The organism is Urbifossiella limnaea (genome assembly GCF_007747215.1).
Taxonomy (GTDB): Bacteria; Planctomycetota; Planctomycetia; order Gemmatales; family Gemmataceae; genus Urbifossiella; species Urbifossiella limnaea.
The window spans coordinates 1896536-2127221 of the sequence record NZ_CP036273.1 but is presented as its reverse complement, the minus strand read 5'-3'; the positions used below and the strand labels follow the sequence as shown (position 1 = coordinate 2127221).

At 71.4% G+C, this 230686-nt stretch carries 180 protein-coding genes, 4 tRNA genes, 3 rRNA genes and 2 pseudogenes (2 of these 189 cut by a window edge); 72 read left to right on the top strand and 117 right to left on the bottom strand.

What is annotated here, in order from left to right; genetic code table 11:
* The 5 genes from ETAA1_RS08465 to ETAA1_RS08445 all read right to left on the bottom strand — a co-directional run.
* Positions 1-1234 carry the 5' portion of a sialate O-acetylesterase gene (locus ETAA1_RS08465; protein ID WP_145236305.1) on the bottom strand. Its footprint begins 314 nt before the window's first position, so 1234 of the gene's 1548 nt are visible here — the first part of the coding sequence; the start codon lies at positions 1232-1234; the stop codon falls past the left edge of the window.
* Between the two features lie 104 nt (positions 1235-1338).
* Complete coding sequence (locus ETAA1_RS08460) at positions 1339-2358, bottom strand: metallophosphoesterase (protein ID WP_145236302.1); 1020 nt, start codon at positions 2356-2358, stop codon at positions 1339-1341.
* Positions 2359-2382: 24 nt separating this feature from the next.
* Entirely contained in the window at positions 2383-2721 is a 339-nt protein-coding gene (locus tag ETAA1_RS08455) for a hypothetical protein (protein WP_145236299.1), read from the bottom strand.
* A gap of 346 nt (positions 2722-3067) precedes the next feature.
* A complete protein-coding gene (locus ETAA1_RS08450; protein WP_145236296.1) occupies positions 3068-4534 on the bottom strand; it encodes a DUF1501 domain-containing protein in 1467 nt (488 codons plus the stop codon).
* Positions 4535-4635: 101 nt separating this feature from the next.
* Complete coding sequence (locus ETAA1_RS08445) at positions 4636-5817, bottom strand: DUF1501 domain-containing protein (protein ID WP_238389396.1); 1182 nt, start codon at positions 5815-5817, stop codon at positions 4636-4638.
* Between the two features lie 447 nt (positions 5818-6264).
* Here ETAA1_RS08445 and ETAA1_RS08440 point away from each other — a divergent pair, with 447 nt between their 5' ends.
* Positions 6265-6924, top strand: coding sequence for an SGNH/GDSL hydrolase family protein (locus ETAA1_RS08440; RefSeq protein ID WP_145236290.1), 660 nt, complete (start codon positions 6265-6267; stop codon positions 6922-6924).
* A gap of 83 nt (positions 6925-7007) precedes the next feature.
* Here the strand turns inward: ETAA1_RS08440 and ETAA1_RS08435 are convergent, their stop codons facing one another.
* The 12 genes from ETAA1_RS08435 to ETAA1_RS08370 all read right to left on the bottom strand — a co-directional run bounded on the left by ETAA1_RS08435 (position 7008) and on the right by ETAA1_RS08370 (position 20519).
* A complete protein-coding gene (locus ETAA1_RS08435) occupies positions 7008-7355 on the bottom strand; it encodes an alpha/beta hydrolase family protein (protein ID WP_202920758.1) in 348 nt (115 codons plus the stop codon).
* A gap of 27 nt (positions 7356-7382) precedes the next feature.
* The gene (locus tag ETAA1_RS08430; RefSeq protein ID WP_145236283.1) at positions 7383-7589 is read right to left on the bottom strand and encodes a hypothetical protein; all 207 of its coding nucleotides are present in this window, start codon (positions 7587-7589) and stop codon (positions 7383-7385) included.
* A gap of 744 nt (positions 7590-8333) precedes the next feature.
* Positions 8334-8528: a hypothetical protein gene (locus tag ETAA1_RS08425; protein WP_145236280.1), complete on the bottom strand. Its 195-nt coding sequence runs from the start codon at positions 8526-8528 to the stop codon at positions 8334-8336.
* 113 nt (positions 8529-8641) lie between these two features.
* Positions 8642-9541 carry a DUF1552 domain-containing protein gene (locus ETAA1_RS08420; protein WP_145236277.1) on the bottom strand — a complete coding sequence of 300 codons (900 nt, stop codon included), beginning with the start codon at positions 9539-9541 and terminating at the stop codon, positions 8642-8644.
* Positions 9538-10836: a DUF1592 domain-containing protein gene (locus ETAA1_RS08415; protein WP_238389472.1), complete on the bottom strand. Its 1299-nt coding sequence runs from the start codon at positions 10834-10836 to the stop codon at positions 9538-9540. Before ETAA1_RS08415 ends, ETAA1_RS08420 begins: the two co-directional genes overlap by 4 nt.
* Entirely contained in the window at positions 10770-11804 is a 1035-nt protein-coding gene (locus ETAA1_RS32810) for a DUF1587 domain-containing protein (RefSeq protein ID WP_238389395.1), read from the bottom strand. The genes ETAA1_RS08415 and ETAA1_RS32810 overlap by 67 nt, the downstream gene beginning before the upstream one ends.
* A 228-nt stretch (positions 11805-12032) precedes the next feature.
* On the bottom strand, positions 12033-12971 hold the full coding sequence (locus tag ETAA1_RS31685; RefSeq protein ID WP_202920757.1) for a WD40 repeat domain-containing protein: 939 nt from the start codon (positions 12969-12971) through the stop codon (positions 12033-12035).
* Positions 12968-14464, bottom strand: a complete 1497-nt coding sequence (locus tag ETAA1_RS08390) for a DUF1501 domain-containing protein (protein ID WP_145236268.1) — start codon at positions 14462-14464, stop codon at positions 12968-12970. The genes ETAA1_RS31685 and ETAA1_RS08390 overlap by 4 nt, the downstream gene beginning before the upstream one ends.
* A gap of 19 nt (positions 14465-14483) precedes the next feature.
* Positions 14484-15878 (bottom strand): DUF1552 domain-containing protein, encoded by a 1395-nt coding sequence (locus tag ETAA1_RS08385; RefSeq protein ID WP_145236265.1) that lies wholly within the window; start codon positions 15876-15878, stop codon positions 14484-14486.
* A gap of 22 nt (positions 15879-15900) precedes the next feature.
* Positions 15901-18093 (bottom strand): DUF1588 domain-containing protein, encoded by a 2193-nt coding sequence (locus tag ETAA1_RS08380; RefSeq protein ID WP_145236263.1) that lies wholly within the window; start codon positions 18091-18093, stop codon positions 15901-15903.
* A 63-nt stretch (positions 18094-18156) separates the two neighbouring features.
* Complete coding sequence (locus ETAA1_RS08375; RefSeq protein WP_145236260.1) at positions 18157-19953, bottom strand: FecR domain-containing protein; 1797 nt, start codon at positions 19951-19953, stop codon at positions 18157-18159.
* Positions 19950-20519, bottom strand: coding sequence for an RNA polymerase sigma factor (locus ETAA1_RS08370; RefSeq protein ID WP_145236257.1), 570 nt, complete (start codon positions 20517-20519; stop codon positions 19950-19952). Before ETAA1_RS08370 ends, ETAA1_RS08375 begins: the two co-directional genes overlap by 4 nt.
* A gap of 148 nt (positions 20520-20667) precedes the next feature.
* Between ETAA1_RS08370 and ETAA1_RS08365 the strand changes: the two genes are divergently transcribed.
* The 3 genes from ETAA1_RS08365 to ETAA1_RS08355 are packed head-to-tail and all read left to right on the top strand — an operon-like array spanning position 20668 to position 24562.
* On the top strand, positions 20668-21969 hold the full coding sequence (locus ETAA1_RS08365; protein ID WP_202920756.1) for a DUF1501 domain-containing protein: 1302 nt from the start codon (positions 20668-20670) through the stop codon (positions 21967-21969).
* Positions 21969-22985, top strand: coding sequence for a WD40 repeat domain-containing protein (locus ETAA1_RS08360; RefSeq protein ID WP_202920755.1), 1017 nt, complete (start codon positions 21969-21971; stop codon positions 22983-22985). The genes ETAA1_RS08365 and ETAA1_RS08360 overlap by 1 nt, the downstream gene beginning before the upstream one ends.
* Complete coding sequence (locus tag ETAA1_RS08355) at positions 22985-24562, top strand: DUF1549 domain-containing protein (protein WP_145236248.1); 1578 nt, start codon at positions 22985-22987, stop codon at positions 24560-24562. The genes ETAA1_RS08360 and ETAA1_RS08355 overlap by 1 nt, the downstream gene beginning before the upstream one ends.
* Before the next feature lie 257 nt (positions 24563-24819).
* On the opposite strand, the gene ETAA1_RS31680 is transcribed toward ETAA1_RS08355, so the two are convergent.
* The 18 genes and pseudogenes from ETAA1_RS31680 to ETAA1_RS08265 form a co-directional block, all read right to left on the bottom strand.
* Positions 24820-24963: a hypothetical protein gene (locus tag ETAA1_RS31680; RefSeq protein WP_202920754.1), complete on the bottom strand. Its 144-nt coding sequence runs from the start codon at positions 24961-24963 to the stop codon at positions 24820-24822.
* 70 nt (positions 24964-25033) lie between these two features.
* Positions 25034-26143: a WD40 repeat domain-containing protein gene (locus tag ETAA1_RS08350; protein WP_202920753.1), complete on the bottom strand. Its 1110-nt coding sequence runs from the start codon at positions 26141-26143 to the stop codon at positions 25034-25036.
* A 102-nt stretch (positions 26144-26245) separates the two neighbouring features.
* Complete coding sequence (locus ETAA1_RS08345; RefSeq protein WP_145236242.1) at positions 26246-27874, bottom strand: DUF1549 domain-containing protein; 1629 nt, start codon at positions 27872-27874, stop codon at positions 26246-26248.
* Positions 27875-27907: 33 nt separating this feature from the next.
* Positions 27908-28903: a WD40 repeat domain-containing protein gene (locus tag ETAA1_RS08340; protein ID WP_145236239.1), complete on the bottom strand. Its 996-nt coding sequence runs from the start codon at positions 28901-28903 to the stop codon at positions 27908-27910.
* Positions 28904-28936: 33 nt separating this feature from the next.
* Positions 28937-30250 carry a DUF1501 domain-containing protein gene (locus tag ETAA1_RS08335; RefSeq protein ID WP_145236237.1) on the bottom strand — a complete coding sequence of 438 codons (1314 nt, stop codon included), beginning with the start codon at positions 30248-30250 and terminating at the stop codon, positions 28937-28939.
* Positions 30251-30334: 84 nt separating this feature from the next.
* Complete coding sequence (locus ETAA1_RS08330) at positions 30335-31624, bottom strand: DUF1501 domain-containing protein (protein WP_238389394.1); 1290 nt, start codon at positions 31622-31624, stop codon at positions 30335-30337.
* Positions 31625-31863: 239 nt separating this feature from the next.
* The gene (locus ETAA1_RS08325; protein WP_145236234.1) at positions 31864-33258 is read right to left on the bottom strand and encodes a DUF1552 domain-containing protein; all 1395 of its coding nucleotides are present in this window, start codon (positions 33256-33258) and stop codon (positions 31864-31866) included.
* Between the two features lie 98 nt (positions 33259-33356).
* The gene (locus ETAA1_RS08320) at positions 33357-34763 is read right to left on the bottom strand and encodes a DUF1501 domain-containing protein (RefSeq protein WP_202920752.1); all 1407 of its coding nucleotides are present in this window, start codon (positions 34761-34763) and stop codon (positions 33357-33359) included.
* Positions 34764-34929: 166 nt separating this feature from the next.
* The gene (locus ETAA1_RS08315) at positions 34930-36051 is read right to left on the bottom strand and encodes a 3-keto-disaccharide hydrolase (RefSeq protein WP_145236228.1); all 1122 of its coding nucleotides are present in this window, start codon (positions 36049-36051) and stop codon (positions 34930-34932) included.
* Between the two features lie 130 nt (positions 36052-36181).
* Positions 36182-37591 carry a DUF1501 domain-containing protein gene (locus tag ETAA1_RS08310; RefSeq protein WP_202920751.1) on the bottom strand — a complete coding sequence of 470 codons (1410 nt, stop codon included), beginning with the start codon at positions 37589-37591 and terminating at the stop codon, positions 36182-36184.
* A gap of 206 nt (positions 37592-37797) precedes the next feature.
* Positions 37798-39420 carry a DUF1549 domain-containing protein gene (locus ETAA1_RS08305; RefSeq protein ID WP_202920750.1) on the bottom strand — a complete coding sequence of 541 codons (1623 nt, stop codon included), beginning with the start codon at positions 39418-39420 and terminating at the stop codon, positions 37798-37800.
* Between the two features lie 200 nt (positions 39421-39620).
* Positions 39621-42263 (bottom strand): SUMF1/EgtB/PvdO family nonheme iron enzyme, encoded by a 2643-nt coding sequence (locus ETAA1_RS08300; RefSeq protein WP_145236219.1) that lies wholly within the window; start codon positions 42261-42263, stop codon positions 39621-39623.
* A 132-nt stretch (positions 42264-42395) separates the two neighbouring features.
* On the bottom strand, positions 42396-46097 hold the full coding sequence (locus tag ETAA1_RS08295) for a DUF1588 domain-containing protein (RefSeq protein ID WP_145236216.1): 3702 nt from the start codon (positions 46095-46097) through the stop codon (positions 42396-42398).
* A 160-nt stretch (positions 46098-46257) separates the two neighbouring features.
* Positions 46258-46671 (bottom strand): annotated as a pseudogene (locus ETAA1_RS33395) (DUF1501 domain-containing protein); the annotation flags it as partial.
* A 37-nt stretch (positions 46672-46708) separates the two neighbouring features.
* Positions 46709-47602, bottom strand: a pseudogene (locus ETAA1_RS32805) (DUF1501 domain-containing protein); the annotation flags it as partial.
* Between the two features lie 112 nt (positions 47603-47714).
* The gene (locus ETAA1_RS08275) at positions 47715-49094 is read right to left on the bottom strand and encodes a DUF1501 domain-containing protein (protein WP_145236207.1); all 1380 of its coding nucleotides are present in this window, start codon (positions 49092-49094) and stop codon (positions 47715-47717) included.
* A gap of 73 nt (positions 49095-49167) precedes the next feature.
* Complete coding sequence (locus ETAA1_RS08270) at positions 49168-50754, bottom strand: LamG-like jellyroll fold domain-containing protein (protein ID WP_145236204.1); 1587 nt, start codon at positions 50752-50754, stop codon at positions 49168-49170.
* Positions 50751-51269: a sigma-70 family RNA polymerase sigma factor gene (locus ETAA1_RS08265; protein WP_145236201.1), complete on the bottom strand. Its 519-nt coding sequence runs from the start codon at positions 51267-51269 to the stop codon at positions 50751-50753. Before ETAA1_RS08265 ends, ETAA1_RS08270 begins: the two co-directional genes overlap by 4 nt.
* 492 nt (positions 51270-51761) lie before the next feature.
* Here ETAA1_RS08265 and ETAA1_RS08260 point away from each other — a divergent pair, with 492 nt between their 5' ends.
* Positions 51762-52394 carry a hypothetical protein gene (locus ETAA1_RS08260; RefSeq protein WP_145236198.1) on the top strand — a complete coding sequence of 211 codons (633 nt, stop codon included), beginning with the start codon at positions 51762-51764 and terminating at the stop codon, positions 52392-52394.
* Between the two features lie 109 nt (positions 52395-52503).
* On the opposite strand, the gene ETAA1_RS08255 is transcribed toward ETAA1_RS08260, so the two are convergent.
* On the bottom strand, positions 52504-53640 hold the full coding sequence (locus ETAA1_RS08255) for a reverse transcriptase domain-containing protein (RefSeq protein ID WP_145236194.1): 1137 nt from the start codon (positions 53638-53640) through the stop codon (positions 52504-52506).
* A 395-nt stretch (positions 53641-54035) separates the two neighbouring features.
* Here ETAA1_RS08255 and ETAA1_RS08250 point away from each other — a divergent pair, with 395 nt between their 5' ends.
* Positions 54036-56081, top strand: a complete 2046-nt coding sequence (locus tag ETAA1_RS08250; RefSeq protein ID WP_145236191.1) for a recombinase family protein — start codon at positions 54036-54038, stop codon at positions 56079-56081.
* 7 nt (positions 56082-56088) lie between these two features.
* On the opposite strand, the gene ETAA1_RS08245 is transcribed toward ETAA1_RS08250, so the two are convergent.
* The 20 genes from ETAA1_RS08245 to ETAA1_RS08155 form a co-directional block, all read right to left on the bottom strand.
* Positions 56089-56679: a reverse transcriptase N-terminal domain-containing protein gene (locus ETAA1_RS08245; RefSeq protein WP_145236188.1), complete on the bottom strand. Its 591-nt coding sequence runs from the start codon at positions 56677-56679 to the stop codon at positions 56089-56091.
* Positions 56680-57446: 767 nt separating this feature from the next.
* On the bottom strand, positions 57447-57641 hold the full coding sequence (locus ETAA1_RS08240; RefSeq protein ID WP_145236184.1) for a hypothetical protein: 195 nt from the start codon (positions 57639-57641) through the stop codon (positions 57447-57449).
* Between the two features lie 43 nt (positions 57642-57684).
* Positions 57685-58023, bottom strand: a complete 339-nt coding sequence (locus ETAA1_RS08235) for a hypothetical protein (protein WP_145236181.1) — start codon at positions 58021-58023, stop codon at positions 57685-57687.
* A gap of 259 nt (positions 58024-58282) precedes the next feature.
* On the bottom strand, positions 58283-58867 hold the full coding sequence (locus ETAA1_RS08230; RefSeq protein ID WP_145236177.1) for a hypothetical protein: 585 nt from the start codon (positions 58865-58867) through the stop codon (positions 58283-58285).
* A 134-nt stretch (positions 58868-59001) separates the two neighbouring features.
* The gene (locus ETAA1_RS08225; RefSeq protein ID WP_145236174.1) at positions 59002-59547 is read right to left on the bottom strand and encodes a hypothetical protein; all 546 of its coding nucleotides are present in this window, start codon (positions 59545-59547) and stop codon (positions 59002-59004) included.
* Positions 59544-60920, bottom strand: a complete 1377-nt coding sequence (locus ETAA1_RS08220; protein ID WP_145236171.1) for a hypothetical protein — start codon at positions 60918-60920, stop codon at positions 59544-59546. The genes ETAA1_RS08225 and ETAA1_RS08220 overlap by 4 nt, the downstream gene beginning before the upstream one ends.
* Before the next feature lie 20 nt (positions 60921-60940).
* Positions 60941-61237 carry a hypothetical protein gene (locus ETAA1_RS08215; protein WP_145236168.1) on the bottom strand — a complete coding sequence of 99 codons (297 nt, stop codon included), beginning with the start codon at positions 61235-61237 and terminating at the stop codon, positions 60941-60943.
* Between the two features lie 21 nt (positions 61238-61258).
* On the bottom strand, positions 61259-62122 hold the full coding sequence (locus ETAA1_RS08210) for a DUF6744 family protein (protein ID WP_145236165.1): 864 nt from the start codon (positions 62120-62122) through the stop codon (positions 61259-61261).
* A gap of 154 nt (positions 62123-62276) precedes the next feature.
* Positions 62277-63665: a hypothetical protein gene (locus tag ETAA1_RS08205; protein WP_145236162.1), complete on the bottom strand. Its 1389-nt coding sequence runs from the start codon at positions 63663-63665 to the stop codon at positions 62277-62279.
* Positions 63666-63789: 124 nt separating this feature from the next.
* Positions 63790-64926, bottom strand: a complete 1137-nt coding sequence (locus ETAA1_RS08200) for an AAA family ATPase (RefSeq protein ID WP_145236159.1) — start codon at positions 64924-64926, stop codon at positions 63790-63792.
* Positions 64927-65014: 88 nt separating this feature from the next.
* Positions 65015-65785, bottom strand: coding sequence for a 3'-5' exonuclease (locus ETAA1_RS08195; RefSeq protein WP_202920749.1), 771 nt, complete (start codon positions 65783-65785; stop codon positions 65015-65017).
* Complete coding sequence (locus tag ETAA1_RS31675; RefSeq protein WP_202920748.1) at positions 65782-65970, bottom strand: hypothetical protein; 189 nt, start codon at positions 65968-65970, stop codon at positions 65782-65784. Before ETAA1_RS31675 ends, ETAA1_RS08195 begins: the two co-directional genes overlap by 4 nt.
* 94 nt (positions 65971-66064) lie before the next feature.
* On the bottom strand, positions 66065-67933 hold the full coding sequence (locus ETAA1_RS33390) for a recombinase family protein (protein WP_145236153.1): 1869 nt from the start codon (positions 67931-67933) through the stop codon (positions 66065-66067).
* Positions 67934-68713: 780 nt separating this feature from the next.
* Positions 68714-69184, bottom strand: a complete 471-nt coding sequence (locus ETAA1_RS08185) for an SMI1/KNR4 family protein (protein WP_145236150.1) — start codon at positions 69182-69184, stop codon at positions 68714-68716.
* A 128-nt stretch (positions 69185-69312) separates the two neighbouring features.
* Positions 69313-69807 (bottom strand): DUF6940 family protein, encoded by a 495-nt coding sequence (locus ETAA1_RS08180; RefSeq protein ID WP_145236147.1) that lies wholly within the window; start codon positions 69805-69807, stop codon positions 69313-69315.
* Positions 69808-69938: 131 nt separating this feature from the next.
* Positions 69939-70355: a hypothetical protein gene (locus ETAA1_RS08175; RefSeq protein ID WP_145236144.1), complete on the bottom strand. Its 417-nt coding sequence runs from the start codon at positions 70353-70355 to the stop codon at positions 69939-69941.
* Between the two features lie 172 nt (positions 70356-70527).
* Complete coding sequence (locus ETAA1_RS08170; RefSeq protein ID WP_145236142.1) at positions 70528-71955, bottom strand: integron integrase; 1428 nt, start codon at positions 71953-71955, stop codon at positions 70528-70530.
* Between the two features lie 340 nt (positions 71956-72295).
* On the bottom strand, positions 72296-72772 hold the full coding sequence (locus tag ETAA1_RS31670) for a TIGR02996 domain-containing protein (protein WP_202920747.1): 477 nt from the start codon (positions 72770-72772) through the stop codon (positions 72296-72298).
* A gap of 441 nt (positions 72773-73213) precedes the next feature.
* A complete protein-coding gene (locus ETAA1_RS08160; RefSeq protein ID WP_145236136.1) occupies positions 73214-73516 on the bottom strand; it encodes a hypothetical protein in 303 nt (100 codons plus the stop codon).
* Positions 73506-73898, bottom strand: a complete 393-nt coding sequence (locus ETAA1_RS08155) for a hypothetical protein (RefSeq protein ID WP_145236133.1) — start codon at positions 73896-73898, stop codon at positions 73506-73508. Before ETAA1_RS08155 ends, ETAA1_RS08160 begins: the two co-directional genes overlap by 11 nt.
* Before the next feature lie 188 nt (positions 73899-74086).
* Between ETAA1_RS08155 and ETAA1_RS31665 the strand changes: the two genes are divergently transcribed.
* Positions 74087-74154: transfer RNA gene (locus tag ETAA1_RS31665), tRNA-Cys, on the top strand.
* 831 nt (positions 74155-74985) lie between these two features.
* Here ETAA1_RS31665 and ETAA1_RS08150 read toward each other — a convergent pair.
* Positions 74986-75912 (bottom strand): acyl-CoA desaturase, encoded by a 927-nt coding sequence (locus tag ETAA1_RS08150; protein WP_145236130.1) that lies wholly within the window; start codon positions 75910-75912, stop codon positions 74986-74988.
* Between the two features lie 101 nt (positions 75913-76013).
* A complete protein-coding gene (locus tag ETAA1_RS08145; RefSeq protein ID WP_145236127.1) occupies positions 76014-76367 on the bottom strand; it encodes an RNA recognition motif domain-containing protein in 354 nt (117 codons plus the stop codon).
* A 360-nt stretch (positions 76368-76727) separates the two neighbouring features.
* On the opposite strand from ETAA1_RS08145, the gene ETAA1_RS08140 reads away from it, so the two are divergent.
* The 3 genes from ETAA1_RS08140 (at position 76728) to ETAA1_RS08130 (ending at position 77942) form a co-directional block, all read left to right on the top strand.
* Entirely contained in the window at positions 76728-76925 is a 198-nt protein-coding gene (locus ETAA1_RS08140) for a hypothetical protein (RefSeq protein ID WP_145236124.1), read from the top strand.
* Positions 76926-77211: 286 nt separating this feature from the next.
* On the top strand, positions 77212-77529 hold the full coding sequence (locus tag ETAA1_RS08135; RefSeq protein ID WP_145236122.1) for an RNA recognition motif domain-containing protein: 318 nt from the start codon (positions 77212-77214) through the stop codon (positions 77527-77529).
* Positions 77530-77570: 41 nt separating this feature from the next.
* A complete protein-coding gene (locus ETAA1_RS08130; RefSeq protein WP_145236119.1) occupies positions 77571-77942 on the top strand; it encodes a hypothetical protein in 372 nt (123 codons plus the stop codon).
* A 3-nt stretch (positions 77943-77945) separates the two neighbouring features.
* Here ETAA1_RS08130 and ETAA1_RS08125 read toward each other — a convergent pair whose 3' ends face one another.
* From ETAA1_RS08125 to ETAA1_RS08100, 6 genes are all read right to left on the bottom strand, one after another.
* Positions 77946-78209: a hypothetical protein gene (locus tag ETAA1_RS08125; protein ID WP_145236117.1), complete on the bottom strand. Its 264-nt coding sequence runs from the start codon at positions 78207-78209 to the stop codon at positions 77946-77948.
* Between the two features lie 32 nt (positions 78210-78241).
* The gene (locus tag ETAA1_RS08120; RefSeq protein ID WP_145236114.1) at positions 78242-78991 is read right to left on the bottom strand and encodes a sensor histidine kinase; all 750 of its coding nucleotides are present in this window, start codon (positions 78989-78991) and stop codon (positions 78242-78244) included.
* 43 nt (positions 78992-79034) lie between these two features.
* Complete coding sequence (locus ETAA1_RS08115) at positions 79035-79484, bottom strand: FKBP-type peptidyl-prolyl cis-trans isomerase (RefSeq protein ID WP_145236112.1); 450 nt, start codon at positions 79482-79484, stop codon at positions 79035-79037.
* A 48-nt stretch (positions 79485-79532) separates the two neighbouring features.
* Positions 79533-79916, bottom strand: a complete 384-nt coding sequence (locus ETAA1_RS08110) for a hypothetical protein (RefSeq protein WP_145236109.1) — start codon at positions 79914-79916, stop codon at positions 79533-79535.
* A gap of 256 nt (positions 79917-80172) precedes the next feature.
* Entirely contained in the window at positions 80173-80550 is a 378-nt protein-coding gene (locus ETAA1_RS31660; RefSeq protein WP_202920746.1) for a hypothetical protein, read from the bottom strand.
* 79 nt (positions 80551-80629) lie between these two features.
* Positions 80630-80875, bottom strand: coding sequence for a hypothetical protein (locus ETAA1_RS08100; protein ID WP_145236103.1), 246 nt, complete (start codon positions 80873-80875; stop codon positions 80630-80632).
* A gap of 505 nt (positions 80876-81380) precedes the next feature.
* Between ETAA1_RS08100 and ETAA1_RS08095 the strand changes: the two genes are divergently transcribed.
* From ETAA1_RS08095 to ETAA1_RS08085, 3 genes are all read left to right on the top strand, one after another.
* Positions 81381-81665, top strand: a complete 285-nt coding sequence (locus tag ETAA1_RS08095) for a hypothetical protein (RefSeq protein ID WP_145236100.1) — start codon at positions 81381-81383, stop codon at positions 81663-81665.
* A gap of 124 nt (positions 81666-81789) precedes the next feature.
* Positions 81790-82026 carry a hypothetical protein gene (locus ETAA1_RS08090; RefSeq protein ID WP_145236098.1) on the top strand — a complete coding sequence of 79 codons (237 nt, stop codon included), beginning with the start codon at positions 81790-81792 and terminating at the stop codon, positions 82024-82026.
* 169 nt (positions 82027-82195) lie between these two features.
* Complete coding sequence (locus ETAA1_RS08085) at positions 82196-84019, top strand: tetratricopeptide repeat protein (protein WP_145236095.1); 1824 nt, start codon at positions 82196-82198, stop codon at positions 84017-84019.
* Positions 84020-84024: 5 nt separating this feature from the next.
* Here ETAA1_RS08085 and ETAA1_RS08080 read toward each other — a convergent pair whose 3' ends face one another.
* Both ETAA1_RS08080 and ETAA1_RS08075 read right to left on the bottom strand, forming a co-directional pair.
* Entirely contained in the window at positions 84025-87153 is a 3129-nt protein-coding gene (locus ETAA1_RS08080) for a VWA domain-containing protein (protein WP_145236092.1), read from the bottom strand.
* A gap of 68 nt (positions 87154-87221) precedes the next feature.
* Positions 87222-89030 carry a protein kinase domain-containing protein gene (locus tag ETAA1_RS08075; protein WP_145236089.1) on the bottom strand — a complete coding sequence of 603 codons (1809 nt, stop codon included), beginning with the start codon at positions 89028-89030 and terminating at the stop codon, positions 87222-87224.
* A 73-nt stretch (positions 89031-89103) separates the two neighbouring features.
* On the opposite strand from ETAA1_RS08075, the gene ETAA1_RS08070 reads away from it, so the two are divergent.
* From ETAA1_RS08070 to ETAA1_RS08055, 4 genes are all read left to right on the top strand, one after another.
* Positions 89104-92562, top strand: a complete 3459-nt coding sequence (locus ETAA1_RS08070) for a caspase family protein (RefSeq protein ID WP_145236086.1) — start codon at positions 89104-89106, stop codon at positions 92560-92562.
* A gap of 79 nt (positions 92563-92641) precedes the next feature.
* Positions 92642-94051, top strand: a complete 1410-nt coding sequence (locus ETAA1_RS08065; protein ID WP_145236083.1) for a hypothetical protein — start codon at positions 92642-92644, stop codon at positions 94049-94051.
* A 234-nt stretch (positions 94052-94285) separates the two neighbouring features.
* The gene (locus ETAA1_RS08060) at positions 94286-95698 is read left to right on the top strand and encodes a hypothetical protein (protein ID WP_145236080.1); all 1413 of its coding nucleotides are present in this window, start codon (positions 94286-94288) and stop codon (positions 95696-95698) included.
* A gap of 233 nt (positions 95699-95931) precedes the next feature.
* Positions 95932-100050 carry a beta strand repeat-containing protein gene (locus tag ETAA1_RS08055; RefSeq protein ID WP_145236078.1) on the top strand — a complete coding sequence of 1373 codons (4119 nt, stop codon included), beginning with the start codon at positions 95932-95934 and terminating at the stop codon, positions 100048-100050.
* A 34-nt stretch (positions 100051-100084) separates the two neighbouring features.
* On the opposite strand, the gene ETAA1_RS08050 is transcribed toward ETAA1_RS08055, so the two are convergent.
* The 8 genes from ETAA1_RS08050 to ETAA1_RS08020 form a co-directional block, all read right to left on the bottom strand.
* Positions 100085-101392 carry an SAM-dependent methyltransferase gene (locus ETAA1_RS08050; protein WP_145236075.1) on the bottom strand — a complete coding sequence of 436 codons (1308 nt, stop codon included), beginning with the start codon at positions 101390-101392 and terminating at the stop codon, positions 100085-100087.
* 75 nt (positions 101393-101467) lie between these two features.
* Positions 101468-104452, bottom strand: a complete 2985-nt coding sequence (locus ETAA1_RS08045; protein WP_145236072.1) for a M1 family metallopeptidase — start codon at positions 104450-104452, stop codon at positions 101468-101470.
* Positions 104453-104515: 63 nt separating this feature from the next.
* Positions 104516-104731 (bottom strand): Trm112 family protein, encoded by a 216-nt coding sequence (locus tag ETAA1_RS33785; protein WP_390621235.1) that lies wholly within the window; start codon positions 104729-104731, stop codon positions 104516-104518.
* Between the two features lie 148 nt (positions 104732-104879).
* A 16S ribosomal RNA gene (locus ETAA1_RS08040) occupies positions 104880-106379 on the bottom strand.
* Positions 106380-106634: 255 nt separating this feature from the next.
* Positions 106635-106743, bottom strand: a 5S ribosomal RNA gene (rrf, locus tag ETAA1_RS08035).
* 165 nt (positions 106744-106908) lie between these two features.
* Positions 106909-109676 (bottom strand): 23S ribosomal RNA (locus ETAA1_RS08030).
* Between the two features lie 472 nt (positions 109677-110148).
* Positions 110149-110221 (bottom strand) — tRNA-Ala (locus ETAA1_RS08025).
* A gap of 27 nt (positions 110222-110248) precedes the next feature.
* Positions 110249-110322, bottom strand: a tRNA-Ile gene (locus ETAA1_RS08020).
* Between the two features lie 262 nt (positions 110323-110584).
* Here ETAA1_RS08020 and prpB point away from each other — a divergent pair.
* From prpB to ETAA1_RS08005, 3 genes are all read left to right on the top strand, one after another.
* On the top strand, positions 110585-111451 hold the full coding sequence (gene prpB, locus ETAA1_RS08015; RefSeq protein WP_145236069.1) for a methylisocitrate lyase: 867 nt from the start codon (positions 110585-110587) through the stop codon (positions 111449-111451).
* 85 nt (positions 111452-111536) lie between these two features.
* Entirely contained in the window at positions 111537-111821 is a 285-nt protein-coding gene (locus ETAA1_RS08010; RefSeq protein WP_145236066.1) for a hypothetical protein, read from the top strand.
* Between the two features lie 363 nt (positions 111822-112184).
* Positions 112185-115295: a tetratricopeptide repeat protein gene (locus tag ETAA1_RS08005; protein WP_145236064.1), complete on the top strand. Its 3111-nt coding sequence runs from the start codon at positions 112185-112187 to the stop codon at positions 115293-115295.
* A gap of 3 nt (positions 115296-115298) precedes the next feature.
* Here ETAA1_RS08005 and ETAA1_RS08000 read toward each other — a convergent pair whose 3' ends face one another.
* Positions 115299-117593: a spermidine synthase gene (locus ETAA1_RS08000; protein WP_145236061.1), complete on the bottom strand. Its 2295-nt coding sequence runs from the start codon at positions 117591-117593 to the stop codon at positions 115299-115301.
* A 94-nt stretch (positions 117594-117687) separates the two neighbouring features.
* Here ETAA1_RS08000 and ETAA1_RS07995 point away from each other — a divergent pair, with 94 nt between their 5' ends.
* From ETAA1_RS07995 to ETAA1_RS07985, 3 genes are read left to right on the top strand one after another with little or no spacing between them, the layout of a single operon-like run.
* Complete coding sequence (locus tag ETAA1_RS07995) at positions 117688-118083, top strand: hypothetical protein (protein ID WP_238389393.1); 396 nt, start codon at positions 117688-117690, stop codon at positions 118081-118083.
* Positions 118084-118092: 9 nt separating this feature from the next.
* A complete protein-coding gene (locus ETAA1_RS07990; protein WP_145236058.1) occupies positions 118093-119160 on the top strand; it encodes an alpha/beta hydrolase in 1068 nt (355 codons plus the stop codon).
* Positions 119161-119165: 5 nt separating this feature from the next.
* Complete coding sequence (locus ETAA1_RS07985) at positions 119166-120035, top strand: ThuA domain-containing protein (RefSeq protein ID WP_202920745.1); 870 nt, start codon at positions 119166-119168, stop codon at positions 120033-120035.
* Position 120036: 1 nt separating this feature from the next.
* Here ETAA1_RS07985 and ETAA1_RS07980 read toward each other — a convergent pair whose 3' ends face one another.
* Positions 120037-121056: a hypothetical protein gene (locus tag ETAA1_RS07980; RefSeq protein ID WP_145236053.1), complete on the bottom strand. Its 1020-nt coding sequence runs from the start codon at positions 121054-121056 to the stop codon at positions 120037-120039.
* Positions 121057-121193: 137 nt separating this feature from the next.
* Here ETAA1_RS07980 and ETAA1_RS07975 point away from each other — a divergent pair, with 137 nt between their 5' ends.
* Complete coding sequence (locus ETAA1_RS07975; RefSeq protein ID WP_145236051.1) at positions 121194-121526, top strand: hypothetical protein; 333 nt, start codon at positions 121194-121196, stop codon at positions 121524-121526.
* Between the two features lie 9 nt (positions 121527-121535).
* On the top strand, positions 121536-121829 hold the full coding sequence (locus ETAA1_RS07970) for a GIY-YIG nuclease family protein (protein ID WP_145236049.1): 294 nt from the start codon (positions 121536-121538) through the stop codon (positions 121827-121829).
* Here the strand turns inward: ETAA1_RS07970 and ETAA1_RS07965 are convergent.
* Positions 121799-122572: a sulfite exporter TauE/SafE family protein gene (locus tag ETAA1_RS07965; RefSeq protein WP_145236044.1), complete on the bottom strand. Its 774-nt coding sequence runs from the start codon at positions 122570-122572 to the stop codon at positions 121799-121801. The genes ETAA1_RS07970 and ETAA1_RS07965 overlap by 31 nt on opposite strands.
* Before the next feature lie 55 nt (positions 122573-122627).
* Here ETAA1_RS07965 and ETAA1_RS07960 point away from each other — a divergent pair, with 55 nt between their 5' ends.
* A complete protein-coding gene (locus tag ETAA1_RS07960) occupies positions 122628-123584 on the top strand; it encodes a lysophospholipid acyltransferase family protein (RefSeq protein WP_145236041.1) in 957 nt (318 codons plus the stop codon).
* 8 nt (positions 123585-123592) lie between these two features.
* Here ETAA1_RS07960 and ETAA1_RS31655 read toward each other — a convergent pair whose 3' ends face one another.
* A complete protein-coding gene (locus ETAA1_RS31655; RefSeq protein ID WP_202920744.1) occupies positions 123593-124216 on the bottom strand; it encodes a hypothetical protein in 624 nt (207 codons plus the stop codon).
* A 68-nt stretch (positions 124217-124284) separates the two neighbouring features.
* On the bottom strand, positions 124285-131997 hold the full coding sequence (locus ETAA1_RS07950) for a Calx-beta domain-containing protein (protein ID WP_202920743.1): 7713 nt from the start codon (positions 131995-131997) through the stop codon (positions 124285-124287).
* Positions 131998-132175: 178 nt separating this feature from the next.
* Here ETAA1_RS07950 and ETAA1_RS07945 point away from each other — a divergent pair, with 178 nt between their 5' ends.
* Both ETAA1_RS07945 and ETAA1_RS07940 read left to right on the top strand, forming a co-directional pair.
* A complete protein-coding gene (locus ETAA1_RS07945) occupies positions 132176-133354 on the top strand; it encodes a Kelch repeat-containing protein (protein WP_145236035.1) in 1179 nt (392 codons plus the stop codon).
* A 104-nt stretch (positions 133355-133458) separates the two neighbouring features.
* Positions 133459-134808 carry a DUF1501 domain-containing protein gene (locus tag ETAA1_RS07940; protein WP_238389391.1) on the top strand — a complete coding sequence of 450 codons (1350 nt, stop codon included), beginning with the start codon at positions 133459-133461 and terminating at the stop codon, positions 134806-134808.
* 145 nt (positions 134809-134953) lie between these two features.
* On the opposite strand, the gene ETAA1_RS31650 is transcribed toward ETAA1_RS07940, so the two are convergent.
* A complete protein-coding gene (locus tag ETAA1_RS31650) occupies positions 134954-135346 on the bottom strand; it encodes a hypothetical protein (RefSeq protein ID WP_202920742.1) in 393 nt (130 codons plus the stop codon).
* Between the two features lie 449 nt (positions 135347-135795).
* Between ETAA1_RS31650 and ETAA1_RS07930 the strand changes: the two genes are divergently transcribed.
* From ETAA1_RS07930 to ETAA1_RS07920, 3 genes are all read left to right on the top strand, one after another.
* Positions 135796-137073, top strand: coding sequence for a hypothetical protein (locus ETAA1_RS07930; RefSeq protein ID WP_145236030.1), 1278 nt, complete (start codon positions 135796-135798; stop codon positions 137071-137073).
* A complete protein-coding gene (locus tag ETAA1_RS07925) occupies positions 137070-138968 on the top strand; it encodes an HTTM domain-containing protein (protein ID WP_145236028.1) in 1899 nt (632 codons plus the stop codon). Before ETAA1_RS07930 ends, ETAA1_RS07925 begins: the two co-directional genes overlap by 4 nt.
* 130 nt (positions 138969-139098) lie before the next feature.
* On the top strand, positions 139099-140493 hold the full coding sequence (locus tag ETAA1_RS07920) for a transposase (RefSeq protein WP_145233609.1): 1395 nt from the start codon (positions 139099-139101) through the stop codon (positions 140491-140493).
* Here the strand turns inward: ETAA1_RS07920 and ETAA1_RS07915 are convergent.
* The 4 genes from ETAA1_RS07915 to ETAA1_RS07900 all read right to left on the bottom strand — a co-directional run bounded on the left by ETAA1_RS07915 (position 140477) and on the right by ETAA1_RS07900 (position 144161).
* Positions 140477-141478: a WD40 repeat domain-containing protein gene (locus ETAA1_RS07915; RefSeq protein WP_145236025.1), complete on the bottom strand. Its 1002-nt coding sequence runs from the start codon at positions 141476-141478 to the stop codon at positions 140477-140479. The two genes, ETAA1_RS07920 and ETAA1_RS07915, sit on opposite strands and share 17 nt — an antisense overlap.
* Positions 141479-141964: 486 nt before the next feature.
* Positions 141965-142639, bottom strand: coding sequence for a hypothetical protein (locus tag ETAA1_RS07910; RefSeq protein WP_145236023.1), 675 nt, complete (start codon positions 142637-142639; stop codon positions 141965-141967).
* A gap of 65 nt (positions 142640-142704) precedes the next feature.
* Positions 142705-143373: a ComEA family DNA-binding protein gene (locus ETAA1_RS07905; protein ID WP_145236020.1), complete on the bottom strand. Its 669-nt coding sequence runs from the start codon at positions 143371-143373 to the stop codon at positions 142705-142707.
* Positions 143374-143414: 41 nt separating this feature from the next.
* Positions 143415-144161, bottom strand: a complete 747-nt coding sequence (locus ETAA1_RS07900; protein WP_145236017.1) for a class I SAM-dependent methyltransferase — start codon at positions 144159-144161, stop codon at positions 143415-143417.
* Positions 144162-144234: 73 nt separating this feature from the next.
* On the opposite strand from ETAA1_RS07900, the gene lysS reads away from it, so the two are divergent.
* Both lysS and ETAA1_RS07890 read left to right on the top strand, forming a co-directional pair.
* Positions 144235-145791 (top strand): lysine--tRNA ligase, encoded by a 1557-nt coding sequence (gene lysS, locus ETAA1_RS07895; RefSeq protein WP_145236014.1) that lies wholly within the window; start codon positions 144235-144237, stop codon positions 145789-145791.
* A 79-nt stretch (positions 145792-145870) separates the two neighbouring features.
* Positions 145871-145943: transfer RNA gene (locus tag ETAA1_RS07890), tRNA-Lys, on the top strand.
* A gap of 261 nt (positions 145944-146204) precedes the next feature.
* Here ETAA1_RS07890 and ETAA1_RS07885 read toward each other — a convergent pair.
* On the bottom strand, positions 146205-146546 hold the full coding sequence (locus tag ETAA1_RS07885) for a site-specific integrase (RefSeq protein ID WP_145236011.1): 342 nt from the start codon (positions 146544-146546) through the stop codon (positions 146205-146207).
* Positions 146547-147085: 539 nt separating this feature from the next.
* Here ETAA1_RS07885 and ETAA1_RS07880 point away from each other — a divergent pair.
* The 4 genes from ETAA1_RS07880 (at position 147086) to ETAA1_RS07870 (ending at position 149897) form a co-directional block, all read left to right on the top strand.
* A complete protein-coding gene (locus ETAA1_RS07880; RefSeq protein ID WP_145235098.1) occupies positions 147086-148249 on the top strand; it encodes an IS701 family transposase in 1164 nt (387 codons plus the stop codon).
* Positions 148246-148404, top strand: a complete 159-nt coding sequence (locus tag ETAA1_RS31645; protein ID WP_202920440.1) for a hypothetical protein — start codon at positions 148246-148248, stop codon at positions 148402-148404. Before ETAA1_RS07880 ends, ETAA1_RS31645 begins: the two co-directional genes overlap by 4 nt.
* A gap of 126 nt (positions 148405-148530) precedes the next feature.
* Positions 148531-149268 (top strand): PAS domain-containing protein, encoded by a 738-nt coding sequence (locus ETAA1_RS07875; RefSeq protein ID WP_145236007.1) that lies wholly within the window; start codon positions 148531-148533, stop codon positions 149266-149268.
* Positions 149269-149672: 404 nt separating this feature from the next.
* The gene (locus ETAA1_RS07870; protein WP_145236004.1) at positions 149673-149897 is read left to right on the top strand and encodes a hypothetical protein; all 225 of its coding nucleotides are present in this window, start codon (positions 149673-149675) and stop codon (positions 149895-149897) included.
* Between the two features lie 19 nt (positions 149898-149916).
* Here the strand turns inward: ETAA1_RS07870 and ETAA1_RS33385 are convergent, their stop codons facing one another.
* Positions 149917-150279: an RNA recognition motif domain-containing protein gene (locus tag ETAA1_RS33385; protein WP_390621234.1), complete on the bottom strand. Its 363-nt coding sequence runs from the start codon at positions 150277-150279 to the stop codon at positions 149917-149919.
* Between the two features lie 1483 nt (positions 150280-151762).
* On the opposite strand from ETAA1_RS33385, the gene ETAA1_RS07860 reads away from it, so the two are divergent.
* The 5 genes from ETAA1_RS07860 (at position 151763) to ETAA1_RS07845 (ending at position 155996) form a co-directional block, all read left to right on the top strand.
* On the top strand, positions 151763-152680 hold the full coding sequence (locus ETAA1_RS07860) for a ParB/RepB/Spo0J family partition protein (RefSeq protein WP_145239464.1): 918 nt from the start codon (positions 151763-151765) through the stop codon (positions 152678-152680).
* Positions 152677-153465 (top strand): IS21 family transposase, encoded by a 789-nt coding sequence (gene istA / locus ETAA1_RS07855; protein WP_145235997.1) that lies wholly within the window; start codon positions 152677-152679, stop codon positions 153463-153465. Before ETAA1_RS07860 ends, istA begins: the two co-directional genes overlap by 4 nt.
* Positions 153357-154256: a Mu transposase domain-containing protein gene (locus ETAA1_RS31640; protein WP_202920741.1), complete on the top strand. Its 900-nt coding sequence runs from the start codon at positions 153357-153359 to the stop codon at positions 154254-154256. The genes istA and ETAA1_RS31640 overlap by 109 nt, the downstream gene beginning before the upstream one ends.
* Complete coding sequence (gene istB / locus ETAA1_RS07850) at positions 154195-155004, top strand: IS21-like element helper ATPase IstB (protein WP_202920421.1); 810 nt, start codon at positions 154195-154197, stop codon at positions 155002-155004. Before ETAA1_RS31640 ends, istB begins: the two co-directional genes overlap by 62 nt.
* Before the next feature lie 506 nt (positions 155005-155510).
* Positions 155511-155996, top strand: coding sequence for an RNA polymerase sigma factor (locus tag ETAA1_RS07845; protein ID WP_202920740.1), 486 nt, complete (start codon positions 155511-155513; stop codon positions 155994-155996).
* A gap of 357 nt (positions 155997-156353) precedes the next feature.
* Here ETAA1_RS07845 and ETAA1_RS07840 read toward each other — a convergent pair whose 3' ends face one another.
* Positions 156354-157574: a PQQ-binding-like beta-propeller repeat protein gene (locus tag ETAA1_RS07840; protein ID WP_145235988.1), complete on the bottom strand. Its 1221-nt coding sequence runs from the start codon at positions 157572-157574 to the stop codon at positions 156354-156356.
* Between the two features lie 111 nt (positions 157575-157685).
* On the opposite strand from ETAA1_RS07840, the gene ETAA1_RS07835 reads away from it, so the two are divergent.
* The 4 genes from ETAA1_RS07835 (at position 157686) to ETAA1_RS07820 (ending at position 161482) form a co-directional block, all read left to right on the top strand.
* On the top strand, positions 157686-158333 hold the full coding sequence (locus ETAA1_RS07835; protein WP_145235985.1) for a SprT family zinc-dependent metalloprotease: 648 nt from the start codon (positions 157686-157688) through the stop codon (positions 158331-158333).
* 771 nt (positions 158334-159104) lie between these two features.
* Positions 159105-160325 (top strand): DNA polymerase Y family protein, encoded by a 1221-nt coding sequence (locus tag ETAA1_RS07830; RefSeq protein ID WP_145235983.1) that lies wholly within the window; start codon positions 159105-159107, stop codon positions 160323-160325.
* Positions 160326-160334: 9 nt separating this feature from the next.
* Positions 160335-160787 carry a hypothetical protein gene (locus ETAA1_RS07825; protein ID WP_145235981.1) on the top strand — a complete coding sequence of 151 codons (453 nt, stop codon included), beginning with the start codon at positions 160335-160337 and terminating at the stop codon, positions 160785-160787.
* Positions 160788-160810: 23 nt separating this feature from the next.
* Entirely contained in the window at positions 160811-161482 is a 672-nt protein-coding gene (locus ETAA1_RS07820; protein ID WP_145235978.1) for an SOS response-associated peptidase, read from the top strand.
* 85 nt (positions 161483-161567) lie between these two features.
* On the opposite strand, the gene ETAA1_RS07815 is transcribed toward ETAA1_RS07820, so the two are convergent.
* Positions 161568-161810, bottom strand: a complete 243-nt coding sequence (locus ETAA1_RS07815) for a hypothetical protein (RefSeq protein WP_145235976.1) — start codon at positions 161808-161810, stop codon at positions 161568-161570.
* A 264-nt stretch (positions 161811-162074) separates the two neighbouring features.
* Between ETAA1_RS07815 and ETAA1_RS07810 the strand changes: the two genes are divergently transcribed.
* A complete protein-coding gene (locus ETAA1_RS07810) occupies positions 162075-163496 on the top strand; it encodes a DUF1254 domain-containing protein (RefSeq protein ID WP_145235975.1) in 1422 nt (473 codons plus the stop codon).
* Between the two features lie 12 nt (positions 163497-163508).
* Here ETAA1_RS07810 and ETAA1_RS31635 read toward each other — a convergent pair whose 3' ends face one another.
* Positions 163509-163790 carry an STAS domain-containing protein gene (locus ETAA1_RS31635; protein WP_202920739.1) on the bottom strand — a complete coding sequence of 94 codons (282 nt, stop codon included), beginning with the start codon at positions 163788-163790 and terminating at the stop codon, positions 163509-163511.
* Between the two features lie 154 nt (positions 163791-163944).
* On the opposite strand from ETAA1_RS31635, the gene ETAA1_RS07800 reads away from it, so the two are divergent.
* Positions 163945-166038, top strand: coding sequence for a hypothetical protein (locus ETAA1_RS07800; protein ID WP_202920738.1), 2094 nt, complete (start codon positions 163945-163947; stop codon positions 166036-166038).
* 60 nt (positions 166039-166098) lie between these two features.
* Here ETAA1_RS07800 and ETAA1_RS07795 read toward each other — a convergent pair whose 3' ends face one another.
* From ETAA1_RS07795 to ETAA1_RS07785, 3 genes are all read right to left on the bottom strand, one after another.
* Complete coding sequence (locus ETAA1_RS07795) at positions 166099-168303, bottom strand: DUF1549 domain-containing protein (RefSeq protein WP_145235969.1); 2205 nt, start codon at positions 168301-168303, stop codon at positions 166099-166101.
* A 136-nt stretch (positions 168304-168439) separates the two neighbouring features.
* Positions 168440-169483, bottom strand: a complete 1044-nt coding sequence (locus ETAA1_RS07790) for an LOG family protein (RefSeq protein WP_145235966.1) — start codon at positions 169481-169483, stop codon at positions 168440-168442.
* A 35-nt stretch (positions 169484-169518) separates the two neighbouring features.
* Positions 169519-170718, bottom strand: coding sequence for an acyltransferase family protein (locus ETAA1_RS07785; protein ID WP_145235963.1), 1200 nt, complete (start codon positions 170716-170718; stop codon positions 169519-169521).
* Between the two features lie 131 nt (positions 170719-170849).
* On the opposite strand from ETAA1_RS07785, the gene ETAA1_RS07780 reads away from it, so the two are divergent.
* Positions 170850-172874, top strand: a complete 2025-nt coding sequence (locus ETAA1_RS07780; protein ID WP_145235961.1) for a preprotein translocase subunit SecA — start codon at positions 170850-170852, stop codon at positions 172872-172874.
* A 108-nt stretch (positions 172875-172982) separates the two neighbouring features.
* Positions 172983-173723: a pYEATS domain-containing protein gene (locus ETAA1_RS07775; protein ID WP_145235958.1), complete on the top strand. Its 741-nt coding sequence runs from the start codon at positions 172983-172985 to the stop codon at positions 173721-173723.
* Between the two features lie 5 nt (positions 173724-173728).
* Here the strand turns inward: ETAA1_RS07775 and folK are convergent, their stop codons facing one another.
* The 4 genes from folK to ETAA1_RS07755 form a co-directional block, all read right to left on the bottom strand.
* A complete protein-coding gene (gene folK / locus ETAA1_RS07770; protein ID WP_145235956.1) occupies positions 173729-174955 on the bottom strand; it encodes a 2-amino-4-hydroxy-6-hydroxymethyldihydropteridine diphosphokinase in 1227 nt (408 codons plus the stop codon).
* A gap of 12 nt (positions 174956-174967) precedes the next feature.
* A complete protein-coding gene (locus tag ETAA1_RS07765) occupies positions 174968-175204 on the bottom strand; it encodes a small basic protein (RefSeq protein WP_145235953.1) in 237 nt (78 codons plus the stop codon).
* An 86-nt stretch (positions 175205-175290) separates the two neighbouring features.
* Entirely contained in the window at positions 175291-175482 is a 192-nt protein-coding gene (locus ETAA1_RS07760; RefSeq protein WP_145235951.1) for a hypothetical protein, read from the bottom strand.
* A gap of 247 nt (positions 175483-175729) precedes the next feature.
* The gene (locus ETAA1_RS07755) at positions 175730-175867 is read right to left on the bottom strand and encodes a DUF2256 domain-containing protein (protein ID WP_145235949.1); all 138 of its coding nucleotides are present in this window, start codon (positions 175865-175867) and stop codon (positions 175730-175732) included.
* A 63-nt stretch (positions 175868-175930) separates the two neighbouring features.
* On the opposite strand from ETAA1_RS07755, the gene ETAA1_RS07750 reads away from it, so the two are divergent.
* On the top strand, positions 175931-177598 hold the full coding sequence (locus ETAA1_RS07750) for an amidase (RefSeq protein WP_202920737.1): 1668 nt from the start codon (positions 175931-175933) through the stop codon (positions 177596-177598).
* Between the two features lie 21 nt (positions 177599-177619).
* Here the strand turns inward: ETAA1_RS07750 and ETAA1_RS07745 are convergent, their stop codons facing one another.
* Genes ETAA1_RS07745 through ETAA1_RS07735 form a run of 3 tightly spaced genes read right to left on the bottom strand, consistent with a single transcriptional unit; the run spans position 177620 to position 180045 of the window.
* The gene (locus tag ETAA1_RS07745; protein WP_145235946.1) at positions 177620-178375 is read right to left on the bottom strand and encodes an NAD(P)H-hydrate epimerase; all 756 of its coding nucleotides are present in this window, start codon (positions 178373-178375) and stop codon (positions 177620-177622) included.
* A gap of 16 nt (positions 178376-178391) precedes the next feature.
* Positions 178392-179375, bottom strand: a complete 984-nt coding sequence (locus tag ETAA1_RS07740; RefSeq protein WP_145235944.1) for a sugar kinase — start codon at positions 179373-179375, stop codon at positions 178392-178394.
* A gap of 13 nt (positions 179376-179388) precedes the next feature.
* Positions 179389-180045 carry a bifunctional 4-hydroxy-2-oxoglutarate aldolase/2-dehydro-3-deoxy-phosphogluconate aldolase gene (locus tag ETAA1_RS07735; protein WP_145235941.1) on the bottom strand — a complete coding sequence of 219 codons (657 nt, stop codon included), beginning with the start codon at positions 180043-180045 and terminating at the stop codon, positions 179389-179391.
* 69 nt (positions 180046-180114) lie between these two features.
* Between ETAA1_RS07735 and ETAA1_RS07730 the strand changes: the two genes are divergently transcribed.
* The 7 genes from ETAA1_RS07730 to ETAA1_RS31630 all read left to right on the top strand — a co-directional run bounded on the left by ETAA1_RS07730 (position 180115) and on the right by ETAA1_RS31630 (position 195349).
* Entirely contained in the window at positions 180115-181293 is a 1179-nt protein-coding gene (locus tag ETAA1_RS07730; protein ID WP_145235938.1) for an acyltransferase family protein, read from the top strand.
* Positions 181294-181349: 56 nt separating this feature from the next.
* Positions 181350-182558, top strand: a complete 1209-nt coding sequence (locus ETAA1_RS07725; RefSeq protein ID WP_145235935.1) for a TerC family protein — start codon at positions 181350-181352, stop codon at positions 182556-182558.
* 142 nt (positions 182559-182700) lie between these two features.
* Positions 182701-185856, top strand: coding sequence for a DUF4394 domain-containing protein (locus ETAA1_RS07720; protein WP_145235933.1), 3156 nt, complete (start codon positions 182701-182703; stop codon positions 185854-185856).
* Positions 185857-186011: 155 nt separating this feature from the next.
* The gene (locus tag ETAA1_RS07715) at positions 186012-189044 is read left to right on the top strand and encodes a DUF4394 domain-containing protein (RefSeq protein WP_145235930.1); all 3033 of its coding nucleotides are present in this window, start codon (positions 186012-186014) and stop codon (positions 189042-189044) included.
* 180 nt (positions 189045-189224) lie between these two features.
* The gene (locus ETAA1_RS07710; protein ID WP_145235927.1) at positions 189225-190787 is read left to right on the top strand and encodes an autotransporter-associated beta strand repeat-containing protein; all 1563 of its coding nucleotides are present in this window, start codon (positions 189225-189227) and stop codon (positions 190785-190787) included.
* Positions 190788-190801: 14 nt separating this feature from the next.
* Positions 190802-192067, top strand: coding sequence for an Ig-like domain-containing protein (locus ETAA1_RS07705; RefSeq protein WP_145235925.1), 1266 nt, complete (start codon positions 190802-190804; stop codon positions 192065-192067).
* A gap of 84 nt (positions 192068-192151) precedes the next feature.
* The gene (locus tag ETAA1_RS31630; RefSeq protein WP_202920736.1) at positions 192152-195349 is read left to right on the top strand and encodes a choice-of-anchor Q domain-containing protein; all 3198 of its coding nucleotides are present in this window, start codon (positions 192152-192154) and stop codon (positions 195347-195349) included.
* Positions 195350-195401: 52 nt separating this feature from the next.
* Here ETAA1_RS31630 and ETAA1_RS07695 read toward each other — a convergent pair whose 3' ends face one another.
* The 9 genes from ETAA1_RS07695 to ETAA1_RS07655 form a co-directional block, all read right to left on the bottom strand.
* A complete protein-coding gene (locus tag ETAA1_RS07695; RefSeq protein WP_145235922.1) occupies positions 195402-196784 on the bottom strand; it encodes a hypothetical protein in 1383 nt (460 codons plus the stop codon).
* A 73-nt stretch (positions 196785-196857) separates the two neighbouring features.
* Entirely contained in the window at positions 196858-197703 is an 846-nt protein-coding gene (locus ETAA1_RS07690; RefSeq protein ID WP_145235919.1) for a hypothetical protein, read from the bottom strand.
* Positions 197704-197777: 74 nt separating this feature from the next.
* A complete protein-coding gene (locus tag ETAA1_RS07685; RefSeq protein ID WP_145235916.1) occupies positions 197778-198245 on the bottom strand; it encodes a GNAT family N-acetyltransferase in 468 nt (155 codons plus the stop codon).
* 17 nt (positions 198246-198262) lie between these two features.
* Entirely contained in the window at positions 198263-199765 is a 1503-nt protein-coding gene (locus ETAA1_RS07680) for a serine/threonine-protein kinase (RefSeq protein WP_145235913.1), read from the bottom strand.
* A gap of 146 nt (positions 199766-199911) precedes the next feature.
* A complete protein-coding gene (locus tag ETAA1_RS07675; RefSeq protein WP_145235910.1) occupies positions 199912-200610 on the bottom strand; it encodes a metal-dependent hydrolase in 699 nt (232 codons plus the stop codon).
* 20 nt (positions 200611-200630) lie between these two features.
* Positions 200631-201245: a hypothetical protein gene (locus ETAA1_RS07670; RefSeq protein ID WP_145235907.1), complete on the bottom strand. Its 615-nt coding sequence runs from the start codon at positions 201243-201245 to the stop codon at positions 200631-200633.
* A gap of 162 nt (positions 201246-201407) precedes the next feature.
* Positions 201408-201770: a VOC family protein gene (locus tag ETAA1_RS07665; protein WP_202920735.1), complete on the bottom strand. Its 363-nt coding sequence runs from the start codon at positions 201768-201770 to the stop codon at positions 201408-201410.
* A gap of 148 nt (positions 201771-201918) precedes the next feature.
* Positions 201919-202479, bottom strand: coding sequence for a suppressor of fused domain protein (locus ETAA1_RS07660; RefSeq protein WP_202920734.1), 561 nt, complete (start codon positions 202477-202479; stop codon positions 201919-201921).
* A gap of 54 nt (positions 202480-202533) precedes the next feature.
* Positions 202534-203064, bottom strand: coding sequence for a DUF4188 domain-containing protein (locus tag ETAA1_RS07655; protein WP_145235901.1), 531 nt, complete (start codon positions 203062-203064; stop codon positions 202534-202536).
* Between the two features lie 406 nt (positions 203065-203470).
* Here ETAA1_RS07655 and ETAA1_RS07650 point away from each other — a divergent pair, with 406 nt between their 5' ends.
* Together ETAA1_RS07650 and ETAA1_RS07645 are read left to right on the top strand one after the other, a co-directional pair.
* The gene (locus ETAA1_RS07650) at positions 203471-204652 is read left to right on the top strand and encodes an aminotransferase class V-fold PLP-dependent enzyme (protein ID WP_145235898.1); all 1182 of its coding nucleotides are present in this window, start codon (positions 203471-203473) and stop codon (positions 204650-204652) included.
* A gap of 201 nt (positions 204653-204853) precedes the next feature.
* Positions 204854-206071 carry an ornithine cyclodeaminase gene (locus ETAA1_RS07645; protein ID WP_145235896.1) on the top strand — a complete coding sequence of 406 codons (1218 nt, stop codon included), beginning with the start codon at positions 204854-204856 and terminating at the stop codon, positions 206069-206071.
* On the opposite strand, the gene ETAA1_RS07640 is transcribed toward ETAA1_RS07645, so the two are convergent.
* The 4 genes from ETAA1_RS07640 to ETAA1_RS07625 form a co-directional block, all read right to left on the bottom strand.
* Positions 206057-206713, bottom strand: a complete 657-nt coding sequence (locus tag ETAA1_RS07640) for a TVP38/TMEM64 family protein (protein WP_145235893.1) — start codon at positions 206711-206713, stop codon at positions 206057-206059. The genes ETAA1_RS07645 and ETAA1_RS07640 overlap by 15 nt on opposite strands.
* Before the next feature lie 67 nt (positions 206714-206780).
* Positions 206781-208190 (bottom strand): sulfatase family protein, encoded by a 1410-nt coding sequence (locus ETAA1_RS07635; protein WP_145235890.1) that lies wholly within the window; start codon positions 208188-208190, stop codon positions 206781-206783.
* Positions 208191-208210: 20 nt separating this feature from the next.
* A complete protein-coding gene (locus tag ETAA1_RS07630; protein ID WP_145235887.1) occupies positions 208211-208648 on the bottom strand; it encodes a hypothetical protein in 438 nt (145 codons plus the stop codon).
* Between the two features lie 77 nt (positions 208649-208725).
* Entirely contained in the window at positions 208726-210072 is a 1347-nt protein-coding gene (locus ETAA1_RS07625; RefSeq protein ID WP_145235884.1) for a hypothetical protein, read from the bottom strand.
* Between the two features lie 161 nt (positions 210073-210233).
* Between ETAA1_RS07625 and ETAA1_RS07620 the strand changes: the two genes are divergently transcribed.
* The 3 genes from ETAA1_RS07620 (at position 210234) to ETAA1_RS07610 (ending at position 214625) form a co-directional block, all read left to right on the top strand.
* A complete protein-coding gene (locus tag ETAA1_RS07620) occupies positions 210234-210629 on the top strand; it encodes a response regulator (protein ID WP_145235881.1) in 396 nt (131 codons plus the stop codon).
* Positions 210630-210803: 174 nt separating this feature from the next.
* Positions 210804-213209 (top strand): DUF1592 domain-containing protein, encoded by a 2406-nt coding sequence (locus ETAA1_RS07615; protein ID WP_145235878.1) that lies wholly within the window; start codon positions 210804-210806, stop codon positions 213207-213209.
* 78 nt (positions 213210-213287) lie between these two features.
* A complete protein-coding gene (locus ETAA1_RS07610) occupies positions 213288-214625 on the top strand; it encodes a DUF1552 domain-containing protein (protein ID WP_145235876.1) in 1338 nt (445 codons plus the stop codon).
* A gap of 74 nt (positions 214626-214699) precedes the next feature.
* Here the strand turns inward: ETAA1_RS07610 and ETAA1_RS07605 are convergent, their stop codons facing one another.
* A complete protein-coding gene (locus tag ETAA1_RS07605; protein WP_145235873.1) occupies positions 214700-216118 on the bottom strand; it encodes a hypothetical protein in 1419 nt (472 codons plus the stop codon).
* Between the two features lie 115 nt (positions 216119-216233).
* Here ETAA1_RS07605 and ETAA1_RS07600 point away from each other — a divergent pair, with 115 nt between their 5' ends.
* Positions 216234-216656: a TIGR03067 domain-containing protein gene (locus tag ETAA1_RS07600; protein WP_145235870.1), complete on the top strand. Its 423-nt coding sequence runs from the start codon at positions 216234-216236 to the stop codon at positions 216654-216656.
* Between the two features lie 19 nt (positions 216657-216675).
* On the top strand, positions 216676-217113 hold the full coding sequence (locus tag ETAA1_RS07595) for a TIGR03067 domain-containing protein (protein ID WP_145235867.1): 438 nt from the start codon (positions 216676-216678) through the stop codon (positions 217111-217113).
* Between the two features lie 24 nt (positions 217114-217137).
* Here ETAA1_RS07595 and ETAA1_RS07590 read toward each other — a convergent pair whose 3' ends face one another.
* Positions 217138-218973: an Hsp70 family protein gene (locus tag ETAA1_RS07590; RefSeq protein ID WP_145235865.1), complete on the bottom strand. Its 1836-nt coding sequence runs from the start codon at positions 218971-218973 to the stop codon at positions 217138-217140.
* A 144-nt stretch (positions 218974-219117) separates the two neighbouring features.
* Here ETAA1_RS07590 and ETAA1_RS07585 point away from each other — a divergent pair, with 144 nt between their 5' ends.
* From ETAA1_RS07585 to ETAA1_RS07570, 4 genes are all read left to right on the top strand, one after another.
* A complete protein-coding gene (locus tag ETAA1_RS07585) occupies positions 219118-221562 on the top strand; it encodes a fused MFS/spermidine synthase (protein ID WP_145235863.1) in 2445 nt (814 codons plus the stop codon).
* A gap of 39 nt (positions 221563-221601) precedes the next feature.
* Entirely contained in the window at positions 221602-222183 is a 582-nt protein-coding gene (locus ETAA1_RS07580; RefSeq protein ID WP_145235860.1) for a hypothetical protein, read from the top strand.
* Positions 222184-222249: 66 nt separating this feature from the next.
* Positions 222250-223110: a class I SAM-dependent methyltransferase gene (locus ETAA1_RS07575; RefSeq protein ID WP_145235857.1), complete on the top strand. Its 861-nt coding sequence runs from the start codon at positions 222250-222252 to the stop codon at positions 223108-223110.
* 12 nt (positions 223111-223122) lie between these two features.
* The gene (locus tag ETAA1_RS07570) at positions 223123-223854 is read left to right on the top strand and encodes a TVP38/TMEM64 family protein (protein ID WP_145235854.1); all 732 of its coding nucleotides are present in this window, start codon (positions 223123-223125) and stop codon (positions 223852-223854) included.
* On the opposite strand, the gene ETAA1_RS07565 is transcribed toward ETAA1_RS07570, so the two are convergent.
* On the bottom strand, positions 223823-225427 hold the full coding sequence (locus ETAA1_RS07565) for an NAD(P)/FAD-dependent oxidoreductase (protein WP_145235851.1): 1605 nt from the start codon (positions 225425-225427) through the stop codon (positions 223823-223825). The genes ETAA1_RS07570 and ETAA1_RS07565 overlap by 32 nt on opposite strands.
* A gap of 62 nt (positions 225428-225489) precedes the next feature.
* Between ETAA1_RS07565 and ETAA1_RS07560 the strand changes: the two genes are divergently transcribed.
* Positions 225490-227739 (top strand): M60 family metallopeptidase, encoded by a 2250-nt coding sequence (locus ETAA1_RS07560; protein ID WP_145235848.1) that lies wholly within the window; start codon positions 225490-225492, stop codon positions 227737-227739.
* A gap of 57 nt (positions 227740-227796) precedes the next feature.
* On the opposite strand, the gene ETAA1_RS07555 is transcribed toward ETAA1_RS07560, so the two are convergent.
* Positions 227797-228834 carry a DUF3500 domain-containing protein gene (locus ETAA1_RS07555; protein ID WP_145235845.1) on the bottom strand — a complete coding sequence of 346 codons (1038 nt, stop codon included), beginning with the start codon at positions 228832-228834 and terminating at the stop codon, positions 227797-227799.
* A gap of 106 nt (positions 228835-228940) precedes the next feature.
* A complete protein-coding gene (locus tag ETAA1_RS07550) occupies positions 228941-229945 on the bottom strand; it encodes a 3'-5' exoribonuclease YhaM family protein (RefSeq protein WP_145235842.1) in 1005 nt (334 codons plus the stop codon).
* 104 nt (positions 229946-230049) lie between these two features.
* Between ETAA1_RS07550 and ETAA1_RS07545 the strand changes: the two genes are divergently transcribed.
* Positions 230050-230685: an RNA polymerase sigma factor gene (locus ETAA1_RS07545; protein ID WP_145235839.1), complete on the top strand. Its 636-nt coding sequence runs from the start codon at positions 230050-230052 to the stop codon at positions 230683-230685.
* Positions 230682-230686, top strand: partial view of a type II secretion system protein gene (locus tag ETAA1_RS07540; RefSeq protein ID WP_145235837.1) — the start only. Its footprint extends 940 nt past the window's final position; only the first 5 of its 945 coding nucleotides appear in the window; its start codon is at positions 230682-230684; the stop codon falls past the right edge of the window. Before ETAA1_RS07545 ends, ETAA1_RS07540 begins: the two co-directional genes overlap by 4 nt.

Sequence of the window (230686 nt, the reverse complement as noted above, 5' to 3'; positions counted from 1 at the left end):
GCGCCCGGAACAGCGGCCCGGACGGGACGACCGTCTTGCCGTACTCGCTCACGAGCGCCCACCTCGCCAGCCGGTCGCCCACATCGGCCTTGTTCTTCGGGTGGATGTCGTCCGCGTCCCCGACGTCGGTGGCGACCGCCATCCCGGTGTGCGGGATCGTCAGGCATTTCCGCTGCGCGTCGCGGACGTGCGCCCACCCGTCGCCGCCGGCTGGCTGGTCGGAGGGTTTTTGCCATCCGGCAAGTTGCACGAAGTAGAAGGGCAGGTTGGGGTCGCCGAACCACTTCCGCCAATCGGCCAGCATCGCCCGCTTTTTCTCGACGTATTGCAAGCCGTCGGCCGCGCCGCCGGCGTTGTTCTCACCCTGATACCACAGCACCCCGCGCAGGGCGAACGGCACCAGCGGGGCGATCATGCCGTTGTGGAGCGTGACGCACCGCGGGCGGAACATCTTCTCCCCGAACGGGAACTCCGGGATCGCGGGTGGCAGCGGCACCGGCCGCCCGGCCTTCAGAGCGTCGCGCGACTTCGCGGCCCACTCCTCGACCCCGGGCAGGGCGGCCGCGAGATCCTTCTGGTGGGTGGCGAGCGACTCGCGCATGAGTTTCCCGTACCCGGCCAGCGCGGGCGTGTTCATCAGGGTGTCCTGCGACATCCACAGCTCGATGTTGGTGCCGCCGACGCACGACCTCAGCAGACCAATCGGGACGCCGGTCTCCTTGTGGACGCGGCGGGCGAAGTAGAACCCGACCGCGGTGAACCCCGGGGCGGTCTGCGGCGTGCACACCGCCCACCGGCCCCTTACGTCGGCCTGCGGGGTCGTGGCGAAGTGGAGTTCGACCCCGAACTGGCGGACCAGCGGCAGGTCGGCGGCCTTGATGTCCTCCGGCGCGTCGCACCCGCCCAGTCCCCACTCCATGTTCGACTGGCCGCCGCAGAGCCACACGTCGCCGAGGAGCACGTCCTTGACCGTGATCGTGTTCTTCCCCGCGACGGTCAGTGTGAGTGGCTCCTTCGAGACGGGCTGCGGCTTGAGCGTGACCTGCCACCGCCCGTCCTTCCCGGCGGCGACGTCGCCGCCCTCCGTGCCGAGTTTCACCGTCACCTTCTCGCCGGGTTCGGCCCAGCCCCATACGGGGAGCGGCTTGTCCCGCTGGAGGACGGCGTGGTCCGCGAACAGCGCCGGCAGCCGCACGTCGGCACGCGCCCGTTCGCTCGCCAGACAGTTGAGCACGAGACAGGCCAGTATTGTGACGCAACGCGTGGGACGGAGCGGACACACGTGTCAGGTCCTCCGGATCACAGGAACGGTTCGAACCAGCACGTCGCGGGGCTCGACTATTTGCCGGCGGTCAGCGGCTTCTCGAGCAGGTACTTCCACTCCCACACGATGTTCTCCGTCGCCTTCGGGTCTTTCTTGGCCTGGAACCCCACGCGGAGTCGCTTCGCAGTGACCTCGGCCACGAAGAACCCTTTCTCCGTCTGCCCGGTGTTGACACAGTCCAGGGCCTTCTCCTCGCCCTCGGGTTTGTACTTCCGCAACCCGGTCCCGCTGTGCCCGTAGAAGTAGGCGATCACGTTGTACGGCTTCACCGCCTTGTAGAACGCGGCCCAATCCTCGGGGTGCCACCAGTCGGTGTCCACCCCGCAGTGCGACATCACGACGACCGGTCGGCCGCTGTCGCCGACGTTGCGCTTCAAGTCTTCCTTCACGAACGCGAGCGCCCCTTGGGGGTCGTGCCACGGGAGCGAGTAGCGCACCTTCGCGTGCTGCCTGTCGGCCGGGTACAGGTTGGCTTGAACAAAGTGCACCGTGTCCCAATCCCAGGAGTAGTGCAGGCCGTTCTCGGACACGGTGCCGATGCGGCCGGCCTTCTTCCGGAGCGCGTTCCGCTCCTTGATTTTCGACTGGACACTGAACCCGAACTTCTCCTTCCCGACCGGCGGGCCGTCGTGGTTCCCCCACCCTTCGAACACCGGGTACTTCAGGAGTCCGTCGGTGCCGTCGAGCCCGAACTGCTTTTCGAAGTGGCGCCATTGCAGGGGAGTCTCGTCCCGCTTGTCCCCGTCGTCGATCAGGTCGCCCAGCGCCAGGACGCCGCGGGGCGTGCCGACCTTCCCACCGCCCAGTTTCGCCGGCCACGGCGTACCGGGGATGTTGTTCATTCGCTCGATGGTCGCCTTGTTCCGATCGATGCGTTCCAGGTTCTTGGACGAGACGTAGTGCGAGTCGGAGGTCGCGATGAAGGTGAGCGGTTCCGGGCCATCGGGTGCCGCGATCGCGAGCGGCGGGGTGGTGAGTAGGGCCGCCACCACACCGAGCGGGATCACGAACAGTGCGAATCCGAGCCGTTTCATTCGGGACTCCTGGTGCGGGGTGTGTCACTTCTGCGTCGCGGTGACGGGTGCGGTCCACGTCTGCGGGGTCCACGAAGCGGTTTCCCAGGCATCGGTCGTCTGGTACTCGCGCACGATCAGGCCGTCGCCGCGGATCTCGGCCGCGACCTCGAAATCCTCACCCCCTGTGAACCCGAGGTCGGCCAACCGGACGCCGGGGAACTCGGCCTGTTCGAGCCGGAGCAGGGTGTTCAGGTCACTGCCCGTGGCCGTGACCTCGAGTCGCCCCGAGGGTAGGACGAGTCGCAGATTCGGGTCGCTCGCCGGGAGGCCTGCTCCGGTTCCCGGTAGCCGGTGGGTGAACCCGGTCCCGGTGCCGGACACGTCGGCCACCGACCCGGGTAAGGGGGCGCGGAAGTCGTACGCCAGTTTGCGTGGTCCCGGGGCCGATCGCGGAGCCGACCGTGCCGCGAACAGCGCAACCGCCCCGCCGCCGATCGAAATCCCGAAAAGGAGTGAGGCCGCAACCAGCAGTCGCGCCGGGCGGGGCGAGGACGGGCGAGGCGGTCGCCGCGGTCGGTCCGGCGGGCTCGATTGGAGGTTCAGGAATTTGCGTGTGTACCCGGTCAGCAGCGGCCCGGGCAGCAACCGCCCCGACCAAGAAGAAACCGTCAACCAGGATCAACCCTGGTCCGGGCATGATTGCACTCCGTTCGGGAGGGGGGAGGCGCTACGCGAGGATCTCGGGTACGAGATGGCCTCCGTCGACGAGCGGCATCGGTCGGCCCTGACGGTCGGGGATGGAGCGTTCGACGTCGATGCCAAGAAGGTGATAGATGCTGTGAAGGATGTCCTTGGGATTGACCGGGCGGGTCTTCACGAAGGCGCCCTGGCGGTCGCTCGAGCCGACGACGTTACCGCGGGCGACGCCGGCGCCGGCCAGCATGATGCTGTACGCGCCGGACCAGTGGTTCCGGCCATCGCCGTTTCCCTCGGCTTGCGGAGTTCGGCCGTGTTCGGTGAGGCACACCACGAGCGTTTCGTCGAGAAGGCCCCGCTGCTCAAGGTCGTCGAGCAAGGCGGAGACGGACCGGTCGAAGCCTGGACACAACTCGCGGCCGAGTCGGCGCGTCTGGTTGTTGTGGGTGTCCCACGCCGAGTTGTTGGCGGCGAACTCGTCCCAGAGGACCGTGACGACCCGTGAGCCGGCCTCGATCATCCGGCGGCCGAGCAGCGTCGACTGACCGAACAGGTGGTGGCCGTACCGCTCCCGCAGCTTGGCCGGTTCGCGGGCGAGGTTGAGCGCGGCCGGGAGCGTGGCGGAATCGCACAGCCTCAGCCCGATCTGTTGTAACTCACCGAACGACTGGAGCGGGGCCGTGCCCGCGGGGTACCGCTGCCGGTCGTCGAGTTCGTCGAGCAGGCCGCGGCGGGCGCGGAAGCGGTCGACGGTCATCTGGGGGCCGAAATCCGTTGCCGGGAAGTTGTACGCGTCGCGGGGGTCGACGCCGCAGTACGGGTTGAACTTCTCGACACAGTCCTGCACCGTTCCCTTGCCGCGAAACTCGAGGGGCGTCGGGTCGTACCGCGAGCCGAGGAACCCGCCGAAGAACCCGGCCCGCTTGTCGGGGGCGGTGGCGCTCTGCCGCCAGGGCAGAATGACGTTGCGGGGAATGAGCGGGTCGCCGGCCCGGCCGGCCTGTGTGGTTTCGAGGTAGTCGATGACCGACCCGAAAAACGGCCAGTGCCGGGGGTGGCGCTGGTTCAGTTCCATCGGCACGTCGGTCCTGCTGATGCCGGTGACCGTGTTGGCGACGTTGTGAATCGGCTCGGGGTGGTTCATCGACCGGACCATCGTGACCCGGTCGAGTCGGTCCGCAAGAAGGGGCAGGTGTTCGCCCAGTCGCACGCCCGGCAGTTTCGTCGCCATCGAGCGAAACGGCCCACGGATTTCCGCCGGGGCGTCGGGCTTGGGGTCGAGCGTGTCGATCTGGCTCATGGCCCCGTAGAGGTACAGAACCATGACGCTCTTCGCCTTGCCGAAGTGCCGGGGCCGGGTGCCCCCGCCGGCCGTGGCAGGGGTCCGCGTCAGACCCGTGAGCCCCAATCCCACCACGGCACCGGCGCCGGCCTGGATCAACTCGCGCCGGGTGAAGCCGTCACGGAGTCGCTTGCTCGAACCGAGCACGTTCAGCACGGGAACACCTCCAAGTTTCGACCGATCGCTCGGTTTCGGGATGCCGGACCCTTCGGACGGAAGCCATCTCGAGCCGGAAGGCGGGGGGCGGGCCTCATACCTCAGAGGACTTCGGGCAGCGCCTGCCACTCGTCCACCAGGTAGTGTGGCCGGCCGCTGAAGTCCGGGAGTGTCACGGCATGAGGGTCAATCCCGAAGTGACGGTAGAGCGTGGCGTGCACCTCGCCGAAGTGAACGGGCCGACGGGTGATGGTCCCGCCCGTACGGTCGGTGGCGCCGATCACATGCCCGGTACGGAACCCGCCGCCCGCGAGGATCCCGCCGCCCACCTGCGGCCAGTGGTCGCGCCCGGCGTCCTTGTTGATCTGCGGCGTGCGGCCGAACTCGCCCCAGGCCACGACCGCGACATCCTTGTCGAGGCCCCGGTCGTGGAGGTCCGTAATCAGCGCGTGCATCCCGTGATCGAACCACGGGAAGTGCGTGTTCTTGCACTCGCCGAAGTTGTCGCTGTGGAAGTCCCACCGGCCGAAGTTCAGCGTCACCACACGGGCCCCGGCCTCGACCAGCCGGCGCGCCATGAGGAAGTGTTCGAGGTTCCGCGGGGCGCCGTCCCCGTAGTTCTTGGGGTCGCCCTTGCCGTACCACTCGCGGACCGCCAGCGGCTCCTTCGACAAGTCGAGCGCGTCCACCATCTTGCTCGAGGTCATGATCTCGAGCGACTGGCGCCGCAGCGCGTCCACCCCGTCGAACGTTCCCTTCGTGCCGAGATCACTCCGGAGGCGGTCGAACTCCTTCAGGAGGCTTGTCCGGTCCGAGAGGTGAACCGCGTTGCTCGGGTTCGGGACCATGTCCTGGCGGATCGGACCCGACGGGCGGAACGCGCCGTGGGCGACGCCGAGGAACCCGGGGTGGCCGGGCGACCCGTAGGGCGGGTGCCCCGCGTCGGGGGCGAGGCCGAAGAACGGCGGCACCGACCCTTCCGACGGGCCGAGCACCTTCGAGACGGTCGAACCGAGGGACGGCCACCCGCCCGGCGGTTGCTTCTGCACCGTGCGGCCGGTGTAGCAGATGAACGAGTCGTGGTCCCCGCTCGGCGACCCGTACACCGACCGGAGCGGGACGAGTTTGTCCATGATCGATGCCAGCTTCGGCAGGTGCTCGCAGATCCGGATGCCGGACACGTTCGTGTTGACGGGCTTGAACGGGCCGCGGATCTCCGCCGGGGCGTCCATTTTGAGGTCGTACATGTCCTGGTGCGGCGGCGCGCCCACCAGGTAGATCATGATGACGGCCTTGTGGGACCGCCCGATCCCGGCCGCCCGTTCGGCCCTCAGCAGTCCCGGTAGTGAAAGCCCGCCCAGGCCCAGCGCGCCGACCTTCAAGAAGTCCCGGCGCGAGGCGTAACCACCGGAGGACGTGCGAGTTCCGAACACGGATAGCATGGCGGCATCCTTCAACGACGGGAACGTATGGCGGGGTGGAATCGTGACGCGAACGGGTCAGCCGGCAGCAAATCGGCAGGCGGGTAAAGCAAAACAGTACCCGCTTCTCTCACCCGAGAGTAGCGAGAGTTACCCGATTTACTGTGACGCGGGCCGCGCGCTCGCGGACGGCAGTACCCTCGGGTGAAATCGTCCCGGACTTCACGGTGTGCCCGAGACGGCTCTAAACTCAGCGACGGCTCGAGATCGTTCGGTTACCACCCACCGAGCGGGGAACGTGAGGGGCACATGGCGAAGAATGGTCGCGGCCGCGGACCGCTGAAGCTGCTGTTCGTCGGGAACAGCTTCACCGCCCGAAACGACCTCCCCGGCCTGATTGCACGGCTGGCCGAGGCGCGGGGTCAGGCGCTCGAACACCGCCTGATCCAGGCTGGCGGGGCCTCACTCCGGGCGCACTGGAATGCCGGCCGGGCGGCGGAGGCGATCCGGGACGGCCGGTACGACGCCGTCGTGCTCCAGGAGCAGAGCACGCTGCCCGTCAAGAACGCCGCCCGGATGCACGAGAACGTCCGACTCTTCGACGGGGTGATCAGGGCCGCCGGCGCGAGGACGGTGCTCTACATGACGTGGGCGCGGCTGAACGCGCCGGGCTCGCAGCAGGCGATCACCGACGCGTACACCGCCGTCGGCGAGGAGCTCGGTGCCACAGTCGCCCCGGTCGGCGTCGCGTGGGAGCGGTTCCTCCGGGACTACGACGAGCCCGTCCTCCACGACCGGGACCAGAGCCACCCCACCGTGGCGGGGTCGTACCTCGCCGCGTGCGTCTTCCTGGCCGCACTTTTTCGGGGGAGTCCCGTCGGGGTCGACGTTGAGGTGCCCGGCCTGTCGGCCGGGGACCGGGCCGCGCTCCAGGCCGCCGCGTGGCAGGCGTGGCAATCGCCCGCGTAGGGCGGAAACAGGTTGGAACCCGGCGGGAGGCTCATCCCGCGATCGCTCGCCCGCGCCCGGTCGGTGCGGGCCGGCGATAGCGATTACTTCGGTGCCTTCGCGGGTGCGGAGCGGGCGAGGACGAAGTCCACCAACTCCTGGCACCGGAAGAAGCCCTCCCAGAGGTTGTGGCCCTGCCCCCGGGCGACCTTCAGCTCCATTTTGCCGCCGAGCTTCTCGTACCGCTTCGCCACTTCCTCCGAATTGTCCTTCAGCGGCACGACGGTGTCCGCGTCGCCGTGGATGTGGAAGATCGGCACGCCCGCCTTGGCCAGCGGCGCGAGCCGCGAGACCGGGTTGTGCCGGTCGAGTTGCTGCTCCAGTTCGGCGCGGGTCAGCCCGTAGGCCCCGCACGCCTTCTCCAGCCCCGGGTAGCTCCGCAGGTCGCACACCGGGTAGATGCCCGCGATCCCGGCGACCTAGTCGGCGTTCTCCGCCGCCCAGTTGTAGAGCATCAGCCCGCCGCGGCTCCGCGCCAGCAGCACGGGCTTCTCCGCGAAGTTCCGGTTGGAGACGAGTTCCTTGTAGAGCGCCGAATAGACCTCGCGCCCCTTCGGGCTGCCGGACGACTCGCCCACGTCCACGCCGGCGATGGCGATCCCGGCCGCGAGGAACTTCTCGAACATCCAGTGCTCGCGCGCTTCCGGCAGGTTCGGGAACGTCCTCCGGAAGGATTCGAACCTACGACCCGCGGGTTAACACCCGAGGATTGCTTCGCTATAATCGCCTACGATTTCATGAGTAATCAGCGCGAAGGCTCTCGGGAAGGAGATCGTGGTTGCGATCAAGTAATGAGAGCCGTCCTCCTCCGAGGACGGCCGCTATTCTTTTATACAAATGTATAGTATTAGGGCAACTACCCCAGCCACACGCCTTCCGCGTGCAGGATGCCCACCCCCGTCGCACGGGCGTACCACAACGACTTCCTCGGCCTCTTAACATTAACGCGCAGGAGCGACCGGGATTGATCACCGCGCCTCGGCGGGCGATACACCATTTCCCTCAGCGGCTCCGCGTCGACGGTACCTCCGAACCTGTCAACTCGCGACGACCATTTTTACCTTCTGAGGCCGTCGTGTTGTCTGCCGAGCACGACGGCTGAATGATACCTCGAACCTGTCAATTCGAGTGCGACCGTTCTTCATCTTCGTCGGTGGTCCGTTGACCGCCCAGGTACGCCGGCTGATAGGTAAAACAATCGATCCCTGTGCGGCCCGCCAGTGGCGGGCCGCACCTCCCGATCGCGTTCAGGGTCGCGACCTTGCCTTGGCTCCCGAGGGGGCGGCAAGGCGGGTGAGCCGGCACCACAGGGGCGACCGTTCGACCTGACCGCGACGCAGACGCGGGGCGCGGTGCGGTGCGGTGATCCGTCAGCGGGTCAGTGACACGCGAACGGCGGCCAACTCTGGGAACGACCGACTCACCGCGCGGACTACCCGGCGCAGGCGGTTCGTGAACTCGTCGCCGTCGAGCGTCTGACGGATCACTTCACCTTCGTTGTCGGGGAGGTCGTTGGGGATTCGTAACGTTACGTGCCGTTCGTCGATGACGACCGTTCTCGCCATCGCGGCTCCTGGAATGTGTGCCGACGAACGTCCGGCGAGCGACTCACCACACCAGCAGCGCGATCACGAGGGCGGCGATCAGGTACGTCATGTCGGTCTCCGGGAGGAAAGAGTCAACGGACACGGGCGCGTGGGGCGTCCGCGGCGCTCGAAGCAGTCGCGGACGCTCGAACGACGAACGACCTCAGTTCATGATCCTCGACTCTGCGAACGATGTGGCGGTGAACGGAACGGGATCGAGTCCGTGCGGCCTCGTCGAACGCCGGCCGGCCGCGGTCGAGGATGCGGTCGGCGTCGCCAATGCGGCGCTCGACCTCGCGGACGGACTCGAGGTACTGGTCGAGCCGCTGGCGGTCGGCGTCGCCGAGCTGGCGGTTCAGGTCGCGGACGGAGCCGCCGGCGGCGTCGAGGACGCTGCGGGTGGTGGCGAGTCGGGCCTTCGCCTCGCGCAACTGGGCGGCGTCGGCCGGCGGGAAGAGCCGCTCGAACACGTCGCGGTAGCTGGCCGTGGCCGGCACGTCCACGCCGAGCGAGTTGCGCGAGAGGGTGGCGGTGCCGACCCCGTCGGCGAACGACAGCGCCAGCGACGGGAGCCAGGTCGGGCCGAGGTGGCGGGCGGCCACCTGGTCCATCGACACGGTGTTGGTGATGGTGCCGGGGGTGAGGTTGATGTTGTGCCCGGTCAGCCAGTTGTACGGGTGGACGTGGCCGCTGATCCGGCCGGTGATGTGGAGGAGGTTCGTGAGGACGGTGAAGTCGTCGCGGTGGCGGGCGAGCGGGGCGTGCGACGGGGCGAGGGCGTAGCCGCGGCCGGTGGCCTCCGGGAACCAGCCGTGCCGACCGATCGCCCCCGGGATGTAGAAGCACGCCAGCCGGCGCGGTTCGGGGCCGCCGCCGGGCGCCGGGGCGGCCGTCGTGGCGCCGGCCATCGCGTCGAGGTACGGCAGGCCGACCGCGGCCCCGAACCCGCGGAGGACGGTCCGCCGGGTGATCCAGTGCGTCTTCGGGTTCATGGCGTACTCCGGCGGGGGTCGGCGGGGGTTTCGTCCAGGAACGCGGGCGACGCGACCACGGCCTTGATCAGGTCGCGCGTCCGGTATTCGGTCGGCTTCAACTGCTCCACGGTCCGGGCGATCGCGCGCAGGCCGGCGGCGTCCGGCGGGCGGCCGGTGGCGTACACCGTCAGGTTCTTGAGGACACCCCGGACCAGGTCCGGCTGGTAGAGGGCCACCACCTGTGCCTTGAACTCCGCGAACGTCTTGAACTCCTCGCCGCGCGGCAGGCGGCCGGCCGCGTCCACGGGGCGGGTGGCGCCGACGCCGAGCCACGAGATGCGGCCGTCGAGCTCGCCGCGGGCGTAGTGTCCGTGCTCCACGTCGCGCCACCGGCCGCTGATGTCGAAGTTCTGGAACGCGAACCCGGCCGGGTCGGTCGTCCGGTGGCAGACCGAGCAGCGGCCGTCCTCCTGGTGGATCTTCAGCAGCTCGCGGAACGGCTTGCCGCGGTTCTTGCCGTCGTTCGGGTTCAGCTCGGGCACTTCGAGCGGCGGCGGGGGCGGCGGGTGGTCGAGGACGTGCCGCAGCACCCACGCCCCGCGGTAGATGACCCAGTTGTCCCCCATCCAGCAGAGCATCGACTGAATCCCCGCGTGGCCCAGAATCCCGCCGCCGCGCGGGTCGTCGGGGCGGAGGGTCACTGGCCGCAGCGTACCGTCCGGCAGTGCGGGGTAGCCGTAGTGGCGGGCGAGCGCGTCGTTCATCATCGTCCAGTCACTCTGGACGAGTTCCTTCGCCGGCCGGTTCTCGGCGACCATGCGGCGGACGTACTGAATCGTCTCCTCGCGCATCGACGCCTTCAGGTCGCGGGCCCAGCGGAAGTCCTGTTTGGCGATGTGGGTCTGCGCGATGGTGACGGGCTGGTCGAGCTCCAGCCACTGCGTCGTGAACGGGCGGACGAACCCGTCCGCGAGCGGGCCGGTGAGGAGCCGGTCGGCCTGGGCGGCGCGGACGGCCGGGTCGCGGAGCTTCCCCTCGGCCGCGAGCCGGAGCAACTCGGCGTCCGGCGGCGCGCCCGTCAGCATGAAGCTCAGCCGCGACGCGACGGCGTACTGAGCGAGGGTCGGGTCCGGGTGCGCCGGCGAGAGCTGGTAGCGGAACGGGGCGCTCAGGAGCACGGCCTGGAACGCCGAGCGCAGGGCGGGGTCGAACGCCTGCCCCTCGCCGCGGAGCCTGGCGTACAGCTTCAGGAACGGCTCGCGCTCGGCCGCGCCGCTCGGCCGGCGCCAGGCACGGTCGGTCCAGAGCGCCAGGAGCTTCGCCGCGCTCTCCGGCGAGTCGGCGACCGCGCCACGTCCGCCTTCCATTCGGCCGGCGGCCACGGGGCGATGTGGTTGCTCTCGATCTCGACTTCATGGAGGATCACGAGCGGCGCCGGCCACTGCTCCGGTTGCAACGTGCGGCGGTCGAACGCCGGGCGGAACAGCCCCCAGCCGCCGGGCGGGAGCTTGTCCTCGGGCCGGCTGCGGTCCTCGTTCTCGAACCCGGGGACGGCGTAGGGCCGCTCGACCTTGTTGCTGAGCGAGACGTTCACGCCCTTCTGGATCGCCAGGTCGCCGGTGTGGACGAGGTACTCGATCGTCACCGGCGCGTCGGCCGGGCCGGCGAGCTCGCGGTAGTCGACCGGCCGGCCGCCGACCTCGACCCACAGCCGCGGGTGCGGCAGGTCTGGCACCGGCTTCTTTACCGACACCGTGAGCCTCACGCGCACCACGCCCTGCCGCTCGGGCGGCGGCGGGACGGTGAACCGCACCACCTCGCGGTCGCCGGGCGAGCGCGGCTCCAGTAGCAGCCCGCCGAGCTGCGGCAGGAGTCGGCCGAGTTCCTTCGCGGCGCCGTCCCGCACCTTCCACGGGTCGAACACCTTGCGGGCGTCCTTCTGGCCGCGCAGGTCGGCCGCGAACACCACCCCCGGCGACGGCTCGGTGAAGCGGACGCCGTCCACCACGCGCTTCGTCACCCGCACCCACGTCGCCACCGAGTCGGCCGCGTCCTGGAGGCCGTCGGCGCCGGTGTCGAAGCCGGCGACGGTGCCGTCGCCCGGGAGGCCGTGGCCGAAATCGACCGGCAGCCCGGTCACGTCGCGGAACGCGGCGCCGGCCTCGCGCTTGTTAAGCCGCCGCGTGCCGCCGGGGCCGGCCGCCTTCTGCTGAGCGACGATCCACGCCAGCAGTCGCTCCTTCTCCGCCGCGGTCGGCTGCGGCTTGTCCTTCGGCGGCATTTCGCCGGTCGCGAGCTGCTCGTGGACCTGGGGTCCACAGGTGGCGGTCGGCGGGGCGGAACTCGGTGAACTGGTCGAAGCGGAGTCGGGCGGTCTGTTTCTGCGGGCCGTGGCACTCTTGGCAGTACTTCTGGAGGAGCGGCGCGGCATCGCGCGCGAAGCCGTCGTCGGCCGCGGCCGGGGCGGCGGCGAACAGAAGCACGGTGAGGGCGCACGCCCGGCGAGCGGTCATCGGCCGATCTCCCATACTTGAACCACGTCGCCAGCCGCCGCGGCGACCCGCCGTCCGTCCGGGCTGAGCACGACCGCCGCCACGCTGCCCCCGGCGCGGATCGTTCGGCGCGCCGCGCCGGTCGTCGCGTCCCACAGCCGCACCGTGCCGTCGTCGCCGCCGGAGGCGATCGTGCCGCCGACGAGCGCCACGGCGGTCACGTCGTCGCCGTGGCCGCGGAGCGTCAGCACCTCACGGCCGCCGGCCCACACCCGCACCGCGCCGTCCCGCCCGGCGGACACGATCCGCTTCCCGTCGCCGCTCACCGCCACGGCCGTCACGGTCGTGCGGTGCCCCTCGATCGCCGCGTCCGTCTCGCCGGCCGCGACGTCCCACACGGTCAGCCCTCCCTCGCCGTCACCGGCGACGAGGCGCTTCCCGTCCGGGGTGAAGGCGACGGCGGTCACGTCGTACTCGTTGCCGGCGTCGAGGGAGTTCAGCGCCTTCCCCGTGGCCGCGTCCCAGACGCGGAGCGTGTCGTCGCCGCTTCCCGTCGCGACGCGACGGCCGTCGGGTGAGAACGCAACCGACGTGACGTTCTCCTTGTGCCCGCGGAGGGCGGCGCGCTCGCGCCCGGTGGCCGCGTCGCGGACCGACAGCTCGCCGGCCAAGGTGCCGACGGCGATCGTATTCCCGTCGGGGCTGACGGCGAGCGCCGTCACGCCCTTCCCGCCGGCGGCGACGCGCACCAGTTCCTTCCCCGTGGCCGCGTCCCAGACGCGCACCGTGTCGTCGCCGCCGCCGGTGATGAGGCGCTTTCCGTCCGGCGTAAAGGCGACGGCGGTGACGCCGCGGGTGTGGCCGCGGAGCGTCAGCGCCGCGGGGTCGGGCCGCGCCGCCGCGGAGCCGACCAGGGCGGCGATGCCGAGCGCGGCGAGTCGCAGCGGGCCGCTCACGAGAACAGCTCCCGGATCGGCGTGCCGCGGGTCGCGCGCTCCAGGACGGCCGCCGGCGCGGCCGCGTCGCCGCGCATCCGGCCGACGTCGAACATCGTGTGCAGGATCGTCGCGTGCAAGTCGGCGATCGTCACCGGGTCGGTCGCCGGCTCGCCGCCGCGGCGGTCGGATTGCCCCACCACCTGCCCGTGCCGCAGCCCGCCGCCGGCGAACACCAGCGGGCAGATGCGCGGCCAGTGGTGCCGGCCGAGGTTCTTGTCGAGGCCCGGCGTGCGGCCGAACTCGCCGGTGACGACCAGCAGAATCTTGTCTTCGAGGCCGCGGGCGCGGAGGTCTTCGAGGAACGCGCTCACGGCGTGGTCGAGCGGCGGGCCGAACACGCCCATCCCCTCGGGCATGTTCGGGATGTTCCGCCGGGCGTGAAAGTCCCAGTTGGCGTTCACCACCGTCACGAACCCGGCGCCGGCCTCGCAGAGCCGGCGCGCGAGGAGCAGCTGCCGGCCGAGCGAGAAGCCGACCGACGGGCCGCTGCGGATGAACCGCGAGTTGTCGTCGCAGTTCCAGTTCGGGAAGTGCTCGGTGTCGTACGCCCGCAGCACGGCCGGGGCTTCGAGCGTGAGGTCGAGGGCGCGGCGGACGGCGCCGGTGCGGAGCACCTCGGCGGCGTGGCGGGTGCCGGCGTCGAGCCGGCCCATCGCCCCGGAGGCGTCGGCCGCGCGGTCGAGGCGGTCGAGCTGGGCGAGGAGGTCGAGGCGGGCATCGAGCTGCGGCGGCGGGAGGCGGGACTGGAACACGTCGAGCGGGTTCGGCGGCTCCGGCTCGCGGCGGTTCCCGCGGCGCTCCGTCACCAGCCCGTCCGACAGCGGCGCCAGCACCTCGAACGGCGCGAACGCCGGCCCGAGGGTGGCCGGCTGGCACCCCTCGACGACCGACTCGAACGACCCGTTGAAGCCGGCCCGCCCGCGGCTGTTCCGCGTCGTCGGCGGGACGAGGACGTGCCGCGGCAGGCCGGTCGCCGGGTGGGAGGCGCCGGCCGCGCGGGCGTACACGGCGCCGAGGCCGGGCTGCGTGATCGGCTTGCCGTCCTGCACCGTCAGGTCGGCGGTCATCAGTTGCTTGTGGGCGCCGTTGTGCTCGCTGTGGTTCGTGCGGAACGAGCGGACCACGGTGAGCCGGTCGGCCAGCCGCGCCAGCTTCGGCAGGTACGACGCGAAGCGCACGCCGGGGATCGCCGTGGCGACGTGGCCGGCGATGCTGGTCGAACCCTCGGGGCCGTCCGGCTTCGGGTCGAACGTCTCGTACTGGCTCGGCCCGCCGGCAAGAAAGAGGAAGACCACGGACTTGTCGCGCACGAGCGGCCCGCCGGCGCCCGGCGACGCGGGCGCGCGGCCGGCGGCGAGCCCGCCGAGGCCGAACAGGCCGGCGCGGAGGAAGTCGCGGCGGGGTGAGCCGTCGCAGAGGTGCGACCGGGCGCCGGTGAAGAGGTCAAACACGGATCGGTCCTCGCCGGGGTTACGCCAGCAGCTCGGCGAGCGGGCCGGTCTGGTCGAGGTCTTTCAGCGCCGGGTCGGCCGAGCCGAACGTGTCGCGCCGCGCCCCGGCCAGGTGAAGGAGCGTCAGGTACAGGTTCGCCGTCGTGCGGTGGCCGGGGAGGCCGTAGCCGGGGTAGTCCACGTAGCGGCCCGTCTTGAGCTTCCCGCCCAGGTCGCCGATCACCACCATCGGCCACTCCCAGCAGCGGCTGTGGTGGCTCTCCGCGCCGTCGCTCAGGTACACCAGCACCGTGTTGTCGAGCATGGTGCCGTTCCCCTCCGGCACCGCCTGGAGTTTGCGGAGGAGGCCGGCGATCAGGTCGAAGTGGTAGCGGCGGATGATGTCGTAGAGCTCGGCCCAGGTCTTCCCCTGGTAGCTCCCGCCGTGGCCGATCGTGTGCTTGTCGATCTGGAGGCCGAGCCCCCGAAACGTGATGTCGAAGTCGCGGACGCCGGCGGCCGACGACAGCGTCAGCACGTTCGTGAGCCCGCAGATCAGCGCCGCGGCGCCGACGTCGAACTGGGCGTCGAGGCGGTCGGTTTCCACCGGGCTGGTGTACTTGTTCGAGACGACCGGCCCCTTCTCGCGGAGGGTGTGGCGGATCTCGTTCAGGCGGCTCTGCCGGTTGCGGAGCGTCTCAAAGGTTTCGAGGTACGCGGCGAACTGCTCGCGCTCCGGCCCGGCGAGCGACCGCTCGGCGGCGCGGACGTCGTCCTTCAGGAAGTCGAGGAGGTTGTTGCGGGCGGCGAACTCCTGCCGGGCGGCCCCGTCGGCGGCGATGCCGAACAGCGTGTTGTAGGCGGTGTCCGGCCGGCACATCGTCGGCAGCGCCTGGTTCGCGGCCCACGCCGACACGTTGTAGATGACGTTGTTTTCGGGCCGCTTCGAGATGCCGAGGCCGATGTGCGGGAAGATGCCGCCGAGGTGCTTGGCGAGCGCGCCGTCCACCGTCTCGCCGGCGATGGTCATGCTCTCGCCGCCGGACCCGCCGCCGAACGCCCCGAGGGCGTGGAAGTTGTTCGAGTGCCCGCCGCCGCACACCCGGCCCGACAGGCCGTTCACGATCGTCACCTTGTCCTTCCAGGCGGCGATCGGTTCGAGCGAGAACGGGAGCTTCTTGTCGCGGAGCGGCACGTCCACGAACTCGCGCGGCCCGTTGAGCGGCTGCTGCGGCCGCGGCTGCCGCCGGACGCCCTCCGGGGCCAACTGCTCGGGGCGGACGCCGTTGCTCTCTACGACGAACACGAACCGCTTCGGGGCGACGGTCGCTGCCCCGGACGCCTGGGCCTTCAGGCGCGTCAGGATCGGCGTGAGGAGCGTGGCCCCGGCGGAAAGGCCGAGCCCCTTCAGGGCGTCGCGGCGGTCGACGAACATGGCGATCTCCGGGATGGGGGCGTCAGCCCCCGGTTTCCGTGTTCGGGACGCGGTACAGGAACGACTCGCTGCTCAGGAGCGCGGCGACGAGCACCTTCATGCTCCCGCCGCTCGCGCGGTACGCCCGGTGGGCGGCCTGGAGGGTGGCGGCGTCGCCGGGGGACTCGTTGCGGCCGAGGAAGTAGCGGAAGGCGTGGCGGACGAACACCTGTTCCACCCGCTCCGACGCGGCCAGCACCCGCACCAGCTCGACCGGCGTGCGGACCGCCTTCCCGTCGAGCGTACCGTCGCCGACGAGGGCGAGTACCCCGGCGGTTTCCAGCGGCGCCGCGCGGGTCACCGGGCCGAGCGACTTCCCCTTCTTGTCCACGTTCTTCGCGGTCGCCTCTGGGTCGAGGACGACCTCGGCGGTGCGGAACCGGCCGAAGTGGTCGTACTGCTCGAACGGCAGCCCCACGTCGTTCATCAGCCGATGGCACTTCCAGCAGTACTCCTGCCGCGTCACGCCCATCCGCTCGCGGAGCGTCTTCTCGGGGGCGACCGGGAGCTGCGCGTCCACGGTGATCGGGATGTCGGGTACGACGCCGCCGAGGAGGCGCTCGCGGACCCACTTGCCGCGGTGGATGGCGTGGTTGTCGAAGCTCGTCGAGTGGGCGACGAGCCACGCCGGCTGCGTGAGGACGCCGGCCCGCTGGTCGCCGGGGAGTTCGACCGGCTGCACGTCCGGGAAGTCCGTCAGCCCGTAGGCCTCGTAGATGCTGCGGCCGGGCGCCTTGTACGTCTTCGTCTTGAACCGCTCGGGGTTGGCCGCCTTCTCGGCGTCGAACTTGGCCTTCGCCTCGGCCCGCTGCTTCTTCGTCGCCGCGGCCGTCTTGTGCGCCACGAAGCTCGTGTTCGTCGTCAGCAGTTCCTTGAGCACCTCCGTGTCGCGCTCCAGGACGTACAGCACGAGCCGGTCGGTGTCCTCGACGAGGGCGCGGGCGTCGTGGTCGGGGTTGTCCTTCGGCTCCTTGAACACCTCGAGCGCCGCCTCGTAGCCGAAGTACTCGCGGAAGAAGCGGAGGACGCGCGGGCGGTCGAGCTTGGCGTCGTCGAGGAGGCGGCGGGCCTCCCGCGCCACGCCGGCGTCGGTGTCGAGCCCGCCGGTGGCCGCGGCCGCGATGAGGGCGGCGTCGGGCCGCTTGTCGGTGAGGGCGTAGGCCAGAGCGAAGGCGACCTCCCGCGGCGCGAGCCGCACCCGCCCCTTCGCGTCGGGCGGGCCGCCGCCGACCTCAAGGCGGAACACCGCCTCGGGGAGCATCAGCACCGCCGCGAGCCCGTAGCGGGTGCCGACGACCGGCCCGGCGTCGGCGATGTTGCGGCGGAAGAAGGGGACGAAGCGCGCCCGCTCGGCGGCCGTCGGGGCGCGCCGCAGGACCGTCTGGAACTGGTACGCGACGGCCGCTTCCAACTGCGCGTCGGTAGGCGCGGCGGCCGGGTCGAGGAGAGCCAGGAACTCGCTTGGGGCGTTCCCCTTCACCTTGCCGTCCTCGACCTTGTGCTGGGTCTGGTGCTCGGCCACGGCGAGGGCGTTCTGGAGGAGCTGGGCCGTGACCGGCTCGTCGATCTTCGGCGCGCCCATGTCCTTGAACGTGGAGCGGCCGTCGGGCGAGAACGGCTGGGCGATGCCGGCCTTGCCGCGGGCCAGGTCGCCGGTCAGCGCGGCGTAGATCTCGGGGCTGAGCCGGCGGACGCGCGGGCCGCCGTCGTAGGGCGGGACGGTCTTCGGGTCGAACAGGACGTGGTGCGGCACCCGGTTGCCGTTGGCGTAGGCGGTCCGGCGGGCGAAGTGCTTGCCGGCCCGTTTGCTCTCGCCGACCGCCCAGCGGACGAGCGCGGCGGTATCGGCGGCAGCCGGGCGCGGCCGGCCCTTCGGCGGCATCTCGCCGGTGGCGAGCTTCTCGACCACCATCGCCCAGCGGGCGCCGCTGGTGCTCGTCTTCATGTCGGGGTCGAGGGCCGTCAGGTCGAGGTCGCCCTCGGCCGTCTTCGCGTTGTGGCAGCCGGTGCAGTGCCTGGCGAGGACCGGCGCGGCGGCGCGGTCGAACTCGACGCGGCTCTCGGCGGGGGTCGCGAACTTCGCCTCGGCGGCCGGCACGTCGGCCGGTTGCGCGGCCGCCCGGAGGGCGACCAGCGCGGCGAACGTCAGGAGGGCGGGGGGCGCGAGGCGAGGCATCCGGGCGGGCTCCGCGGCGGGCAGGCAGGCAACTGAACCCCGCCGGGCGGGGCGGCAGACACGTCAGGCGTCCGGGTCGGCCGGCTCCGCGGCGACTTCCCACAGCGCGACCGGACCCTTGTTCGTGGCGGTGGCGAGGAAGCGGCCGTCCGGGGAAAACGCCAGCGCCCGGACGCCGTGGGCGCCGGTCTGGAGCACCTGCACGCGCCGGCCGGTGGCCGCGGCCCACACCCACACCTGCCCGTCCTGCGTGCCGGCGGCGACGAGCCGGCCGTCGGCCGAGAACGCCACCCGCGTGACGACCCGCTCGAACCCCTCGACCGTCCGCACCAGCGCCCGGCCCCTCACGTCCCACAGGTGCACGGCGCCGTTGAACCCCGCGGCCACGGTGCGCCCGTCCGGGGTGAACGCCAGCGCCGTCACTTGCCGGCGGCGGGTCGGCAGATCGAACGCCGGCTCGCCGGTGGCAGCGTCGAGGATCAGGAGCTTGTTGTTCGTGCCGCGGCCGAGGTCGGACTGCTCGACGGCGACGTGCCGGCCGTCCGGGGTCGCGGCGGCGCAGAACGCCGGCGCGTCGAGCCCGCGGCTGAACCGCTCGGCCCCCGTCGCCGCGTCCCACACCCGGACCCGCGGGTCCGGCCGCGGGCTGACCGTCGCCACCCACGCGCCGTCCGGCGCGACGCACAGGAACCGCGGCTCGCTCACCCGCACCGGGAACACTCGGCGAAGTGCCCCGCCCGGCAGGTCGCGGATGAGCGTGCGGTCCTCCTTGTCGTCGACCCGGGACGCCACCAGCACGCGGCCGTCCGGGGTGAGGGTGGCGACCGGGCCGTCGTTGAAGATCGGCGGCTGGAAGACCTCGCGCGCCGCGGCCGCGCCGAAGCCGTCGCGGCCGACGCCCCAGCGCACCCACTGCTTCCCGGAGGCGGCCCACACCTCAGCCCCGTCGGCGGCGAACGCGAGCGCCAGTGCGCCGGGGAAGTCGAGCCGGTTCCTCGGGACGGACTCGACGCGGTGCTCCTCAACGCGGACCGGGCTCGTCGCGTCGCGTACGAACGCGGCCCCGCCGGGGACGAGCGCCAGCGGCCGGGCCGGCTCGCCGCGCACGACGCGCACGTCACCCTCGCGGAGCTCGACCCGCACCGACCCGGCCCCGGCCGACCACAGGTCGAACCGGCCGCGGGTGGCGACCACGTCCGTCGACCCCGCGGCGACGACCGTCGGCCAGCCGGCGACCACGGCGGAGAGCTGGCCGCGCACGAAGGTGAGCCGGCGCGGCTCGGCCGCGCCGCCGTCGGCGTCGAGGCGGACCGACGTGTTGGGGGAGAGTTCCAGGCGGGTGGCGTCGGGGAACAGGACGGCGACGGTACTGTCGTCGCCGGTGCGGATGGTGGAACCGGGGGGGACGAGCCGGTCCGGGCCGAGAGCGACCAGCCCGTCCGGGCCGACGACCTCGACGGCGCCGGCCTCCCCCGTGAGTCGGGCGAAGTTCGCGGGGGGCGGTCCGTCCCTCGGCGGGGCCGGGCGGAGGGCCAGGACGAGGAGCACGGACGCGGCCAGGGCGGCGAGCGCCCCCGCGGCCGTGGCGAGGCGGCGCCGGCGGGCCGGCGCGGCGATCCCGGCCATCACCGCGGCGACAGTCCGGTCCGCGCGCTCGGCCTCGATCCGGGCGACCGTGGCGGCGCCGAGGTCGAGGTCGGTCCTCAGTCCGCGGAGCGCCGCCTCCACGTCGAGCAGCGCCAGGTGGCGTTCCCGCGCGGCCGAGCTGGCGGCTACGAGCGCCGCCAGCTCGGCGGCCCCGGCGTCGGCGAGGGTGCCGTCGATGAGTGCGTCAGTCAGGTCGTCGATGCGCGTCGTCACGAGCCGAGTTTCCCCTCGATGCACGCCCGGAGGCGGAACCGGACGCGGGACACCATCCGCTGCACGGCCTCGGGCGTCTGCCCGCGGCGGGCGCCGATCGCCTCGAACGACAATCCCCGCTCGTATCGCAGCCGGATCAGCTCGGCGTCCGGGCCGGGGAGTTCCTCGCGGCAGCCCCGAAGGGCAGTGAGGTACTCGTCGGCGTCGTCCCGCGGCCCGTCGTCGGCCCGCAGCCGCTCGCCGAGCCGCTCGCGGTAGGTCGCCAGCCGGCGGTCCTCGCGGGCGGCCGTGCGGAGTTCCTTCCGCAGCCGGTTTCGAGCGACCGTCCGCATCCAGGCGCCGAAGTCGGTCCCGGGGCGGTACTGGCCGAGGTGGGCGTAGGCGTCGAGGAACGCCTGCTGCACCAGGTTCTCGGTGGCGTCGCGGTCGCGCAGCAGCGCCGCGGCGATGCGCCACACCTCTGCCTCGTACATCCGCACCAGCCCGGCGTAGGCCGCCGTGTCGCCAGCGAGGACCGCGGCCACCAGCCGGTCGGCGTCGGGGGTGGTCGGCGTCGGCTCGGTCATGAAGAAGAATCCCGGCACGAAGCGCGACAGACGGCGGGCGGCGGCAGCTTCACACGCCTCTCATAAATCCCGCCGCGGGCCGGCGCAGACACCGTCTGCCAAGGCCGGCGGCGGGATTCTATTCCGGTCCCGCCCGCGAGGTCCGCCGATGCCCCACCCCCCGCCGCCGGACGTGTGCAACCCGGCCGACCACTCTCTCACCCGCCGCCTGTTCCTCGGGAGCGCCGCGCTCGGCGGCTTCGGCCGGCTGTTCGCCGCCGACCACGCCGCCCGGGCGGCGGCGCAACAGAGGCACGTCATCCTCGTGTTCATGTCCGGCGGCCCGAGCCAGTTCGAGACGTGGGACCCGAAGACCGGGCGGCCCACCGGCGGCCCCCACCTGAGCCAACAGACCCGCGTCCCCGGCGTGCGGTTCGACGAGTACATGCCGAACCTGTCGCGGCTCGCCGGCCGGATGGCGACGATCCGCAGCATGACGAGCGACCTCGGCGACCACATGGAAGGGCACTACCTCGCCCAGACCGGCCACAAGCCGACGAGCGTGGTCGCCGCCGCACCGCACTGGCTGTCGGTGGCCGCCCACGAGCTGCCGCCGGCCGGCGACGTGCCCGGGTACGTCGTCCTCGGCTCCGAGCAGGGCGGGAACATGGCCGTACCCGGGGCCGGGTTCCTCGGGGCCGGGTTCCAGGGCTTGTTCTGCCCCGGCCGCGGCCGGGGTCCGGAAGACCTCCCCGCCGACGGCCCGCAGGCGCTCGCCGCCTTCCGCCGCCGCGAGGACCTGCGCCGCGGCCTGTCGCGGTCCTTCACCGACGGCCGCGCCACGCCCGGCGTCGAGGGGCACGACGCCACCTTCGCCGCCGTCGAGCGGCTGCTGCGGAACCGCGACCTGTTCGACCTGGCGAAGGAGCCGGCCCGGGTGGGCGATCGCTACGGCCCGACGGCCCTGGGCCGCGACTGCCTCCTGGCCCGCCGGCTGGTCGAGCGCGGCGTGCCGTTTGTCCGCGTGCAGCACCAGTCCGGCCTCGCCTGGGACAAGCACCGCCGGGCGTTCGACAGCCAGCGCCACCTCACCCGCGAGTTCGACACCGCCGTCGGTGCCCTGATCGACGACCTCACCGACCGCGGCATGTGGGACCGGACGCTGGTCGTGCTGATGGGCGAGTTCGGGCGCACGCCGGAGATCATGGGCCAGGGTTCACCGGGGCGGAACCACTGGACGAAGAGCTGGTCCCTGTCGCTGGGCGGGTGCGGGGTGAAGCCGGGCGTCGTGGTCGGGAGCACGAACGCCGACGGTACTGCGGTGAAGGACCGGCCGGTGACGATTCCCGACTTGTTCGCCACCTTCTACACGCTCCTCGGGATCGACTACAAGCACGAGCTGGAGTTCGAGGGCCGGCCGGTGCCGCTGACCGAGAACGGCAAGGGAACCCCGGTCCGGGAGGTGCTATGATGCCCGCCACCCTCCGCCAGACGTACTCGGCCGACGACGGGGAGAAGCGCGGCCCGCTCACCATGAGCCGCGTCGCCTTCCACCCGACCGACCGCCGGCTCCTCGCCTCCACCGCCGACCGCCGGCTCGCAGTCTGGGATCTCGACGCGCCGCCGCGGAAGGAGCGGAACGTGTCGGCCGTGCCCGGGCGGCTGGTGTGCCCGCACGACGCCGGCTGGGTGCGCGGGTTCGCCGTCAGCCCGGACGGACGCTGGCTCTATACCGGCGGGTCCGACCGGCGGCTGAAGCGCTGGCCGTGGGCCGGCGGCCAGCCCGCCGACGCCGCCGACCGTGACGCGGAGGCGCACGCCGGCTGGGTCGAGGCGGTCGCCGTGGCGCCGGACGGGCGGCACGTCGTCACCGCCGGCGCCGACGGGCTCGTCAAGGTGTGGGACGCCGACCTCAAGCCGCTGCGGACGCTGACGGGGCACACCGACTTCGTCCGCGACGCCGCGTGGGCGCCGGACGGCCGCGTCTTCGTCACCGGCTCCGAGGACGGCCGGCTCCTCGTCTGGGACGGGGGGACGTTCGAGCGGCTGCGCGAGATCGCCTTCGGCGACGCCAACGAGCAGTTCGGTCAGAACCCGGCGCTGAGCGGCGTCCACCGGCTCGCGGTGAGCCGCGATTCGCGCTGGGTCGCGGCCGCCGGCGGGAAGAAGCTCGACGTGTTCGACCTCGCCACCGGCGCCGCCGTCGCCACCGACAAGAGCGACACGCAGGCCGCCTTCGCGCCGGCCGCCGACGTGCTCGCCGCCGGGGCGAACACGACCCGCGTCGTGGCCTACGACGCGGCCCGCTTCCAGCCCGCGCGGCCGGACCGCAACGGCCGTGTCGGCCCGCCCGCGGCGCTGCCGGGCCGCGAACTCGCGGCATTGAAGATCGGCGACTTCTCGCTCGGGTTGGCGTTCGCGGCCGACGGCCGGGCGCTCGCGTGCGGCAAGGCGAACGGCACGGTTGAAGTCTGGGAGGTGTCGTGATGCGCCCCGCCGCCCTCGCCGCGTTGCTGCTCGCCTCGACCGCGACCGCCGCCGAACCGCCGCCCCTCAGCCGGCGGATCGACGCCCGCGTCGCCGCCGGGCTCGCCGCCGCGAAGCTCGCCCCCGCCCCGCAAGCCGAGTCGCACGAACTCGTCCGCCGCCTCTACCTCGACGTGATCGGCCGCATCCCGACCGCGGCCGAGGCGACCGCGTACCTCGACGATCCGAACCCCGCGAAGCACCACGCCCTCATCGACACGCTGCTCGCGCACCCCGAGTTCCCCCTTTACTGGCGCGGCGTGTTCGACCACTGGCTCAACGGCAGCCTGTTGGAGCGGCCGGCCGGCGGGTCGGACGAGTTCAAGGCGTACCTCGAACGCCGCCTCGCCGAGAACGCCGGCTGGGACCAAATCGCCCGCGAGCTGCTCGACCCGAACGGCGACGACCCGGCTTCTGCCCCGGCCGCGTACTTCCTCGCCAGCCGCCTCGCCGGCAACGACCGCGCCGCCCAGGTGGACGCGATGACGACGGCGGTGTCGAGCGTGTTCTTCGGCGTGCAGCTCCAGTGCGCCAAGTGTCACGACCACCCGGACGTGGAGGACTGGAAGCAGGAGAACTACTACGGCGTGGCCGCATTCCTCGGCCGCACGTATTCCGCGAAGGCGAAGACCGGCAACGGCCCCGGCCTGACCGAGCGGCCCGACGGCGAGGTGAAGTACGCCGCCCGCGGCAAGGACTACACCGCGCGGCTCCTGTTCCTCGACGGTACCGTGCCCGACGCGACGGCCGGCCGCCGCAAGTCGCTCGTCGCCCTCGGCGTGGGGGCCGAGCGGCCGTACTTCAGGCGGGCGCTGGCGAACCGCGTCTGGAAGCAGTTCCTGGGCGTCGGCCTGGTCGAGCCGGTGGACCAGATCCACGACGGCAACCCGGCGTCGCACCCGGAACTGCTCGCCGAGCTGGGCGACGCCTTCGCCGCCGGCCGGTTCGACCTGCGGGCGCTGATGGGCGGCATCCTCCACTCCGATACGTACCTCCGGTCGAGCCGCTGGGCGGCCGGGTCGCGCCCCGCCGACAACCACTACGCCTCCGCAGTGCCGAAGCCGCTGACGGGGCCGCAGCTGGCGGTGTCACTAGCTCTGGCGACGGGCTACATCGACACGCTGACGGCGAAGTACGAGCGCGAGAAGGCGCGGCTGAAGCTCGACGCGGTCACGCCCACGGTGGTGCGGCGGCAGTTCGAGCGGGAGCGGGAGCACGCGGCGCTGGCGGGCCGCTTCCCGCCGCCGGGGGAGGGGTTCCAGGCGAACGCCTCGCACGCCCTGTTCCTGACTTACAACCCGGCCGTGCAGGCACTGGTCCGCACGCCGAGCGGCACGGCGGCCCGGGTCGCCGCCGAGCGGGACGCCGCGGCCCCCGCGCGGCGGGTGTACCTCGCGGCTCTCGCTCGCCGGCCCACCGCCAACGAGGAGGCGCGGGTCGCGGCCTACCTCGCCACCCCCAACGTGTCGCGGGACGAACTCGCCCGCGACCTCGTGGCCGCTGTCGTGGCCGGGACCGAGTTCCGGTTCGCCCCGTGACCCGTGGCGCGGCCCCGAACATCTAACGCCACCGGGGTTCCGTCACCAGCCCGCGCCGCAGCGTGCGGGAGAGCTGATGGAGACGCGGGAGGGAACTGGAGTCCGAAATCAGCGCCGTCCAGCAGCCGCTCCCGGCTTGGTTTGTCCTGGGCCTTGCCGGTCAGCGCGGCGGCCACCCCCAACTCGACGAACCGCCGTCGGACCCGCCCGACGGTGTCGGTGCTGACCTCCACGGCCTCGGCGATCCGGTCGTCTGTCTACCCCGGCCCGCAGTCGGCGGTGTCGGCCTTGAGCAGGATGCGGGCGTGGGCCACCTTCTGGGCGGCCGTCTTCCCGGCCGCGAGCAACCCGGACAACTTGTCCCGCTCTGCGGCGGTCAGCGTCACGACGTACTTCTTCATGGCGGATTCCTCCCGATCGCCCCACTGGAGCTGATCGTAGGGCAATCCGCAACTCAAAAGCGTCAGCCGACTATTCGCGCCCCGGGAACGAGTAGATCAGCACCTGACCCGCTCCGTCGGCAACGGCAACCCGCTTGCCGTCGGGGCTGATCGAAATTGCGTGGTAGGCTTCTCCGAATGGGCCCTTGCTGGTTTGGCCCAGTTCGCGAACGAGTTCGCCGTCGCCCGGCCGCCAGATCTTCACGAGCCGGTCGCGGCCGCAGGTGAAAAGGTGTTTGCCGTCCGGGTGAAAGGCGAGGTCGGTCGCGCCGCGGAGGTGGGGCGGCTTGAGCTCGTTGAGTTTCTTCCCCGTGACGGGGTCGAATAGGTAGACGGGCCCGCCGATGTTTTCGTTCTCGATGTTGCCTCGGGCGGCCGCGAAGTACTTTCCGTCGTGGGAGAATCGGACGGATGCGATTCCGGCCTTCACCTCCTTGCTGGCGTCGAACTTGAGCCCTCCGGTGCGCGCGTCCCACCCGCGCAACCCCGTCTCGCCCTCGACGACCCTGAGTTGAGGAAAGTTCTCCGCGGTCACCACCGTCTTGCCGTCCGGAGAGATGTCCAACCCGCGCACCCACAGCTTCGTACTCCACCGGGCGAGTTCCTTGCCGGTCTGGACGTCCCACACGATCACCACCTTCGACTCGTCGCCGGTGACCAGGGTCTTGCCGTCGCGGGAAAGGGCCAGGCCCCAGATCCAGTCTTTGTGTGCGGTTAGCACGCGGAGCGGCTTCTGCACAAAGACGTTGGCGGTGATCGGGGCCGGCGGGGCGGGCAGCCTGGCGACCTTCTCGGACACACCGACGCGGGCGATGCCGTCGTTCAGAACGATCGTGCCAGGGTCGCCCGTAGTGAGGGTGGCGTCCCAGAACTTCACGGTGCGGTCGCTGCCCGCGGAGATCAGCAGCCGGCCGTCCGGGCTGGCGAGCATGCGGTTGATCTCGTTTGTGTGCCCGACCAACCGCCGCGCCGGTTCGGGAGCCTTCCCGCCCGCCGCCGCGGGGAGGTTCCAGACGAGGATGTCGCCGCGCTTGTTGGCCGCGGCGATCCTGTCGTTGTCGATGAAGGCGACTGCGGAGACGACGTCGCTCGACCAGAGGAGCGTGAACAACAGGCTGGCACCGGCGAAGTCTGTGGGCATCGGCGTGCTTCCGTTCGGTGGAGGGGGCGGCATACCGGCCGTTCCCGGCCCGGGCGCGAGCCCGCCCGGGGGTACCGGTCAGCCGGGACCCTCGGGCGGGGGTCAGTGGTTGAACCGGAACTCCGGACTGTTGAACAGCGCCCAGATCACTTGCCGGAGACCCTCGTCGGGCCTGTCCTTGCGCCGCTCGAGGTACCCGCCGAACAGCTCCTGCTCCGCGTCCGTCGCCGGGCGGGAGAGCACCGCCCAGCTGGCCTCGTCGATTTGCCGGCGGGTGTCCGGCAGCTTGCGCAACACCGGGATCAGCTTGCCGCCCATCGCCTTGAGCATGTTCTCGTCGTTGCTCAGCCGGAGCGGCTCGTCGATGCCGACCTGGAAGTCGTCGAACGGCTGCTCGATGAAGGGGAACACGCCGCCCCCCTTCTCGACCTCGGCGAGCTTCTTCCGTCGCACCTCGACGGGGTCGTCCGGCTTGAACACCTCGGGTTGGTTGGCAATGTGGTAGGACATGCCCCACTGTGCCGGGGTGAGCGGGCGGGTCGGGGCGACGGCGAACAGGTCCTTGGGCGGTGGGGTTCCCTTCCACTCACTCGACCGCGCGTACGCCCGGCTGCCGACCAGGCCGGTGATCAGGCGCTTCAGGTCGTACTTGTGGGCGACGAAGTCGCGGGCCAGCCAACTCAACAGTTCCGGGTGGCTCGGCTGATTCTCCGCGTGCATCTGGTCCACCCGCATCACCAGCCCGTGGCCGTAGAACCGAAGCCAGAGGCGGTTGACGATCGAGCGGGCGAACCTCTCGCGGTTGGTGTCGTCGAGCGCGACCTCCGCCAGTCGCTTGCGGGCGCTCTGACTCGGCGGCGGCGGGAGGGCTTTGGTTTTCGCGTACTCCTTGGATTTCTCCTGAATGAGCTTGGTCTCCTCGGCGACCGCCGCAACGAGCTCCCGCTCGGGCAGGTTGTACAGCTCGACCTTGACTCCCGACAGGAACATCATCGAGACCTGCCGCGCCTCGCCCGATTTGGCCTTGAAGTCGGCCACCTTGACGTACTGGCGTTCGAGGAGCTTGCCCTGGAACTCGTAGCTGTAGGCGAAGAACGCCTTCATGCCGAAGAAGTAGTCCTGCGTCAGCCCCTTGATTTCCGGATGGCGGTGGCACTGCGCGCAGGTGATGTTCAGGCCGAAGAAGACGCTGCTCACGTCGCGGGTGAGGGCGTCGGCGTCCTTGAGCCGCTTGAGCACGAAGTCGTCGGCCCTGGCCTTGACCGGTGTCCCGGGGGGAGCCTGCTCCGAGGTGCCGAGCAGGTCGCGGAACATGGCGTCCCACGGGCGGTTCTCCTGGAACGCGTCGAGCAGGTACGGCTGGAGGCTCGGCACGTCCGTGTTTCGATTGCGGAGCAGGACGTCGAACTCGTTGGCGTTGTGGCGGGCGAACGCCGGAGACGAGGCGAGGGACTCGATCAACCCGCGCCGGTCGGGTGTCCGACCGGCGAGGTCGCGGGCTTCGACCGCAGCGGGGATCCGCCCGACGAGGTCGAGGTACAGTCGGCGAACCAGGGTGGCGTCGGCGGCGGGCGGCGCGGGGTTGACCCCGGCCTGCTTCAGCCGGGCATCGACGTAGTGGTCGATAACCTCGCTGATCGGTCGGCCGGGAGGTAAAAGGTCTTGCCCCGTCGCGTGGGACGGCAACCCCAGGAGAACGCCGGCGGTGAGCCAGCCGAGGCACGCCTTCATGGTGGAGGCTCTCGTGCGGGTGGGACGGGGTCGTCAGGCGGAGAATTCCCACTTGAGCGCCTTGCCGCTACCGACCGTGTAGAACGCGTCCGCCGCCTCGTTGACGGCCAGGTCGTACGTCGGGATGGTGGCAGGCGTCTCCTTGATCACGCGCGGCCTGGCCGGGTCCAGGAAGCACAGCGGGCCGTTCGCGAACGGGGCGACCAGAATCCAGGCCGACTGCGGGTGCCAGTAGATCGACTCGAACTGGCCGCTCGCCTTCTGCTCGTAAGCCTTCTGTCCCGTCTGCCAGTCGAAGATTTGCACCAGCCCGGGCCCGGAGATGACGAACAACTCGCCGGCGCGCTCCTTCCCCGCAAGGGCCAGTGACTTGCCGTCGGGCGAAAACGCCATCCGGCAAATCCGCGACGCGGACAGGTAGCCCCCCTGCGAAATCCCCAGGTAGCTGGGGGCTTCGAACCGTGCGGCCTCCCGCCCGGACTCCGCCTCCCACACGAGCACCCGGGCCGCGTCGTCGGCGGCGGCGACGTGCCGGCCGTCCGGGGAGATCGCGCAGGAAAAGATCTTGTTGGGGTTGTCGTACCGCGGCACCCGGTCGTCGAACCCGGTCAGCGTCCGGATCAACCTCCCCGACTTCGCGTCCCACACCTTGCAGGTCATGTCGTCGGAGACGGTCGCGATCATCGTCCCGGTGCGGCTCACCGCGAGCCGGCGGACCCACCGGTCGTGCGCCTCGACGGTGCGCACCACCCGGCGGTCGCGGAGGTCCCACCACACCAGCTTGCGGTCCCAGCCCGCCGACACGAGCGTGTTCTCGACCAGACCCAGCCCGCTGACGTAACTCTCGTGCCCCTCGAACACGGCAGTCGCTGCAGGCTTTTCCCGGGCGAAGTCGATGGAATAGATCTTCGCGTCGGCGTGGCCGAGCCACAGCCGCTCGCTGTTCGGCTCGCGGACGACGGACAGAAAATCGCCGGGGTGCGTCACCGCTTTGCTGATCTTCACCCGGTCGGGGTTGGGGGGCGGCATGGTGGGCTCCGACTGGTTTGTCTGGGGGGTGGATCAGGCCAACACCGCGCGGACCGGTTCCGTGTTGTAGGGGGTCAGTCGGACCGGCCGGCCGTCGGCCGAGGTGTATTCCTTCTGGTGGTCGATCCCCACGGCCTGGAAGATGGTCGCGAAGAACTGGGCGGCCGTGACGCGGTCGGTGGCGACGGCGGTGCCGTCGGCGTTGGTGCTGCCGTGGACGACCCCGGGCTTGATGCCGCAACCGGTCAGCGTCACGCTCCAGCAAGCCCCCCAGTGGTCGCGGCCGCGCTGGCCGTTGATCTGCGGCGTCCGGCCCATCTCGGCGAAGGTCACCACCAGGGTGTCCTGGAGCAGGCCGCGCTGCTCCAGATCCTCGAGCAGGGCCGACATCACCCGGTCGAGGGTGGGGACCTTCGACGCGTGGATCTCGAAGTTCTCGCCGTGGGAATCCCACCACCCGTCGGTGAGGCGGACGAACGGCACGCCGGCCTCAATCAGCCGCCGCGCCACCAGGGCCTGCTGGCCGAACAGCGAGTGGCCGTACCGCTCGCGCGTCCTGGGCGGCTCGCGGGAGATGTCGAACAGGCCGGCGATGTCCATGATGCCGCGGACCCGCTGGTACGACCCGCCGTGGCTGGCGACCGTGGGGTTGCTGCCGCGCCGCTCCTGAAACCGGGCCGCCAGCTGCTCGCGGAGCGCCTCGCGGGCGCGGTGGTCGTCGTCGGTCAGCGAGGCGGGGAGCTGGATGCCGTCGGGGGCCAGCTTGCCAGCGATGTTGATCGCCTCGTACCGCGCCCCCAGGTCGAGGGCGAAATCGAGCTGCTTGTCGCCGCCGCTGAACGGCCAGGTGGCGTTCCAGAACGACACGTGCTCGGGCATCCCGGGTTGCGACAGCTCGCGGCCCAACAAACACCCCAATGACGGGGTCCGCAGGTTCCCCGTGTCTTGCCGGTCGCCGCTCATCAGCGCGAACACGCTCCCCCCGGTGTGGCCGGTGTTCGGGCTGCTGAAGGAGCGAATGACGGCCGACTTGTGAACCCGTGACGCCATCATCGGCATCAGCTCGCTCATCCGGTAGCCGGGAACCGAGGTTTGGATCGCCCGGAACGGTCCGCCGGTCCGCCGGCCGGGCTTCGGGTCCCAGCTTTCGAACTGGCTCAGCCCCCCGGCCATCCAGAGGAGGATGACGCGCTTGTGCCGCTTCTCGAGCTGGCCGGCCAGCAGCGGGTTCCCGAGCGCGTCCAGCCCCGCGACCCCGCCGGCGAAACCGCCGACGCCGCCGAGAAACGCCCGCCGGTTGAGCGAGTGCTCCGGGGAGCCGCAGGTTGAAGGAAGGTGCATGCTCATGACCTGGTCTTTGGGGTTCAGCGGGCGAGGACGACGCCTTGCACGTTCCGGACGAACACGCCGACGGCCTTCCGGCGGGCGCGACTACCCCAACAGCTGCCGGATCGGCCGGGAGCCCTCGGGGGTGGCCCAGATCGGCCGGCTCCCGAGGAAGTGACGAGCCCGGGGGTTGATGCCGAGCGCGGTGTAGATGGTGGCGAAGTAGTCCCCCTCGGTGACGGGGTCGTCCTGCACCTCGAAGCCGTCCGGGTCGCTCGCGCCGTGGTGCCGGCCGCCGTTGATGCCGCCGCCGGCCAGCACCACCGTCCACGCCCGGCCGAAGTGGTCGCGGCCGGCCCGGTTGTTAATCGCCGGCGTGCGGCCAAACTCGCTGGTCCACACGACCAGCGTGTCGCTCAGCAGGCCGCGCCGCGCCAGGTCGTCCATCAGCCCACCCCAGGCGGGGTCGAGCACCGAGTACAGCGCCTTGGAGATCGGGAAGTTATCGACGTGTGTGTCGTGGCCGTACTGCCCGACCTCGACGAACGACACCCCAGCCTCGACCAGCTTCAGTGCCGTGAAGCAGCCGCGGCCGAACTTGGTGTCGCCGTACCGGTCCTTCGCCTGGTCCCACTCACGGCTCACGTCGAACGCCTGCCGGGCCCGCATCAGGCGAACCGTCCGCAGTTCGGCCGTGCGGTGCGACGCGAACGGCTCACCCGGGCGGTGTTCGGCGAACCGCTGCTCCATGAAGTTCAGCAACTCGCCGCGCCGGGCCTGAACCTCCGGCGGGGCCGACGGGCTGGCGAACCCCGGCAGCTTGCCGTCCTCGGCCACCACGAACGGCTCGTACTGGGGGCCGAGGTACCCCGACCCGTACACCCCGCTCGTGGGCCCGATCTTGACGAAGCTCGGCAGGTCGGCCTCCGGGTCCTGGCAGTACTTCGCGATCATGGCCCCGATTTCCGGGTGCGGGAACCGCTGCGAGGAGGGGTAGCAGGTGTGCATGTGGTACCCGCCGATCCCGTGGTCCACCGACTGCGTCCGCATGCTGCGAATGATCGCCAGCTTGTCGGCGTGCCGGGCGACGCACGGCAGGAACTCGCACACCTGGATGCCGGTGACGTTCGTCGGAATCGGCCGGAACGGGCCGGCCGTCCGCCGGCCGGGCTTCATGTCGAACGTGTCGGTCTGGCTCGCTCCCCCCTCCATGTAGAGCATGATGCACCGCTTCCCCGACCGCTTCGCCTCCGCGGCGATCGTCGCCGAGTGAACCAGCGCGCCCCAGTTCGCGACGGCCGCGCCGCCCGCCGTGGTCAGCAGCCCCGTCATCAGCGAGCGCCGACTCAGGTGGTGACCCGAGGTGCAGGCGCCGGATTCGAAGATCGGCTTCATCGGCTTTCCCTACCTACGGCCACTGGTCGAATCGGAACCCCGAACCACGACCACCCGCGGCGGAGCCACGGTCTCATCGGCAGGGTGTGGGTCGGAAGGCTCGCTCGGCGGCGGTACACCGCCGGGGGAGGGGTCCGCCACACTTTAGCTCAACCGCTCCGAATCCCGCGTCGGTAGTCGCGAAAACCAACCCGGACGCCCCGCCCCACCCCCCTGGCTCGTTCAACTTCGGGGGGCGGTCAGGCCAGAACCTCGGCCAACGGGCCGTTCTGGGCGGCGGCCGGCATCTGCGGGTCGAGCTCGCCGAAGGCCTCTCGCCGGTCGCCGGCGGCGTGGAGCAGGGCCAGGTAGAAGTTGCGGACGGTCCGGTTGGCGGTCTCCCGCGCCCCCTCCTGGTATCGCGGGAATTGGAGGTACCGGCCGGCCGTCTTCAGCCGACCGCCCAGACCGCCGAGAACGACCAGCGGCCACTCGGCGCAGAACCCGTGGTGCCCCTCGCCCGAGTCGCTCATCCAGATGATGAGCGTGTTGTCGAGCATCGTGCCGTTCCCCTCGCGCACGGCATCGAGGCGGCGGGCCAGGTCGGCGACCCGCTCCGCGTGGAAGCGGCGGATCGCGACGGCGAACTTCGCGCTGTCGGGTGCCTCGACCGAGTGGCCGATGGCGTGGCCGTCCTTGGTGACGCCCAGGTCGGTCCAGGTGTGGTACAGGCCGATGCCGCCGGCCGCGTCGAGCGTCACCACGTTCGTGAGCCCTGACGCGAGCGAGGCGGCGGCGATCGCGCACTGCGCCTCGAACCGCTGCGTGGTCCGCCGGGAGTCGAACCTGTCGAGGGCGGGCAGGTTGGCCCGCAGCCGTTCCCGGTTCTCGGCCAACCGATCCTGGCGGGTCCGCATCTGCTCGAACGTGTCGAGGTACACGTCGAGCTTCTCGCGGCCGGCGGCCGGCAGTTCGTCCCGCACCCGCTTGATGTCGGCGCGGCACCAGTCCAGCAGCCTGTTCCGGGCCTGGTGCACCTTGCCCGCGCTCCCTTCCGCCACGCTCCCGAACAGCATCTGGAACGCGAGGTCGGGCTGACAGACCATCGGGGTCGGCCGGCGCGGGCCGCTGGCCGAGACGGAGTTGGCGAACGCGGCGTCCGCCGAGGGCGGAACGCAAAGCCCGACCACCGGGATGATGCTCGGTTGGGCGGACCCGAGAGCGTGGTCGATGGTCTGACCGGCCGCCCCGCGCCGCCAGTTGAAGCAGCCGAGGCCGCCGTACCCCTTCCCGTGGTCGCCGCCGCCGGAGATCTTGTGCGACAGGTTCTGAATGATCCCGAGCCGGCTCTTGAACGGTTCGAGCGGGGCGATGGCCTCGGGGAGTTCCAGGTCCGCCAGCGGCAGGTCGATCACCCGGTCGCCCTTGCCCCTCTCGACGCCTTTCGGTTGCACATGGTACGGGTAAAGGCCGTTGCTTTCCATGACGAAGATGAACCGCTTCGGCGGCGGCTGTCCGGCCTCCTCGGCCGCGAGCCGCTGCAAGAACGGCTGGAGCACGACCGCCCCGGCCCCGAGGGCCACGCCCGCGAGCGCCGTCCGCCGGTCCAGTCGGTCGGGCGTGACCACGCGAAGCGGGTGCGGGCGGGTGCTCATTTCGTCTCCTCCGCTGGGGTGGTCCGGTGGCGGAACGACCCGCGTCGTGGCGTATCGTCTCACTGCGGGGAGGGCCCCGACCCCCGCCGGCGGGCGGTCTAGAACAGCTCGTCGAGCGGCTTGCCCGGCATGAAGAACTGCGGGCGGCGGTCGGCCGAGTAGACCGGCGTCCCGTCGTCCCAGCCGTGGGCGCGGAGCATTGTGGCCACGAACCGGGACACGTGGACGGGGTTGTTCTTCGGCTCCGCCCCCAGCCCGTCCGACGAGCCCAGGACCTGCCCGCCGCGGACCCCGCCGCCGGCGAGGACGGTGCTGAACACGTTCCCCCAGTGATCCCGCCCGGCCCCGCCGTTGATCTTCGGGGTGCGGCCGAACTCGCCGGTCCAGGCGACCAGCGTCTCGTCCAGCAGCCCGCGCTCGGCCAGGTCGTCGAGCAGCGCCGCGAACGCGCGGTCCACCGGCGGCATGAGCAAGTTCTTCATCTTGGTGAAGTGCTTGCTGTGGGTGTCGAAGTTGGCCTCCGAGTTGAACTTCGTGGGCGGGTCGGGGTACCACGTCACGGTCACGTGCCCGACGCCGGCCTCCACCAGCCGCCGCGCGATCAGGCAACTCCGCCCGAACCGAGTGTCGCCGTAGCGGGCGATCGACTCGGGCCGCTCGTTCTTGAGGAGGAACGCCTCCCAGGCGGTGGTCGAGTCGAGCACGCTGAGGGCCCGCTCGCGGTGGAGATGGAGGGAGTCGACCGGCGGCCCGGTGACCGCCTTCTGGGCCCCCTCCAACTCCTGCAGCAGGTGCGACCGCGTCCGCAGCCGGTCCTCGCCCACCGCCGGGTTGGGGCGGAAGGTAGGGGGGAGTTCGCCGGGGACCCACGTCTCGTCGATGAGCATCAGCGGGTCGTACCGCTCGCCGAGGTACCCGGCGTGCTGACCGGCCCACTGGAAGGTGTTCTGGTCGCCGATCCGGGCGGGGAGTTGGACGGCCCCCGGCAGCCCGTTCCGGTCCCCCTTCAGTTGCCGCACCACCCCGCCGACGCAGGGCGGGTCGATCCGCGCCGGCGACGGCTCGCTGCCGGTGCGGGGCCGCGGCACCGCGACCCGGCCCGTCAGGCTCCAGTGGGTCGCCGGCCCGTGGCCGTTCTCCCGGTGGTACGTCCCCCGCAGGATCGCGTACCGGTGCGCCTGCCGGGCCATGTGCGGCATCAGTTCCGAGACCCGGACCCCCGGCACCGAGGTGTCGATGGCCCCGAACTCGCCGCGCACGTTCGACGGCGCGTCGGGCTTCGGGTCGAAGGTCTCGTGCTGGGCGGGGCCGCCGGTCATGAACAGCAGGATGCTGCTCTTCGCGCGCGGTCCGCGGCCGGCGGGCGGCCCGCCGCGGACCGGGCTCCCCCGCCGCCCGCCGGCGAGGATGTACGACCCGAACCCGGCCGCGGTCAGCCGCAGCCAGTCCCGCCGCGAGCCGCGAACTCGGTCGCGGACCGCCTCGAGCAGGTACGCTTCGTGCATGGGACGGATATCCCCGTACGGTCGGTTGTGGCACCCAACAAGTGAACCCCGCGGCGGGCCGCAATCAGACATCCGAACAACTCGCCGATCACCGTCTCGCTGTCGGTCGCCGCACCCGGGTCGCGGTCGCGGTCGGGTCGCGACGGCCGGGTGGGCCGGTCCGCGCTCAGGGCTGTTCCACCACCCAGATGTTCCGGTACAGCACGCGGCGGCCGAAGGCTTCGAACCAAATTGGCCCGTCCGCGGCCTCCGGACCCTTGAACCCGTGCGGCGTCGGGCTGTTCACTTCCAACCGGTCCACCGTCTGCTGCCCGTTCAACTTCACCGAGATCACCGCCTTCGCTGTCCTCTTCCCGCCGGCGTCGAACCGCGGCGCCGTGAAGTCGATGTCGAGGGTCTGCCAGACCAGTGGCGGGAGGCACGCGTTCGGCACCTTGCTCGGGTAGGTGAACACGCTGCCGCAGACCCGCGGCGCGGCGGCACCCTTCGCGGGCGGGAACTTCGATCCCTTGCCCGTCCCGCCGATCAACGGCGGCCGGGTCGGGCTGGTGGCCCCGGACAGGTCGAAATCGAACCCGAAACTATCCCCGATCGCCACCTCATACCGGGCGAGCATGTAGACCCCGGCATCCGCCCGCCGCCACGGGATGTTTTGCGGCTCCCAGCCGGTCATGAACTCGACGTGTAAGGTGTAGTCTCGGAACTTCTGCTTCGTGACCGCCCCCGCCAGCAGGTTCCCCTCGAACATCAGCGGCGCGCTGAGCCCCTCGATGTCCTTCCGTTCCTCGAACGCGTCCACGTTCGGGTTCGCTCCCCCGAAGAGAACGACGGCACCGGCCGGAGGTTGCTTCCCCAGGGTCGGGCTCTTCCGGTCCACCCGCTTCAGCAGGACCGTCCGGCCGCCGCGCTTCAGGGCCAGCCCGCTCTCGTCGAGCACCGCGCCCGCCCCGTCATCGCCCGGGGAGCGGAGTTCCACCTTCCCGTTAGACAGGGGGCCGCTTTCCAACAGGCCGTAGCGGCCGCCGTCCCAGCCGTCGCCGGGCAGGCCCCCTTCCAGGACCAGCGCGTGGAAGGATTTGTCGCCCCGTGCGACCACCTGGACACCGACACGCGCCTCGCGGTCGTTGCCGACGTACTCGCCCTGCAACTTCAACTCGGCTCCGATCACCCGGGTGTCGAAGAGCTTTCTCGCCGCCGCCTCCGCCGCGGGGTCGGGCGTCTGGGGCGTCGCCTCTCCGGGGAACCCAGCAGCCAGTGCGACGGCCAGGCACGTGAGGTACTTGTTCATCGTCCTTCCCTATCTCCTGATGGCGGCTCCCCTCGCGGCCGGTCGATCTTACCCGAAACGACCGGGCGAGGGCGGACGGGTGTTGTCGTCGGCCGGCGGATCCGGGAGCGACGCGACCGTCACGCCCGGCTCAAAACAACTCGCGGATCACGTTCGCTCTGTCGATTGCGGTCATCAGGTCGCGGTTGAGGTCGGTACGGAGTCGGAGTTGCGGCACGTCGAGGAGGAAGTTCATGACGGTGGCGAACAGGTGCGCCGGCCTGTAGCCGTGGGAGGCCGGCCGCCCGCCGAGGGCGTCGGACCGGCCGACGACCTGCCCCATCTTCAGCCCGCCGCCGGCGATCAGCAGCGGGGTCAGCTCGCCGTGGTGGTCGCGGCCGCCGTTGCCGTTGAGCCGCGGCGACCGCCCCATCTCGCCGGTGACGACCAGCAGGATCTTCTCGGACAAGCCGCGCTGCTTGACGTCCTCGAGGAACGCGGCGACGGCGTGGTCCACCTGCGGGGCCAGCCACTTGAGCCCCTCCATGTTCTTGGGGCTGTTGTTGTTCGCGTGCATGTCCCAGCCGCAGTCCGACACGGTGACGAACCCGCACCCGGCCTCGCACAGCCGGCGGGCCAGGAGCATCTGCTTGCCCAGCAGATTCGACGCCCGCTTCATGTCGTACCAGCGGGTGGCGTCCTCAAGCCGGAAGAGGCCGGCGGTGTCGTACATCGCCAGCGTCCGGGGGTCTTCCTTGCCCAGGTCGAACACCTCGGTGATGCCGCGCGAGATGATGTCGAACGCCCGCTGCTGGTACTCGTCGGCGCGTCCCAGGGCGCCGCCGCGGTCGATGTCGCGGCGGAGGGTGTCGAACCCGGCGAGGAGTTGCCGGCGGTCGTCGAACCGCTCGCGCGGCAGGGTGAGGGTCATCGCCTGCTTGAGCTTCGACCCGCCGGCGGGGCTGAACGCCTCGTACTGCGACCCGAGCGACCCGGTCTGGGTGAGTGTGGGGAGGGCGCCGGTCTCGAAGTTGCTCCCCAACTTCAACCCCTCCTGCACCGCCTCGGGGAGGACGAGCATGTTGCCCGGCAGGCCGGAGGGAGCGACGGCGCCGCCCAGGTAGGCGGAGGCCGCGCTGAGCGACCCCTTGGTCGCGTTGCCGCCGGTGGTGACGGCCTCGTAGGTGTGCCCGCCGTTGCCGGAGGCGAAGTTGCGCACAACGGTGAAGTCCCTCGCCATCGCGGCCAGCCTGGGGAAGTAGCGGCAGAACCGGACCCCCGGGTGGGCCGTCACGATGCAGTCGGTGTGGGTGCGGTACTCCTTCGGGGCCTCGGGCTTGGGGTCCCAGGTCTCGAGTTGCGACGGCCCGCCCTGCAGGAACAGCAGCACCACCGCCTTCTTCGGCGCGCCGCCGCTCTCCCCGGCCCGGGCCCGGGCGGCCAGCAGGCCCGGGAGCGTGAGGCCGGACAGGCCCAGCCCGAGGCCGCCGACGCGCAGGAACTCGCGCCGGCTCGCCCCCCGGCAGTCGCGTGCGAAGCCCCGGTCGTGAATCGTCAACATGCCGACCCCCCGTTGGTTTGCGTCACGTCCCCGCGGCGCGATCGTCGGCGCGGTTCGATCCGCGCGCCGCATCACGCGTAGCTGCCTCGCCCGTCGCGTGCCGCCCGGCGCGGCTTTGCCCGACCACTTCGGCCACCCCGGCCGCCAGCGCCGACCCGGGTTGCCGGCGCCGGCCCGACCCCGTTCGGCTGTTCGCCCCCGCCCCACTACCGGTTGAATCGGAACTCGGAGCACGACACCAGCACCCACATCGCCTCTTCCACGCGCTGCGCCAGTTGTCTCGGGTCCGTCGCGTCCACGGTCAGGTAGCTCACGAACCGCTGCTTCTCCTCGCCGGTCGGCGGCCGGCTCAGCGCCGACAGGAACATCCGCTCGACCTTCGCGTCCCACCCCTCGGGTCCGGCCAGCAACCGGTCGGGCAGGTTACCCTTGTTGGGCCGGCAGAGGCTGCGGAACTGGTCGCCGTTGTGGAGGAACAGGTGTTCCGACAGGCTCCCCTGGAATCGCCCCTGGCCGTCGGTGGGCTGCCCCAGGTACTGCAGCATCTGGGAGCTCGGCTCGGCCTTCAAGGCCGATTCGGGGCCGAGCCCCGTCGCGATGTGGAGCGAGGCCGTCAACTCCTCGACGGTCAGGGGGCGGATCCGGGCCCGCTCGTAGTGCCGCGGCATGGCGTCGGTGACCGGGCCGAGGTCCGACGCCTGGTACGCCGCGCTGGCGACGACCTCCCGGACGAGCCACCTCAGGTCGAACCCGCGTGCGACGAACGCCGCCTCCACGGCCTTCAGCAGGTCGGGGTTGCTCGGCGGGTTCTGCGAGTTGAAGTCGTCCACGGGGTGGACGAAGCCGCGCCCCATGAACTGCGCCCAGACGCGGTTGACCGCCGCCCTGGCGAAGTAGGGGTTGTCCCGGGCTGTCATCCACTCGATGAACTTCTCGCGCCGCGAGAAGGGCGGCTTCGGCGGCAACTCCCCCGCCTTGAGCTTCGGCTCGACGTAGTCCTTCGGCGACTCCGGCTCGGTCACTGCCGCCCCGTTGAGGAACCTGGGCCGAACGGGGACGGACAGCTTCTTTTTGGTCTTCGGGTCAATCTCGTCGGCGGTGAACAGGGCCTCGCCGACGGCCCGCTCGCCGACGCGGTACTCCTTCCCCGTCTGATTCGTCACCTCGGGCTTCCCCGGGACTTCCACGACCAGGGTGCGCACGAAGAACCCCGCCATCCCGTGGTAGTCCTTCTGCGTCCACGGCTCGAACGGGTGGTCGTGGCACCTGGCGCACTGGATCTGCGTGGCGAGGAAGAAGCGGGAGACCGCCGTGACCATCTCGTCGGTGTTGTTGTTCACCGCGTAGTACAACTGCGAGCCGTCTTCCTCCGCCCGGAGGACTTTCGCGGCGATGCGGTCGCAGGGTTCGTTCGCCTCGAACTGCTTTGCGAGCCACCGGCGGAACCGCTCCCGGGTCCGGTGGCCGACGGTCCCGTCCACCGGCCTGGCGGTGCGGCCCAGCATCCCCAGGTCCCAGGCGTGGGACTGCTGCCGGGCGAACCGCGGATCGGCGAGCAACGTGTCGATGAGCCGTTCGCGCCGGTTCGGGTCGGGGTCCTTGAGGAATGCGGTCGCCTCCTCGTAGGTGGGGATCATGCCCACGAGGTCGAGGTACACGCGCCGCAGGAACACCGCGTCCGACGACCGACCTGGTGCGGGAATCTTTTCTCTCGCCCAGCCCGCCTTGATCTCCCGGTCGATCGTGTCGCGCAACCGCTCGTCGGCCCCCGCCGGGCGCGGGAGCGCCGAGAGGGCGAGGACGGCCAGGAGGAGTCGGAACGCGATCATGTTCTTACCCCGCAGCGGGTTGCGTCGCGACCTCGGTCGGGGCTCTCGGCGCCATTCCCGACCCGCGCACCGCTCCACCCCGTCCGGCCCGTTCTGTGAGTTAGCCGAATCGCCAGCAATCCCGTGCGAAAAACCTCGGCCCCCCGGCTGACACACTCGCGCCCGGACGTTCCGCCGCCGCGACGCCCCTGCCGAATCGCTCATCTCACCGCTTCCAGAAAGTGCTGGTACTCGTTCGCCGGGTCGTAGTCTGTGCCGTCGTGCAGCACCGCACCGAAGACGAGCCGAAGCGACTCACCCTTCTTCACCGTGACCGCGCTCCTGGCCCCCTGTCCCATGGCGGCCCGGCCGAACGGGTTGGCCACGAACACGCCGTAGTCGCGGTTGTGCCACCACGACTCGCGGAAGTTCTTCGGCCCGGGCATCAGCGTGACCCCCACCCGCCGACTGCCCTTCGTGCCCGAGTAGTCGCACCACGCCGCCGGCTTGCCCCACGTCGCCTTGGCGGTCTTCGCGCCGTGACTGTTCACCACCGCCCCGCCGGTCTTCTCGGTGCACTCGCTGGCGACGCGGGCGCCGAAGCCCATCTCCTCCTGGTCGCCGAAGACGAGGTCTTGCTCGGTCGCGGTGAACGTCGCGTCCCACACCAGCCGCCACCCCGCCGGTCGCCGGGCGATGGTGTAGCGGTTGACCATCCCGCCCATCCGTTTGCCGTCGGGGTTCAGCAGGTCGGATTCCGTGGCGAAGGTGATGCGCTCGTCGGCGGTCGTGGGCGGCGCCAGGAACTTGACCTGCCGGACCCGGCCGCGGTTCCGCCAAAAGTCCACGCCGCTGATGTCCCCGAACCCAAGCCAGAGGCCGGGATGCATCGTGTCGTGATCGGCGGCGTCGGTTCCGGGCACCGGCGGGTGGTTGCGGGTGACCTTCGTGCCGCCCGGTCCGTGGAGGTTCGCGAAGTAGGGGCGAAGAATCCTCTGATCGGCCCAGACGTACTCGCCCAGCGGTTTGTCGGCGTGGGTCATGATCAGTCGGTCGGTCTTGACGTCGAGGCCGAACCTCGACTTCGCGTCAACGATCGGGTTGGGCGCGTCGAACTTCGCGATGCCGGCGTACGGGTACTTCGAGACCATGTCCCACGCGAGCTTCTGGAGGACCTCCCGCTGCGCGTCGGTCAAGCCGTCACCTTCCTTACCCGGGAACTTGAGCCCTTCCGGCGACATCCGATACAGGGCCGCAAAGTGCATGTAGGTTCCCAGTCGCATGCCAAGGAGGCCCTGGTGCGGCATGATGTCGCCTTGCAGCAGAGACCCGCGATCGCCAGGCGTTTCTCGGAAATTGACTTTCGTGATGCCTGGGAACTTCCCAGCCACGATCAACTTTCGCACTTCCAGCATGCCATCCCCGAGAGGCACCAGGAACACGACGCGCTTGCCAGCCTTGGCATTGACTTCGTCGATGTAGGCTTCCTGCTGTTTGCGGGACTTTTCCAACTCGGTTTGGTATTCGGCGAGGTCAGTCTTTTCGTATTCCTCGGGCGACTTGACGTCTTTTCGCCCATCATTCGTCAGCCACGGCATCTGCATGATGACGCGGAAGTTGGGGTTGTGCTTGGGGCCGAGGTCCACGAGGGTCGGCAGGAACTTGGGGAAATCAGGTCCCGTCGAATTGTGCTGCCAGACGTACACGTCGATTTCGCCCTTTTCGAGCAGCGGGGTCAGGTCCTCGATGCGACCGCTATGGAGGCCCTGCTTGTTGAGTTTCAGATGCCCGGTGATGCCAGCCGCCTGACACAACGGCGCGGAGTTTTCGGTCGACCAACTGTGTCCGCCGCTCATCACCCGCAGGCCGGCCGGCAGTTTCTTGGGGCTTTCGGGCTCCTGGCTCTGCGTTCCACTCTCCTGTTCAAGAACGACGCGGAAACCGAGATAACATCCGCGATAGGCGGAAGCATCCCGGCCGACACGAGCCGCGGAACGCAGGCGCTTCGCGTCGCTCGACCAGCCGCCGCCGCGTTGCACCTTGGCTTTGCCCGTCGCCGGCCCGGTGGGATCGACTTGCTTCTCTTTCGGATAACTGTTGGGCTCGTACCAGTCCTCGCACCATTCCCACACGTTGCCGTGCATGTCGGAGAGGCCGTACGCGTTCGGCTGGAACCGGCCCACGGGTGCCGTGAAGACGTGGCCGTCATTTGCCTTGATCCCAATGCTCCACCCCGGATACCTGGCTCGCGCGGCGGTGTCGGCACCGTTGCCGACACCGACGAGGCCTTCGGGGTCGTCGCCGTGGGTGTACGCCGTTCTGGTGCCGGCGCGGCACGCATATTCCCACTCCGCCTCGGTCGGCAGGCGGTACGCCTTCTTCTCTTTCTGGCTCAGCCACCGGCAGAACGCCCTGGCATCGTTCCACGAGACGTTTACAACGGGGTGATCGTCGGCCTGCTCGAAGCCTGGACTTTTCCAGGTGAACGTCGGCTGCATCTGTTCGATCTTGCCGGCCTCGTTGATGCCGTACGCACCCCTGCCGTCGCGCTCGCCGTCGGTCTGGTACTTCGTCTCCGTGACGAACTGCCTGAACTGACCGACCGTGACTTCACACGTTCCGAGGTAGAACCCCTTCGTGAGTTCGACCTCGTGTTGCACCTCTTGTGCTTCCCGGCCCGGTTCGCCCGGCGGTGAGCCCATGATGAACTTGCCCGGCCGGATGTAGACGAGCTTCATGCCGATGCCGGTTGTCGCCTCCCGGGCGGCGGACGCGTCCCCGCTCGCCGGCTGGCCTGTCGCCCCCGGGACCGTCGCAAGTAGCAGAGCGAAAGCACAAACGCACGGCGGCAGGGTGTTCGGCATGGCGATTCTCTTGAGCCCGGAGGTTGGCCCGAGCGGCCGGCCCGACAACGCCGACGACCCGGCGTGTCGGCGATCCGGTGGCCGCGGGCGTGCGCGGCCGGCGGGTCGGGGGTGAAGGTCCGTTGCGGGGGGTCATTTCGTCTCCCCGGGCGGCACGGTGCGGTACAGAAAGGATTCCGACGCCAGGAGCGACACGAGGAGTGCCTTGAAGCTGCCGCCGCCGTCGAGATAGGCCTTCTCCGCCTCTTGCAGGGTGGGGGCGTCGCCCGGGGTCTCGTTGCGGCCGAGGAAGAAGCGGAAGGCGTGGCGGATGAAGATCTGCCGCACGCGGCCCGACTGTGCCAGGCGGCGGAGCATCTCGGGGGCGTCCTTGACGGGGCCGTCGAGCCGGGGGTCGCCGCTGAACGCGATGAACCCGGTGGTGTCGAGCGGGGCGTCGCGGCAGATCTTGGCTCTCGTGTCGTTGCCCCGCGGCACCGCCTCGAGGTCGAGCACCTCCTCGGCGCGGCGGGGGAACCCGTAGTGGGTGGCGTTCTCGAACGGCAACCCGAGGTCGTCCATCCGGTAGTGGCACTTCCAGCACTGAGGCTCGCGCGTCGCCATCTGCCGCTGCCGCAACGTGCGGTGCGGGTCGTCGGGGATCATCGCCGCGGCGTTGACCGGCAGGTCGGGTACCCGCCCGCCGAGGAGCCGCTCGCGCACCCAGCGGCCGCGGCGGACGATGTCGTTGTGGAAGTTCGTGGACCACGCCACCAGCCAGCTCGGCTGCATCAGGATGCCGACGCGGTCGGGCCGGGGGTCGCGCCGGTTCTCGCCCGCGACCGGCGGCAGGTGGCGGAAGATCGAGCCGTCCGGGCGGAACAACTCGTGGCTGTGGAACGAGGCCGTCGTGGTGAGCAACTCCTTCAGCACATCCCGGTCGTGGGCCAGGATGTTCAGGATCGCGAAGTCGGTGTCGGCGACGTAGCTCTGCGGGTTGTACCCGATGCCGCGGCGGTGCAGGTAGTCGGGCAGCGGGTCCTTGAACACCTCGGGGGCGCGGTAGTAGTCGAAGAACTCGCGGAAGAACCACAGCACCAGCGACTTGTCAATCTTCGGGTCGTCGAGGATGCGGCGAACGGCCTCGGCGACCTCCTCCCGGGTGGTCAGCCGGCCCTGCGCCGCGGCCGTGAGCAGGCCGGGATCGCGCCGGCTCGACAGCGCCAGGCTCAGCGCGAAAGCGGTCTCGCGCGGCGACAGCATGCGGACGCCCGGGCGGACCTCGGCGCCCCCGCCGACCTCGAACCGGAGGATGGCTTCGGGGGTCAGCATCGGGGCCATGAGGATCGTCCGCCCGGCCAGCGCGAAGTCGCCGTCGCGGGCGATCTCGTCGTACAGGGCTAGCACGCTGGCGAGTTCCTTCTCGCCCGGCTGTCGGGCAATGGCCGTCTGGTACTGCTGCCGGACGGCCTTCTCCAGCTCCTCCTTGTTGGCCCGCACGTGCGGGTGGAGGAGCGGGGCGAACGTCCCGTTGCCCTGCCGCACCCGCACGCCGGACTTGAGTGACGCGCGCTCGGCGGCGGTCGCGGCCTTGAGGCGGGCCTCGGTCGGCCAGAGGGCCTCCTTCGCCGCCGCCGGGTGGTCGTTGACGTTCACCAGCTGGTGGGCACGGACCTGCGCGGCCACCACCTGCTCGGCGTTCGACAGGAGGAGCCCGGTGGCCCCCTCGTCGGGGGCGTACAGGGAGGCGAAGTCCCGGAAGCCGGCGTCCGGGATCACGCCGAACGGCTGCTGGAGGCCGTTCGCGTTAAACTCCCCGAGCCACCGGGTGTAGGCCGCCGGCGAGAGGCGCCACAGCCGCGGCGGCGGCGGCACGCTCGGCCCCCGCGGGCCGCCGAACAGGATGGCGTTCGGCAGCCGGTTCCCGTCGATGGGCTTCTCCCGCACCGGGTAGTAGGCGGGCTTGCCCGGCAACGGGGTGTCGAGCCGCGCCTCGACCCACCTCATCACTCCGGCCGCCGCGGCCGCGTCCGGGCGGTCCTTCGTCAGCGGCGGGGGCATGTCGCCGGCGCGGAGCCGTTCCAGGATCGAGGCGTACGCGACGCGGCCGGCCACGTCGTCCCGGTCGAGTGCGGCCAGCGTGAACTCGCCCGATTTCAATCGCCCGTCGTGACAACCCGCGCAATGCGTTTCGAGGAAGGCGCGAACCGTCTTCGCGTCGGCCGTCGCCGGCTGGTGAACCACCGCGGTGCGGAACTTCTCGGGGAGACGGACCCTGCGACCGGCTCTCAGGGTCGCCAGCGTCTCGGGGTCCAGCGCCGTCAACCCGTCGAGCGAAACCACCCCAGGGTGTTGCGCCAGCGCCTTCGCCGCCGGGTCGGTTAGAGTGGTCAGGCCGTCGAGGATCAACCAGTCGCCCGGGTGCCTGGCGAGGGCACCGGCCGCGGCGTCGGACAGGGCCGCCAGCCCGGCGAGGGACAACCGCCCATCGTGCCGACCCAGTGCCGCGGCGGCAGTGTCGGAAAGGGTCTTGAGCCCGTTTAGCGAGAGTGTCCCGCCGTGGTGCTCGGCGAGCGCCACCGCGGCCTCGTCGGACACGTCGGCGAGGCCGTCCAGCGAGAGGTCACCCCGGCGGCGGGCGAGCGCCCGTGCGGCGTCGGCCGAGAGCGCCTTCACGGCGGGGAGCTTGCCGTCCCACTTCCGCGACGAGGCCAGGGCTGCGGCCGTCGTCCCGGAGAGCGCCGTCAGGGCCGGCAGTTCGCCGCTCCACTTCGGCCACGCCGCCAGCACCGCGGCCCCGTCGCCGGACAGCGTCGTCAGCCCCCGGAGGAAGACGACCGGCCTCGCGTAGCCAGGAGACGTGTGCTCGGTAATCGCCTTGAGCGTGTCGTCGGGGATCGTGGTGAGGCCGTCGAGGTACAGGTCGCCCTCGCGCTGGCAGACGGCCTTCGCCGCGACGGGAGTCAGCGTGGTCAGGCCGTTGAGGTGCAAGTTGCCACGGCTGTCTTTGCCACCGATCGCCAGGGCGATGTCGTCGGGCAGCGCGGTGAGGCCATCGAGAACGAGCGTGCGATGGAACTGCCCCGGAACCGGTCCAGCAATCGCTTTGGCCGACTCAACCGTGAGCGAAGTCAACCGCGGCAGGTTGCCGGCCAGCCGTCCTTGCAGTGCCTTCGCGGCCTCCTCCGAGAGCGACGTCAGCCCTTCGAGGGAAAGCCCGCCCTGCCGTTTCGCCAGCGCCCGGGCCACGTCGTCGGGGACGGTCGTCATGGCGGGAAGCCTGCCGTCCCAGTTGTGACCGTGCATCTCCGCCAGCGCCGCGGCCGCCTCGACCGTCAGCGCCTGCACCCCGTCGAGGCGGACCTGGTTCGACGGCCCGCCCCCCTTCCGCTGCGCCAGTGCCTTGCCCACCTCCGTCGAGAGCGACTTCACCCCCTTGAGGTACAGCCGACCGCCCGTGTGCTTCGCCAGCGGGGCGGCCAGGTCGTCCGAGAGCGAGGTCAACCCGTTGAGCGACAGTTCACCGTTGTGTCGGGCCAGTGCGCGGGCGGCCTCCGGCGACAGTGCCGTCAGCCCGTCGAGGTGCAACTGGCCCTTCTGCGCGGCCAGCGCCTCCGCCGTCTCGTGGGAGAGCGACATGAGGCCGTTCAGCGACAGCCACCCATCGTGGCGGGCCAACTCCTTTGCCGCTTCGGGGGAGAGCGCGGTCAGGTGATCGAGGATGAGCCGGCCGCTCTTGTCCTGCGCCAGCCGCCGGGCCTCGTCGGGCGTGTTGGCGGCCGGTCCCTCCCCGGCGCGCACGGCCGCGGTGCCGAACATGGCCAGGCAGAACACAGTGCCGAGCACGTTCCGCATCTCAACTCTCCGATGGGGCTCCGCCGCGACAGCCCGCCGGCCGGTCGAACCGAGACGGGGCGGCGCGGCCGGGTCCGGGTGGGCGACGACCTCGGGCACGAGACGGCCGCCGCCCGCCGCCGGCCCCTGTTCCCATGCCCGCGCGGGGCGGGGGTGGGGGTCACAGCAGTTCGCGGATCGGGTCCATCTCGTCGAGGAGGTATTGCGGCCGGTTGTTGGGGTCGGTGATGGTGGCAACCGCCGGGTCGATCCCGAGGTGCCGGTACAGGGTCGCGAGCAGTTGCTGGTAGTGGATCGGGCGGTCCTTGGGCCGCTCCCCGTTCTTGGTGGTGCTGCCGATGACCTGACCCACCCGCAGGCCGCCGCCGAACAGGAGGGCGGACGCCGCCGGGGCGTAGTGGTCCCGCCCGGCCTTGTCGTTGATCCGCGGGGTGCGGCCGAACTCGCCCCACACCAGCACGAGGACGTCGTCGAGCATGCCGCGGGCCTCGAGGTCGTCGAACAACGCGGTGAGGCCGATGTCGAAGGACGGGAGGAGTTCGTGCCGGAGGGCGTTGAAGTTGTCCTGGTGGGTGTCCCACCGGCGCGCCCTCCTCTTCCCAGGTCACGTTCACGCAGCGGGCGCCGCACTCGATCAGCCGCCGGGCCATCAGGAACCGGGCGTTCTGGAGCCCGAGCGTGTTCTTGGATTTCGGGCTCTTGCCGAACCCGATGCCGTACCGGTCCCGCACCTTCAGCGGCTCGGCGCTGATGTCGAGCGCCTGCGCGAACTGCCGCGAGGTCAAAAACTCGACCGCCCGCCGGTTGTACACGTCCATCGCCTCCATGGCGCCGCGGGGGTCGAGGTCGGCGCGACCCGGGTCGAGTTCCGACAGGAGGCGGAGGCGGTCCGGAGTCACGTTCCGGGCGGTCAGATTGGCTCACCCCCCCTCGCTGTCCGGGGTGTAGCAGTCGTAGGTCGACCCGAGGTGCCCGGCCGAGCGGAAGTAGGCCTGCTCGCTGGGGTTGTACCCCGAGATCATTGCGACCGCGGTGGGCACGCTGCCGTTGGTCGGACCCTGGAGTTTGGCCACGACCGACCCGATGTTCGGCCGCCCGCCGATGTTCCTCAGGCTTCCCGGCGGGTATCCGGTGGCGCACATCGCGCCGTCGTGCGAATCGACCGTCCCGGTGAGGGAGCGGATCAGGGCCATGCGGTCCATCCGCTCGGCGATCCGGGGCATGTGCTCGCACACCCGCAGGCCCGGCACCCGCGTCGCGATCGGCCGGAACTCCCCCCGGAACTCCGCGGGGGCGTCCGGCTTCAGGTCGAACGTGTCGAGGTGTGACGCGCCGCCGGCCAGCCAGACGTTGACGACCGACCGCTTGCGGTACGCGGAGTCGAGCGCGGCCCGTGCGTCGGCCCGCAGGAAGTCGGTCAGGGCTAGCCCGCAGACCGACGCGGCGCCCGCGCCCAGGAGTTCGCGGCGGTGCAGACGGGCAGCGGCAGAATCGGTTCGAGTCATGGCTGTCCAGCCGGTGGGGGTGGGGGGCGCGGTTGCGGGGGGCGGCCGACTCGCGGTGTTGAGGCGGGGCCGCGGGCCGGGGTGCGCCGGCCCGGCGGGCGGGGGTGGGGGGTCACAGCAGTTCGCGGATCGGCTGGCCGGCCGGCAGGATCGGGACCGGCCGCCGCTGCTGGTCGTAGATGAAGGTGTGCGCGTCTATGTCCAGGTGCTTGTAGACGGTCGCCCACAGGTCTTCGGGCGCCAGCCGGTTCTCGTGCGGGTGGGTGCCGAGTTTGTCGGTCGAGCCGACCACCTGCCCCATTTTCAGGCCGCCGCCGGCGACGAGGACCGACATCGACTGCGGCCAGTGTTCGCGGCCGTACCGCATCCCCTTGGCCCCGCCGTCGGCCTTGCTGATCCGGGGCGACCGGCCGAACTCGCCGGTCACCACCAGCAGCACCTTCTTCGTCAGCCCGCGGGCGTGGAGGTCCTCGACGAGGGCCGTGACGACCTTGTCGTACAGCGGCAACCGCAGCCGCATGTCGATGAAGTTGTCGTGGTTGACGGCGTGCGTGTCCCAGTTGTAGAAGCACCCGTTGAGGTGCGGGTTCTCCAGCACCACGGTCACGAAACTGCACCCGGCCTCGACCAGCCGGCGGGCCATCAGCGCCCGCTGGCCCCAGGCGTTCATCCCGTACCGCTCGCGGACCGCGGCCGGCTCCCGCGCCAGGTCGAACGCGGCCCGGGCCTGCGGGCTGGTGAGCATGTCGAGCGCCCGCGCGTAGTGGCCGCCCATCGTCCGCAGGGCGGGGTTCGTATCGGCCTCCCGCCGCACGCCCTCGATCCCGCGGAGGAGGGTGAACCGGTCGTCCAGCCGGAGGGCCATCTCCTGGCTCACGCCGACGTTCTTCACCTGGAAGGTCGGCTTGCTCGGGTCGCCGTCCACGATGAACGGTGAGTACCCGTGGCCGAGCCAGGCCGCCCCCTGGGCGTACGTGTCCACCCCGCCCCGGCCGCCGTCGACCGCGGACACGCAGTTGGGGAGCCCCAGGTTGAGGCTCTCCCGCATCTTGGCGACCACCGTGCAGACCGCGGGGGAGTCGTTCACGGTCTCGGTCGGCGTGGTGGGGACGCGCCCGGTCATCACCCGCTTGGACCCGCCGCCGTGGTCGTTGAACGTGTGCGCGATGCTGCGGACCAGGGTGTACTTGTCGGCGCAGCGGGCGTGGAGCGGCATTAGCTCGCACACGTCGAGCCCGGGCACGTTCGTCCCGATCGGCTTGAACGGCCCGCGGTACTCCTCGGGCGAGTCCGGCTTCATGTCGTACATGTCGAGGTGGGGCGGCCCGCCGGCCAGCCACACGAAGATGACCGACGTGTCCGGAGCGGCAGACTTCCCCGCGGCGGCGCGGAGGCGCAGGACATCGCCTAGGCTGAGCCCGGCGACGCCGAGCGTCCCGACGGTGAGGAAGGAGCGCCGGGAAACCGGTCCGGCACAGGAGTAGACGTTCATCGGCGCGTCTCCGACCGAAAAGAGCGTAGGTGGGTGTGATCGTCGGCGGTCGTCCGGCGGTGAATCTCGCTCGCTACTCCTTGCTCCACAGCAACCCGGGGCGGCCGGCCTCCACGAGGCGCCCGACCTCCTCGGCCGAGAGAACCCGCCCCCAGACCGCTAGTTCGTCGATCTGGCCGCGCAGCGCGCGGATGCGGAACTTGTCCGTCGGGTCGGGCAGCCAGTTGCCGACCCGGCACTGCCCCGGCTTCAGCGGCACGCCGCTCTGCCAGCGGCGCTCGCGGGCCAGGGCACCGTTCACGTAGATCTGCTGAGAACGCGCCCGCGCGGAGATCACCGAGGCGACGTGGACCCAGCTTCCGAGCGGGACCGACTTGCCCACCAACGTGTCCTGGAACGGCCCCTCGACGATGACCCCGCCGCGGACGAACCCCTGCCGGTTCAGCTGCAAGTGGACGCCGCCCGGCTCGGCCCCGTCGGAGTTCAGGATCGCGTTGAGGACGAAGTCGATCCGCTCCACCTTCACCCAGGTGGCGATCGTCAGCTCCTGGTGCTCGCCGGGGATCGCCACCTGGGCGAAGTCGGTGTCGCGGTCGAACAGCAGTGCGTCCTTCCCGGGCCACCGGCCGGTCGTCCACCGCGCGCCGGCGATCCGGCCGTCGGCCATCCCGCCGCCCTCCACGGCGTTCACCAACACGGACTCGTCCGGCTGGCGGCGGAAGGGGTAGAAGGCGAGCAGCGTCCGGTCCGCGCGCGTCTGCCGCTCGTACTCCTCCCACCGCTTCAGCCCGATCGACCCGGGGGTGGGGAAGTCGCCCTCACGGAACGGTGGCGCGGGTGCGGACCGCCCATCGATCGCCCGGGAGGACTTGCCCCCCGTGACCGGGAGGACCGCGCCCGACTGGGGGTCGGTGACGTTCACCTGCCCGTCGAAAACGTACAGGTCGCTGGCCCCGCTGGCGGCATCGACCCGCAGGCCGAACTCGGTCCCGAGGTCGACGTAGTCCGCGGCCCGTGTCGCGACGGTGAACCCCTTCGCGGTCGGCGGCGCCACCACCCGGACCTTGCCGCTCACCAGCCGGGTGTGCTGCGCGTCGGTCACCTCGATCCGGGCCGGCGCGGCGAGGACCATGTCGGCCCCCTGTGCGAAGCGGAGGTGGATGACCCCCTTGACCAGTTCGTAATCGCCGGGGCCGAACCGGACGCCGTTGGGCCCGCGACCCGGGGCGAACTCCGACCCCACGCCGTCCACGAGCAGCGCCGCGACCGCGTCAGCCCTGGGGGCGTCCGGCGTGGCTGGCGCGGTCGATTGCTCGGACCCCGTTCGCTCGGTGGAGGGCGGCGCGGGCCGCAACAGAACGAGGATCACGGCCGCCGCGGTCGCCAGCAGCACCCCCGCCCCGAACGCCACGAGCCACGTGGCCCGCGGGGGGCGGCCCGGGGGCGGATGGGACAGGCTCGGGGGCGCCGTCGGTTCCGGCAGCGCGGCGGCGACGTAGTCCCAATGGAGGGCCGAGTGCAGCGCCATGAACTCCCGGTACGCGCGCCGCGACGCGGGGCCGGAGCGCAGTACCGCGCCGAGCCGCTGCTCGTCGTCTTCCGACGCGAGGCCGTCGGCCAGGCGGTTGAAGAGGCCTTCGAGGTCGGCGGCGGTCGTCACGCGGTGGCCTCCCCGAGTTGCCGGCGGATGCACTGCAACAGGGCGTGGCGGATTCGCCGCAGCCGGTCCGAGACCGCTTTGGGGGTCGTCCCGACGACCTCGGCCATGGCGTTCACGGACCCGGCAGGTTCGTACCGGCGGGCGATGAGGTCACGCTGGTCGGACGGGAGTTTCTGAAGGCACGCCGCGAGGGCCTGCCGTCGCTCCTCGAACACCACCTCCTCGCGCGCGGCCTCGTCCGCGAGGAGCCGTGTCAGGTCGTCGTCAAACACCACCCGTTGCTGCCGCCGGCGGCGCTTGAGCCAAGCCAGGGCCTGCAACTGTGCGAACCGGATCGCCCACGGCAGGAACGGCCGGTCGGTGTCGAACTCCGCCGCCTTCTCCCAGAGCACCAGGTTCGTCTCCTGGAGCACGTCGTCCGCTTCGGCCGGGTTCCACACCATCGACAAAATGAACGAGTGCAACTGCCGCTGGGAGCGGGTGATCTGTGCAACGAACTCGGCAGATACATCCATACACAACCATCTCGCAAACCGTTTCTCAGAAACCACTTAAATTCAAGTCGGCGTCTCGGACGTGGCCATGGTGAAACAGCGTCCCGCACTCCCCACACATTGACTTAGCCGAACTCCACCAAATCCCGCAGCAAAAAGCTCCGGAGTATGTTGTTCGGCGGCCAGGGCGGTACCACTCTGCGAGGAAGACCGGGATGGGGGTGGAGCGGTTGCAATTGACGACCCGAGAGCGGCTGGAACCGGGGGTCGGCCTGCTGGCGGTGGTGGCGGTATTCCTGTTGGCCCTGCGGGATGACGCAACTGGCCGCCAGACCGGCCGACGTGACGCATCTATTACCCGACGCCTGGGCCAAACAGCACCTCCCCGCTGGCCACTGAGTTCCCAACTCGCCTCGCCCAAACTCAACGCACACCCACACCCATTCAGTGGACGCTTACAGAGCGGCGACGCGACGGCGGAGTTCCCGGCAGCCGGGACACGCGGGCTCGTCCATGACGGCATCCTATTCCGAACAGCTCGCGGGGAACCTGGCGGCGCCCACGCCCATCGGGCCGACGTACCCGTGGATGATCGCCCGCCACCTGACCACCGCCGCCCTCGGGGAGGCGGCTTGCCACCTCCGGCTGGCCCAGCCCGACCAGGCGGCCGGCGTCCTCCGGGCCGCGGCCGGGGCGGTCGCCCGGCACGCGGCCGCCGTGTTCGGGCGGACGGTCGGGGCCGACCCGGCCCGGTTCCTGATCCCGGCGACCGCGGAACACGGGTTGACCCTGGAAGCGATGGCCGAGCTGTACCGCCAGGCCGGCCACGCCGGGGCGGTTGGAGATCGGCCGGGGGCGACAGCAGCCCAGCTGTTCGAGGGGCTGCGGGGGCGACTCGCGGCGGCGGCCGACCCGCGGTTCGGGAAGACCCGGAAGGTCCGACAGCTGCGGGCCGAGTTCGCGGAAGCGGCGGCGGCGGTTAAGGAGGTGAACCGGCTCCGCGGGTTGGCCCTGGCGGTCGGGGCGTACCACCGGCCGGACCGGACGTACGCCGACCTGGCGGCCGAGATTCTCCGGGAGGTGGACGCTCGGCGGCCGGCGGACGGGACGTACCTGGCGTTCTTTCCGGCCCCGACCGGGGGGTGACCGCGGCCCCGGTATCGGCCCGGTTCCGCCGAGTGGGGCGGCCACCTTGCGGTGACCGCCCCCTCTTGGAACCGTGCGTGCGATTTTCACCGCACACGGCTCGTGCCGATCACGTACCGGCGTGGGACTTCAGATCCCGGAGATGGACTTGTTGATGGCAGTACAGGTGCAGCAACTCCAGGTTCTCCGGGGCGTCCTCGCCGCCGTCCTTCCTGGGCCGTCGGTGGTGGCGGTGCAGCTCCTCCCCGTTGAGCAGGTCGTCACCACAGATGGGGCAGATCCAGCGTTGTCGCAGGGCGAGCTTCTGGTCCAGACGACCGAGGTCACTGGCGGCGCACTTCCGGCGGTCCGCCCAGTACGCCCTCAGACGTGCGTCGTCCGGTGAGGCCGTCCCCTTGACCGGGATGTGATGCTTCTGACGGAACCAGCTGAATCGGAGGCGGTAAGCCCCGGTGGACTTGTCGCCGAACACCCATCGGTCCTTCTTCCCGTGGACCGGCACTCCCCAGTACTTCCGCACCAGCCAGGAGCGGGACTTCGTCGGGTGGCGTCGCTTGGCGTACCGCACCTCCCGGTCGTACATCCACTTCTCCAGCTTGGCGAACGTCTTGCCCGCGCACTGGGCACGGAAGTAGTTCGCCCACCCCCGGATGAGCGGGTTCAGCGCCCGGACCACGCCGCCGACGGGGGCTCCGAGGAACCGCCGCCAGACCTCGCGCAGCCGGTCGATGACCCGCCGCACCGACCCCCGACTCGGACGGATGTGCAGCCGCCAGCCGGACGGGCTGGACGGGACCGCGCGGTGTCGGACCGTGAACCCCAGGAAGTCGAACCCGTCGGGCAGGTGGACGAGCTTGGTCTTCTCCTCGGAGAGTTGAAGGCTCCGCTCGCCCAGCCAGCTCCGCAGCTTCTCCAGGCACGACCGTGCCTCCTCCCGGGTGTGGCAGAACACCACGAAGTCGTCCGCGTACCGAACGAGAGCCGGGGACTTCGGCTTCAGTTCGCCGTTGGCCGCGTACGCGACCCCCAGCGCCCGTTCCATGCCGTGGAAGGCGATGTTGGCCAGCAGCGGGCTGATGACCCCACCCTGAGGCGTGCCCGCGTCCGTCGCGTGCAACTGCCCCAGCTCCACGTACCCCGCCTTGAGCCATTGCCGGACCAGTTCCCGTGCCGGGAACCGGCCGACGGCCCGCATCAGCGGCTCGTGGCCGATGTTGTCGAACGAGCTGTGATGTTGATACCCCATTCCACAACCCACCTCGTGCGCTTCCCGAGCAGGTGACGGTCACCGATCCGATGCATCCGCTGCACGGTCGGACGTTCCAGGTCATCTCTGTTAGCCGGCAGCCGCGTGATGTGGGATACGTGATGGTCGCCTATCGCGATGCGATTCGACTTCGACTGCCCATCCCCGCCACGGACCTGTCATCCTTCACGACGCCCTCGCCGCGGACCAAGTGGACGCACACGGCGATCCGGGCATTCCTCGACCTCGTCGCGGAAGGATCCTCGACATGTCCCCAAACGTCGCCTCGCCCCTCGAATCCCGGGTCCCAACCTCGACCGTCTGGACGCGGCTCGCGCCGTCGCTGAGGAACGAAATCCTCGCCGACCTCGCCGCCATTTACACGGAGGTTCTCCATGCCAGTGTCCGAATTGATCACGCCCGACCACCTGGACCGACAGGCCCTGATTTACGTCCGCCAGTCGAGCCCGCATCAGACGCTGACCAACCAGGAGAGCCTTCGCCTCCAGTACGCGCTGCGGCAGCGCGCCGTCGAGTGCGGCTGGCCGGCGGAGTCCGTGCATCTCATTGATGCGGACCTGGGCCAGAGCGGCAGTACGGCCGAAGGAAGGCGCGGCTTCCAGGACCTGGTCACACGCGTCACCCTCGGCCAGGTCGGCATCATCTTCTCCTACGACGTCACCCGACTGTCCCGAAACTGTTCCGACTGGTATCAACTCCTCGACCTCTGCGGCTTCCGACGCTGCCTCATCGGCGACCGCGACGGCATCTACGATCCGTCCTCGATCAACGGCCGCCTGTTGCTCGGGCTGAAAGGCCAGATCTCGGAACTGGAACTTCATACCATCAAGGCTCGACTCACCGCCGGGCTGATCAACAAGGCCCGCCGCGGCGAACTGGCTCTCATTCTCCCGGTGGGATTGGTGCGCGACGAATTGGGCCGTGTTGTGAAGCACCCCGATCGCGAGGTACAGTCGCGGATCGAACTGGTGTTCGCGTCGTTCCTGAGGCTGAAATCGCTGGCGAAGGTGATGAGGCATCTGAACGCCGAGACGTTGCCGCTGCCGCGCCGCGATCGCTTCGGCGACGTCGCCTGGCGGCGGGCGACCATCAGAAGCGTCGGCGCGATCCTTCGCAATCCCGCGTACGCAGGTGCCTTCGCCTACGGCCGCACGCGCTCGGTCCGGACCACGCCGGGTCGGCCGGCCGTGCAGAAGCCACTGCCCGTCGAGCAGTGGCGCGTTCTCATTCGCGACCACCATCCGGCCTACATCGACTGGACTACCTTGGAGAGAATCGCCGGAATGATCCGCGACAACCACAGCGAGTATCAGCGCAACCAGACGCGCGGAGCCCCGCGCCGCGGACAGGCCCTGCTGCACGGGATCACGTACTGCGGCGAATGCGGGCACAAGATGGTCGTGCAGTACAAGAGCCGGCCGACTTACATCTGCAATCACATCCGCCAGCAGCACGGCGAACCGGTCTGCCAGTACCTGCCCGCGAAGCCACTCGACGCTTACGTCATCGAGCAGTTCTTCGCCGCCCTGGCACCGGCGGAACTCGACCTTTACGACCGCGTTCACGGCGAGTTCCGTCGTGCCTCCGACGATGTCCGCAAGGCCCGCGAGCAACAACTGGAGCGACTTCGCTACCACGCGAGCCTGGCCGAACGGCAGTTTCACAAGTCCGATCCGGACAATCGCCTGGTTGCCGGGGAACTGGAGAAGCGATGGGAGGCCGCGCTGCGGGAACTCCGCGCCGCCGAGGAGGAGCAGGCCCGCCTCGCGAATCCACCGTCGGAGATCGTTCCCCTCGACGACGCCACACGACAAGCCTTGATCGCGGCGGGAACGAGCTTGCCGCAGTGGTGGCGTGACGGCCGCTTCACGCGCGAGCAGCAGAAGGCCTTGCTTCGCTGCCTCATCGACAAGGTCGTGCTGCACCGCCTGGCTGCCGACCGCGTGCATTGTCGAATCGTCTGGCGAGGTGGTGAAACGACGTCCACGGAACTTCCCGTCACGACCGGCACGCTGAAGACCATGACGAACTTCGCCGAGATGAAGGAGCGAATCCTGGCCGCGGCGAAGAGCGGCCAGTCGGACGATGACATCGCACTGTCACTGACTCGCGACGGCTTCCGGTCACCACGACATGACCGCGTGTTACCGAGCACGGTCAAGACGATCCGCCTGAAGCACCGCATCCTGGTCGAGAAGCGGCAATCGCACCCACGTCACATCCGCGGCAAATGGACCGTTCCCCAGTTGGCGAAGGAATTGAAAGTCGAGAAGCACTGGCTATACGATCGCATTCATAAGGGGACGATTACGATCACACGTGATGCGAAAACCCGGTTGTACCTGTTCCCCGCGAAGCCCGATACGCTGCGAGTATTGCGACGACTCCAGCAGGGCCTCGTCAACACCGTTCGTTTTTAGGAGGGCATCAAGATGCTAGGTCGAACGCCCCCTTGATGTCGGCGTCAACCACCCACCGCCGGGTACACGTCCCCTTGGCGAGTTGGTAGATCCGTGCCATGGCATCGTGGCACCCGCGACCCGGGCGGAAGCCGTAGCTCGATCCCTCGAACCGGGCCTCCCACTCGGGCTCCAGCGCGTTCTTGACCACCGCCTGCCGGCAGCGGTCCAGAATGGTCGGAATCCCGAGGGGTCGGAGCTTGCCGTTGGCCTTGGGAATGTACACCCGTCGCACCGGCCTGGCCCGCCAGACTTGCTGGCCGGTCATCGTCTCCACCAGCTTCCCCCGAGCGGTGGGGGTTTTGACGAGAACCTTGTCCACGCCGGGCGTGTTCCTGCCGCGGTTCTGCTGCGTCGCCCGCCTCACGCCGAGGACGACGTTCGACCAGCTCCGCAGCATCAACTTCTGAAGGGAACGGACCTTCTTCAGGTCGTTCTCCCGCGCGGCCCGGAAGATCCGCTGTCTCAGGTTCCGAACCACCCGGTTGGCCCGCCGCCAGTCGATGGCGTTCCAGTCGGTTGGCCCCGTCGGTCCGTTTGAACGACCGTGGTCGCCCATCTAACTTGCCCTCCGGTGAGGAACCGTCACAACGTCCTTCGGGCGATCGACCAGCCCTCCGTCAGCACCCTTTCGGGTCGGTCAGCGGACCTATCCGGCGGGTTATGAGTTCCCCGCGCCTTTCGGCTGCCGGCATTCGCTTCCGAGGGCATCCCGTCCCCGCTGCGGGCTCAAGCCTTCGTTGCCGTCGGCTGGCTGCGACCGCCGCAGACCGCATCGGGGTTACCGTGTTCCGCATTCGAGAGACCCGACGGGGGTGGGTGTCCTCTGTACTCCGGGGGCGGCGGTGTCGCCGCCTTCGCCCTATCAGCCGCGAAGGCCGTGGGGCGGGATCGGTCCCCCCCCGTGCCCCGGTCACCGGCTCAGTCGGTTGCCGGTGTTTCCTTTGACGAAGCCTCGACGAGGATTCACTCGCGTTCACCCGTCCCGTCTTCCCCTGGCCTGTGGTTTCCCTCCGACTGGTACTCCCCTTGGGCGTCTCGCCCGCGCTCTCGACCGCCCCGTTGCCAGGGCCGCCGAGCGGGCTGGGGACCGACCCCGACACCGGGTCGGTTGATCCGTCGCGATCCGCTCATCACCTCCTTTCGGGATCGTCGATCACACTCCACGAATGCGACTTCACGTCGCGATGACCCCTAAGAAAAAGTCCGCGGGCCGACGGGCGTGCCCGCGACCGATGGTCCGTCCCCCGCCCCACGCGCCCGTACGAGACGGGGGTGAGACGGAGCCGGACGATACGATGACACCGGCCGAGCCGGATGAACCGATCAGCGGGTCAACGAGAACCGGACGGCGGCCAGTTCCGGGAACGCCCGGACGGCGGCCCGGACGGCTTGCCGGAGCCGGTCCATGAACGCGGTCCCGGCCAGCGCGTCGCGGACCGCCTCGGCGTACTCGTCGGGCAGGCCCGCGGGGACGCGGACGGTCACGTGCAACTCGTCGATGACGACGGACTTCGCCATCCCTTATCCCTCCGACGGAGTGGCGGCTTCGACCGGCGCGCGGTCAGTTCCCGAGCAGGTCCATCACGCCGAGGACGACCAGCCGGGCGACGAAGGAACTCGCCGCCAGGTAGAGGAACAGGATTGCGGCCCGGCCGGCACTCAGGCCGAGGCTGCCGAACGCGGCGGCGCCCCACGCCACCAGCCCGGCCAGGTAGCCGAACGGAAATTGCACGAACGAGGTCAGGGCCGCGACGCCGATCGCGGTGGCGGCGGTCGCGGGGTAACCCGGGGCGACGGTCGAGTCGGACCCGGCGACGGTCCCCCGGTAGCAGGCGACCGACGCGAACCAGCACGCCGCCGACAGCGCGACGAAGATCAGCAGCGCGAGCAGGTAGACCATGGCAGGTTCCTTTCGGATCGGCGTGCGGTCAGCCGGCCAGATAGCCGGCCGCCAGGATGAAGAACAGGAGCGCGAACAGGATGGGCACGGTGTTGCTCCCAGGGTTCGTGGGTGTGAGGAGGGCAGCGGGGTGGGGAATCGGTCGTCCGACACCGCGTGAGAAGGGCCGCACGGGCTGACGCGTTCCCGCGGGAACGCGCGACCGGCCGGCTCCTCTCAATCGACGCGGTGTTCCGCGTCCCTAGCCCGCTGCCGGCGGTCAGCCGGTGCCGCCGAACCCGAACAACCCGGTCGAGCGGCGGACCCAGTGGCCGACCTGGGCGGCGACCGCGGCCGCCGCCCCGCACGCCCCGGAGATCACGGCGCTGGCGGAGTGCGGGCACAGGTAGGCGAGGGCGCCGATCGCCACCCCAACCCCGGCCCCCACGGCCAGGATCTTCTTGACGGGCATCACCAGCGCCAGGGCGCGGAAGGTGGCCGTGACGGACGCCGCCGCGGCCCGGCACCGGTCGGCGGCGACATCCCGCGCGGCCCGGAGCCGGGCCTTCAGCCGGGTCCACACGTTCGGGGGGTTCGGGCCGGGCGCGGGGGGAGGGGCGGCGTTGGCGGCGTGGGCCGCGGGCGGGGTGGCCGGGGCGAGGCCGGCGATCATCGCCCGCAGGTCGGGGTTGGCGAGCACTTCGAGGACGACGTCCCGGACGGCCTGCCGGGCGCCCTCGCGGGTGGCGTCGGCCACCGCCTCGGGCAGCGCCTCGGCCAGGGCGTCGATGATCGTGTCCATCCGGTCCAGCTGGTCGCTGAGTTGCTTCCGGGGTCGGCCGTTCGTGGTCGCGGTCGCGGTCATGGTCGTCTCCGTGTGGATGGTGGGGATGGTCGTGTGTGGCCCCGGCCGCGCGCGGGCGCGCCCCGGCTGCGACCCGCGGGCCTAGGCCCCGGGGCTGGTACGAGCGGGCGTCGCGTCGCGGGCGGGGCGGGTGGTCAGAGGCGGCCGAGCCGGGCGGCCCCGGCTCCGAGGGCGTCGGTCGCGGCCAGCACGTCGGCGGCGGCGGCGAGGACGGCGACGGCGGTCCGCGCGAGCGAGCCGCCCAGCAGCCCGACGAGGCCGACTCCGAGGCCGACCCCGGCGGCGGCGAGGACGCCCCCGCCGGCCCGCCCCGCCCACCACCGCGCGACCGCCGCCCCGGCGGCGACGGCCACCGTCACCAGGGCGCCCGGCGGCGGCCCGGCGGCGCGGTCATCGACTTCCCCGCGGTCGGGGTCGTAGTCGTCGTCGCGGTCGTCGGCCCACGGGTCGCGGGGCCGGCCCCAGCCGTCGGCGCGCTCGTCGCGGTCGGCCCACGGACCTCGCGGTGCCGACCGAGGTGGGGCGAGCACTCGCCTGGCGACGACCGCCCCGACGACCTCGCGGACGGCGTCGCCGACGGCCCGGGACAACTCCCCGGCCACCGCCACCCGTACCCGCTCCTTGAGGTTGGCAACGAACGCAGCCAGGTCTGCGAGCTGGCGGCGGACGAGGGTCGTCACGGCCCACCCCCCGGCCCGAGGTTGAGGGCCTTCAGGTTCGACCACACCTGGCTGAGTACCTTCTGGTGCCGCCGGCCGGCCTTGACCGCGGCGACCAGCCTTCCGGCCTTGACCAGGGTGTCCGCGACGGCCGCCCGGAGCTCCTCGGCGGCGGTGAGCAGGTCGGGCGGGTCGGCGGCCGGCGGGTCCGGCGGGGCGGGCGGGTGTTCGTTCGTCTCGTGTCGCACGGTAGTCCTCCTCTCGGGGAGTTGGGGGTGGGGGGTGGCAGCGGCGGTGGTCTCGGGTGCGACGGCGAGGTCCGGGTCGAGGGCGGCGACGACGAGGGTCTTGTTCCGGCCCTCGAACGCCACCGGCCGGTCGGGGGTGGATACCCGGACGGTGACGCACCCGAGCGCCAGGGCGCGGGCCAGCACCCGCCGGTTCACCGCGACCCGCACCGGCGGGCCGGTCGCGGGGGACCGGAGCATCCGGACCTCGTGCACCTCGCCGGTCGCCCCGTCCCGCGCCCGCACGACTACCCCGCCGGCCAGGTCGAGGGTGACCGGGTGGTGCTCGGCGTCGGCCCCGAGCAGGCCCGGCAGCGCGGCCAGCAACTCGGCCGCGTCCCGGTCGTCGATCCCGGCCACGGTCCCGGCGGCCCGGGGCATCACCGAGGCGAGGTCGGGGAAGCGGCCGTCGGTATCGACCGGCAGGTGGACACGCCACGACCCGGCCGCCACCACCATCTCGGTCGGGGTGCGGCCGACCCGCACGGCCGCCTCGCGGGTCAGCTCGCGGCACCCGAACACCGGGACGGCAGGCACGAGTACGTCGGGCGTGAACGGCAGAGCCAGCCCGTCCCAGATGAGAGCGGTGCGGCCGTCCGTGCCAACCACCTGCCCGGCCATCCCCCGGACCTGGACGCGGGTCAGTGCGTACCGGCAGGGCTCCCGCGCGGTGGTTCGGCCGCACTCGTCGAGGGCGGCGAGCAATTCCGACGGCGCGGGGTGCCACTCGCCCGGCGGGTCGGGCGGGCGGTGCTTCGTCCCGGGGAGGACGGCCTCGAACAGGTGGGTGCGGGGGCCGCCTCGGTCGATCCACCGGGCCTCGCCCCGGATCGCCCCCGCCGCCGCCAGTTCGACCGGGTCGTCGCCGGCCCCCTCAACGGCGTCGAGGACCGCCATCGGGACGACGAGCACCCCATCGCCGCCCCGCGTCGGGGTGGCGTGGACGAGGATCGCGTCGGCCGTCCGCACGCACGCGGTCAGCGTGCCGGCCCGGCTCTCGAACACGACCGGCGGGGCCGGGCCGCGGGGCCGGCCCGAGATGCACTTGCGGGCCAACGCCCGGACCGACCGGGCCAGCCCGCGCGAAATCACGATCACGGCGGTCACCTCCATTTCGGGGAGTCGATTCAGTCCACCCGCCATCCACCCGCCAGCATCTCCTCGCCGTCGTCGAACACCTCCTTCGGGAGGGCGAGGAATTGGTCGAGAGTTCGCGGGAGGGCGAACACGTTGGTCAGGAACACAGTCGCGGAGTATCCGGTCAGCCCGCACGCCCCGCGGGCGTCGAACATCAGACCGAGGTCGATCGCCCCGCGGCCGTGGCGGATGACGGGCAGGAACGGCCACGCCGGCCACAGGGCCGGCGTGGTGGCGAACCATAGGTGCCGGGCCAGGTCGCCCGGCGGGATCGTGGGCAAGAGCACAGCGTCCTCCCGTTGGTGGGCTCAGGCGACGGCGGTGGCGGCGAGCTGGTCGACCTTGTGCCGCAACTCGTCCCGGGCGGAGGCCAGCTCCCGGTCGAGCCGCCCCTTCTCCTCGCTCAGCAGTTCGGCGTACGCCTCGACCTTCAGCCGGGTCTGGCGGATCTTGTCGGCCGCCCGCTTGAGCGTGTCCTCCCGGGTGTCGATGCCGAACGCCGCCACCGCCTTGCGGTGCTCGTCCACCAGGGCGGCGAGACCGGCGGCGACCGACTCCTTCACCGAGCGATCCCCCTCGGGGAGGCCGCGCGGGACGGGGAACCGGAGGATCTGGCCGTTCAGCCGGCCGAGCATGACCTGCACCTTGTCGACGAACGCGCCGTGGCGGTCCGGGACGAAGTACACGCCGCCCTGCGGGCGCACCGGGAACAGGTCCGCGTGGCGCTCGAACAGCTTCTGGATCACCTTGGTCACGTCACTTCCCGTCCGGGCGTCGGTCGCGCGGTCGAGCTCCTCCTGGGCGAGCGTCGCCAGGCCGGGCAGGTCGCAGGTCACCGACCCGGTCCTCTTGTCCAGGGTGAGCATGGTTTCGAGGGCGTACTCGAACCGGTCCCCGTCCCGGCTCTCGGCCGTGAACTGGAACCGGACGCTCGCCTCGTCCTCGCCGACCTGGCGGATGATGCGGCGGTCGCAGAGCTTCTTGCACGCCCGGGTGAAGGCGTGCTTCGGGGCCAGCTCGCGGGCGACGTTCTCGTCGAGGCCGGCGTCCTTGAGGGCGGCGAGCAGGGTCGGGTGGGTGACGGTCACCCCCGAGCATGTCCACGAGATCACCTCGCCGAGCAGCGTGGTGCCGATGGGGAGTGGGAACGGGGCCGCGGCGGTCGCGGGCATGGGACACCTCCGGTGGGTGGGAAACGGGAGTGCAGCGACCCTCCCCAGCGCGCGGCCGGGACGGGCGCGTCGGAACCGGCAGAGACCACGTCACGCCGGGGCCGGACGCCGTGTCCGCTCGCGGGTCGTGGTGGTGCGGCGGCCGGGCGACGGGTTACAGCGAGAGCACCCGGCCGACGGCGTCGCCGTCCGGGCCGAGGGAGCGGACGACGTGGACCTCGTCGCAGACGCCGGCGAGGTCGCCGGGCGCGTTCTCGATCACCAGCGTGACGAGCCGCACGCGGGCCGACTGCTTCCAGGCGAGAAACGCCTCCCGCACGTCGGCCGGGAGGCGGCACTTCGCGTCCGTGACGAACACCACGTCGGTCACCCCCGGCGGGGCCTTCAGGTCGGCGACCATCCGGGGCAACTCCCGCACGGGGATGTCGATCTCGGACCCGCGACCGATGAACGCGGCGAGCCAGTCCAGGAGCCGCGCCTCGTCCCACCGGCCGGGCGGCAGCGGCAGGAGCCGCTCGCCGCTGTCCCCGGAATACGCCACCAGCGCGCACCACCGCCGCTGGCTCCGGGCCACCCACGCCAGGGCGAGCGCCAGCGCCTTGGCGGTGTGGATCTTCTCCCCGGACATGGAGCCGGACTCGTCGAGGCACACGACGACCGGCCCCTTCCCGGCCGGCTCGACCGCGTGGTGCTCCCGGCACAGGGCCTGACGCTCGACGATCCGCCGGAGGGTGTCGAGCTCCAGCTCGGGGACCATGAGCCGCACCAGCTCGGACGGCAGCAGCCGACCGACGTCCCCGCCCGGCTCGACCCCGACCACGTCGTCCAGCCCGTGGGTCGCCTTCATACGCTGCTTGCTCTGCGCGACCCGCCGGAACCGACCGGCGAGGTCGCAGATCCGCCGTAGGGCGGGGTCGCCCCGCACCTGCCGGAACAGCGCGGCCACAGCCGCCGGGTTGTTCGCGCCCGGCATCCCCGGCCCCATCCCGAGCGCGCCCGCCGCCTCGTGTAGCTCCGTGACCTCCGTCCCGGCCGCCGCGACGGCCCGGCCCACGGCCCGCAGGGTGGCCATCTCCACCGCCAGCCCGTCCCCCGCCCCCGGCGCCGCCCCGGCCGCCGCCTCCCGTTCGAGTGCGGCGAACTGCTCGGCGAAGTGGGCCGCGGCGATCCCGGCGGCGGTGTCGTCGAGGTGAGTGGCCGCGTGCAGGGCGCGGTACTCCGGGGTGTCCAGGAGTTGGGCGAGGTAGCGGTGCCGGCGCGGGTCGGCGCACGACTCCCGGAGCCGGGGGTCGGGGTCGAATCCCGCGCAGAAGAAGTCGGCGGCAGCGTGTTCGCCGGTGCCCGCGTCCCGGAGCCGGGGGCTCTCGGCGACCAGGTCGCGCCCGCGGCGCAGCCCCCAGGCGTCGACCTCCAGCGCCGTCGGGCCGGCGTCGGCCATCGGAGTCGGGCCGGCCGCGGGTGCGATCACCACCCCGGACACCGCCGGCGCGGCGGGCGGCTTGCCGTCCAGGTCGAGCAACTTCAGCAGGTCGTTCGGGTCCATGTCCTCCTCGGGTCGTGGGTGTGGGACTGCGGCCGCCCGCGACCCGGTGCGCGCGGCCGCGCGCACCGGGTCGCGGACGGCCGTCGGGTTCGATGCGGTGGGGTGTTGACGGGCCGGGACGGGGTCAGACGGCCTCGATCGAGGCGAGCTTGAGCTGGCGGAGCTGGTCCTTCACGTACGCCCGGCCCGCCGCGACCCGGCCGTTCCCCGTGAGCCCGGCGAGCTGCCGGTCGACCTCCGCGAGCTTGGCCGCGGCCCGGGCGGCGTCGGCCAGGTTCCGCACCTCGGCCGCGGCCAGCACCTCCTCGACCTCGAGCAGCAACTGCGTGACCCGCATCCCGACCGGGTTGGCGATCTTGGCGATCACCCGGGCGGCCGCCTGCGGCTGCTCCTGCGGGTCGTCCCAGAGGGTGTGCCGGGCGACCTCCAGGTGCTCGGGCTGCACCTCGTCGGCGCCGCACAGGTAGGCGAACGCCTGTACCACGCCGACCGTCTTGAACTGCCGCCGGTCGCCCGGCCGCACTCCCTCCTTCGCCAGCTCCTTCAGGATCACTTCCAGTGCCTCCTTCGCCTCGGCCGACCACGGCAGGCTCTGCGCCCGCCGCCGGGCCTGGTCGACCTCGGCCGGGGTCACCGCGGTGGTGAGTTTGGGGGCATGGTCGCGGGTCCACAGGAGCCGCTGCCGGCCGGCCTGCGAGCGGATCGGGGAGACCGTGGCGCGGAGGACGAACCGGTCCAGCAGGGCGGACAACTCTTTGCCGGTGTCCGGGCTCGGCCACTCGTTCGAGGCCGCGACGCACAGCCGGAGCGGCACCCGGCGGGCGACCCCGTCGCCGGCGTCGTAGGTCCGCTCGTTGAGGATCTTGAGGAGCGTGTTGAGGACCGCGCTGGAGGCCTTCCACACCTCATCGACGAACGCGAAGTCGGCCTCCGGCAGCCGGCCGGCCGTGACTCGGACGTACCGGTCCTCCTTCAGGCCGGCCAGGCTGACCGGCCCGAACACCTCCTCGGGGGTGGTGAACTTGGTCAGCAGGATCGAGAACTTGCTCCCGCCGGTCCAAGACAGGAGACTGTCGAGCAGCAAACTCTTGCCGCACCCGGGCGGGCCGACCAGCAGGACGTGCTCGTTGGCGAGCAGGGCGGTGAGGGCGAGGTCGATTTCCTCGTCGCGTTCGATCAGGGCGGCCGACAACTCCTTGCGGGCCAGAGCGAACTTGTCGCGAGCGGGGTCGGGTGGTGGTGGGGGGCGGAACACGTTCATGGCGAATTCCCGATCAGTCGTGGATGTGGCGGGGCGGGAGCCGGGCTAACCGGCCTCTCTGTTATTATGACGCAATGGTGATCGATCTTTAGCGCCGCCCGTGGACGGCGGCGAGCGCGGCCCGCACCAGGTCGTGGGCATCGACCAGGAATGGACGGGTGAGCATCCACCCCAGGTAGTCCGCGTCGGTGCGGGCCACGTCGGCCAGCGGCCGCCCGGCGTGCTTGCCGAAGGCGAATACCACCGCCCCGCCCGGGCCGCGCCGGAACTTGCCGGCCACGTCCACCTCGACGAGCACGGCGTGTAGGTCGGCCGGCGCCGCCGGCAACCCGTACCGGGCCACCTGGGCGTCGAGTACGGCGGCGGCCGCGACCGCGTCGGCGCCGGCGGCGTGGGCGTCCGCGTGGTCCCGACCGAGGTAGAACGCGACCGCCGCCGACAGGGTGCGGGCCTCGTGCCGGCGGTACACTGCCAGGGCGTCCAGGATGGCCCGCCCGGCGAGGGAGAACGCTACCCCGGCCCGGGCGAACTCGTTCACCAGGAGCGGCAGGTCGAACCCCGCAATGCCGAACCCGGCCAGGTCGGACTCGGCGAGCCGCCGGGCCAGGACCGGGGCCAGCGCCGCGAACGCCGGGGCGTCCCGCACGTCGGCGTCGCCGATGCCGTGGACCGCGGACGCGGCGGCCGGGATCGGGCGGCCCGGGTTTACCCGCGTCGCGAACAGTTCATCGGTGCCGTCCGGGGCGACCGTCAGGACAGCGACTTCGACGACGCGGTCGGTCGCGGGGTCGGTGCCGGTGCTCTCCAGGTCGATCACGGCCAGCGGCCGGTCGAGGGTGAGGTGTCGGAGGCGCGTCACGGGAGCACCCCCGGCGGCGCCGGGTCGTTGAATGGCGCCTCCGCCACCGGAGCACCCGGGTCGAGGTTCGCGTCCGGGTCGGCCGGCGCGGCCGGCCCGGTACCACCGGCGTGCCGCGACCGCAGCCACGCCTCGGCGAGGACGCGGGCAATCCGCTCGGCCCAGATCAACCACCAGTTCGGCATGATCTCCTCCTCGTGTCGGGAATCTGGCGGGACGAAAAACGACGAGGCCCGGCAACCTTGCCGGGCCTCGAAGCCGATCATCAGTCGGTCGAACTCACGCCGCCTGCGGGCCGTCCCCGGACGCGCCGGTGTACCTCTTCCAGGCGACGAAGACGCGGTTCAGATCCATGCCCGTGCGCCGGACAATCTCCTCCCAGGTCACCCCAGCCGCGCGCCACTCGGCGATCGCCGGCGCCCAGCGGTCCATCGCCGTCGGCTCGCCCAGGTCGAGGCTGAACTCCGGGCCGGGGTCCGCGGGCGCCGCCGGCGCGTGCCGTACCGTCGCGGGGAGGGAATCCCCCGCGGCGGCGGCCAGGGCGCCCCAGGCGTTGACCCGGACCCGCAACCGGACGAACCCGCGCTTCTTGCCGGCGGCGATCACCGGTTCGGCGGCCGCCGACGCCAGCGCGAGTCGGAGGAGCGATTCCGGGCCGGCCGCCGACGCCGCGCGGGCGGCCCACTCCCCGAGCCGCGCCGCCACCCACGCCTCGTCGGGCAGGGCGACAGCGGCCGAGCCGACCGCCGCGTACCCGGCCAGCCGGCGCTCGACCTCGGCCTTCTCCCCCTCGGCCTCCCGGAGGCGGGCGGCGACCGCCGGGCTGCTCAACCCGCCGGCCGCCAGCGCGTCCACCAGGTTGCGGATCTGACGGTCGAGGTCGTCGGCCCGCCGGGCGTCCCGCTCCCGCTCCGCAGGCACCCGGTCGGCGGCCGCCCGGACGGCGTCGCACGTCAGCCGGAAGAGTACCCCCATCCAGTCCGGCCAGCCGCGGAGGAGGTCGAGGAGGTACGCGGTCAGCGCCCCCTCCGCCCGGTCGGCCGGCACCTGCGTGGTCATCCCGCACAGCCCCTTCTTCGCCCCCGGGCAGGCGTAGTACCGGCGGGCGTTGCTGTGGTGCAGCCACAGCTTGGCGCCGCACGCCCCGCACGTGAGGATCCCGCCGAGCGGCGACCGCGGGTAGATGTCCGCCGGGTTGGGCTTCGGGCCGCGCCGCTTCTGCCCGTCCTTCGTCCCGAACGTCGCGCCCAGTTCAGCGAGCCGGGTGGCGGCCCGGTCCCACACGCCCTGCTCGACGATTCGCAGGTCGGGCCGGTCCCGCGTCACCTCCTGCCCGCGGGGCACGGCCGCCTGCTTCTTACGGCCCCCGGAGTCGCGGACGGTCGTTGTCATGCCCCACACCCAGTGGCCGACGTACTTGGCGTTGGTGAGGATCCGGTGGACCTGTTGGGGGTGCCACCCGGGGGTCGTCGCCCGGCCGCCCTTGGGCACCCCGAGGCGGGTCAGCTCCCGCGCGATCCACCCGATCGAGTACCCCGCGACGAACCACGCGAACACCTGCAGCACCCACCCCGCCTCGACCTCGCACACCCGGACCCCCTTCTTGGGCTTGGGGCCGCGGCGGGCGAGCTGCGCGGCCCAGTCCGGGTCGAGGTAGAAGGACTCGTACCCGTACGGGAAGTCGCCGGCGCTGCCGTCGGCCCGGACCCGCCCCTCCTGGCCGCGGCGGACCCGGTGTTGGAGGTCGCGGACGGTCTGCCCGTGGTGGAGCTGGAGGACCTGCACCTTAAGCTCCCACCCGGAGACGTCCGTGTCGATCCCCTCCCCGGTGCTGAGGAACCGCCCGCCGGCGAACACCAGGTCCTGGATGAACGCGAAAGAGTTGTTGTCCCGGGCGAGCCGGGACTGGTCGTCGACCGCGACGGCGGCGACCTCCCCGCGGGCGATCATCGCGCGGAGCAGCTGGAAGCCCTCGCGCGCCGTCTTGGTCCCAGACTCGGCCTCGTCTTTGATGACAATGATGTCGTCCGCGGCGTATCCGTGCCGCATGAGGACGGCCCGGACGGCCCGCTCCTGGTCGGCGCAGCTGTCGGCCCGCTGCATGTCGGACGAGTACCGGCAGTAGATGACGATCTTCTGTCGAGACACGGAATCCCTCCCCACACCAGGGACGAATTCCGGCCAGGATGCCGACGAACCCCGACTGTTGCCCGCATGAAGCACACGCCTCACGCGGTGGCGCAACTCTCGAACTCCGCAGCAGTAAACGCTACGGATGTCGCGATCGCCCGGTGCAACAGTTGAAGCTCGACGAGAGGGTCAGCTAATGTGAAACGTCTGGTTCGGCGCGGCACCCGCTCCACAGCGTACCATCACCCACCGCCCGCCGCTTCATTGTCTGTCAGGAGTTCCAGTCGGAACCCTCGGGTTTGGCTGTCCACGGTCAGTGACCCTTCCGAGAGGATGTCCCGGCCGAGGGTCATCTCCGGCCCGGCGAGGTCCTGATCCGCCGCCACAACCCGGTCGAGGAAGTGGACGCCGGGGCCGCCGTACCGCCGGGCGTAGAACCAATCGACAAAGCAAATACGCACACGGTACAGCGGCGGGGAGCCGCCGAGGGGCTCCCCGCCTGCCTGGATCAGGAGCGCCGCCCTGACCCGAGTGGTGGGCGCATCGGTGTCGAGTAAGGCCCAGACTGGGACCGGCGGCCCGGACCCCGAAGCGGCTATTCCGGGTGGCGCCGCCAGATAGAGTTCCGTCGCCGGTTTCCCCTCAGAGACCCCGCCGCTCCACCTCATTGGGACTCGCTTCCGTGGATCGACCTCGCCGAACGAAAAGCTCAGCTGCCCGGCCCGCCCGTGACAGCTCGGTGTCACAGGCAGAAAAGGCGGGCCGGGTCAGCTGCAGCGTAGGGTTCGGCGTTTGGGGCTAAACCAGGAACCGCCACCCCGGCGTGTCGGCGACGTAGGCCGCCCAGTCGGCGACAACCCGCTCCAGGAAGCCTGCGAACGTCGTAGCCACCTGCGACACACTACCCGTCTCGTGATCCCACCGCCAGACCCGGCCGCTGGCCGACAACAGGAAGGCATTGCCGCCGCCGTCGGTGCCGACCGGGGCGACCGACTCTCCGCCGGCCGATTGTGGGAAGTCCGAAAGCGACAGGCGATCAACGCTGCCCAACCAGTAGCCGTTGTGGACGGACATGCCCACCACGCCGCCGGTCGAGGCCAGGAACGCACGGAAGTCGGCCGGCAGCGGGAACCCGGCGGCCCGCTCAAATGCGGCGACGATCTCGGGCGCGGTGGGCGAGTCGAACCGCGGCCGGTCCTCCCATTCGCAGCCGGGCCGTGGGATGGCGAGGGCGAGTTCCCGCAGCTGCGTCACCGACGCTTCGACCACCGAGTGCCTCCGCCGCCGAACAACAAGCTCAGCAGCCGCCCGGGTAGCAGATCAGAACCGGGCGCCGCGAGCCAGCGAAAAGCGCGAATGAGCCGGCGGTCTGCTGCAGCGTGGGGTTCGGCCGCCTGCTAACGATAAGGGGCGAACCCGTAGTACTTGGGCCGGTCGTCCAGCCGCACGTGCAGCCACGGCACCCCGGCCCCGGCGGTACTGAGCCACACCGGCTTGGCCCCGATCCGCCGGGCCATCGCCTCTCCGACGGCCCGCCACAGGGCGTCCCGCTGCGTCTCCGGGGCATGCCGCACGAAAGCCCCGAGGTGCCCGTAGGCGGAGCGGTCGGCAACCGGGGACGGGGCGATCAGAACCGCATCCCCGCCGAGGTTGGTGAACTCGACCACGCCGTCTGCGGCCCGGGGGAAGTACTCGGCGAACGCTTCGGGGTCAGCGGCACGGGCCAGCCCGGGGGTGTCCAGTACCACGTACTCGAAGGGTCGGCTCACGGTGTCGGCGGTGACGGACGGAGTCTCCCACCGGAACTCGGACAGGCCGGGGCGTGGGCGACCGCTGAGGGCGTTGTCGATCAGGGTGCGCTCCAAGTCGAGCGCGAGGACTTTGACGCTCACCCTTCGTAAGCCCTCCGCCGCCGAACAGAAAGCTCAGCAGCCGCCCGGGAATCGTACCACGGGCCGGCCCACCCATGCCGCTGAAAAGCGCGATTGAGCTGGCGGTCTGCTGCAGCGTGGGGTTCGGCCGGCTACGGCTCTGGGGCCAGCACCGCCACGACCTCCGCGGCGGGAACCCCGACCGCTCGCGCCAGCCCGAGCGCCTGCGGGGCCACGAAGAACGCCGAGCCGGGGTCGAACGGGTCGGCAGGGGCGGTGGCGTTGTACAGGGCCTGGCAGCACGACTCCTCGAAGTGGTGCTGGCATTCCCGCGGCACATCCTTGGCCTTCATCGCCGCCAGCAGCCGGCGGCGGATCTCGTCGAACACCGCGTGCCCGGCCGACCACCGCGCCGGCGTGGCGGCCAACTCGGCGACGCGGGCGTGGCTCTCGGCGTCCGGCACCCTGCCGACGAACACCCGCAGCAAGTCTGTGATGATCCCGCCCATCTGGCACTCGTAGGGGCCGGGGTGCCGCTCCGGGAAATCATCGAGTTCGGGGAATGCCACCGCTAAGACGCCTCCGTCGCCGAACCAGTGCGTGATTTGCGGCTTTGCAATCTATCACATTTCGCCACCGACGGGGATCCGGCGGCGGTAACAGCTCCGCCACAAACCACTTCCGCCGAACTTCGATCCGAACAGCTTTGCAATCTATCCTGCTAACGCACCTTGCGAAGGCCTACTCCGCGTCCAGCGGACTCTGCACCCCCCGCCCCCCCTTGTTCAGCACGTGCGTGTAGATCATCGTCGTCTCCACGTTCGCGTGGCCCAACAACTCCTGAATGACTCGAATGTCGTACTTCGCCTCCAACAGGTGGGTGGCGAAGCTGTGCCTGAACGCGTGACTCGTCGCCCGCTTCGACAGCCCCGCCGCCGCCACCGCCCCGGTCACCGCCCGCGACAGGCTCGACTCGTGCGCGTGGTGCCGCCGCTCCTCCCCGCTTCGCGGGTCGATCGACAGTCTACCCGACGGGAACACCCACTGCCACTTGTACTCGGCCGCCGCCCCCGGTAGCTTCCGCGCCAGCGCCTCCGGCAGCCACACCCGCCCCCGCCCGGCCGCCAGGTCGAGCTCGTGGACCCGCCGCACCTCGTCCAGCTGGAGCAGCATCCGCGGCCGGACGGCCTCCGCCAGCACGGTCCGCCGGTCCTTCCCGCCCTTCCCCATCCGGACTGTGATCTCGGCCCGGTCCAGGTCGATGTCCTTGACCCGTAGCCGGAGGACCTCCATAAGCCGCAGCCCGCTCCCGAACATCAACTCGCACATCAGCCGGTACGGGTCCGGCATCTTCCGGAGGACGGCGGTCACCTCCGGCCGGGTCAGGACGACCGGCTCGGCCCGCCGGCGGGCGGCCCGGACGACCCCGGCGATCTTCCCCGGCTCGGCCCCGAGGACGTGCCGGTACAGGAACAGCAGCGCGCTGAACGCCTGGTTCTGGGTGCTCGCACTGACTTCCCCCTCGACCGCCAGGTGGGTCAAGAAGGCGGTCACCTCGGCCGCCCCCATGCCGTCGGGGTGGCGCTTGTCGTGGTACAGGACGAACCGGCGGACCCAGTCGGTGTACGCCCGCTCGGTGCGGATCGCGTAGTGCCGCACCCGGAGGGCGTCCCGCACCCGGTCCAGCAGCCGCGGCGCCGGGGGCGGTGGCGGGCCGCCGGTCGGCGGGGCCGGGGGCGCGACCGGGGTGGCCTGGGGGACTGCCCGCGCGGGCGGGGCCGGCGTACCCGGGGGCGGGGCGGGGTCGGCGTACCGCACGACCTCGACCGGCACCCCCGCCTTGCGCGCCCGGGCGATGGCGTCGGCGGTGCCCGGGCTCTGCCCGTCCCAGAAGAACACGGCCAGGGCGCACCCGGCGACCATCTCGCGGTTGCGGATCGGGCCGGCCGCCCGGCCGTGGGCATCCCAGTCGGGCACGTACCGCTCGACCGCCAGCCCGCGGGCGGCCGCGTACCGCTCGCCGAGCCGGTCGGCCCCGCCGGCCCCGCCGGACACGACCGCCACCGGCCCGCGGCCGGCCAGGAGCCGGTCGAGGGTGGCGCACAGCAGAGGGTAGTCGGCGAAGGTACGGGAGCCGGCGATGAGGACACGGGATCGAGTGTCGGTCACGGCGGATTCTCCGCGGGGATGGCCGGGCGATTATCCCGCGCCCGCGATGGGCGAGGCAATCAGAATCCGCCCGTTGCCGGCGACCGCGGCGGCAGAGCCGGCGACTGTGGTAGTGTGCCGGACGGGTCGGAGGGGGCGGCCCAGACGACGTCGGGGGCGGGGTCGCAGCGGCAGTGCTCCTCGCACCGGCCACACGGCCCGCAGTACTCGGCCGCGCAGTCGCACGGGTCGAGGGAGTGTCCAATGCGAACCTCGCAGCACCAGCACCGGAACACGACAGGCGGCCCTCGCGGGGGTGGTGGATCGGGGCCATCCCGCCCGCCGGGGCGGCCGCGGGGGGTCACACGCCCGGCAGCAGCCGGTCGGCGGCCGCCGCGAGGTACGCCCGGCGATCGGCCTCCCACACGGCGCGGCAATCCTCGGAGGGCGGGCAGACGGCGGTACAGTGCCACGCCCCGCCGGTGAACTCCAGCATCCCGCCCGCCGCCCCGCAGTGGCAGACGACCCCGGCCCGGCGGGCAGCGCCGCGGCGGACCGTGGCGACGACGCAGGCCGGGTCACGCGCGTGCGGGAGCAACTCCGGGCGGCGGACGGCGTCGGGCTGCCAGACCAGGTAGCGGGCGCGTGGGGTGGTCGGGTAGCGGTACAACCCGCGGGCGACGACAGTCGGGACGACGGCCCACCACCCGGGCAGCCGGAGGACGAGCGCCCGGTCGGGGTGGTCGTGGTCGTCGAGCCAGTCGGCCAGGACGAGCCGGGGCGTCTCGTCCCCGGGCCGGCCGAGGGCGGCCGCGACGAGGGCGTCGAGGTCGGACACGGGGGCACCTCCCGGCCCGGAGTCTACCGCCCCGCGACCCCTGCCGCCATCCCCCGGATGGTCAGTCACGTCGTCGAGGTTGGCCGTTTGGCGTCTGACCCTCGCCCGCGGTGGGTGGCGAACGGGTGCAAGAGGTGCGGCCGCCGAGCGACCGGGAAGTGGGTAATGGGGATAAGACAGAGAATAAGACTGGGCGGGGGTGGCGCCGGTGCCAGGGGTGGGGTGGCGCCGGCGCCAGGGGTCGGACCTCGTCCCAACGAATCCCCAGCCAGGCTGACTCAGGGAAGCTCTGGCGGTGGCACCGCATCTGGGCGGCTGATGATGACGAGCAGGCGCAGGACCGCGGGGCGGATCGAACCGGGTCAGGATCGCCGGGACGGGGTCGTCCCCGTCGTACACCACGGTCGAGGAAGGCCAGTAAGGCCCGTCGGCGGGGCTCCGTCAGGTTGGCACGTCGGCGGGCGGCGGGACGTGTTCGGGGCCGAGCACGATCTGCAGCGCGGTCGGGAACCGGCGGCGGAGATCGTCCAGCACAGCGGGGTCGGGGCCACTCGCAGGGTGGTAGACGTAGGTGCGCGTCGCACCCGCCCCGAGCCGGTGAACACCGGGCGACAGCTCGCGGGTATCGGTCAGCCCGTCCATCCCCGCCGGCAGGACTTCCACCACCAGTGGCATGTCGGCGCCAGCCTGCAGCGCCGCCCTCACCTCGACCCGGCGCAACCGGCCCCGCAAGTCACGGCCCATCGGTCACCCCCTTCTGTGAGTCGGTGGCGGCCTCCAACCCGGCAATCCGCCGCTCGAGGTCGGTCAGCTCGCCCAGCTTCGCCCCGAGCTCGATCACCTTCACCGCGGCCCGGTGCCGCACGTCCGGGTCGGGGTCCGCCAGCAGCCCCCGGAGCAAGTCGGCGGCGCTGGTCATCGTGTCCGCCAGCCGGCCGGCGGCGGCGGCGCCGAGCATCGCGGCCCGGAGTTCGGACACCCGGCGGCGGAACGGGTCGTCGGCCAGCCGGCGGAAGACAGTCCGCTCGGCCACACCGGCGGAGGTCGCGGCCTCCCGGGCGGTCTTCCCGGCGGCCAGGGCGGCGGCCAGGAGGTCGTCGGCGTTCTGTCTGCCACGGTGTGCCACGGTCAGTCACCACCCTTCCCGCCGGCCGCAGAGTCGGCAGCGCCGACCAGCGCCAGCACGGCCCGGCGGAGCGGCTCGGGGAGGGTCGGCCATGCGGCGACCACGGCGGCGAGGGCCGGATCGGCGTGGGCTGCTGCTCCCGGTGCTGCTCCGGGATGGGGAGCGGTCGCGGAAAGGCATACAAGGACGGCGTTAGCGTCGGCGCGGTCACGGTTTGCAAAACCGTCATTCCCCGGTTCGAATCCGGGCGAGGCCTCTTTCTCAGGAACCCCCGATTGAACCCGATCGCTCGCAAACCCCTGCACCCGCAGGGGTTTTTTCGTGTCCGCCTTGTCGCCTTCCCAACCGTCGGTTTCACCGTTCAGCCTGAGACCCCCCCCGCTGCCGATTCCTACCGCTCCCGTTACTGCTCCCGTCGTTGGTTCTGCTCATCCGGAGGGCGGCGGGTTCGCAGCCCAGCACGGTCTCGCCGAGGAGGTTCGCTGCCACTGCACCGAGGGCATGCAACCGAGTCCGGCCGTAACTTCGGCGTGCCGCACCCACGCGGCCCGCTTCGCCGCGGGCTTGAGGAACCCGCGGCCGTCCTCGCTGAGCGGGTCGTAGACGGCCCCCCCCCGCGCTCGAGTTGGCGGACGTGAGGCCTGCCGTCACGTCCGCCAACGCCGCGCCGAAGTCGTCGTCGTTCAGGAACGGGGCGTAATCGGATCCCGCATCCGAGCGCGACCTTGATACCGGAACTCGCACCCGAGAGCACCGAGCACGGGCCGGATGAGAGGTATTCGAGCCCGCTTCGTTCGGGTACTTGTCGAGCCGGCCGCCTTCCTTCGCCCACAGCTAACCGAGTGCGGTCAGAGTGTCGGTCGCGGCGGGATCGGGTTCGGGTTCGGGTTCGAGCGGGCGGTCGAGCCGGTGGTCGGCGAAAAGCCTGCGGTCTCGGACCGGGAGGAGGTCGGAGAATAGGTCGTTATGGCGGGCGCCATCGGAGACTGTTCCGGCCAGTTGGTCGAGCGGGGGGCTGCCGAGCCTTACCCCGGCCGAGCTCCCGAGCAACCGTCACTGCCCGCCAGTCACGGACGGGCCTGCGCCGTCAATCCGCTGCCGTGCACACGGCGGGCACCCGCACCTTCCACGCCAGCCCCACCGTCTCCAGCAGCCGGATGGCGTAGTAGCTCGCGTCCACCTGCCACCACCGGAAGCCGTGACGGGCCGAGGTCGGGAAGGCGTGGTGGTTGTTGTGCCACCCCTCGCCCAGCGCCAGCACCCCGAACAACAGGTTGTTGCGGCTGTGGTCCTTGTCCGGGTACGGCTGCGTCCCCCACAGGTGGCACACCGAATTCACGCTCCAGGTGACGTGGTGGACCAGGAACGCCCGGGCCAGCCCGCCCCACAGGAAGCCCAGCAGGGCCCCCGTCCACGTCCCGGTCAGCACGCCGCCCAGCGCCGCCGGGATGAGCATTCCGAGCGCGACCCACAGGGGGAACAGGGCGCTCACCACCCGCACCGAGGCGAGCCGCCGCAGGTCCGCGACGTACCGGTCCAGCCCGGCCGCGTCCGACCGGAAGGCCCACCCGAGGTGGGCGTGCCAGAACCCGCGCACCACGCCCCATATCCCGCCGCCGTGGCCGTGCGGGGTGTGGGGGTCGTCGCGCGTGTCGCTGTGCTGGTGGTGCCGGCGGTGGAACGCCGCCCACCGCAGCGCCGGCCCCTGCGCCGCCATCGACCCGAGGGCCGCCAGGACGAACCGGACGGCCGGGGTGGTCTCGAAGCTCCGGTGCGTCAGCAGGCGGTGGAACCCGACGGTGATGCCCAGCCCGGTGAGCACGTACATCCCGACCAGCAGCCCGAGTTCGACCCAACCGAACCCCCACCCCCAGGTCGAGACGACGGCGGCGGCGAACCCGACGAGCGGGACGACGACCGTGGCCAGGGTCGCCAGTCGGGCGGCCTTCGAGAGTGGCTTCGAGATTTCCGCAGCGGGCGCGTCGAGGTCCGACTGGCCAGGGGAGCAGGACATGCAGCGGTCCGTGTGGTGAAGGTGGTGCGGGGCAAGTGGCAGAAAGCCCGGGGATTGCGGTCCCCGGGCTTTCTAGCTTACAACGTTTTTCCGGTGCCGGGTTAGTACCGCCGGCCGCCGCTGCTGCCGCCGTACCCGCCGCCGCCGCCCGACCCGCCGCGGCTGCCGCCGTACCCGCCGCCGCCGCCCGACCCGCCGGACCGCGGCCGGTCCTCACGGGGCTTGGCCTCGTTCACCGTCAGGTTGCGGCCCTGGAACTCGGCCATGTTGGTCGCCTGAATCGCCTCGTCCCCGCCGTTCGTCATCTCGACGAACGCGAACCCGCGGCTCCGCCCGGTCTCCCGGTCGGTCACGATCTGGGCGCTCGACACCTGGCCGTACCGGCCGAACAGCTCCAGCAGGTCGTCCGAGGTAGTGCCGAAGGCCAGGTTCCCCACGTACAGCTTCTTGCTCACGAAACACCTTCTGCGGCCGGAGGTCCGGCCGCGCTACGAGATACGGCGCCCCGCCGACGGTCGGCGGGGCGGACGCGCGAACGCGGCGGGGGCGTCGGCCCGCGCCGGGCGGCCACATCGGTCGGACGATCTCGGGGGGCGGCTTCGGGAGGTGATCTCGGAGCTACGCGACCAAGACGGGCCAGCTGAGAGGCTGCGGGTTCGTCGTCGGACGGGCCGGTCGGCCCTCCACATTAAAACTATACCGGGTCCGGACCGCGGAACCTAGCCGAATCCGGATTTCATGCCTCGCACGTCTTCGACCGATACAGTAAAGCCGCCGGACGGCCGGCTCGCCCGCACCCGCCCGGAGTCGAACACATGACCGCCGACGAGACGACCGACGCTCCCGCCGCGGACCCCCGCAAGGACATCTTCCGGGCCGTGGTGGAGGCTCAGGACGGCGGAATGACCGTGGCCGCGTCGCGCGCCGCCGTCGCCGGACAGTTCGGCGTGTCCGAGGCCGAGGTCAAGGACATCGAGCGCGAGGGGCTCGCCGGCGGGTGGCCGCCGCTCTGACGCGCAGGGCCGAACTATTCCGCGGAATCCTCTCGCCCCGGCGCTCGGCCCCGGTTAGCATCAACCCGCACCCGCGGGACAGACCCGCGGGCCGACGCTCGAACTCGACTGCTTCTCCCGTCCCGCCACCTCTTGGTGCCGTCCCGGTCTCTTCCGGCGCCGCCCCCAGGAACGCTCGACCGGCGTCGCCGCCGCAGCCGGAGCTCCCGGCCGGTTCGCACGTACCCCCCGGTCCCGGGGGGCTCCTCACGCTCGAAAGCGGCCGGGACCGGCCGCCGGAGCAGTCATGGCAAAGCGCCTGTACGTCGGCAACCTGGGCTGGGGCGTGACGGACGACCAGCTGCGGGAGCTGTTCTCCGCTCACGGGTCGGTCCAGCTCGCCCAGGTGGTGATGGACCGCGACACCGGTCGGTCGAAGGGGTTCGGCTTCGTCGAGATGACGACCGACCAGGAAGCCCAGGCGGCGATCGCCGCGATGAACACGGTGGTGGTGGACGGCCGGCCGCTGACGGTGAACGAGGCCCGGCCGAAGGAAGACCGCGGAGGTGGTGGCGGGCGTGGCGGGTATGGTGGCGGCGGCGGCGGCGGCGGGCGGCGGTACTAACCCACCCCGCCCCGCACCATACACACCGACGGAGGCACCACGTGAAGCGCAACGAACGACCCGCCCGCCTCGCCGACGAGGACGGGACACGCTACCTGGTTGTGGACCGCCGGTTCTCGACTCCCATCACCATTCTGCTCGACCTCGACCCTACGGCGGAGCCCGGCTTTCCCGGCTTCGCCGTCCGCGAGGTGACACTCGACCCGCCCGGCCACCTGGAAGGGTCCGGAGTGTCGGCCCGGGACGCAATCGGCCGCGACCCTGGGCACCTCGACCAGTTCCGCTCGTTCCCGTCCGACCGGGCGGTCGCACGGGCGGGGTTCATCCTGATCGAGCCGCGGTACGTCGGCCCGAACTGGTCGGCGTACGTCCTGGCGTTCAAGCCCGACGGCGAGCGGCCGCAGCGGCGGTAGCGGTCAGTAGCTGCGGACGATCGGCGGGGCCGACCCGGTCAGTTTCCCGTCGGCGTCGGTGGTGACGAAGAAGCTGTGGGCGATCCGGGCCTTGGTCGGGTCGCCCCCAACGAGCACGTTCACCCGGTGGCTGGTTTCGGTCACCCGGGTCGCAGTTACCCGGAGGAACTCGGCCGGGCGGCCGAGGGCGGACAGTACCGCCCGGCCGACGGCGTTCGTCGCGCCAGAGGACTCGATCTCCGCCAGGGCGGCGAGTTGCTTCGACATACGTACTCCGAATCTGGGGCGTGTGGGCGGGGTCAGTCAAGGTAGTCGAGGAGGTCGTAGCGCGGCAGGGTGACGAGGTAGTCGGTGCCGCGGCCGGCACGAGGGGTTGGGGTCATCGTCCCGCCGCTCTGTTCGACCAGCAGGCGGACCACGGCGAGGCCGGCGGCCAAGCCGCCCAGCCGACTCGCGGGCCGGTGGAACAGGTCGAGTACCCGCCGATCAACCCCACTCGGCGGCCCGACCCCGTTGTCGGACACCCGCAACTCGTACCCCTTCGGGGTCGCCCGGAGCCCGACCGCGACCCACCCCAGGTCCGCTGCCGGGTCGCGGTGGCGGAGGGCGTCGGCGACCAGGTTCCCGAGGATGTGCCGGAACCGGGCAGGGAACCACTCGACGTGGTCCTGCTCCAACTCCAGCCGCAGCTCCACCCGGCGGGCGCCCGTCAGCCGCTGCTGCCACCGGAACACCTGCTCGGCGACCGGGCGGACGGCTATCGCCACCACCTGGTCGTGGGCCGGGTGGTAGCCGGGCGGGTCGTGAAGGTCTTGTACCACCTCGACGAGCCCCCGGGCGGTGGCCTCGACCTCCCCGAGCGTCGGATGCGGAACGCCCAGGTCCCGGCCAGTACAGAGCGAGAGGATGTGGGCGAGCGACTTCGTCGCCTGCCGTTCGAGGAACCGGCTCTGGCGGCGGAGGCGGTCCACCTCCAACTCCAGGTCGGCGACATACGCCAGCAGCCGGTCCGTGTCGGCGACCGGTTTCGCGGTGGGAATGTCGGTCATCGGCTGCCCTCCGGGCGGCGGGTGCGGGCGGACCGATCGCGTCTCAGTTCGCGGGCGCGGTCGAGGCTTCGAAGGCGACGAGTCGCACCTCCAGGTCGAGCGCCTGGCCGCAGCGCGGGTGGTTGGCATCCACAAGCACATCCTTGGCGCGGACCTCGATCACTCGCACCCGCCGCGACCGGCCGCCGCTCAGCCGCATTCGCGCCGGCCGGCCCGGGGTGAGGGTCGCTTCGGCCGCGAACCGGGTCCGCGAGACGCACACGACGCGGGTGGGGTCGGTGGCGCCGAACGCCCGGTCGGCCGGGACGGTGAACCGCGCCGTGTCGCCGGCCTTCAGCCCGACCAGTTCGCCCCAGAGCCCGGGGAGCCGCGGGTGGCGGGTGCCGACGGTCACGCCGAGCGGCGCCGCGTCCGGCGAGGATCGGACCGCCCCGTCCGCGTACCGCTTCACGAAGTGGACCAAAACCCGGTCGCCGACCTGACTCATTCGCATCGGACTGTCTTTCCCGAAAGGGAGGGCGGAATCGGGCGGGTTGGGTGGTCAGACGGCCGCCGCCGGCGGCTCGTAGGGGTCCTTGACGAGTTGTAGACAGTACGTCCCGGTCTTCCGCTCCCGGTACTCGGCGAGCCGGGCGTCGGCCCCGACCCGGTCGCGGTACTCGAACACCGCGACCCGCTTCAACCCGCCGTCGCACACCGCCCACCGGGCGACCATCCGCGGCGGAACCTTGGCCGTTCGTTTCCGCACCCGCGGCTTGGCCGGCACCTTGGGCACCTTGGCCGCCTTCGCCGCGGTCTTACGAGCGCGCGGCTTCTTGGCGGGTGCCGAGGTGTCGTCGTCGTCTACCGTGTCGTCGCTCGCGTCGGCCTCGACGTGGTCGTGCTCGTCGCGCAGGGCGCGGCGGCTCAGGGTTCGCCCGGCCATGGTGGAACTCGTGTGGAATGGCACGGCCGCCCGGAACGGGTCCGGTGGGCGGGAGTGGCGGCTCTCGCGGGGGTTAGAACACCCGCTCCGCACACTTGATGTCGGCCACGTCCAGGAGTAGGGACTGCTGGTGGAGGCGGTTGGCACCAGGAATGAAGAGCACTCCCCAGAATCTTACCCGTGGACTGGCGCGAAAACTAGAGCAAAAGTTAAAATATCCGGCCCGCCGGGGCGCGGGCGCGGGACGACTCGACGGTCAGGCGGGGGGCACGGCCGAGACGCCCGGGCCGGTGTCCGGGAGAACCTGACGGAGCTCGGCCATCCAGCGGGCGAAGAGAGTCCGGTAGTCGGCCGCGCGCCGGCCGTCGGGCGGGGCGGCGGCCTCGAACTCGGCCCGGACCCCGACTCCCCTCTCGCGGTGCTGGAGCTTGATGACCGCCTGGTAAGGGAGCCACCGTAGAGGCGCCAGTCGCCCGAGCACCGGGCCGAACCAACAGGCTTCGTGGCGGGCATGAACCTCCCCGCTCTGCTCGCCCGTCACCCGCATCCCGCGGGCGCGGAGGAAGGTGGTAACCGCGGTCTGATGCCCGCCGACCGAGCCGGTTGTGATCCACCCGTCGCTCACCCGTTCCATGCCGCCCTCGCCGGTGTGTGGGGCCGCGACCGCTCGTCCGCGGCGCGGCCCTGCTCCACACCATGCACGTCCGGCGCCGTCACGCCGCGGTTGCGCGCGTCCCGCGCGGGACGGAGTCGCCGGAGTTGCCCCGGGCCAGCCGCTCGGCCTCGCCCTCGCTCGGGATGCCGGCGCGGATCAGCCGGTTGTGGCCCGGGGCCGACGCCTCCAGGGCCTCCCACGCGGCCTGGTCGCAGACGGCGTTCGGCCCCGTCGGATGCCCCTTGACGGCCGCCTGGTACACCACCCACGCGTTGGACCGCTGCGACTGCCGGAACGTATTCATCGCGTCTCCTCGCCGGGGGAAGCCCGGGCTTACCGAATAGTATCGGCTAACCGGGAGGCGCGGGGTCAGGAATCGGTGAACCGGCCGTCGGACACCTGGGGCGCCGGGTCTGTGCTAGGATGCACCGCCCGTGCGTCCGGTCCCTCCGTCGGGTGGGTGGCATGTCGTCATCGGTCTTCACGCCCGTACGCCCGGCCGAACCCGCCGAATCTTCGTTCCTCGTCGGCTGCTCGATCGGGTTGGCGCTCGGAGGGGCACTCGCGATTCCCCTGTGCGTCCTGCTGCTGAAGCTATGACGCGAGGCGACGGCCGCGACGACAACCTCCTCGCCGGTACTTCACGGCTGGCGTCGCACCCCGCATCCTGCTATCTACTCGTGGTATGTACCCTTCGCCCAGCACCGAGGCGTTCAATGAATCTGTCGCGGCGTGAGAAGTTGGACCGCGAGGCGGGCCCCCGGGGCGGAAGTCGGAAGGCACCGGCCGCCGTCGCCGGTCCCGAGCCGGTGCCGCCGGTCGACCCCGCGCCCGAGGCCGAGACACCGGCTCCTACTCCTGCTGCTGCGGCGGAGCACCCGAAGCTGCCCCGGTTCGTGCGACCGGCTGCGGAGAAGCGGACGGCCGCGAGCCCGGCGCTGCCGCCGCCGCCGACCACAAGCCTGGCGGGAAAGGTCATGTCCCGGAACCTGACGGTGACACCGAAGGGCGCGGCCGTCGGGGCCAAAGGGCCGCAGGCCTCCCGGGGGCCGATCGCCAACACCAAGAAGGGCACGGCCGGCCGACGGAAGTAGCCGCTGCCTTCCCCAAATGTCGTGGCCGGCGAAGATTGGCATGGTTTAAAATTTTGGAAACTGTTAGGGTGTAGTTGCACGCGGCGAATTCCCGCCGCCCACTTCGGCCCTACGGTCTCCCCCCATGTCCGCCTGGAAGGTCCTCCTGATCGTCGTGCTCGCCGTCGCGTCCCTCGGCCTGGCAATGGCAACCGTGGCGATCCCCATCGCCCAGACCGGCGGCGACCGCTGGGTCTGGCTGGGCGGCCTCCTCTCGGCCACGCTCGTGACCGGAACGCTACTCTGGCTGTTCCTCCGGCACGCCGGGAAGTCCCTCGACATGCCGCCCCGGTGGGCCGCCAAGCACTTGGCCAGCCGCTAACCGGTGCGTCCACGCGTGCCGACGGAATCACCGATGCTTGAACGAATTGGGATAATTCGGGGTCGGTTCGCAAAACCCTGACCCCCGAGTCGAATCCGTGCGAAGCGACTCCTCACCCCCGCGCCCGCGGGGGTTTTTTGTTACCCCCGCGGCGGCTATCCTAACTCCCATGCCCCCCTCGCTCGTACGGGTTGCTGGAGTCGTCGCCGCGATCGCGGTCGTCGCCGCGGGCTTGTGGTGGCTTTGGCTTCGGCCACGGCCGGTGGTCGAGCCCGCCGCGCCGGAGACCGCCGCGAGCCCATACCTCAACACTCGGCCCGGCGTCGCCTACGTCGGCTCCGCCGTCTGCGTCGGCTGCCACGACAAGGACCATGCCTCGTACCTAAAGACCGGCATGAGCCGGTCGGCGGCACCGGCCGCCGCGCCCGGGGCGCCCGACGGCACCTTCGAGCACGCGGCTTCCGGCCGCCGGTTCGAGGTACGGCGAGTCGACGGCACGCCCCGGCACCGCGAGTTCCTCCTCGACCCGGCCCGCGCCGACGCGGTCCTCACCGACCTGCCGGTGGCTTTCGCCCTCGGCTCCGGCCGCCACGCCCAGACGTTCGCCTGCGACGCCGACGGGTTCCTCGCCGAGTCGCCGGTGACGTGGTACGCGTCCCGCCAGGGGTGGGGCATGTCGCCGGGGTACGACAAGCCCGTCCACCGCGGGTTCGAGCGGCCGATCGGCCCGCTGTGCGTCTACTGCCACATGGGCCGCGTCGAGCGGCTTGACAGAAGTACCCACAAGTACCGGGTCGTCGAGGCGGCGATCGGGTGCGAGCGGTGTCACGGGCCGGGGGAGCTTCACGTCAGCCACTGGCAGGACACGCCCGGCGAGCACCCGGCCCGCGACGGCCCCGGCGACCTCACCGTGGTGAACCCCCGCCGGCTGCCGCGGGCGCTCGCCGAGGCCGTCTGCCAGCAGTGCCACCTGGCCGGCGACACGTTCGTCTCGCCCCCCGGCCGCACCATCGCCGACTACCGGCCCGGGCTGCCGCTCGAAGACTTCCACGTCGTCTTCAGCCTCGTCGACCCCGACCGCGGGATGACGGTCACCGGCCACGTCGAGCAGATGCACCAGAGCAAGTGCTACCAGCGCTCGGGCACGCTGACGTGCGCGACGTGCCACAACCCGCACGGCTTCCCGGACGCGGCCGGGCGCGCGGCGCACTTCCGCGGCGTGTGCCTGACGTGCCACACGGAAGCCGCCTGCAAGTCCCCACCCGCGGCCCGCCGCGCCGCCGACCCCGAGAACGGCTGCGTCCACTGCCACATGCCGACCGGGAGGACGGACATCCCGCACGTCGCGTTCAGTCACCACCGCGTCGGGATCCACACGGACGCCGCACCCCCGCCGCCGCCGCGCGGGAGCGCCCGCGAGGTGCTGGAGCCGTTCCACGACCTGTCTCGGTTCGGCGAGTCGGCCCGCAAGCGCGCCCTCGGCATCGCGTACACGAAGGGCGGGGCTCACACCGAAATCGGCCCGGCGGCCCGCGACCTGACCCGCCGCGGCCGTGACCTGCTCGCCGAGGCCTGGGACGCCGGCGCCCGCGACTCGGAGGTCGCGGCGTCGCTGGCGGTCACGGGGTTCCGACTCGGCCTCCCCGACGCCCGGGCCTACGCCGAGGCGGCGCTGAAGGACGCCGCACTCGACCCCGAGCCTCGCACCGACGCGTTGTTCCTCCTGGGCGACGACGCCTACCGCCGCGGGGACTACGCCGCCGCCGCCGACCACTTCCGGGAGCTGACGCGCATCCGGCGCACGTCCGCCGACTGGAGCTACCTGGCCCGCTGCGAGCTGGCCCGCGGCCGCCGTGACGAGGCACTCCGGCTGTTCGAAACCGCCGCGTCGATCGGGAGCATGAACCCGCGCCTGCGGTCGGAACTGGTCGACCTGCTGGAGCGCGGCGGCGACCGCGACCGAGCCGCCCGGCACCGCCGCCTCGTGCCGTGAGCCTGTCACGACACCTCGCGCCCGCCCGCTTCCTCGCGCAGCCGGATCGTCGCGAGCCCTCCGGGCTCCGACGTCACGTCCGTCACGGCCAGCCGCGCCCCGGGCAACAGCACGTACTCGTCCTCGCCGGTGAACGCCGAGTAGCGGCGGATGCCGACCGCCTGCGCCGGTGTGATCTCGAACAGCGTGCGCCTGCCGGTGCCGCCCATGAAGCTCGTCGCCACCGACCGCTTGGCCGTACACGACGACACGCCCCACCACGTCACCGTGCCGCCCTTCGGGTACTGCCGCCGCAGGTCGGCCGCGACGCCGCGCCACAGGCTGCCGGTGTACCCGGCCAGCCTCGGCAGCGCCGTCAGCAGCAGCCGCAGGTAGCCGAAGTACGGCCTGGCGTGGTCGCGGTCCGGGTCGCGCAGCACGGCGTTGAGCCGGCGGTGGAACGACGACTCGGTGGTGTACAGGTACACGGCGGCGATCTCGTCCGCGCTCAGGTCGGTGCCCGGCCGCGCGGCCTGGAGTTGGCCGTACTGGTGGGCGCGCTTCAGGTAGAAGTCGAGCCCCGGCACCGCGGGGACCAGCGGCCCGACCGCGTCGGGGAACGCCAACAGTGGCGACGCCAGCACGCCGACAATGGCCGGCAGCGGCGCCGCCAGTTCGGCCGCGACCTCTTGCAACCGCTCCAGGTAGAGCTTGTGCAGTTCCTGCGTCTGCGTGATGAACGCACCCATCCGCTCGGCGTCGCTCGCGCCCGCGTTCCAGCCCACACTCGGCAGCCAGTCGATCTCGCCGGCGCCGACGCCGCGCAGGGCCGCGTTGATCTTCCCGAAGTGGTCGCCGTCGCAGAAGACGTCGCCCTGCGCGGCCGGGTTGCAGTGATCGACGTGCCGCACCCTCACGCCCGGGTACTTCTGCTGAAGCCGTTCGACCAGCGAGCGAAGGTTGCGGGCGTGGGCGCCCCACCAGCCGAACACGACGCCCCTGTCCGCGGGCTCGGCGCTGGCCTGCTTCGCCTTCAGAATCTCCTCGACGAGCTTCTCGACGACCGGCCGCCAGAAGGCCGCGTGCGGGTCGGCCGGGGCGCCCTTCTCGGTGCTGGCGGTGAGCGCCGCATTGAGCAGCAGCACGCCCTGCGTCAGCATCGCCTGAAACCATTCGGGCGGCTGAACGGCCTTCTCCTTCGCCAGCAGCTTGCGGATGTCGGCGATGCCGGTGGACTTCGGTAGCCCGTGCTTCGACATCACCGCGGCCTTGATGACGCAGCGGATCGACGTGACCTTGCCGAACTTGCTGTCGGCCCAGTCGGCGAACGTGTTGTCGAACATGGCAATGCCGGTGGCCGACTCGGCCCGCGGGTACGGGTTCTGCCCGAACACCACCACCTTCCACTTCTCCGGCGGGTTCGGCTTCAGCGCCTGGAACGTGAGTTCGCGCATCGGCACGACCGCCGCGTCGCGGTTCGGTCCGATGAACTCGCCGGCCCGCGGCTGCACCTCGATCACCGGCTTGAGCACCGGCAGCCACGGCTCCCCGCCGCCGGCGAACAGTTCCGTCAACTTCAGCGGGTCGGACGGGTCCGCGCTGTGGACCGCGGTCGGCTTTGTCAGTCGCTTGATCGCGCCGGACGGCTTGTAGAACGTGCCGTTCGCAGAGAGCTCGAGCCCGTCCACGACGTAGTGGACGCCCGGCTCGCGAACCGCGCGCGGGAACAGGACGCGGAACTCGCGCTCGAACCCCGCACTGACCGGCTCGACGCGGAGCTTGCCGCCGTCGCGCACGCAGCGCACCTCGACGCCGTTGCCGACCTCGGCCGTGGTGGGAAGCGAGTGCGCCGAGCCGCCGCCGCTGCCGCGGGCGGCGAGGTCGTCGCGGCCGCGGGTGCGGCCCTGGTAGGCCTGGTCGCGGAGCGTCTTGCGGTCCGGGCCGCTGAGCCCGCCGGCGGCGAAGCGGTCGGCGTAGTAGTCGAGCTGCGCCGCCTCCTCGGCCAGGTCGAACTCCTCGTCTAGCTGCTGCTGCCGGAGCCCGTCCGCGGCGGCGCGCGTCACCGCCTCCGCGTCCTTCGTGTGGAGTGCGTCGTAGTGGCGAACCGCGTCCTCTTTCGCCGCCGCGACGCGGAGCCGGGCCGCCTGTCGCACCGCGTCCACGTCGCGGACCGCGGGGGCCGTGCTCACCGGCACGGCGACCGTGAACGATCCCGCCGCGCGGACCGTTCGGCCGCCGTGCGAAATCAGGTCGCAGGTGTAGCTCACCTCGACGAGCGGAACCGCCGTCCGGCCACGGCTCTGCGGCGGAACCTCGATTGCCACGCCGAGAATCTTGTCCTCGGCGGCGTACACGTCGCCGGCGCTCACCACCAGGCCGCCGGGCGTCTCCCGGGTGGCGTAGCGGTTCAACACGTCTTTCACGACGACGCCGCTGCCGGCGGCGGGCGTCAGCGTGAGTACGAGGTTCCGAACGGCGACGGACGTGAGCGTCTCGCCCTCGATCTGGAACACCTGGCAGGCGTCCTCCGGCGTCTCGATGTAGTAGAAGTTGCCGCCCGACGCCTCGGCCATCTTCAGCAGCAGGTCTTCCTCGAAGTCGCGGCCGAAGCCGAGCGTGGTGGTGGAGACGCCGCGGGCGGCCCACCATGCCGCGTGTCCGGCAACCTTCGCCGGGTCGGTGACGCCGTGGTTCGCGGCGCCGTCGGTGAGGAGCAGTACGCGGTTGACGGCATGGTCGGCGCGGCAACAGGCGACCTGGCCGCAGCCGGCGTCCCACCCGTCGAACAGGTTCGTGGAGCCGCCGGGGCGGACCTTCCTCAGCCGCTTCATCACGGCAGCCCGGTCGGCCACCGGCTCCTGGGGCACGACCGTGTCGACGGTGTGGTCGAACGCGACGACGGAGAGGGTGTCGCGCCCGTCGAGTTGGTCGAGGAGTATCCCGGCGGCGGCGACGGCCTGGTCGAGCGGCTTGCCGGCCATGGAGCCGGACCGGTCGAGGACGAGGCCGAGGTTCAGCGGCAGCCGCGGGCCGGGACCGGCGAGAGCGCCCGTGCGCTCGACGCGGAACGTGAGGAGCACGTCGGCGGCGGTGGGCGTCTTGCCGGGCGCGAGATGCGTGCTGAGGGCGAAGTGTGGTTGCAGGATGGTGGTCATCGGCGGCCCCCCGGGGTGAGGGGGAGTATCCCCGGGCGGACGCACACTCGCAAGGTGCGCAGCGACTGTCACGGCACCGGCAGCACGACGCGGTAGCCGGTGTACGCACTCTTCTCGCGGGCGAACTGCGTCTGCGGCTCGTCGCGCTCCAGTTCCATGTCGGCGAACGTCAGCGGCGTGCGGAGGAAGTACGCCCGGCCGCGCAGTACCACCCGCGCCTCCGGATCGAACGCGGCGCCGTCGACGGGCAGCGGCGGCTGTCCGCGGCCGGGCAGGACGGCGGCGGTCCACTCGCGGCCGTTGCCGCCCATGTCGAGGAGGCCAAGCGCGTTCGCGGACCGGTCGGCGTCGGGACCGGTGGCGGGGGCGGGCTCCTTCAGCCCGACGCGCGCCGCGCCGCCGACCCGCAGGGGGCCGGCCAGCCCGCCGCGGTCGTGGAAGCCGGCGGCGTGGTCCCACTCGTCCGGCGTCGGCAGCCGGCCGCCCATCGCCGCGGCGACGGCGGCGGCCTGGGTCGCGGTCACGTTGACGACCGGCGCCGCCGGGCCGCCGGGCTGCTCGCGGTCCGGGTCGGGCACGCCACCGGCCTTGCACGCCTCCTGGTGGAGTTGGTTCCACACCTTCGCCGCCGCGAGGTAGAACGGCATCGGCGTGCCCGGCCCGCCCGTCGGCGTGATCAGCCGGAAGCGCATCGTCTCCGGGCCGCGAGTCAGCGTCACCCACTGCGGCGCTTGCCGCCCGTCCAGGAACGTCACCAGCTCCGTCCCGGGCTCCGCGACGGCCCCGGCGGGCGTGGCCGTCTCGCCGGCGCGTGAGCCGCCCTTCTCCGCGAAGAATCCGAAGTAGACACCCACTCCCAGCAGCACGACGGCCGCTGCCGCGGCGGGAATCAGCCACTTCGGCTGCGGCTTGCCCGCGGGCGTGTCGGACCGCACGACCGCGCGCCCTTCCGAATCGGCGAGCGCGGCGGCGAACGCGGCGCACGTCGGGTAGCGGTCCTCGGGCTTGCGGGCCATCGCCTTCCGCAGCACCGCCCGCTCGGCCTCCGGGATCAGGTCGTCGAAGCCGAACTTCCCCTCGACGTGGGCCGCCATCACGCCGTCGGTGGCGAACGCGAACGGCGTCTTCCCCTGCCGCAGCTCGACGTAGCTGACCGCGAGGGCGTACTGGTCGCTGGCCGGGCCGCCCTCGCCGAGCCAGATTTCCGGGGCCATGAACGCCGGCGTGCCCGCGAAGCTGACCGCCTCGACCGCCGCCGCCTGGTGCCGCACCAGTCCGAAGTCGGCGACCTTGGCGTGCCGGTTCACCACGAGGATGTTGTCCGGCTTCACGTCGCGGTGGGTAATCTGCTTCTGGTGAAGGTAGTCGAGCCCCTCGGCCGACTCGTGGAGGTAGACCAACAACTCGTCCAGCGGGATGCCCGGCCTCCCTTCGGCGATGCACTCCTTCATCCGGCCGCGGAGCGTGCCGTCGGCCAGTTCGGTGACGATGTACAGCTTGTTCCCGCCGACCCAGAAGTCCTCGGTGGCCAGCAGGTACGGGTGGCGGAGGTTCTTGATGAGTTCCAGCGACTTCAGCTCGCGCTTGGCCGTGTCCTGGTCGGCCGGCTGGTGCAGCACCTTCACAGCCTTCTCGATGCCGCTCGGGTTCTTGCGGGCCAGCCACACCTCGCCGAACGTGCCGCGGCCGAGCTGGCGCACCAACTCGTACTGCTGGGCGACCGACACCACGGCGTCGGTGCGGTCGGCTTCGGTCGCAGGCACCGGCGGCGGCGGGCCGACCTGGCCGGCGGTGCGGGTCGCTTCGGCGTTCGTGCCGGAGGCGTCGACCGGGGGGCGGTCGCCGGTGTTGACCTGCGTCTGGTCGGGCTGGTTCATCGGTGCGTCCGCGGGGGTGGGGCCATTCTAACACCCGCCGCCTACCCTGACCCCACACCACGAGGGCGCCCCCATGTTTCGCGCCGCCGCGATCGTCACTCTGGTCCTCGCAGTACCGGCGGCCGCCCAGCAGGCCGACCGCCGCAGCCGCGACGAGCCCGAGGTCGTCGTCGAGGCCGGCGGCCGCGTCGGCACCTGCGACGCCCTCGTCTTCGACAAGGCGGGGAAGTTCCTGTTCGCCGCCGGCGACGACAAGGTCGTCCGCGTCTGGCCGGTGACGGCGAAGGGGCTCGACACCGACCCGGCCCAAGGCCGCGTGCTGCGGTGGCGGGCGTGGCGCGAGCAGCGCGGCGGCATCAAGGCAATCGCCGTGTCGCCGGACGGCAACCTGGTCGCCGTCGGCGGCCTGGGGATGCGGCCGAGTACCGTCGCCGTCATCGACCGCGAGACCGGCGACCTGGTCGGGCTGACGTGGCCGAAGTCGCGGCCGGGCGTCGACAACTTTAACGCGGTCACGGCCGTGGCCTTCGCGCCGGACGGGAAGCGCGTCGGCTTCGGCACCGCCGACGGCAGCCTGTGGGTGTGGGAGCCGACGCTGCTGAAGGAGCACGAGCCGGACGCCCCGCCGTCGCCGCGGCCGCTGTGGGCCGGCCGGCACGACCCACGCAAACTCCTTAACGATACCCTCACCGAGCTGAACATCCCACGCGCGGTCCGCTTCACCGACGCGGCCACGCTCGAATCCGTCGCCCAGAGCGGCGAGGTGCGGGCCGCCGACCTCGCGGGGCCGCTCTCCGAAACGGCCGACGGCAAAGCGACGACGAGGCAACTGTTCGTCGTCAACGACGGGCAGCGGCAGCCGGTCTACCGGGCGGCGTGGAGCGCCGACGGGAAGTGGCTAGCCGCCGCGACCGAGGGGATGCCCGAGGTCCTGATCGTCTCGGCCGACGGCGCCCAGAAGCATCGTCGTCAGTTGCCGGCCGCCCGCCTGCCACGCAGCCTCGCGTGGGACGCGAAAACCAGCAGGCTGGCCGTCGGCGTAGCCGAGGTGCTACCCGCGGCGGAGGGGAAGCCGCGGTTCTACCTCGAGGGGCGCGACGACATCCACCTCTACGACCCGCCGCCGAACGGCGACGCGAAGCCGGCCATCCTGCCGTACACCGGCCCGGCCGAGGCGCTCGCCTTCCACCCCGACGGCCGACTCGCCATCGCCGGCGGCGACGCCGACGAGGTGACGTTCACCCCGATCGGCGGACCGGCGGTCACAGTCCGCGGGGCCGGGCGGCGGAACTGGGCCGTGAACCTTTCGGCTGACGGCAAGGTGCTCGGCGTGCAAACCGCCCGCACGCCGCGACCGACCGACCCCAACGCCCGCGGCTCCGGCGACTGGACCAAGTTCGACCTCGACCGCCTGGCCCCCACCCGGGCCGACACGAACTGGGTCGGTGTCCTGACCGGCGCCGACGGCTGGCGTGTCGAGCCCGACACGGTCGACAGCTTCCTGTGGCACGCAGTCCTGTCTCGGCCCGGAATGCCGGACGTGAAGCACCCCCTGACGCTCGACTGGAACCGCGACCAGGCCTCGAGGTGTTACACGTTCCTACCGGCGCGCGACGGCAAGCCGACTCGCGTGATCGTCGGCCACTACTACGGCGCGTCGCTGTTCGAACTGCGGCCCGAAGGAGCCGTCCGCGCGCGACTGTACACCGGCCACGCCGGCGAGGTACTGTCGGTGGTCGCGGCCGCGGACGGGTCGTGGTTCGTCACCGGCGGGGCGGACCACACCGTCGCCGCGTGGAGCCTCACCGACTGGGGTTCGCGGAACAACCTCGGTGCGGTCGTGGCGGTACGAGAAGGCGTTCCGGCAGTCACCGCCGTGGACACGGGTTCGCCCGCGTGGGAGGCCGGGTTGCGCGTCGGCGACCGGCTCGACTTCCTGGCCGTCGGCGGGCGGCCGCTGTACGAGCGCCGCGTGGGGCGGAAGGAAGCCGGCATCGCCGACGATGCGATGAAGGCGCTGGCGAGCCCGGTGTCCGGCACGGAACTTTTCCTGGGGCTGCAACAGCCGGGGCAGCCGCGGCGCGAGACGCTCACGACGGTGCGGCAGCGCCCCGTGTGGAAGTGGTTCGCCGGCTACCACGACAGCGGCCGCCTCACCGAGTGGGTGGCGTGGTCGTGGCACGGCTCGTACTACCACACCGCCAGCGCCCACGGCGACCGGCTCGTCGGCTGGCACGTCAACGCCCCCACGCCCGGCGTGCGGCCGGAGTTCTACCCGCTGCAACAGTTCGAGAAGCAGTTCCACCGGCCGGACGTGATCGAGAAACTGCTCGGCGCCCGCGACCTGGCCGGGGCGCTGAAACTCGCCCTCGGCGAGAACCCGGTGCCGCGGTCGTTTACACAGGTCGAGCCGGCCCCGGTGCGGATCGGCGTGACGGAGACGGAGGCCGGGCCGCAGGGCGTCACGGCCGGCGTCGTGGTGCGGCGGCGCGGGTCGAACGTGGACCTGGTGCCGGAGCGCGTCGAGTTGTGGCTGAACGACCACCGCTACAAGTCGTGGCCGGCCGGCGGCAAAGACGTGTTCGACGAGACGGTGACCGTGCCGCTGGCGGCGCTGCGGGCGGGCGAAAACCGGCTCGCGGTGGTGACGTACAACGCGCTCGGCGGGCGCTCCGAAGACTCGCGCGTGGTGCGGAACCCGCGGCCCGCACCGCCGACGGACCTCGTGGCCGTGTCGGTCGGCATCAACGACTACTCCGGGAACCGCAAGGCGGCCGGCGGGGCGCGGGCGCTCGGCGACTTGATCTTCGCCGACAAGGACGCTCGCGGCATCGCCGACGCCTTCCGCCGCTACGAGGGCGGCTGCTTCAAGCAGGCCCGCATCGACCTCCGCCTCGACGCCGACGCCACCCGCGCGAAGCTGCTCGCCGCCATCGACAAGGCCGCGGCGACGGCGAAGCCGGACGACCTGATGGTCGTGTTCTTCGCCGGCCACGGCGACCTGCTCGGCGCCGACGCGAAGGCCGGCGGCGGCAGTGAGCGGGCGCGCGGCGTGGTGACGGGGGCCGGCCGGTTCATGCTGTGCGGCCCGGACTACGCGCGGGCCGCTGCCGAGAAGACGGGGCTGGCCGCGGAGGAGCTGTTCGCCGCGCTGGCGAAGGTGAACTGCCGACAGGTGGTACTCCTGGACGCCTGCCACTCGGGGGAGGCGGCGGCGGCGAACCTCGTGCGCCGCTGCGTGCCGGACGGGCACGGCCCGTTCGTGGTGTGCAGTTGCGACCAGGGGCAGCTCTCCTACGAGCACCCGCGCGTCGGCGGCGGCGTGTTCACCGCGGCGCTGCTGGACGCGCTCGGCCCCGGCTTCCGCCGCGCCGACGCCGACACCGACGGGGCGCTAGGCGGCGACGAGTTGGTGGAGTACGTGTCGGGCCGGTTGCCGGTGTTGCTGCGGGCGGCCGGGCAGCGCGACGACGCGCAACAGCCGATCACGTTCCCACGCCGGCCGCCGTCGGCGGCGGTGGTGAGCCGGTAATTCGCTTCTTGTTTTCGCCGGTTGCGGCGTAGCGGTGGTGCCCGCTACGCCGCAACCGGCGACGCCCCGAGCCACCGACATGCGCACTGCCCTCGCCGTCCTTCTCGTCGCCGCCGCGCCCGCCGCGGCCGCGCCCGACCTGTCGCCCCGCGACCGCGGCGACCTCGCCGTCCGCGCCCGCGACATCTTGAAGCGCCACTGCGCCGCCTGCCACGGCGACAAGCCGCGCCGCGGCGACGTGTCCGTCCTCGACCACCCGAAACTCACCGCCCCCGCCTACCCCGTCCCGCTCGTCAACCCCGCCGACCCGCCGAAGTCGCTGCTGCTCGACCTGCTCCGCGACGGGTCGATGCCGCCCGGCGGCCGGCCGCGGCCGACGAATGAGGAAATCAAGACGCTAACCGCGTGGGTCACGGCCGGCGCCCCCGGCTACCCGCACACGTTCGACGACCGGTACGCCGCCGACACGGCGTTCGCCGACTGGCGGACGAAGGACGACGCCGACAAGCCGGCGTTGCGCTACCTGTCGCTCGCGCACCTCGTCCGCGACGGTGCCGCGCCGCCGGACCTGCGCGCCGCCGAGGAAAAGCTCCGTGCCGCGCTCCAGCGGGCCAGCGGCAAGGACGTGCCGCTCGTGCCCGCCGACCCCGCCGCGACCGTCTTCCGCCTCGACCTCCGCAACGCCGGATGGGACAAGGGCAAGCTGTTCGACCGGGTCGAGGCCGGCGGCCCGCGCAACAACGCCCACGCGCTCACGGCGTTCGACGTGATCCTGCTGGAGTACCCGGTCGCCGACGCGACGTGGACCGGCGACCTCGGCAAGAACCTGACCCGCCTGACCGGTGTCCGCAAGGTGCCGGTGATCCGCGGCGACTGGCTCGCCGCGGCGCTCGCCCCGACTGCGCCGCTGACGACCGACGTGCGGAAGTTGGTGGAGTTGCTGACGCCGGGCGACCCGCCGTGCGGCCCGCGGCCGGGGCGGTTCTTCGGCGGTCCTGCGGCCGGCCCGCCCGAGTCGTGGTACGGCGCCGACGCCGACGACCCTGCGTTCAAGGCCGAGGTGGTGGTCGGCGAGGGCTTCCAGACGCGGCGGGCGGAGGTGAGGGCGCGCGAGCCGTTCAAGCTCCGCGTGACCGCGACACGGCCGCTGCGGTTGCTGGCGCTTCATGTCCAGTCCGACGGCTACACGAAGGTGCAGGTGCTGGAGCGCACCGCGATCACCGCCGGTGCGACGCTCCTTGGCCCGCGGATGAGTACGCCGTTTTCGGTGACCCCGAGTGGCGACGAAGATTCCAATACGGACTACTTCGTGCTGTTCGCGTCGGACGTCGACGTGCCAGCTCCGACCGTCCTACGGAGTCGCCACAACCCGCTCTGCGAGGACCGCTGGCGGCAGCCGATCTCGCGGTTCCTGTTCGAGCCGGCGGACGCAAAAGCCGACCCGCCGCGGCTGATCCGCCGTGTCGTGCCGGTGACAGTTCAGAAGTAGCGGCCCGCTCACGAGTTCCGGCACGACGCCTTGATTCGATCAGATACTCTTTCGTGTTTCTAGCTCATTGTGTGCACGGACCCCCTGGGGGGGGACTCGTGGACACAATGATCACCACACCTACGACGTAGTTGTGAAGCTGTACCGCCTGTAACACCCCCGAGGCGAAGTACGCTCATTCTCCCTCCGGGCCGGATCGACCGAGCGGGCCGTCCGTGCCGATTCAGCAGGGTGATGCGACGGTTCCGGATTGACCCGCCGGGAGGGGTGGCGATGCAGTTGCGGATGAAGACGGCGGTGCTGGCCTTCTCGCTTCTGCCAGCCGCGGCCCAGGCGCAACCGCTCGACCGGTTGCCGGCGAGCTTCATTTCCGTGTTCGAGCAGGAGGCGCAGCCGAAGCAGCCGCCGGTCGTGCCGAAACAGCCCGACCCCAAGTTGCCCGACCCCAAGCTGCCCGACCCTAAGACGCCGAGCCCGGTCGACCGCCTGTTGCCCCCCGAGTTCGGCCGCCTCACCGAGGCCGGCGGCTTCGCGGCGCGGTCGTACAACGAGAACTTCGACGGCGACAACATCGGCGGCTTCTACCGCCGGACCGTCGTCGTCGGCTACGACCCGGTGACGGTGCCGACCGGTTTCACGCAGCAGATCGTCGGCACGACGCAGCGGCAGGTCGGCACCACGCCGCGGGTGATCGGCTTCAACCGGACGATCGTCATCTCCCAGGAGGGCGGCTCCGGGGGGTCCGGCCAACCGATCGTCATCACCACACCGGTGGTGGTGCAGGACCCGGTGTTCGTACTCGACCCGGTGATCGCAACGACACAGACCACGGGCACGGTCTACGTGCCGCGGACGGCGCAGGTGCTGCTGCCGGCCGCGTCGCGGTACAGCGGCATCCAGATCACCGACAACGACTCGCCGCGGCCGACCGACCGCCTGTACTTCGGGTACCAGTTCTACTCGAACGCCGGCTACTCGCTGAACCCCGACACCGGCGGCTCGGACGTGCAGCGGCAGATGGCCGGGTTCGAGTACACGCTCCTCGACGGCGACGCCTCGATCGGCATGCGACTCCCCTACATCCAGCAGTACGGGCCCGTCGGGTACGCGTCGCAGACCGTGGGCGACCTGTCCGTGCTGTTCAAGTACGCCTTCTACAACGACCTGGAGACCGGCAACCTGGCGTCGGCCGGCCTCGTGGTTACCACGCCGACTGGCGGGGGAGGCGGCGACGTCATTCTCCTGGACGGCTCGGCCGCCCCGCACTCGACGCTGTTCCAGCCGTGGCTCGGGTTCGTGCGGATGTTTGACGCCGGGTACGTGCAGGGGATCACGAACCTGATCGTGCCGACCGACTCGCGCGACCCGACCGTGTACGGGGCGAGCCTGGGCGTCGGCTACTTCGCGTACCAGAACCCGACCGGCATCCTGACCGGCGTCATCCCGCGGGCCGAGGTCCACCTGCGGACGCCGTTCAACCAGCGCGACCCGAACGGCCTGGTGTACTTCCCCGACCAGGTGAACGTGAACGGCGGCCTCACGCTCCGGTTCGGCCGCACGGCCCTGAACGCCGGCGTCAGCGTGCCCGTCGTCGGCCCGCGGCCGTGGGCCGTGGAGGCCATGAGTTTTTTGAACGTCAGCTTCTAACCGGCCGCGGCCCGGCCCCCACCTCAGCCCACCAATCCGAACGCCCTCCCGAGCCGTCGGGATGGTGTCGGCCGGCCCGGTCGCTCCCACCGGCACGCACCCGCGCGGCGCTGCCGGCCGGGCGGGTCGCACCGCCGCCGGCGCCGGACCCCGTCCCGGTTTTCGCCCGCCCGTCGCCCCCGACCGGCTACAGTTGGTAGGCGCCCGTCGCCGGACATCCGAAGGATTTGGCCATGCCCCCGCGTCCGCTCGCCCGCCCGTTCCGCGTCGAACCGCTCGAAGACCGCGTCACCCCGACCGTCACCACCGACTTCACCGCCGGCACCCTGACCGTCACCCTCGGCACCGCCGGCGACGCCGCCACGGTCACCGGGACGGGCACGGGCGCCGACCTGTCGGTGGCCGGCACCGGGCTGGCGGCGACGGCGTTCCCCGGCGTGACCGCGCTCGTCGTCGTGGACGGCGGCGGGGGCGGCAGTCAGTCCGTGACCTTCGATGACGCCGGCAGCGGGACGGGGATCAACCTCGCCGGCGCCATCTCCGTCAACGGCGTCGAGTCGGTGCGGGTGGCGACGCTGAACGTCAACCTGCGGGCGCTGTCTTTCGGCGTCGAGAACGCGCTGACGGGCGTGACGCTGGTGGCCGGCGTGACGACGACCGGCGACTCCGGGCAGGTGTACCGTGCCCCCGTGACGGTCGGCGACCCACTCGTGCCGACCGTCACCGGCGTGACGCTGGACGCGGGCGCGGCCGGCGGCGTCGAGTTCGCGCAGACGGTGAACGGGGCCACGGCCGACGCGTACAGCCTGACGGTGAACGCGGGGTCGGCGACGAAGCCGACGCAGTTCGGCGGCCAGGTCGGCGGCACGGCTCGGCTCACCACGCTCACGACGGACGCGGCGGGGTTCACGCTGTTCGCCGCGAACGTGACGACCCGCGACACGCAGACCTACAACGACCCCGTCCGTGTCGGAGGCACCTCCGCCGTGCCGGTGAGCACGGTCATCTTCTCGTCGTCGGCCGGCGGCGTGTCGTTCCTCGGCACGCTCGACACGGCGGCCACCGCCGCGAGTCCGGTCAGCGTCGTGGTGAACGCGGCGCTACAGACCCGCTTCGCCGCCGAGGTCGGCGGCCTGTCCCGGCTCGCCTTCCTGACCACCGACGCCGGCGCCGGCAGCAGCACGGAGATCGGCGGGAACGTCACCACGACTGGCAACCAGACCTACGGCGACGCCGTGACCGTGGCGGGGGCGGCCGTGACTCTGTTCTCGTCGGCCAACGGCGCGATCGCGTTCAACAGCACGCTGTCCGGGGCCGTCGCCGACACCACCGCCCTCACGGTGAACACGGGCGGGCAGACCTCGTTCGCCGGTGACGTGGGCGGCACCCGGCTGCTGAGCCTGACGACCGACGCCGCGGGGGCCACGACCGTCGGCGCCGGCGGCCCGCTCGTCCTCGTCACCACGTCCGGCGGGCAGACGTTCAACGACGCCGTGACCGTGAACGGCGACGCCGTGCGGTTCGAATCGACGAACACGGGCGACATCAAGTTCGCGTCCGCCTTCAACGGCGCGAGCGCCGGCGCCTCCGCGCTGACCGTGACGACGGCGGGCACGACCACGTTCGGCCTCGGCGCCGGGGCGACGACGCGGCTGCTGAGCCTGACGACCGACCCGCTCGGCACCACCGTGCTCGGCGGGTCGGTGACGACGAACGGTACGCAGTTGTACGGCGACCCGGTGACGGTGACGCCGGGCACGGGCGTGACGACGGTGACGCTGTCGAACACGGCGGCGGCGGGGGCACCGATCCAGTTCGGCGGCACGATCACCGGCGCGGCGGCGGTCCCGGTCGTGATCCAGGCCGCGGGGAACGTGGTGCTCGGCGGGGCCGTGACGCTGTCGGCGGCGGGGTCGGCGTTCACGGCGCAGGCGGGGACCTCGGCGACCGGGCAGGTGCAGTTCACCACCCCGAACACCCTGGTCCGGGCCGACAGCCAGACGTACCGCGCGGGCAACGGCCCGGGCGGGCTGACGACCGCGACCGTGAACCTCCTCGCCGCCACGCCGCAGTTGCGGAACGCGGCCGGCTCCGCCGCCCCGGTCGCGTTCGTGATGCGGCAGGACGAATCGATCACCGACGCGTCGCTGCCGGCGGCGAGCCAGTTCGGCGGCACCTTTCCGGGCTCCGTCTCGCTCGTGTCCGACGACGGTTCGCTGACGCTGGCGAGCAGCAGCATTGCCGGGGCGCAGACGACCGACGTGCTGCTGTCCGCCGACGACGCGGTGACGCTCGACACGGCCGTGTCGGCGCCGACAGGCACGGTGCGGCTGAACTCCGTGACCGGCGCCGTGACGCAGGGCGCCGCGGGGGCGATCACCGCCGCCGCACTCGGCGCGCGGGCGGCGACGGGCGTGACTTTGAACGCCGCGCCGAACGCGGTCGGGCTCGTCGCGGCGCGGTCGGCCGCGGGCGCGATTGCGTACGCGACGGCGACACCGGTCACCGTCGGCACAGTCGCGGCAGACCCGCGCACCGGCCTGTTCTCGCTGACGAGCGGTCTACAAACGACGGGCGCCGCGGTGGACGTGAGCGCGGCCGGGTCGAGCGCGCTCGACCTGACGATCTCCGGGCCGCTGGCCGGCAGCGCGGTGACCGCCACCGGCGGCGGCGGGGACGACCGCGTGACGGTGAACTACTCACTCGGCGGCAGCCTGCCGAACGGGCTGACGTTCACCGGCGCCGGCGGTACCGACACGCTGGTGCTCACGGACGTCGGCGCGACCGCGGCCCACACGTACACCGTGAATGGTACCGTCGTCCGCGACTCGGCCCCGGCCATCACCCTGTCGGGCGTCGAGGCGGTGTCGCTCACCGGCGGCGACGCGGCCGACACGTTCGCCGTCACGCCGGACGCGAACTACACCGTCGCCGTCGCGGCCGGCAACCCGGTCACCGCCAGTGGCGACTCGATGACGGTAAACCTGACCGGCACCACGGCCCCGGCCCTGACGGCGACGAAGACGGCCTCCGGCCTCCAGGGTTCCGCGGCGTTCGGCAACCGGCAGACGGTCACGTTCTCCGGCGTCGAGTCGCTCGCGCCGTCGGCGGACCTGCGCGTCAGCATGTCCGGCCCGACGGAGGTCCGCAGCGGCGAGACGGGTACGTACACCGTCACCGTCATCAACGCCGGCCCGGCCGCCGTGACCGGCGTGCCGCTGACCGACGTGATTCCGGCCGGCCTGAGCGCGACGTGGACCGCGACGGCGACCGCGGGTTCGTCCGTCGCCGCGGCCGGCGGCAGCGGCGACATCGACACCACCGCCGACATCGCCGTCGGTGGCACGGTGACGATCACGCTGAGGCTCACCGTTTCGGGCTCCGCCCGCGGCACGGTCACGAACACGTTCACGGCCGGAAACGCGGCGACGGTCTTCGAACTCGACCCGTCGAACAACGCGGCCTCGACGACGATCACGACCGGGACGACGGACATTGTCGGCGTCGGGGCCGGGCCGGGCGGCGGGCCGGTGGTCGTGGCGTACGACCCGGACGGCACCGAGCGCTTCCGCAAGTTCGCGTTCGACACGGCCTACAGCGGCGGGGTCACCGTCGCCACCGGCGACATCACCGGCGACGGGTTCGAGGACGTCGTCGCCGGGTCGGCCGTAGGCGCGTCGCGGATCACCGCGTTCGACGGCCGCACGGGCGCGGAGCTGGCCACGTTCTTCGCCTTCCCCGGCTTCACCGGCGGCGTGAACGTCGCCGTCGCCGGCGGGAAGATCGTCGCCGGCGCGGGGGTCGGCGGCGGGCCGGTCGTGGCCCTGTTCACGCTCGGCATCGGCGGCGTGACGGAGGTGACGCGCTTCCTGGCCTTCGGCGCCGACTTCCGCGGCGGCGTCCAGGTCGGCGGGTCGGAGAACCTGCTCGTGGTGGGCGCCGGCCCCGGCGGCGGCCCGCACGTGAAGGTCTTCGACGCCGCGACGCTGGCCCAGCGGACGAGCTTCTTCGCCTTCCCGGTCGGCAGTACCGACGGCGTGACGGTAGCAGTCGGTGGCACGGCCACCGCCCCGACGATCCTGGTGGGCTCGGGCCTCGGCTCGGTGCCGGTCGCGGTGACGTTCGACGCCAACACGCTGCAGCAGGTGGGCAGCTTCCAGGCGTTCGAGAGCACGTTCCGCGGCGGCGTCCGCGTCGCGGCCGGTGGCATCGTGAGCGGCAAGCAGACGACGGTCGTCGCGCCCGGCGGCGGCGGGTCGAGCCGCGTCCGCATCCTGGCCGTGGACAACACGCCGGTGCGCGACTTCTTCGCGTTCGAGTCGGCGTTCACCGGCGGTGTGTACGTCGGGTAGCCACGCGAGGCCCGGGGGCGACGCCCCCGGGCTTTCAGCCCGCTCCCCCCGCGTACCAGTCGTCGCGCGTCGGCGGCAGGCCCGCGGTGCCGTCGGCGGTCGGCTTCACGAACAGCACCTGGTTCAGCTGGTACGTCCCGGCATCGAACCCCATGCCGGCCCCGGCCATGTACAGCCGGTAGATGCGGTACGTCGCCTCGTCGGTGATGCGGACCACCGCGTCGCGGTTCGCCTCCAGGTTCCGCACCCAGGCGTGCAGCGTCCGCGTGTAGTGCTCGCGGATGTTCTCCACGTCCCGCGCTTCGAGCCCGGCCCGGGCAGCCTCTCCGACCACGAACGGCAGCGTCTGCAGGTCGCCGTTCGGGAACACGTACTTCCGCGCGAACGCCGTCCAGCGCGGGAACGGCGTATGCGGCCGCAGGTTGACCGCGTGGTGCAGGTACACGCCGCCCGGCTTCAGCGCCCGGCCCACCGCCCGCATGTACGTCGGCAGGTTGCGGTTCCCCACCTCCTCCGTCATGCCGATGCTGGAGACGGCGTCGAACTCGGCGTCGTACTTCATGTCGCGGTAGTGGCAGAACTCGATCGAGATGCGGTCGGCCAGGCCCGCGTCGCGGTTCGCCTTCAGTGCCCACTCGGCCTGCTCGCCCGCAAGCGTGACGCCGACGCCGGTGACGCCGTAGTGCTGCACCGCGTGTCGAAGCAGGCCGCCCCACCCGCAGCCGACGTCGAGCAGCCGCTGCCCGGGCCGCAACCGCAGCTTCCGGCACACGTGGTCGAGCTTCTGCCGCTGGGCGTCGTCGAGGGTGTCGGTCGGCGTACGGAAGTAGGCGCACGTGTAGACCATCGTCGGGCCGAGGAACAGGCGGTAGAAGTCGCCCGGCCGGTCGTAATGGATGCTGATGCCGCGCCGGTCGGCGTCGTTACTCTGGTCGCCGCTGCGCGGCCGGCCGATCTTCGACACGTCGCGCGGGTTCCGCTGCTTCGGCAATTTCACGAGAAGGGAAAGCGTGCGGAGCTTTGCCGGCAGCGACAGGCCGTTCATCACGCCGACGAGGTGCCGGAGCCAGCCGACGAACGCGATCACGTCGCCCTCGACGTCGAAGTCGTCGAAGACGTAGGACTCGCCGAGGCCGACGCGGTCGAACGGCCAGAACATGGCGCGGGCCGCGCCGGCGTGCTTGAGCACCATCGTGAACGCCGCCGGCGGGCCGACCTGCCACGTCCGGCCGGTCCAGAACCGCGCCGCGACGCCGCCGGAGAAGCCCTTCGACAGCGCCTCCAGCACGCGGACCGCGGCGTCAACTGCGGCGGCGTCCGACCCGTTCGCCGGCGTACCCATGCGCCACCCCGCGAGGCTTCGGAAACCCTCAGCCTAGCGACCGCGGCGGCCACGGCCAACACGCCCAAATCGGGATCAGAACGCTTGTTGAACGCCGAACCAGAACTGGAACGGGGTGGCGTCGTTGACCGTCTTCGCCACGTCGAAGCGGAACGACATGCGCTCCAGGAAACTGAAAAACGCCACGTCCGCGCGCAGGCCGGCGCCGAGCGCGTGGGCCACGCCGCCGACGCTCCGACCGCCGACGCCGATGTCGCCCACGTCGTAGAACGCCACGGCCATCAGTCCGCGGACGCCGATGGTGTGGTCGAGGGCGTCCCACTCCACGTGTCGGATCATCGGGAGTCGGAGCTCCGCGTTGGCGACCCACAGCGCACTCCCCTGCCGCTGGGCCAGGTCATAGCCGCGGTACAGTGTGCCGCCGCCGAGGGCGAAGAACTGGCCGCGGTCCGGGAACGCCATCATGCCGACGGCCCGTCCCGCCAGCCGCAGGCCGCCGACCTCATCCGGCAGCGAGTAGACGCCGGCCAACTCCACCCGGCCCTGCGCCATGCCGGTCCAGTCAGGCACCTGCGCCTGCCCGCCGGCGACCATCACGTCCACCCAGCCACCGGACTCGGGATTCCAGTACGGCGCGTACAGGTTGCCGCGCAGGTGCCAGCCGACGTTCCACGTCGCGTCCGGCCGCACGGCGTCCGCCGAGGTGGTGCGGGCGTATGGGAGGAAGTTGTCGGAGTACACGGTGTACGCCTCGTGGTACAGCGCCGGCGGCAGGTACAGGCTCGACCCCTGTTGCAGCACCCACCGGTAGTACGCCGACGCCCGCTGCGGCCCGCCGCTGCCGTCGGTGTCGCCGTACGGGCCGCCGACGCGACGCTCGTAGTTGAAGCCGATCTCGGCCATCTCCAGCGGGATCGTCAGGTCGGCGCCGGCGACCAGGTCGCGGTAGTCGGTGCGGTACGCGCCGTAGACGCCGCCGCGGGCCACGTTCGGCCGGTTCGCCCCCACCCGCAGCCCGGCCATCGTCGAGCGCGTGTACCACGGGTCCGGGTACGACACGCCCCACACCCACGGCCCCGCGGTGATGTTCCAGCGGTCGTAGTCGCTGGTCAGGTCGGTCTCGTCGAGCATCGAGTACAGCGGCGTCACGCGGACGGTGTACTCCGGCCGCCAGCGGTTGTTACCGGGCTCGGCGTCGAGCAGCACGCGGTCCGGGTCCACCTCCACCTGCGTCGGCTCGGCCGGGAGGCGCGTCGAGATTTCCCACCGGTTGCCGCCGAGCGGCTTCACCGCCGCCCCGTCGGGGAGTAGCATCGGCGCGTCCGCGGCCGGCAGAGGCACCCGTACCACACGCCCGCCGGGGAGGGTAAAGCCGACCACCGTCGGCTCGCTGAACTCGCGGCTCTGCCGCACCACGACCGTCACGTCGCTGCTCGACCCGACGCGCGGCCCCGGTGAAGAAACCGTACTCACGGACTCGACGGCCCAGTCGGTGAGCCCGCGGCCGTAGACCCAGCGGTCGAAGAACTCGCCCCAGTCGCGGCCGGTGTACGCCTCCAGTTCCGCGCGCAGGTCGGCGGCCTGGAGCACGCGCCAGCGGTACTTCGCCACCAGCCCGCGGGTGAAGTCGAGGAACGCGGCCTCGCCGAGCCGGTCCTCGATCATGCCGAACACCTTCGAGCCGCGGTCGTACGCCCCGGTGAACAACCGGCTGAGGTGGCCGTACTCGGCGAGCGGCTGCGCGGCCGGCTGCATGTGCCCGTTCCGGATTGCGGTCTGTTGCGAGCTGTACCGGTAGTTGTCGCGACGGATGTTCGGCATCCAGTCCAGGCCGGCGGGCCACTCCGCGAAGGCGTTGTTCTTGCCGCGCTTGAAGTCGACGTAGCGGTGGGTGAAGTGGACCGCCGCGCCCTCGTCCATGAAGGGCTCGGTGTACCCGTTCGTGCCGACGAGGTTGTACCACCACTGGTGGCACGTCTCGTGCGCGAGTAGGTACTCGACGTACCCGCGCATCAGCCGCGGCATCGCCATCACCCGCTCGTCCACCATCACCAGACCGGCGCACTCGTTGCCGTTCCACCCGAAGTACGACTCGGCCAGTGTGAACTGCTCGTGCGGGAACGGGCCGAGCCAGTCGGAGAAGACCGGTATCGCCTCGGCGACGGTCTTCAGGATTTCGTTGGCGTACCACTCGTGTTCGGCGAACGCGAAGCACCGCAGCGGCAGCGTGCGGCCGTCCGGCAGCTGCGTCGTCGCGCGGAACTCGCGGTAGCGCTTGCTGGCCAGGAACGAGAAGTCGCGGCCGACGAACGGGCGAAATTCGACCGTGCGCCAGCCGTCCGCGACGGTCTCGGCCTTCGCCACCGCGGGGCAGACGAGTGTCTCGTCGGCGGGGAGCGTGATGCGGGCGGTGAAAACGCCGGCCTCGTTGAACCACGGCTGGTGCCACGGCACGAACGGCATCGGACGCCAGCCGGTGTCATCACAGTATGCCAGCAGCGGAAGCGCGTTCGTAAGGAACGTGACACCCTGCCAGTGGCCCCAGCGGCCCTGCTTGTTCGGGAGCTGCAACCCGATGCCGAGCTCGACTGTTACCGTCTCCCCAGGGGCGACCGGATGGGGGAGCGGGACGCGAAGCGTGGTGCGGTTCGCGACGTCGTACTCGAAGCGGAGAGCAACCGGCGCGACGACCTGCCGCCCGGACTGGGCGACGAGCACGGCATCGGTGAAGCGGCCGGGGTGGCCCTTACGGTCGAGCCCTTGCGAGGGCGGGACGCGGAGCATCTCCAGCGTGTTCGCAAACAGCCGCTCGTCGCCCGGAGGGATCGTGTAGTGCGGGTAGAAGTTGAACGCCAGGTCGGCGACGGCCCGCTTGGTGGTGTTCGTCCAAGTGACGCGCTGCCGGACCCCGGCCGTGTGGGCGACCGTGTCGAGGCGCACGGCCACCTCGTAGCGCGGCAACTGCGCCGGCAACTCGGCTGCGTGTGCGACCGTGCCGTTCAAGACCGCGGTGGCCAGGAAGGCAGGGACGAGACGAGATGTAACATCCGACAACCTCACGGCACCTCTCGGAGCGCGAAGAAGGGTCGGACGGTAATAGCAACGGCCGCGGATTCCGCCAGATCAACCCGGACCGCGACGACGACACGGCAGTCGGTCGAAAGACCTTACGCCGGCGGGCAGCTCGCCCTCGTCGGGGACCAGTATCGGCAGGCCGTTCCTGATGGGGAACCTGACGTGGCACCCCGAGCAGACGAGAACCTGCTGGTCGCGGCTGAGAGTGGCCTGACGTCGGGGGTCGAGCGGACAGCGGAGGAGTGCGAGAACGGCGTCGTCCATGGGGACAGCGTATCAAAACACCGACACCCCGCCCACTTGCGCGGGCGGGGTGTCGTGAGTCGATGACGGGTGTGTGGTGGTGTGGTGTGGGTCGGGGGCATGGCTGCTCTCGGGGGGTGACCCCGGGCAGCGTGTGTGTCATCCTTAGAAAGGAGGTGATCCAACCGCAGGTTCCCCTACGGTTACCTTGTTACGACTTAGTCCCAATCAGGAAGTCCGTCTTCGGCGCCGCGAGGCGACTTCGGACGTCCCTCCCTTTCGTGGCTTGACGGGCGGTGTGTACAAGGCTCAGGAACACATTCACCGCGGTGTTGCTGACCCGCGATTACTAGCGATTCCGGCTTCACGCAGGCGGGTTGCAGCCTGCGATCTGAACTGGGGCGTGCTTTCGGGGGTCGGCTTCTACTCGCGTAGTCGCGTCCCTCTGTCCACGCCATTGTAGCACGTGTGCAGCCCTGGGCATAAAGGCCATGAGGACTTGACGTCATCCCCACCTTCCTCCGGTTTGACACCGGCAGTCCCCCTAGAGTGCCCCTTGCGGGTTGCAACTAAGGGTAAGGGTTTCGCTCGTTATGGGACTTAACCCGACATCTCACGACACGAGCTGACGACAGCCATGCAGCACCTGTGGCAGCTTCCGGGTTGGATACCGTTCGTTCCCGTTTCCGGGTCCTACCTGCTGCCTCTTTCGAACATGTCAAGCCCAGGATAAGGTTCTTCGCGTAGCCTCGAATTAAGCCACATGCTCCACCGCTTGTGTGAGCCCCCGTCAATTCCTTTGAGTTTCAGCCTTGCGACCATACTCCCCAGGCGGAGAACTTAGCACTTTGGCTGCGGCAGTAACCCCATGCCAGGGCTACTACCCAGTTCTCATCGTTTAGGGCCAGGACTACCGGGGTATCTAATCCCGTTCGCTCCCCTGGCTTTCGCGCCTCAGCGTCAGAGAGGGTCCAGCGTGCCGCCTTCGCCACCGGAGTTCCTGTGGATCTCAACGCATTTCACCGCTCCACCCACAGTTCCGCACGCCCCTACCCCCCTCGAGGCCGCCCGTACCCGGGGCCGTTCTCCGGTTGAGCCGGAGGATTTCACCCCGGACGCGGCAGCCCGCCTACGCGCCCTTTAAGCCCAGTGATTCCGAACAACGTTCGCTCGGTTCGTCTTACCGCGGCTGCTGGCACGAACTTAGCCCGAGCTTCCTCCAGGGATGGATCCGCCTTGCGGCTTTCTCCCCCTCGACAGGGCTTTACAACCCGAAGGCCTTCGTCGCCCACGCGGCATCGCTCGGTCAGGCTTGCGCCCATTGCCGAAGATCCTCGACTGCAGCCACCCGTAGGTGTCTCGCCAGTGTCTCAGTGCGAGTGGCGCGGGTCGTGCTCTCACACCCGCTAGACATCTCCGCCTTGGTGGGCCGTCACCCCGCCAACTAGCTAATATCACGTGGGCCCCGCCCGTGGCGCCGGAGCTTTGCTCTCCCGAGGTCATCCGGTATTACCCCGCCTCTCGGCGGGCTATCCCGGACCACGGGGTGGGTACCCACGCCTTACTGCCCCTTACGCCGGTTCCCCCCATTGCTGGGGATTCCCGCGACTTGCATGCCTCATCCATGCCGCCAACGTTCGTTCTGAGCCAGGATCAAACCCTTCAAGAGTGTTTGCTAACTCGCCGAAGCGAGTCCTGTCTCAAGTCCATCAGCCGCCGGCCGAACCGACCGGTTAACAACTACCAACGACCCTCGCGGGCCATCCATAGCAGAGATCGGTCGGCCCTCCAGCGGCCAAATCCCGACCCCCACCACACCACCACACACTTGTCAAAGATCGGTGTGAGACGTTGCCGTCTCACATCCACCCTCGCGGGTGTCGTCAGTTACTCGACCGGGCGTCACCGGGAGCAACTCATATTATGCCGGCGATGACCTACTCTCGCGCTGGACGCACTACCATCGGCCCCGGGTGCTTATCGGCCGTGTTCGGGATGGGAACGGGAGTTTCCACCCGGGCATGGTCACCGGCAGTTCGGGTGCGACCGGCGCCCGCCCCCGGGTAGGGGGTGGGGCGCCGCCCGCGTGTACGGGAGGCATCGTGGTGATGCGGGGCGGTGTGGCGTGTGTGCTTCAACTACCGTGCACCGGCGGCCGAGGCCTCTACCTCCGGGCTGTCCCGGGGGGGAGGGGCGGTGCGGCCAAACGGTCGGCTGTTAGTACCGGTCGGCTGAGCGTGTCGCCACGCTTGCACGTCCGGCCTATCGACCCGGTCGTCTCCCGGGAGCCTTCATCTTACGAACCGAGACCTGATCTTGGGGGGAGTTTCACGCTTATATGCCTTCAGCGTTTATCCGTTCCGCACGTGGCTACCCGGCGGTACCGCTAGCGCGATAACCGGCACACCAGGGGTGCGTCCCTCCCAGTCCTCTCGTACTAGGGAGGAAGCCCCGCGAGTCTCGTCCGCCCGCAGCAGATAGGGACCGACCTGTCTCACGACGGTCTAAACCCAGCTCACGTACCACTTTCATCGGCGAACAGCCGAACCCTTGGGAGCTTCTCCACCCCCAGGACGTGATGAGCCGACATCGAGGTGCCAAACCTCCTCGCCGCTATGAACGCTCAGAGGAGATAAGCCTGTTATCCCCGGAGTACCTTTTATCTGTTGAGCGACGGCCCTTCCATCCGGGACCGCCGGATCACTAACCCCTGCTTTCGCACCTGCTCGCCCCATCGGGCTCGCAGTCAAGCCCCCTTCTGCGTTTGCGCTCGAGGCCCGATTGCCGACCGGGCTGAGGGGACCGTTGGGCTCCTCCGTTACCGTTTGGGAGGAGATCGCCCCAATCAAACTGCCCACTTAGCACGGTCCCCGGCCGGGGTTCACCGGACCGGGTTAGAATTCAAGCACGGCAAGGGTGGTGTTTCATCGACGGCTCCCCCCGCTCCGAGAAGCGGGGTTCACGGCCTCCCACCTACGCTACGCATGCCGGGCCTAAACCCAATACCAAGCTGCAGTTAAGGTTCACGGGGTCTTTCCGTCTAGCTGCGGGTATGTCGCATCTTCACGACAACTACAGTTTCACCGAGTCTCTCGTGGAGACAGTGGTCCAGTCGTTACGCCATTCATGCAGGTCGGAACTTACCCGACAAGGAACTTCGCTACCTTAGGACCGTCATAGTTACGGCCGCCGTTTACCGGAGCTTCGGTCGCCAGCTTCGCCCTTGCGGGCTAACCGCCTCCCTTAACTTACCGGCACCGGGCAGGCGTCAGTCTGTATACCGCGGCTCACGCCTTCGCACAGACCTGTGTTTTTAGTAAACAGTCGCTAGACCCTTTTCGCTGCGGCTCACCCGGAGGTGAGCGCCCCTTATCCCGAAGTTACGGGGCCAATTTGCAGAGTTCCTTCACGAGAGTTCTCTCGAGCGCCTTGGAATACTCATCCCACCCACCTGTGTCGGTTTTGGTACGGTTTCCGCGCGGCACTTCTTGCCGGCGGGGTCCGGGATATCGGGGTCTTAATCGCCCTGAGGCAATCTGATAAGCCTGCACCCTTTCCCCACCGGGTTAAACCGCACGGGAGCGCAGGAATATTAACCTGCTCCCCGTCCCCTACGCCTCTCGGCCTCGGGTTAGGCACCGGCTGACCCTGGGCGGATTTACCTTCCCCAGGAAACCTTAGGTTTACGGCGGACGGGATTCTCACCCGTCTTATCGTCTACTCGTTCCGGCATAATCACTTGCACGCGCTCCACGACCCGTTGTCCGTATCGCTTCGCCGCACGTGCAACGCTCTCCTACCGCGTGTAGTAAACTACACACCCGCCGCTTCGGCATGACGCTTGAGTCCCGTTCATTATCGGCGCGGAACCCCTCGACCGGTAAGCTATTACGCACTTTTTAAATGGTGGCTGCTTCTAAGCCAACATCCCGGCTGTCCTCGGGGTTCGACCTCCTTTCGCACTGAGCGTCATTCGGGGGCCTTAGCGGGCGGTCCGGGCTGTTCCCCTCTCGGCCCTGGAGATTGTCCCCCAGAGCCTAGCTGCCGGGCCTTGTATAGTGGTATTCGGAGTTTGGCTCCGACGGGTAGCCGGGTAGGCCCCCGTTCGGAATCAGTCGCTCTACCCCCACTACCAACTAGCCCGACGCTAACCCTAAAGTTATTTCGGAGAGAACGAGCTATCTCCACGTTTGATTAGACTTTCACTCCCCCGCCCGGCTCATCCCCGAGTTTTTCAACACTCGTGAGTTCGGTCGTCCAGTGGGTGTTACCCCACCTTCGTCCTGGCCGGGCGTCGGTCACGTGGTTTCGCGTCTGCCGCCGACGACCCAACGCCCCGTTGGGACTCGGTTTCCCTGCGGCTGCGGGCCAAAGGCCCTTAACCATGCCGCCGACGGCAAGTCGCCGGATCATTATGCAAAAGGCACGCAGTCAGGCATGCGGTTGCCCGCGTAGCCCTCCTACCGCTTGTAGGCGTGTGGTTTCAGGTTCACTGTCCTCCCCTCTCGGGGTTCTTCCCATCGTTCGCTCGCGCTACTCTACGCTATCGGTCGCCGGGGAGTATTTAGCCTTGCGGGATGGTCCCCGCGGATTCGGACCCACTTCCACGTGTTGGGTCGTACTCAGGATCCCACCCGGCCGGTCTCGCGTTCGCGTACGGGGCTTTCACCCTGTGTCGCCGGCGGTTCCACGCCGTTCCGCTTGCGGTTCCGGTCCTACTGGTGGTCCTACAACCCCGTGAGGTTACCCCCACGGTTTGGGCTCGTCCGCGTTCGCTCGCCGCTACTGACGGAATCGAGGTTTCTTTCTCTTCCTGGGGGTAATGAGATGTTTCAGTTCCCCCCGTTGGCTCGGGTACCCCGGGATCAGAGCCCACTTGACGGCTCCCCCGGGCGTTTCGCCGCCTGTCGCGCCCTTGAGCCTCCCGGCGCCAAGACATCCCCCACACGCCCTTACTAGCTTGGCCGCACCGCCCCAACCCCCGAGCCGTCTCGGGTCGAATCGGGGCGGCGTATCCTCTCGCCACAACACAGTCATGGCGGATGAGTTTGCACCAACTCCAAGGCCTCGGTCACCAAACACTGTAGTCGTCGCACACACTTCACCGCCCGGCCCACCGCCCGCAGCAACACCGCCCCACACCCTCGCGGGTGAAAAGCCGTGCGGCCGCGAACCCGGACCGGGCTCGCCTCGCATCACCACGTTGCCAAAGACCGTGGCCTTTCGGCCCGCAGACTCCTCCCGGAGCCTGCACTGTCGCTAGGACCGACTGACTAGCTTTTGCTGGGCCAGTCTATCAGTCGCTTGCGAAGTACACTTTATTGGCGAGTCACCGGGGAGTCAACGACCGCGGAGGAATTTTTTCGCCGTTCCTTCGCGGAGCCCTCACCCGTCGCCAACACATATTCGTCGGGGCAGGCGCTCGAATTCAACCCGAGTGGAGAAGACGGGACTCGAACCCGTAACCCCCTGCTTGCAAAGCAGGTGCTCTACCAATTGAGCTACATCCCCGCCCGGCCCGCCCGCCCCCGTTGTGAGTGCGCGTACTTGGATTCGAACCAAGGACCTCAGCTTTATCAGAGCTGCGCTCTAGCCAACTGAGCTATACGCGCGGGCCACACCGCCCCGTGAAACGCAGAAGCCAAACCTTTCGGTTTGGCTCCAACCGACACCGAATTCGGTCGGAAGGAGTCACCCGCCCTGCGGCGGGATCGCCGTCGTAATCCGAATCGGGCAAGCGGCCATGCACGCACCTCACGGGGTGGATTGCACCGAGGGATTATAAGTGCCCCCCCGGGCGTGTCAACTCGGACCGCGGATTTTTCGCGCCCGCAGGTTCGCTATGCTGGCCTCAACCACCCACGAGGGCACGTCATGGCCGCGACCGCCGGGCTCGCACTCCGCCAGCTGTGGGCCGCCGGCCCCGTGGCCGTGCCGGGCGTCTTTAACCCGCTCACCGCACGGCTCGCCGAGCGCGTCGGCTTTCGCGCCGTCTACATGTCGGGCGGTGCGCTTTCGGCCGGGAACGGCGTCCCCGACATCGGCCTCCTCGGCGTCACCGAGTTCGTGCAGGCCGCGCAGCTGACCGCACAGGCGACCACGCTGCCGCTGCTGTGCGACGCCGACACGGGCTTCGGCGAGACGCTGAACGTCGAGCGCACGGTCCGCCTTTTTGAGGCCGCCGGGGTCGCCGGGGTTCACCTCGAAGACCAGGTCATGCCGAAGCGCTGCGGGCACCTCGCCGGCAAGTCGCTCGTGGACGCGGACGTGATGGCGGCCAAGGTTCGCGCCGCCGTCGCCGCCCGGCGCGACGCGTCGTTCGTGGTCATGGCGCGGACCGACGCCCGCGGCGTCACCGGCTTCGACGACGCCGTCCGCCGCGCGAAGCAGTACCTCGCCGCGGGCGCGGACGCCATCTTTCCCGAGGCACTGGAGACGGCCGAGGAATTCGCCCGCTTCGCCGCGGAAGTGAAGGCGCCGCTTCTGGCCAACATGACCGAGTTCGGCAAGAGCCCGAACCTGAGCGTCGCCGAGTTGGGGGCGATGGGGTACGCGATGGTGCTGTTCCCGCTCACGGCGTTCCGCGTGGCGATGAAGGCGGCCGAGGAGGCGTTGAAGGAACTGCACGCGGCCGGGCACCAGCGGGATTTGCTTCCGCGGATGCAGACGCGGGCCGAGTTGTACGACGTCCTCGATTACCCCGGCTACGAGGCCCGGGACCGCGGCTACCTCCGCGGCTGAGCGGCATACCATTCGCATTCTCCGGCGGCGACCGTCGGGCGGTCGTGACACCGTCCGACAACACATCCGAACGGGAGAATTCGTCGTGGCCACAACCACCATCGGCCGCACCGCCCCGCAGGGCGGCGAGGCGCTTCGGCACTCCGAAGGTCCGGTCGCGCGGAACATCGAGGAGTACACGGCCCGGCTGCCGTCGGACGTGTTCCTGTGGGCCGGCGGGGCGTCGATCGTCGCCTCGGCGACGCTCCACCTCCTCGGCCGCAAGGACGATGCGCAGTTCGTCGGCCACTGGGCGCCGACCCTGCTCATCCTGGGGCTGTACAACAAGCTCGTGAAGGTCGCCGGGTCGGACCGCGTCCACGGCGGGTGACCAAGCCCCTCGATCCCGCGATCGTGGTTCCGGCACGATCCGCGGCCTGTCCCAGAAACCCGACCAAACACACTCGCCCTGGGTCCAGTGTGGTCGCGGAATCCCGTAGCTCAATGCCGATTTGACCAATGCGGACGCCCCCCAACTGCCCTCCCAAGGGCACGGGCAGTCCGGGGAGGATTGATTCTTCCGGCACCCCACGCACCGGGTTCCGGAAACATGTCATGCCATATTACAAACAATTAAGCGATTAATACGGACTCACCACTAGCCGCACGAGGCGGGGAGGAAGAACGTTCGCACGGCGCTTGAGGTGGCCAAAAGATCCTGGTACCCTCGAACAACTCTTCCGAGGGGTCCTCAATGCCCGACGAGCGAACGCGCGCCGCCACGCCCCACCGTAATCCCATCACGACCGGCGAATACGTCCCTGACGCCACCCCGGACGCCGGCAGCACAAGGCCGACCGGCCCGAATCTGCCCAATGTGGCTGGCGACCTGCCGGACATCCCCGGGTACGTGGTCACGCACGAACTCGCCCGCGGCGGCATGGGGCGGGTGCTCGCCGCGACCGACCTCGGGTTCGGCCGCAAGGTCGCGGTGAAGGTGCTCCTCCCTGGGTTCGACTCGGGGGAGGCGGCGGGGCGGTTCGTGCGCGAGGCGCGGATAACCGGCCGGCTGGCGCATCCGAGTATTCCGCCGGCGCACCAACTCGGTGAGCTCCCGGACGGCTCGCCGTTTCTGGCGATGAAACTCGTCCGCGGCCGCACGCTGTCGGCGCTCCTGGCCGACCGCCCGACGCCGGCGCACGACCTGCCGCGGTTCGTCGGCATCGTCGAGCAGGTGGCGCAGGCGGTCGGGTTCGCGCACTCGGAGGGCGTCGTCCACCGCGACCTGAAGCCCGCGAACGTGATGGTCGGCGCGTTCGGCGAGGTCCAGGTCATGGACTGGGGGCTGGCGTTCGAGACGGATGATGGCGGGAGAATGAAGGAGGAACCCGGCACGGTCGGGGATTCGTCCGCGACCGCCCGGGGCGCGGTAATGGGCACGCCGGCGTACATGGCGCCGGAGCAGGCCAGGGGCGAGGCGGTGGGTGTGGCGGCGGACGTGTTCGCACTGGGCGGCATCCTCTGCGAGGTACTGACGGGTTCGCGGCCGTTCCGCGGAAAGTCGGGGGCGGAGGTGGTGGAGAAGGCCGCGGCCGGGGATGTGTCGGACGCCTACGCCCGGCTCGACGCCTGCGGGGCCGACGCCGAGTTGATCGACGTGGCGCGGCGCTGCCTGAGCCCGGCCGCTGACGACCGCCCGGCAGACGGGACGGCGGTGGCATGTCTGGTGGCGGCGTACCGGTCGGGGGTGGAGGAGCGGTTGCGGACGGCCGAGCGCGAGCGGGCCGCGGCGCAGGCGAGGGCGGAGGAGGAGGCGAACACCCGCCGCGAGGCGGAGGCGCGGGTGACCGAGCAGCGGCGGCGGAAGCGCGTGCAGTTGTGGCTGGCGGCGGCGGCGGTGCTGCTGGTGGCCGGCGCCGGCGGCGTGGCGGTGTGGCGCGTGGACGAGAACGGGAAGAAACGGATCGAGGCGGCGCGACTGGAAGGTGAGGAGCAGGAGCGGACGACCCGCAACTCGGACGCGGTGAAGGATCTACTGGATCGGACCGAGGCGGAACTGAATCTCGAAAGTGCAGCCCGAGCTGCCCCCCTGCTAGACCAGGCGACTCGTCGGACCACCGACGGCGCGGTGACCGCCCACGCCGACCGGCTGGCCGCCTACACCCGCGACCTGGCGATGCTCCAGGCCCTGGATCGGGTGAACGACTACCGTTTACAGCCGTGGAACGCGAGAGATCTGCCGCCACCCGAGCGGGTGGCGGAGAAGTGGACGGCGGTGTTCGCGGGGTACGGAATCCTCCCGGGTACCACCCCGCCGGCCGAGGCCGCCGGGCGCATCAACGGCTCGCCCATCCGATCGGCGCTTGTGGCGGGTCTGGACATGTGGCTGACCGCGTCGCGGCTCGAGGCAGTCCGCAACCTGTTGGCTGTGGTCGATACAGACCCTTTCCGGGACGAGGTGCGGCAAGCACTCACGACCGGTTCCACTACGGGGCTGGTCGCGCTGGCCGGGCGCCCCGACTGGGCGAAACAGCCGTCGGGGCTGTTGATGGCCTATAGTGGCTCGCAGGGGGTTCCGGTCGCCACCGCCCGAGCATTCCTGGTCCAACTTCTGGTGGTGCGCCGGACCGACTTTTCTCTCCTCATGCAACTCGGGGGAACGTATCCGATCCACGCCGAAGAGGTGGACGGCGAGCGAGTCCGGTGTTACCAGGCCGCGGTGGCACTCCGTCCCGGAAACAGCGCCGCGCTCAACCAGCTGGGGAATGTCCTCCGCAGGCGGAAGGACCTGGACGGGGCGGCGGCGGCATTCCGGGAGGCCATTCGCCTCAGCCCCAACTATGCCCCCCCGCACAGCAATCTGGGAAGCACGATTCTCGACCGAAAAAACCTCACCAGTCGGGATCTGGACGAGGCGATGGAACACTTCCGAGAAGCCATCCGACTGGACCCCACATTCGCCCACCCACACGCTGGGTTAGGAACTATTCTCGTCGAAAGGAAGGACACGGATGGGGCGGTGGTGGAATACCGCGAGGCCATCCGCCTCGACCCCAAGTTGGCCTACCCACACAACAGACTCGGCCTGATCCTGGCGAGTAAGGGTGACGGGGACGGGGCGGCGGCGGAGCACCGAGAGGCCATCCGCCTCGACCCCAAGGACGCGCGCCCGCACAACGACTTGGGTGTCTTGCTCCGGCAGCGGAAGGACCTGGCCGGGGCGGCGGCGTGCTACCGGGAGGCCATCCGCCTCGACCCCACGCTCGCCTACCCGCATCACAACTTGGGTAACGTGCTCCGCGAGCGGAAGGACCTGGCCGGGGCTGCGGCGTGCTACCGGGAGGCCATCCGCCTCGCACCTGGGGACCCCGACACACACAACGAGTTGGGGACCGTGCTCCGCGATCAGAAAAACCTGGCCGGGGCGGCGGCGTGCTACCGTGAGGCCATCCGCCTCGACCCCACACTCCCCCACCAACATTACAACTTGGGTCTCGTGCTCAGTGAGCGGAAGGACCTGGCCGGAGCTGCGGCAGCGTACCGCGAGGCCATTCGTCTCGATCCCAAGAACGCCAGCGCGCACAACAATCTGGGCGTGATCTACGAGGACCTTCTGATCTTGGATCACGCCGAGTCCGCATACCGGGAGGCCGTGCGGCTGACCCCTCGAAACGCCAACGCGCACGCGAACCTTGGTGACGTGCTCCGGAGGCAAGGCCGTCACGCCGAGGCCGCGACCGCCTACCGCGCCGCGCTCGCGATCCAGCCGACGTTCGGCGGAGTTTGGGCCGACCTCTATTACTGCGAGCGGGTGGTCCGTGGCGAAGTGCCGACCGCGCCACCGCCGCGGGCCGTCGGGCAGTAGCGGTCAGTTGTCCGCGTCGTCGCGCTTCCAGACGCCGAGGACGTTGGCGAAGTCGTCGCGCCACACGGGGCCGGGGCCGGCCCGCACCGGGTGCCACAGCGGGCCGCGGCCCATCGGCCCCAGGTCGGCTGCAGTCCGCGCCAGCACCATCCACTGCGACGCCGTCTTGCCGTCCGCCTTCTCCGCGTCCGACGGGTGGTCGTCCCAGTACCGCGCCGCCAGGGGCGGGTCGTGGTCCGCGGCCAGCCGGTCCACCAGCGGCGGCAGGTCCAGGTGCACGTTCGACACGTGCATCGCCAGCACCCCGCCCGGGGCCAGCTTCCGGACGTACAGCGCCAGCGCCTCCCGCGTCAACAGATGCACCGGGATCGCGTCAGAGCTGAACGCGTCCAGCAGGATCACGTCGAAGGAGCCGTCCGGGGCGCGGGCCAGCATCCGCCGGGCGTCGCCCAGCACCACGTCGCAGCTCGCCGCCTTGCAGCTGGAGAGGAAGCGGAAGTACGCCGGGTCTTCGGCGATGCGCTTCACCGACGGGTCGATCTCGTAGAAGGTCCACGCCTGGCCCGGCCTCGCGTAGGCGGCGACGGCCCCGGTGCCGAGGCCGACCACGGCCACGCGCTTCACCCGCTCCGGCGGCACGGCGCGGAACAGGTGCCCGACCGGGCCGCGCTCGTGGTAGTACGTCATCGGCCGGGGCGGGCCGGGCTCGTCGGTCCGCTGCTGGCCGTGCAGCGTCGTGCCGTGGACGAGCCGCACAAAGGCGCCGTCCGGCGAGCGCGTCACGCGGACGACGCCGAAGAAGTTCCGCTCCATGTGCAGGGTGTGGCCGAGCTGGCCGGGGTCGAGCGAGCCGGCGACCAGCAGTGCGGTGAGCGCCAGGGCGTACCGCGCCGGCCGGCGGACGAGCGCGAACGCCAGCACCGCGGGGAGGCCGAACATCAGCCCGTTGCGGAGCAGCCGCGCCGGCAGCGCCTCGGGCGAGTCGAGTTCCGCGGGCAGGTTCGCCAGCTGCGGCACGAGCTTCACCAGCGCCACGGCCGCGACCAGCAGGCCGAGCACGAGGGCCACGTCGCGCGGCTTCAGGAACGGGGCGGCGTCGCGGCCGGCTCCGGGGCGGACGAGCGCGGCCAGGACCAGCGCCAGCGGGTACTCCACCATGCCGAGGCGGTGGAACAGCAGTGGGGCAACGAGGGCGTTGAACAGCCCGCCGACGACGCCGCCGAGCGACATCCAGAAGTAAAAGCGGGTCAGTTCGCGGGCCGGCGGCCGGTCCTTCGCCAGCTCGCCGTGGCACACCAGGCACACGCCGAAGAACGCCAGCAGGTGCAGCGCGGAGACGAGGCTCATCGGCTCGGCGGCGTCGGTGACCAGCCCGAGGACGACGAACAGCACGAGCGCCGGGGTGACGCGGCCGACGGCCCGGTGGACGCGGTCGGGCCAGCGGGCAAACACGAGAACGAAGCTAACGAGGTACAGCGCCAGCGGCACCACCCACAGCAGCGGCACCGGCGCCAGGTCGGTGCTGACGTGGGTGGTGACGCCGAGCAGAAGGCTGGAGGGGAGTGCGGCGAGGGCCACCCAGCGGGCGATGACGGATGACGAAGGCCGAATGGCGAATGACCGATCACCAGCGGGTGGCTCGGGGTTCGTCATTCGGCCTTCGTCATCCGTCATCGCCCGGCGCCGGATCACGACCGCGGCACAGCACACAACCAGCACCAGGTAGCCGCCCACGCCGACGGCCCAGCCGACGCGCTGCGTGGCGACGGTCACGTTCGGCTCGATCAGCAGCGGGTACGCGAGCAGGCCGAGGAGGCTGCCGGCGTTGCTCGCGGCGTACAGGAAGTACGGGTCGTGCGCGGTGCGGTGGCCGGTCGCGGCGAACCACCGCTGCAACAGCGGCGACGTGGTCGCCAGCACGAAGAACGGCACGCCCACGGCCGCGGCCAGCAGCGCCAGCGCGCCGACGATGGGGTAGTCGGCGTCGTCGGGGACGAGGGACGCGAATACCGGCACCGGCGAGCCCGCGGCCACGACCGCGGCCTGGAAGGCGACCAGCACGAGCAGCAGCACGCCGAGGTGGAGCGCGGCCTGCCGGCGGACGCCGAGGCGGGTGACGGACTTGTGCGCGTACAGGTACCCGGCCAGCAGCAGCACCTGGAAGAACACCATGCAGGCGTTCCAGACGGCAGGCGTGCCGCCGACGAGTGGGAGGAGGAGCTTTCCGGCGAGCGGCTGGACGAGGAACAGCAGCGCCGCCCCGACGAACAGTGTGACCGCGTACAGGGCGGGGAGCAAGACTCCCTCCGGTCGAATGACCTGTGACCTATGACCCGCCAATCCCCGAGGGATACAACTTCCCCGTGCCGTGGTCGTTCCCCGGGAGGCGTCAGTGTACGACCTGCCGTTCCCGCTGCTCATGCTCGCCGGCTACACGCTCACCGTCGCCGTCGAGACGGCCGTGTTGCTCGTCGGGCTGTCGCGGCGGCACCCGGTCCGCGCCTGGCTGTTCGCCGGGGCGTGGCTCACCGCCTGCACCTACCCCGTCGTCTGGCTCGTCCTGCCGCCGCTGTTCGATTCGCGCCTCGCCTACCTCGTCGTCGCCGAGGTGTTCGCCCCCGCCGCCGAGTGCGTCCTCTTCTACCTCGCTTTCCTCCAGGGGCGTGCGCCCGAAACCCGGGCGACCGGCCGCGACCTGGCCGCGATCGTCGTCGCCAACGTGGCGTCGTTCGGCGTCGGCGAAATCATCTACGCCTTCGTCGTTGACCCCGCGGCGGCGGCGGGATAGCCTCGCCCCATGCGTACCTTCTCGCTCCTCGCCGTCGCCCTGCTGGCGCCGCTCGTCCCCGCCCAGGACCGACCGCCGCTCGCGCCGGCCGACGCGAAGAAGGCGTTCCTCAAGCTCCTCGACCGGCCGCGCGTCCCGCCCGACCCGAAGCTCGACGGCCCGGCGGCGACGGCGAACGGTCTCACGTACCAGGCGTGGTCGTTCGCCAGCGAGGCGAAGGCCGACGGGACGACCGAGCGCGTCCCCGTGCTGACCGTGCGGCCCGAGAAGGTTCCGGGGAACATGCCGGCGGTGATCGTCCTGCACGGCACCGGCGGCACCAAGGAGGGGGTCGCGTCGTGGCTCGAAGAGTTCGCCCGCAAGGGGGTCGTGGGTGTGGCCATCGACGCCCGCTACCACGGGGCCCGCAGCGGCGGCGCGAAGGGCTCGGCGGCCTACGTCGCGGCGATCACGAAGGCGTGGCAGACGCCCGCCGGCCGGCCGCACGAGCACCCGATCTACTACGACACGGTGTGGGACCTGTGGCGGCTCGTGGACGTGATCCGGGCCGGGCCCGCGGTCGACGCCGACCGCGTCGGCATGCTCGGCATCTCGATGGGCGGCATCCAGACGTGGCTGGCCGCGTCGGTGGACGACCGGGTGGCCGTGGCCGCGCCGCTGATCGGCGTCCAGAGCTTCCGGTGGAGTCTGGACAACGACCGCTGGCAGGGTCGTGCCCGCTCCGTCCAGGCGGCGCACGACGCGGCCGCGAGGGACCTCGGCGAGCCGGCCGTGAACCGCCGCGTGTGCCGTGAGCTGTGGGGCAAGGTGATCCCCGGCGTCACCACCGACTTCGACTGCCCGAACCTGATCCGCCTGTTCGCGCCGCGGCCGCTGTTCGTGGCCAACGGCGCGGACGACCCGAACTGCCCGGTCGAGGGCGCCCGGCTGGCCGTGGCCGCGGCGCGAGACGAGTACGCGAAGGCCGGCGCCGCCGACCGGTTCGACGCGCGGATCGCCGACGGCGTGGCCCACCAGGTGACGGCCGAGCACCGGGCGGCGGCGATCGCGTTCTGTGTGAAATGGCTCACGAGGTAATTCCGATGCGTCCTCTCCTGCTCCTGGCCGTACTCGCCGCCGCCGCCCCCGCCGCGGACCCGCCGCTCCCCAACGGCCACAAGCTCGAACAGCAGCCCACCGACCCGAACGCCACGAAGATCGTGCTGGTCGGCGGGTCGAACTACTTCAAGGCCGGCGAACACGACTACCTCGCCGGCGTCGCGGTGCTCGCCGACCTGCTCAAGCAAACGCCCGGCGTCGCGCCGGTGCTCGCCGCCGACTGGCCGACAAGGAGCGAGACGTTCGCCGGGGCCAAGGCCGTCGTCCTGCTCGTGGACGGCGGGGCGAAGCACGCCGTGCTGAAGGGGAACCGCGCCGCCGAGGTGCAGAAACTCGTGGACGCCGGCGTCGGGCTGGTGCAACTGCACCAGGTCGCCGACTACCCGAAGGACATGGGCGAGCGGGCGCGGGCGTGGGCCGGCGGGTCGTGGGAGGCCGGCACCGGCCAGCGGGCGCACTGGGTCCACGAGTTCAAGACGTTCCCGGACCACCCCGTCTGCCGCGGCGTCACGCCGTTCAAGATCGACGACGGCTGGCTGTTCAAGAACCGCTTTGTGGACGGCAAGACGGGCGTGACACCGATCCTGCGGACGGTGAACCCGAAGGGGAAGGATGACGTCGCCGCCGACGGCGCGGTCGTGGCGTGGGCCTACGACCGGCCGGGCGGCGCGGGGCGGTCGTTCACGTTCACCGGCGCGCACCTGCACGCCAGCTTCGCGGCGGAGGGCTACCGCCGGCTGCTGGTGAACGCGATCCTGTGGAGCGCCGGCCGCGACGTGCCGGCGGGCGGGGCTCCGGTGAAGCTGGACGCGGCGGCGCTGCCGGGCTACCTGACGCCGCCGCCGAAGAAGTGATTCAGTCCGCCGCCCCGGCGGGCGCGAACGAGTCCAGGAAGCGGGTCGCGTGCTCGTCCCGCGCGGACACCCGGCGGCCCTGCACGGTCAGCAGGTACACCCGGCCGTTCGACCGGAGCACGCGCACGACCCGCCGTTCGTTGCCCGGAATTTCCCACTGCCGGTGCGGCGTCGTGACCCCCTCGACGGTCTGCGCCGCGGTCACGGCCGCGTCCGGGTGCGCGTCCTTGAGCGCCTGACCGACGGCGGCGAACCACGCGGCGTCGCCGGCCTGGGGGTCGTGGTCCGGCCCCGCGGCGACGAGGAACACGTCCGTGCGGGTGCTCTTCTTCGCGGTCAGCTGGTAGCCGGTGAGTTGCTTGAGCGCCGGAACCGGGCCGACCGGGCCGGGCGGCAGCCGGGTGGGGTGGCCGGGCAGCTCGACCGTGTAGCTGTCGTCGTCGGGGACGAAGAGTTGCCACTCGGTCTCGCCGAGCTTGGTCTGGAACCACTCGGCCCAGTCGCGCTTCATGAAGTAGAGGAACAGCCCGGTGAGGAACGCCAGCCCGACCAGGGTGAGCACGCCCTTGATCCGCGTCGCCGCCGTCCAGTCCACGGTGTAGGCCACGGCCAGGCACAGGACCGCCGCGGCGACGGCGAGCGACACCGGCGTGGCGAGCGTCAGCGCCGACGGGTTGCCGACCGCGACCGGGCCGATGAGCCACAGCATCGGGATGGTCAGCGGCAGTAGCGCGAGGCCGATGATGACCGAGAACGGCACGCCGTCGGCCGGCGGCGCGTGGTCCGTGACTTCCACCGGGGGCCGGCGCCGCCGCGGCTGCGGGGGCGCGACCGGCATCGCCCGGACCGGCCGCGAAGGCGGCGGGGGTGGGGCGGGTGCGGGTGCAGGACTCACGGGCTCGGGGACGGGGTCGGCGAGGAACGGGTTGTGGCAGCGCGGGCAAACGACGAGGAGGCCGACGGCCTCGTGCCCGACCCGCGCCAGCCCGCCGCACCCGGTACACCGCACCACGACCGCCATGCGCCCGCCCCCTGGGTTCCCCCATCTTAGCAGCCGAATTCGCCCCGGGATAGCACGCGCAAGCCGACCGGCGGAGCTCGTTCCTCGAATGAGCCGCCCGCACCACACGCCGCGAGCCGCCCTTACCGGAATCCCGCATGTTCCCCGAATTCGCCACCCCCGCCCGGCCGATGCATCCTGGGGTCGTCACGTTCGTCGGCACCGACGGCGTGGAACGGGCCGAGCCGGCCGACCGCCTGCCGGAGTGGCTGGCCTACGCCCCGGACGCCGACGGGCGGGCCGTGCCGGTCGTGCGGGTGGTGCGGCTGAAGACCGACCGCGGCACCGGCTTCCGCAGCTACGCCGCCGACGGCCGCCTCCTGTGGGTCGGCCTGACGGTGACGACGCCGCCGGCCGAGTTCGTGACGACGCCGCGGCCGGCGGCGCCTCGTGTGGCAGAGCGCGAGCCGGTCGCCGCGGGTTGGTTCTGAGGGTGGGTGATGCCCCGGGCGCCGCGGCCGAAGTGGTGGGTGTACGTGCTGCGGTGCGCGGACGGGTCGCTGTACACGGGCATCAGCACCGACCCGGACCGCCGCCTGACGCAGCACAACGCGGGGACGGCGTCGAAGTACACGCGGAGCCGGCGGCCGGTGGTGCTGGTGTTTCGTGAGCGGCGCCGCGGCCACTCGGACGCGCTGAAGCGCGAGCTGGCGCTGAAGGCGCTGCCGCGGCGGGCGAAGCTGGAGTTGGTGGGTGCGCCCGCTCACGACGACCCGTACTGCCGAGCGAAGTAGAACGCCGACAGCCCGAAGCCAATCACGATGACCGCGTACCGGACGTAGGCCGCCGGCAGCCGGCGGGCCACCCGCGCACCGGCATAGCCACCCAGCACCGCCGACAGCACCATCGGCGCCGCCAGCGGCCAGTTCACCAGCCCCGCCGCGACGAACACCACCACGGTCGCCCCGTTGATGACCGCCGCCAGGAACGTCTTCATCGCATTCATCCGGTGGATGTCGCCGACGCCCATGAACCCCAGCGTCGTCAGCATCAGGATGCCGATGCCGGCCCCGAAGTAGCCGCCGTACACCGCGATCAGGAACTGACACCCCACCAGCACCCACTGCCGCAGCCGGCCGGGCTCCTCCTCCGACTGGTGCAACTTCAGCCACCGCGCCACCGGCGCCTGCACCACGAACAGGAGCGCCGCCGTCAGGATCAGCCACGGCACCAGCGCGTCGAACGCCGTCTCGTTCAGCTGCACCAGCCACGCCCCGATGGCGCCGCCCACCAAACTCGGCACGAACATCCGCACCAGGAACCGCCGGCTCGGCGCCAGCTCGGCCCGGTAGCCGACCGAACCCGCGATCGACCCCGGCATCAGCGCCACCGTGCTGGTCGCGTTCGCCACCGCCGGCGACACGAACAGCGTTAGCGCCGGGAAGGTGAGGAGCGTGCCGCCGCCGGCGACCGAGTTCAGCGCCCCGGCCAGGAACGCGGCCGCGGCCAGGATGGCGGTAGTTCCCACATCGTTCATCGGGTCATGATACCGGCGCTGACACGCCCCCGGCCGCGGGGGTAACATCGGCCGCATGGCCAAGAAGCCGCGCAACCCCCGCGTCGAATACCTCGTCTACCTGGCCGTGCGGCTGGCGGTGATGGTCGTCCACGCGCTGCCACCGCCGCTGGCGTTGAAGCTGGCCGACGGCCTCGCCTGGCTCGCCTACCACGTTGACAAGCGGCACCGGCTCGTCGCCGCGGAGAACATCGCCCACGCCTTCCCGCTCCTTACCCCGGCTGCCGTGGACGAGCGCGTCCGCGCCACTTATCGGCACTTCGCCCGGGTCGCCGTGGAGATGGTGCTGCTGCCGCGGAAGTTGCACGTCACGTCGTGGCGGCGGTACCTCAACCTGTACCCGTGGACGCCGGCCCTCGCGACCGTGCTGTCCGACCGGCCGGCGCTCGTGGTCACCGCCCACTTCGGCAACTGGGAGCTGGCCGGGTGGATGATCGGCCTCACCGGGCTGAAGACGTACGCCATCGCCCGGGTGCTCGACAACCCGCACCTGGAGCGGTTCCTCAAGCGGCTCCGGCAGGGCACCGGCCAGACGATCATCGCCAAGAAAGACGACTTCGACCGGCTCCAGGACGTGATGAAGGCGGGCGGAAAGCTGGCGACGCTGGCCGACCAGGACGCCGGCCCGCGCGGGCTGTTCGTGAACTTCTTCGGCCGCCCGGCCAGCACCCACAAGGCGGTCGCGCTGATGGCGCTGGAGTTCGACGCGCCGCTGGCGGTGATCGGCGTGCCGCGGGTGCCGGCGCCGCCGGGAACCCCCGGCGGCGGGGCGCTGATGTACTACGAAGTGGTAGCCGAGGACGTGATCGACCCGCGCGACTACGCCGGCCGGCCGGACGCGGTGCGGGCCATCACCGAGCGGTACACCGCGGCCGTGGAGCGGCTGATCCGCCGCCACCCGGAGCAGTACTTCTGGCTGCACCGCCGGTGGAAGACGACGCCGGCGGTGCGGAAGGCGAAGGCCGCGGCGTAGCCCGCGCCCTACTTCCGGCGGGCGAACCAGACGCCCAGCGCGACGACCGCCAGCCCCGCCGCGACCCCGGCAACGACCTGACCCGGCGGCCACGCCGACACCTCGGGGCCGGCGTCCTGGCCTGCCGGCGCCGGCGCCTCCTTCGCGGTGAACTTCACCCCGGCCTTGTCGTCGCGGGACACGGTGACGACGTTCTGCACCTTGGTCCGGGGGTCGCTATCCTTCAGGTCGCGGCTCGTGCCGCGCGTCTCGAACACGACCACGCCGGCGGGCAGTTCCTCCTTGTTCTGCCGCGACAGCAGCTTCGCCAGCTTCTCCTTCGACCCGAGTTCGTCCATCACCTTCGTCGGCACCGCGACGACGCCGGTGCGCACGGACGGCGACGAACTACTTGCCACGGCGGTGCTGGCGTCCGTCTTGAGCTTGAGTTCATCGCCGACGGTTTCCTGCCCGCCGAGCCCGAGCCGCTGGAAGGGGTAGAACTTGTACCCCGGCAGCTCTGCGTCGAGCTTCAGGACGAACTCGCAGGGGACGCGCTTGAACCCCTTGTTGGGCGGCGGCGGCGGGATGTCGGCGGCCGCGGGGAGGGCCAGGCCGGCGACCACGGCAAGCGCACAGGCGGAGCGAAGCACGGCGCACCCCCTCGTAATGTGAACGGAACAATCCGGCGCATCGAGTCGATCCAAGACCCGAGCCTGCGTCACCCCACGTACACGCCACCCGCCAACACGGCGCCGCCGAACGGCTCCAGGTCGAGGAAGTCGCCCGGCTCGCCGCCGCCGCCGAACCCGGTGCCGGCGTACACCCGCACCCGCGCCGCCGACCGCTCACCGCTCCCCACCACCACGTCCGCCCGGTCGTCGCCGTCGGCGTCCTTCACCGCCACCCGCACGCCGCCGCGGTCGGCCGCGTTCCCCGCCACGAAGAAGTTCCCCACCGGCGCCGCCTGCGACTCGTCCACCCGGCCGGCGCTCACCAGCCGGCCCGACAGCACAAACACCCGTGGGGCGCCGCCCGGACCGCCCCCGAACGCCAGGTCGGCGAAGCCGTCGCCGTCCACGTCGCCGGCCGCCACGAACACGCCGTTGCGCAGGTTCGTGGCGTCCGTGCCGGGGAAGGCGAAGAAGTCGTTCACGAGCCGTGCGGGCGTGCCCGTCAGCGTCGCGCCGTCATACACGGCCACCCGCGGGCCGCCGCCGAATCCGGCCGCCACCACCAGGTCCGGGAGGCCGTCGCCGTCCAAGTCGCCGAAGGTCACACGGGCGCCGCCGCGGTAGGCAGCGTCGTCGATGCCGAAGAAGTCGGCCACCGTGCCCTTTTCGCCGTACACCGTGACGCGGCCGCCGCCGCCGGTGTCGGGCGACACCGCGATCTCGGCCTTGCCGTCGCCGTCGATGTCGGCCGCAGCCACAAACAGGCCGCCGGTAAAACTGTCCTCGAACGGCAGGATCGTCCGCACCGCGGCCCCCGTCGCGCCGTCGAGCACGACGACCCGGCTGCGCACGCCCGGCCCGGTGGCGGCGATGACGTCGGCGACGCCGTCGCCGGTCACGTCGGCCGTGACGACGCGGGCCGACGCGCCGGCGAACGGCGACATCGTGCCGGCGTCCTGGCCGTCGCCGCGGAACGCCGCCACGGTGCCGCCGTCGCCCGAGCCGACGCCGATCAGCCCGACCTCGTCCTGGTGTGTCGGCAGGTCGTCGTCGCGATACCGGAGCAAGTGGACGGTGAACGTGCGGGCCGCGGAGGTGCCGCCCGCGTCGTCGTGCAGCCGAACGGTGACGACGGCGGAGCCGAAGCCGCTGCCCGGCGTGTACGTGAGCGTGCCAGTGGCCGGGTCGATGGCAGGCTGCACCGCGAACAGCGTCGGGTTGTCGGCGGTCACCTCAAACGTGAGGCGCTGGCCGGCCTCGTCGGGCGGGCCGGCGCTGATGGCGCTCGCCCACCCGGGCACCACCTGCGGGCCGGCGCGGCGCGGGTCGGTCTGGCTCGGGCTGGCGGCGAACGTCGGCGCGTCGTTCACGGCCGCCACCCGTAGCTCGACCACCGCCGGCGCCGACACCTCGCCCGCCGGGTTGCGCACGCGGTAGCTGAAGCCGACGGTCCCGTGGACGTTCGCGGCCGGGGCGAAGGTGAACGTGCCGTCGGCGGTCAGCGTCAGTACCCCGCTGCCGGGCGCGGTGCCGACCAGTTCGACGACCGAGCCGGGCTGGGCGTTCGCGGCCGCCAGCAGGCTCGTCGGCGTCGTGAACACGACATCCTCGGTCAGGTCGAAGCCGGCGGCCGCGGCCTCCGGCAGGTCGTCGTCGGCGATTGTCACGACGACCGGGCTGCCGGCCGCGCCACCGTTCGCCACGGTGCCGATGGCCAGCGTCACCGTCTCGTCTGGCTCGTCGGCGGTGTCGGTAGAGGCGGTGATCGTGACAGTCGCGGTCAGTTGCCCGGCCGGGATGGTGACACTCGCCGGCGGCGCCGCGTAGTCGGTGCTCGTGGCCGTCCCGCCGAGCGCGAACGTGACCGTTACGGGCAGGTACGACGGGTTCGACAGCGTGACCGCGACCGTGGCGCTGCCGCCGAACTCGCCGACGGAGCCGCCGCCGGACAGCGTCGCCGTCGGCTCGGCGTCGTCGTTGAGGACGGTGCCGGTGCCGGTCCCCGTGGCGATCACGGCGTTCGATACGCCGCTCAGGTCTAGCGTCAGCGTCTCGTCCGGCTCGAACGTGGCGTCGCTGGTCGTGGCGACGGTCACGGTCTTCGTCGTCTCGCCGGGGGCGAACGTGAGCGTACCGGATGCCGCGGCGTAGTCGGCGGCGGTCGCGGTGCCGTCCGCGGTGGCGTAGCTCACCGTGACCGCCTGCCCGCTGACGGCCGACAGCGACACCGTGAACGCCAGCCCGCCGCCCTCCGCGACTGACGCCGCGTTGACACTCAGCGTCGGCAGCGGGTCATCGTTGAGGATCGTGCCGGTGCCGGCCGCGGCCGTGATGATGGCGTTCGTCGCGCCGCTCAGGCTCACCGCGAACGTCTCGTCGGTCTCGTTCCGCAGGTCGCCGGCGGCGGTCACGGTGAACGTCCGCGTCGTGACGCCCGGCGCGAACGTGAGCGTGCCCGATGTCGCGGCGTAGTCGCCGTCGGCGACGGTGGCGGTGCCGTCGGCGGTGGCGTAGCCGACGGACACGGTGCGGCCGCTGACCGCGGACAGCGTCACCGTGAAGGTGAAGGCCGTGCCGCCGCCGTCGCCCTCCGCCAGTGACACCGAATCGACACTCAGCGCCGGCAGCGGGTCGTCGTCGAGCAGCGTCGAGGTGCCGGTGCCGGCCGCGACCGTGGCATTCGTCGCGCCGCCGAGGCCGATCGTGAACGTCTCGTCGTCCTCGTTGCGGGCGTCACCGGCGGCCTGCACCGTCACCGTCTTCGTCGTCTCGCCGGGGGCGAACGTCAGCGTGCCGCCTGCGGCCGTGTAGTCGCCGTCGGCCGCGGCCGCGGTGCCGTCGGCGGTGGAGTAGGAAACCGTCACCGTCCGCCCGCTCACGGCCGAGAGCGTGACGGTGAAGGCGACCGCAGTCGCCCCGCCGGTCCCCTCCGCGAGTGACACCGAGTTGACACTCAGCGCCGGCACCGGGTCGTCGTCCGCGACAGTGACCGCCGCGGACGGCACCCCGAGGGTCGCGTTCGTCGGCGCGGCCAGGGTTACGCCGATCGTCTCGTCGGCCTCGTTCCGCGCGTCGGGCGTGACGGCCACGGCGAACGTGCGCGTCGTCACGCCCGGCGCGAACGTGATCGTGCCTGATGTTGCGGCGTAGTCGCCGTCGGCGACGGTGGCGGTGCCGTCGGCGGTCGCGTAGCCCACCGTCACCGTCTGCCCGCTGACCGCGGACAGCGTCACGGTGACGGTGACGGTCGTGGTGCCGCCGGTGCCCTCGGCCTGCGACACCGCGCTGACACTCAGCGCCGGGAGCGGATCGTCGTTGGCGACGGTGCCGGTCCCGGTCGGGGTCGTGACGGTGCCGTTCGTCGCGCCGCTCAGCAGCACCGCGAACGTCTCGTCGGCCTCGTTCCGGGGGTCGCCGGCGGCCTGCACCGTCAGCGCCCTCGTCGTCTCGCCCGGCGCGAACGTGAGCGTGCCGCCCGCGAAGGTGTAGTCGCCGTCGACGGTAGTCGCGGTGCCGTTCGCGGTGACGTAGTTGACGGACACGGTGCGGCCGCTCGCCGCCGACAGCGTGACCGTGAACGTGAACGGGGTGGCGCCGCTGTTGCCCTCCTCGCGCGTCACCGAGTCGATCGACAGCCCCGGCAGCGGGTCGTCGTCGAGGATGGTGCCGGCGGCCGTGGCCGTGGCGATCGTCGCGTTCACGGCCCCGGCCAGGCCCAGGGTGAACGTCTCGTCGGGCTCGTCGAGCGCGTCGCCGGTCAGCAGCACCGTCACCAGCTTGCTCGTCTCGCCAGGCGCGAACGTCAGCGTGCCGGCCGCCGCGGCGTAGTCGACGCCGGCGGTCGCGGTGCCGTCGGCCGTGGCGTAGGTCACCGTCACCGGCTTCCCGCTGGGCGCCGACAGCGACACCGTGAACACCAGCGGCGTGGTCCCGCTGCTCCCCTCCGCCGCCGACACCGAGTTGATCGACACACCCGGCGCCGCGTCGTCGTCCGTGATCGTGCCGGTGCCGGTCCCCGTGGCGATGGTCGCGTTCGTCGCCCCGCTCAGGCCGAGCGTGAACGTCTCGTCGTCCTCGTCGAGCGCGTCTGCCGTCACGAGCACCGTCACTGTCTTCGCCGTCTCGCCGGGCGCGAACGTCAGCGTGCCGGACGCCGCGGCGTAATCGCCCCCGGCGGTCGCCGTGCCGTCGGCGGTCGCGTAGTTCACGCTCACCGCCCGGCCGCTCGCCGCGGACAGCGTCACCGTGAACACGTACGCCGTCGTGCCGCTGTCGCCCTCCGCCTGCGTCACGCCGGTGATCGACAGGCTCGGCGTCGGGTCGTCGTCGGTGATCGTGGCGACGGCCTGGCCGTCGGCGGTGGTCGCGTTCGTCGGCGTGCCGAGGTTCAGCACGAACGTCTCGTCCGCCTCGTCCAGCGGGTCGTTCAGCACGGCCACGCTCACCGTCTTCGTCGTCTCGCCGGGCGCGAACGTCAGCGTGCCGCCGGCCGCGGTGTAGTCGGCGCCGGCGGTCGCGGTCCCGTCGGCGGTCGCGTACGGCACCAGAATCGTGTCCGGCGAGGGGCCCGACAGCGTCACCGTGACCACCGCCGGCCCGCCGGCTTCGCCCACCGTCACGTCCGACACCGACACCGACGGGGTGGTCACCGTCACCCACGAGTCCGAGGCGTCCGCGGCCATCGTGTTCTGCGCCGCGTCCTGGACGCCGGAGCCGGCCGCGGTCAGCGCCAGCACGTAGGTGCCCGGCGCGGCCGTCAGGCCGGACAGGTTGCCGAGCGTCCACGTCACGGTGTCACTGGTGGTGAGCGTCTGCGAGCCGGTCAGCAGGTTGGCGCCGCCGTCGCGCGTCAGGCTCAGGTCCGCCAGGTCGAATCCGGTCACGGCCTCGGCGAACACGATCGTCACCGACGGCACCGCCGTAGCACGCGGGTCGGGCGTCACGTCGGTCACGTCCGCGGTCGGCGGCGAGGTGTCGGCGACGGCGGCGAAGTCGCGGCCGTGGTACGTCGCACCCGCCACCGCGGTCAGCGGCAGGCCGGCGACGCCGAGCGTGGTGCGGTAGCCGGCCTGCCGCTCGACGCGGACGGCCGTCGCGCCCGCGGCGAGCCCGGTCAGCACGTAGTTGCCGAGCGCGTCGGCCAGGGCGTTAACCTCGCCGCCGTCCAGGGCACCGTTGCCGTTGCGGTCGTCGAACACCCGCCAGCCGGCCATCACCGGCTCGCCGCCGTCGCGGACGCCGTTCCCGTTCAGGTCGTTCACCATCTGGCCGTACACGGCGTTCTGCCGGACGGTGCCGAAGTTCAGGCCGGTGACCGACGCGCCGGCCGCGATGGTCTGCGTGTGCGCGCCGCCGGCCGGGCCGGTGGCCGACCACCCGGCCGGGGTGGTGGTGCGAACCGCGTACGTCCCGGCCGCCAGCGCGCCGAAGCCGTAGGCGCCGGCCGCGGTCGTGGTGGTGGCCTGCTCGCCGGTGGTCAGCGTCAGCGTCCAGTTCGCCAGGGTGCCGAGGTCCGCCGGCCCCAGGTCGCGCACGCGTAGCGACCAGCCGCCGTTCGGCGACCCGCCGGTGAGTGCGGACAGCGGGGTCTCCGGCCGGAACGACCCGGTGAACGGGGCCGCCCCCGAACCGATGGCCGTCGCCGCGGCGTCGTCGAACACGGTGGCGGTGAAGTTGTCCCCGTTCCCGCCCCGGTTGCTGACGAGCGTCACCGTGGTGCCCGTCGGACCGGTCAGGTCGATCACCAGGTCGGAAATGTAGGGGTGGGTGACGCTAACCGTCACCGTCACCCTGGTCACCACCCCCGCGACCCCGCTGACGGTGCGGGTGTTCGTCACGCCGGTGGCGTTGTTGTCCGGGATCGCCAGGTTGATCGCCCCCGAGGCGAACGGTGTGGTGGCGAGCGTCGCGTCGTAGCCGCCGTTCGCGTTCGCGTCGAGGTACACCTGCCGGCCGGCGACGCCGGGGTCGTTCGCGTCGGCGGCCGCGTTCCCGGCCCAGTCCTCGAACACCCGCCCGGCCAGCGACGGCTCGGCCCCGAACTCGACCACGTAGTCGTCGCCGCCGGTGCCGTTGGCGTTGCCGTCGAGCGCCGTGCCGAACGGGTCGCGGAGTTGGCCGGCACCGGCGAACGCCGTCAGCCGGTAGCGGTCCGCCGGGAGGGTGGCCCCGCCCGGCTGCGTGAGCCGCAGTTCGTTGGTGCCCATCCGGTAGGCCGCGCCGCCGTTGATCTGTACCGGGATCAACACGTCGTCGGCGGTGCCGAAGGTGTCGTCCGGGCCGTTGCCGCGCAGCTCGAAGTTGGCCGCCGTCACCGACGCCGGGAGGAGCCGCCGCGGCACCGTCACGGTGACGGCCTGAACGGCGGTCGGCGCGCCGGCCAGGGTGAAGTTGGTGAACACCGGGGCGGCGAGGGTTTGCGTCAGCGCCCGGAAGGCGTTCACCCGCCCGGTGCCGAGGGTGCCAGCGACGTTCCCGGCGACGGCGTTGACGGTGTCGGTGGTGCCGAGCATCTGGGCGGCGACCTGGTCCCGCGTCCACGTCGGGTTCGCCGACCAGATCAGCGCCGCGACCCCGGCGGCGTGCGGCGTGGACATGCTCGTGCCGCTGTACACCTCGTAGTTGACGCCCGTACCGTTGGTGTTCGTGGTGGTGGACAGGATCGACGACCCGTGCCCGGCGAGGTCCACGTAGGAGCCGTAGTTGCTGAAGCTGCTGCGGGCGTCGTTCTGGTCGAGGCTGGCGACGAACAACGGCTGCTGGAAGACGCCGCGCGGCGCGTCCAGCTCGCCGTTGTTGCCGGCCGACAGCATCAGCAGCACGCCGGCGTCGTAGGCGTAGTCGAGCGCGGCCACCACGGCCGGGTCGGGCACGCCGGCGCCGCTCACCCAGAAGTCGAAGTTGTAGCTCGAGTTGACGACCCGCACGCCGTTGTCGGCCGCGTAGGTGTACGCGGCGGCGACCCGGGCGGCGGTCCAGCCGTTGGTGCCGTCCCACCGCAGGCCGACGAGCCGGACGCCCGACCCGGCCGTGTTGTCACCCCCGGCCGTGCCGGCGACGCCGACGCCGTTGTTCGACCGGGCCGCGATGATGCCCCCGACGTGCGTGCCGTGGCTGTCGTCCCCGGCCGGCAGCGGGTTGTTGTCGCTGGCGTTGAAGTCCCACCCGCGGACGTCGTCGATGAACCCGTTGCCGTCGTCGTCAACGCCGTTGCCCGCGGTCTCGCCGGGGTTCACCCAGACGTTCGCGGCGAGGTCCGGGTGGTTGTACCCCAGCCCGTCGTCGGTCACGCCGACGAGGATGGTCGAGCTCCCCTTGGTGATGTCCCAGGCGAGGTTCGTCTGCGACTTGGTGTGGAAGTACTGCCCGGCGGCTGCATACGACGGGTCATTCGGCGTCCAGTCCGGGCCGGCCCCCGGGGCGACGACGTAGTTCGGCTGCGCCCACGCGGTCCAGCTCTGGGCGGCGAGCAGTTCGACCGTCTGTTGCGGGTCGGCCCCGCCGGCGAGTTGAACTTCGACCAGCGACACCCCGTCGGCGGTGGTGAGAATGACCTGGCTGTCGGCGGCGTCGATGCGGCCGTTGACGAGGGCGAAGCCGGCGAGCTGGCCGAGCGGGTCGGCCCCGCGGACGCCGACGAGGACTTCGGTGGACGTGAACGGGCGGGCGTCGAGCGGCGTCGTTCCGGCGCTGGCGTCGGGGGCGGTGCGGTCTTCGAGGGCTTCGACGGCCAGTCGCTTGCGGGTACGCGGGGTACGCATGCGCGGAATTCCGTGACGCGAGAACGAACGAACCCCGCCGGTGCGAGTCCGGCGGCGGGGCAGGCTGGGAGACGGATGGGAGTTCCGCTGATGGTATGACGCCCGCCCGCCGGTCGCAAGACCACGCGGCGTCAGTACTTCGCCGCCCTGCGGCCCCGGGCGCACTAACCTGAATTCCATGCTCCTCCCCCTCGCACTCGCCGCCGCGGCCGCCGGGCAGCCGCCCTTCCCTCCCAAGCCCGCCGTCGCCGCGGCGCTCGCCGACCTGCGGCCGAACCACGCCGTTCTCCTCGGCAAGGCCGACGTCGTCGGCGACTTCAACGACACCGCCCGCAAGTACGACCTGCACAAGACCGGCCCCCGCGGCCGCGACTTCACCAACAAGATGTGCTGGGCGCCGGACCGGAAGCGCGCCCTGTTCTGCGGCGCCAACCACGCCGTGCCGCACCGCCTCAATGACGTGTGGGAGTTCGACCTGCCGTCGCTCACGTGGTCGATGCTGTACGCCCCGGACCTGCCGCGCGGGTACACCGACCTCGGCAAGGACACGTCCGACGTCGAGTTCAAGGACGGCGTCTTGGTGACGAAGCGCGGCGGCCCGGCGGTGATCGCGCACACCTGGTGGGGGCTCACCTACGACCCGCGGCGGCGCGAGCTGCTGTTCATGAACACGTGGGTGACCGACCAGAAGAAGGCCGTCCGCGACCTCGGCGGCGACCCGGCCGCGCTCTACGCCGGCCCGCCGCTGTGGGCGTTCAACCCCGCGGCCCGCACGTGGCGGCCGTTCCGCAGCCCGCGGCCGTACCCGGTGCCGATCTTCGGCGGGATGCTGGAGTACGTTCCCGAGCTCGGCGGCAGCGTGTGGCACGCGAACAACTGGCAGACGCGCGGCAGCTGGGTCCACGACTTCGAGAAGGACACGTGGACGGATTTGAAGGCGAACGGCGGCGGCAAGGCGTTCGAGGCCGAGGCGCCGGAGCCCGAGCAGGTCGGCTACTACGACCCGGGCCGCAAGCTGCTGGTCGTCCACCGCCACCACACGACGCACCACTACGACGTGAAGGCGAACGCGTGGCGGAAGGTGCTGGCCGGCGACAAGGACGACGGCAAGACGCCCTACGGCCACGACGCCCGCGCGGTGTTCTACCACGACCCGGCGAGCGGCCACGGCCTGCTCGTGCAGTTCCAGACGAACACCGTCTGGGCCTACGACCCGGACCGGGTGACGTGGACGAAGCTGACCCCGCAGGGCGACCCGATGCCGACCGGCGGCAAGCGGCTCGGGTACGTCGACCCGGTACTCAACGCACTGGTCGTGATCGACGGCACCACGGTGTGGGCGTACCGCTACCGCTGACATCGCCGCTCGCGGCGTTGCACCGCCACCCCCTTGCGGCCGCCGCCGCGCCCGCCGACAATCAACTTACCCGCCACCCTCCGCCTCTCCGAGGGCTCTTCCCGATGCCCGCCCCGTGCCCCGGCCCGCGCCTGTCCCGCCGCCACATGATCCAGGCGGGCGCCGCCTCGTACGTCGGCCTGGGCCTCACCCAGCTGCTCAAGGCCGACGAGTCCCGCACCCGCGCCGCCACCGCCGACCACCTCATCATCGTCTTCCTCAACGGCGGCCCGTCGCACCTCGACATGTGGGACTTGAAGCCCGACGCGCCGCCGGAAATCCGCGGCGAGTTCAAGCCCATCCCGACCAGCGTCCCCGGCGTGTCCTTCGGTGAGCACCTGCCGAAGCTCGCGCGCCACATGCACCGCTGCACGCTGATCCGGTCCATGCACCACAGCGTGAACAACGCCCACGCGGCGGCCGTGTACTGCGCCCTCACCGGCCACGACCGGGGCGAGATCGGCGGCGGCGCCCGGCCCGACGACTTCCCCGCCATCGGCTCCGTCGTCGGCACCCGCCGCCCGCCGGCGACCGCGGTGCCGCCGCACGTACTGCTGCCGTTCATCACCAAGGAAGGCGCCGGCGGCCCGCCGCAGCCGGGCTACTTCGCCGGCATCCTCGGCAAGCCGCGCGACCCGTACGTGGTGCTGCGCGACCCGAACGCCGCGGACTTCGCGCTGCCCGAGCTCACGCTCGGGCCCGACGTGGACCCGGCCCGGTTCGACGCCCGCCGCCAGCTCGCCGCCCGCCTCGCCGGCCCGACACCGACCGACCGTACGCTCGCGGAACTGGACGCCACCCGCGCCAAGGCTTTTGACCTGCTGACGGCCCCGGCCCTGCGCGACGCGGTGCGGATCGACCGCGAACCGCCGGCGGTGCGCGACCGCTACGGCCGCAACATCTACGGCCAGAGCGTGCTGCTGGCGCGGCGGCTCGTCGAGGCCGGCACCCGGGTGACGTGCGTGAGCTGGGCGCCGGACGCGAACGCCACCTGGGACACGCACGGCAACAACTTCACGAAGCTGAAGAACGAACTGCTGCCGCAGTTCGACGCGGCGGCGTCGTCGCTACTGACCGACCTCGCCGACCGCGGCCTGCTGGACCGCACGCTGGTGGCGTTCATGGGCGACTTCGGCCGCACGCCGCGCATCAACGGCCAGGGCGCCGGCCGCGACCACTGGAACTTCTGCTACTCGCTGATGCTGGCCGGCGGCGGCGTCCGGGCGGGGTACGTCCACGGGGCGAGCGACCGCATCGGCGGCCGGCCGAGCCGCAACCCGGTGACGCCGGCGGACGTGATCGCCACGATCTACGAGTGCCTGGGCGTGCCGCCGGACCTGGAGCTGCGCGACCGCCTGGACCGCCCGCAGGCGCTGGTGCCGTGGGGCACCCCGATCCGCGAGGCGGTGGGGTAGAACCGGGCGGGGCAGCACTTCGGATTTCGGGTCAGGCAGCGGGTGCCGCAGACGCGGTGGCGGAGGGCGTACACGAGACGTGTATCAAACGCCACGCGGGCGGCCGATCACTCGGCCGCCCGCGTTGGTTTCGGACTCCGCCGAATTACATCTTCGGGGGCATCGCCGCCGGGGTCGCCGGGGTCGCCGGCACCACGATCACGCCGCCGGTGCAGCCGGCCGGCACGCTACCCGTGCAGCCGCCGTTGCAGCCGTTGCTCTTGCTCTTGTGGTGGCCGAGGAACCCGCCGCCGCTGCAGCCGTTGCAGCTGTTGCCGCGGTCGCGGTGGCGGAGGCCGAGGAACCCGCCGCGGCTGCCGTGGCACCCGCCGCAGCACCCGCTGTCCACCACGCCGGTGCAACCGGCCGCGACCGACCCCGTGCACCCGGCCGCGACCACGGTGCCGTGGCACCCGCCGCTGCACCCGTTGCTCTTCTTGCCGAAGCCCGCCGCGTCGCCGGACGGCAGCATCGCCGCCATCAACACCATGCTGTACATCGCGCTTGGTCCTCCGAGTTCCGGGTAAGCGGTTCCGCCCTGCGAACCCAACACGACCCCCTGCACCGGAGCCCGGCGCGGCGGAGGGAGCCGACTGGTTCCTACGGGTAAGGCGGGAGATCCAGGCAACCTGGAGGCTTCCCGCCGCAAGTGAAGTGGATGGTAGGGTGGGGGTTTAGACCCGTCAACGGGAATTTGGGTAGTTTGGCCCGTCTTGGCAAGACGCCGCCCGGACTCAGTTCCGGTTGTGCATTTCGGACTTCCAGGTCCGATTTTATCGACTACAATGCGCCCCCACCGAACGACCCGCATTCCCGGTCGTGTCGGGGGTACCGGAAGTGCCCCCGGCCGCCGCCGCGCCGGGCCAACGCCGGGGGCGTTTCCGCCGTTGCACCCGGTGGCCGTCGGGTATGTTCGAGAGCCCGAGAGTTGAAGCAAGAGGGGTCGTCATGGACCGGGACGCCGCCGCCCCGCCTTTCGAGGTGGTTCCGCCCGTCTGTTGGAAGGTCGCCCGCGGCGTCGCCGCGGCCGGCGGCGGGATGATCCTCCTCGCCGCCCTGCTCGGCCTCGTCAGCCCCGGCGAGGGTGTCGTCGGCACCGCCCGCGTGCTGCTCGTGTTCGTCGGCGCGGTCACCGCCGGCGTCGGCGTCTGGCTGCGGCCCGACCGGTGGGAGGCGTGGGCCATCGGCGGCGCCGCCGCGGTCGTCGCCGTGTTCGGCACGCCCGCCCACTGGGACTCGTTCCGCCTGGTGTTCGGCGTGTTCGCGGTCGTGGCCGGGTTCCGCCTCGTGCTCGTCCTCGCGCCGCCCGGCTGGAAGCTCGGCCTCGTCGCCGCGTACATGCTGTTCCACTTCGCCGGCATCTTCTGCGCCACCACCGCCCCGGCGCCGACGCCGTGGCTCGTCGACCAGGCGTACCTCCGCGTCTACAACCAGTACCTGCAGTTCATCTACATGCGGAACGCCTACCACTTCTACTCCCCGGAGCCGGGGCCGGCGGCACTGCTGGCGTGCCTCGTGAAGACCGAGAACGGCACCGAGACGACCGCCACCGGCGAGGTCCGCAAGAAGTACGACACCCGCTGGGTGGTGATGCCGCGCCGCCCCGCCGACGTCCGCGACCCGCTCGCGCTCAGCTACTTCCGCCGTCTGTCGCTCACCGACCGCGTGTCGCGCAGCAGCATGGACTTTACCACGGCCGGCGCGTTCGAGAAGACCGAGGTCCGCACCCGCCGGTACAAGCTGACGCTCCCCGGCAGCGACCCGTACTACCCGCTCCACCCGACCGAGCCGGAGTTCGCCCAGTACCGCATGCCCGACCCGAACGCCAGCCGGTTCCTGATCCCGAGCTACGCGCAGCACCTGATCCTGGAGCACACGCCGAACGCCGAGGCGGCCGCCCGCACCACGCTGAAGATGTACCGCCTCGAGCACCGCACCCTGCCGGTCGAGGCGTTCATCGGCGTCGGCAACCCCGACGGCGTGCCGACGAACCCGTACAACCCGATGACGTACCGCCCGTACTTCCTCGGCGAGTACCGCCTCACGTCCGAAGACCCCAACCACCCGCGCAAGGCCCGGGTCGAGCTCGTCGACCCGCAGGCCGACATGCTGTACTGGCTGATCCCGATCATGCCCAACGCCGGGCCGGGGGCCGACAAGAAGCCGTTCGTGGACCACCTGTCCATTCACGCCGGCCACGCGTTCGACTGGAGCCAGCTGCGATGAACATGACGTTCCGCCAGCGGTGGGCCGCCTTCTGGTTCACCCCCGTGGACCCGAGCACCCTCGGGTTCATGCGGGTGATGACCGGCCTGCTGATCCTGTACATCTACCTGGCCCACAGCCTGGACCTGCAGAACTTCTTCGGCCGCCACGCGTGGTACGGGCACAGCTTCATGGACCGCGAGCGCCGCGAGTTCCCCTGGAGCGTCAGCTCGTTCACCAAGTGGAACGACGAGGAGGTGACGCCCCGGCTCCCCGAGTTCCCGCACCGCCGGGCCAGCATCCTGGCGTACATCCGCGCCCTGCCCGAGGGGAAGGCCGAGCGGAAGGCGGGACTCCGCTTCCTCGACCGCGCCGCCAGCGACTCGGTCGCCAACGGCGCCGCGGCGCTCACGTTCCTGCAGGCCTTCCACGAGACGGGCAAGGGGCAGGAGCAGCGCGTCTACGCCGCGCTCGCCGAGGGCCGGCAGCTGTACGGCCTCGCCCAGGACGGCCAGCTGGTGTACCTCGACGCGCCGCACCCGGCCCGCGAGAGCACCGCCATCCTGCCGGCGTTCCTCCTGGCGCTGCCGGAGCCCGACCGCCGGGCCGCCGCCGACGACCTGAAGGCCGCCATCCTGCCGCCGGCGCCGGTGGACACCAAGTACCTCGTCAACCACCTGATGGAGCTCGACCCGCGGCACCGCGTGGCGCTCGTGCGGTTCATGGCGAACCTCCCCGACGACCGCGCCGCCCGCAACGACACCATCGACTTCCTCGACTACTGGAACAACGACCCCGACCCGAACCGCGTGTACCACTTCGGGCACCGCACGTTCTCGGTGTGGTTCCACGTCACCGACCCGCGCACGATGGCGGCAATCCACGGCGGCGTGCTGCTGGTGATCCTGCTGTTCGCGCTCGGCGTGTGCACCCGCGTGACGGGCGTGCTGACGTGGGTGGCGACGCTCAGCTACGTCCACCGCACCGAGCAGGTGCTGTTCGGCATGGACGTGATGGCCAACATCCTCCTCACGTACCTCGTGGTCGGCGACAGCGGGGCGGCGCTGTCGGTGGACCGGGTGGTGGCGAAGTACCGGGCCGTGCGGGCGAGCCTGGCCCGGTGCGGCCACATCGACGCCGCCACCCGCGCGTTCCTGGACCGGGCGCCGCCGAGCAAGGGCGCGGCGCTGGGCGTGCGCCTGATTCAGGTCCACTTCTGCTTCATCTACCTGGCGGCGGGCCTGTCGAAGCTGAAGGGACAGGGGTGGTGGAACGGGTTCGCGTTCTACGACGTGATGATCAACCCCGAGTTCACGATGCTCCGGTACGAGTGGTTCGAGACGATGGCCCGGGGGCTCGCGTCGGTGAAGCCGGTGTACTACGCCATCTGCACGTTCGGGGTGTGGTTCACGCTGGGGCTGGAGATCAGCTTCCCGTTCCTGGTGTGGACGCGGCTGCGGCCGTTCTACCTGTGGCTGGCGGTGCTGTTGCACGCGGGCATCGGCATCCTGATGGGGCTGACGATGTTCGAGCTGCTGATGATGGTGATGCTGCTGGCGTACCTGCCGGCGGGGGTGATCCGCGACCGGCTGCGCGGCGGCCCGGGCCTGCCGCGGCTGGCGTTCGGCTTCGACCCGGCGGTGCCGGCGCAGGCGCGGGCGGCGGCGCTGGTGTGCGCGGCGGACGCGGACGCACAGGTGTCGCTGGAGCCGTCGGCGGGCGTGGGTCAGCCGGTGGTGAAGGCGGGCGGCGTGGCGCAGACGGGCGCGGCGGCGGCGGGCGCGGTGTTCGGGTCGGTGCGGCTGCTGCGGTGGGCGCGCCACCTGCTGAAGCTGCCGGGCGTCGGCGGGCTGGCGGGCCGGTGGGTGTCGCCGGCTCCGCCGGCGGCGCAGCCGCCGGTGGCGGTGGGGTCGTGAAGCAGCGGGCGCGTGTCAGTTGGGGAGGAGTTTGCTCGTATCCCAGACGGCAGGCCATTCACGGTGACGCATCCCGGTCGTAAGCCGTCCGCTGGCAGGGACTTGGCCAAGCCAGGGAGAGGGCGCGCCCATGCTGTTCGGTGGGGTCTTCGAGCGGTTCCTAGAGGAGAGCCCGCTCAGCGTGATGTCCCGGGCGACCATCGAGCACGCCCTCTCGGCCTCGGCCCTCGACGCGCTGTTCGACCGGACCGCCGAGCGCGGGTACACCCGGGAGTTGCTGTTCTCCACGACGGTCGATCTGATGACCCTGGTGGTCGGCGGCAAGGCCCTCCACGTCCAGGCCGCCTACCGGCACCTGCGGGACCGCGTCCCGGTCACCCTCAAGTGCGTCTACGACAAGCTCCGGAACATCGAGACGGGCGTGTCCGCGGGGCTGGTCGCGCACGTGTCGGGCCGGTGCGAGGGGCTGATCACCGCGCTGGGCGGGGGGTGCAAGAGCCTGCTGCCGGGCTACCGGGTGCGGGTCCTCGACGGCAACCACCTGGCCGCCACCCAGCGGCGGCTGGGCGTCACCCGGGGGCACACCGCCGGCCCCTTGCCCGGGCAGAGTTTGGTCGTGCTCGACCCGGCCCTGATGCTGGTCACCGACATCGTCCCGTGCGAGGACGCCCACACCCAGGAGCGGGCGCTGATCGACCAGATTGTGCCGCTGGTGCGGGAGCGGGACGTGTGGGTCGCGGACCGCAACTTCTGCACGGCGGAGTTCCTGTGTGAGGTGGCCGCCCGGCGGGCCTACGTCGTCATCCGACGCCACGGGAACCTGAGCGTCGAGGCCGAAGCCGGGTACGGGGCCGAGGTCGCGACGGACCGGGGCTGGGTGGGCGAGCGGCGGGTCTGGGTCTGCTGGGGTGGGGCGCGGTTGGTGCGCCTGCGGCAGGTGCGGGTGCGGCTGCGGGCGCCGACCGCGGACGGGGACGCGGAGGTGGAGATCCTGACCAACCTGCCGGCGAAGGTGCCGGCCAAGAAGGTGGCCGAGATCTACCTCAAGCGGTGGAAGATCGAGGGGGCCTTCCACGAGTTGACAGTCGCCTTGAACTGTGAGGTGAACACCCTGGGGTACCCCAGGGCCGCGCTGTTCGGGTTCTGCGTGGCGGTGGCCGCGTACAACGTGCTGGCCGTACTGAAGGCGGCCCTGCGGGCGGTGCATGGTGAGAAGAAGGTGCAGGAGGAGGTGTCGGGGTATTACCTGGCGCTGGAGTGGGCGATGGTGTACGCGGGGATGATGATCGCCCTGCCCGCGTCGGAATGGGAGGCGTTCGGTCCGATGCCCAGCCCGGAGTTGGCCGGCCACCTCCGCGAGTGGGCGGGCAAGGTCGACCTTGGGAGGATCAAGAAAGCGCCGCCCCGGAAGCCGACGAGGACGGCGACCCGACGGATCAAGGACAAGAGCCCACATGTTTCCACGGCCCGGTTGCTCGACGAGGGGAAGAAGACCCGTCAGGCGAAAGTCAGCCGGAATCCGTGAGTCTCACACCGTGAATGGCCTGATCCCAGACGGTCACGCGCCCCGCTCCCCCAAAGGTGGCCAGTCGCGTCCCGTCCGCGTTGAAGCAGAGCGTAGCGATCGCGTGCGGGTCGGCGGCGAACTTGGCCACGACTCGACCCGCGGCCGGGTCAACAACAAAGAGATTGTCCTGACCCCGGCGGTCGAAGGTTCCACAAACCAGCAGTCGCCCGCGGGGATGGAACGCCACACTGGCGACGGTGAACTGACCCAGCTGGACGGGCAGACTCGCCTGCGCCCCCTTCGCCGTGTCGAAGAGCATGACCCGCCCGTCGGTCAAGCCGATGGCAACCACCTTGGCGTCCGGCGCGATCGACACGCACGCCCCGTCACAGGGGAGTTTGACGGCCGTGTTCCGCGGCGAGTCGCCGACCTCCCAAACGTCGAGTTGGGCCTTCTTGCCGTCCGACGCGAGGTGGCAGGCCGCGAACCACCGGCCCGAGTGGTGAAGGTCGGCACACAAGAGGAGGTCTCCTTTCACCCCCCCGCGCAGGACGCGCGTGACCTTCGCGCGATCACCGACGGCCGGCGGTTCAACCCGGCTCAGCTCGTAACCCACGTCGAACTCGCGGGAGGCGACGAAGACCGTACCTCCGGTCCCGGCGAGCCAGAGACGGGCGCCCCCGAGTACTACGGACGGCACCGCCCACAACTTGGGTTGCCCCAACTGCTCGCCGGGTGTAGCGCCCCTCGGCCGCCAGCTCAGGTGCTTCCGAGCGTCAACGAAAAGAATGTCTCCGGCCGAGTTGGCGACGAGTTGATTCCGCCCGAGCAGGCCGGGATTGAGCCGGTCGGATGACACGTGGTAGTGCTGCGGTTCGGTCGCCGGCCACCCGATGACCGTGAGGGAGGTTTGGGTGAAGGCGACCACACCCGGCGCCGGCGCGGGCTCGACGAGAGCAGGCGGCCCGTCCCAGAGAACGGCGAGGCGAGAGCCGTTCGGCATGAACGCCATCCCGCGACAGTGCGGCGCGCCCGGTCGGTCTCCAACGAGTTCGAGTTGGTGAACCTTCGGTAACGGCTGGGCCGCGACCGGAAGCCCGCCTGCCAACGTCCACAGCAAAGTCCCTGCTGCTACGGCTCGCATTCGGTTCCTCGTGCGCGTGAACCCTAACGTTGGTATGAAAGACCCCGAGCCACAACCCACCAACCCCGCCTCACTCGATGCCTTCCGCGACCTGACGGACCAGATCGTCCAGGTGGCGATAGCCGATCAGGCCTGGGGCCAACGACCAGCCGGCGCCCCAAGTCGTTTCCGCAACTCACCGTCGGAGCTGGTCTTGGGGCTCACGCGAGGCAATCGGCTCGCCCGAACCAACTTTTTTATGAGTCGGTGACATGTTTCCGGGAATCGACCCCCCTCGGCCGGAAGAATCATCTTCCCGCCGCGGCCGGCGTCGGAACTGCGTCCGTCAGTTGTGTCCGTCTCGGGTCAGTCGCCGCTACAGCCGATGAACGCGTACTCGCTCGGCTCCCCGTGCTTGTACACGACCAGGTAGTGCGCCTCCCACCGCTCCAGCCGCTCGGCCACGTCGTCCCAGCTCTCCTCGACCTGCTCGTGCGTCGGTTCCAGGGTGCCGAAAACCTGCTCGACCGCCCGCGGCGGGTACGGCGTCGCCACCCCGAAGCCGCGCTGCAGGCCCGTGTTCGGGATGTCGAGAATCGAGTGGGTGCCGTCCTCCGCGGCCAACTCCAGTGCCTCGTCGATCGACCCCGGCCGCTCGTCATCCGCGTCGTCGTCCGCGTCGTAGAGGCGCGGCCCCTGACCCGGTGTTGGGAACGCGTTCATCAGAGTGCGGAACTGCTGGGCCGCCTGCCGCTCCTCGGGACTCAGACCGGCGAAGTCGCCGGTCTCGGCCGCCCGCAGCAGCCGGGCCATCATCGGGTTCTGACCCGCGGCTGCGCGGACGCCGGCGAGCGGGTCGAAGCCGGCCGGGATTCCGGGGAACGGGCCGCCGTCGAACGGCCCCGCGCCGTTCACCTTCGTGAACCCGCCGAAGCCCATTGAATAGTCACCCTCGAGGAACACCCGCTGCCGCAGTTCCTGGAGCGCCGCCTCGGGGTCGTCGCGGTACGGGGTGTAGTACCGCCAGCTGCTCGCACCCATGCCCGCCTCCCGCGCTGGTGTTGGTTGCACGAACGCTAGCACGCGAATCGGGTGGCGCGAAGTGACTACGGCCCGACGACGACGAACGGCCGCAGCTTGTCGAGCGTCTTCGGGCCGATGCCGCGGACGCGGTCCAGCTCGGCGACGCTGCGGTACGGCCGGCCGGCGACGATCGCGCCGGCGGTAACCGGACCGACGCCCGGGAGCCGTTGTAGCTCCTCGGCCGACGCGGCGTTCACGTCGATCGGCGGGTCACCAGGCTGGAGCTTCCGGACGGCCGGGGCACGAACGGGCTCGGCCGGTTCGGGCGCCTGCGCCCGTACCCGCGGCGGCAGTTCGGGGTCGGCTCGCACCGGCACCGCCGCGGCCGGTGGTTCCACCCGTACCAGCGGCCGCAGCCTGTCGATCATCACCGGGCCGACGCCGGGGACGGAGCGCAGGTCGTCCACGGAGCGAAAGCCGCCGCGGTCGCGGCGGTGGGCGTCGATGGCTGCGGCGAGCCGCGGGCCGACGCCGGGGAGAAGTTCGAGCTCCGCGGTGTCGGCGCGGTTCAGGTCGATCGGCGCGGCGGACGGGACGGGCTCAGTGGGGCGGGTCTCGAAGCGCGGGCCGTAGCCGCGGACGGCGAGTAGTGTGAGGAACACGACCACGACGGCCGCGAGGGCGAGTTGAGCCCGTCGAGGCGAGCCGGCGGCAGGTGCAGCCGGGTTCTGCGGTACGTTCGGCGTGTCCATCGCGGCACCCGGCGCGACATCATCCGCACAGGCGCACCAATCTACGCCGCCCGCAAGGTCACGACCACGTACCGGCACCAGTTTTTGAGCTCAGGCCGCGCCCGCAGCAACCGCCGGTCGGCGGCGTCGAGAAGTGAGAGTCCAGTGCCCCGCCACACGCGGCGGACCATCCCGAAGAGTTGGAAGCCCTCCCACGCCACGACGGGGAAGCTCGCTAGCAGCGGCTCCAGGTCGCGGGCGGTCAGCGGCACCTCGTCGGGTGTGCGGTCCTTGCCGGGGTACGGCAGCCACCGCCGAGCCGCCGCGAGGAGCGGGTTGCCGCCCCACGGCTCGCAGAACACGGCGACGCCGCCCGGCTTCATGACGCGCGCCAGCTCGCGGCCGGCCTTCGCCAGGTCGAGGTGGTGCAGAATGGCGTTCCCCCACACGGCGTCGAACGAGCGGTCGGGGAACGGCAGTTCCTCGCCGTCGGCGACGACGACGGTGCCGCTCACGCCGTTGGCGCGGAGCCGCTCGCGCGCCTCGCCGACGTAGCCGGGCGACAGATCGAACGCGGTCACGTCGGCGCCGGCACGGGCGAGCACGACGGCGGCCATACCGTGCCCGCAGCCGTAGTCGAGGGCGCGCGTGCCGCGCAAATCGCCGAGCCGCCGGAAGGCGGGACGCACCCACGTCTCGTGGTCGAGGAAGGCGGCGTCGGGGAAGCGCAGCTCGGGCCGCGCCGCGGCGCGCGCGGCCGCCTGGCGGTCGTGGAACTGCTGCTCGGCGAGAAGGCGGGTGGTACGCATCGTAAGCCCGCTTCTACCCCACCGCGGCGCCGTAAAACGACCCCAATTCCTACCCCGCACCGGACGGACCCCCGTGGCCGACGAAACGCAAGACCTCGCCGAAGTCCGCGCCGACAAGCTCCGCCAGATCGAGGCGCTCGGCCTCGACCCGTGGGGCCACCGGTTCGACAACACCACCCCCATCGGCACCATCCGCCAGAAGCCCGCCGGCCCGTTCGACGACGCCAACCCCGGCCTTAAGGTCCGCGCCGCCGGCCGCGTCGTCCGCTACCGCACCGGCGGCAAGCTGCTGTTCCTCGAACTCTGGGACCAGACCGGCCGCGTCCAGCTGATGATCCGCGTCAACAAGGTCTCCGAGACCGAGTGGAAGCTCGCCCAGCTCCTCGACCTCGGCGACCTGATCGGCGTCGACGGCGAGTTCGGCAAGACGCGCACCGGCGAACTCACCATCCAGGTGGAGGCGCTGACGTTCCTGGCGAAGTCGCTGGAGCCGCACCCGAAGGACGTGTTCGGGATGGGCGACATCGAGTACCGCCTGCGGCACCGCTACCTCGACATGATCTACACCCCGGACACGCTCCGCCGGGCGCACCAGCGCGTGCAGGTGATCCGCACCATCCGCACGCACCTGGACAAGCTCGGCTACATGGAGGTGGAGACGCCGACGCTCCACAGCATCGCCGGCGGGGCGGCGGCCCGGCCGTTCGAGACGCACCACAACGCCCTGGACATCGGGTTGTACCTGCGGATCGCCCTGGAACTGCCGCTGAAGCGGCTGCTGGTCGGCGGGCTGGAGAAGGTGTACGAGCTCGGCCGCGTGTTCCGCAACGAGGGGATCAGCCCGCGGCACAACCCCGAGTTCACGATGCTGGAACTGTACCAGGCCTACGGCGACTACCGCACCATGATGGACCTCACCGAGGGCCTCATCGTCGCCTGCGTCGACGCGCTCGACGTGGCGACCGCTGGCGGCGAGGAGCTTCCCGAAGGGCACAACGAGTCGAGGGCGGTGTTGATCGACCGCAAGCGGATCATCCCGTTCGGCGAAGCAACAGTGGACCTGACGCCGCCGTTCCAGCGGGCCAGCTACGGCACGCTGTTCAAGGAGCACGTCGGCTGCGACATGTTCGACGAGACGGCGGTGCGGGCGGCGGCGCGGGCCGAGGACATCAACCCCGACGGCAAGGCGCACGACGTGCTGGTGCAGGAGCTGTTCGAGGACATCGTGGAGGAGAAGCTGGTCGGGCCGGTGTTCGTGTACGACTACCCGGCGAGCCTGTGCCCGCTCACGAAGCGGAAGCGGTCCGACCCGCGGGTGGCGGAGCGGTTCGAGCTGTACGTGCGCGGCATGGAACTGGCCAACGCCTACACCGAGCTGAACGACCCGTCGACACAGGCTGCGACGTTCTCGCAGCAGCTGGCGGGTCTGCCGGCGGACGAGTCGATGGCGAAGATGGACCACGACTTCGTGCGGGCGCTGCGGCACGGCATGCCGCCGGCCGGCGGGCTGGGCGTCGGCATCGACCGGCTGGTGATGCTGCTGACGAACACGCCGAGCATCCGCGACGTGATCCTGTTCCCACTGCTGCGGCCGGAAGCGACGAAGCCCGGCGCGAACCCGGGGGCGTGACCGGGTGTCCGGAGGGCGGAAGTTTTTGGGGGGTGCCTCTTGAAGCGGGGGCGTCCGCTCCCCATAATTTCCAACGACTGCCCCTTTAGCTCAGTTGGTAGAGCAGCTGACTCTTAATCAGCGGGTCCTCGGTTCGAGCCCGAGAGGGGGCACTGAAAAAGTCCTTAAGCGACAAGGGGTTCTGGCGCCCAGCTGGAACCCCTTCTTCGTTTACCGCCACACTATCGCCACACAGTCAGCCACTGTCACTCCCGCGGCCGGAGCAGGTCCGCTGCCCACTTCTGAATGCCCGACCCGTCGAACGCCCTCGCTGCGTCCAGGTAGTGACGGGCCGTTTGCGGGTCTGCCCCCATCGCTCGCGCCGTCGCGTCCACGCTCTGGCTCACCGCTGCCACCACCGTGAAGGCCCTCGCTCAAAGGTCGTGGGGGCGGAGCCAGAGGTTTCCGGGGTTGGCCCGATTGAACTCTCGGAAGAGATTCTGGATGGTCCACCGCCAAGTGCCCAGGTCGTCGGCCACCCGCGACTTCATCCGCGGGTTCGGACGGAACCGCTTCGACTCCTCAAGCGACTGTTCCCACAACCACGTCTGTCCTGCCACGCGCCAGAGGTCAGCCGCCACATCAGCAGCGAGCGGCACCGTCCGGGGTTCGCGGGTCTTGGACGCCTCGACGGTCAGCGTCAGCGTGTCCGCCCCGAGGTCCGCCGTACTGACCTGGCACAGGTCGAGCGTCCGGCACCCGGCGAGCGTCTTCATCCGCGTAGCTCATGGTTCACTAACCGGGCCACTAGCTCGCGGTGTACTGCTGTCATGCTCGTCCTCCTGGGCCGCACAGACGCGAACTCAGTTCCATAGCAACCAGCTGACCAAGAACGCCAATACGTTATTTATGATTTGCTATTGATTATCTTATTGCCAGTTCCACCACTAGCACTTTCACCCTCCAACACCCGAGTGGTTTCGGCCTTCGCACCCGTGGTGCCGTCGGAGACGTACAACGGCGTGCCGGCCACGAGCGGACGCTGGACCTTGGTGGGCTACTGGCCGCGGCCGGGCGGGCACTGACGTACGAGGAGGTCGTCCGGCCGCTCAAGTACGCCGGGAGGGCGCACGGCCCAGGGACAGTGACGAAGGCGCTCGCGGAGTTGACCGCGTCAGGTGAACTCGTGAATCCGCTCGACAAGAAGGGCTACCGCCCGGCCGGGTGGCGGAAGCAGGAGACGCCGTCATTGTTCTAGTCCTACAGCCGTAGTTGCTACAACAGCCCTCGCCAGGACTTGTGGCGAGGGTGGGCGATGTCAGGACGACCGACGGCGGCCCAGGTGCGGGCCTGGGCGGACGAGGTGACGGCGGTCGGCGACCGGATCGGCCGGCACTTCGCCCGGTCCGAGCCCCGCGCCCGGGCCGTCGGGTACATCCGCGGGCTGCTGGGCGACGCCGACCGGAAGAACGGGTGGCAACTCGCCGAGGCGCTCGGCGACCCGACCCCGGACGGGGTCCAGCACCTGCTCGCCCGGGCCGACTGGGACGCCGACGCCGTCCGCGACGACCTCATGGGGTACGTCCACGAGCACCTCGGCGACCCGGCCGCGGTTCTGGTCGTGGACGAGACCGGGTTCCTGAAGAAGGGGACCAAGTCGTGCGGGGTGGCCCGCCAGTACACCGGCACCGCCGGGCGGATCGAGAACGCCCAGGTCGGGGTCTTCCTGGCGTACGCGGGGCCGAAGGGGCACGCCCTGATCGACCGGGCGTTGTACCTGCCGAAGGAGTGGACGGACGACCGGCCGCGGTGTGACGCGGCCGGGGTGCCGGCGGCCGTCGGGTTCGCCACCAAGCCGCGGCTGGCCGAGCGGATGCTGGCGCGGGCGTGGGCGCGGGGGGTGACGGCCGGGTGGGTGACGGGGGACACGGTGTACGGGCACGACGGGGCGTTCCGCCGGTTCCTGGAGGGGCACCGGCAGGCGTACCTGCTGGCGGTCCCGGCCAACCAGCCGCTGTTCGACGGGGAGCAGCGCTCGACCGTGAAGGCCGTCGCCGAGGGGTTCCCGGTTGCCGCGTGGGAGCGGGCCAGTGCGGGGGACGGGTCGAAGGGGCCGCGGGAGTACGACTGGGCGGTCCGGGCGTTCGGCCCGGTGGACGAGCGGGGGTGGCAGTTGTGGCTGGTGGTCCGGCGGCACCGGGACCGGCCGGACGAGCGGGCCTACTACTTCGCCCGCGGGCCGGCGGCGACGGCCCCGGCCGAGCTCGTCCGCGTGGCGGGGAGCCGGTGGCGGGTGGAGGAGTGCCTGGAACTGGCGAAGGGCGACTGCGGCCTCGACGAGTACGAGGTGCGGTCGTGGGTCGGGTGGCACCGACACGTCACCCTGAGCCTGCTCGCCCTGGCGGTGGTGGCGGCGATCCGGGTGGCGGCCGGGCCGTCGGGTCGGCCGAAAAAGGGGGCGCGGGGCTGGTCCGGGTGAGCGTCCCGGAGGTGCGGAGGCTGCTGCTCCGACTCGTGTGGGCGGTGGTGCCGGACGCCGAGAAGGTGTTGGCCTGGTCAGCGTGGCGGCGGGCGCACCAGCACCGCGCCCGCTGCTACCACTACCGGAAGCGGGGGGCCAAGCCGCCCGACTGACCAACTACGGCTGTAGGACTAGCCCGATCCTCCCCTGGTCACGCGCGGTCCGGCCCTGCTATCATTCCGCAGCGATTGACGCTCCCGCGCACGAGGAACGTGCAGGCCCCCCATCCAGGTGCCGCCGTGCCCGCAGACCCCATCCCCGTCCGCGGCCTCGAAATCCACCCCCTCCAGACGTTCGTCGCCGACACCGACGGGGCCATCGAGTACTTCAACCCCCGGTGCCCCGAGTACACCGGCCTGCCGACCGACGACCTTCTCGGGTGGGACTGGCGGTGGGTCGTCCACCCCGACGACATCGGCCGCACGCTCGACCGCTGGGCGGCCTCCGTCCGGGACGGCACCGCGCACGACAACGACGTACGGCTCCGCGGGGCAGACGCGGCGTACCGGTGGTTCCGGGTCCGGGTCGAGCCGGTCCGGGACGCCGCCGGGGCCGTCGTCCGGTGGGTCGGAGCTTGCACCGACATCGACGACCTGCGGCAGGCCGGTGACGAGGCCCGGGACGCCCGGCGGCTGGTCCGGGCGTTTCTCGACCGGGGCGGGGAAGGACGGGCGCTGGTCGGGGGGGACGGCGTCGTCCGTTACGCCAGCCCGGCACTGGTGTCGCTCGTCGGGGGGCAGCAGGAGGCGGTGGCCGGGACGGACGCCCGGGGGTGGGTCCACCGGGACGACCGGCCGCGGGTGGCCCAGGCGGTGACCGACCTGTTGCTCAAGCCCGGGGAGCGGGTGGACGGCACCGTCCGTCTGCGGCACGCGGGCGGGTCCTACCGGCGGGTGTGGGTGGAAGCGACGAACCTACTGCCGGACCCGGACGTTCGGGCGGTGGCGGTCGTCATCGAGCCGGAGAACGCGGGCTGAGTTGCCTGGGCTGCTTCGACTGTCACGGCCGACAGGACCGTCAGCAGGAGGGGCTCGGCATCGACGTGGTGAGTACCGCTCGGGTGCACGCGTCGTGCCCAGGGCGTACCGATTGGTGGTCGCTCTCCCACCTCAGGCCGGATGACACTACGGCCCGTTGTTCTTCCCCCTGGTCAGCTGCCGGAGGCCGACTTCATCACCCTCTGGAACGCCGCCGTGACGACCAACGAGGTTGAGACCTGGGTTATTGTGCCGGCGCGGCTTGTACCCAGGTGGGCGGTGGTGGCGCGGGCGCCCTGCGGAAGGGTGGGGCGGAAGTGAAGGTGTTCGGCGGCGCCACGCTGAAGAAGTCGCCCGCGTAGAATGCCGGCTCGCCCGCGGCCGACACCACGAGTGACTTCAGGATGAAGATGGTGAACCTGACGGAAACCCCCGCGCCGAACTTCTTCGAGGGGGACGACGGAGCGTACTATACCCCGCTCCCAGGCGTCGAGGAGCGGTGCCGGTGGTGCTCGCACTGGGGTCACCAGCACGGGCTCTACCACCGGCAGGTGCTCTACACGAGCCGGACCGCCCTCGTGTGCGGCCGGCACGTCAAGCGGGACGACGACTGGCGGGGGGTGGCCTGACGGGCGACTGCGGGCTCGGTCAGTACCGACCGCCCCCGCCACCACCGTACCCACCTCGGCCACCGCCACCCCCGCCATAGCCGCCCCCACCACCACCACCACCGCCACCGTACCCGCCCCGGCCACCGCCGCCCCCGCCCTCCCGCGGCTTAGCCTCGTTGACCGTCAACGTCCGTCCGTCCATCTGCTGCCCGTTCAGCCCCTGGATGGCCGCGTCCCCGCCGTCGCTCATTTCGGCGAACGCGAACCCCCGCGGCCGGCCCGTCTCGCGGTCCATGATGAGCTGGACGCTGGACACGGTGCCGAACTGGGCGAGCGCGTCCCGGAGGGCGTCCTCCCCGGTCGAGAAGGACAGGTTGCCGATGTACAGCTTCATCGCCACGGTGGTCCTTGGTGCCCCGGAGGGGCGTAAGCAGGGGGGCCGGACGGCCCACCCGCGTTTATCCTACCGGCCCACCCGAGCGGTAGCTCGCGCATTCGGCCGACGGCCCGCCGCTAAGATGGCGGTCCGCAGGAGGGCCGGGGTGACGAGCTTCAACATCCGCGTGCGGACCGACGGGAGTCTCCAGTCCTACGGGGAGCCCTGGGACTTCTTCTCGGCGGCGGCGGGCGGGCCGTACGTTTCATCGCCTCGCTCCAACACGACCGGCTCCTCGGTGTGCCGAAATCGTGGCTCACGCGGCACGAGTCGAAGGCCGCCCGCCGGTCGGCGGCGATGAGAGTGCGCGGGTACTTTCGCGAGATGGGCTTCGAGCGGCTCGGTCGGACGGGGTGCTACGCGCTGCCGATGAACTTGGTCACACCGACCACTACAGAGTCGCTCGGTGGTCCCGCGCCGGACTCGTGACTGACGACCTGCGAATGGTGTGGCAGCATGAGGCGCCGCGCACACGAGGACCGGCCGCGCCCCCGACCGTCTCCCATGTCGGCAGCGGCTTAAGACCGGGCCATTTTCGCGGTGTGGCCCGGGCCAGGGCGCGCGCGGCTGATCGCGGTGTGGCCCGAGCCAGGGCGCGGGAGTGGGCGTGTCGTTCGCGGGGACGGGTGGGCCGGGCGGTGTGGTAGTCTGGAAGCACTTCGTGATGTGAACTGGATCCACCCGCAAGAAGTCGCCTCGGAGCCAGGCGTCAACCTGGCTCCGAGACTTGACCGTCGGGGACAAGCCTCCCTGAAGGCCCGTGTCATTTCACTGTTCGACACCGCTTCGGCCAGAGCCGGGGCGTCGTTCTCGGGTTCGCCGGTGCCTGCTCAAGGGGTGCGAGCAGGCGTTTGTGCCGTCGCGTCCGCAGTCGCGGTACTGCCGCGAGGCGTGTGCGCGGTCGGCGCAGCAGTGGCGGCGGTGGCGGGCCAGTCGTCGGTATCGGGTGAGCGAGTCGGGTCGGGAGCGGCGGCGGGCGCAGCACGTTCGGTATCGTCTGCGACGACAGGAGCGAGCGGCGGCGATGGAACCTGCCGTTGTTGCGACGGCGACCACGGCGGCGTGCGAGGGCCAGCGCCCGGCGGAAATCCCCGAAGATTTCGCGGCGTGCTCGTGTCATCGGCCGGGGTGCCACGTGGAGTTCGCGGTCCGGTCCGAGGGTTCGAGCCGTCGCTTCTGCAGTGTGGCGTGCCGGCTGGCGTTACGTCGCGTCCTGGATCGGGAATCGCGCTGGCGCTGGCGTCGCCGGCGTGGGCGGCCGCGTCGAGTGACGGGGCGTTGGCACTCGCCGGACACACGTCGTGAGTCACGTCTTTGGCCCTGGAGTCGGCTTCACAGCGCGTCTACAGTCCCACGACCCCACGGAGGAAGGAGCGGACGCGTCGGAAGACCCTTCCGTCCGTCCGCTTCCGTTCTTCGGGCGGGGTCGTTCGGGGAGGGTCCGCGCATGGACTGGGAGCACGGCGTGGTGCGGCCGGTGCCGCTCGACCGACTGGGTCAACGCTACCGCCGCTACCGCCTGGCCGATCCGCTCGCGGAAGAGGCGATGGCCGGTTCGCTGCGTCGCTGGGGGCAGTTGTCGCCGGTCGTGGCGTGCGTCCGCGGCGACGGCCTGGAGTTGCTCGACGGCTTCAAGCGCCTGGCGGCGGCGCGGCAGGTGGCGGGATCGACGAGTCTGAGCGTGCGGGTGGTGGAGCTGGACGAGCCGCTGGCGAAGGCGGCGATCCTGGGCCTGAACCGCGGCCAGCGTGCGGCGCGGGAGCTGGAGGAAGCGTGGGTCGTGCAGGGGCTCGTCCGCGACGACGGGTTGACGCAGGTCGAAGCGGCGCACCTGCTGGGTCAGCACAAGAGCTGGGTGTGCCGGCGGCTGGCGTTGCTGGAGCGGCTGAGCGAAGCGGTGGTGGAGGACCTGCGGCTGGGGCTGCTCGGCCCGGCGCTGGCGCGGCAGCTGGTGCGGTTGCCCGCGGGCAACCAGGAGGCGGTGCTGGCGTTGACCCGCCGTGCGTCGCTGACGGCGCAGGAAGTCGGCGGCGTGATCGACCTGCTTCGCGGCGCGAGTCCGGAGCAGGCGGCGTTCGTGCTGGCGAAGCCGCGGGAGGCGTTGCGGCAGGTGAACGGCGTGCCGACGGCGCTGCGCGACCCGCGGCTGAGCCGGGCCGGCAACTGGCTCGTCAAGCACCTGACCCAGGCCGCGGACGTGCTGACCCGTCTGGAGCAGTGGCTCGTCTCGCCGGGCGAACGCGAACTGGCCGACCGCGATCGTCGGATCGTGGAGCCGGTGCTGGTGCAACTGGGGGATCAGGCGAGCCGCGTGGCGGAACGGGTGCTCGGTCCGGCAGTGCTGCGGGAAGGGAGGCGGCCATGAACGAGGCCACGCGGCTGGAGATCGTGCAGCGGCATCAGCAGGGCGCGTCGGCGCGGTCGATCGCGCGTTCGCTGGGGATCTCACGCGGCACCGTCGATCGCGTGCTGGCCCGGATCGAAGCCGCCCGCACGGGCTCGACCGGTCCCGGCGATCCGCCGCCGCGTCGCGGCAGTCGCCTCGACGCGTACGAGCCGATCCTGAAGGAACTGCTCGACCGCTACCCGAACCTGACCGTGGAACGCGCCCTGCAGGAGTTGCGGGCACGCGGCTTCGCGGGCGGGTACACGATCGTCCGCCTGCGGGTGAAGCGACTCCGTCCGCGGGCCACGCCGCCACCCGTGCCGCGCTTCGAGACGGGACCGGGCGACCAGGCCCAGATGGACCACGGCGTCTACGACCTCGACTTCACCCGCGAAGGCCGCCGCCGCGTCTACCTGTTCAGCTACCTGCTCGGCTACTCCCGCCGCCAGTACCTCCGCTTCGTCGAGTCGACGGACCTGCCGACCACGCTCCGCGAGCACGTCAACGCCTTCCGCCACCTGGGCGGCGTGGCGCGGACGTGCCTGTACGACAACTTCAAGGCGGTGGTGTTGCGGCACGACGCCGAGGGGCCGCTGTACAACCCGAAGTTCCTGGCCTTCGCCACCCACTACGGCTTCCGACCCGGGCGTGCCGCGTGCGACGGCCCCAGACCAAGGGGAAGGTCGAGAGGAAGTTCCACTACGTCGAGGTCAACCTGCTCAACGGCCGCACCTTCGACTCGCTCGATCACCTCAACGAGGTGACGGCCCGGTGGCTGGCGACGGTCGCCGATGTTCACACGATTCGCGACTTCCGGGAGACGCCACGCGACCGCCACGAGCGCGAACGGCCGCACCTGCTGCCGCTCCCCACCCGCGACTTCGACACCGCTCTCGTGGTCTATCGCCACGTCAACGTCGAGGGCTTCCTCACGCACCGATTGAACCACTACTCGGTGCCGTGGTCGTTCATCGGCCAGGTCCTGCCGGTCCGCATCGCCGACGGCGAGGTCATCGTCTACTCGGTCGGTCTGGAGGAGGTCGCCCGCCACCCCCTGGTGCCGGCCACACGCAGCGGCGTGCGGCAGTCGATCAAGAGCCATCATCCGACCGGCGATCCCGAGGAGCGGACGCGGCTGTTGCGACAACGCTTCGCGGACCTCGGCCCGGTCGGCACCGCGTTCCTCGACGGCCTGCTCGCCCGGCAGATCCAGGGCAAGTTGCAGGCCCAGCACCTGCTCGCCCTGGCCGCGCAGTACACGCGGGACGACGTGCGTGCCGCCCTCGACCGCGCCGTCCGCTTCGGCGCCTTCTCGCTCGCCGCCGTCCGCCGCATCCTCGCCGCCCGGGCTCGACCCCGGCCCCGGCTCGACGAACTCGCCGAACTCCACCGCGATTCGCTCGATCCCACCCTGCGCGACGATGTCATCGGGCCGCGGTCCACCCGCGACTATCAACACCTGCTCGCGTCCGACGAGCCCGAGGAACCCGGCGATGACACCCCGCCCGAAGACCGCCCCGAACACGACGCCGGCCGCGACCCCGGGCCGGCGTGACCAGATCCTCGCCGACTTCGCGACCCTGCGCATCCCCGTGACCGCCGAGCAACTCGACGCGGCCTTGCAGCAGGCGCAGGATGCCGGCCTCGCGCACCTCGACTTCCTGCACCGCTTGCTCGCCGACCAGGCCGGACTCCGCCGCGAGCGTCGCATCGAGCGACTCGTCCAGCAGGCCCGCTTCCGCGAAGCCCTGCCGCTGTCCACCTTCGACTGGACCTTCAACCCCGCCATCCCCCGCGTGCAGATCGAGGCCCTGGCCCAGGGCGACTTCATCCGCCGCAACCAGAACGTCGTCTTCGTCGGGCAGTCCGGCCTGGGGAAGAGTCGGCTCATCCAGAGCATCGGCCTGGCCGCGTGCCTGCTCGAACAGGCGGTGTACTACACCACCAGCGGCGACCTCCTCGAAGACCTCACCGCCGCGATGGCCGATCAGACCATCCACGACCGCGTCCGCTTCTACGCCCGCTTCCCGCTGTTGATCATCGACGAGTTCGGCTTCGACCGCATCGAACGCAGCCTCTGCCCGCAGGCGGCGAGCCTGTGGTACAAGATCATCGACGCCCGCAGCCAGCAGCGTTCCACCGCCCTGATCACCAACATCGACTTCGGCGACTGGGCCGAATACCTCGGCGACGCGCCGCTGGCGATGGCGTTGCTGGACCGCGTCGTCGACGGCGCGACCATCGTGAAGCTGAAGGGCCAGTCCTACCGCGTCCACCGCCCCGACAAGCCCGCCGCGAAATGACCGTCCGCTCGCTCCGCCCGGCAACTCCGACTGGCCCGCCTCCGACCGCGAAAGTGGCCCTGTTTCAAACCGCGATCGACACTCCCATTCCGTCGAGAAACCGCAGCCGAGCGTCGCCCAGATGCAACTTACGGTGTGCGTCGATTTTTCCGACACCGTCGATTTGGCTGTCGCCAAACTGTCGGCCTTCCCGACAGCGAGAGAAACCAACGGATTCTGGCCTCTTCACATCGTCCGCCGCAAGTCCTTATCCCACTCCAGTTAACAACTTAGTGGGAGGACTTCTTCGCAACTGGCACCATCTCTGCTTATTCTTTCGCACATGCTAAATGTTCGCCCCGTTTGCCTATAGGCAACAACCGGAATCACCGGTCCCGACTCGCCCTCGGAACCCCACCGGCGTTGGGTCGAGGTCGCCCTGTAAGCCCGAACCTCCCCGACCCCGGCGGCCTGATTCTCGGCCCCCGCACCGACGTAGCCGAACAGACCACACCCGGGCACAAGTGATGAACCAAACCCTCGACCTGTGCGGTCCTGCCAGACTCGACTCGCTCGGCGGCCGGCCGGCGACTGCCGCCGTGTCCGACAAGGCCGTCGCCCGAGCATACTCCGTGGCGTTCCGAATGACCGGGAACGAGGCGGACGCCGAGGCCGCGACTCAGCAGGCCTTGCTTCGATTAGGCCGGCAGCTCGACGCTGGCAGTCTCTACCAGTTCACCGTTCGCGCCGTCGTAGACCTCCGCCGGACGCGGCCGACCGACCGGGACGAGCCGGTCTCCGGCGATGCGCCCTCCGGCCACAGGTTGTCCCGTCTGGAGGCGGCTATCGCCGCCCTGCCCCCGGCTTACCGAGACCCGTTCGTGCTCGCCGACGTGGAGGGGATGTCCGCCGCCGCCGTCGGGGAGCTACTCGGCGTGTCGGTCTCGGTGGTGAAGGACCAGCTGCACCGCGCCCGGATGCTGCTCTGTGCCGCCCTCCGAGACGGCCGTTAGCGTCAGGTGTAACGCCGTCGGAACGACCGACGGCGACCAGGCAGGAGCCACCGGTCTGACGGCGAGCGACGACGGCCGTAAACCATCTGAACGTCCAACGCCCCGCCCGCGCTGCTCGGCGTCTACAAGACCCCGCGCTTCAAGTTCGGGAATACGGCCCTGTGCGAGGTCCGCGGCGAGGAAGGGGCGGCTAAGGCCGCCTCGCTAGGACTGGGCCGACTGGGAGCTCGTCCTCCCTGGCGAAATCCCGGACGACGAGGTGGCGAAGCGGACCGGAAGCAGCTACTCCTCGGTAGGGTCGATGAGGCGGAAGAGGGGACGGGAACCGGCGGCCCGCAGAGCGGGCGTCACGCCCGCCTACTTCCCAACGACCTTGTGCAGGGCGGACCCGGTCCGCACCAGGAAGGCCCCCTCGACCGCCGCCACCCCGTACACCCGACCGCGCCCCGGCAGGCGATTCTCGGCCACGATCTCCGGCTCAGGCCCCGGCTTGACCACCGCCGTCACCCCGTCCTTCGTGAAGAAGTAGACGTGGCCCGCGCCCCCGACCGGGGACGCCCAGCACGACCCCGGTAGGCGGTGGTCCCACACGCTCTTCCCCGTCGCCGGGTCGAAGCAGACCGCCACCCCGTCGCGGCTCACGCTGAAGCCGTACTTGCCGTAGACGAGCGGCGACCCGAACGAACTCACCCCCTCGGCCGACCGCCACGCGACCCGCTCGTCCGCTTTAGCGCCGGGTCGCACGGCCACCTGCGACGCCCGGTCGCTCGACCCGAGCACGAGCAAGTCGCCTGCCGGCGTCGGCGTGGCGACAGTATTCCCGGTCAGCCCGCCGAGTTCCCACTGCTTCGCCCCGGTCGCCACGTCGAACGCCGCCGCCAGCCCCGGCGAGCTGACGACCGCCGCCGGCTTCCCCTCGACCGTCACGACGGCCGGGGAGGTCCACGACCCGCCGAACGGGTGGTCGGCCTTCCACAAGTCCTTGCCGGTCGCGGCGTCCACCGCGAGCAGGTACGAGCTCCCCTGCGCGACGAGTACCAGCAGGGTGTTCCCGGCCAGGACGGGGGACGTGCCGAGGCCGTGGTTCCCCCGGAGCGGGCCGAAGTCCGCCTCCAGGTTGCGCCGCCACACCTCCTTGCCGGCGTGGTCGAGGGCGAGCAGGTCGCCGCTCTCGAACAGGGCGAAGACCCGGTCGGCTGTCACCACCGGCGTGGGGGCGCACTTGCTGACGTAGTCGGTGGCCTTCACCCGCTGGGTGTTGCGGAACGACTTCTTCCACGCCTCCTTCCCCGTGGCGAGGTCGAGGCGGATGACGTGGAGCGTGTCCTTGAACTCGCCCTCGGCGCTGGTCACGAACACCCGGTCCTTCCACACCACCGGGCTCGACTGGCCGTACCCCGGCAGTTCGACCGTCCACGCGATGTTCTCCGTCGGAGACCACTTCAGCGGCAGCGCCTTCGCGGATGTGAGGCTGTCGCCGGTGCCGCGGAACGCGGGCCAGCGGTCGGGCGGGGCGTCGGCCCGGAGGGCGGGCAGCGTGGCGGCGAGCAGGAGTGCGGGCAAGAGGAGGCGGGTCATGGGAGTCCCGAGTAGGCGGGCCGGTTCGGGTCAGTGTACCGCTCGGGAGTGAACTTGACGGGTCGTCAGGTCGGGCCGAATCTGGGAGGAGTGCCCGGAGCCCCGTGCCGTATGACCGCCGTCACCGACTCCGACTTCACCATCCTGTGGAACGCCGCCGGGTCGCTGGCCGCGGTCGTCAGCGGCGTGTCGGACGGGTCGCCGCGCCCCGTACCGCGGTGGACTGTGCTCGCCCGGGCGACCGCCCTTCGACAGGCCGGCGTCTCGCTGCGCGAGCACCCCGACGAACGTCCTCCGGCCTCCCTGCTCACCAGGGCGAAGGAACTCGCCGCCGCGGTGATGACTCAGCACGGGCTCACGAACTGGCAGTTCGCCTTCAACACGAACAAGCGCCGGGCGGGCGTCTGCCGCTATCCTGTTCGTGGCCGGCCGGGTCGCATCGAACTCTCCAAGCACTACGTCCTCCGCAACCCCGAGTCCGAGGTCCGCGACACCATCCTGCACGAGATTGCCCACGCCCTCGTCGGCCACGGTCACGGTCACGACGAGGTCTGGAGGGCGAAGTGCGTCGAGGTAGGGGCGCGGCCGGAGCGGTGCTACGGCGAGGAAGTCGAGATGCCGAAGGGGCGGTGGCGGGCGACCTGTGGAGGGTGTGGACGGGAGCACGACAGGCACCGCAGGCCGAAGCGGATGACGGGCTGGCACTGCCGGAAGTGCGGGAAGGAGCGGGGAGCGCTGCTGTGGAAAGCAACGGGCTGAACCGCCACACCATCGCCACACGATTTCGGGAAGTGGCGGGAAAACGCGGGAAATAGCGAGAACTCGGACCTCTGTGAATCGCCTGCGAAACGTATGGCTTCCTTGATTTCTTAGGGAATCACGCAACCGACGCCCCGTGCCTCGTAATCAGCGGGTCCTCGGTTCGAGCCCGAGAGGGGGCACTGAAGCAGATCGGTGCGGGCCGGTGCCGAGAGGCGCCGGCCCCTTCCATTTCCAGCGTTTCCGGCGCGTCGCCCGCAACCCCTACGACAACTCAAAGATTGTCAGGTGGTTCCGCCACATGCCGTCCGACGCACCCCGTCATCATCCGGGACTGTGCTTTTCGCCCCGTCAATGCGGGCCGGGCGAAGGGGTAGTCCGGAGCACGTCAACGGCGGTCGGTATACCGTTGCCTGTCGGCCGGCCGCTGCCGTCATCCTCCCCCGTGGAGCTACGATACTGGCCCGTAGCACGGATCGGTGAGCCGCCAGAACGCGGTCTGCTTGGCGACTCCGGCGGCGTTGGCCGCGTCGCGGACACTCCTCCCAGCCGCCAGTTCGGCGGCGAATCCCTCGGCGGAATGTTGCCCACGGCCTGCCGCCTCGCTCGTTATCCCCGTCATAGCTGTGGGCTTCCCGCGACCGTCACTATCTATGACGGACGCGTGGGGCGCTCTGAGCTCATCACCCAGCACCAATCGTGGACCCGATTCTTGCCGAATTCGGCCGACCCGTCTTGACTGAACACCCGTTCACAATCTACACCTGAGGCATGGGTGCCCTCGTCGGGTTCGGCGACGCCGACGCCTTCTACGCCAGCGCCGAGGTCGTCCGCCGCCCGTGGCTGCGCGGGATGCCGGTTGGCGTCCTCGGCAACCAGGGGGCGTGCGTCATCGCCCGGTCCTACGAGATGAAGTCACGCGGCGTGAAGGTCGGCGAGCCGATCTGGGATGCCGTCGTGAAGTGCCCCGACGGCATCTACCTCAAGCGCGACTTCCGCTGGTACGAGGAACTGAGCCGCAAGATCCAGCGCGAGCTCGGGACGTTCTCCCCGACCGTCGAGTACTACTCGATCGACGAGTGTTTCTGGCGAGCCGTCCCCGAGTCCGGCCGGACCTGGCAGCAGACCGCCGAGGCCGTCCGGGCGCACGTCCGCGCCCGCGTCGGCGTGCCGATGACGGTCGCCTACGCCCGTAGCCGCACCCTGGCGAAGCTCTTCGCCGACACGTCCAAGCCGAACGGCGCAATCGCCGTAACCGACCCCGACCACGAGACCGCGCTGCTCGCCCGGCTCCCCGTCACCGAGATCGCCGGCATCGGCGCCCGCCGGGCGGCGAAGCTCGAAAAGTACGGCATCCGCACCTGCCTCGACTTCCGGAAGGCACCCGGGCACCTGATCCGCCAACTCCTCACGATCCGCGGGCACGACCTGTGGCGGGAGTGCAACGGCGCACCGGCCGACCCGATCCGCCCGGAGCGCACGCCGCACAAGAACATCTCCCGCGGCGGGTCGCTCGCCGGCCGCGTCCGCGACGCCCTCAGCCTGTACGGGTGGCTCGTCCGCAACGTGGAACGGCTGATCGAGGAACTGCACTACCACGTCGTCCGGCCGCGGGTGCTCACCGTGTACGTGAGCTACCACGACGCCCCGGGGGCCGGCGGGTCGGTCAACCTCAACGTCCCGTCCGACCGGTTCGACGAGTTGTTGGAGGCGGCGAAGGTCGGGCTGCGGAAGGCGTGGCGGCGGGGCGAGTCGGCGACGCACATGCACCTCATCGCGTCGCGGCTGGTCCGGCCGCCGGGGTGGCAACAAAGCTTGTTCGACGCGCCCGACCCGCGGGCCGACGCCGTCGCCCGGGTGAAGCGGGAGGTGAACGAGCGGTTCGGGCGGTTCACGCTGCGGTCGGGGGCCACGCTGTTCGCCAACGACTTCTATCTCGACCCGGCCAACGACTTCGACGTCTGCGACATCCGGGGGAAGTTCTGCTTCTGAGGGGCCGTCGTGACCGGGTTCGCGCTCACCACCGCCGAGTTACCCGCGGCGCTGCTCGACGGCGTGGCGGCGCGCGTCCACCGGCGGGGCGGGGCCGACGAGGTGCAGTTCCACTGGTGGCAAGAGCCGGCCGTTCTACCGGTCCGGTGGGACGGGGCGCTGCGGCTGCTGCGGTGGGGGTGCAAGGACCGGCGCTCCCGCCTGCCGCTCGGCGGGTGGCTGACCGAGGAAGCCGTGGAGGCGGTCGCCGGGGCGCGGCCGGAGCTGGCGCTGGTGCCGGCGAACCTCGGCCACATCAACGGGCGGTGGCTGCTGATCGACGTGGGGGTGCGCGGGGTAGTTCTGCCGGCCGTGCGGGGTGAGCCGGTCGTGTACGTCCTCGTGCGCCCGTCCACCAACTACTACCGGAACCTGTCGGGGCAGGAGCCGATGATGCCGGTGTTCGAGAATCAAGTCGTCTGACCGGCCGGGCCGATGACGCCGGTATGTGCGGCCGCTTCACCCGGACGAAGACCGTCAAGGAAGTCGCCCGGCTGTTCGAGCTGGCCGAGCCCCCGCCGGAACTGGCGCCGCGGTACAACATCGCGCCGACGCAGCAGGCCGCGGTGGTCGGGCTGAAGCCGGACGGGGTGACGCGCGGGCTCATCCAAATCCGCTGGGGGCTGGTGCGCGAGGAGCGGCACCTGAAGGGGGCGCCGCTGGTGAACGCCCGCGCCGAGACGGCGGACACCCGGCCGACGTTCTCCGACCTGCTCGAAAGCCGCCGCTGCCTCGTGGTCGCCGACGGGTTCGTGGAGTGGCGGAAGGACCACCCCGGGAAAGACCCGCACCTGTTCGGGCTGAAGTCCAACGAGCCGTTCGCGTTCGCCGGGCTGTGGGACGTGTGGCACCCGCCGGCCGGCGGGAAGCCGATTCTCAGTTTCTGCATCCTGACGACGGACCCGAACGAGCTCCTGAAGCAGTTGCACGATCGGATGCCGGTGATCCTGCGGCCGGACGACTTCGGCCGGTGGCTCGACCCCGACGCAGGCACCGCCGAGGTGCGGTCGCTGCTACACCCGTACCCGGCGGACGAGATGACGGCGGTGGCGCTCACCACCCGGATCAACTCGCCGCGGAACGATGACGTGGCGTGCCTCGAACCGCTTCACGTCTAAACCGTTCCACCTACCTGCTCGTCGCTGCACCAGGCACTGCAAAGCCTCGTCGTTCGTGGACGCAACCGAACTCTTCCACCTGGGGCTACGCCAAACGGGTCACGGTGACAAGCTCGTGCGTGGGGTCCCCACCACCATCCGATACGCGGAACTCTGGCATCGCAGCGGCGAGCCGAGCCACGACGAGCGTCTTCGCGCCTGGGCCGGCGAGTGCCGCGGGCGGGAGTTGGAGGACGACGTGCCGGTCGTCCGTCGCCCACGCGCGGAGTTGGTAGGCGGGCGGGATGTCGCCGGCGGTGGGGCAGGTCACCCGTATGGTCGCGGTCATGTTTGTCTCCTGTCGCCCGGCCAATAACTTTATATCGCAAAGCGACAGCCCGTGCAAGAGCCGTGGCTGTGAACTGGCTTGGCGAGCGCGAGGCGTCAGTCGGGTCAAGGTGGAAAGAGCTCGAGCGGGATCCGACGGGCGAATGACGGCTAGCCATCAAGTTAGAAATACAATGCCGTTGGTCTGAAACTGCCCATCGTCACCAGGCGTCAGAACGGTGCCGGGCCGGGCTCGGGCGAGTTCCCGCACATCCTGGAGATCATCATGGTTCCCCGGTTCGCGTTCGTGACCCTCTGTGCGGGTGGGCTGCTCGCCGTCGGGGCGGCCCACGCCCCCGTCGATGCCCAGACCGCCCCGCCGGCCGAGGCCGAGGCGGCGCAGCTGGCCACCGACGCCTACGTCTACGGCTACCCGCTGCTCACGATGGAGTACACCCGCCGGGTCATGACCAACACGGCCGAGCCGAAGGGCACGCACGCCCCGATGGGACAGTTCGTGCGGATGCGGGCCTACCCGGACGCCAAGTTCCGCGACGTGACCGCTCCGAACGCCGACACCCTCTACTCGACCGCGTGGCTCGACCTCGGCAAGGAGCCCTACGTCCTGTCCCTGCCGGACATGGGCGACCGGTACTTTCTCATGCCGATGCTCGACGGGTGGACCAACGTGTTCGAGGTGCCCGGCACCCGCACGACGGGGAACAAGGCCCAGGCCTACGCGATCACCGGGCCGGGCTGGAAGGGCACCATCCCCGCGGGGCTCAAGGAACTCAAGGCGCCCACGAACCTGGTCTGGGTTCTCGGCCGGACGTATTGCACCGGCACCGCGGAGGACTACAAGGCGTGTCACGCGGTCATGGACCGGTACGACCTCCGGCCCCTGAGTGCCTACGGCAAGGCGTACACCCCGCCGCCGGGGACGGTGGACCCTGCCGTCGACACGAAGACGGCGGTCCGCGAGCAGGTGAACAAGCTCGACGGGGCGGCGTACTTCGGCCTCCTCGCCCGGCTGATGAAGGACAACCCGCCGGCCGCGGCGGACGGCCCGATGGTTGCCAAACTCGCGCGGCTCGGCGTGGCCCCCGGCCAGGCCTTCGACGCCGCCAAGCTCGCCCCCGCGGTTGCGGCGGCGGTGGCACAGGCACCGAAGGCGGGTGTCGAGCGCATCACGCGGCACTTCAAGGACGCCGGCACCCTCGAGAACGGGTGGACGTTCACGACGAAGGCCGGCGTGTACGGCACCGCGTACCTCCAGCGGGCGTTCATCACCGCCATCGGGCTCGGGGCGAACCGGCCCCAGGACGCCGTGTACCCGACCTCGGAGGTGGACGCGGACGGGAAGAAGTACACCGGGGCGAACAGGTACGTGCTGCACTTCGGGAAGGGAGAGGCGCCGCCGGTCAACGCCTTCTGGTCGGTGACGATGTACGACGCGCACTACTTCTTCGTGAACAACCCGCTCAACCGGTACACGGTCAGCCCCCGGAACGACCTGAAGTACAACCCGGACGGGTCGCTGGACCTCTACATCCAGCACGAGTCGCCGGGGGCGGGCAAGGAGTCGAACTGGCTCCCGGCCCCGCGGGGCGAGTTCGTCCTGATGATGCGACTGTACTACCCGAAGGCGACGGCCCCGTCGATTCTCGACGGCACCTGGAAGGTCCCGCCGGTCCGGGTCGTGCGGTGAGCGGGTGAGCCGTCAGGCCGCGCACCCGCCGAGCAAGGCGTCCAGCCGGGAGACCGCGAAGACCCGGCGGACGTCGGGGCGGACGTTCAGCAGGGTCAACCGGCCGCCGGCCGCCTTCAGTTCGCGGTCGAGCGCGACGAACCGCGACAGCGCCACGCTCGTCAGGAACGCGACCGCCGAGAGGTCGAGCGCGAGGCCGGGGTCGCCTGCGGCCCGGATTCCGGCCAGTTCGCGGTCGAGTGCCTCGGCATCGCTGGCCGTCAGGGTCCGGATGCGGATCGCGTGAACGGACATCGTTGATCCTCGTGGTGTAGCTCGCGGCGACTGTGCCAGGTAGACGAGCGGGGGGGCGGTTCCTCGACACGGGCTCAGGAATTTTTCTTTTCTTGCACGACGCGGCGCGGCCGGCGGCACTAACAGGGGAAACGCCCGCCCCCGAGGTGCCGCCGTGGCCCAGCTCACGCTCCGAACCCTACTCGCGTACCTCGACGACACCCTCGAAGCGAACGTGGCGCGCGAACTCGGCAAGAAGGTCGCCGAGAGCGACGTGGCCCGCGAACTCGTCGAGCGGATCAAGAAGATCACCCGCCGCCGCCGCCTCCAGACGCCCGACGCCGTCGGCGACGCGGAGGACATCTCCGACCCCAACACCGTCGCCGAGTACCTCAGCAACACCCTCGACGCCGACCAGGTGCAGCGGCTCGAACAGGCGTGCCTCGACTCCGACGTGTACCTCGCGGAAGTCGCCGCGTGCCACCAGATTTTGACGGTCGTACTGGCCGAGCCGGTGCGGGTGCCGCCGTCGGCGCGGGAGCGGATGTACAAACTCGTGCCGCCGCCGGGCGGGTCGCGGAAGGCCCGCACGCGGCCGAACCTCCCCGTCATCGGCGGGGCCGCGGCCGCCGAAAAGCCCGACGCCGAAGACGCCGACGCGGCCCTGCTCCTCGGCATGAACCGCTTCGGCGCCGGGTCGGCCGGTCGGCGGGCCGGCATGGCCGCGGTCGGCGCCGGCATCGCGGCGCTGCTGGCGGTCGCCGTCTACATGGCGATCCCGGGCCGGCACCCCGAAGTGCCCGCGACGGCGCCGCCCGAGGTGGCGTCGGCCGTTCCCGCGCCGCGGCCGGTTCCCGCGCCGAAGCCGCCCGACCCGGAGCCGACGCCGCCGGTCACGCCGATGCCGACGCCGCCGGTCACGCCGATGCCGACGCCGCCGGACATGGTGAAGGAGCCGGGCAAGAAGGGGCCGCCCGAAATCGCCGCGCCGCGGGCCGACCGGCTGGCCGTCGGCAAGGCGACGCTGCCGAACGTGCTGCTGGTGACGCGCCCGGCCCCGGACGCCAAGTGGACGCGGCTCGACCCCGGCACCGACGGCGTGGTGTCGTCGAACGACGAGGTGGTGAGCCTCCCCGGCTACAAGGCGGAGGTGAAGCTCGACACGGGCGTGACGGTGTCCCTGTGGGGGAACGTGCCGGATCTGGTGCCGGCCCGGCTGCTGGAGTCGCGGGTGCGGTTCCACGCCCCGACCGCGAAGGACGGCGGCGGGTTCGAGCACGACGCCGACCTGACGCTCATCGCCGGCCGCGTGTACCTGACGCCGACGAAGGGGAGCGAGCGCGTCCGCGTCCGCGCCGCCGGCGAGGTCTACGACTTCACCCTGCCGGAGCGGGCGGAGGTGGCCGTCGAGCTGACGGTGGCGCACGAGCCGGGGGCGATGTTCCTCCGCACCGCCGGCCCGGCCCCGCGGGCCGAGTTGAAGGTGGCGGTGTTGCGCGGGTCGGCGGGCGTCGCGGTCCCGGCGCGCGGCGTGACGCACGCCAAGATCGACGCCCCGGCCCAGCTGTCGTGGGACAGCAAGGCCGGCGGCAAGCCGACGGCCCCGGCCCCGGTCGACAAGGCGAACACGTACTTCGACAAGTTCCCGCTCGTGCCGTCGGAGCAGGGGAAGGCGGTGCAGAAGGCGCTCTCCGACGTGACCGGCCGGCTCGCCGACAACGACCGGGCGCAAATCCTGATGACCGAGCTGGTGACGCAGCCGCCGATGATGGGGCAGTACTTCCAGGGCGTCATCGGCATCTACGGCCTGGCCGCGGTGGCGTCGTCGGCCGACGACCTCAAGACGCTCGTGGACGTGCTCACCGACGAGACGCGCGGCCCGCAACGCATCGCGGCGGCGACGGCGCTGGCGGCGTGGCTGGCGCGGTCGGCCGACAACACCGCGGCGCTCGGGGCCGTGCTCGACATGAAGATACCCGCCGACGGCGTCGCGGACCTGGTGTTGCGGCTGCTGCGCGGGGCGGTGACCCCGGCCGCGCCGGAGCCGGTGGAACTGGACCGGCTCGTCGATCAGCTAGGGCACCCGTCGGTGGCGGTGCGAGAGCTGGCGCTGTGGAACCTGATCACGCTCGCCGACCCCGCCGCGGCGCGGGTGCCGGGGCTGGTTCAGGACGTGGGGATGGGGAGCGGGATGATGCACGAGCGATTCGTGCGGGCGTGGCGGGCGCGCGTCGAGGAGATCAAGAAGCGGCCGCCGGCGAAGAAGTGATCGCTTCCGCCGCTCGCGGCGTAGCGGCCCACGAGCCGCTACGCCGCGAGCGGCGATGTCCTACCGGTTGAACAGAAACTCCTTGCTGTTCAGCAACGCCCAGAACACGTCCTGGTAGAACGCCGCGCGGTCGGCTGCCCCTGCCCGGTGGGCCGATATCACGCCTCGCTCGTCCGCGGCCGGCAGCCGGCCGAGCGTCCGCAGGAACACCGCATCGAGCAACTTCGCGTCGTCCTTCTCGGCGGCCAGCGACCGCGCCAGCCAGCCGCTCGCGTTTTGCACCTTCCCGACGGTCGTGCTGCCGCCGAGGATGTGGAGCACCGCCGGGAGCGTCACGTCGCCGGACCTCTCGCAGGCACACGCGGTCACGCGGTCGGAGCGGCCGAACATGCGAAGAAAATCCGACGCCGTCCCCGGGTCCGGCACCTGCACCGCCCGCGTGCCGAGTGGGTAGCCGTCGAACCGTTCGGGCACGCCGGTCACGTCGGTGATCGCGTCGAGCAGCACCTCGGCCGGCAGACGGCGGGCGTAGTAGTGCGAGTAGTAGCGGTCGTCGGTGGCGTTCCCGGCGCGCGTCGCGGCCGAGAGCTGGTACGCGCGGCTCGTCAGGATCAGCCGCATCAGCGCCCGCAGGTCGTACTTCTTCGCCACGAACTCGGCCTTCAGCGCCGCCCACAGCAGCGGGTTCGTCGGCGGGTTCGTCGCCCGCAGGTCGTCGACCGGCTCGACGAGCCCGACGCCGAGGTAGTGCCGCCACACGCGGTTGACCATCGCCCCGGCGAACGCCTCGTTCTTCGCGTCGGTCACCCACTTCGCCAGCGCCTGCCGCGGGTCGTCGGTCGGCGCGGCGTCGGCGGCGGTGCGGTCGAGTGGGCGGGCCTTCATGAACTGCCCCGTCCGCGGCTGCGTCACGCCGACGGGGTTCTTGTTCTGGTTCTGGTCGGGGTGCGAGATCAGTAGCGTGGTCAGTCCCCACCGGGCCTCGCGGCGGTCGAGGCTCACGCGGCTGAAGTACGCGGCGAAGTGGTAGAAGTCGTCCTGCGTGAACCGCTCCAGCGGGTGGTTGTGGCAGCGGGCGCAGCCGATGCGGGTGCCGAGCAGCGCCTGCGCCACGCTCTCGGGCGCCTCCGACTTCTCGCCGTGCCGCTGCTCGCCGACGGTGACGATGAAGTAGCCGACTGCGGGGTTGCTGGTGACGCCCCCGGATGCGGTGAGCACGTCGCGGGCGAGTTCGTCCCACGGCCGGTTCGCGGCCACCTGCTCGCGCAGCCACAGGTGGAACGAGCGCACGCCCTTCACGCCGCGCACGTCGTGGTCGCGTTCCTTGCGGTTCTGGAAGATGTCGCCGAGTTGCAGCGCCCAGTAGTCGCTGAACTCGGGCCGACTCAGCAGCGAATCAACGAGCTTCTCGCGCTTCTTGGGGTCGCGGTCGGCGAGGAACGCGGTCACCTCCGCGGGCGTCGGCAGGAGGCCGCAGCTGTCGAGGAACGCCCGGCGGACGTACTCGGCGTCGGTGCAGTCGTCGGACGGCTCGATCCGCAGCTCGCGGAGGCGGGCGAAGACGTGGTCGTCGACCAGGTTGTTCCGCGCCTTGAAGCGCGTGTCATCGACGGGCCGGTCGTGCGGGATGGTGAAGACGGCGACGGCCACGTCGGTCTGGAACATGGCCCGCACCGCGGCCGACCCGGCCCGCACCGCCTTCGCCTCGCCCGTCGGCGACACCGACACCGTGCCGGCGTCGTTGGCGTCGAACTTGGTCAGCCACGTCACGTCCTTCTTGGAGCCGTCCGCGAACGTGGCGGTGGCGACGAGCGGCGTCGTGTCGCCGGGCTTCACCACCTTGCTGTTCGGCGTGATGCTGAGGCGGCTGAGGGCGGGGTCGCTCTTGTTCGGCCCGGGGGCGCCGGCCTTCACCCACGCCAGCAGCGTGGCGTACTCGCGGCTGCCGACGCCGAACAGCCGGCCGCCCTCGTGCGGCACGGCGCCGACCGCCTTTTGCAGCAGCAGGCTCGCTTCCGGCTTGGCCGGGTCGATGCGGCGGCCGTCGAACTCGCGCGTCAGGTAGCGGTGGTCCTGCTCGGGGGCGTAGCCGCGGAGCGATAGCCGGAAGCCGTTCTGGCCGTTCCCCTTGCCGTGGCACCCGCCCTGGTTGCAGCCCGACCGCGTGAGGATCGGTACGACCTCGTTCAGGAACGACGGCGCGGGCTCGGCCCGGACCGACGGCGTGACCGCACCGACGACGAACGCGACGGCGAACCAGCGCATGGAGGTCTCTCGACGGGCGGGCGGGAAGCGGGGTCTGGCGGGGTCCGACCGGGTTCAGTTTACGCGACCGTTCCGGGGCGAGCAAGCGAAGCGACTGGCTCAGATTTGAGCCCGAGCCGAGGGCTGAACCAGCCCATCACCCCTCCGCGTTGATGCGGTCCACGAGTTCCCGCAGCCGGCCAATTTTGTGCCGGCTGAACCGGAACCGCAGCCGCGGCAGTTCGCTCAGCGCTGGCTCGTTTGACTCCTCCGGCAGCGCCGCCACCTGCTCGAAACTCCCCCCCGCCAGGATGTCGCCGAAGTCGCGACGGACGCCGTCCAGCACCGCGTCCGTCAGTTGCTTCTGGAGCCGCAGCACGAGGTGGCCGCGGACGTACCGCATGCTGTGGTACACCCGGTAGAACTGCGTCACCTCGGCGACCGCCTCGTCCACCGAGTCGGTGATCTTGTACAGCGCCGTGTCCGCCGGCGAGATGTAGCCGCGGTCGAACAACTGCTCGCGGATGAAGCGGTCCCACGCCGCCCAGTACGTGCCGCCGGGCTCGTCCACCATTACCAGCGGGAACAGGTGGCTCTTGCCGGTCTGGATGAGCGTCAGCGCCTCGAACCCCTCGTCGTGGGTGCCGAACCCGCCGGGGAACAACACGATCGCCTCGGACTCCTTGATGAACATCAGCTTGCGGGTGAAGAAGTACCGCAGGGTCATCAGCTTCGGGTCGCCGTGGACCACCGGGTTGGCCGACTGCTCGAACGGCAGCAGGATGTTCAGCCCGAAGCTGTTCTCCCGCCCGGCCCCGACGTGGCCCGCCTCCATGATGCCGTTGCCGGCGCCGGTGATGACCATCCACCCCTCGGCCACGATCCGCCGGCCGAACTCCTCGGCGGCGCGGTACGCCGGGTGGTCGGGCCGCGTGCGGGCGGAGCCGAACACCGTCACCTTGCGGCGGTCGCGGTAGCCGGCGAACACCTTCAGGCAGTAGCGCAGCTCGCGCATCGCCGTCGCCAGGAGCTTCACGTCGGCGCGGGCGGCCCGGTCGCGGAGGAGTTTGTCGGCCGTCTCCTTGATCTGCGCCACGTACTCGTCCGGGCCCGGCTCGGCGTACGGCCGCTCCGGCGTCGGCTGGTCGGGCTCGCTGAGCGCGTCGAACGGAGTTTTGGGGGCCGGGTCGGGCGGCGGCATCAGCACCTCCGGGAGGGGAGTGGGCTTCCTCCAGTCTACGCACGCCGGTGCGCCGACCGAAGGAAGGGCCGCTCGATCAGCCGGTACGACGCGGCGGCCGCGAGGTACGAAAGTGCCACCACGACGATCGCAAACGCCCACTCGCGGCCGGGGTCGCCGCCGGTCAGCCCCGGCCAGGCCCGGCGGGTGAACGCGATCACGGGCATGTGCCAGAGGTAGATGCCGAACGACAGGGTGGCCGTGACGGCCGCGAACCGGCAGTCGGCCAGCGCCCCGAGCAGGCGCGAGCGGCTCAGGGCGACCAGCACGGCGGCGACGAGCGCCGGGAAGACCGGCCAACGGTCGGGAATGAACGCGACGGTCCGGTACTCCAGCACGCGGGCGGCCGGCGGGAGCACCTCGTGCTGCTCGACGACGGCCAGGGCGAAGTCGGCGGCGGTCACCGCGAGGAGGAGGAGCGCCAGCCCGTCGTACCAGTTTACCCGGCCGGCACCGGCCCGGGCACCGCCGCGCACGATCGCGTACCCGGCCAGCACGCCGAACAGGAAGTGCGTGAAGAGGCCGATCGGGTTGTGCCGCGGCAGCCACCAGGCGGCGATGCGCTGGAGCCGGTCTGCCGGCTCGTCCGCCGCGATGGCGCATTCGGGCCACCGACTCACCAGCACCCACTGCCCGAACGCGATCCCCCCCATCCACGCCAGCGTGTACACCACCGGAAGCACCCGGCCGCGGGTGCGAAACAGCCCCACGGCCCAAACCGGCAGCAGCGCGTAGAACACGGCCTCGACGCCGATGGACCACGTCGGGGGGCTCAACTCGGTCGGGAAGTACGTCCTCCAGTGGAACGAGTTGGTGAACGTCAGGCTGCTCACGAGGCGCGTCAGGTCGGCGCCGGTGATGTTGCCCCTCTCGGCCCACTGCACGACCGCCAGGGTGAGCAGGCAGGCGTAGTAGCCGGGGACGATCCGTGCGAGCCGCTTCCGCGCGTACGCCCGGATGTCGGGCATCGGCCCGGCCCCGAGGTACGCCCGCCAGAACGGCAGGGACAAGAGCATCCCACTGAGTACGAAGAAGACGGCCACGCCGATCAGGCCGTTCTGCAACGCGAGGCGGGCAGCATTCGGCAGGTGCGTGAGCGATTCCATACTCAGGTGGTGGAACAGCACGAGCAAGCAGGCGAACGCCCGCACCCCGTCGGCGCCGGGGGTCCGCGGTGGCGCGGGCGGTGGTGTCATGGGGGCCGGGGGTCGGAGGCACGGGTCGCCGCCCGAAGGATAGCACCCCCGCCGGGCCCGCGAGGAAGTCTTTCCCGCGGGGGGGCTCGTGGCGTATCCTTCTGGGAGCCCTTCCGCCGAGGTCTGCGTCGATGAGTCAGCTTGTCGTGGAGCCGCCGAGCGAGCGCGTTTCGCACCCGCACCGCACCATCGAGAACGTCCCCGGCCGGCTCGGCACCGTACCCGTCAACCGGGTGATGTCCGCCGCCGGGATGCCGTGGCAGCGGCGCCTGTCCCGCGCGGCGCTGATGGTGCCGGCGATCCGCCACTGGGAGCGGGTCCACCTCAAGCTCAACGACGACGACCTGAAGGGCGTCAGCATGGCCCTCCGCGGCAAGGCCCGCGGCAAGGTCAGCCTCGACAAGCTCCTCCCCGAGGCGTTCGGCCTCTGCTCCGTCGCCATCCAGCGGGTGCTCAACATCCGCCCGTTCGACGTGCAACTGGCCGCCGGCGTCGTCATGCACTTCGGCGGGCTCGTCGAACTGGCCACCGGCGAGGGCAAGACCGTCAGCGCCAGTTCGCCGGCGTTCCTGAACGCGCTGCTCGGCAAGGGGTGCCACGTCACCACGGTGAACGACTACCTCGCCAAGCGCGACGCCGAGTGGATCGGGCCGGTGTACGAGAAGCTCGGCCTGACCGTCGGCGTGCTCCAGCAGAAGATGGACGACGCCGTCCGCGTCGCCGCGTACAAGGCGGACATCACCTACGGCACCGCCGCCGAGTTCGGGTTCGATTTCTTGCGCGACCGGTTGAAGCTCCGCGGCGGGCAGGCGGCGACGGCCCCGTTCTGGGCGCCGTTCATGCCCGGGGCGAGCGGCCAGGCCAAGACCGACCCGCGCGTCCAGCGCGAGCTCCACTACGCCATCGTGGACGAGGCCGACAGCATCTTCATCGACGAGGCCAAGACGCCGCTCATCATCGCCAACCCGACGCGGCCGGCCGAGCCCGAGGAGCAGGTGGTGTTCGTGTGGGCCGACAACGTGGCCCGCGAGATGCGCCGCGACCAGCACTTCACGCTCAACCTGAAGAAGGACAAGATCGAGATCACCGACGAGGGCCGGCAGCTGGTGCGGTACTCGAACCCGCCGACGGGCAAGAACGCCAAGGCGATGGACAAGCTGCTGGAGTCCGTCGAGAAGGGGCTGCACGCCTACTACCGGTTCGCCCGCGACCAGCACTACATGGTCAACCCGAAGGACGGCAAGATCGTCATCATCGACGAGGGGACCGGCCGGCCGATGCCCGACCGCCACTGGCGCGACGGGCTGCACCAGGCGGTCGAGGCGAAGGAAAAAGTGCAGATCAACATGCCGAGCGACCACGCGGCGCAGATCACCTTCCAGAACTTCTACCGGCTGTACACGAAGCTCGCGGGCATGAGCGGCACCCTGCTGCCGAACTTCTGGGAGTTGCGGAAGGTGTACCGCCGCTGGACGAGCAAGGTGCCGACGAACCGGCCGACGATGCGCCAGGTGATCCCGGACCAGGTGTACCCGACGGAGGACGCCAAGTTCGACGCGGTGGTGCGGAAGACCCAGGAGATGCTGAAGACGCACCGCCCGGTACTGATCGGCACGCGCACCGTGGAGGCGTCGAAGAAGCTGAGCGCGAAGCTGACGGCGGTGGGGGTGCGGCACCGCGTCCTGAACGCCGAGCAGAACGAGGGCGAGGCCGAGGTGGTGGCCGCCGCCGGCCAGCCCGACACCGTGACGGTGGCGACGAACATGGCCGGCCGCGGCACCGACATCAAGCTCGGCGAGGGCGTGGCCGAGGCCGGCGGGCTGCACGTGATCGGCACCGAGCGGCACGAGGCCGAGCGGATCGACCGCCAGCTCCAGGGCCGCGCCGGCCGCCAGGGCGACCCCGGCAGCGCGCAGTTCATGCTGTCGCTGGAGGACCAGCTGCTGGAGGGGCTCGGGTCCGCGAAGCAGCGCGAGCTGAACGAGCTGGGGAAGGCGGGCGGCAACCGCGACTGGAACCAGTACGCGCCGCTGTTCCGCCTCGCGCAGCAGCGGATCGAGCGGAAGCACTACCGGCAGCGGCTCGACCTGATGAACTACGACAAGCACCGGCAGGAGATGCTCCAGGACATCGGCGCCGACCCGTACGTGGATTGATGCTGCCGCTCGCAGGGGTGCACGGTTCCACCTTTCGGGCGGCGCCCTTTGACACCCTCCCGGCGCGGGGTTACACTCCGGACTTGACACCCGCCAGAAGGTTGTACCGTGTCTGATGCACCAACGCCGGACGGCGACGTGGTCGTGGTGGCCGAGGAGGAGCCGCGCTGGCAGTGGGTCCGCCGCGGGGCGTTCGTCGCTCTCGCGCTGGCGCTCGTGTGCCTCGGCGTGGCCCGCGTCGCGGGCGTGACTAAGGCCGACGAGAAGGTGCTGTACTTCCTCGCCGCCGCCGGGCTCGTGCTGATGCTGGAGCGCGTCACAGAGTTCTCGGTCGGCAAGGACGGGGTGACCGCGAAGCTCGCCCGACAGGCCTACCAGTTGGCCCAGGCGAACCGCAAAATCGTGTCCGGCGAGGTGGGCGGCAAGCCGGCCGGCGCCGTACCCGCTGGGCCGCCCGTCGGCGACCCGCTCGCGGCGGTCGGCGGACGCTCGGTCGATCCCAACGACCGCAACAAAGGGCAGTTCGGCGGTAGCCCTACGGCCAACGGCTGGACGGTCGAAGTCGGCGGCATCAAGCCGCTCCCCGGCGAGTTGTGTCAGTTCGTCGTCCGGGTGTCGCGGCAGGCCACCGGCCAACCTGCCGCGGAAGCGATCCTGTACCTGCACGACACGTTCCGCGCGTCCGAACGGCGCCTGGCCGTCGGGTCCGGCGTCGCTACGGAAACCATCGTCGCGTACGGCGGCTTCACCCTCGGGGTCGAAGTGAAAGACGGCCAAACCCCGCCGACCCGGTTGGAGCTCGACCTGGCGAACGACACCCGCTTCCCGCAGTGGTTCCGCGAGCGGTGACCGGACTACGCCCGCACCGCCCCGCCGTTCACGCGGTACGTCTGGCCCGTCACGAAGCCCGCCGCCGGCGACGCCAGCCACACCGCGGCCGCGGCCACGTCCTCGGGCAGCCCCCAGACGCCGAGCGGCGTTTCGCGCCGCACCCGCTCCTGCCAGGTCGGCGACGCCGACTCGCCCCACGCCGTGCGAATCCACCCGGGCGCGAGGCAGTTCACGCGCACCTCCGGCGCCAGGCTCAGCGCCAGCGACCGGGTGAAGCACATCACCGCCCCCTTCACCGCGGCGAAGAGTTCGCCGCTGTCGCCCTCCATGCCGGTCTCGGCCTGGTCCCAGCCGACGGTGAGGATGACGCCGCGGCCGCGCGCCTTCATGCGGGCGCCGAGGTTGCGGCCGAGCCGCATCGTCGCCTTCAGGTCGACAGCGAGGAGGGCGTCGAGCTTCTGGTCGAACGACCAGCTCGCGGCGTCGCCGGTGAGCGTGTCGGCCCCGGCGTTCAGGACCACGATGTCGAGGCCGCGGACCTTTTCCCAGGCCGCATCGGCCAGTCGGTCGCACGCTTCCGGGTCGCTCAGGTCCGCGGCCAGATGAGCCCACTGGGGTGGAGGGGGTGGCTCTCGGCGGCCGTGCGTCAGGACGAACGCACCGGCCGTGCTCATCGCCGAGCAGATCGCACGCCCGATCCCGCGCGTCGAACCCGTCACCAGGGCTGACATGCCACGCAGTGTGTCGGTCGCGGGCGGTACGGGGCATGGAATCGGGCGCACATTCTCGGGCGGCACGTTCCCCCGAAGTTCGCGGATGGTCTTACCGAGGACGGGGTGAACCGTGTCGGCGGCGATGTCGAGCAACGGCTCGATGACGAACGCCCGCTCGTGCATCCGCGGGTGCGGCACGACGAGATCCGGAGTGTCGATCACCCGGTCGCCGTAGAGTAGGATGTCGAGGTCCACGGTGCGCGGCGAGTTGACGCCGGTACGAACGCGGCCGAACTGCCGTTCGATCTGCTGGAGTAGTCGGAGGATGTCTTTTGGGTCGCGGTCCGTCTCGACAGCGGCGGCGGCGTTGAGGTAGTCGCCGCTCGCGGGCGGGCAGTCAACCGGTGCCGTCTCGTAGTATCCCGAGACGCGGAGGAAGCGCAGCCCCGGCTCGGCTTCAAGGCGGCGGACGGCGGCGTCGAGCGTCGCCCGCCGGTCGCCGAGGTTGCTCCCGAGGCCGATGTACGCGACGGGCATGGCGGGCCGCCGTTACTTCTTCTTCGCGTCCTTCTTGTCGTCGGCGGCCGCGGCGTCGCCGGCGGCTTCCTTCTTCACCTTCTTGCGGAGGACGACCTTCGTCACGATCGTCTTCGGGATGCCGAACGGGCTCTGCTCGGCCTTGAACGAGCCGCTCTCCATCATCTTCTCGATCCGCTCGGCCCGGGTCATCACGCACCGGGTCCGCTTCATCCCGCCCTTGCGCTTCAGGCTCTTGTCGATGCTCATGGCTTCGCCGGGGGTCCGTTGGCTGGCGTCGGTCGCAACCGCGAATGGTGATCGTATGACCCCGGCACCGGCGCGACAACCGCCGGTCACACCCCGAGGGCGGTCCCGGCCCGCTCGGCGGCCTGCGGGGCGGTCAGCGGGCGGGCGGCGTCGCGGATGATCTCGGCCTTCACCCGGCGGGTCATCTTCAGCACGAACGCCGCGTCGCGGAGAATCTGCTCGGCCTCGGCGGTCCGGGCAACCGGGGCGGTCTTGGTGGCGTTGATGGTCGGGGTCATTTGCGGCTCCTGCCGGTGGGTTTTTGGTGTTGCTGTCGGGTACGATCGACTACCAAAGCAGTGGCCGTGCCGTACCGCAAGTCGCCCGTGCCGATTCCGGGCGGTTCGACGCAAAGCCCAGCCTGCAACAGCACTTCCGCCGCGGAGAAATCTTTGCCCCGGACCCGTGGCGGGTTCTGCCGGTTGTAAGTCCTGCGACTTGAGGGAAAGGGTACAATCCGCGCCGGCAGAAGGTACAGCCGCGGCGTCATCTCGCTCCCTTCGCCCGCCGGCAGCGCTCGGAGCAGTAGCGGACCTGGTCCCACACTTTCGCCCACTTCTTCCGCCAGGCGAACGGGCGGCCGCACGCCGGGCACAGCTTCGTCGGCAACTCGCGCTTCGGCACGTTCCCCTCCGCGTCGGTCGGCGGTACAATCGGGCCGCCTCTCCGCCCCCACCCGGAGCGACCGTGACCCCCACCCGCCGCGACCTGTTCGTCGCCGCCGCGAGCCTCGGCGTCGGCAGCACCACGTTCCACCGCGCCCTCGCCGCCCAAGCCCCCGACTTCGTCACAACGGTCACGCCGGACATGGTCCGCGCCGCCGAGTGGGTCGCCGGATTGGAATTGTCCGACGAGCAGCGCCGCCAGGTCGCCACCGGGCTGACGCAGGCGATGCGCGGCACCGCGGCGCTGCACCGGGCGAAGGTCGGCAACGACGTGCCGCCGGCCCTGCACTTCCTCCCGGACCCCGGCCGGCCGCCGGTCGGGCCGCGCGGCACCGTCGCGTTCACGCCGCCCGCCGCCGACCGCCCCGCAACCGACGACGACCTGGCGTTCCTGCCGCTCACGAAGCTCGCCGCCCTGCTCCGCGAGAAGAAGGTGAGTTCGACCGACCTCACGAAGTTGTACCTGGCCCGCCTCAAGAAGTACGACCCGGCGCTGAAGTGCGTCGTGAACCTGACGGAGGAGCTGGCGCTGCGGCAGGCCGCGGAGGCCGACCGCGAACTCGCCGCCGGCACGCCGCGCGGCCTGCTCCACGGCGTGCCGTGGGTGGCGAAGGATTTGATCGCCTACCCTGGCACGAAGACGACGTGGGGCGCTACTCCGTTTCGGGAGCAAACGATCGACGCCAAGGCGACCGTGGCCGACCGCATTGAGCGCGCCGGTGGGGTGATGGTGGCCAAGGTGACGCTCGGCGCCCTGGCGATGGGGGACCGCTGGTTCGGCGGCATGACGCGCAACCCGTGGAACGTCCGCCAGGGGTCTAGCGGCTCGTCGGCGGGTAGTGCTTCGGCGGTGGCCGCGGGGTGTGCCTGCTACGGCATCGGCAGCGAAACGTGGGGGAGCATCACGTCGCCGAGCACGCGCTGCGGTGTGACCGGCCTGCGGCCGACGTTCGGCCGCGTCAGCCGGCACGGGTGCATGGCTCTGAGCTGGAGCATGGACAAGCTCGGTCCGCTCGCCCGCTCCGTCGAGGACTGCGCCCTGATTCTGTCGGTCGTCCACGGCCACGACGGGCTCGACCCCACGGCCGTGACGCACCCGTTCACGTGGCCCGCGCCACGACCACTGAAGGAAATCCGCGTCGGCTTCTTCGAGAGCACGCCGGACGCAGTGAAACAGGCGCTCACCGACCTGGGCGTGCGGCTCGTCCCGTTCCGCCTGCCGGCCGGGCTGCCGGTGGCGGCGCTGTCGGTGATCCTGGACGTGGAGGCGTCCGCGGCGTTCGACGACCTGACGCGGGCCGGCGTCACCGAGGGGCTGAACACGTGGCCGGCGACGTTCCGCCGCGGGCGCTTCGTGCCGGCCGTGGACTACCTCCGCGCCCAGCGGGTGCGGACGCAGTTGATGAAGCAGATGGCCGCGGCGATGACCGACGTGGACGTGTACGTCGGCTCGCCGGACAACGGCCTGCTGACGAATCTGACGGGGCACCCGGTGGTGTGCCTGCCGAACGGCCTGGCCCGCGGCGCCGACGGCGTTGAGGTGCCGACGAGCCTGACGTTCACGGGCCGGCTGTGGGGCGAGGCAGAACTGCTGGCGGTGGCGAAGGCGTACCAGGACGCGACCGGCCACCACCTGCGGCGGCCGGACATGACGAAGGTGACGGCCGAGAACGCGGAGCCGAAGAAATAGCGGCGAGCCGGGGGCTCGATTTCAGCGCGGCAAGAATCCGGGGGCCGACGCTCCCGGCTCGCCTCCGCGGAGGCTCTCGATGAGCGCTCGCGGCGCGCCGATGTCCACGACGTGAACCACGCCCGTCCACGCCGCCGCGGCGGCGAAGCCACGCTTCGGCGCCACGAACGTCGCCGTGTGCGTCGCCCGCACGGCATGCCCCAGCGGCTCGCCGGTGTCGCAGTCCAGGCCGGTCGGCACGTCCACCGCCAGCACCGGCTTGCCGCTGGCGTTCACGAACGGGATTAGCTCGTCGAACGGCGCCGTCACCGGCCGCGTCAGGCCGGTGCCGAACAGGGCGTCGATCACCCACCCGGCGGCGTTCACGTCGGCGACGAGCGCCTCCTTCCAGGCGTTGCCGGTGGCGACGTTCGTCTTCAGCTCGCGGGCGTGCGCCCACACCTCGGCGTTCACGGCGCAGTCCGGCGACAGCTTCCGGTCCACGGCCGCGGCGGCGCGGGCGAAGCCGAACGACTGCCCCGCCTCGGGCCGCAACAGCCACACGACGACCGGCCAGCCGCGGTTGTCGAGGTGGCGGGCGAGGACGAACCCGTCGCCGCCGTTGTTGCCGGGGCCGCAGAGGATCACGGCCGGCAGCCTGTCGGGGTTCAGCCGCGTGAACAACTCGGCGGCGCCGCGGCCGGCGTTCTCCATGAGGCACACGCCGGGCATGCCGAAGTCCTCGACCGCCCGCCGGTCGAGGTCGCGCACCTGGGCGCGGGTGAGTGTCAGATCCATCGCTCGCCCCGTTCGGTTACCGTCGGACCCGCAGCCCCTGCCCCTGCAGCGTCGCCTCCACCTCGGCCGCGTCCAGCCACGGCAGGTCGCCGGGGATCGTGTGCTTCAGCGCGCCCAGCGCCCCGCCGTAGTCCACGCCCTTCCCCAGGTCGCCGTCGAGCATCCCGTGGATGAGCCCGGCCGCGAGCGCGTCGCCGGCGCCGAGGCGGTCCACGATCTCGACGTCGTACCACGCCGACTCGTACAGCTTCCCCGCGGAGTAGCCGACGGCGGCGAAGCGGTTCCGCCACACCAGCGGCGCCTCGCGGCGGGTGCCGGCCACGGCCTGCACGCCGAACCGCGCCATCAGCCCCTCCGCGACCGCGGGGAAGTCGGCGCCGGTGACGCCGAACAGGAACTCGGCGTCGGCCTCGCTGGCGATCACGAGTTCGCAGTCGCGCAGCAGCCCGCCCATGACCCGCGCCGCGTCCTCCCGGCTCCACAGCTTCGCCCGGTAGTTCAGGTCGATGCTCGTGCCGAGGCCCAGCCCGCGCGCCGCCTTCAGCGCCGCGCCGACGGCGTCGGCCGCGCCGGGGCTCAGGGCCGCGGTGATGCCGGAGACGTGGAACCAGCGTGCCCCCGCGAGCAGCGCCGGCCAGTCGAACGTGTCCGCGGTCACGCGGCTGATCGCGGAGTCCTTGCGGTCGTACAGCACCGAGCTGGCCCGCGGGGCGGCGCCGAATTCCAGAAAGTACAAGCCACAGCGGCCGTCGGTGTAGCGGACGTGCCGGTCGGACACGCCTGCTTCCCGCACGCGGTTGGCGACGAGCTTACCGAGCGAATTCTCCGGCAGGGCTGACACCCACGCCGCGGACCGGCCGAGGCGCACCAGTCCGACGGCGGTGTTGAGCTCGGCACCGCCGACCTCCAGGTCGAGGCTGCGGGCCTGCTCCAGCCGCTGGAAGTGCGGCGGTGCCAGCCGCACCATCACCTCGCCGAACGTGACTACGTCAACGGACATGGAATCCCCTGGCTCACGCCGGCCGCCCGCCCCGGAACGCCTTCACCACGCCGGCGTACTCCCGCGCCAGCGCCGTGATGCGGGCGAAGTCGCCGGCCGCGACCGCCGCCGGCTCCACCAGCTGGCTGCCGACGCCGAGGCAGACGGCCCCCGCCTTCAGAAACTCGACCGCGGTCGTCAGGTCCACGCCGCCGGTCGGCATCAGCTTCACCTGCGGCAGCGGCCCGCGCAGCGCCCGGAAGAACGCCGGCCCCACCACGTCGGCCGGGAACACCTTCACGATGTCGGCCCCGGCCTCCCACGCGGTCAGCACCTCGGTCGGCGTGAACGCCCCCGGCATCACCAGCTTGTCGTACCGCCGGCACATGCGGATCACGTCCACGTTCACCGCCGGCGAGACCACGAACTCGGCCCCCGCGAGGAACGCCGCCCGGCACGTCTCGGGGTCGAGGACGGTGCCGGCGCCGAGCAGCACGCGGTCGCCGAGTTGCCGCTTCGCCTCGCGGATCACGTCCACCGCGTTCGGCACCGTGAACGTCACCTCGGCGACGGTCACGCCGCCGTCGGCGAGGGCGCGCACCACCTCGACCAGCGGACCGGGGTCGGAGTAGCGGACGACCGCGACGATGCCGCAGTCCAGGACGCGCTGCAGGTGCCGTTCACGACTCATGCCGGGATTGTACGGGCGGACGTGGCGCCGGCCCGTGAGCTACACTTGGGCGCCCCCGGAACCCGCCCCATGCCGCCGCGCCAGCCCCGGTACGACTCGCTCGACGTGTGGCGGGGCGTCGCCTGCCTCATGGTCGTGGCGTACCACGCGGCCGTGTACACGCACTCCGACGCCTTCGAGGAACAGCTCCGCGCCCACGGGGGCAGCGCGGCCGAATATCTGCTCGCGGCCGTCGGCCGGTTCTGGTTCGGGGTGCCGGTCTTCTTCGTCGTCAGCGGGTACTGCATCGCGGCGAGCGCCGACGCGGCCCGCGGCAAGCCCGGCGGCGTCGGCCGGTTCTTCGTCCGCCGCGTCCGCCGCATCTACCCGCCGCTGTGGGCCGCGACCGCCATCGGCGTCGTCCTGGCACTGGTGCTGGCGCGGACCGCATGGCCCGGTCAGGGCGCCGCCGAGCGCGTGCCGATGGCCGACCCCGCCGGCCTGTCGCCCGTTCAGTGGCTCGGCAACCTCACGCTCATCGAGGAGTGGCGGCCCGCGCTCGGCGGCCCCGAGAAGGACTACTTCCTCGGCCAAATCTGGACGCTGTGCTACGAGGAGCAGTTCTACCTCGTCGTCGGCCTGCTGCTGCTCGCGTGCCCGCGGTGGTTCTTCCCCGCGGTGTGGGTCGTCACTGGGCTGGTGCTGCTGAACGTCGCCGGCCCGGAACGATACCAGGTTCACGTCCCCGGACTGTTCACGGAAGGGCTGTGGCTGTCGTTCGCGGCCGGGGTCGCCGTCTACTACCGCCGCAACCACGCCGACGCGACCGCCGGCGTGCTCTACGAACTGCTGCTGCTCGCCGCGACGGTCGCCGCCGTCCGCTTCGACCCCGACCCGCTCGGGCACGGCAAAACGCTGGCGAAGTGGACGTGGGTCGCCGGCGCGTTCGCCGTGCTGGCGTGCCGGCTGTCGCCGCACGACGCGGCGCTTTCGTCGGCCCGGTGGGCGGCGCCGCTGCGGTTCTGCGGGCGGATGTGCTACAGCCTGTACCTCGTTCACCCGCTCGTGGCGGTACCGGTGGCGTGGCTGTTCTGGCGGGCCGGGCTCACGTCGCCGGCGGTCACGGTGTTCGTCATGCTGCCGGCCGCGGTGCTGGCGTCGGTGCCGGTCGGGTACGCTTTTTGCCGACTGGTCGAGCAGCGGTTCGCCGGTGCCGCCCGGCCCGCCGAACCCGCGCGGGAATTGTTGCCGACCCCTGCCGCCGCCTGACCGGCCCCGCTACAGATAATCCGGGTCGGGCCGCCCACCCCGCCCCGGAGCCGTCCATGCGCCGCCGCCCGCTCGTCACCCTCGCCGTCGGCCTCGTCGCCGTCGCCCTCGCACTCACCGGCCGGGCCGCAGCCCAGAACGGCAAGGACGCCACCATCACCGTCGCGGTGCCGGCCCAGGACTACCCCAAGGTCCACGCCGACCTCGACGACGGCAGCGCCACCATCCAGGGCGTGCTGAAGCTCCAGGCGATCCCGCTCCGGACCGACACCGGCACCCGCGTCATCGACCTGAAGCACGTCCGCCGGGTGACGTTCCAGCGCGACCCGAACGGGAACTCGCAAGACCTGGTGGAACTGGCCGACAAGGAGATCGTCCGCGGCCGGGTGACCGCCGACGTGTTCACCGTCGAGGCCGACGGCAAGGCGACGGACTACCCGAAGGCGAAGCTCCGCGAGGTGCGCGTGGACCGCGACGAGCACCTGTCGCTGCTCGGCGTGCTCATCGGGCTGCTGACGCTGACGGCGATGGAGATCGTGCTCGGCGTCGACAACATCATCTTCCTGGCGATCGTGGCCGCCCGGCTGCCGAAGGCGGAGCAGCCGAAGGCCCGCAAGATCGGCCTCGCGGCGGCGCTCGGCACCCGGCTCCTGCTGTTGCTGTCGCTGTCGTTCATCCTCGGGCTGACGGCCCCGATCTTCACCCTGCCGGACCTTCCGTTGATGCGCGACCTGGAGGCCCGCGAGGTGTCGTGGCGCGACGTGATCCTGCTGGTCGGCGGGCTGTTCCTGATCGGCAAGAGCGTCTACGAGATGCACGAGAAGCTGGAGCACGCGAAGGCCCACGCCGCGGCCGGCACCACGCCGCCGACCGAGGGGAACGCCAGCTTCGCCAGCACGATCGCCACCATCGCGGTGATCGACATCGTGTTCTCGCTGGACTCGGTCATCACCGCGGTGGGCATGGTGGAGAGCGTGCCGGTGATGATCGTGGCGATGGTCCTGGCGATGGGCGTGATGCTGGCGTTCGCCGGCCCGGTGAGCGACTTCGTGGACCGCCACCCGACGGTGAAGGTGCTGGCGCTGTCGTTCCTCATCCTGATCGGCGTGATGCTCGTGGCCGAGGGGTTCGGCCAGCACATCAACAAGGGGTACATCTACTTCGCCATGGCGTTCGCGGTGGCGATCGAGTTCATCAACCTGAAGCTCCGCGGGTCGTCGGCCGCGGTCGCGGCGGCGACGGCGGAAAAGCCGGCGGGGGCGTGACCGCGGTGACCCGCCGACCGCCACGGGGAGCGGGTCCGACTCTACCGCCGGGGTGGCGGCGGCGGCGGACAATCCGGGCGGGTGGGTCGTTGTCCGTTGTACCAGAGGGTGTTACATTCTCCCGACCCCCCGGAGTCCGCTCATGCGCCGCCCCGCCCCGCGCCCCCTGTCCGGCCGCATCGAGCCGCTCGAAGACCGTGTCACTCCAGCCACCCTGTTCGGGCTGACCAACGCCAACGTCCTTCTCACGTTCGACAGCGCCACGCCCGGCACGATCGCCGACTCGGACACCATCACCGGCCTGCAAGCGGGGGAGCTGATTGTCGGCATCGACGTCCGCCCGGCGACCGGCCAGCTCTACGCCCTCGGGCTGGTGGACGACGGGGCGACCCGCACCGCCCGAATCTACACCCTCAACCCCACGACCGGCGCCGCCACCCAGGTCGGCAGCACGCCGTGGACGACGACATACCTGGACACCCAATTCGGCGGGTTCAACTTCAACCCGAACGTCGATCTGATCCGCGTCATCGCCGACTCCGGGCAGAACTTCCGGGTCAGCCCGGTCACCGGGGCGCTGGTCGGCACGGACACGAACACGTCGAACACGGGCCTGAACGGGGTGGCGTACACGAACAACGACGGGTTCGCCCAGACGACCACCCTGTTCGGGTTGAACTTCAGCACCGATGACCTGGTCACGGTCGGCGGGCTGAACGGCACCCCGTCCCCGAACGGCGGCCAGGTGACCAATGTCGGCGATACCGGGTTCATCGCACAGTTCGCCTACGGGATGGAGATCGTCTCGGTGGGCGGCGTGGCCACCGCGTTCGCCACCGCGCGGCAGGCCGGCACCACCAACCTGTACACGGTAAACCTGACGACGGGGGTGCTCACCTCCGTCGGCGCGATCGGCGGCAACCCCGCCATCCTCAGCCTGACCGCGAGCCTGACGAGCCGTACCGTCGGCGGGACGGGCGGGAACGACACCCTCGTGGTGAACGCGACGAACGGGAACTCCGGGTCGTACACGCTCAACGGCGGCACCCCGGTCGCGTTCAGCGGCATCACGTCGTTCAGCTTCCTCGGCGGGAACGGGGACGACACGCTCACGATCAACAACCCGGTCGGCGACATGTTCGCCCCGACCGGCGGCATCGTCTTCCACGGCGGGGCCGGCACCGCCAACACCCTCGTCAACGCGGGCGGGTCGAGCGCCGGCGGCAGCCTCACCGCCACGAGCGCCACCGACGGCACCCTTACCCAGGCCGGCCCGAGCACGCAGACCGTCACCTTCACGGGCCTGGCCGCCGTGACGGACACGGCGGGCAACGGCGGCTTCGTCGTGAACGCCACGGCCGCCGCCGACACCATCAACGTGGTGAACGGGCCGGCCGGCCGGTTGCAGGTGAACAGCGGGGCGACCCCCACGTTCGTGACGGTGAACGTCGCGGGCAAGCAAGTGGTGGCAGTCGAAGCCGGCGGGGGTAGCAACACCGTCACCCTGAACTTCACGCAGGCCGCGGGGGTGGGTTTTCTTTTCGTGATCGGCGGCCCGGTCGCCGACACGTTCATCGTCCAGTCGACTGCGCTACCGACGGAGCTCCAGGGTGAGGACGGGGCCGACACGTTCGACATCGTCCCGACCGCGTTCCCCGTGACCGTGAACGGCGGCCCCGGCACCGACGAGCTGAACAACGACCTGACCGGGGCGACCGACCCGTTCTTCACGATCGCCGCCGACCCGGCCGGCGGGCTGATGGGAGGGATCACGTTCTCGAACCGCGGGACCCAGACCTTCGCCCAGGTCGAGCCGGCGCCGATCCTGTTCAACTTCCTGACCGTGACCGCGAGCGACGGCCTCACGACCACGCCCGTGGGGTCCGCCGTGACGTACACGGTCGTGGTGCGGAACAACTCCCCGATCGGCATCACCGGCATCGCGGCGAGCGCCACGTTCCCGACCCAACTGACCGGCGTGACGTGGACGGCGGCGTACACCGGCACCGGGTCGAGCGGGGCGGCGGGCGGGACCGGGAACATCGCCCAGGCCGTGAACCTGGCGGCCGGCGGCACGGTGACGTACACCGTGACCGGGACGCTCGACCCCGCGTTCACCGGCATCATCACCGCGGTCGCGTCCGCCGCGACGCCGATGCCCGCCGACCTCCTCGACACGACCCCCGCCGACAACACCGCGACCGACACCACCGCGGTCGACTCACCGACGCCGCTGGTGGTGACCGGGCCGGGGGGCGGGACCGGCCTGCGGTTCACTTCGACCGGCGGGCAGTACGGGTCCCCGCAGTCGGTGTCGTTGTTCCCCGGCTTCGGGGGAGAAATCCACGTCGCCCAGGGGGACCTGGACGGCGACGGCGTACTCGACATCGTGGCGGCCACCGGCGCCGGCGCGGGCCTGGTGAAGGTGCTCCGCGGGACCGACCAGTCGGTGCTCACCCAGTTTTCGCTGTTCGACGGCTACGCCGGCGGGCTGTTCGTGGCCGTCGGCGACCTGGACGGGGACGGGACGGACGACATCGCCGTCACGCCGGACGCGACCGACGCGTTCACCGGGCCGACCAACCGCGAGTTGCCGGTGCGGGTGTTCAGCGGGGCCGGGTTCACCCTCCTGGCGGCGTTCAACGGCCTGGCCGACCTGCAGGGGGCGAGCGGCGAGAACGAGGGCACCCGGCTCGGCGGCCGGCCGGCGATCGCGGACGTGAACGGCGACGGCCGGAACGACCTGCTGATCGCCGCGGGGAACGGCGGCGGCCCGCGCATCACCATCTGGAACGGGACGGGGTTCGCGGGCGCCGCCGGCGGCAAGCCGACGACGACCCCGCTGGCCAACCTGTTCGTGTTCGAGAGTTCGCAGCGCGGCGGGGCGTTCATCGCCGCCGGCGACGTGAGCGGCGACGGCGTGGCGGACGTCATCGCCGGCGGCGGGCCGGGCGGCGGGCCGCGGGTGCGGGTCGTGAGCGGGGCGAAGCTGTTCGGCCTGTCGAACCTGGACGTGAACCTGGACGACCCGGCGAACCTGGCGAACGGGCTGGTGCTGAACAACTTCTTCGCCGGCGACCTGAACCGCCGCGGCGGGCTGAGGGTGGCGGTGGTCGACCTGGACGCCGACGGCCGGGCCGACCTGGTGACCGGTAGCGGCACCGGCGAGGCGTCGTCGGTGCGGGTGTACAGCGGGCCGGCGCTGGCGGCGGCATTCGGCACCAGCTCCGAGCCGGGCGTGAACCAGGTGCTCGACCCGTTCAGTGCCGGCGTCCCTGGCGGCGTGTGGGTGGGGTAGCAGTGCCGGGGGCCGGTTGTAGCGGTTGGGCAGATTGGACATGCATTATTCTCGCCCGATCTTTGAACAGTTTCTCCTCGGGGGTGGGTACTCTGGACGTGCCCCGACCTGTGTCCGGTCGGGAGCCGGCACCCGAACACCCCCCCGAGGTTCCGATGGCCCGCCCCTCCCGCCCGGCCGCTCTCCGCTGCGAGCCGCTCGAAGACCGCGTCACCCCCGTCGTGGCCTACGCCCTCACCGGCGTCGGCAACGGAACCGCGACGCTGCTCGGGTTCGACACGGCCAGCCCGAACCTCACCACCACCGTCGCGGTCACCAACGTCTCCGCCAACGAGCGGCTCGTCGGCATCGACTTCCGCCCGCAGAATGGCCACCTGTACGCGCTGGGCGTGACCACCACCAGCGCGGGTAGCAACACCGGCACCCTCTACGACATCTCCGTCCGCACCGGCCGGGCCACGCCGGTCGGGCCGACCGGCGGCGTCACCGTCACCAACGGCGGCGGCCTGACGAACCCCGCCACCGCCGGCACCGCCTACGTCTTCGACTTCAACCCGGCCGCGGACGCCATCCGCGTCGTCGGCTCCGACGGGGACAACTTCGCCATCAACCCGAACACGGGGACGACGCTGGCGGAGCAGACGCCCGCCAGTACGTCGTTGGGGCTCACGGGTGCCGGCTACACCAACAACACGCCGAACGCGATCGCCACGACCCTCTACGCCATCGGTTCGGCCGCCGACTCGCTCTACCTCATCTCGAGTCCGGCCACGCCGATCGGCACCCTGGTCGGGGTGCTCGGCGTCGGCGACGTCACCGAGGTCAACGGGTTCGACATCCCGGCCGGCATCAACGTGGGTACGTCGGGCACGGCGGTCACGTCCGGGGCCGGCTTCGCAGCGCTGACCGTCGGCGGCGTGTCGCGGCTTTACACCGTCAACCTGGTGACCGGTGCGGGGACGCTGATCGGGACGATCGGCAGCGGGGCGGCGGTGAGCGGGCTGGCCGTCCAGAACGACTTCGGCGGCTTTCCGGCCTTTGGCCTGGCCGGCGTGAGTGCCGGCACCGCCATCCTCGTCCGGTTCAACACCAGTACGCCCGGCACCTCAACCTCGGCGTTCGTCACCGGCATCGCCGGCGGCGAAACGCTCGTCGGGATCGACTTCCGCCCGAACACCGGGCAGCTGTACGCCCTGGGCGTGAACGCCGGCGGCACCGGCTCCCTGTACCAGATCAACCCGCAGTCCGGGGCGGCCACGGTCGTCGGCACCAGCGGGGGCGTGGCCATCCTCGGCGGCCTGCCGAGCCCGGCCACGACCAGCTACGGGTTCGACTTCAACCCGGCGGCCGACGCGATCCGGGTGGTCACGTCCGCCGGGCAGAGCTTCGCCATCAGCCCCACGAGCGGGGCCGTGACCGCCACCGCCCCGGCGATCAACGGGGCCGCCACGGCGGCGGTGGCGGCGGCGTACTCCAACAGCTTCGGCCAGGCGCCCGGGGTCGGCGGCCCGACCACGCTGTACGTCCTGGACGCGGCCTCGAACTCGCTGCTGATCCAGGCCCCGGCCTCGAGCCTCACCACCGCCGTCGGCCCGATCACCCAGAACGGCACCCCCCTCGACTTCTCCAGCGTCGCCGGCTTCGACCTCCCGGCGGCGGTGACCTCGCCCGCGCCGGGCGGCTCGCCCGCGGTCGGGGCCGGGTACGCCTCGCTGGTCGTCGGCGGGAACACCCGCCTCTACCGAATCGACCTGGCGACCGGCGCCGCGACCGACCTCGGCGCGACCCCGCTGGCGATCTCGGCGTTCACGATGGGGGACGCCCCGACCGGCGCGGTCCGCTTCCAGACCACGACCGCGACCGCCGCCGAGGGCACCACCCCCGTCGTGGCGCTGACCCGCACCAGCACCACCGGCCCGCTGACGGTGACCGTGACCACGACCGGCGGGACCGCGACCGCTGGCGTCGACTACGCCCCCGGCCCCGTCACCGGAACGTTCGCCGACGGCTCGAACACCGCCACGTTCACCGTCCCCACCGACGCCGACGTGCTCATCGAGGGGAACGAGACGGCCGTGTTCGGCATCACGACCGGGCCCGGGGTGATCGTCGGCACTCCGGCGGCGTTCACGCTGACGCTCGCCGACACGACGCCGCCGGTGGCGCCGAGCCGGAATCTGGTGATCGGCCAGCAATCCGGGGCGGCGGCGGTGTTCGTGCCGAACGCCTCCGGCCAGTACCCGGGCTCGCCGGCCGCGACGCTCCAGCCGTTCCCGGGATTTTCCGGAACGCTCCGCGTGGCGGGCGGCGACGTGAACGGCGACGGCACGGCGGACACCGTCCTCGTCACCGGCCCCGGCACGGCGCTGCGGCTGGCGGTGATTTCGGGCGTGGACAACAGCACCGTGCTGGTGGCGCCGTTCGACCCGTTCGGCGGCAACTTCACCGGCGGCGGGTTCGTCGCCGCCCGCGACCTGGACGGCGACGGCACCGACGAGTTCGTCGTCACCCCGGACGAGGGCGGCGGCCCGCGGGTGTCGGTGTTCGGCCGCAACGCCGACGGGACCACCACGGTCCGCGCCAACTTCCTCGGCATCGACGACCCCAACTTCCGCGGCGGCGCCCGCGCCGCGCTCGGCGACGTGAACGGCGACGGGGTGCCGGACGTGGTCGTGTCGGCCGGGTTCGGCGGCGGGCCGCGGACGGCGATCTTCACCGGCCAGAGCGTGCTGGCGGGGGCACCGGTGCGGCTCGTCAACGACTTCTTCGCGTTCCCCGGCACCGACGCGGTGAACCTCCGCAACGGCACCTTCGTGGCGTCCTCCGACGTGACCGGCGACGGGTTCGCCGACCTGATCTTCGGCGGCGGCCCGGGCGGGGCGCCGCGGGTGTTCATCCTGTCGGGCGCGCTCGTCAGCGCCGGCCAGGTGGACGCGGCGCAGGCGGCGCCGGTGGCGAACTTCTTCGTGGCGGGGAACGTGAACGACCGCGGCGGCGTTCGGGTGGCGGCCGTGGACGCCGACGGCGACGCGCGGGCGGACGTGGCGGCGGGGAGCGGCGAGGGTTCGCCCGCGAAGGTGCGGGTGTACCTGGGGGCGAACTTCACCGGCGGCGGCGAGCCCGGTACGTTCCAGGACCTCAGCGTGCTCGGCGGCGGGGCGCTGGCGGGCGGCGTGTTCGTCGGCTGACCGGCCGCGTTCCCACTTTGCCGGGCCGCCGCGCGGGATTCTACCGCGCGGCGGCGGATTCCCCTTGGTGTGCCGTTTTGACCGAAATACCATCGATACTGCCCGATTCACTTTCCTGCCCAGATTGCCCATCCTGAGGGGCGGTGAGCCGGAATCCGTTCAGCTTCCACGAGCCGAACCATGTCTGCCCGTTCCCGCCGCTCCCGCCTCGGGGTCACCCCGCTGGAGACCCGCGTCAACCCGTCCACGTTCACCTGGGACGGCGGCGGGGCGGACGACAACTGGAGCACCGGCGCCAACTGGGTCGGGGACGTGGCGCCGACCGCGGCCGACGTGGACACCGTCGTCGTGTTCAACACCGTGGACCCCAACGTCGTCATGGACATCGCCGGGATGGACGTGGCGAGGATCCAGTTCGACGCCGGCTCCGACGTCACCCTGGTCCTCAACACCGACCTGACCCTCGACGCGGCGGGTGCGGCCGTCAACATCCAGGACACGACGGCCTCCACCAACGTGATCGCCGGCCCCGGCGGCCTGGTGCTGACGAACGCGGATGCCGTCATCAATCACCCCGGCTTCCCCGGCTTCCTGCTCGTCTCGGCCCCGATCACCGGTCTACGGGGGTTCACGAAGACTGGCACCGGCACGATCATCCTCTCAACTACGGTCGGGAACACCTACCGAGGGACGACGACGGTCGCCGACGGCGTGTTGGAGTTGCGGACGGACACGCTCAACCGGGGGCTGTCGGGCAACGTCGTCGTCGGGGACGGGGTCGGGGCGGCGGGCACCGCCGTACTCCAGTTCGGGCCGACCAACAACTTCGAGCTCCGGAGCGACACGACGCTGACGGTCAACGGCGACGGACGGGTGAACGTGCCGGGCGGGGCGATTGACAGTTTGACCTCCCTCAACGTCGACGGGGGCCGGTTGAATCTCGCCGGCACCTTCCATCTTCAGTCAGGCGGCATCGTGAGCAGCAACGGCGCGGCCGGGTCGGTCATCGACGCGCCGGGGGAACTGGCGTCGCTGGGTGTGCTCTTCCGGTTCGACGTCGCCGACGGCCCCGGGGCCACGGACCTCCTCGTCTCAACGTCACTCTCCCAGGTGGACTTTCCCGCGACCCTCGTCAAGACGGGCACGGGCACGATCGAGTTCGCCATGCCGGCCGCGAACACCCTCACCGGCGCGACGCTCGTCCGGGACGGCGTGCTCCTCCTGAACACGACCACCACCGACGCCGCGCTGTCTGGCGCCATCACCGTCGGCGACGCCATCGGGGCCGCCAGGTCGGCGGCCCTCCGCCTCGTCAACGCGTCCGAGATCGCCGACACCGCGGGCATCCGGGTCAACGCCGACGGGCTGCTGGACGTGACCGCCACCGCGTCCGAGAAGGTCGCTTCGCTGAACCTGAACCTGGCACCGGGGGGCGGCGGGTTCGCGATCGCCACCGGCGGCGTGTTTCAGGTCGAGCCGGCCGACCCGCTCGACACGATCGACCTGACGGGCGGGGTTCTGACGTTCAACCGCACCGGCCCCCTCGTGCCGATGGGGCAGACCGTCACGCTCATCGACAACCTCGGGGCCGACCCCGTCACCGGGACGTTCGCCGGCCTGCCGGAAGGCGGGGTGCTCACGGCGAACGGCCAGACGTTCACCATCAGCTACGTCGGCGGGGACGGGAACGACGTGGTTCTGACCCCGGCCAACACCCCCCCGTCGCGGTCGCGGACACGCTGACCACGAGCGAGGAGGTGGCCGGCACGATCGACCCCCGCGGGAACGACACGGACGCGGACGGCGACCCGCTGACCGTCACCGCGGTCACGCAGGGGACGAACGGCACGGTCACGTTCACCCCGACCGGCGTCACGTACACCCCGGCGGCGAACTTCAGCGGGTCCGACTCGTTCACCTACACCGTGTCCGACGGGAACGGCGGGTCCGCCACCGCGACCGTGTCCGTCACCGTCACCCCCGTGAACAACGCACCGACTGCGAGCTCCGTCCTCGCGGTCAGCGGACCGGCCGACGGGACGGCACAGCTGTACACGCCGGACGCGGCCGGGCTGTACGGGACGACGCCGGCCACCGTGTCCGGCCTGAGTGGGTTCGGCGGAACCGTCCGAACCGCGACCGCGGACGTGGACGGGGACGGGACTAACGACACCGTCCTGGTGACCGGGCCGGGCGGGCCGGTCCGGGTGACGGTCGTCAGCGGGGTGGACAACGCCACCGTGCTCGTCGCCGCGTTCGACCCGTTCCAGGACCCCAACTTCACCGGCGGCGGGTTCGCCGCCGCCGCCGACATCGACGGCGACGGCAAGGCCGAGTTCGTGGTCACCCCCGACGAGGGCGGCGGCCCGCGGGTGAGCGTCTTCACCCGCAACGCCGACGCGACGACCACCCGGCTGGTGAACTTCCTCGGCATCGACGACCCCAACTTCCGCGGCGGCGCCCGCGCCGCGCTGGGCGACGTGAACGCCGACGGCACCCCGGACCTGATCGTGTGCGCCGGCTTCCTCGGCGGCCCGCGGACGGCCGTGTTCGACGGCACCACGCTGTCCGGCGCCCCTACCCGGCTGGTGAACGACTTCTTCGCCTTCCCCGGGGCCGACGCCACGACACTCCGCAACGGCGTGTTCGTGGCGGCCGGTGACGTGGACGGCGACGGCTTCGCCGACCTCATCTTCGGCGGCGGCCCGGGCGGCGCCCCGCGGGTGTTCATCCTCAGCGGGGCGCTCGTGTCCGCCGGCAACGTGGCCGGGGCGCAGGCCACGCCGGTCGCCAACTTCTTCGTCGCCAACAACTCGACCGACCGCGGCGGGGTGCGGCTGGCGGCAAAGGACGCCGACGGCGACAACAAGGCCGACGTGGCGGCGGGGAGCGGCGAGGGGTCGCCGGCGAAGGTGCGGGTGTACCTCGGCACGAACTTCGTCGGCAGCGGCGAGCCGGCTACGTTCCAGGACCTGAGCGTGTTCGGCGGCGGGGCGCTGGCGGGCGGCGTGTTCGTGGGCTGACCGACGGGACTTATTGTGTCAGACGCCGCCGTTGTGTCGAGTACCGTGGGTCGCGCCCACACACCGACACAACGGAGCCGTCCGATGGCCGTCCAACTCCGCGCCGAAGCCCTGGAAGACCGGACCGTCCCGGCCACCTTCACTGTTACCGATCTGTCGGACGCCGGCCCCGGCACCCTGCGGGCCGCGGTCGGCCTGGCGAACGCCGCCCCGGACGCCGACACCATCGTGTTCGCCGGCCCGGCGGTCGGCGGCATCGTCCTCCTCAGCACCGCCGGCGGCACCCAGTTCGGGCCGAACGCCCTGGAAGTGACGACCCCCATTACCATCACCGGCAGCGGAGAAACGCTCAGCCGCGAAACGATCCAGAGCCTGCGGCTGATCTACGTCTCCCCGACCGGCAACCTCGTGCTGAGCAACCTGACCCTGTCGAACGGCCTGGCGCGCGGCGGGAACGGCGGCACCAACCTCGGCGACGACGGCGGCGGCGGCGGCGGCGGGTTGGGGGCCGGCGGGGCGATCTACAACCAGGGCACGCTCACGATTACGGGCAGCACGCTGAGCGGGAACACCGCCCGCGGCGGCGACGGCGGGGCGGGTGCGAACAACGCCGGCAGCGACGCGGGCGGCGGCGGCGGCGGCGGCGGCATGGGCGGCAACGGCGGTACGACGCCGGATAACGGCACCGACGGCGGGGCGGGCGGCGGCGGGTTCGCCGGCAACGGCGTCGGCGGGGCCGCGCCGGTCGGCGGCGGCGGCGGCGGCACCACGTCCACCGCGAACGGTGCGGCCGGCGGGGTGGCCAACGGCGGCACGGGCGGCGCCGCCGCGGTCAACGGCGGGGCGGGCGGGATCGGCGGCGGCGGCGGCGGCGGCGGCGACGAAGGCACCGGCGGGGCGGGCGGGATCGGCGGCGGCGGCGGCGGCAGCGGCGAAGACGACGGCGTCGATGACGCGAACCGCGGCGGGGCCGGCGGGTTCGGCGGCGGCGGCGGCGGCGGCGGCGAGGACAACGGCGGCGGGGCCGGCGGGTTCGGCGGCGGCGGCGGCGGTGCGGCGAACGGCGGCTCCGCCGCGCAGACTGGCGGCACGGCCGGCACGTTCGGCGGCACCGGCGGTTCCACCCTGGCCACCCGCGGCTCCGGCGGCGGCGGCGGCGGGGCCGGGCTCGGCGGGGCGATCTTCAACGACGGCGGCACCATCACGATCACCGGCAGCACGATTTCCACCAACACCGCGACCGGCGGCACCGGCGGCGTCGCGGGCGGCACGGCGGCGGCTGGCGGGGCCGGCTCGGGCACCGGCGGCGGCGTGTTCAACCGCCTCGGCACCGTCACCGTCCAGAACAGCACGATCACCGGCAACATCGCGTCGGGCGACGGCGGCGGCATCGGCAACACCGCCACCCTGTCGCTCACGAACACGACCGTCTCGGCCAACACCGCGACGACCGGCGTCGGCGGCGGCATCGAACAGTCGGGCGGGACCGCCGTGGTGACCATCCTCGGGTCCAACCTGACGGGGAACACGTCCACGCAGTCCGGCGGCGCGCTCGACGTGTTCGGCGGGTCGGCCACGATCACCGACACGAACGTGACCGGCAACAAGTCCACCACCATCAACGGCGGGGGGCTGGAGTTCCGGAGCGCGGGGACGGTCACGATCAACCGGGTCACGGTTTCCGGGAACCAGGCCGCGGCGGGGTTCGGGGGCGGATTCCGGATCCTCAGCGGCACGGTGAACATCCTCAATACCACCGTGGTCGACAACACCTCGGCCGGCGGCGGCGGGTTCAGCATCGCCGGAGGGACGGTGTCGATCGTGAACAGCACGATTACCAGCAACACGGACACCGGCGCGGCCGCGAGCCGGTCCGGCGGCGTGAGCGCCACCGTCGGCACGGTGACGCTGGCGAACAGCGTGATCGCCAACAACACGACCGCCGACGCCGTGGCCCGCGACGTGCGCGGGACGTTCGTGGCCGCCGGGTCGAAAACCAACTTCCTCACGTTCGTGGACGCCAACACGAACCTCGCCAACGGCGTGAACGGCAACGTCGTCGGGGCCGACCCGCTGCTCGGGCCGCTCCAGTCCAACGGCGGCCCGACCCAGACCCGCCTCCCGCTCGCCGGCAGCCCGCTCATCAACGCCGGCAGCACCACGTCCGTCCCCGCCGGCACCCCGTTCGACCAGCGCGGCAGCGGGTTCCTCCGCGTCATCGGTTCGGCCGTGGACATCGGCGCGGTCGAGGTGCAGCCGCCGTTCCCGCTGCTCGTCTCGGGCCCGGCGAACGGCGCGGCGGCGGTCTTCGTCCCGAACCCGGCAGGTGCGTACCCGGCCTCCCCGGCCGCGACCGTCGCCCCGTTCGGCGCCAACGGCGCGAACGTTCGGGCGGCGGCCGGCGACGTGAACGGGGACGGGTTCGCCGACAGCATCCTGGTCACCGGGCCGGGGGTGCCGATCCGGGTGGCGGTGGTGTCCGGGGCCGACGACACCACGGTCCTCGTCGCCCCGTTCGACCCGTTCGGCGGGGGCTTCACCGGCGGCGGGTACGTCGCGGTCGGGGACCTCGACGGCGACGGGACGGACGAGTTCGTCGTCACCCCCGACCAGGGCGGCGGCCCGCGCGTGAGCGTGTTCTCCCGCAACCCGGACGGGACCACCGCCGTCCGCGCGAACTTCCTCGGCATCGACGACGCCAGCTTCCGCGGCGGGGCCCGCGCCGCCCTCGGCGACGTGGACAACAACGGCGCCCTCGACGTGGTCGTCGCCGCCGGGTTCGGCGGCGGCCCCCGCACGGCGATCTTCACCGGGGCGAGTGTCCTGGCGGGGAGCCCGGCGCGGCTGGTGAACGACTTCTTCGCGTTCCCCGGCACCGACGCGGTGAACCTCCGCAACGGCAGCTTCGTGGCGGCCGGCGACGTGACCGGCGACGGGTTCGCCGACCTGATCTTCGGCGGCGGCCCCGGCGGCGCCCCGCGGGTGTTCATCCTCAGCGGCGCGCTCGTCAGCGCCGGCCAGGTGGACGCGGCTCAGGCGACGCCGGTGGCGAACTTCTTCGTGGGTGGGAACGTGAATGACCGCGGCGGCGTCCGGGTGGCGGCGACAGACGCCGACGGGGACAGCAAGGCGGACGTGGCGGTGGGGAGCGGCGAGGGGTCGCCGGCGAACGTTCGAGTGTACCTCGGCAAGGACTTCGTCGGCAGCGGCGAGCCGGCGACGTTCCAGGACCTCGGCGTGTTCGGCGGCGGCGCCCTGCCCGGCGGCGTGTTCGTGGGGTGAGTCGGAAGGCGAGCCGGGGGCCGATGCCCCCGGCTCGCCGGGCAGACGAGGCTCAGGCCGGCAGGTCGTCCGGCTCGCCACGCCACGACCGCACCCAGCGGCCGAGCACGCCCGCCTTCCCGAGGCTCACCAGCACCGCCACCGGCAGCAGCAGCAGCCCCGCCACCAGCTGGTCGAGCCCGGCCAGCACCGCCCGCGCGGCCGCGTACAGCCGCCACCCTTCGAGCCCGACCCACACCGCCGGCATCCCGCCGGCCAGCCCCCACCGCCACGCCTCGCGCCGCCACAGCCCCACGCCCAGCTGCACCGCCCACGCCGCCGCCAGGAAGCCGACGTGCGGAAGCCGGGGGGCCGTCAGTCGCAGCGTGTCCGGCCCGATCACCGCCAGCCCGAGCAGCACCAGCGTCACGGCGTCGGCCGCGAGCGGCACCTTCCGCACCCAGGCGATCAGGCTGAACCCGCCGGCCGCGAGCAGCGCGACGTACAGCGGGGTGCCGCCGAGGCGGTCGGCGTAGCGGCCGAGGAAGTCGGCCGCGACCGCGTTCTCACCGACCCCGACGCTCGACAGCGGCACCAGCGCCAGCGCTCCGAGGAGCGCCGCCACCTGTGTGGGCCGGTGCCGCGCGACGAGGCCGAGTTCCAGCAGCACGGCGGCGACCGCGAGCCCGAACGGGGCCAGGAAGTACGGGGCGAACACGAGGTCGGCGGCGCCGGCGCCGTCGAGCAGGTGGAACGACCAGCACAGGAGGAACGCCCGCCCGCACACGGCGACGGCGAGGAACACGAACAGCGACCACGGGTAGAACGGCCACGGCCACGGGCTGCCGTTCCGCCGGGCGTACGCGGCCCCGCGCCGCGCCGCCGGCAGCAGCAGGAGGAACACCAGCCCCGCCGCCGGGGCGAAGCCCCACAAGCCCCACAGCAGCGCGTCCGACTGCGGGGCGCGGACCGCCTGCGTGAGCGCCACCGGGTACAGGAAGAACAGCGCGAGCGTCAGGTAGTACGGCCCGCGGAACCCGGCCGGGAGCCGCAGCCGGATGCCGTTCAGCACCACCTCGCTCACGACCACCGCGAACACCAGCCCGGCGCCGTTCAGCAGCGCGCCGCGGTCCGGGCTCGTGACCAGGAGTTCGTCGAACGTGACGGACGTGGCGAGGAACATCAGCACGACGAGGAGCAGGACGGTGCGCAGGTCGTTCCAGTACCCGGCGTAGCGGACGAGGAACAGGGCGGCGGCGGCGAGCAGCAGCGTGTACCCGCCGAGGCCGGCGGTGAGGGCCGTGGCGTCGTCGGCGCGGGTGGGGTCGGCGAACGACGTTTGCAGGCCGTACAGGAACAGCCCGGCGCTGACGACGTACAGCGGGTTGCTGGTCCACAGGAAGCGCACGACGCCCCGGCCCGGCACGGCCGGGGCGGGCGGAAGCTCGGACGACATGGGACGACCCTCGGAAGCGCGGCCGTCGGTGGCGTGACGGGAGCCGCACAGAGGGGACGGCCGCGGCGGGCGGTCATTTCACCGGCGGCTGCACCAGCCCGGGCGTGTCCGGCTCCAATCTTACCGGCCCGGGTCGTGAAGCCGGTGTGAATGAGAGGCGGTCCCAACCGCCCGTCCAGATGATGTCCGGATCGCCCTGGCCGTTGCCGAGTTGGAGGTACGGCAGCGGCGACACCTTCGCCCCGTCCGGCGCGTGAAGACGGACGATGCGAACGCGGGTAGCTTCGTTCGCCGCCTCCGCGGTGAAGCGGACTTCGAGCTTGAGCGCCTCGCCGTCGCGCTGCGCGAGCGGCCGCCGGTGGCTACGGACAGTCACGGTGCCGGCGTCGGCCTTGCGCGGGTTGTCGTTAAACTCCAGCTTCCACTCCTCGACGGTCACCGTCTTCCCGTCGGCGTCGGTGCGCGTGCCGGCCTGGTACCAGACGTGGTCCTTCAACTCGACCGCGGCGCCGAGGTGCAGTTGCTGCGTCACGCCGGGCGTCTTGCCGACGCGGAACGGCCGGCTCACGGCCGTGTACAGCTTGCGGTCGAACTCGACGAGCGGCCCGTGGACCGCGAGCGGCAGCGAACGGTGAACCGGCCCCGGCTCCTTGCCGGGAACGACCCGATCGACCTCGTTCAGCTTGGTGATCGACACTGTCGCCGGGCCGCCGAGGTAGCCGGGGCGGAACTGCACCCAGCGCTCCCAGGCGCCGCCGAGGGCGCGCGGGCGGTAGGAATCGAACCACGTCTGCGAGTAGAGGTTGTTCGGCGGCCGCGGCAGGTCGGCCGGGGCGAGTTGGAGGAGCCACCGCTCGGAGAGTGGGGCCGGCGGCTGGGCCGGGCTCAGCCCGGCGGCGACGACGAGTGTGGCGAACACGGTAGAACCTCCGGGCGAAACAGCCCGAGGGTAGCGGCCGAGCGGCCGGCGGTCGAGCGACCGTGACAGTGGCGTTACGCCCGACCCGGCAGCGGGTACAGCTCGAACACCTCGTACCCGGCCTCGACCATGCCGAGGGACTGGTACGTGGCGCGGGCGCGGGCGTTGGCGTGCTCCATGTACAGCCGCACGCCGATCACCCCGGGGTCGGCCGCGGCGCGGGTCAGCACGTCGGCGAAGAGGGCGCGGAAGACGCCGCCGCGGCGGGCGTCCGGGCGGACGTAGACGCTCTGCACCCACCAGAACCAGCCGTTGCGCCAGTCGCTCCACTCGTAGGTCAGCATCAGCTGGCCGACCACCTCGCCGCCGCGCTCGGCGATCGTGTACACGCCCTTCGCGGGGTCGGCCAGCGCCGCCCGCACGCCGGCCGCGAGCACCGCCGGGTCGAGGTCCCGTCCTTCGCTCTCGCGGGCCAGGGCCGCGTTGAACTCGCACACGACGGCGGCGTCGGCGGTGGTGCCGCGGCGCAGGGTGACGGGCATGGGGGCTCCGGCCGGGGTCAGCCGGCCTCGGCGGTGTTCGCCGCCTGCGGCGGCGGGGCCAGCTCGTACAGCTTCTCCAGCAACTGCTTCATCGTCACCGGGCGGATGAGCACCACGCCGTGCTTGTGCTGCCGGGCGCGGTGCCGCAGGCTCTCCTGCTCCTCGTTCAGGATCAGGATCGCGGCCAGGTCCACGCCGATCGTGTCGGCCTCCTTCAGCACCCGGCTGTACGCCTCGACGCCGTCCTCGCCGACGGTGCCGGCGTCCACGATGAGGGCGTGGTACGGCTGCTGCTGGAACCGCCGCAGCGGCTGGCCCGGGTCGATCGACATGAGCACCCGGTAGCCGTGGGCCTTGAACTTCTCGCGGAACGCGTCCTGCAGCTTGGCGTTCCCCTCGACCACGAACAGCGTGTGCGGCCCCTCGGCCGTCCGCGACCGGACCGCGAGTACGGACCCGATCCCCAGCTTCGCCCGGCACTCCTGGATGGCGTTCACCAGCTCGGCCGGCGTCTGGTACCGGCGGATCGGGTCGAACGCCACCATCTTGGCGATGAGCCGTTGCAGCTCCGCCGGCATGCCGTGGGCGGGGCCGCCGTTGGCCAGCGTGTCCTCGACCTGCTGGTACCGCCGGGCGGCCATCCGGGCCTGCTTGTCCTTCGTCACCGGCATCAGCGGCTCGCCCGTCACCATCTCGTACAGCACGGTGCCGAGGAAGTAGATGTCGCTCCGCACGTCGCCCGGCTTGCTCGCCGTGGCCTTCTCCAGCCCGGCGTAGTCCACCGTCCGGTCCACGGCCACGTCGTCGTCCTTGTCCGACTGCTTCTGGAGCTGGACCGACCCGCCCATGGTGGTGATCTCGGCCAGCCCGAAGTCCACCAGCTTGGCGACGCCCTGCGACGCGATGAGGATGTTGGTCGGCTTGATGTCGCGGTGCGTCAGCCCCTTGGCGAACGCGCCGCCGAGGCCGGCGGCGCACTCCTCCATGATCCGCAGCGACTCGTCGACGCCGATCTTCTTGCGGATCGAGATCAGGTCGCGGAGGTTGCCGCCCTCGACGAACTCCATGACGAGGTAGTACTGGCCGGTCTTCGGGTCCTGGCCGACGGCCAGCATGCTCACCACGTTCTGGTGGCGGAGCGTCATCCCGAGTTTGCCTTCGCGGACGAACAGGTCCACCTTCTGCTTGTCCATCGTCCACTTGTTGCGGAGCACCTTCACGGCCACGACCTGGCCGGTGCGCGGGTCGTCGCCGCGGTACACCCGGCCGAAGCTGCCGGACGCGATCTTGTACAGGATGCGGTAGCCGCCCAGGTAGTACCCGTCGGTGTCGCCCTTGCGGACCTTGCCGCCCTGCCACGGGGTGATGACGCCCTTCCGCTCCATGAGGCGGATCATCTCCTCGCCGGGGGCGCCGGGGTCGTCGAGCTCGGCCAGCAGGTCGCGGACCTGGGCCTCGGACGCCAGGTTGAGCTTGACCGCGAACTGCCCGATCCCGGTGGCGTCGAAAGAGGTGGACATTACCGGAACCGTCGGTTGGGGGAGACGCGGACGCTCCCACCATACCAGCGCCGCCGCCGGCGGGCAACGCGGCCGGCGGCGAGCCGGGCCGCGGCCGCGGCCGGGTGCCGTGACAGCCGCGCCCACCGGCGCTCACGCGGCCCGGCTCACCGCCCCACGCCTTCGGACGACGCCTGGAGCTGGGTGAAGTCGAGGTACGCCAGGTACAGCAGCGCCCCGAGCACGGCGTAGCAGGTCGCGGTGCCGGGCAGCGACGGCGAGAACAGCTTCACGGCGCTGCCGGCGAACTTGTTCAGCTTCACCCGGAGGCCGCTCAGGTTCACCGAGTACAGCTCGTCGAGGACGAGGTGCGACAGGAACCCGGCCATGACGCCGAACCCGAACAGGAGCCGCGTCGGCCGGTGGTCGGAGTGGTAGCCGAGGTACACGACGAGCCCGGACACGAGCATCGCCGGCACGCTGTGGAACATGCCGCGGTGGACCGTGAGCCGCTTGAACACGGCCCGCACCCAGTACCGGATGAGGACGTACCCGAACACCATGCTCGCCAGCACGCCCTCGCGGGTGAGGCCCATCTGGATGAGCCGCGGGATCATGACGAGCGGCGCCATGACGGCGGCGAGCGAGAAAAGCTCGCGGACGGGGACGCCGCTGTCGCTGTCGAGGTCCGGGAGCATGCCGCCGACGGCGGTGAGGGCGGCGGCGAGAATCGCGGTCTCGGTGGGGAACCCGAACGGCTGCACGGCCGCCGCCCCGACGCCGACGCCGAGGATGGTGGAGACGGTGATGTGGGTGCGAAAATCCGCCATGGCCGACAGGGTGACGGCGCCGCCGGGCGCCGTCAAGGCCAACGGCCGGCACGCGGCTACCGCTTCAGCCCCGGCGGGAGCTCCTTCAGCCGCTCCAGCTCCAGAATCTCGGTGAAGTACCAGGCCGCGCCGGTCGCCTTCTTCGTGCCGACGCACTTCGACGGGTAGCGCACGCCGTCGTGCTCCTTCCAGGCGCTGAACCGGTGGGTGTCGGCCCGCCAGTCGATGCGGACGAGGCGGGCGTCGCCCTGGTCGAAGTACAGGTCCATCGGCGGGGTGACGGTACCGCTGACGCGGAGGCCGAAGGCCGGCTTGTCGCCTTCCTTCACGCCGGGGATGGCCTCGACCTTCGACTTCGGGTCGGTGATCGCCCCCAGCGTCCAGCCCCACACGAGGAACGTGGCCGGCTCCTTGTCCTCCTTCACCCGCTCGCGCTTGCCGAGCCACCACGCGGTCGGCGGCTCCAGCACCGACACGCGCTCAGCGCCCTTCTTGTCGGGGTCGGGGCTGACGTTGAGCCGCTCGCGGATGCGGAACAGCTTGAGTTGCTTGTCCGCCCCGCCGACGGCCTTGACCGCCCGGTCGACGAGCGCGCGGGCGTCGGATTCCGGCTGTGCCGCGGCCGACAGCACCGAAACGCACCCCAGCACGAACAGGCTCAGCACGCGCATCCGACACCTCCACGAGGGAATCAACCCGACGGGGTACGCCGACCGGATCGCGCGGACCACCCGGAGCATACTCCGCGGCAAGCGGAATGCGCACACGGCCGCCGCGGGTCGCCGGACATAAAGCTCCGCAGCGCGGGGTCCGGCGTCTGCAACACGGTCCCTTCAGCGGTCGTGCTTTGCCCCGTCACGCCGCTGTGCGACGTGCCACAAGACGCCTGCGGGATCGACGACATACGCGATGAGCAGCCCCCACGGCTGCATGGCCGGAGCCCTGGGCGGCGGCACACCGAACCGCTCCGACAGCTCAAGTGATTCGATGTGCTCCCACCACGCGGCGAGGTCATCGACCATCAGCTGCATCATGCAGTTGGCCGCCCACTCCTCGTGGAAGTACCTCTGCAGGATGAACCCGCCCGAGCCGGCGTTAAAGATCGCGACTTCGCCGTCGAGGGTCTTCTCGAAGCCAAGCGCCTCGTAGAAGCGCTTGGAATGGTCGAAATCCTTCGCGGGGAGGAACGGACGCACCAACTCTGTCCCTGTCGGAACGCGGCTCATCTTCCAGTCTACCTCCGCCGCCGAACATCCAGCTCAGCAGCGGCACCCGCCAGTGTGAGCTGTGGTCACGAGAAACCTACAGGCGGGGGCCGTCTGCTGCAGCGCGGGGTTCGGCGGGTCACACGACTGAGGCCCGATCCGGCACCCAGTACTCCAGGGCGCTGGCATCGAATCGCTGCTCCAGTGCCTCGACCCCCTCCCGTACCTTGAACTCCCGCTCGGCCGCGGTGATCGGCAGCAGCCAGAGGAAGTGGAGGTGCCCGTCGCGGAGGTTGCAGACCTCCAGCTCCGGGCCGAACGGGTACGGCAGCGACACCAGGAAGTAGTCGCAGGACGACCCGGGGAGCCACGGCTCCCCGATCGGGAGCGTGTGCCCGGCACCCAGCCCGCGCCGCCCGTGATACCACGCGGCCATCGTGACCAGCTCGACGTGCCGCGGGTCCCGCTCAGGGGCGGCGATCAGGAACTCCAGCCGCGGGTCGTCGCGGGCCTCCCACGCGCCGACGGTGGCGTACACCCACAGCCCGGTCCGCGGGCCGGGGGCGAACTCGGCCACCCGCAGCCGGGGCAACTCCTCGGCGGCCGGGCCGAGCGTCCACTGGCGCGCCCGGTAGGCGTGCCCGGCGAAGAACCACCGCAGGTGCCGGCGGACGACCGCACTCGCATCGGCTCCCGCCACCTGCGCACCTCCGCCGCCGAACGAAAGCTCAGCTGCCCGGCCCGCACCAATACGCTATGAAGTCCCAGAAATATTGAGGCGGGCCGGGTCCGGTGCCGCGTACAGTTCGGCCGGCCTACCCTCACCGCCTAACCGGAGCCGCGCTCCGTCGGTCCGCTCCGCGACCGGCACGAGTTCGCCGACCCGCCCCAGCCCGTGCGGCGGCATTCCGCTGTAGATCGCCTCGTAGCCGCCCGCTGGGACCAGATACGTCTCGTGCCAGATCCCGACGTCCCCCCGGCACCCGGCCATCCGCCGGTTGAACGCCACCCAGGCCGGCCAGTGCTCGCTGTCACGGCTGCGGGCGTATGCCTCAAGGTGGACGAACGACCGCCAGTACTGGACCACCGTCGTCCTGCAGCTGAAGTAGCCCAGGCACCCGGCCTCGGGCCGGCTGGCCAGCTCACGGAGCATCCGTCGCATGGCCCACAAGACCGGTAGCCACTTGTGGATCTTCCACGGCTTGTTGATCCGCATCCCAACTAGGAAAACGACGAACGGCCCCTCGACCCGCACGGTTAGCCGTTCCCGGTGGATCCTTCCCATCCGGCATACCCCTCTCGCGCAGCCGAACCATTGGTTATCCCGCGCCGGCGCGGCCTATCACATGCACCGACCGGCGCCAGAATATCGGCCGCAACCACTGGCCGCAAGGGAAACTACCGCCGACCCTCCGACGGCTGCCCGCGCGACCTATCCCACTAACGCACCCCGCGCCGCACCGGCTCGGGGGTGACGACGAACAAGTGATTCGAATACGCCGTGCGCAGCCTGTCGCGCCGGCGAAACCGCAGTATCGCCGCGCCAGCCTCGCGGCTGGCCAGGCTAACCGACATGCGGGCGAGTGTCAAACCACGCTCCCAACCCTGCCGAATCGACGCGCCTACGTCCGCGAGCACGGACCCGCTATCCTCACCTCATCCTTCATCCCACAACTTTCATCCCTTCCGCCATGCCCGACTGGTCCGCCGCCCGCGCCGCGGTCATGCTCGACCCGGCCGTCACCATGCTCAACGCCGGGTCGTTCGGACCCGTGCCGCACGCCGTGTTCGACCGCGTCACCGAGCTGCGCCGCCAGCTCGCCGAGGGGCCGACCAACTTCCTCGTCCGCACCGTGCCGCCGCTCCTGTGGGGCGCCCGCGAACGCACCGCCGCGTTCCTCGGCACCCGGCCGGAACGGTTCGTCTTCACGTCGAACGTGTCCGCGGCCATCAACCTCGTCGCGTCCGGGCTGCCGGCCGTCGAGCCCGGCGAGGTGCTCCTCACCGACCACGAATACGGCTGCATGGTGTGGGTGTGGGAGCGCTTCGCCGCCCGCCGCGGCCTGACCATCCGCACCTTCCCGCTGCCGACGATGGCCGCCGACCCGGCCGAGATCGTCGCCGCCGCGGAAGCCGCCTTCAGCGACCGCACCCGGCTGTTCTTCTTCAGCCACGTCCTGTCGCCGACCGGGCTGGTGCTGCCGGCCGCGGAGCTGTGCGCGGCGGCGCGACGGTGGGGGATTCGCACGGTGGTCGATGGCGCCCACGCACCCGGGCTGCTGCCGCTGGACATCGACGCGGTCGGCGCCGACTACTACGCCGGCAACCTGCACAAGTGGGTGCTGGCGCCGACGGGGGCCGGCTTCCTGGCGCTCGGGACGAACTGCGAGGCGATCGAACCGCTGCACGTCAGCTGGGGCTACAAGCCGGACAGCTATCCGCTCGGCGACCCGCGCGGCAGCGCGCACCCGGACGCCCCCGACGCCTTCGGCTCGACGCCGCGCGTCCGCTTTTTGGAGTTCGAGGGGACCCGCGACCCGTGCCCGTGGCTCGCCGTCCCCGCGGCGCTCGACTTCCAGGACGCCCTCGGCTGGGACAACGTCCGCCGCCGCGCCGCCGAACTCGGGGCGTACACCCGCGGCGTGATCGACCTGCCGCCGGCCACGCCCGTGGGGCTGAGCGGCACCATGACGGCGTTCGAGTTGCCCGCGGGTACCGACGCAGCGGCGCTACGGCGGGCATTGTGGGACCGTCGTGTAGAGATCCCGGTGATCGAGCGGCCGGACCGGTTGCTGTTGCGGGTCAGCCACCCGTTCTTCACGACGGAATCGGAGCTGGACCGCCTCGCGGCCGTGCTGCGCGAGGTGTTATAGCGCCGCACACCCCGGCGCGGTAACACGTTACGGCGTTCACCGCACCGCGGCGACGGACCGACATATTTTTGTGTATTGGACTCAATTCGTGCCTCGACCCCCCGGGGGGGTCGGTGACACACAATGGACCCGGTACGAACGACGCCGCCCGCCGTGGCTCACGGGTAGGATGGGGTATCCGCTCCCCCCGGAGGCCGAGCCATGACGCCGCGGCACGTCGAACACGTCGAGCTGTCCGGCCACATCCTCGATTCGCTGCTGCTGCCCAAGGTGCTCGACGCCGTGGTCACCCGCGGGGCGACGTACGAGGTGCAGGAGTTCCGCGTCGGCCGCACCCAGGGCGACGCCTCCTACGCGCGGCTGGAGATTCGCGCCGACTCGGCCGAGCAGCTGGACGCGGTGCTGACGGAAATCCTGTCGCACGGCGCCGCGCCGGTGCACCCCGCCGACTGCGCCGCGGTCGGCGCCGACCTGGACGGCGCGTTCCCCGACGGCTTCTATTGCAGCACGAACTTCCGCACGCAGGTCCGGCTCGGCGGCGAGTGGGTGGACGTGGCCGGCCAGGAGATGGACTGCGGCGTCGTGCTCGACCCGCCGCGGTGCGTGCCGATGGTGGGCGTGAAGCGCGGCGACCGCGTGGTGGTCGGCCGCGCCGGCATCCGCGTGCTCCCCGAGGAAGCGGCGGCGAAGCGGCACGAGCTGTTCGAGTTCATGACGAGCGCGGTGTCGAGCGAGAAGCCGAAGGGGGTGAGCACCCGCGAGATCGCGCACGCGATCCGCCGCACCCGCGCCGCCGGCGAGCAGGTGCTGGCGGTGCTCGGCCCGGCCGTGGTCCACACGGGCGGCGCGGCCCTGGTGGCGGGGATGGTCCGCGAGGGGTTCATCAACGTGCTGTTCGCCGGGAACGCGCTGGCCACCCACGACATCGAGCAGGCGCTGTACGGGACGAGCCTGGGTGTGTCGCTGGAGAAGGGCATCCCGACCGCCGAGGGGCACGAGCACCACCTGCGGACGATCAACACCGTCCGCCGGCACGGCAGCATCCGCGCCGCGGTCGAGGCCGGCACGCTGACCAGCGGCATCATGTACGAGTGCGTGAAGGGCAACGTGCCCTTCGTACTCGCCGGCAGCATCCGCGACGACGGCCCGCTGCCGGACGTGGTGACGGACTCGCTGGCGGCCCAGGACGCGATGCGGGCGCTGCTGCCGGGCGTGGGGTTCTGCCTGATGGTGGCGACGACGCTGCACAGCATCGCGGTGGGGAACCTGCTGCCGGCGTGGGTGAAGGTGGCGTGCGTGGACATCAGCCCGGCGACGGTGACGAAGCTGATGGACCGCGGCAGCACGCAGACGGTCGGGATTGTGTCGGACGCCGAGCCGTTCCTGCGGGCGCTCGACGCCGAGCTACGCCACGGGTGAGTCGGCTTCGACCACCGGCCGGCGCTTCAGGTAGAAGTGGACCGGCGGCCAGACCAGCAGCGGGATCGCGGCGCTGACGACGAGCCCGACGGCCGGCCGGTCGAGGTAGTGCTCGCCGAGGACGCCGAACGCGAAGCCCATCGCGAAGCTGCCGCACGCCAGCGCCGCCGAGAACGGCCCGACCCGCATCCGCGCCGCCCCGGCGAGGCAGCAGAGCGCCTCGGGCAGCAGCGGCATCCACCGCGACAGGGCGACCGCCCACAGGCCGTGCCTGGCGAAGAAGCGGCGGAGTTTCTCCAGGTCGGAATCGCCGGCGAACAAGCGGATGGCGGGTCGGCCGAGCCAGCGGCCGCCGGCGTAGGCGACGAGCCCGGCGAGGGTGGAGCCGACGCCGCCGACGAGCCCACCGAGGGGCGGCCCGTACAGCATCCCGAGCCCGGCGATGACGGCCGTCGAGGGGACGGGGAGGACGAGGTCGGCGACGATGAGGCCGACCCCGACGAGCCACGCCCAGCCGCCGTACTCCTGGAGGCGCCGCAGCCCTTCGGGGCCGGCGAAGGCGGCGTCGATCTCGTCGTCGAAAAGGAAGACGGGAATCAACGTCAGGGCGACGCAGACGAAGATGATCACGTACAGGCGCATGGCGGCGACGTAGCGTCTGACGGCGTCGGGGTCGAGCCCGAGTTCCCGCCGCTGGTTGACGAGGCGGTCACGGCACGGGCGGGCCCTTCGGGTGGAGCTTCAGCCGGGCCTCGTACTCGGTGCTCAACACGTCGCGCACCAGACCCTTGGCGATCAACTCGCGCTCGGGCGTCGCCCCGAGGTCTTTCGTGTCCGCCATCCACCGGTCGAGCGCCCCGCGCATCGTGCGGAGGGTGTCGGCGTGGGCCGGGTCGGCGGCGAGGTTGCGAACCTCGTGCGGGTCGGTGCGGGTGTCGTACAGTTCTTCCGCCGGCTTGGTCCGGGCGAAGAACAGCCGCTGCGTCGGGGTGAGCGTGCCGGCGAACGCCAGCCGCCGCCAGTCCTTCATCACCGGCATCTCGTCCAGGTAGTTCAGCCACTGGGCGTACGGCAACTCCGGGTGGAAGTTGCGGACGTACCGGAAGTGCGGCCCGCGGGCGCTGCGGATGCGGTCGTACGTCTCGTCCATGCGGTCGCGGCAGCTGAACACGTATTCGGGCGCCGGCCCCGTCCGCGGGCCGACAAACACTCGCCCCTGCATGTGCGGCGGCACCGCGGCCCCCGCGATCGTGAGGAACGTCGGCGCCAGATCGATGAACGCCGTCAGGTCGTCGCGGACGGTGCCGGGGCGGACGACCCCGGGCCAGCGCACCAGCAGGGGGATGCGGGTGCCGCTGTCGTAGCACCAGCGCTTGCCGCGCGGCAGCCCCCACCCGTGGTCGCCGAAGAACACCACGATCGTGTTCTCCGCCCACCGCCGCTCGTCCAGCAACCGGAGCACGTCGCCGACGAGGTAGTCGAGGGCGGTGATGTTGTCGTGGTACTTGCCGACGCACTCGCGCACGACCGGCGTGTCGGGGTAGTACGGCGGCAGCGCCACCCGGCCGCGGTCGCGCTTCTCCTCGGGCTTCAGCCGCGCCGTGTTGCGGGCGTACGCTTCCGGCGTCGCCCGCACCTGGCTTTCGTGCGTCACCGTGTAGTTGATGTAAGCGAACCACGGCCGGTCGGTCGGCAGCACGGCGGGGTTCTTCGTCCAGTCCTGCGTCGTATCCACCCACGCCTTCGGCAGGTCGAAGTTGAAGTCCGTCTTGCCCGGCCACGCGACGAAGTAGCCGGCCTTGCGGAGGTAGTCGACGAACAGGTCCGGCGTGCGGGCGAGCTTGGAGCGCATGTGGTGCGTGCCGAGCGTGGTGGGATAAACGCCGGTGATGAGACCGCTGCGGCTCGGGGCGCAGACCGGGGCGTGGGTGAACGCGCGCGTGAAGCGGGCGCCCTGGGTGGCGAACCGGTCCAGGTTCGGGGTGACGGCGTCGGGGTCGCCGTAGCAGCCGAGGCTCGGCGAGATGTCCTCGGCGCCGATGAGGACGATGTTCGGGCGGGGTTGGGCCAGCGCGGGCGAACCGGCCGCGAGGAGTACGGCGGTGACGAGGTAGCGCATGGCGGCTCCGGGAGAGAGATTCACTCGGCGTCGACGACGAGCGACGCGAAGACGGCGCGGAACACGGGTTCGGCCACGGCCCGGTCGTACTCGCCGACCTGCCCCATCAGCAGCAGCGGGCCGCCGGGCGTGTCCAGGCAGCGGGTGAGGCAGGCGACCGACGTGTCGAGCGTCAGGAAGTCGATGTCGTGGCCGATGGCCGCGCGGCCGGCGAGCGTCTCGACGGCGTCGTCGGCGTCGAGTTCCTTGTACTCGGCCCGGAGTGCGGCGAGCGTCTGGTCCGCGAGTTCCGCGGGCGTCTCGGCCTCGGGCCGTAGCGACACCAGCAGGAACGCGGTGCCGGGGCTTTGCAGCACGACCGTCCAGCCGGCGCCGTCGTCGTCCGCGGCGTCGGGGTCGGGCCGCCAGTTGCCGGGGTACTGAAAGCGGATGCCGTCGCGGTCGAAGGTGTCGATCATGTCGAGGTTCGAGTTTAACGCGGTGTGTTCGACGTCGGCTGGTCCACTGTGAACTCTAAACACTGAACCCGAAACTGTCAGCGGGGTTCGACCACGAACGTCGGCACTACCGACCCGCCGGCGGCGACGTTAACCGGCGCGTCGGCCGCGAGCCGGGTGAGGCAGCCGCTCACGAACTCGCCGAACGCCACGAACGGGCTCGTCTCCACGTACAGGTCCCGGACCTCGACACGGCCACCGTCGGCCACGGGGAACGGCTCCCGCGGCAGGCCCACCCGCCGCTGCACCACGAACGGCTCCTCCAGCGCCCGCCGCACCGCGGCCTCCCACGCCGGCTGGTCGACCCGCCAGCCGGACACGGTCCCCTCCGCGCCGAGCGTGTCGTTCGGCCGCAGCACCAGCGAGTCGCGGTTCGCCAGCACGTGTGCCACGAGTTCGACCCCGGCCCCGTCGGCGGTCGTGCGGCGGTCCTCGACGACGCGCGTCCACGGCACGTGCGCCGCGATCAGGTCTCGCTGCCGGGCCGTGAACAGGTCGGCGTTCCGCTCGTCGCTGAGGACGGCGAGCGAGGCCTTCTTCCCGAGCAGCAGGCCGCGAAACGGGTTAACCACGCAGGCCGCACGGTCGCGGGCGGCACGGAACAGCGGGTGCTCCAGCCCGCACCGGGCGGCGAGTTCGCCGGCCGCGACGCGGCGGTACACCAGCGTCGCGTGGAACTCGCCGGCCCGGAGCTTGCCGCCGTCGTACTCCAGGTCGCGCGGGTCCACGATCCGCGCCTCCACGCCCATCGCCCGGAAGTAGTCGTAGAAGAGCACCAACTCCGCGAACGTCGGGGCGTCGCGCCAGTCGAGGATGGCCACCCGCGGCGCCTCGGTCGACGTGCCGCGCCAGCGGCGGTACGAGTCGGCGAGGGCGTGCAGGGTGCCGGCCCGGTCGATGACCGGCCACGACAAGAACTTGCGGCTGAACTCCTGGAACGCCGGCAGCCCCTGGAACAGGCGGGCGAGCGAGTCGGAGTAGCCGGCGCCCGCCGTCGTCTCGGTGTTGAACTCGGTGAAGACCAGTTCCGACTCGGACGCGAAAAAGGCGTCGAACCGGCCGGCGGGCGTCGGCTCGGGGAAGCCCGGGTCGAGGGCGAACAGCTCGTCCTCCCAGTCGCGGAGGCGGAACTGGCGGCGGAACGCCGGGTCGGCCGCGGCGCGGGTGTGGGCCGCCCGCAGCGCCGGCAGCAGCCCGCTGGCGGTGTCGTGGAGGCGGCGGAACTGCCCGGGCGTGAGGAACCGCGGCCGCAGCACGCCGCACACCGGGCGGCCGGCGTAGACGAGGCCGCGGGCGTCCTGGCCGTGGAGGAGTGCGGCGGCCGACTCGGCGGCGAGGCCGGGGTCGGCGGCGAGGAGGGCGTGGTACGCGGCGGCGGCGGTCATCTCGGCTGCACCCCCTCCGACGACCGGAGCGGCGCGGGTCGGCCCCGCGGTCCGCAGACACATCATGTTCGGACCCCCACAGCGTACCGCGCTGCCGCCCGGCCGGGTACGCCGACCCGGGGGCTGGCCGATCGCGTCACGCGCTCGTTCAATAGATTCTAATGAACAACCTTGCCGACGCACCAGCCGTTCGCTCCACCGTGCTCGTAGTCGAAGACGAACCTACAATCATCGTCATGGCCCGAATGGTCCTGGAACGTGCCGGGTACGCCGTCCTCGGCGCGGCCAGCGGCCCGGACGCTGTAGCCGTGTTCCGCGACAACGACCAAATAGCGGTCGTCGTGCTCGACCTGAATCTCCCGGGGCTCAACGGCTGGGAGGTGCTGGCGGAACTCCGGCGGCTCCGGCCGGACGCCCGCGTCGTACTCACCACCGGCAGCACCATCGACGACACGCCCGCCGCTGAGCCGCAACACCTGCCCACGGCAGTCCTTCCGAAGCCGTACCGGCCCGCCGACCTAGTCGCCGTCGTCGGGCGCCTACTCGCCGCCCGCTGACCCTCTCGTCGAAATCATTGTTTCCGGCCGAGGGGGGTCGATCCCCGGAAACATGTCACCGACTCATCAAGATCAGCGTCGGAATGGGAATCCTGCGCTGGCCCGCCGCCTGGGTGCGGGGTAAGATTCTGTAACTCCCGCCCCCGCTGCACGTTCCCGCCCGCCGGACCGGATATGCCCTTGCCCCGCCTGTTGCCAGTTGGTCTTGCGCTGGCCGCGTTCACAGTCGCCGGCCTCACGCGCAGTCCCGCTCAGCCGCCGGCGCCGGAGGCGAAGGCGTTCGCGGCCGACGGCGTCGCGTACCTCAAGAAGCACTGCCTCGGCTGCCACGGCGACACCCGCCCCAAGGCCGACCTGTCGCTGACCCGGTACGCGACCGCCGAATCGATCCTGAAAGACCGCAAGATCTGGCAGCGGGTGCAGGACGTGATCCACGCCGGCGAGATGCCGCCGGAGTCGCGGCCGCGGCCGACCACCGCCGAGAACGACGCCTTCCTCAAGACCGTCGGCGGCGTCTTCGACCACCACGACCGCACGGCCCCGCCCGACCCCGGCCGCGTCACCATGCGGCGGCTCAACCGGCTGGAGTACAACAACACCGTCCGCGACCTCGTCGGCGTCGACTTCACCCCGGCCGACGACTTCCCCTCCGACGACGTGGGCCACGGCTTCGACAACATCGGAGACGTGCTGACGCTGCCGCCGGTTTTGCTCGAGCGCTACCTCGCGGCCGCCGAGTCGATCATGGACCGGGCCGTTCAGGTGACGCCGGTCAAGTCGCCGGAGCGCTGGCAGGGCGGGCAGTACCTCGAACCCGCGTCGGCGAAGGTGCCGCTGAAGAACAACTGGCGCGTCATGTCGGTCAAGGACGGCGGCGACGCCGTGGAGACCGGCCCCGTTCACACGCAGTACCAGGTGCCGACGGACGGCGAGTACATCTTTCGCGCCCGCGTCCGCGCCGAGACGACGGGCTCGGAGCCGGTGCGGGTGGCGGTGCTGGCGGTGTGCGACAAGGCCGCCCCCGGCGTCGCTTCCGACGCGGAGGCCGAGAAACTGAGCGGCGCGGCCGTGAAGGGGTTGCGGCCGTTCGTGATCCTCAAGACGGTGGACGTGACCGGCACCGAGAAGACGCCGCAGGTGATCGAGGCGAAGGTTCCGGCGAACATCGGCCTGAAGCGGATGGCGGTGGCGCTGGTCAAGCCCAAGGCGGGCGAGCCGGCGCCGACCCTGTTCGTGCAGAACCTGTACCTGCAAGGCCCGCTCGACACCCGCCCCGCCACCCACCGCGCCTTGCTCAAGTGCGACGAGTCGAAGCCGGCCGCGGACAAGTCGCGCGAGGTGCTCGGCCGCTTCGCCACCCGCGCCTACCGCCGGCCGGTGACGCCGGACGAACTGACCCGGCTCGTGAAGCTCGCCGAGTCGCGCACGGCGGCGGGCGAGTCGTGGGAGGCCGGCGTGCAGTTCGCCATGACGGCGGTGCTGGTGTCGCCCAAGTTCCTGTTCCGCGTCGAGCTCGACGACCGCCCCGAAGGCCCGGACGCGCGGCCGATCGGCGAGTACCAGCTGGCGTCGCGCCTGAGCTACTTCCTGTGGGCGTCGATGCCCGACGCCGAACTCTTCGAGCTGGCCGGGAAGAACCAGCTGACGCCGAACCTGCCGGCGCAGGTGAAGCGGATGCTCGCCGACCCGAAGGCGAACACGCTGGTCGAGTCGTTCGCCATGCAGTGGCTCCAGCTCCAGCCGCTGAAGAACGCCCAGCCGGACGCCAAACTGTTCCCGCAGTTCAACGACCGGCTGCGGGCGGCGATGTTCCAGGAGACGAAGCTGTTCCTTGGCGAGATCGTCCGGCAGGACCGCAGCGTCCTCGACATTCTGGACGCCGACTTTACCTACGTGAACGCCGACCTCGCCCGGCTGTACGGCCTCAAGGACGCGGCCCGCGGCGGGCGCCGACAAGAAGAGTTCGTGCGGGTGGCGCTCGCCGGCACGAACCGCGGCGGCGTGCTGACGCAGGCCAGCGTGCTGACGGTCACCTCGAACCCGACGCGAACCAGCCCGGTGAAGCGCGGCCGGTGGGTGCTGGAACAGCTGCTCGGCACCCCGCCGCCGCCCCCGCCGCCGAACGTGCCCGAGCTGGAGGAAGCCGGGAAGAAGACGACGGCGCTGACGCTGCGGGCGCGGATGGAGGAGCACCGCAAGAACGCGGCGTGTGCCAGCTGTCACGCCAAGATGGACCCGCTCGGCTTCGGGCTGGAGAACTTCGACGCCGTGGGGGCGTTCCGCGCGAAGGACGGCGACGCGGCGATCGACCCGTCGGGCGAGTTGCCGGGCGGCGTGAAGTTCGCCGGGCCGGTCGAGCTGAAGAAGATTCTGCTGACGAAGAAGGACTTGTTCGCCCGCTGCCTCGCGGAGAAGCTGCTGACGTACGCGGTGGGCCGCGGGCTGGAGTTCACCGACAAGCGCGCCGTGGACAAGGTCGTCGCCGGGCTGGCCCGGCAGGACTACAAGTTCTCGGCGCTGGTGACCGAAGTCGTGCAGTCCGACCCGTTCCGCCTGCGCCGCGGGCGGGCGCCCCAGTAAGACCGCCGCTTGCGGCGTAGCGTCGCGACGCTACGCCGCAAGCGGCGAAGCCCCGAGCCGTTACCGAGGAACCCAGTCATGCCGCGTTCGCCGATCAGCCGCCGGACCGCCCTGAAGGGGCTCGGCGTGTCCGTCGCCCTCCCCTGGCTCGAAGCGATGGGACCGCAGACCGCCTGGGCGCAGGGCGCCGGCACCGCCAACCCGGCCCCCAACCGGCTGTGCGTCCTGTACGTGCCCAACGGCAAGAACATGGCCGACTGGACGCCCGAGAAGGAGGGCGCCGATTTCGACCTGCCGCACATCCTCCGCCCGCTTCAGCCGGTGAAGGACCAGTTGATGGTGCTCACCGGCCTGACCGCCGACAAGGCCCGCCCCCACGGCGACGGCGGCGGCGACCACGCCCGGGCGCTCGGGGCGTTCCTCACCGGGTCGCAGCCGCGCAAGACCGACGGCACCGACATCCGCGCCGGCGTCAGCGTCGACCAGGTGGCCGCGGGCCGGCTCGCCGACCAGACCCGGTTGCCGTCGCTGGAACTCGGCTGCGAGGCCGGGGCGATGGCGGGCAACTGCGACAGCGGCTACTCGTGCGTGTACTCGTCCACGATGTCGTGGCGGTCGGCGACGCAGCCGCTGCCGAAGGAGGTGAACCCGAAGCTGGTGTTCGAGCGCCTCTTCTCGACGACGCCGGACAACGTCCGCCAGCGCCAGGACGCCCGCCGCCGCAGCGTCCTCGACTTCGTGCGCGAGGACAGCCGCGAGCTGACCGACCGCCTCGGCGCCGGCGACCGCCGCAAGCTGGACGAGTACCTGTCGGCGGTGCGCGACGTGGAGCAGCGCATCCAGCGCGCCGCGACGCTGCCGCCGGTGCGGACGCCGGACGTGCCCGCCCCGACCGGCATCCCGGGCAGCTACCCCGAGCACATCCGCCTGATGTACGACCTGATGGTGCTGGCGTTCCAGGCCGACGTGACGCGGGTGGTGACGTGCGTGCTGGCGAACGAGGGGAGCAACAAGCCGTACCCGTTCGCCGGGGTGACCGAGGGGCACCACGACCTGTCGCACCACGAGAACAAGGCCGAGAAGAAGCAGAAGATTCGGGACATCAACACGTTCCACACGACGCAGCTGGCGTACTTCCTCGGCAAGCTGAAGGCGGTGCGCGAGGGCGACGGCACGCTGCTGGACCACTGCATGGTGGCCTACGGCAGCGGCAACAGCGACGGCAACGCCCACAACCATGACAACCTGCCGATCCTCCTGGCCGGCGGCGGGTGCGGCACGCTGAAGCCGGGCCGGCACGTGAAGTACGCCCGCGAGACGCCGCTCAACAACCTGTGGGTGGGGTTGCTGGACCGGATGCGCGTGAAGGTGGACACCCTCGGCGACAGCACCGGGGCGCTGCCGAACCTGATGTGATCATCACGTTCGGGGGGTGTCCGCTTGCGGCTTAGCGTCGCCCGACGCTAAGCCGCAAGCGGACACCCCCGTACCTATTTCCCGGTCACCTGCCCCAACAGTTCCAGGGCAGTCGTCGTGATCGCGTCCGCCGCCCCCACCTCCAGGTAGCTCGACCGAGCCCGCCACGTCTCGTACCCGCCGAGCGCGTGCTGCGCCGCCGTCGGCAGGTAGCCGTTGTACCCGTTCGCCAGCGACACCACGAACGTCTGTTGCGTCGAAGACCGCTTCTTGATGTCGAGCCCGATCTGCGTGAACACCTCGCACGGGATCGCCACGATCCCCAACTCGCCGATGCGGATGGCCTGAATTCGCACGGGCACCGTGTCCGGGTACTTGGCCAGCAGCAGCGTCTCGCGGGCGTACACCTCCTCGCTCCCGCTCAGCACCGGCCCCTTAGCCTTCGCCACAATCGCCTCCGCCCGCGCCACCTCCGCCGCCGTCGGCTTGCGGACCTTCAGCGTCAGCTCCTTCGTCGCCACGGACAGCGTGATGTCGCTACGGTAGCTGGCGCCGTCGGCGGCTTTCCTCGCGGCCTTCGCCACCGCCTCGGCGACCTCGCGCGACCGCTCCCCGGGCTCGCGCTTCGGCGGGGCCGCGCCCGCGAAGTTGATGTTGTTCACGTCGCCGCTCGTGCCGTTCGACAGGACGCCGACGAACCCGTCGCCCTTCGCCCCGAGCACCGGGCCGACGCGCTCGGCGAACACGCCGAAGTAGTCGGCCGACAGCGCCGGCCGGTCGCCGACGTAGTGCAGCCCGTAGTTGGCGAACAGCGCCCGCGGCGCCCCGTCCTTGTCCCTGACGCTCAGCACGCTCACGGCGGGGTCCACCGGGCCGGCCTGCTTGTCGAGCGCCTTGTTCCCGTAGCCGGGGTTCGTCCTTACTTTGTCCGTCTTGTCGCCGAACGGGTTCGCGTTCTCGAACCCGGGCGTCGTCAGCCAGCGGCGATTGAAGACGTGGTTCGGCTCGTCGGCGGCGCCCCAGCCCAGCTTCGCGGGGGCCAGCTTCGCGTGCGCCGCCATGATGCCGGCGGCGATCTTCTCCGCGAGGAATTTGACGTACCGCTCGTCGGGGTCGCTCCCGAACACGCCGGTCACCGTCGGCGCGCTGTGGGTGTGCGTCGCGGAAATCAGGATGTTCGCGGCCGGGATGCCGGTCATCTTGCTCGCCGCGGCGCGGGCCGCGTCGCCGAGCTCGCGCGGGATCATGCAACTGTCCACGACGCACAGCGCCACCTTCGTCGTGCCGTCGTCGAGGACAAGGCAGCGGGCGTGGAGCTTGTCGGCGGCGCTCGTCGCCTTCCGGTCGGCGAACCCGCCGTTGACGGAGATCGGGAAGTGCTCGGGCGTCACGTCCTGGGCGTGCGCCCCGGCCATGATGCCGGGCGGCCGCGGCGGGGCGTCGGCGGCGAGGGCGGGAAGCGCAGCGGCGAGGAGAAGTGCGAGGCGTGTCATGGCGGGCTCCCGGGGGAAGTCCCGAGGGTACGCCGGTTTCGGCCGGCGGGCAAGCGGGTGCCGCCGGCGGGCGGCACCGGTACACTGACGGCCGGTTTCCCGCCCGGAGGTTCGCATGACCCGGTTCGCGCTCGCCGCCGTCGCCTTCCTGATCGGCACCACCGTCGCGGCCGACGACGTTTCGCTCGCGGCCCTGGCCGGGTCGTACAAGGCGGTGTCGGCGTCGCACCACGGCAAGGCGGTGCCGGCGGACGTACTCGCCGGCTTCGCCGCGAAGATCGAGAAGGACGACCTGACGTTTTCGGTCAAGGGGAAGGACTACCCGGCGAAGCTCAAGCTGGACGCGAAGAGCACGCCGGCGCACCTCGACCTGGCGCCGCAGGACGGCCCGGACAAGGGGCGGACGTTCCCCGGGATCGTCCGGCTGGAGAAGGGCGAGGTGGTGCTGGCGTTCACCGAGACGGCCGACCGCCCGGCGGACTTCGCCGGCGGCAAGGACGTGATGGTGGTGCGGCTGAAGCGCGACGGCGGGAAGTAGCAACCCACGAGGACGACCGATGAAGCAGTTGCTGGCGGCGGTGGTGGCGGGGCTGGTGGTCGCGGGGGCGGGGACCGCCCAGGGCGACGCCCCGGCCAAGTCGATCGACGGCACCTACAAGGTGCTGTCGGCGTCGTTCGGCGGAAAGACGAAGGAGGACGCGGACAAGGTGGAGTTCGAGTTCAAGAACGGCACGGTGACGGTCCGCGAGGGCGGCAAGGCGAAGGCCGAGGACGCGAAGTACACTCTCGACCCGACCAAGACGCCGGGGCACATCGACATCTCACCGCCGAAGGGGGACAAGACGGTGCTGGGCATCTACCAAACGAAGGCGACGAAGGCGGGCCTGGAGCTGACGCTGGCTTTCACGAAGAACGGCAGCGACCGCCCGACCGACTTCAAAACCGACACCCCCGGCGTGACGGTGATGAAGCTGCTCCGCCAGGGCGAAAAGTAACGCGCGACCCCGCGGGGGGCACCCTCACCGCCCCTCGCGGACGTTGTACTCCAGCTTCCACCGCTGCTTGCCGTCGCGGCTGAACAGCCACAGCTCCAGCTGGCCCACCGCCGTCACCTTGCTGTGCAGGTGGACCGGCACCACCTGCCTCGCGGCCGCGCCCTTCGCCTCCAGCGTCGTCCGGATCGGGGCCAGTTCCTCCGCCTGGCCCTCCCACTCGTCCACCACCGTGCCCGCCGCGTCGGTGCGGCGCGTCGTCGAACCCAGGAAGCGGAACTCGGCCTCCTCGCCGGTCACCAGCCCGAACTCGGCGCCGGGGATGTCGGCCTCGGTTCCCTCCTCCATCCCGAACGGGGCGACGCACAGCGCCTTGATCGGCGGCGCCAGCCCCGGCACTGCCGGCGCCGCCGTCTCGACGCCAACGTAGTACGCCCGCGCCGTGCCGCCGCGGATGCGCACGCCCTTTCCCCGGCGCACGAGGCCGTAGTACGCGGCCCCACGAGCCACCGCCAAATCCAGGTCGGCGCCGGGGAGCTCGCGCGGGGCGTCGGCCTTCGCGCTCTTGGCCCACGAGGCGAGCACGCCCAACAGCCGGTTCCGCATCGGGTCGGCCTTGAAGACGCCGCCGTTGAACAGCAGCGCCGTCGGCAGCACCGCGCCCTTCTTGCCCGCCTTCTTCGCCGACTCGCGCCCGGCCAGCGACTCGGCTTGCCGGCTGAGGAACGCGGCGAGGTGCCGCGTGATGCCGGGGTCGGACACGTAGGGGAGCCCCAACTCCTGCAACCCCACGGTGCGGGCGCGGGCGGGTTCGGCGTCGCGGGCGCACTCGGGGAAGAAGCCGTCGATCAGCACCGCCTCCATGTCCGCCCGCGGCAGGTCGTGCTTGATCGTGCCGCCGACCAGGCTGCGACCCTTGCCCAGCACCGTCACCGGCGCCTTCGTCAGCCGCGGGTTGGCGAACAGTTGCTCCTTCGCGCCGCGGCAGGCGTAGGTGAGCTGCACCATCTGGCCGGCGTCGAGCTTCGTGTTGTTCTTCGCCAGCGCCTGCGACACCTGGTAGGCCAGCGTCAGGTCCATGTTGTCGCCGCCGAGCAGCAGGTGGTCGCCGACCGCCAGCCGCGTCAGGTTCAGGTTGCCGCCGTCCTCCGCGACCTCGATCAGCGTGAAGTCGGTGGTGCCGCCGCCGACGTCGGCCACGAGCACGAGGTCGCCGACGCCGACGTGCTCGCGCCACCCGTCGCCGGTGCGGTCGAGCCAGGCGTAGAAGGCGGCCTGCGGTTCCTCCAGCAGCGTCAGGTTCTCGAAGCCCGCGGCGCGGGCGGCCTCGATCGTCAGGTCGCGGGCGGCGGCGTCGAACGACGCGGGGACCGTCAGCACGATGTCCTGGGCTTCGAGCTTGTCGGCGGTCCCCTTCCCCGGGCCGGCGTGGTTCCAGGCCTCGGCGAGGTGCTTGAGGTAGCGCGTGGCCGCTTCCACCGGCGACACTCGGCGGCCGGTCTCGGGTGCGCGGAACGGCAGGATCGGCCCCTTGCGGTCGGCCCCCGGGTGGCTCAGCCACGACTTCGCGGAGGCAACGAGCCGCGTCGGCACCTGCGACCCGTAGGCGCGGGCGTACTCACCGACGCTGTAGTCGCGGGCGGCGTCCCACGGCAGCTTCAGGGCGCCGGCGGGTTGTTCGCCGTCGCCGGGGAGGTAGAGGAACGACGGCAGCAGCGGCCGCTCCTCGACGGCGCCCTGGGACACGACCTGCGGGACGGCGAACGGCGTGACGGGCGGCTTGTCGCCGGCGGTCGTGTCCACGTAGGCGAGGGCGGAGTTGGTGGTGCCGAGGTCGATGCCGACGACGTACCGGGAAGCCATGAACCGTCTCCGGGGGCGACTCTACCGCCGCTAGCGGCGAGACTTCGGCCATTGTAGCGCCCGCCGGGGGTCGATGGCCGTTCCCGGCCCCCGGGCATACCACTACCCGAACACCCTCGCCGTCCCCGCACCAGGTTCCGCCGCATGGGTTCCCCGTCCGCCCCGCTCCCGCTCGCCCGGCTCGTCGGGATCGGGCTGGTGGTGTTCCTGGCCAACGCCGCGCTGCTCGTCCTCCAGCTCGTCGCCAGTCGCCTCCTCGCCCCGTTCATCGGGTCCGACCTGTACACCTGGACCGGCATCATCGGCGTGTTCCTCGCCGGCATCGCCCTCGGCAACGCCTACGGCGGCCGCATCGCCGACAAGTACCCCCACCCGCGCACCCTCGTCGGCCTCCTGATGGGCGGGGCGCTCGCGGCCCTGTGGATGGCCGTGTTCCCGGTGCTGCTCGCGGCCAGCGGGGCGCACACGTCCATCCCGCTCGGGCCGCGCATCCCGATCCTGGCGGCGATCCTGTGCCTGCCGGCCGGGTTCGTCCTCAGCCTGCTGACGCCGGTGTCGATCAAGCTCGGCCTGCCGGACGTGTCGAGCACCGGCCGCGTCTCGGGTCTGATCTTCGCGCTCAGTACGCTCGGGTGCCTCATCGGCAACTACGTCACCGGCTTCTACCTCGTTCCGATGTTCACTATCAACTCGCTGGTGTACGTGGCCGCGGGGTTGCTCGCCGGCACCGCCGTCGCCTCGTGGGTGGTGCTGCAACTCGACCCGCCGAGGGAGAACGAGCCGGCACCCCAGGAACCGGGGGCTGACGCCCCCGGCTCGCCTCCGACCACGAACCTCGCCGCGTTTGCCGACATCCGGCACGCCTACGCCATCGTGTTCCTGGCCAGCTTCTGCGGCATGGCCCTGGAGCTGGCCGCCAGCCGCTACATCGCCCGGCACCACGGCGTCAGCCTGTTCTCGTGGACCGGCGTGATCGGCGTCATGCTCGCCGGGACGTGCGTCGGCAACTTCGTCGGCGGCATCATCGCCGACCGGGTGAACCGCCCCGGCAGCGGCTGGAACCCGCGGATGGTGCTCGGCGGCCTGCTCGTCCTCGCCGGCGGGCTGACGATCCTCATCCTCGTCACCCGCCCCATCCTGGAGCGCGGCGAGGCGTTCGCCACCGACGGGCTCGTCACGCAGATCGTGATGTGGTCGTTCGTGCTGTTCTTCGCCCCGATGGCGGTGCTGGGCACCATCTCGCCGCAGGTCATCCGGCTGGCCGTGCCGGACGCCGCCCACGTCGGCCGCGTTGCCGGGCGCGTCTACGCCTGGAGCACCACCGGGGCCATCGCCGGCACCTTCGCCACCGGCTACGTGCTGATCTCGGGCCTCGGCACCGACCGCACCATCATCGTGGCCACCGCCGTGCTGGCGCTGGTGAGCCTGACCGTCGCCCCGGTGTGGAAGGACAACACGCTGCTGTACCTGCTGAGCATCGTGCTCGGCGGCGTGACCGGCGGCGTGATCCTGACGTGGGGCGAGGGCACGGCCGAGCCGAACACCGTGGTGCAGCGCGACAGCAACTACTACCTGATCCGCGTGACGACCAAGCTGGAGCCGCTGGCGGCCGGCGACGAACCCGACCCGGTGCTGGAAGGCGACCCCGACACCGCCGGGTACAAGGTGCTCCACAACCTGAACCTCGACCACCTCCTCCACTCGACCGTGGACGTGCGCCGCCCGACGTACATCTATTACAAGCACGAGGAGATTCAGATCGAGTTCCTGCGGGCCGCCCGCAAGGGGAACGACGCCCCGCGGACGCTTCTAATCGGCGGCGGCGGCTACACCCTGCCCCGGGCCGCGATGAAGCTCGTGCCCGGCACCCGCATGGACGTGGTGGAGATCGACCCCGAGGTGACGAACGTCGCCTACGAGTTCCTCGGCCTGAAGAAGCACGAGCACCACCGCGACGTGAACATGGACGGCCGGCAGTTCGTCGCCGAGGTGGCCGAGAAGGGGAGCTACGAGCTGGTCATCCAGGACGCGGTGAACGACCTGTCGGTGCCGTCGCACCTGATGACCAAGGAGTACAACGACGCGGTGAAGCGGGCGCTGAAGCCGGACGGGGCGTTCCTGCTCACCATCATCGACAGCGTGGAGCACGGGAAGGTGTGGCGGGCCGCGATGGCGACGCTGGAGAAGACGTTCAAGCACGTCCACCTGCTGGCGTCGAGCGAGCCGCCGGCGGCGGAGCGGCCGGCCGACCCGAAGGCGGCCGCCGAGTACGACGAGCGGTTCGCGTACTGGTCGGCCGGGCGGCAGGTGTACGTCATCTACGCCTCGGACAAGCCGCTCGACCTGGCGGGGCTGAAGGCGGCGACGGAGGCCGTGGTGCCGCGGCCGCCGGCGTACTGGCCGACCGCGAAGGCGGCGGCGCTCGGGCCGGCGGCGATGACGGTGCCGGAGGTGCCGTTCTTCACCCGACAGGTGGCGCCGTCGGTGCTGGAGCCGTTCCTGGCGAAGGAGCCGGGCGTCATCCTGACCGACCAGTACGCGCCGATCGACAACCTGATGGCCGAGGTGTTCCGCCGGCGGAACCAGTAGGCCTTGACCCGCGGCGGAGCTGCGAGCCGGGCACCCCTCATGGAACCCCTCGAAACCTGGCGCGTCTGGGCGCAACTTGCCGTCGTCGGCGCCGCCCTCGTGGTCGCCCTGGTTCGCCCCCTCCCCGCGCTGCGGGTGGTGGCCGCGTGCGTCGCCGCGATGGTCGCCTACGGCGCCGCCCAGGATCAGTTCACCGCTCGCCTCTGCCCCGAGTACTTCACCGTCGCCCACAACCCCATCCCGGGCGTCACCGACCCGACCCTCCTCGGCCTTGCCTGGGGCTTCCTCGGCGGGTGGTGGGGCGGACTGTTTCTCGGCCTCGGCATGGCCGCCGCCGCCCGGGCCGGGTCGGCACCGCCCGCCCCGGCCCGTGACATCGTGCGCGCGCTCGCGGGGCTGTTCGCGGTCGTCGGCACGGTGTCGGCGATGGCGTGCGTGGGGAACCTCCGCCACGCCGACCTGCTCGGGGTGTCGGTGGGCGAACCGTGGGCGACCGCGGTGCCGCCCGACCGCCACCGGGCGCTCGTGGCCGTCGCCAACACCCACTTCGCCACCTACACCACGGCCGCGCTCGGCGGCGGCATCGCCTGCGCGTGGGTGGGGCGGCGGCGGAACCAGTAGGCCTTGACCCGCGGCGGGAGGCTGGGTAAAGCCCCGGCTCCGAAGGCACCCGCCAGGGGTCGGGCCATGGACGGCTCGCTCAGTCACTTGCGCCTGTTCTCCGCCACCGCCGAGCCCGCGGCGCCGGCCCCCGGCCGCGCCGACCCCCGCGAACTCGCCAACCGCGAACTCCTCCGCCCGCCCACCTACCGCCGCGGCCACGACGGCCTCGAACCGTTCTCCGCCGCGTGGCTCGACGAACTCGCCGCCAAGCGCTACCAGCGGCACGGGGCGTGGCTCCCCGCCGCCCTCGAATTCGACCGCCACCCCGACGAGTCCGTGCTCGTTCTCGGCCCCGGCGTCGGCTGCGACGCCGCCCGGTACGCCGCCGCCGGCAGTGTCGTCACCGTGGCCGCGGGCGCCGACGACCGGGCCGACGTGGTCCGCGACCACCTCGACCGCCGCGGGCTGAGAGCGGCCGTGGTGCCGTTCCAGCCCGACCGCCTCCCCGCGGCCGACGGCACGGTCGATGTAGTGGCGTGGAACGCGCTCCACTCGCCGGCCCCGACCCCAGAGCCGGGTGAACTGCTGCGCGTGCTCAAGAGCGGCGGCAAGGTGATCGGCCTGTTCCCGGCCCGGTTCGACGCCGGGTACTGGCAGGACGTGCTGTTTCCGCTGCAGGGGTGGTACTGGCGGCGCCCGCCCGACCCGACCTCCGCCCCGAAGGCGACCGGCCGCGAGTTACTACGGGCGTTCGCCGGCTTCGAGAAGATGACGGTGGCGAAGCGGCACCTGCGGCGGTCCGAGCTGCCGCACCCGTGGCGGGTGCTGCCGCTGATGCTGATGGAGCGGCTGATGGGCCGCGTGCTCGTGCTGAAGGCGTTCAAACCGCTGGCGGCGCGGACCGGCACGCACGCCCCGCTCCCGGCGGTCGCGCGGGCCGCCTGATATCCTGTCCCGGTGACTCCCGATCCCCTCCCGCCGGCCCGGTTCACCACCGGCCGCCTGCTCGTCCTCGCCGCCGCTACCGCGGTGTTCGTGTGGTTCGTCGCCGCCGGGCCGGACGAGGCCGTGGTCGTCGCCCGCTCCGGCGAGTGGCGGGCCGCGGCGCGTCAGCACCTGCCGGCGGCGGTCGGCCTGTTCGTACTCGTCGAGGTGTGTCTCGTCGCGCTGTCGCTGCCGGTGAACCTGTGGCTGACGGTGCTGGCCGGGTTCCTGTTCGGGGCGGGGCTCGGCACCGCCGTCGTCAGCGCGTCGTCGACGGCCGGCGCGGCGCTGGCGTTCCTGCTGGCGCGGTACGTGTTCGCGGGACCGGTCCGACGGCTGGCGCAGACCCGGCCGCGGCTCGCGCGGGCGTTCGAGCGGATCGACCGTGGCGTGGAGGGGCACGGCGCCTTCTACGTAGCCGTGCTGCGGATGACGCCGGTGTTCCCGTTCTGGCTGGTGAACCTGGGGCTGGCGCTGACGCCGATCCGGCTGCGGCAGTACGCCTGGGCGAGCTGGCTGGCCATGCTGCCGGTGACGGTCGTGCTCGCAGCCGCGGGGGCGGAGCTGGCCGAGATCACGTCGTTCCGCGAGGTGCTGTCGGCCCGAGTGCTGGTGCTGCTGGCGCTGATGCCGGCGGTGCCGCTCGCCCTGCGGCTCGTCGCCGACCGGTGGCTCACCCCGTCGGCACCGCGTAGCGGGCGATGAGCGCCCGCGCCGTGCGCAGGCCGTCCACCGCCGCCGACACGATCCCGCCCGCGAAGCCGGCCCCTTCGCCCACCGGGTACAGTCCCGGCACGCCGGGCGACTCGCGCGTCTCCGGGTCGCGGTCGATTCGCACCGGCGAGCTGCCCCGCGCCTCGGGGCCGACCAGCACCGCGTCCGGGAGGAAGCGCCCCTGCCAGCGGCGGTCCATCTGCGGCAGCCCGTGCCGCACCGCTTCGGCCACCACCGGCGGCAGCACCTCGCGCAGGTCGGCACTCACCACGCCGCGCGGGTAGCTCGACTTCACCTCGCCCGGCGACACCCGGCCGTTCACGAAGTCGCGGCCGCGCTGCACCGGCGACCGGTACTCGCCGCGGCCGAGCTCGAACGCCTTCCGCTCGTACACCTCCTGCAACCGCACGCCGGCAAGCACGTCGGTGGCGCCGAACGCCTCCACCGGCACGGTCACCACCAGCCCGCTGTTTGCGTAGGGGGAGTCGCGCTTGCTCAGGCTCATGCCGTTGGTGCAGAAGTACCCCTCCTGCGACACGCTCGGGATGACGTGCCCGCCGGCGCACATGCAGAACGTGAACAGGTCGTTCTTGCCGTGCGCCACCAGTGCGTAGTCCGCGTTACCGAGAACCTCCTCGTACTTGCTGTGCCGCGGGCCGAACTGCACCTCGTTCACGAGCCCCTGCGGGTGCTCGACGCGCACCCCGAACTGGAACGCCTTCGCGCTCATCGGCACGCCCCGCGCCGCCAGCATCGTGTAGGTGTCGCGGGCGCTGTGGCCCGGGGCCAGCACCACGGCCGACGCCGGGACGAACCCCGACGACGTGGCCACGCCCTTCAACCCGGTCGAATCGAACAGCACGTCCTCGACGCGGGTGAGGAAGCGGACCTCGCCGCCGTGCTCCTCGATCTTGCGGCGGATGGCCTTCACCACGGCGGGGAGGCGGTTGCTGCCGAGGTGCGGGCGGTGGTAGTACAGGATGCTCGGCTTCCCCGGCTGCTGCCCCTTGCACTCGGCGAACAGTTCGAGCACGCGCATCACGTCCGGGCCGGTGCTGCGGCAGGTGAGCTTGCCGTCGGAGAAGGTGCCGGCCCCGCCCTCGCCGAACAGGTAGTTGCTCTCGGGGTGGAAGGCGCCGCCGTCGTCGAACGTGCGCACGTCGCGGATGCGGTCGTTGACCTTGGTGCCGCGCTCCAGCACCAGCGGGCGGTAGCCGTGCAGCGCGAGGAAGTAGGCGGCCAGCAGCCCGGCCGGCCCGGAGCCGACCACGACCGGCCGGTGCGGCAGCGGGCGCGTGCCCGGCGCGGGCATGGCGAACGGCGGCTCCTCGACGCGATCGACCTGCGTGGAGCCGTCGGGGCGGTAGTCGTCGCCGGGGAACTCGACCTCGAAGTTGTAGACGAACCTTAGCTGCCGCTTGTCGCGCAGGTCGAGCGCCTTGCGGACGACGCGCCAGCCGCCGAGGTCGGCGGGGCGCACGCCGAGGGCGCGGGCGAGGTGGGACGGCAGGTTCGCCTCCGGCTCCTCGACCGGAAGGCGCAGGTTGGACACGCGCAGGGCCATGCGGGAATCTTACGACCGCCGCCGCCCGCGTATCATCACCCCACCCGCACGGAGTGTCAGCGATGTCTCGCGGCCCGCTCGTCGCCCTCGCGCTCGCGGCGTTCGCCGTCGCCCTCCCGGCCCGACAGGCGCCGCCGCCGCACGCGCCGTTCCTCGTCGGCGTGAAGGAGATCGGCTTTCCCGGCCTCCCCGGCACCGTCGCGGTGTTCGGGCCGCGGGCGTTTCCGGTCGTGACGGCGCCCGCGGGGAAGGCGGCCGCCGCGGTCGTGGCCGCGGGCGAGACCGACGGCGGCGGCCGCGTCGTGCTGTTCGGTCACGAGGGCTACCTCGTCCCGCCCGGCCTCGGCGCCGCCGACACGACCGCGCTCGTGACCAACGCCATCCACTGGGCAGCCGGCGGGAAGGCGACCGACGTGATCGTGCAGGGGCTGCCCAACACCGCTGCGGCGTTCGTGGCCGCCGGGCTCCCCGCGGCCGCGCCGAAGGGGGCGCTGGTGGCGAAGGGACGCGGCGCGGTGATCGTGTGCAACGCCCACCGGATCGGCCCGCAGGACGCCGCCACGCTGGCGCGGCACCTCGCGGCCGGCGGCGGGGTCGTGGCGGCGGGGCCGGGCTGGGGCTGGGAGCAGACCAACCCCGACAAGCGGCTCGCCGCCGAGCACCACGCCAACCAGGCGTTCGCCGCCGCGGGGCTGGTGCTCGCCGGCGGCACGCTCGACGCCGCGAAGGACAAGCGCCTCGCCGTCGGCCCGCCGGACCGACTCACGCACGTCGCCGCGGCCGAGAAGCTGGTCGCCGCCGCGGTGAAGGGAACGGAGGCGCCGCCCGCCGACGCCCGCACCGCGGAGGCGACACTCACCCGGGCGCTGCGTTACCTCCCGGCGCAGGAGCAGGCAAAGTTGTCGGACCGGCTCACGGCGACGCTGGCCGGCGCGGCGGCCGCGGTGCCGTCGGCGAAGCAGCCGTTGAAGGCGGGTTCACCCGGCCGGCTGGCGCTCGGGCTGCGGACGAAGCTCGCGCTGGAACGGCCGGCAGACCGCACCACGGCCGACCCCGCCGCGGCCACCTTCCCCGGCGACGTGCCGGCCGACGCGCCGCGGGTGAAGGGACGCACGGTGACGTTCCGCACCGGCGTGCCGGGATACGTGTGCGACGGCGTCGGCGTGTCCGCGAAGGCGGACGTCTGGCACAGCACCGGCGTGTATGCCGCGCCCGGCGAGGTGGTCCGTGTCACCGTCCCGGCCGCGGCCGCGGGTCAGGGGCTCGGCGTCCGCATCGGGGCGCACACGGACGAACTGTGGCAGCTCGACCGCTGGCAGCGTGCCCCGCAGGTGTCGCGGTGGGCGCCGCTCGCGTCGACGACCACGGCCGCCGCCAACCCGTTCGGCGGGCTCGTGTACGTCACCGCCCCGGTCGGCGCGAAGCTCGGCGACGTCAGGGCCACGATCGACGGCGGTGTGGCGGCGCCGGTGTACTTCGCCGGCAAGACGACGGCCGACGAATGGGCGAAGCTGCGGGCGGCGCCGGCCCCGTGGGGCGAGTTCGTCAGCGACAAGTTCGTGCTCACGGTGCCGGCCGCGGTCGCCCGCACGGTCGAGAACCCGGCCGAAGTCGTCGCCTTTTGGGACACGGTGCTCGACGGCTGTGCCGACCTGACGGCGGTGCCGAAGCAACGCGGCCGGGCCGAGCGGATGGTGTTCGACCAACAAATCTCGGCCGGCTACCTCCACTCCGGCTACCCGATCATGGGGCCGCTGAACCTCGCCCCGCTGGCCGTGGACGTGCCGCGGATGAAGCGCGGCGGGCCGGGCGAGGGGCCGTGGGGCTTCTTCCACGAGCTCGGCCACAACCACCAGCAGCGCGACTGGACGTTCGACGGCACCGTGGAGGTGACGTGCAACCTGTACTCGCTCTACCTGCTGGAAACGCTCTGCCCCGGCGCCCCGGTCCACGACGCGATTCGAGGGCCGTCGCAGGCGAAGAACGCGGCCCGGCACAAGACCGCGGGTGCAACGTTCGACGGCTGGAAGGGCGACCCGTTCGTGGCGCTGATCGTGTACGACCAGCTGCGGCGGTCGTTCGGGTGGGACGTGTTCAAGAAGACGTTCGCCGAGTACCACGCCGCCGCACCGGCCGACCGCCCGCGGACCGACGCGGCGCGGCGGGACCAGTTCGTCGTGCGGTTCTCGAAGGCGGCGGGGAAGAACGTCGCGCCGGCGTTCGAGGCGTGGGGCGTGCCGGTCGGCGAGGGGGCGAAGCGCGAGGTGATGGGGTTGCCGGCTTGGGCGCCGCCGGCGCCAGGGGCGAATTGAACCGCCGCTTGCGGCGTAGCGGCGCGAACGCCGTTACGCCGCAAGCGGCGAAATCCATTACGCCATCCGGGTGCTGACGTTCACGAACGTGTGGATGTGCGGCAGCGCCCGGAAGCTCCACACGAAGCCCGGCCCCTCCAGCCGCCAGAAGCTCCACGGCTCCTGCGCCGTCCGCTGGCCCTCGGTGTAGAACGCGAAGCCGAGCTTCTCCATCCCGCCGTTGGCCCGGATCACCTCCATCACCTCGTCGCCGTCGGCCCGACGGTACGGGGCCACCAACTCCCGCATCACCCGCTCCACCAGCGCCTTCTGGTCGGCCGTCAGCGCCGTGAACGCCACGCCCGGCGCCTTGTGGTCGGCCTTCGGCAGCCGCACCGAGTCCACGCCGTCGCGCCACGTGCCCGGCTTCACGGCCGCCGGCTTCTGCTCGTCGGAGAGCGAGGCGAACAGGTCCGTCAGGCTGCGCGTCTGGTAGTAGAACACGTTGTTCCGGGCGTACCCGTTCGGGGTGTGGCCGTAGTACAGCGGGCCGCCGAACGCCGCCCCCTGCTCCGAGTTGCCGTCGCACCGGATGGTGAGGTGGTGGCCGGCGAACATCAGCGAGAACGGCTTCCCCTCGACCGGCTCGCCGTAGATCACGGCGCCGATGCTCTCGAAGTCGCCGCTGGCGTCGAACCGGTTGTTGCGGCTCAGGAGGCGGTAGCCCTCGTGGCCGTTGCCGAGCGAGCGGAAGATGCGGTCGAGCATCTCGATCTGCGTCCGGTTGTACGCGGCGCCGATCCGCACGTCGGCGTTCGGGGCGGCGTTGTGCGTGGCCAGCCGGGCCGGCAGCCCGCCCTTCGGCCCCATGTCCCACGGCTTCACAACCTTCGCCTTCTGGTCGGCGGTGAGGGTGGCGAACAGCTCGCGCACCATCGCCTCGCTCGTGGCCTGCTGCTGGGCGCGGGCGGCGCGGGCCTTCGCCAGCGGGGTGAACGTCTCGGCCGCGGGGACGGCGGCGACGGCACCGGCGGCGACGTACCGGAAGAAGTCGCGGCGGGCGGGTTCGGGGGTGTCGCAGTCGGGGCAGGCGACGGGCTTGTCGGCGGGGAGCATCGGACGGGCCTCCGGCGGGTAGGTCGGGAAAGGGTGTGGGCGAAGGTATTACACACCATCCGGCGGCGGGTGTCACGCGCGGAATCGATGAGAGCCGCGACGGCGGTCAGTCGTAGCCGCCGCCGCTCTCGCCGAGCAGGTCGCCGTTGCCGCCGCCCTTGTAAAACCGCCGCCCGAGGTTGTGGTTGTACGGCGTCCACGCCGACGGGTTGTTCTTGTCCTCTTTCAGTTCCCGTGCCACCTGGTGCATCCGCGTGTCCATCATGTCGATGACGTGGAGCAGCATCGCCTCCGGCGTCATCGGCACCCGCGGGCTCCCCCACTCCAGCGTGCCGTGGTGGCTCAGGACCATGTGCTGCAGCCGCAGCATCAGCTCCCGCGGCACCGGCTCGCCCGTCAGGTCCGGCACCTTCAGCGCCGCCGTCGTGAGCAGTTCCACGCCGATCGCCAGGTGCCCGACCAGCTGCCCCTCGTCGGAGTAGCCGAAGGCGCGGGCGTAGGTGAGTTCGCGGACCTTGCCGGCGTCGTGCAGGAAGATGCCGATCAGCAGCAGGTCGCGGTCCACGAACGGGTACAGCGGCAGCAGCTTGTCGGCGGCGTCCATCATGGTGACGACGTGCTCCAGCAGCCCGCCGACGTAGGCGTGGTGGAGCTTCACCCCGGCCGGGCACGTCGTGAACTTGCGGACGAAGGCGTCGTCCATCAGGAGGCACTCGGCGAGCGCCCGCAGGTGCGGGTTGCCGAGCTTGAACAGGAAGCCGCGGAGGCGGTCCATCAGCTGCGGGATGCTCTTCTCCGTCTGCGGCAGGAAGTCGCTCAGATCGACCTTCCCCGCCTCGACGCGCTCGACCGAGTTGAGAATGACCTGCAACGCCCCCTGGAACAGTTGCACCTTGCCGTCGGCGTGGACGAAGTCGCCGGGGTCGAAGCCGCGGGCGATCGCGTCGGAGGCGTTCCACAGCCGGGCCGAGATGCCGCCGGTGCGGTCGCGCAGGTCGAGCTGCAGGTACGGGGCGCCGTTGCGGTTCACGCGGAGCTGCTTGTCGGCGACGAGGTACACGTCGTCGAGTTCGGTTCCGTCCCGGAGCTGGTCCACGGTGCGGCGCGGCATCGGCGGTTCCTGTCGGCGCGGGGGCGAACGGGTACGTTAGCGGGCCGGAAAGCTACAACAAGAACCTTGAGCCATTTCCCCGCGTACAGGTACCAGAGAGCGTCGTGCCCGACCCCGCCCGGACCCCCGCCGAGACGGACGAACAGCTTCTCGGCCGCCTCCGCGCCGGGGACCGGTCGGTGTTCGGCACGCTCGTGCGGCGGTACGAGCGCGAGCTGTACGGCTACCTCCGCCGGTACGTCGGCGACGACGACCTGGCCGACGACGTGTTCCAGAACACGTTTGTGGCCGTGTTCCGCAAGATCGGCCAGTACGAGCCGGGCCGCGCGGCCCGGCCGTGGCTGTACGCCATCGCCACCAACCAGGCGATCGACGCGATGCGGAAGCGGTCGCGGCAGGGCGACCGGGCCGGCGACGCCCGCACCGCCCCGGACGAGGAGGGGGAGCCGCGGCCGCTGTTCGAGTTGGCCGCCGCCCCCGGCCCCGACCCCGGCGAACTCGCCGACCGCGCCGAGCAGGCCGAGCGTGTCCGGGCGGCGGTGGCCAAGCTGCCGGAGTTGCTGCGCCAGGTGGTGGTCTTGGCGTACTTCCAGGGGCTGAAGTACAAGGACATCGCCGACGTGCTCGGCATCCCGGTCGGCACCGTGAAGTCGCGGCTGCACGCGGCCACGACCAAATTGACCGACGACTGGACAGAGACAGAGGCACTGCCGCCGCCCCAACCGGTGGGGGAACCATGAC

Excerpts from the sequence above, each read along its gene's own strand:
- ETAA1_RS08460 (WP_145236302.1), bottom strand. The coding sequence starts at position 2,358 with ATGAAACGGCTCGGATTCGCACTGTTCGTGATCCCGCTCGGTGTGGTG.
- ETAA1_RS08445 (WP_238389396.1), bottom strand. The coding sequence starts at position 5,817 with ATGATCTACCTGGTGGGCGCGCCGCCGCACCAGGACATGTACGACCTC.
- ETAA1_RS08440 (WP_145236290.1), top strand. The coding sequence starts at position 6,265 with ATGGCGAAGAATGGTCGCGGCCGCGGACCGCTGAAGCTGCTGTTCGTC.
- ETAA1_RS08430 (WP_145236283.1), bottom strand. The coding sequence starts at position 7,589 with ATGTTCGAGAAGTTCCTCGCGGCCGGGATCGCCATCGCCGGCGTGGAC.
- ETAA1_RS08425 (WP_145236280.1), bottom strand. The coding sequence starts at position 8,528 with ATGGCGAGAACGGTCGTCATCGACGAACGGCACGTAACGTTACGAATC.
- ETAA1_RS08420 (WP_145236277.1), bottom strand. The coding sequence starts at position 9,541 with ATGAACCCGAAGACGCACTGGATCACCCGGCGGACCGTCCTCCGCGGG.
- ETAA1_RS32810 (WP_238389395.1), bottom strand. The coding sequence starts at position 11,804 with ATGCCGCCGAAGGACAAGCCGCAGCCGACCGCGGCGGAGAAGGAGCGA.
- ETAA1_RS08385 (WP_145236265.1), bottom strand. The coding sequence starts at position 15,878 with ATGTTCGTCGACCGCCGCGACGCCCTGAAGGGGCTCGGCCTTTCCGCC.
- ETAA1_RS08380 (WP_145236263.1), bottom strand. The coding sequence starts at position 18,093 with ATGCCTCGCCTCGCGCCCCCCGCCCTCCTGACGTTCGCCGCGCTGGTC.
- ETAA1_RS08370 (WP_145236257.1), bottom strand. The coding sequence starts at position 20,519 with ATGACCGAGCCGACGCCGACCACCCCCGACGCCGACCGGCTGGTGGCC.
- ETAA1_RS08365 (WP_202920756.1), top strand. The coding sequence starts at position 20,668 with ATGCCCCACCCCCCGCCGCCGGACGTGTGCAACCCGGCCGACCACTCT.
- ETAA1_RS08360 (WP_202920755.1), top strand. The coding sequence starts at position 21,969 with ATGCCCGCCACCCTCCGCCAGACGTACTCGGCCGACGACGGGGAGAAG.
- ETAA1_RS08355 (WP_145236248.1), top strand. The coding sequence starts at position 22,985 with ATGCGCCCCGCCGCCCTCGCCGCGTTGCTGCTCGCCTCGACCGCGACC.
- ETAA1_RS31680 (WP_202920754.1), bottom strand. The coding sequence starts at position 24,963 with ATGAAGAAGTACGTCGTGACGCTGACCGCCGCAGAGCGGGACAAGTTG.
- ETAA1_RS08350 (WP_202920753.1), bottom strand. The coding sequence starts at position 26,143 with ATGCCCACAGACTTCGCCGGTGCCAGCCTGTTGTTCACGCTCCTCTGG.
- ETAA1_RS08345 (WP_145236242.1), bottom strand. The coding sequence starts at position 27,874 with ATGAAGGCGTGCCTCGGCTGGCTCACCGCCGGCGTTCTCCTGGGGTTG.
- ETAA1_RS08340 (WP_145236239.1), bottom strand. The coding sequence starts at position 28,903 with ATGCCGCCCCCCAACCCCGACCGGGTGAAGATCAGCAAAGCGGTGACG.
- ETAA1_RS08335 (WP_145236237.1), bottom strand. The coding sequence starts at position 30,250 with ATGAGCATGCACCTTCCTTCAACCTGCGGCTCCCCGGAGCACTCGCTC.
- ETAA1_RS08330 (WP_238389394.1), bottom strand. The coding sequence starts at position 31,624 with ATGAAGCCGATCTTCGAATCCGGCGCCTGCACCTCGGGTCACCACCTG.
- ETAA1_RS08325 (WP_145236234.1), bottom strand. The coding sequence starts at position 33,258 with ATGAGCACCCGCCCGCACCCGCTTCGCGTGGTCACGCCCGACCGACTG.
- ETAA1_RS08320 (WP_202920752.1), bottom strand. The coding sequence starts at position 34,763 with ATGCACGAAGCGTACCTGCTCGAGGCGGTCCGCGACCGAGTTCGCGGC.
- ETAA1_RS08315 (WP_145236228.1), bottom strand. The coding sequence starts at position 36,051 with ATGAACAAGTACCTCACGTGCCTGGCCGTCGCACTGGCTGCTGGGTTC.
- ETAA1_RS08310 (WP_202920751.1), bottom strand. The coding sequence starts at position 37,591 with ATGTTGACGATTCACGACCGGGGCTTCGCACGCGACTGCCGGGGGGCG.
- ETAA1_RS08305 (WP_202920750.1), bottom strand. The coding sequence starts at position 39,420 with ATGATCGCGTTCCGACTCCTCCTGGCCGTCCTCGCCCTCTCGGCGCTC.
- ETAA1_RS08300 (WP_145236219.1), bottom strand. The coding sequence starts at position 42,263 with ATGCCGAACACCCTGCCGCCGTGCGTTTGTGCTTTCGCTCTGCTACTT.
- ETAA1_RS08295 (WP_145236216.1), bottom strand. The coding sequence starts at position 46,097 with ATGCGGAACGTGCTCGGCACTGTGTTCTGCCTGGCCATGTTCGGCACC.
- ETAA1_RS08275 (WP_145236207.1), bottom strand. The coding sequence starts at position 49,094 with ATGAACGTCTACTCCTGTGCCGGACCGGTTTCCCGGCGCTCCTTCCTC.
- ETAA1_RS08265 (WP_145236201.1), bottom strand. The coding sequence starts at position 51,269 with ATGGATGTATCTGCCGAGTTCGTTGCACAGATCACCCGCTCCCAGCGG.
- ETAA1_RS08260 (WP_145236198.1), top strand. The coding sequence starts at position 51,762 with ATGACGGCATCCTATTCCGAACAGCTCGCGGGGAACCTGGCGGCGCCC.
- ETAA1_RS08255 (WP_145236194.1), bottom strand. The coding sequence starts at position 53,640 with ATGGGGTATCAACATCACAGCTCGTTCGACAACATCGGCCACGAGCCG.
- ETAA1_RS08250 (WP_145236191.1), top strand. The coding sequence starts at position 54,036 with ATGCCAGTGTCCGAATTGATCACGCCCGACCACCTGGACCGACAGGCC.
- ETAA1_RS08245 (WP_145236188.1), bottom strand. The coding sequence starts at position 56,679 with ATGGGCGACCACGGTCGTTCAAACGGACCGACGGGGCCAACCGACTGG.
- ETAA1_RS08240 (WP_145236184.1), bottom strand. The coding sequence starts at position 57,641 with ATGGCGAAGTCCGTCGTCATCGACGAGTTGCACGTGACCGTCCGCGTC.
- ETAA1_RS08235 (WP_145236181.1), bottom strand. The coding sequence starts at position 58,023 with ATGGTCTACCTGCTCGCGCTGCTGATCTTCGTCGCGCTGTCGGCGGCG.
- ETAA1_RS08230 (WP_145236177.1), bottom strand. The coding sequence starts at position 58,867 with ATGACCGCGACCGCGACCACGAACGGCCGACCCCGGAAGCAACTCAGC.
- ETAA1_RS08210 (WP_145236165.1), bottom strand. The coding sequence starts at position 62,122 with ATGCCCGCGACCGCCGCGGCCCCGTTCCCACTCCCCATCGGCACCACG.
- ETAA1_RS08205 (WP_145236162.1), bottom strand. The coding sequence starts at position 63,665 with ATGGACCCGAACGACCTGCTGAAGTTGCTCGACCTGGACGGCAAGCCG.
- ETAA1_RS08200 (WP_145236159.1), bottom strand. The coding sequence starts at position 64,926 with ATGAACGTGTTCCGCCCCCCACCACCACCCGACCCCGCTCGCGACAAG.
- ETAA1_RS31675 (WP_202920748.1), bottom strand. The coding sequence starts at position 65,970 with ATGCCGAACTGGTGGTTGATCTGGGCCGAGCGGATTGCCCGCGTCCTC.
- ETAA1_RS08160 (WP_145236136.1), bottom strand. The coding sequence starts at position 73,516 with ATGGGCCGTGACTTGCGGGGCCGGTTGCGCCGGGTCGAGGTGAGGGCG.
- ETAA1_RS08150 (WP_145236130.1), bottom strand. The coding sequence starts at position 75,912 with ATGTCCTGCTCCCCTGGCCAGTCGGACCTCGACGCGCCCGCTGCGGAA.
- ETAA1_RS08140 (WP_145236124.1), top strand. The coding sequence starts at position 76,728 with ATGACCGCCGACGAGACGACCGACGCTCCCGCCGCGGACCCCCGCAAG.
- ETAA1_RS08135 (WP_145236122.1), top strand. The coding sequence starts at position 77,212 with ATGGCAAAGCGCCTGTACGTCGGCAACCTGGGCTGGGGCGTGACGGAC.
- ETAA1_RS08125 (WP_145236117.1), bottom strand. The coding sequence starts at position 78,209 with ATGTCGAAGCAACTCGCCGCCCTGGCGGAGATCGAGTCCTCTGGCGCG.
- ETAA1_RS08120 (WP_145236114.1), bottom strand. The coding sequence starts at position 78,991 with ATGACCGACATTCCCACCGCGAAACCGGTCGCCGACACGGACCGGCTG.
- ETAA1_RS08115 (WP_145236112.1), bottom strand. The coding sequence starts at position 79,484 with ATGCGAATGAGTCAGGTCGGCGACCGGGTTTTGGTCCACTTCGTGAAG.
- ETAA1_RS08110 (WP_145236109.1), bottom strand. The coding sequence starts at position 79,916 with ATGGCCGGGCGAACCCTGAGCCGCCGCGCCCTGCGCGACGAGCACGAC.
- ETAA1_RS31660 (WP_202920746.1), bottom strand. The coding sequence starts at position 80,550 with ATGGAACGGGTGAGCGACGGGTGGATCACAACCGGCTCGGTCGGCGGG.
- ETAA1_RS08100 (WP_145236103.1), bottom strand. The coding sequence starts at position 80,875 with ATGAATACGTTCCGGCAGTCGCAGCGGTCCAACGCGTGGGTGGTGTAC.
- ETAA1_RS08090 (WP_145236098.1), top strand. The coding sequence starts at position 81,790 with ATGTCCGCCTGGAAGGTCCTCCTGATCGTCGTGCTCGCCGTCGCGTCC.
- ETAA1_RS08085 (WP_145236095.1), top strand. The coding sequence starts at position 82,196 with ATGCCCCCCTCGCTCGTACGGGTTGCTGGAGTCGTCGCCGCGATCGCG.
- ETAA1_RS08080 (WP_145236092.1), bottom strand. The coding sequence starts at position 87,153 with ATGACCACCATCCTGCAACCACACTTCGCCCTCAGCACGCATCTCGCG.
- ETAA1_RS08075 (WP_145236089.1), bottom strand. The coding sequence starts at position 89,030 with ATGAACCAGCCCGACCAGACGCAGGTCAACACCGGCGACCGCCCCCCG.
- ETAA1_RS08070 (WP_145236086.1), top strand. The coding sequence starts at position 89,104 with ATGTTTCGCGCCGCCGCGATCGTCACTCTGGTCCTCGCAGTACCGGCG.
- ETAA1_RS08065 (WP_145236083.1), top strand. The coding sequence starts at position 92,642 with ATGCGCACTGCCCTCGCCGTCCTTCTCGTCGCCGCCGCGCCCGCCGCG.
- ETAA1_RS08060 (WP_145236080.1), top strand. The coding sequence starts at position 94,286 with ATGCGACGGTTCCGGATTGACCCGCCGGGAGGGGTGGCGATGCAGTTG.
- ETAA1_RS08055 (WP_145236078.1), top strand. The coding sequence starts at position 95,932 with ATGCCCCCGCGTCCGCTCGCCCGCCCGTTCCGCGTCGAACCGCTCGAA.
- ETAA1_RS08050 (WP_145236075.1), bottom strand. The coding sequence starts at position 101,392 with ATGGGTACGCCGGCGAACGGGTCGGACGCCGCCGCAGTTGACGCCGCG.
- ETAA1_RS33785 (WP_390621235.1), bottom strand. The coding sequence starts at position 104,731 with ATGGACGACGCCGTTCTCGCACTCCTCCGCTGTCCGCTCGACCCCCGA.
- prpB (WP_145236069.1), top strand. The coding sequence starts at position 110,585 with ATGGCCGCGACCGCCGGGCTCGCACTCCGCCAGCTGTGGGCCGCCGGC.
- ETAA1_RS08005 (WP_145236064.1), top strand. The coding sequence starts at position 112,185 with ATGCCCGACGAGCGAACGCGCGCCGCCACGCCCCACCGTAATCCCATC.
- ETAA1_RS07990 (WP_145236058.1), top strand. The coding sequence starts at position 118,093 with ATGCGTACCTTCTCGCTCCTCGCCGTCGCCCTGCTGGCGCCGCTCGTC.
- ETAA1_RS07985 (WP_202920745.1), top strand. The coding sequence starts at position 119,166 with ATGCGTCCTCTCCTGCTCCTGGCCGTACTCGCCGCCGCCGCCCCCGCC.
- ETAA1_RS07980 (WP_145236053.1), bottom strand. The coding sequence starts at position 121,056 with ATGGCGGTCGTGGTGCGGTGTACCGGGTGCGGCGGGCTGGCGCGGGTC.
- ETAA1_RS07975 (WP_145236051.1), top strand. The coding sequence starts at position 121,194 with ATGTTCCCCGAATTCGCCACCCCCGCCCGGCCGATGCATCCTGGGGTC.
- ETAA1_RS07970 (WP_145236049.1), top strand. The coding sequence starts at position 121,536 with ATGCCCCGGGCGCCGCGGCCGAAGTGGTGGGTGTACGTGCTGCGGTGC.
- ETAA1_RS07965 (WP_145236044.1), bottom strand. The coding sequence starts at position 122,572 with ATGAACGATGTGGGAACTACCGCCATCCTGGCCGCGGCCGCGTTCCTG.
- ETAA1_RS07960 (WP_145236041.1), top strand. The coding sequence starts at position 122,628 with ATGGCCAAGAAGCCGCGCAACCCCCGCGTCGAATACCTCGTCTACCTG.
- ETAA1_RS07950 (WP_202920743.1), bottom strand. The coding sequence starts at position 131,997 with ATGCGTACCCCGCGTACCCGCAAGCGACTGGCCGTCGAAGCCCTCGAA.
- ETAA1_RS07945 (WP_145236035.1), top strand. The coding sequence starts at position 132,176 with ATGCTCCTCCCCCTCGCACTCGCCGCCGCGGCCGCCGGGCAGCCGCCC.
- ETAA1_RS07940 (WP_238389391.1), top strand. The coding sequence starts at position 133,459 with ATGCCCGCCCCGTGCCCCGGCCCGCGCCTGTCCCGCCGCCACATGATC.
- ETAA1_RS31650 (WP_202920742.1), bottom strand. The coding sequence starts at position 135,346 with ATGTACAGCATGGTGTTGATGGCGGCGATGCTGCCGTCCGGCGACGCG.
- ETAA1_RS07930 (WP_145236030.1), top strand. The coding sequence starts at position 135,796 with ATGGACCGGGACGCCGCCGCCCCGCCTTTCGAGGTGGTTCCGCCCGTC.
- ETAA1_RS07925 (WP_145236028.1), top strand. The coding sequence starts at position 137,070 with ATGAACATGACGTTCCGCCAGCGGTGGGCCGCCTTCTGGTTCACCCCC.
- ETAA1_RS07920 (WP_145233609.1), top strand. The coding sequence starts at position 139,099 with ATGCTGTTCGGTGGGGTCTTCGAGCGGTTCCTAGAGGAGAGCCCGCTC.
- ETAA1_RS07915 (WP_145236025.1), bottom strand. The coding sequence starts at position 141,478 with ATGCCGAACGGCTCTCGCCTCGCCGTTCTCTGGGACGGGCCGCCTGCT.
- ETAA1_RS07910 (WP_145236023.1), bottom strand. The coding sequence starts at position 142,639 with ATGGGTGCGAGCAGCTGGCGGTACTACACCCCGTACCGCGACGACCCC.
- ETAA1_RS07905 (WP_145236020.1), bottom strand. The coding sequence starts at position 143,373 with ATGGACACGCCGAACGTACCGCAGAACCCGGCTGCACCTGCCGCCGGC.
- ETAA1_RS07900 (WP_145236017.1), bottom strand. The coding sequence starts at position 144,161 with ATGCGTACCACCCGCCTTCTCGCCGAGCAGCAGTTCCACGACCGCCAG.
- ETAA1_RS07885 (WP_145236011.1), bottom strand. The coding sequence starts at position 146,546 with ATGAAGACGCTCGCCGGGTGCCGGACGCTCGACCTGTGCCAGGTCAGT.
- ETAA1_RS07880 (WP_145235098.1), top strand. The coding sequence starts at position 147,086 with ATGTCAGGACGACCGACGGCGGCCCAGGTGCGGGCCTGGGCGGACGAG.
- ETAA1_RS07870 (WP_145236004.1), top strand. The coding sequence starts at position 149,673 with ATGAAGATGGTGAACCTGACGGAAACCCCCGCGCCGAACTTCTTCGAG.
- ETAA1_RS07860 (WP_145239464.1), top strand. The coding sequence starts at position 151,763 with ATGGACTGGGAGCACGGCGTGGTGCGGCCGGTGCCGCTCGACCGACTG.
- istA (WP_145235997.1), top strand. The coding sequence starts at position 152,677 with ATGAACGAGGCCACGCGGCTGGAGATCGTGCAGCGGCATCAGCAGGGC.
- istB (WP_202920421.1), top strand. The coding sequence starts at position 154,195 with ATGACACCCCGCCCGAAGACCGCCCCGAACACGACGCCGGCCGCGACC.
- ETAA1_RS07845 (WP_202920740.1), top strand. The coding sequence starts at position 155,511 with ATGAACCAAACCCTCGACCTGTGCGGTCCTGCCAGACTCGACTCGCTC.
- ETAA1_RS07840 (WP_145235988.1), bottom strand. The coding sequence starts at position 157,574 with ATGACCCGCCTCCTCTTGCCCGCACTCCTGCTCGCCGCCACGCTGCCC.
- ETAA1_RS07835 (WP_145235985.1), top strand. The coding sequence starts at position 157,686 with ATGACCGCCGTCACCGACTCCGACTTCACCATCCTGTGGAACGCCGCC.
- ETAA1_RS07830 (WP_145235983.1), top strand. The coding sequence starts at position 159,105 with ATGGGTGCCCTCGTCGGGTTCGGCGACGCCGACGCCTTCTACGCCAGC.
- ETAA1_RS07820 (WP_145235978.1), top strand. The coding sequence starts at position 160,811 with ATGTGCGGCCGCTTCACCCGGACGAAGACCGTCAAGGAAGTCGCCCGG.
- ETAA1_RS07815 (WP_145235976.1), bottom strand. The coding sequence starts at position 161,810 with ATGACCGCGACCATACGGGTGACCTGCCCCACCGCCGGCGACATCCCG.
- ETAA1_RS07810 (WP_145235975.1), top strand. The coding sequence starts at position 162,075 with ATGGTTCCCCGGTTCGCGTTCGTGACCCTCTGTGCGGGTGGGCTGCTC.
- ETAA1_RS31635 (WP_202920739.1), bottom strand. The coding sequence starts at position 163,790 with ATGTCCGTTCACGCGATCCGCATCCGGACCCTGACGGCCAGCGATGCC.
- ETAA1_RS07795 (WP_145235969.1), bottom strand. The coding sequence starts at position 168,303 with ATGCGCTGGTTCGCCGTCGCGTTCGTCGTCGGTGCGGTCACGCCGTCG.
- ETAA1_RS07790 (WP_145235966.1), bottom strand. The coding sequence starts at position 169,483 with ATGCCGCCGCCCGACCCGGCCCCCAAAACTCCGTTCGACGCGCTCAGC.
- ETAA1_RS07785 (WP_145235963.1), bottom strand. The coding sequence starts at position 170,718 with ATGACACCACCGCCCGCGCCACCGCGGACCCCCGGCGCCGACGGGGTG.
- ETAA1_RS07780 (WP_145235961.1), top strand. The coding sequence starts at position 170,850 with ATGAGTCAGCTTGTCGTGGAGCCGCCGAGCGAGCGCGTTTCGCACCCG.
- folK (WP_145235956.1), bottom strand. The coding sequence starts at position 174,955 with ATGCCCGTCGCGTACATCGGCCTCGGGAGCAACCTCGGCGACCGGCGG.
- ETAA1_RS07765 (WP_145235953.1), bottom strand. The coding sequence starts at position 175,204 with ATGAGCATCGACAAGAGCCTGAAGCGCAAGGGCGGGATGAAGCGGACC.
- ETAA1_RS07760 (WP_145235951.1), bottom strand. The coding sequence starts at position 175,482 with ATGACCCCGACCATCAACGCCACCAAGACCGCCCCGGTTGCCCGGACC.
- ETAA1_RS07745 (WP_145235946.1), bottom strand. The coding sequence starts at position 178,375 with ATGGATCTGACACTCACCCGCGCCCAGGTGCGCGACCTCGACCGGCGG.
- ETAA1_RS07740 (WP_145235944.1), bottom strand. The coding sequence starts at position 179,375 with ATGTCCGTTGACGTAGTCACGTTCGGCGAGGTGATGGTGCGGCTGGCA.
- ETAA1_RS07735 (WP_145235941.1), bottom strand. The coding sequence starts at position 180,045 with ATGAGTCGTGAACGGCACCTGCAGCGCGTCCTGGACTGCGGCATCGTC.
- ETAA1_RS07730 (WP_145235938.1), top strand. The coding sequence starts at position 180,115 with ATGCCGCCGCGCCAGCCCCGGTACGACTCGCTCGACGTGTGGCGGGGC.
- ETAA1_RS07725 (WP_145235935.1), top strand. The coding sequence starts at position 181,350 with ATGCGCCGCCGCCCGCTCGTCACCCTCGCCGTCGGCCTCGTCGCCGTC.
- ETAA1_RS07720 (WP_145235933.1), top strand. The coding sequence starts at position 182,701 with ATGCGCCGCCCCGCCCCGCGCCCCCTGTCCGGCCGCATCGAGCCGCTC.
- ETAA1_RS07715 (WP_145235930.1), top strand. The coding sequence starts at position 186,012 with ATGGCCCGCCCCTCCCGCCCGGCCGCTCTCCGCTGCGAGCCGCTCGAA.
- ETAA1_RS07710 (WP_145235927.1), top strand. The coding sequence starts at position 189,225 with ATGTCTGCCCGTTCCCGCCGCTCCCGCCTCGGGGTCACCCCGCTGGAG.
- ETAA1_RS31630 (WP_202920736.1), top strand. The coding sequence starts at position 192,152 with ATGGCCGTCCAACTCCGCGCCGAAGCCCTGGAAGACCGGACCGTCCCG.
- ETAA1_RS07695 (WP_145235922.1), bottom strand. The coding sequence starts at position 196,784 with ATGTCGTCCGAGCTTCCGCCCGCCCCGGCCGTGCCGGGCCGGGGCGTC.
- ETAA1_RS07685 (WP_145235916.1), bottom strand. The coding sequence starts at position 198,245 with ATGCCCGTCACCCTGCGCCGCGGCACCACCGCCGACGCCGCCGTCGTG.
- ETAA1_RS07680 (WP_145235913.1), bottom strand. The coding sequence starts at position 199,765 with ATGTCCACCTCTTTCGACGCCACCGGGATCGGGCAGTTCGCGGTCAAG.
- ETAA1_RS07670 (WP_145235907.1), bottom strand. The coding sequence starts at position 201,245 with ATGCGCGTGCTGAGCCTGTTCGTGCTGGGGTGCGTTTCGGTGCTGTCG.
- ETAA1_RS07655 (WP_145235901.1), bottom strand. The coding sequence starts at position 203,064 with ATGGGAAGGATCCACCGGGAACGGCTAACCGTGCGGGTCGAGGGGCCG.
- ETAA1_RS07650 (WP_145235898.1), top strand. The coding sequence starts at position 203,471 with ATGCCCGACTGGTCCGCCGCCCGCGCCGCGGTCATGCTCGACCCGGCC.
- ETAA1_RS07645 (WP_145235896.1), top strand. The coding sequence starts at position 204,854 with ATGACGCCGCGGCACGTCGAACACGTCGAGCTGTCCGGCCACATCCTC.
- ETAA1_RS07640 (WP_145235893.1), bottom strand. The coding sequence starts at position 206,713 with ATGCGCCTGTACGTGATCATCTTCGTCTGCGTCGCCCTGACGTTGATT.
- ETAA1_RS07635 (WP_145235890.1), bottom strand. The coding sequence starts at position 208,190 with ATGCGCTACCTCGTCACCGCCGTACTCCTCGCGGCCGGTTCGCCCGCG.
- ETAA1_RS07630 (WP_145235887.1), bottom strand. The coding sequence starts at position 208,648 with ATGATCGACACCTTCGACCGCGACGGCATCCGCTTTCAGTACCCCGGC.
- ETAA1_RS07625 (WP_145235884.1), bottom strand. The coding sequence starts at position 210,072 with ATGACCGCCGCCGCCGCGTACCACGCCCTCCTCGCCGCCGACCCCGGC.
- ETAA1_RS07620 (WP_145235881.1), top strand. The coding sequence starts at position 210,234 with ATGAACAACCTTGCCGACGCACCAGCCGTTCGCTCCACCGTGCTCGTA.
- ETAA1_RS07615 (WP_145235878.1), top strand. The coding sequence starts at position 210,804 with ATGCCCTTGCCCCGCCTGTTGCCAGTTGGTCTTGCGCTGGCCGCGTTC.
- ETAA1_RS07610 (WP_145235876.1), top strand. The coding sequence starts at position 213,288 with ATGCCGCGTTCGCCGATCAGCCGCCGGACCGCCCTGAAGGGGCTCGGC.
- ETAA1_RS07605 (WP_145235873.1), bottom strand. The coding sequence starts at position 216,118 with ATGACACGCCTCGCACTTCTCCTCGCCGCTGCGCTTCCCGCCCTCGCC.
- ETAA1_RS07600 (WP_145235870.1), top strand. The coding sequence starts at position 216,234 with ATGACCCGGTTCGCGCTCGCCGCCGTCGCCTTCCTGATCGGCACCACC.
- ETAA1_RS07595 (WP_145235867.1), top strand. The coding sequence starts at position 216,676 with ATGAAGCAGTTGCTGGCGGCGGTGGTGGCGGGGCTGGTGGTCGCGGGG.
- ETAA1_RS07590 (WP_145235865.1), bottom strand. The coding sequence starts at position 218,973 with ATGGCTTCCCGGTACGTCGTCGGCATCGACCTCGGCACCACCAACTCC.
- ETAA1_RS07585 (WP_145235863.1), top strand. The coding sequence starts at position 219,118 with ATGGGTTCCCCGTCCGCCCCGCTCCCGCTCGCCCGGCTCGTCGGGATC.
- ETAA1_RS07580 (WP_145235860.1), top strand. The coding sequence starts at position 221,602 with ATGGAACCCCTCGAAACCTGGCGCGTCTGGGCGCAACTTGCCGTCGTC.
- ETAA1_RS07575 (WP_145235857.1), top strand. The coding sequence starts at position 222,250 with ATGGACGGCTCGCTCAGTCACTTGCGCCTGTTCTCCGCCACCGCCGAG.
- ETAA1_RS07565 (WP_145235851.1), bottom strand. The coding sequence starts at position 225,427 with ATGGCCCTGCGCGTGTCCAACCTGCGCCTTCCGGTCGAGGAGCCGGAG.
- ETAA1_RS07560 (WP_145235848.1), top strand. The coding sequence starts at position 225,490 with ATGTCTCGCGGCCCGCTCGTCGCCCTCGCGCTCGCGGCGTTCGCCGTC.
- ETAA1_RS07555 (WP_145235845.1), bottom strand. The coding sequence starts at position 228,834 with ATGCTCCCCGCCGACAAGCCCGTCGCCTGCCCCGACTGCGACACCCCC.
- ETAA1_RS07550 (WP_145235842.1), bottom strand. The coding sequence starts at position 229,945 with ATGCCGCGCCGCACCGTGGACCAGCTCCGGGACGGAACCGAACTCGAC.